This window comes from Paenibacillus sp. 7516 (assembly GCF_002272715.1).
GTDB lineage: Bacteria > Bacillota > Bacilli > Paenibacillales > Paenibacillaceae > Paenibacillus > Paenibacillus illinoisensis_A.
On sequence record NZ_NPBI01000013.1, the window covers coordinates 1 to 230,686 of the forward strand.

221 protein-coding genes, 4 tRNA genes, 3 pseudogenes and 2 riboswitches (1 of these 230 cut by a window edge) are annotated in these 230,686 nt (G+C 46.9%); of the genes and pseudogenes, 161 read left to right on the forward strand and 67 right to left on the reverse strand.

Annotated elements, in window-relative coordinates:
* Nucleotides 1-223: 223 nt before the first annotated feature.
* Complete coding sequence (locus CHI14_RS14140) at nucleotides 224-922, reverse strand: ArsR/SmtB family transcription factor (RefSeq protein WP_095289143.1); 699 nt, start codon at nucleotides 920-922, stop codon at nucleotides 224-226.
* A 109-nt stretch (nucleotides 923-1,031) separates the two neighbouring features.
* Here CHI14_RS14140 and CHI14_RS14145 point away from each other — a divergent pair, with 109 nt between their 5' ends.
* Together CHI14_RS14145 and CHI14_RS14150 are read left to right on the forward strand one after the other, a co-directional pair.
* A complete protein-coding gene (locus CHI14_RS14145) occupies nucleotides 1,032-1,676 on the forward strand; it encodes a flavin reductase family protein (RefSeq protein ID WP_095289145.1) in 645 nt (214 codons plus the stop codon).
* Nucleotides 1,677-1,935: 259 nt separating this feature from the next.
* On the forward strand, nucleotides 1,936-2,607 hold the full coding sequence (locus CHI14_RS14150) for an MgtC/SapB family protein (protein ID WP_095289146.1): 672 nt from the start codon (nucleotides 1,936-1,938) through the stop codon (nucleotides 2,605-2,607).
* A gap of 31 nt (nucleotides 2,608-2,638) precedes the next feature.
* On the opposite strand, the gene CHI14_RS14155 is transcribed toward CHI14_RS14150, so the two are convergent.
* Together CHI14_RS14155 and CHI14_RS14160 are read right to left on the reverse strand one after the other, a co-directional pair.
* Nucleotides 2,639-3,535 carry a Cof-type HAD-IIB family hydrolase gene (locus CHI14_RS14155; RefSeq protein ID WP_095289148.1) on the reverse strand — a complete coding sequence of 299 codons (897 nt, stop codon included), beginning with the start codon at nucleotides 3,533-3,535 and terminating at the stop codon, nucleotides 2,639-2,641.
* Between the two features lie 4 nt (nucleotides 3,536-3,539).
* Nucleotides 3,540-4,316: a DeoR/GlpR family DNA-binding transcription regulator gene (locus CHI14_RS14160; protein ID WP_095289150.1), complete on the reverse strand. Its 777-nt coding sequence runs from the start codon at nucleotides 4,314-4,316 to the stop codon at nucleotides 3,540-3,542.
* A gap of 318 nt (nucleotides 4,317-4,634) precedes the next feature.
* Between CHI14_RS14160 and CHI14_RS14165 the strand changes: the two genes are divergently transcribed.
* The 4 genes from CHI14_RS14165 to CHI14_RS14180 all read left to right on the forward strand — a co-directional run bounded on the left by CHI14_RS14165 (nucleotide 4,635) and on the right by CHI14_RS14180 (nucleotide 5,598).
* Nucleotides 4,635-4,706, forward strand: a tRNA-Glu gene (locus CHI14_RS14165).
* An 89-nt stretch (nucleotides 4,707-4,795) separates the two neighbouring features.
* Nucleotides 4,796-4,871 (forward strand) — tRNA-Lys (locus CHI14_RS14170).
* A 17-nt stretch (nucleotides 4,872-4,888) separates the two neighbouring features.
* Nucleotides 4,889-4,971 (forward strand) — tRNA-Leu (locus CHI14_RS14175).
* Nucleotides 4,972-5,181: 210 nt separating this feature from the next.
* On the forward strand, nucleotides 5,182-5,598 hold the full coding sequence (locus tag CHI14_RS14180; protein ID WP_095289152.1) for a helix-turn-helix domain-containing protein: 417 nt from the start codon (nucleotides 5,182-5,184) through the stop codon (nucleotides 5,596-5,598).
* Between the two features lie 118 nt (nucleotides 5,599-5,716).
* Here the strand turns inward: CHI14_RS14180 and CHI14_RS14185 are convergent, their stop codons facing one another.
* The 6 genes from CHI14_RS14185 to CHI14_RS14210 all read right to left on the reverse strand — a co-directional run bounded on the left by CHI14_RS14185 (nucleotide 5,717) and on the right by CHI14_RS14210 (nucleotide 10,687).
* Complete coding sequence (locus CHI14_RS14185; protein ID WP_141236679.1) at nucleotides 5,717-6,679, reverse strand: urease accessory protein UreD; 963 nt, start codon at nucleotides 6,677-6,679, stop codon at nucleotides 5,717-5,719.
* Nucleotides 6,594-7,316, reverse strand: a complete 723-nt coding sequence (ureG, locus tag CHI14_RS14190; RefSeq protein ID WP_095289155.1) for an urease accessory protein UreG — start codon at nucleotides 7,314-7,316, stop codon at nucleotides 6,594-6,596. The genes CHI14_RS14185 and ureG overlap by 86 nt, the downstream gene beginning before the upstream one ends.
* Before the next feature lie 67 nt (nucleotides 7,317-7,383).
* Complete coding sequence (locus CHI14_RS14195; protein ID WP_095289157.1) at nucleotides 7,384-8,079, reverse strand: urease accessory protein UreF; 696 nt, start codon at nucleotides 8,077-8,079, stop codon at nucleotides 7,384-7,386.
* A gap of 161 nt (nucleotides 8,080-8,240) precedes the next feature.
* Complete coding sequence (ureC, locus tag CHI14_RS14200; protein WP_095289158.1) at nucleotides 8,241-9,959, reverse strand: urease subunit alpha; 1,719 nt, start codon at nucleotides 9,957-9,959, stop codon at nucleotides 8,241-8,243.
* A complete protein-coding gene (locus CHI14_RS14205) occupies nucleotides 9,956-10,345 on the reverse strand; it encodes an urease subunit beta (RefSeq protein ID WP_095289161.1) in 390 nt (129 codons plus the stop codon). Before CHI14_RS14205 ends, ureC begins: the two co-directional genes overlap by 4 nt.
* A gap of 18 nt (nucleotides 10,346-10,363) precedes the next feature.
* Complete coding sequence (locus CHI14_RS14210; protein WP_371859961.1) at nucleotides 10,364-10,687, reverse strand: urease subunit gamma; 324 nt, start codon at nucleotides 10,685-10,687, stop codon at nucleotides 10,364-10,366.
* Nucleotides 10,688-10,925: 238 nt separating this feature from the next.
* Here CHI14_RS14210 and urtA point away from each other — a divergent pair, with 238 nt between their 5' ends.
* The 6 genes from urtA to urtE are packed head-to-tail and all read left to right on the forward strand — an operon-like array spanning nucleotide 10,926 to nucleotide 15,787.
* Nucleotides 10,926-12,176 (forward strand): urea ABC transporter substrate-binding protein, encoded by a 1,251-nt coding sequence (gene urtA / locus CHI14_RS14215; protein ID WP_095289163.1) that lies wholly within the window; start codon nucleotides 10,926-10,928, stop codon nucleotides 12,174-12,176.
* An 11-nt stretch (nucleotides 12,177-12,187) separates the two neighbouring features.
* Nucleotides 12,188-12,310 carry a hypothetical protein gene (locus CHI14_RS30660; protein WP_283163823.1) on the forward strand — a complete coding sequence of 41 codons (123 nt, stop codon included), beginning with the start codon at nucleotides 12,188-12,190 and terminating at the stop codon, nucleotides 12,308-12,310.
* 13 nt (nucleotides 12,311-12,323) lie between these two features.
* On the forward strand, nucleotides 12,324-13,229 hold the full coding sequence (urtB, locus tag CHI14_RS14220) for an urea ABC transporter permease subunit UrtB (RefSeq protein ID WP_095289165.1): 906 nt from the start codon (nucleotides 12,324-12,326) through the stop codon (nucleotides 13,227-13,229).
* A gap of 21 nt (nucleotides 13,230-13,250) precedes the next feature.
* Nucleotides 13,251-14,342 carry an urea ABC transporter permease subunit UrtC gene (gene urtC, locus CHI14_RS14225; protein WP_095289167.1) on the forward strand — a complete coding sequence of 364 codons (1,092 nt, stop codon included), beginning with the start codon at nucleotides 13,251-13,253 and terminating at the stop codon, nucleotides 14,340-14,342.
* Nucleotides 14,305-15,114 (forward strand): urea ABC transporter ATP-binding protein UrtD, encoded by an 810-nt coding sequence (gene urtD / locus CHI14_RS14230; protein WP_095289169.1) that lies wholly within the window; start codon nucleotides 14,305-14,307, stop codon nucleotides 15,112-15,114. The genes urtC and urtD overlap by 38 nt, the downstream gene beginning before the upstream one ends.
* Complete coding sequence (gene urtE / locus CHI14_RS14235) at nucleotides 15,092-15,787, forward strand: urea ABC transporter ATP-binding subunit UrtE (protein WP_095289171.1); 696 nt, start codon at nucleotides 15,092-15,094, stop codon at nucleotides 15,785-15,787. The genes urtD and urtE overlap by 23 nt, the downstream gene beginning before the upstream one ends.
* A gap of 35 nt (nucleotides 15,788-15,822) precedes the next feature.
* On the opposite strand, the gene CHI14_RS14240 is transcribed toward urtE, so the two are convergent.
* The 3 genes from CHI14_RS14240 to CHI14_RS14250 all read right to left on the reverse strand — a co-directional run bounded on the left by CHI14_RS14240 (nucleotide 15,823) and on the right by CHI14_RS14250 (nucleotide 17,699).
* The gene (locus CHI14_RS14240) at nucleotides 15,823-16,479 is read right to left on the reverse strand and encodes a nitrogen regulation protein NR(II) (RefSeq protein WP_095289172.1); all 657 of its coding nucleotides are present in this window, start codon (nucleotides 16,477-16,479) and stop codon (nucleotides 15,823-15,825) included.
* Between the two features lie 57 nt (nucleotides 16,480-16,536).
* A complete protein-coding gene (locus CHI14_RS14245) occupies nucleotides 16,537-16,740 on the reverse strand; it encodes a Rha family transcriptional regulator (RefSeq protein WP_095289174.1) in 204 nt (67 codons plus the stop codon).
* Nucleotides 16,741-16,997: 257 nt separating this feature from the next.
* Nucleotides 16,998-17,699: an urease accessory protein UreF gene (locus CHI14_RS14250; protein WP_164764244.1), complete on the reverse strand. Its 702-nt coding sequence runs from the start codon at nucleotides 17,697-17,699 to the stop codon at nucleotides 16,998-17,000.
* A 423-nt stretch (nucleotides 17,700-18,122) separates the two neighbouring features.
* Between CHI14_RS14250 and CHI14_RS14255 the strand changes: the two genes are divergently transcribed.
* Nucleotides 18,123-18,205, forward strand: a tRNA-Leu gene (locus CHI14_RS14255).
* A 136-nt stretch (nucleotides 18,206-18,341) separates the two neighbouring features.
* On the opposite strand, the gene CHI14_RS14260 is transcribed toward CHI14_RS14255, so the two are convergent.
* Complete coding sequence (locus CHI14_RS14260) at nucleotides 18,342-18,818, reverse strand: glutathione peroxidase (RefSeq protein WP_095289177.1); 477 nt, start codon at nucleotides 18,816-18,818, stop codon at nucleotides 18,342-18,344.
* Between the two features lie 369 nt (nucleotides 18,819-19,187).
* A riboswitch (cyclic di-AMP (ydaO/yuaA leader) is annotated at nucleotides 19,188-19,360 on the forward strand.
* Nucleotides 19,361-19,478: 118 nt separating this feature from the next.
* Between CHI14_RS14260 and CHI14_RS14265 the strand changes: the two genes are divergently transcribed.
* Together CHI14_RS14265 and CHI14_RS14270 are read left to right on the forward strand one after the other, a co-directional pair.
* Nucleotides 19,479-19,874: a hypothetical protein gene (locus tag CHI14_RS14265; RefSeq protein WP_095289178.1), complete on the forward strand. Its 396-nt coding sequence runs from the start codon at nucleotides 19,479-19,481 to the stop codon at nucleotides 19,872-19,874.
* Between the two features lie 172 nt (nucleotides 19,875-20,046).
* Nucleotides 20,047-20,730 (forward strand): HAD family hydrolase, encoded by a 684-nt coding sequence (locus CHI14_RS14270; protein WP_170948139.1) that lies wholly within the window; start codon nucleotides 20,047-20,049, stop codon nucleotides 20,728-20,730.
* 164 nt (nucleotides 20,731-20,894) lie between these two features.
* Here the strand turns inward: CHI14_RS14270 and CHI14_RS14275 are convergent, their stop codons facing one another.
* Nucleotides 20,895-22,190: an Nramp family divalent metal transporter gene (locus CHI14_RS14275; protein ID WP_095289359.1), complete on the reverse strand. Its 1,296-nt coding sequence runs from the start codon at nucleotides 22,188-22,190 to the stop codon at nucleotides 20,895-20,897.
* A gap of 361 nt (nucleotides 22,191-22,551) precedes the next feature.
* On the opposite strand from CHI14_RS14275, the gene CHI14_RS14280 reads away from it, so the two are divergent.
* The 16 genes from CHI14_RS14280 (at nucleotide 22,552) to CHI14_RS14355 (ending at nucleotide 36,907) form a co-directional block, all read left to right on the forward strand.
* On the forward strand, nucleotides 22,552-22,971 hold the full coding sequence (locus CHI14_RS14280) for an organic hydroperoxide resistance protein (protein ID WP_095289181.1): 420 nt from the start codon (nucleotides 22,552-22,554) through the stop codon (nucleotides 22,969-22,971).
* Nucleotides 22,972-23,176: 205 nt separating this feature from the next.
* Nucleotides 23,177-23,422 (forward strand): zinc ribbon domain-containing protein, encoded by a 246-nt coding sequence (locus CHI14_RS14285; RefSeq protein WP_024629326.1) that lies wholly within the window; start codon nucleotides 23,177-23,179, stop codon nucleotides 23,420-23,422.
* Nucleotides 23,423-23,572: 150 nt separating this feature from the next.
* Entirely contained in the window at nucleotides 23,573-23,851 is a 279-nt protein-coding gene (locus tag CHI14_RS14290; protein WP_095289182.1) for a hypothetical protein, read from the forward strand.
* Nucleotides 23,852-24,001: 150 nt separating this feature from the next.
* Nucleotides 24,002-24,424, forward strand: coding sequence for a thiol-disulfide oxidoreductase DCC family protein (locus CHI14_RS14295; RefSeq protein WP_095289183.1), 423 nt, complete (start codon nucleotides 24,002-24,004; stop codon nucleotides 24,422-24,424).
* A 96-nt stretch (nucleotides 24,425-24,520) separates the two neighbouring features.
* The gene (locus tag CHI14_RS14300) at nucleotides 24,521-25,384 is read left to right on the forward strand and encodes a DUF6612 family protein (protein ID WP_095289185.1); all 864 of its coding nucleotides are present in this window, start codon (nucleotides 24,521-24,523) and stop codon (nucleotides 25,382-25,384) included.
* A 235-nt stretch (nucleotides 25,385-25,619) separates the two neighbouring features.
* Nucleotides 25,620-26,003, forward strand: coding sequence for a VOC family protein (locus tag CHI14_RS14305; RefSeq protein ID WP_095289187.1), 384 nt, complete (start codon nucleotides 25,620-25,622; stop codon nucleotides 26,001-26,003).
* 180 nt (nucleotides 26,004-26,183) lie between these two features.
* Nucleotides 26,184-27,404, forward strand: a complete 1,221-nt coding sequence (locus CHI14_RS14310; RefSeq protein WP_141236680.1) for a nucleotide-binding protein — start codon at nucleotides 26,184-26,186, stop codon at nucleotides 27,402-27,404.
* Complete coding sequence (locus CHI14_RS14315; RefSeq protein WP_095289360.1) at nucleotides 27,404-28,717, forward strand: TadA family conjugal transfer-associated ATPase; 1,314 nt, start codon at nucleotides 27,404-27,406, stop codon at nucleotides 28,715-28,717. Before CHI14_RS14310 ends, CHI14_RS14315 begins: the two co-directional genes overlap by 1 nt.
* Before the next feature lie 12 nt (nucleotides 28,718-28,729).
* Nucleotides 28,730-29,491: a type II secretion system F family protein gene (locus tag CHI14_RS14320; protein ID WP_095289189.1), complete on the forward strand. Its 762-nt coding sequence runs from the start codon at nucleotides 28,730-28,732 to the stop codon at nucleotides 29,489-29,491.
* A 12-nt stretch (nucleotides 29,492-29,503) separates the two neighbouring features.
* Nucleotides 29,504-30,373 carry a type II secretion system F family protein gene (locus tag CHI14_RS14325; RefSeq protein ID WP_095289190.1) on the forward strand — a complete coding sequence of 290 codons (870 nt, stop codon included), beginning with the start codon at nucleotides 29,504-29,506 and terminating at the stop codon, nucleotides 30,371-30,373.
* A gap of 11 nt (nucleotides 30,374-30,384) precedes the next feature.
* On the forward strand, nucleotides 30,385-30,573 hold the full coding sequence (locus CHI14_RS14330; RefSeq protein ID WP_095289191.1) for a Flp1 family type IVb pilin: 189 nt from the start codon (nucleotides 30,385-30,387) through the stop codon (nucleotides 30,571-30,573).
* Nucleotides 30,557-31,231 (forward strand): TadE/TadG family type IV pilus assembly protein, encoded by a 675-nt coding sequence (locus CHI14_RS14335; protein ID WP_095289192.1) that lies wholly within the window; start codon nucleotides 30,557-30,559, stop codon nucleotides 31,229-31,231. The genes CHI14_RS14330 and CHI14_RS14335 overlap by 17 nt, the downstream gene beginning before the upstream one ends.
* Nucleotides 31,232-31,295: 64 nt before the next feature.
* Nucleotides 31,296-33,440, forward strand: a complete 2,145-nt coding sequence (locus CHI14_RS14340; protein WP_141236681.1) for a hypothetical protein — start codon at nucleotides 31,296-31,298, stop codon at nucleotides 33,438-33,440.
* Between the two features lie 31 nt (nucleotides 33,441-33,471).
* Nucleotides 33,472-34,503: a TadE/TadG family type IV pilus assembly protein gene (locus CHI14_RS14345; protein WP_095289194.1), complete on the forward strand. Its 1,032-nt coding sequence runs from the start codon at nucleotides 33,472-33,474 to the stop codon at nucleotides 34,501-34,503.
* A gap of 4 nt (nucleotides 34,504-34,507) precedes the next feature.
* Nucleotides 34,508-35,035, forward strand: coding sequence for an A24 family peptidase (locus tag CHI14_RS14350; protein WP_249281111.1), 528 nt, complete (start codon nucleotides 34,508-34,510; stop codon nucleotides 35,033-35,035).
* Between the two features lie 24 nt (nucleotides 35,036-35,059).
* Nucleotides 35,060-36,907 carry a DUF6382 domain-containing protein gene (locus CHI14_RS14355; RefSeq protein ID WP_141236682.1) on the forward strand — a complete coding sequence of 616 codons (1,848 nt, stop codon included), beginning with the start codon at nucleotides 35,060-35,062 and terminating at the stop codon, nucleotides 36,905-36,907.
* Here the strand turns inward: CHI14_RS14355 and CHI14_RS14360 are convergent.
* Nucleotides 36,896-37,807, reverse strand: a complete 912-nt coding sequence (locus tag CHI14_RS14360) for a TIGR01777 family oxidoreductase (RefSeq protein WP_095289197.1) — start codon at nucleotides 37,805-37,807, stop codon at nucleotides 36,896-36,898. The two genes, CHI14_RS14355 and CHI14_RS14360, sit on opposite strands and share 12 nt — an antisense overlap.
* 148 nt (nucleotides 37,808-37,955) lie before the next feature.
* Entirely contained in the window at nucleotides 37,956-38,426 is a 471-nt protein-coding gene (locus CHI14_RS14365; protein ID WP_095289198.1) for a DUF2621 domain-containing protein, read from the reverse strand.
* Nucleotides 38,427-38,593: 167 nt separating this feature from the next.
* Here CHI14_RS14365 and CHI14_RS14370 point away from each other — a divergent pair, with 167 nt between their 5' ends.
* Complete coding sequence (locus CHI14_RS14370; RefSeq protein WP_095289199.1) at nucleotides 38,594-39,721, forward strand: deoxyribonuclease IV; 1,128 nt, start codon at nucleotides 38,594-38,596, stop codon at nucleotides 39,719-39,721.
* Between the two features lie 22 nt (nucleotides 39,722-39,743).
* Entirely contained in the window at nucleotides 39,744-40,637 is an 894-nt protein-coding gene (gene purU, locus CHI14_RS14375) for a formyltetrahydrofolate deformylase (RefSeq protein WP_095289200.1), read from the forward strand.
* A 77-nt stretch (nucleotides 40,638-40,714) separates the two neighbouring features.
* Here purU and CHI14_RS14380 read toward each other — a convergent pair whose 3' ends face one another.
* Nucleotides 40,715-41,200, reverse strand: a complete 486-nt coding sequence (locus tag CHI14_RS14380) for a hypothetical protein (RefSeq protein ID WP_095289201.1) — start codon at nucleotides 41,198-41,200, stop codon at nucleotides 40,715-40,717.
* 421 nt (nucleotides 41,201-41,621) lie between these two features.
* On the opposite strand from CHI14_RS14380, the gene tkt reads away from it, so the two are divergent.
* From tkt to CHI14_RS14405, 5 genes are all read left to right on the forward strand, one after another.
* Nucleotides 41,622-43,664, forward strand: coding sequence for a transketolase (gene tkt / locus CHI14_RS14385; protein WP_095289202.1), 2,043 nt, complete (start codon nucleotides 41,622-41,624; stop codon nucleotides 43,662-43,664).
* 145 nt (nucleotides 43,665-43,809) lie between these two features.
* On the forward strand, nucleotides 43,810-44,127 hold the full coding sequence (gene ppnP / locus CHI14_RS14390) for a pyrimidine/purine nucleoside phosphorylase (protein ID WP_095289203.1): 318 nt from the start codon (nucleotides 43,810-43,812) through the stop codon (nucleotides 44,125-44,127).
* Nucleotides 44,128-44,311: 184 nt separating this feature from the next.
* On the forward strand, nucleotides 44,312-45,667 hold the full coding sequence (locus CHI14_RS14395) for a glucose-6-phosphate isomerase (RefSeq protein ID WP_095289204.1): 1,356 nt from the start codon (nucleotides 44,312-44,314) through the stop codon (nucleotides 45,665-45,667).
* A gap of 168 nt (nucleotides 45,668-45,835) precedes the next feature.
* Nucleotides 45,836-46,468 carry a YigZ family protein gene (locus CHI14_RS14400; RefSeq protein WP_095289361.1) on the forward strand — a complete coding sequence of 211 codons (633 nt, stop codon included), beginning with the start codon at nucleotides 45,836-45,838 and terminating at the stop codon, nucleotides 46,466-46,468.
* Nucleotides 46,469-46,473: 5 nt separating this feature from the next.
* Nucleotides 46,474-47,055: a TetR/AcrR family transcriptional regulator gene (locus CHI14_RS14405; RefSeq protein WP_095289205.1), complete on the forward strand. Its 582-nt coding sequence runs from the start codon at nucleotides 46,474-46,476 to the stop codon at nucleotides 47,053-47,055.
* A 179-nt stretch (nucleotides 47,056-47,234) separates the two neighbouring features.
* On the opposite strand, the gene CHI14_RS14410 is transcribed toward CHI14_RS14405, so the two are convergent.
* Nucleotides 47,235-47,636 (reverse strand): secondary thiamine-phosphate synthase enzyme YjbQ, encoded by a 402-nt coding sequence (locus CHI14_RS14410; RefSeq protein ID WP_095289206.1) that lies wholly within the window; start codon nucleotides 47,634-47,636, stop codon nucleotides 47,235-47,237.
* 302 nt (nucleotides 47,637-47,938) lie between these two features.
* Between CHI14_RS14410 and cysT the strand changes: the two genes are divergently transcribed.
* Genes cysT through CHI14_RS14430 form a run of 4 tightly spaced genes read left to right on the forward strand, consistent with a single transcriptional unit; the run spans nucleotide 47,939 to nucleotide 51,702 of the window.
* Nucleotides 47,939-48,754: a sulfate ABC transporter permease subunit CysT gene (cysT, locus tag CHI14_RS14415; protein WP_095289207.1), complete on the forward strand. Its 816-nt coding sequence runs from the start codon at nucleotides 47,939-47,941 to the stop codon at nucleotides 48,752-48,754.
* Complete coding sequence (locus CHI14_RS14420) at nucleotides 48,751-49,548, forward strand: sulfate ABC transporter permease subunit (protein ID WP_095289208.1); 798 nt, start codon at nucleotides 48,751-48,753, stop codon at nucleotides 49,546-49,548. The genes cysT and CHI14_RS14420 overlap by 4 nt, the downstream gene beginning before the upstream one ends.
* A 1-nt stretch (nucleotide 49,549) precedes the next feature.
* Nucleotides 49,550-50,614, forward strand: a complete 1,065-nt coding sequence (locus CHI14_RS14425; RefSeq protein WP_095289209.1) for a sulfate/molybdate ABC transporter ATP-binding protein — start codon at nucleotides 49,550-49,552, stop codon at nucleotides 50,612-50,614.
* A 35-nt stretch (nucleotides 50,615-50,649) separates the two neighbouring features.
* Nucleotides 50,650-51,702 carry a sulfate ABC transporter substrate-binding protein gene (locus CHI14_RS14430; protein ID WP_481856413.1) on the forward strand — a complete coding sequence of 351 codons (1,053 nt, stop codon included), beginning with the start codon at nucleotides 50,650-50,652 and terminating at the stop codon, nucleotides 51,700-51,702.
* A gap of 180 nt (nucleotides 51,703-51,882) precedes the next feature.
* On the opposite strand, the gene CHI14_RS14435 is transcribed toward CHI14_RS14430, so the two are convergent.
* Nucleotides 51,883-53,142: a hypothetical protein gene (locus tag CHI14_RS14435; protein WP_095289211.1), complete on the reverse strand. Its 1,260-nt coding sequence runs from the start codon at nucleotides 53,140-53,142 to the stop codon at nucleotides 51,883-51,885.
* Nucleotides 53,143-53,203: 61 nt separating this feature from the next.
* Nucleotides 53,204-53,932: a C39 family peptidase gene (locus CHI14_RS14440; RefSeq protein ID WP_095289212.1), complete on the reverse strand. Its 729-nt coding sequence runs from the start codon at nucleotides 53,930-53,932 to the stop codon at nucleotides 53,204-53,206.
* 235 nt (nucleotides 53,933-54,167) lie between these two features.
* Here CHI14_RS14440 and CHI14_RS14445 point away from each other — a divergent pair, with 235 nt between their 5' ends.
* The 4 genes from CHI14_RS14445 to clpP all read left to right on the forward strand — a co-directional run bounded on the left by CHI14_RS14445 (nucleotide 54,168) and on the right by clpP (nucleotide 57,218).
* Nucleotides 54,168-54,614 (forward strand): hypothetical protein, encoded by a 447-nt coding sequence (locus CHI14_RS14445; protein WP_095289362.1) that lies wholly within the window; start codon nucleotides 54,168-54,170, stop codon nucleotides 54,612-54,614.
* Between the two features lie 188 nt (nucleotides 54,615-54,802).
* Nucleotides 54,803-55,585 carry an MBL fold metallo-hydrolase gene (locus CHI14_RS14450; protein ID WP_095289213.1) on the forward strand — a complete coding sequence of 261 codons (783 nt, stop codon included), beginning with the start codon at nucleotides 54,803-54,805 and terminating at the stop codon, nucleotides 55,583-55,585.
* Between the two features lie 158 nt (nucleotides 55,586-55,743).
* Nucleotides 55,744-56,613, forward strand: a complete 870-nt coding sequence (locus tag CHI14_RS14455) for an RNA polymerase sigma factor (protein WP_095289214.1) — start codon at nucleotides 55,744-55,746, stop codon at nucleotides 56,611-56,613.
* 17 nt (nucleotides 56,614-56,630) lie between these two features.
* Nucleotides 56,631-57,218: an ATP-dependent Clp endopeptidase proteolytic subunit ClpP gene (clpP, locus tag CHI14_RS14460; protein ID WP_095289215.1), complete on the forward strand. Its 588-nt coding sequence runs from the start codon at nucleotides 56,631-56,633 to the stop codon at nucleotides 57,216-57,218.
* Between the two features lie 147 nt (nucleotides 57,219-57,365).
* Here clpP and CHI14_RS14465 read toward each other — a convergent pair whose 3' ends face one another.
* Nucleotides 57,366-58,790, reverse strand: coding sequence for an aminotransferase-like domain-containing protein (locus CHI14_RS14465; protein WP_249281112.1), 1,425 nt, complete (start codon nucleotides 58,788-58,790; stop codon nucleotides 57,366-57,368).
* Nucleotides 58,791-58,910: 120 nt separating this feature from the next.
* Between CHI14_RS14465 and CHI14_RS14470 the strand changes: the two genes are divergently transcribed.
* Genes CHI14_RS14470 through CHI14_RS14480 form a run of 3 tightly spaced genes read left to right on the forward strand, consistent with a single transcriptional unit; the run spans nucleotide 58,911 to nucleotide 60,660 of the window.
* Nucleotides 58,911-59,849, forward strand: a complete 939-nt coding sequence (locus CHI14_RS14470) for a DMT family transporter (protein ID WP_095289216.1) — start codon at nucleotides 58,911-58,913, stop codon at nucleotides 59,847-59,849.
* A 37-nt stretch (nucleotides 59,850-59,886) separates the two neighbouring features.
* Nucleotides 59,887-60,225, forward strand: a complete 339-nt coding sequence (locus CHI14_RS14475) for a hypothetical protein (protein ID WP_095289217.1) — start codon at nucleotides 59,887-59,889, stop codon at nucleotides 60,223-60,225.
* Nucleotides 60,226-60,249: 24 nt separating this feature from the next.
* Nucleotides 60,250-60,660, forward strand: coding sequence for a hypothetical protein (locus CHI14_RS14480; protein ID WP_095289218.1), 411 nt, complete (start codon nucleotides 60,250-60,252; stop codon nucleotides 60,658-60,660).
* 104 nt (nucleotides 60,661-60,764) lie between these two features.
* Here CHI14_RS14480 and CHI14_RS14485 read toward each other — a convergent pair whose 3' ends face one another.
* A complete protein-coding gene (locus CHI14_RS14485; protein ID WP_095289219.1) occupies nucleotides 60,765-61,568 on the reverse strand; it encodes a Cof-type HAD-IIB family hydrolase in 804 nt (267 codons plus the stop codon).
* Between the two features lie 242 nt (nucleotides 61,569-61,810).
* Nucleotides 61,811-62,812 carry a lipoate--protein ligase gene (gene lplA, locus CHI14_RS14490; protein ID WP_095289220.1) on the reverse strand — a complete coding sequence of 334 codons (1,002 nt, stop codon included), beginning with the start codon at nucleotides 62,810-62,812 and terminating at the stop codon, nucleotides 61,811-61,813.
* A 220-nt stretch (nucleotides 62,813-63,032) separates the two neighbouring features.
* On the opposite strand from lplA, the gene cobD reads away from it, so the two are divergent.
* The 11 genes from cobD to CHI14_RS14545 all read left to right on the forward strand — a co-directional run bounded on the left by cobD (nucleotide 63,033) and on the right by CHI14_RS14545 (nucleotide 74,593).
* Nucleotides 63,033-64,151, forward strand: coding sequence for a threonine-phosphate decarboxylase CobD (gene cobD / locus CHI14_RS14495; protein ID WP_481856418.1), 1,119 nt, complete (start codon nucleotides 63,033-63,035; stop codon nucleotides 64,149-64,151).
* Nucleotides 64,151-64,948 carry an adenosylcobinamide amidohydrolase gene (locus tag CHI14_RS14500; RefSeq protein ID WP_095289222.1) on the forward strand — a complete coding sequence of 266 codons (798 nt, stop codon included), beginning with the start codon at nucleotides 64,151-64,153 and terminating at the stop codon, nucleotides 64,946-64,948. The genes cobD and CHI14_RS14500 overlap by 1 nt, the downstream gene beginning before the upstream one ends.
* A gap of 41 nt (nucleotides 64,949-64,989) precedes the next feature.
* Nucleotides 64,990-65,970: an adenosylcobinamide-phosphate synthase CbiB gene (cbiB, locus tag CHI14_RS14505; protein ID WP_095289364.1), complete on the forward strand. Its 981-nt coding sequence runs from the start codon at nucleotides 64,990-64,992 to the stop codon at nucleotides 65,968-65,970.
* On the forward strand, nucleotides 65,961-66,608 hold the full coding sequence (locus tag CHI14_RS14510; protein WP_170948141.1) for a histidine phosphatase family protein: 648 nt from the start codon (nucleotides 65,961-65,963) through the stop codon (nucleotides 66,606-66,608). The genes cbiB and CHI14_RS14510 overlap by 10 nt, the downstream gene beginning before the upstream one ends.
* A gap of 121 nt (nucleotides 66,609-66,729) precedes the next feature.
* Nucleotides 66,730-66,906, forward strand: a riboswitch (cobalamin riboswitch).
* A gap of 438 nt (nucleotides 66,907-67,344) precedes the next feature.
* Nucleotides 67,345-68,346, forward strand: a complete 1,002-nt coding sequence (locus CHI14_RS14515) for an ABC transporter substrate-binding protein (RefSeq protein ID WP_481856414.1) — start codon at nucleotides 67,345-67,347, stop codon at nucleotides 68,344-68,346.
* The gene (locus CHI14_RS14520) at nucleotides 68,343-69,389 is read left to right on the forward strand and encodes a FecCD family ABC transporter permease (protein WP_095289225.1); all 1,047 of its coding nucleotides are present in this window, start codon (nucleotides 68,343-68,345) and stop codon (nucleotides 69,387-69,389) included. Before CHI14_RS14515 ends, CHI14_RS14520 begins: the two co-directional genes overlap by 4 nt.
* Entirely contained in the window at nucleotides 69,386-70,207 is an 822-nt protein-coding gene (locus CHI14_RS14525; protein WP_249281113.1) for an ABC transporter ATP-binding protein, read from the forward strand. Before CHI14_RS14520 ends, CHI14_RS14525 begins: the two co-directional genes overlap by 4 nt.
* A 48-nt stretch (nucleotides 70,208-70,255) precedes the next feature.
* Entirely contained in the window at nucleotides 70,256-71,383 is a 1,128-nt protein-coding gene (gene cobT / locus CHI14_RS14530) for a nicotinate-nucleotide--dimethylbenzimidazole phosphoribosyltransferase (RefSeq protein WP_095289226.1), read from the forward strand.
* The gene (cobU, locus tag CHI14_RS14535; protein WP_095289227.1) at nucleotides 71,380-71,940 is read left to right on the forward strand and encodes a bifunctional adenosylcobinamide kinase/adenosylcobinamide-phosphate guanylyltransferase; all 561 of its coding nucleotides are present in this window, start codon (nucleotides 71,380-71,382) and stop codon (nucleotides 71,938-71,940) included. The genes cobT and cobU overlap by 4 nt, the downstream gene beginning before the upstream one ends.
* Nucleotides 71,937-72,923 carry an adenosylcobinamide-GDP ribazoletransferase gene (locus CHI14_RS14540; RefSeq protein WP_283163824.1) on the forward strand — a complete coding sequence of 329 codons (987 nt, stop codon included), beginning with the start codon at nucleotides 71,937-71,939 and terminating at the stop codon, nucleotides 72,921-72,923. Before cobU ends, CHI14_RS14540 begins: the two co-directional genes overlap by 4 nt.
* Nucleotides 72,924-73,012: 89 nt before the next feature.
* Complete coding sequence (locus CHI14_RS14545; RefSeq protein ID WP_095289367.1) at nucleotides 73,013-74,593, forward strand: cobyric acid synthase; 1,581 nt, start codon at nucleotides 73,013-73,015, stop codon at nucleotides 74,591-74,593.
* A 161-nt stretch (nucleotides 74,594-74,754) separates the two neighbouring features.
* Here CHI14_RS14545 and CHI14_RS14550 read toward each other — a convergent pair whose 3' ends face one another.
* Nucleotides 74,755-76,455 carry a methyl-accepting chemotaxis protein gene (locus CHI14_RS14550; RefSeq protein WP_095289228.1) on the reverse strand — a complete coding sequence of 567 codons (1,701 nt, stop codon included), beginning with the start codon at nucleotides 76,453-76,455 and terminating at the stop codon, nucleotides 74,755-74,757.
* Nucleotides 76,456-76,788: 333 nt separating this feature from the next.
* On the opposite strand from CHI14_RS14550, the gene CHI14_RS14555 reads away from it, so the two are divergent.
* Both CHI14_RS14555 and CHI14_RS14560 read left to right on the forward strand, forming a co-directional pair.
* Nucleotides 76,789-78,186, forward strand: coding sequence for an L-cystine transporter (locus tag CHI14_RS14555; protein ID WP_095289229.1), 1,398 nt, complete (start codon nucleotides 76,789-76,791; stop codon nucleotides 78,184-78,186).
* Between the two features lie 223 nt (nucleotides 78,187-78,409).
* Nucleotides 78,410-79,093, forward strand: coding sequence for a queuosine precursor transporter (locus tag CHI14_RS14560; protein WP_095289230.1), 684 nt, complete (start codon nucleotides 78,410-78,412; stop codon nucleotides 79,091-79,093).
* A 131-nt stretch (nucleotides 79,094-79,224) separates the two neighbouring features.
* On the opposite strand, the gene CHI14_RS14565 is transcribed toward CHI14_RS14560, so the two are convergent.
* On the reverse strand, nucleotides 79,225-80,313 hold the full coding sequence (locus CHI14_RS14565; RefSeq protein ID WP_095289231.1) for a M24 family metallopeptidase: 1,089 nt from the start codon (nucleotides 80,311-80,313) through the stop codon (nucleotides 79,225-79,227).
* A 327-nt stretch (nucleotides 80,314-80,640) separates the two neighbouring features.
* On the opposite strand from CHI14_RS14565, the gene CHI14_RS14570 reads away from it, so the two are divergent.
* Nucleotides 80,641-81,846: a PQQ-dependent sugar dehydrogenase gene (locus tag CHI14_RS14570; RefSeq protein WP_095289232.1), complete on the forward strand. Its 1,206-nt coding sequence runs from the start codon at nucleotides 80,641-80,643 to the stop codon at nucleotides 81,844-81,846.
* Between the two features lie 171 nt (nucleotides 81,847-82,017).
* Here the strand turns inward: CHI14_RS14570 and CHI14_RS14575 are convergent, their stop codons facing one another.
* Nucleotides 82,018-82,749: an MBL fold metallo-hydrolase gene (locus CHI14_RS14575; RefSeq protein ID WP_095289233.1), complete on the reverse strand. Its 732-nt coding sequence runs from the start codon at nucleotides 82,747-82,749 to the stop codon at nucleotides 82,018-82,020.
* Between the two features lie 54 nt (nucleotides 82,750-82,803).
* Complete coding sequence (locus tag CHI14_RS14580; RefSeq protein ID WP_212676995.1) at nucleotides 82,804-83,340, reverse strand: hypothetical protein; 537 nt, start codon at nucleotides 83,338-83,340, stop codon at nucleotides 82,804-82,806.
* Nucleotides 83,341-83,438: 98 nt separating this feature from the next.
* On the opposite strand from CHI14_RS14580, the gene CHI14_RS14585 reads away from it, so the two are divergent.
* Complete coding sequence (locus CHI14_RS14585) at nucleotides 83,439-84,302, forward strand: SDR family oxidoreductase (protein WP_095289235.1); 864 nt, start codon at nucleotides 83,439-83,441, stop codon at nucleotides 84,300-84,302.
* Between the two features lie 110 nt (nucleotides 84,303-84,412).
* Here CHI14_RS14585 and thrS read toward each other — a convergent pair whose 3' ends face one another.
* The 3 genes from thrS to CHI14_RS14600 all read right to left on the reverse strand — a co-directional run bounded on the left by thrS (nucleotide 84,413) and on the right by CHI14_RS14600 (nucleotide 89,344).
* Nucleotides 84,413-86,344, reverse strand: coding sequence for a threonine--tRNA ligase (gene thrS / locus CHI14_RS14590; RefSeq protein ID WP_095289236.1), 1,932 nt, complete (start codon nucleotides 86,342-86,344; stop codon nucleotides 84,413-84,415).
* Between the two features lie 475 nt (nucleotides 86,345-86,819).
* Entirely contained in the window at nucleotides 86,820-88,586 is a 1,767-nt protein-coding gene (locus CHI14_RS14595; protein WP_095289237.1) for a sensor histidine kinase, read from the reverse strand.
* Complete coding sequence (locus CHI14_RS14600; protein ID WP_095289238.1) at nucleotides 88,583-89,344, reverse strand: response regulator transcription factor; 762 nt, start codon at nucleotides 89,342-89,344, stop codon at nucleotides 88,583-88,585. Before CHI14_RS14600 ends, CHI14_RS14595 begins: the two co-directional genes overlap by 4 nt.
* 251 nt (nucleotides 89,345-89,595) lie before the next feature.
* Between CHI14_RS14600 and CHI14_RS14605 the strand changes: the two genes are divergently transcribed.
* Entirely contained in the window at nucleotides 89,596-90,738 is a 1,143-nt protein-coding gene (locus tag CHI14_RS14605; protein WP_095289239.1) for a M23 family metallopeptidase, read from the forward strand.
* Between the two features lie 232 nt (nucleotides 90,739-90,970).
* Nucleotides 90,971-91,219: a hypothetical protein gene (locus tag CHI14_RS14610; RefSeq protein ID WP_095289240.1), complete on the forward strand. Its 249-nt coding sequence runs from the start codon at nucleotides 90,971-90,973 to the stop codon at nucleotides 91,217-91,219.
* Nucleotides 91,220-91,591: 372 nt separating this feature from the next.
* Here CHI14_RS14610 and CHI14_RS14615 read toward each other — a convergent pair whose 3' ends face one another.
* Nucleotides 91,592-91,843 (reverse strand): hypothetical protein, encoded by a 252-nt coding sequence (locus tag CHI14_RS14615; RefSeq protein WP_095289241.1) that lies wholly within the window; start codon nucleotides 91,841-91,843, stop codon nucleotides 91,592-91,594.
* A 321-nt stretch (nucleotides 91,844-92,164) separates the two neighbouring features.
* Between CHI14_RS14615 and CHI14_RS14620 the strand changes: the two genes are divergently transcribed.
* The gene (locus CHI14_RS14620; protein ID WP_095289242.1) at nucleotides 92,165-92,638 is read left to right on the forward strand and encodes an HIT family protein; all 474 of its coding nucleotides are present in this window, start codon (nucleotides 92,165-92,167) and stop codon (nucleotides 92,636-92,638) included.
* 138 nt (nucleotides 92,639-92,776) lie between these two features.
* Here CHI14_RS14620 and CHI14_RS14625 read toward each other — a convergent pair whose 3' ends face one another.
* The gene (locus tag CHI14_RS14625; RefSeq protein WP_095289243.1) at nucleotides 92,777-93,055 is read right to left on the reverse strand and encodes a GNAT family N-acetyltransferase; all 279 of its coding nucleotides are present in this window, start codon (nucleotides 93,053-93,055) and stop codon (nucleotides 92,777-92,779) included.
* Between the two features lie 2 nt (nucleotides 93,056-93,057).
* Nucleotides 93,058-93,300, reverse strand: a complete 243-nt coding sequence (locus CHI14_RS14630; protein ID WP_095289244.1) for a (4Fe-4S)-binding protein — start codon at nucleotides 93,298-93,300, stop codon at nucleotides 93,058-93,060.
* A gap of 317 nt (nucleotides 93,301-93,617) precedes the next feature.
* Here CHI14_RS14630 and CHI14_RS14635 point away from each other — a divergent pair, with 317 nt between their 5' ends.
* The 4 genes from CHI14_RS14635 (at nucleotide 93,618) to CHI14_RS14655 (ending at nucleotide 97,716) form a co-directional block, all read left to right on the forward strand.
* Nucleotides 93,618-94,334, forward strand: a complete 717-nt coding sequence (locus tag CHI14_RS14635; RefSeq protein WP_095289245.1) for a class I SAM-dependent methyltransferase — start codon at nucleotides 93,618-93,620, stop codon at nucleotides 94,332-94,334.
* Between the two features lie 739 nt (nucleotides 94,335-95,073).
* Nucleotides 95,074-95,892 (forward strand): MerR family transcriptional regulator, encoded by an 819-nt coding sequence (locus CHI14_RS14645; protein WP_095289247.1) that lies wholly within the window; start codon nucleotides 95,074-95,076, stop codon nucleotides 95,890-95,892.
* A 22-nt stretch (nucleotides 95,893-95,914) separates the two neighbouring features.
* On the forward strand, nucleotides 95,915-97,093 hold the full coding sequence (locus CHI14_RS14650; RefSeq protein WP_095289248.1) for an MFS transporter: 1,179 nt from the start codon (nucleotides 95,915-95,917) through the stop codon (nucleotides 97,091-97,093).
* A 176-nt stretch (nucleotides 97,094-97,269) separates the two neighbouring features.
* Nucleotides 97,270-97,716 carry a DUF1569 domain-containing protein gene (locus tag CHI14_RS14655; RefSeq protein ID WP_095289249.1) on the forward strand — a complete coding sequence of 149 codons (447 nt, stop codon included), beginning with the start codon at nucleotides 97,270-97,272 and terminating at the stop codon, nucleotides 97,714-97,716.
* A gap of 192 nt (nucleotides 97,717-97,908) precedes the next feature.
* On the opposite strand, the gene CHI14_RS14660 is transcribed toward CHI14_RS14655, so the two are convergent.
* Nucleotides 97,909-98,976: a LacI family DNA-binding transcriptional regulator gene (locus CHI14_RS14660; RefSeq protein WP_095289250.1), complete on the reverse strand. Its 1,068-nt coding sequence runs from the start codon at nucleotides 98,974-98,976 to the stop codon at nucleotides 97,909-97,911.
* A gap of 464 nt (nucleotides 98,977-99,440) precedes the next feature.
* Here CHI14_RS14660 and CHI14_RS14665 point away from each other — a divergent pair, with 464 nt between their 5' ends.
* From CHI14_RS14665 to CHI14_RS14715, 10 genes are all read left to right on the forward strand, one after another.
* Entirely contained in the window at nucleotides 99,441-100,376 is a 936-nt protein-coding gene (locus CHI14_RS14665; RefSeq protein WP_170948148.1) for an ABC transporter permease, read from the forward strand.
* A 15-nt stretch (nucleotides 100,377-100,391) separates the two neighbouring features.
* A complete protein-coding gene (locus CHI14_RS14670; protein WP_095289251.1) occupies nucleotides 100,392-101,273 on the forward strand; it encodes a carbohydrate ABC transporter permease in 882 nt (293 codons plus the stop codon).
* A gap of 56 nt (nucleotides 101,274-101,329) precedes the next feature.
* Nucleotides 101,330-102,937 carry an ABC transporter substrate-binding protein gene (locus tag CHI14_RS14675; protein ID WP_095289252.1) on the forward strand — a complete coding sequence of 536 codons (1,608 nt, stop codon included), beginning with the start codon at nucleotides 101,330-101,332 and terminating at the stop codon, nucleotides 102,935-102,937.
* Between the two features lie 29 nt (nucleotides 102,938-102,966).
* Complete coding sequence (locus CHI14_RS14680) at nucleotides 102,967-104,442, forward strand: glycoside hydrolase family 32 protein (protein WP_095289253.1); 1,476 nt, start codon at nucleotides 102,967-102,969, stop codon at nucleotides 104,440-104,442.
* 19 nt (nucleotides 104,443-104,461) lie between these two features.
* Nucleotides 104,462-105,364 carry an ROK family protein gene (locus CHI14_RS14685; RefSeq protein ID WP_095289254.1) on the forward strand — a complete coding sequence of 301 codons (903 nt, stop codon included), beginning with the start codon at nucleotides 104,462-104,464 and terminating at the stop codon, nucleotides 105,362-105,364.
* Nucleotides 105,365-105,660: 296 nt separating this feature from the next.
* Nucleotides 105,661-109,329: a GH32 C-terminal domain-containing protein gene (locus tag CHI14_RS14690; protein ID WP_095289255.1), complete on the forward strand. Its 3,669-nt coding sequence runs from the start codon at nucleotides 105,661-105,663 to the stop codon at nucleotides 109,327-109,329.
* Nucleotides 109,330-109,811: 482 nt separating this feature from the next.
* A complete protein-coding gene (locus CHI14_RS30835; protein ID WP_481856419.1) occupies nucleotides 109,812-110,378 on the forward strand; it encodes a DUF1361 domain-containing protein in 567 nt (188 codons plus the stop codon).
* Between the two features lie 93 nt (nucleotides 110,379-110,471).
* Nucleotides 110,472-110,933 carry a GNAT family N-acetyltransferase gene (locus CHI14_RS14700; RefSeq protein WP_249281114.1) on the forward strand — a complete coding sequence of 154 codons (462 nt, stop codon included), beginning with the start codon at nucleotides 110,472-110,474 and terminating at the stop codon, nucleotides 110,931-110,933.
* Between the two features lie 578 nt (nucleotides 110,934-111,511).
* Nucleotides 111,512-111,898: a nuclear transport factor 2 family protein gene (locus CHI14_RS14710; protein WP_095289259.1), complete on the forward strand. Its 387-nt coding sequence runs from the start codon at nucleotides 111,512-111,514 to the stop codon at nucleotides 111,896-111,898.
* 107 nt (nucleotides 111,899-112,005) lie between these two features.
* On the forward strand, nucleotides 112,006-112,359 hold the full coding sequence (locus CHI14_RS14715) for a hypothetical protein (RefSeq protein ID WP_095289260.1): 354 nt from the start codon (nucleotides 112,006-112,008) through the stop codon (nucleotides 112,357-112,359).
* 340 nt (nucleotides 112,360-112,699) lie between these two features.
* Here the strand turns inward: CHI14_RS14715 and CHI14_RS14720 are convergent, their stop codons facing one another.
* Nucleotides 112,700-113,587 carry an NAD(P)H-binding protein gene (locus CHI14_RS14720; RefSeq protein ID WP_095289261.1) on the reverse strand — a complete coding sequence of 296 codons (888 nt, stop codon included), beginning with the start codon at nucleotides 113,585-113,587 and terminating at the stop codon, nucleotides 112,700-112,702.
* 229 nt (nucleotides 113,588-113,816) lie between these two features.
* On the opposite strand from CHI14_RS14720, the gene CHI14_RS14725 reads away from it, so the two are divergent.
* On the forward strand, nucleotides 113,817-114,458 hold the full coding sequence (locus CHI14_RS14725; protein WP_095289262.1) for a TetR/AcrR family transcriptional regulator: 642 nt from the start codon (nucleotides 113,817-113,819) through the stop codon (nucleotides 114,456-114,458).
* Between the two features lie 1,009 nt (nucleotides 114,459-115,467).
* On the opposite strand, the gene CHI14_RS14735 is transcribed toward CHI14_RS14725, so the two are convergent.
* Nucleotides 115,468-116,268: a hypothetical protein gene (locus CHI14_RS14735; RefSeq protein ID WP_095289264.1), complete on the reverse strand. Its 801-nt coding sequence runs from the start codon at nucleotides 116,266-116,268 to the stop codon at nucleotides 115,468-115,470.
* Nucleotides 116,269-116,811: 543 nt separating this feature from the next.
* Here CHI14_RS14735 and CHI14_RS14740 point away from each other — a divergent pair.
* The 4 genes from CHI14_RS14740 (at nucleotide 116,812) to CHI14_RS14750 (ending at nucleotide 119,707) form a co-directional block, all read left to right on the forward strand.
* Entirely contained in the window at nucleotides 116,812-117,489 is a 678-nt protein-coding gene (locus tag CHI14_RS14740; RefSeq protein ID WP_249281115.1) for a hypothetical protein, read from the forward strand.
* Nucleotides 117,490-117,584: 95 nt separating this feature from the next.
* Nucleotides 117,585-117,725 carry a hypothetical protein gene (locus tag CHI14_RS30040; RefSeq protein WP_170948138.1) on the forward strand — a complete coding sequence of 47 codons (141 nt, stop codon included), beginning with the start codon at nucleotides 117,585-117,587 and terminating at the stop codon, nucleotides 117,723-117,725.
* 502 nt (nucleotides 117,726-118,227) lie between these two features.
* On the forward strand, nucleotides 118,228-119,007 hold the full coding sequence (locus tag CHI14_RS14745; protein ID WP_095289265.1) for an alpha/beta hydrolase: 780 nt from the start codon (nucleotides 118,228-118,230) through the stop codon (nucleotides 119,005-119,007).
* Nucleotides 119,008-119,344: 337 nt separating this feature from the next.
* Complete coding sequence (locus tag CHI14_RS14750) at nucleotides 119,345-119,707, forward strand: hypothetical protein (RefSeq protein WP_095289266.1); 363 nt, start codon at nucleotides 119,345-119,347, stop codon at nucleotides 119,705-119,707.
* Between the two features lie 54 nt (nucleotides 119,708-119,761).
* On the opposite strand, the gene CHI14_RS14755 is transcribed toward CHI14_RS14750, so the two are convergent.
* Nucleotides 119,762-120,196: an Rrf2 family transcriptional regulator gene (locus CHI14_RS14755; protein WP_095289267.1), complete on the reverse strand. Its 435-nt coding sequence runs from the start codon at nucleotides 120,194-120,196 to the stop codon at nucleotides 119,762-119,764.
* A gap of 310 nt (nucleotides 120,197-120,506) precedes the next feature.
* Between CHI14_RS14755 and CHI14_RS14760 the strand changes: the two genes are divergently transcribed.
* Both CHI14_RS14760 and pyrH read left to right on the forward strand, forming a co-directional pair.
* Nucleotides 120,507-121,055 (forward strand): P-loop nucleotide/nucleoside kinase family protein, encoded by a 549-nt coding sequence (locus CHI14_RS14760; protein ID WP_095289268.1) that lies wholly within the window; start codon nucleotides 120,507-120,509, stop codon nucleotides 121,053-121,055.
* Between the two features lie 516 nt (nucleotides 121,056-121,571).
* Nucleotides 121,572-122,309 carry a UMP kinase gene (pyrH, locus tag CHI14_RS14765; RefSeq protein ID WP_095289269.1) on the forward strand — a complete coding sequence of 246 codons (738 nt, stop codon included), beginning with the start codon at nucleotides 121,572-121,574 and terminating at the stop codon, nucleotides 122,307-122,309.
* Nucleotides 122,310-122,603: 294 nt separating this feature from the next.
* On the opposite strand, the gene CHI14_RS14770 is transcribed toward pyrH, so the two are convergent.
* The 3 genes from CHI14_RS14770 to CHI14_RS30665 all read right to left on the reverse strand — a co-directional run bounded on the left by CHI14_RS14770 (nucleotide 122,604) and on the right by CHI14_RS30665 (nucleotide 124,571).
* On the reverse strand, nucleotides 122,604-123,470 hold the full coding sequence (locus CHI14_RS14770) for an SDR family oxidoreductase (RefSeq protein ID WP_095289270.1): 867 nt from the start codon (nucleotides 123,468-123,470) through the stop codon (nucleotides 122,604-122,606).
* Between the two features lie 96 nt (nucleotides 123,471-123,566).
* Nucleotides 123,567-124,394, reverse strand: a complete 828-nt coding sequence (locus tag CHI14_RS14775) for a helix-turn-helix transcriptional regulator (protein ID WP_249281117.1) — start codon at nucleotides 124,392-124,394, stop codon at nucleotides 123,567-123,569.
* A 42-nt stretch (nucleotides 124,395-124,436) separates the two neighbouring features.
* Nucleotides 124,437-124,571, reverse strand: coding sequence for a hypothetical protein (locus CHI14_RS30665; RefSeq protein ID WP_283163826.1), 135 nt, complete (start codon nucleotides 124,569-124,571; stop codon nucleotides 124,437-124,439).
* 79 nt (nucleotides 124,572-124,650) lie between these two features.
* Between CHI14_RS30665 and CHI14_RS14780 the strand changes: the two genes are divergently transcribed.
* A complete protein-coding gene (locus tag CHI14_RS14780; protein ID WP_095289272.1) occupies nucleotides 124,651-124,833 on the forward strand; it encodes a hypothetical protein in 183 nt (60 codons plus the stop codon).
* 326 nt (nucleotides 124,834-125,159) lie between these two features.
* On the opposite strand, the gene CHI14_RS14785 is transcribed toward CHI14_RS14780, so the two are convergent.
* Nucleotides 125,160-125,909 carry an SDR family oxidoreductase gene (locus tag CHI14_RS14785; RefSeq protein WP_095289273.1) on the reverse strand — a complete coding sequence of 250 codons (750 nt, stop codon included), beginning with the start codon at nucleotides 125,907-125,909 and terminating at the stop codon, nucleotides 125,160-125,162.
* A gap of 170 nt (nucleotides 125,910-126,079) precedes the next feature.
* On the opposite strand from CHI14_RS14785, the gene CHI14_RS14790 reads away from it, so the two are divergent.
* Complete coding sequence (locus tag CHI14_RS14790; RefSeq protein WP_095289369.1) at nucleotides 126,080-126,655, forward strand: TetR/AcrR family transcriptional regulator; 576 nt, start codon at nucleotides 126,080-126,082, stop codon at nucleotides 126,653-126,655.
* A gap of 206 nt (nucleotides 126,656-126,861) precedes the next feature.
* On the opposite strand, the gene CHI14_RS14795 is transcribed toward CHI14_RS14790, so the two are convergent.
* On the reverse strand, nucleotides 126,862-128,058 hold the full coding sequence (locus CHI14_RS14795; RefSeq protein WP_095289274.1) for an MFS transporter: 1,197 nt from the start codon (nucleotides 128,056-128,058) through the stop codon (nucleotides 126,862-126,864).
* A gap of 232 nt (nucleotides 128,059-128,290) precedes the next feature.
* On the opposite strand from CHI14_RS14795, the gene CHI14_RS14800 reads away from it, so the two are divergent.
* From CHI14_RS14800 to CHI14_RS14825, 6 genes are all read left to right on the forward strand, one after another.
* The gene (locus tag CHI14_RS14800; protein ID WP_095289275.1) at nucleotides 128,291-128,956 is read left to right on the forward strand and encodes a TetR/AcrR family transcriptional regulator; all 666 of its coding nucleotides are present in this window, start codon (nucleotides 128,291-128,293) and stop codon (nucleotides 128,954-128,956) included.
* Nucleotides 128,957-129,067: 111 nt separating this feature from the next.
* A complete protein-coding gene (locus CHI14_RS14805) occupies nucleotides 129,068-130,225 on the forward strand; it encodes a serine hydrolase domain-containing protein (protein ID WP_212676997.1) in 1,158 nt (385 codons plus the stop codon).
* Nucleotides 130,226-130,449: 224 nt separating this feature from the next.
* The gene (locus tag CHI14_RS14810; protein ID WP_095289276.1) at nucleotides 130,450-130,920 is read left to right on the forward strand and encodes a GNAT family N-acetyltransferase; all 471 of its coding nucleotides are present in this window, start codon (nucleotides 130,450-130,452) and stop codon (nucleotides 130,918-130,920) included.
* Nucleotides 130,921-131,149: 229 nt separating this feature from the next.
* The gene (locus CHI14_RS14815) at nucleotides 131,150-132,373 is read left to right on the forward strand and encodes an RNA polymerase sigma factor (protein WP_095289277.1); all 1,224 of its coding nucleotides are present in this window, start codon (nucleotides 131,150-131,152) and stop codon (nucleotides 132,371-132,373) included.
* A gap of 408 nt (nucleotides 132,374-132,781) precedes the next feature.
* Complete coding sequence (locus tag CHI14_RS14820) at nucleotides 132,782-134,287, forward strand: alpha/beta hydrolase family protein (protein WP_095289278.1); 1,506 nt, start codon at nucleotides 132,782-132,784, stop codon at nucleotides 134,285-134,287.
* 83 nt (nucleotides 134,288-134,370) lie between these two features.
* Nucleotides 134,371-135,276, forward strand: coding sequence for a prenyltransferase/squalene oxidase repeat-containing protein (locus CHI14_RS14825; protein WP_095289279.1), 906 nt, complete (start codon nucleotides 134,371-134,373; stop codon nucleotides 135,274-135,276).
* Nucleotides 135,277-135,327: 51 nt separating this feature from the next.
* Here CHI14_RS14825 and CHI14_RS14830 read toward each other — a convergent pair whose 3' ends face one another.
* Nucleotides 135,328-135,873 (reverse strand): GNAT family N-acetyltransferase, encoded by a 546-nt coding sequence (locus CHI14_RS14830; protein ID WP_095289280.1) that lies wholly within the window; start codon nucleotides 135,871-135,873, stop codon nucleotides 135,328-135,330.
* A gap of 396 nt (nucleotides 135,874-136,269) precedes the next feature.
* Here CHI14_RS14830 and CHI14_RS14835 point away from each other — a divergent pair, with 396 nt between their 5' ends.
* Nucleotides 136,270-137,253: an alpha/beta fold hydrolase gene (locus tag CHI14_RS14835; protein WP_249281118.1), complete on the forward strand. Its 984-nt coding sequence runs from the start codon at nucleotides 136,270-136,272 to the stop codon at nucleotides 137,251-137,253.
* Between the two features lie 49 nt (nucleotides 137,254-137,302).
* On the opposite strand, the gene CHI14_RS14840 is transcribed toward CHI14_RS14835, so the two are convergent.
* Nucleotides 137,303-137,509, reverse strand: coding sequence for a DUF1272 domain-containing protein (locus CHI14_RS14840; RefSeq protein WP_095289281.1), 207 nt, complete (start codon nucleotides 137,507-137,509; stop codon nucleotides 137,303-137,305).
* Between the two features lie 168 nt (nucleotides 137,510-137,677).
* Between CHI14_RS14840 and CHI14_RS14845 the strand changes: the two genes are divergently transcribed.
* Together CHI14_RS14845 and CHI14_RS14850 are read left to right on the forward strand one after the other, a co-directional pair.
* Nucleotides 137,678-138,100 carry an Lrp/AsnC family transcriptional regulator gene (locus CHI14_RS14845; RefSeq protein WP_095289282.1) on the forward strand — a complete coding sequence of 141 codons (423 nt, stop codon included), beginning with the start codon at nucleotides 137,678-137,680 and terminating at the stop codon, nucleotides 138,098-138,100.
* Nucleotides 138,101-138,238: 138 nt separating this feature from the next.
* Complete coding sequence (locus CHI14_RS14850; protein ID WP_095289283.1) at nucleotides 138,239-138,745, forward strand: GNAT family N-acetyltransferase; 507 nt, start codon at nucleotides 138,239-138,241, stop codon at nucleotides 138,743-138,745.
* Between the two features lie 132 nt (nucleotides 138,746-138,877).
* Here CHI14_RS14850 and CHI14_RS14855 read toward each other — a convergent pair whose 3' ends face one another.
* Nucleotides 138,878-139,369: a DinB family protein gene (locus CHI14_RS14855; protein WP_095289284.1), complete on the reverse strand. Its 492-nt coding sequence runs from the start codon at nucleotides 139,367-139,369 to the stop codon at nucleotides 138,878-138,880.
* A gap of 280 nt (nucleotides 139,370-139,649) precedes the next feature.
* On the opposite strand from CHI14_RS14855, the gene CHI14_RS14860 reads away from it, so the two are divergent.
* From CHI14_RS14860 to CHI14_RS14905, 10 genes are all read left to right on the forward strand, one after another.
* Nucleotides 139,650-140,069 (forward strand): hypothetical protein, encoded by a 420-nt coding sequence (locus CHI14_RS14860; protein ID WP_095289285.1) that lies wholly within the window; start codon nucleotides 139,650-139,652, stop codon nucleotides 140,067-140,069.
* Nucleotides 140,066-141,355: an ammonium transporter gene (locus tag CHI14_RS14865; RefSeq protein WP_095289286.1), complete on the forward strand. Its 1,290-nt coding sequence runs from the start codon at nucleotides 140,066-140,068 to the stop codon at nucleotides 141,353-141,355. Before CHI14_RS14860 ends, CHI14_RS14865 begins: the two co-directional genes overlap by 4 nt.
* A 150-nt stretch (nucleotides 141,356-141,505) precedes the next feature.
* Complete coding sequence (locus tag CHI14_RS14870) at nucleotides 141,506-142,447, forward strand: YwqG family protein (RefSeq protein WP_095289287.1); 942 nt, start codon at nucleotides 141,506-141,508, stop codon at nucleotides 142,445-142,447.
* A gap of 184 nt (nucleotides 142,448-142,631) precedes the next feature.
* Nucleotides 142,632-143,093 (forward strand): DinB family protein, encoded by a 462-nt coding sequence (locus CHI14_RS14875; RefSeq protein ID WP_095289288.1) that lies wholly within the window; start codon nucleotides 142,632-142,634, stop codon nucleotides 143,091-143,093.
* 215 nt (nucleotides 143,094-143,308) lie between these two features.
* Nucleotides 143,309-143,710, forward strand: a complete 402-nt coding sequence (locus tag CHI14_RS14880; protein ID WP_249281119.1) for an aminoglycoside phosphotransferase family protein — start codon at nucleotides 143,309-143,311, stop codon at nucleotides 143,708-143,710.
* Nucleotides 143,707-144,438 carry a response regulator transcription factor gene (locus CHI14_RS14885; RefSeq protein WP_170948143.1) on the forward strand — a complete coding sequence of 244 codons (732 nt, stop codon included), beginning with the start codon at nucleotides 143,707-143,709 and terminating at the stop codon, nucleotides 144,436-144,438. The genes CHI14_RS14880 and CHI14_RS14885 overlap by 4 nt, the downstream gene beginning before the upstream one ends.
* Nucleotides 144,439-144,505: 67 nt before the next feature.
* Complete coding sequence (locus CHI14_RS14890) at nucleotides 144,506-145,642, forward strand: sensor histidine kinase (RefSeq protein ID WP_095289290.1); 1,137 nt, start codon at nucleotides 144,506-144,508, stop codon at nucleotides 145,640-145,642.
* Between the two features lie 122 nt (nucleotides 145,643-145,764).
* Complete coding sequence (locus CHI14_RS14895; RefSeq protein ID WP_095289291.1) at nucleotides 145,765-146,487, forward strand: HAMP domain-containing protein; 723 nt, start codon at nucleotides 145,765-145,767, stop codon at nucleotides 146,485-146,487.
* A gap of 8 nt (nucleotides 146,488-146,495) precedes the next feature.
* Entirely contained in the window at nucleotides 146,496-148,346 is a 1,851-nt protein-coding gene (locus CHI14_RS14900) for a transglycosylase domain-containing protein (RefSeq protein ID WP_249281120.1), read from the forward strand.
* 103 nt (nucleotides 148,347-148,449) lie between these two features.
* Nucleotides 148,450-148,995: a DUF2569 domain-containing protein gene (locus CHI14_RS14905; protein ID WP_170948144.1), complete on the forward strand. Its 546-nt coding sequence runs from the start codon at nucleotides 148,450-148,452 to the stop codon at nucleotides 148,993-148,995.
* A gap of 130 nt (nucleotides 148,996-149,125) precedes the next feature.
* On the opposite strand, the gene CHI14_RS14910 is transcribed toward CHI14_RS14905, so the two are convergent.
* The 13 genes and pseudogenes from CHI14_RS14910 to CHI14_RS14970 form a co-directional block, all read right to left on the reverse strand.
* Nucleotides 149,126-149,575, reverse strand: a complete 450-nt coding sequence (locus CHI14_RS14910; protein ID WP_095289294.1) for a threonine/serine exporter family protein — start codon at nucleotides 149,573-149,575, stop codon at nucleotides 149,126-149,128.
* An 18-nt stretch (nucleotides 149,576-149,593) separates the two neighbouring features.
* Nucleotides 149,594-150,355 (reverse strand): threonine/serine exporter family protein, encoded by a 762-nt coding sequence (locus tag CHI14_RS14915; RefSeq protein WP_095289373.1) that lies wholly within the window; start codon nucleotides 150,353-150,355, stop codon nucleotides 149,594-149,596.
* Between the two features lie 277 nt (nucleotides 150,356-150,632).
* Complete coding sequence (locus CHI14_RS14920; RefSeq protein WP_095289295.1) at nucleotides 150,633-150,938, reverse strand: hypothetical protein; 306 nt, start codon at nucleotides 150,936-150,938, stop codon at nucleotides 150,633-150,635.
* 64 nt (nucleotides 150,939-151,002) lie between these two features.
* Nucleotides 151,003-152,046 (reverse strand): S66 family peptidase, encoded by a 1,044-nt coding sequence (locus tag CHI14_RS14925; RefSeq protein ID WP_095289296.1) that lies wholly within the window; start codon nucleotides 152,044-152,046, stop codon nucleotides 151,003-151,005.
* A gap of 94 nt (nucleotides 152,047-152,140) precedes the next feature.
* A complete protein-coding gene (locus tag CHI14_RS14930) occupies nucleotides 152,141-153,475 on the reverse strand; it encodes a DUF4179 domain-containing protein (RefSeq protein WP_170948145.1) in 1,335 nt (444 codons plus the stop codon).
* Nucleotides 153,476-153,477: 2 nt separating this feature from the next.
* Nucleotides 153,478-153,987: an RNA polymerase sigma factor gene (locus CHI14_RS14935; protein ID WP_249281121.1), complete on the reverse strand. Its 510-nt coding sequence runs from the start codon at nucleotides 153,985-153,987 to the stop codon at nucleotides 153,478-153,480.
* A gap of 204 nt (nucleotides 153,988-154,191) precedes the next feature.
* Nucleotides 154,192-154,713 (reverse strand): ankyrin repeat domain-containing protein, encoded by a 522-nt coding sequence (locus tag CHI14_RS14940; RefSeq protein WP_095289298.1) that lies wholly within the window; start codon nucleotides 154,711-154,713, stop codon nucleotides 154,192-154,194.
* Nucleotides 154,714-154,809: 96 nt separating this feature from the next.
* Nucleotides 154,810-155,679 (reverse strand): AraC family transcriptional regulator, encoded by an 870-nt coding sequence (locus CHI14_RS14945; protein WP_095289299.1) that lies wholly within the window; start codon nucleotides 155,677-155,679, stop codon nucleotides 154,810-154,812.
* A 17-nt stretch (nucleotides 155,680-155,696) separates the two neighbouring features.
* Nucleotides 155,697-156,128: an NUDIX domain-containing protein gene (locus tag CHI14_RS14950; RefSeq protein WP_095289375.1), complete on the reverse strand. Its 432-nt coding sequence runs from the start codon at nucleotides 156,126-156,128 to the stop codon at nucleotides 155,697-155,699.
* A 117-nt stretch (nucleotides 156,129-156,245) separates the two neighbouring features.
* Nucleotides 156,246-156,737 (reverse strand): annotated as a pseudogene (locus CHI14_RS14955) (GNAT family N-acetyltransferase); the annotation flags it as partial.
* A gap of 180 nt (nucleotides 156,738-156,917) precedes the next feature.
* The gene (gene speD, locus CHI14_RS14960; RefSeq protein WP_095289300.1) at nucleotides 156,918-157,754 is read right to left on the reverse strand and encodes an adenosylmethionine decarboxylase; all 837 of its coding nucleotides are present in this window, start codon (nucleotides 157,752-157,754) and stop codon (nucleotides 156,918-156,920) included.
* Between the two features lie 112 nt (nucleotides 157,755-157,866).
* Complete coding sequence (locus CHI14_RS14965; protein WP_095289301.1) at nucleotides 157,867-158,445, reverse strand: SLOG family protein; 579 nt, start codon at nucleotides 158,443-158,445, stop codon at nucleotides 157,867-157,869.
* Between the two features lie 54 nt (nucleotides 158,446-158,499).
* Nucleotides 158,500-159,519 (reverse strand): RluA family pseudouridine synthase, encoded by a 1,020-nt coding sequence (locus CHI14_RS14970; RefSeq protein ID WP_095289302.1) that lies wholly within the window; start codon nucleotides 159,517-159,519, stop codon nucleotides 158,500-158,502.
* 208 nt (nucleotides 159,520-159,727) lie between these two features.
* Between CHI14_RS14970 and CHI14_RS14975 the strand changes: the two genes are divergently transcribed.
* Nucleotides 159,728-160,117, forward strand: a complete 390-nt coding sequence (locus tag CHI14_RS14975; protein WP_349290375.1) for a hypothetical protein — start codon at nucleotides 159,728-159,730, stop codon at nucleotides 160,115-160,117.
* 140 nt (nucleotides 160,118-160,257) lie between these two features.
* Here the strand turns inward: CHI14_RS14975 and CHI14_RS14980 are convergent, their stop codons facing one another.
* Entirely contained in the window at nucleotides 160,258-160,968 is a 711-nt protein-coding gene (locus tag CHI14_RS14980) for a GT-D fold domain-containing glycosyltransferase (RefSeq protein WP_095289304.1), read from the reverse strand.
* Nucleotides 160,969-161,217: 249 nt separating this feature from the next.
* Between CHI14_RS14980 and CHI14_RS14985 the strand changes: the two genes are divergently transcribed.
* The 5 genes from CHI14_RS14985 to CHI14_RS15005 all read left to right on the forward strand — a co-directional run bounded on the left by CHI14_RS14985 (nucleotide 161,218) and on the right by CHI14_RS15005 (nucleotide 166,438).
* Nucleotides 161,218-161,907: a glycosyltransferase gene (locus CHI14_RS14985; RefSeq protein ID WP_095289305.1), complete on the forward strand. Its 690-nt coding sequence runs from the start codon at nucleotides 161,218-161,220 to the stop codon at nucleotides 161,905-161,907.
* Nucleotides 161,908-161,925: 18 nt separating this feature from the next.
* Entirely contained in the window at nucleotides 161,926-162,915 is a 990-nt protein-coding gene (locus tag CHI14_RS14990; protein ID WP_095289306.1) for a polysaccharide biosynthesis protein, read from the forward strand.
* 32 nt (nucleotides 162,916-162,947) lie between these two features.
* The gene (locus CHI14_RS14995; RefSeq protein ID WP_249281122.1) at nucleotides 162,948-164,423 is read left to right on the forward strand and encodes a nucleotide sugar dehydrogenase; all 1,476 of its coding nucleotides are present in this window, start codon (nucleotides 162,948-162,950) and stop codon (nucleotides 164,421-164,423) included.
* Nucleotides 164,410-165,156, forward strand: a complete 747-nt coding sequence (locus tag CHI14_RS15000) for a class I SAM-dependent methyltransferase (protein ID WP_095289307.1) — start codon at nucleotides 164,410-164,412, stop codon at nucleotides 165,154-165,156. The genes CHI14_RS14995 and CHI14_RS15000 overlap by 14 nt, the downstream gene beginning before the upstream one ends.
* Before the next feature lie 115 nt (nucleotides 165,157-165,271).
* The gene (locus tag CHI14_RS15005) at nucleotides 165,272-166,438 is read left to right on the forward strand and encodes a glycosyltransferase family 2 protein (RefSeq protein ID WP_095289308.1); all 1,167 of its coding nucleotides are present in this window, start codon (nucleotides 165,272-165,274) and stop codon (nucleotides 166,436-166,438) included.
* Nucleotides 166,439-166,675: 237 nt separating this feature from the next.
* Here the strand turns inward: CHI14_RS15005 and CHI14_RS15010 are convergent, their stop codons facing one another.
* Entirely contained in the window at nucleotides 166,676-167,200 is a 525-nt protein-coding gene (locus CHI14_RS15010; RefSeq protein WP_095289309.1) for a DUF5412 family protein, read from the reverse strand.
* 160 nt (nucleotides 167,201-167,360) lie between these two features.
* Between CHI14_RS15010 and CHI14_RS15015 the strand changes: the two are divergent.
* The 3 genes and pseudogenes from CHI14_RS15015 to CHI14_RS15025 all read left to right on the forward strand — a co-directional run.
* Nucleotides 167,361-167,654: pseudogene (locus CHI14_RS15015) on the forward strand (Rpn family recombination-promoting nuclease/putative transposase); the annotation flags it as partial.
* Nucleotides 167,655-167,987: 333 nt separating this feature from the next.
* Nucleotides 167,988-169,868, forward strand: a complete 1,881-nt coding sequence (gene recQ / locus CHI14_RS15020; RefSeq protein WP_095289311.1) for a DNA helicase RecQ — start codon at nucleotides 167,988-167,990, stop codon at nucleotides 169,866-169,868.
* Between the two features lie 508 nt (nucleotides 169,869-170,376).
* Nucleotides 170,377-172,386, forward strand: coding sequence for a B12-binding domain-containing radical SAM protein (locus CHI14_RS15025; RefSeq protein WP_095289312.1), 2,010 nt, complete (start codon nucleotides 170,377-170,379; stop codon nucleotides 172,384-172,386).
* Between the two features lie 387 nt (nucleotides 172,387-172,773).
* On the opposite strand, the gene CHI14_RS15030 is transcribed toward CHI14_RS15025, so the two are convergent.
* Entirely contained in the window at nucleotides 172,774-173,388 is a 615-nt protein-coding gene (locus CHI14_RS15030; protein WP_095289313.1) for a hypothetical protein, read from the reverse strand.
* Nucleotides 173,389-173,518: 130 nt separating this feature from the next.
* Here CHI14_RS15030 and CHI14_RS15035 point away from each other — a divergent pair, with 130 nt between their 5' ends.
* The 10 genes from CHI14_RS15035 to CHI14_RS15085 all read left to right on the forward strand — a co-directional run bounded on the left by CHI14_RS15035 (nucleotide 173,519) and on the right by CHI14_RS15085 (nucleotide 181,843).
* Entirely contained in the window at nucleotides 173,519-174,085 is a 567-nt protein-coding gene (locus tag CHI14_RS15035) for a histidine phosphatase family protein (RefSeq protein WP_095289314.1), read from the forward strand.
* Between the two features lie 62 nt (nucleotides 174,086-174,147).
* The gene (locus CHI14_RS30045; protein ID WP_170948146.1) at nucleotides 174,148-174,876 is read left to right on the forward strand and encodes a hypothetical protein; all 729 of its coding nucleotides are present in this window, start codon (nucleotides 174,148-174,150) and stop codon (nucleotides 174,874-174,876) included.
* The gene (locus CHI14_RS30310) at nucleotides 174,873-175,160 is read left to right on the forward strand and encodes a hypothetical protein (protein ID WP_095289315.1); all 288 of its coding nucleotides are present in this window, start codon (nucleotides 174,873-174,875) and stop codon (nucleotides 175,158-175,160) included. The genes CHI14_RS30045 and CHI14_RS30310 overlap by 4 nt, the downstream gene beginning before the upstream one ends.
* 44 nt (nucleotides 175,161-175,204) lie before the next feature.
* Entirely contained in the window at nucleotides 175,205-175,759 is a 555-nt protein-coding gene (locus tag CHI14_RS15050) for a hypothetical protein (protein WP_095289316.1), read from the forward strand.
* A gap of 70 nt (nucleotides 175,760-175,829) precedes the next feature.
* Complete coding sequence (locus tag CHI14_RS15055) at nucleotides 175,830-176,330, forward strand: NUDIX hydrolase (RefSeq protein WP_095289317.1); 501 nt, start codon at nucleotides 175,830-175,832, stop codon at nucleotides 176,328-176,330.
* Nucleotides 176,331-176,350: 20 nt separating this feature from the next.
* A complete protein-coding gene (locus tag CHI14_RS15060) occupies nucleotides 176,351-176,833 on the forward strand; it encodes a hypothetical protein (protein WP_095289318.1) in 483 nt (160 codons plus the stop codon).
* 190 nt (nucleotides 176,834-177,023) lie between these two features.
* On the forward strand, nucleotides 177,024-177,620 hold the full coding sequence (locus CHI14_RS15065; protein WP_095289377.1) for a chloramphenicol phosphotransferase CPT family protein: 597 nt from the start codon (nucleotides 177,024-177,026) through the stop codon (nucleotides 177,618-177,620).
* A gap of 637 nt (nucleotides 177,621-178,257) precedes the next feature.
* Nucleotides 178,258-179,298 (forward strand): ABC transporter substrate-binding protein, encoded by a 1,041-nt coding sequence (locus tag CHI14_RS15075; RefSeq protein WP_095289320.1) that lies wholly within the window; start codon nucleotides 178,258-178,260, stop codon nucleotides 179,296-179,298.
* 1 nt (nucleotide 179,299) lies between these two features.
* Nucleotides 179,300-180,076 (forward strand): (2Fe-2S)-binding protein, encoded by a 777-nt coding sequence (locus CHI14_RS15080; RefSeq protein ID WP_095289321.1) that lies wholly within the window; start codon nucleotides 179,300-179,302, stop codon nucleotides 180,074-180,076.
* 45 nt (nucleotides 180,077-180,121) lie between these two features.
* Nucleotides 180,122-181,843, forward strand: coding sequence for a helix-turn-helix domain-containing protein (locus CHI14_RS15085; RefSeq protein ID WP_095289322.1), 1,722 nt, complete (start codon nucleotides 180,122-180,124; stop codon nucleotides 181,841-181,843).
* A 207-nt stretch (nucleotides 181,844-182,050) separates the two neighbouring features.
* Here the strand turns inward: CHI14_RS15085 and CHI14_RS15090 are convergent, their stop codons facing one another.
* A complete protein-coding gene (locus tag CHI14_RS15090) occupies nucleotides 182,051-184,399 on the reverse strand; it encodes a helix-turn-helix domain-containing protein (RefSeq protein WP_095289323.1) in 2,349 nt (782 codons plus the stop codon).
* 327 nt (nucleotides 184,400-184,726) lie between these two features.
* Here CHI14_RS15090 and CHI14_RS15095 point away from each other — a divergent pair, with 327 nt between their 5' ends.
* The 4 genes from CHI14_RS15095 (at nucleotide 184,727) to CHI14_RS15110 (ending at nucleotide 192,728) form a co-directional block, all read left to right on the forward strand.
* Nucleotides 184,727-186,289, forward strand: a complete 1,563-nt coding sequence (locus CHI14_RS15095) for an extracellular solute-binding protein (RefSeq protein ID WP_095289324.1) — start codon at nucleotides 184,727-184,729, stop codon at nucleotides 186,287-186,289.
* Nucleotides 186,290-186,373: 84 nt separating this feature from the next.
* Nucleotides 186,374-187,273 carry an ABC transporter permease gene (locus tag CHI14_RS15100; RefSeq protein ID WP_095289325.1) on the forward strand — a complete coding sequence of 300 codons (900 nt, stop codon included), beginning with the start codon at nucleotides 186,374-186,376 and terminating at the stop codon, nucleotides 187,271-187,273.
* 19 nt (nucleotides 187,274-187,292) lie between these two features.
* Complete coding sequence (locus tag CHI14_RS15105) at nucleotides 187,293-188,162, forward strand: carbohydrate ABC transporter permease (RefSeq protein WP_095289326.1); 870 nt, start codon at nucleotides 187,293-187,295, stop codon at nucleotides 188,160-188,162.
* Nucleotides 188,163-188,213: 51 nt separating this feature from the next.
* Nucleotides 188,214-192,728, forward strand: a complete 4,515-nt coding sequence (locus tag CHI14_RS15110) for an Ig-like domain-containing protein (protein ID WP_095289327.1) — start codon at nucleotides 188,214-188,216, stop codon at nucleotides 192,726-192,728.
* A gap of 52 nt (nucleotides 192,729-192,780) precedes the next feature.
* Here the strand turns inward: CHI14_RS15110 and CHI14_RS15115 are convergent, their stop codons facing one another.
* The 3 genes from CHI14_RS15115 to CHI14_RS15125 all read right to left on the reverse strand — a co-directional run bounded on the left by CHI14_RS15115 (nucleotide 192,781) and on the right by CHI14_RS15125 (nucleotide 198,499).
* Nucleotides 192,781-193,752 (reverse strand): alginate lyase family protein, encoded by a 972-nt coding sequence (locus tag CHI14_RS15115; protein ID WP_095289328.1) that lies wholly within the window; start codon nucleotides 193,750-193,752, stop codon nucleotides 192,781-192,783.
* Between the two features lie 69 nt (nucleotides 193,753-193,821).
* Entirely contained in the window at nucleotides 193,822-197,811 is a 3,990-nt protein-coding gene (locus CHI14_RS15120) for a glycoside hydrolase family 2 TIM barrel-domain containing protein (RefSeq protein WP_095289329.1), read from the reverse strand.
* A 31-nt stretch (nucleotides 197,812-197,842) separates the two neighbouring features.
* Nucleotides 197,843-198,499 carry a hypothetical protein gene (locus CHI14_RS15125; RefSeq protein WP_249281123.1) on the reverse strand — a complete coding sequence of 219 codons (657 nt, stop codon included), beginning with the start codon at nucleotides 198,497-198,499 and terminating at the stop codon, nucleotides 197,843-197,845.
* A 76-nt stretch (nucleotides 198,500-198,575) separates the two neighbouring features.
* On the opposite strand from CHI14_RS15125, the gene CHI14_RS15130 reads away from it, so the two are divergent.
* A complete protein-coding gene (locus CHI14_RS15130) occupies nucleotides 198,576-199,436 on the forward strand; it encodes an AraC family transcriptional regulator (RefSeq protein WP_095289330.1) in 861 nt (286 codons plus the stop codon).
* Nucleotides 199,437-199,553: 117 nt separating this feature from the next.
* Here CHI14_RS15130 and CHI14_RS15135 read toward each other — a convergent pair whose 3' ends face one another.
* Nucleotides 199,554-200,423: a helix-turn-helix transcriptional regulator gene (locus tag CHI14_RS15135; protein ID WP_095289331.1), complete on the reverse strand. Its 870-nt coding sequence runs from the start codon at nucleotides 200,421-200,423 to the stop codon at nucleotides 199,554-199,556.
* 158 nt (nucleotides 200,424-200,581) lie between these two features.
* Here CHI14_RS15135 and CHI14_RS15140 point away from each other — a divergent pair, with 158 nt between their 5' ends.
* The 22 genes from CHI14_RS15140 (at nucleotide 200,582) to CHI14_RS15245 (ending at nucleotide 227,047) form a co-directional block, all read left to right on the forward strand.
* Complete coding sequence (locus CHI14_RS15140) at nucleotides 200,582-202,555, forward strand: alpha-amylase family protein (protein WP_095289332.1); 1,974 nt, start codon at nucleotides 200,582-200,584, stop codon at nucleotides 202,553-202,555.
* A gap of 2 nt (nucleotides 202,556-202,557) precedes the next feature.
* A complete protein-coding gene (locus tag CHI14_RS15145; protein ID WP_249281124.1) occupies nucleotides 202,558-203,724 on the forward strand; it encodes a serine hydrolase domain-containing protein in 1,167 nt (388 codons plus the stop codon).
* Nucleotides 203,725-203,735: 11 nt separating this feature from the next.
* Nucleotides 203,736-204,536, forward strand: coding sequence for a polysaccharide deacetylase family protein (locus CHI14_RS15150; RefSeq protein ID WP_095289334.1), 801 nt, complete (start codon nucleotides 203,736-203,738; stop codon nucleotides 204,534-204,536).
* 81 nt (nucleotides 204,537-204,617) lie between these two features.
* Nucleotides 204,618-205,787 (forward strand): glycoside hydrolase family 88 protein, encoded by a 1,170-nt coding sequence (locus CHI14_RS15155; RefSeq protein WP_095289379.1) that lies wholly within the window; start codon nucleotides 204,618-204,620, stop codon nucleotides 205,785-205,787.
* Between the two features lie 626 nt (nucleotides 205,788-206,413).
* On the forward strand, nucleotides 206,414-208,078 hold the full coding sequence (locus tag CHI14_RS15160; protein ID WP_095289335.1) for a M20/M25/M40 family metallo-hydrolase: 1,665 nt from the start codon (nucleotides 206,414-206,416) through the stop codon (nucleotides 208,076-208,078).
* Nucleotides 208,079-208,149: 71 nt separating this feature from the next.
* The gene (locus CHI14_RS15165; RefSeq protein WP_095289336.1) at nucleotides 208,150-209,946 is read left to right on the forward strand and encodes a serine hydrolase domain-containing protein; all 1,797 of its coding nucleotides are present in this window, start codon (nucleotides 208,150-208,152) and stop codon (nucleotides 209,944-209,946) included.
* Between the two features lie 151 nt (nucleotides 209,947-210,097).
* Nucleotides 210,098-211,156, forward strand: coding sequence for a tyrosine-type recombinase/integrase (locus CHI14_RS15170; protein WP_249281125.1), 1,059 nt, complete (start codon nucleotides 210,098-210,100; stop codon nucleotides 211,154-211,156).
* Nucleotides 211,157-211,337: 181 nt separating this feature from the next.
* Nucleotides 211,338-211,931 (forward strand): restriction endonuclease, encoded by a 594-nt coding sequence (locus CHI14_RS15175; RefSeq protein ID WP_095289337.1) that lies wholly within the window; start codon nucleotides 211,338-211,340, stop codon nucleotides 211,929-211,931.
* Between the two features lie 162 nt (nucleotides 211,932-212,093).
* Nucleotides 212,094-212,666, forward strand: coding sequence for a hypothetical protein (locus CHI14_RS15180; protein WP_095289338.1), 573 nt, complete (start codon nucleotides 212,094-212,096; stop codon nucleotides 212,664-212,666).
* A 224-nt stretch (nucleotides 212,667-212,890) separates the two neighbouring features.
* Complete coding sequence (locus CHI14_RS15185) at nucleotides 212,891-213,394, forward strand: hypothetical protein (protein ID WP_095289339.1); 504 nt, start codon at nucleotides 212,891-212,893, stop codon at nucleotides 213,392-213,394.
* A gap of 169 nt (nucleotides 213,395-213,563) precedes the next feature.
* Nucleotides 213,564-213,896 carry a hypothetical protein gene (locus CHI14_RS15190; RefSeq protein ID WP_095289340.1) on the forward strand — a complete coding sequence of 111 codons (333 nt, stop codon included), beginning with the start codon at nucleotides 213,564-213,566 and terminating at the stop codon, nucleotides 213,894-213,896.
* 264 nt (nucleotides 213,897-214,160) lie between these two features.
* Nucleotides 214,161-214,619 (forward strand): hypothetical protein, encoded by a 459-nt coding sequence (locus CHI14_RS15195; RefSeq protein WP_095289341.1) that lies wholly within the window; start codon nucleotides 214,161-214,163, stop codon nucleotides 214,617-214,619.
* 216 nt (nucleotides 214,620-214,835) lie between these two features.
* A complete protein-coding gene (locus CHI14_RS15200; RefSeq protein WP_095289342.1) occupies nucleotides 214,836-215,132 on the forward strand; it encodes a hypothetical protein in 297 nt (98 codons plus the stop codon).
* A gap of 250 nt (nucleotides 215,133-215,382) precedes the next feature.
* Nucleotides 215,383-216,135 carry a nucleotidyltransferase domain-containing protein gene (locus CHI14_RS15205; RefSeq protein WP_095289343.1) on the forward strand — a complete coding sequence of 251 codons (753 nt, stop codon included), beginning with the start codon at nucleotides 215,383-215,385 and terminating at the stop codon, nucleotides 216,133-216,135.
* 362 nt (nucleotides 216,136-216,497) lie between these two features.
* Complete coding sequence (locus CHI14_RS15210; protein ID WP_249281126.1) at nucleotides 216,498-218,027, forward strand: PucR family transcriptional regulator; 1,530 nt, start codon at nucleotides 216,498-216,500, stop codon at nucleotides 218,025-218,027.
* A gap of 129 nt (nucleotides 218,028-218,156) precedes the next feature.
* Nucleotides 218,157-219,422, forward strand: coding sequence for a cytosine permease (locus CHI14_RS15215; RefSeq protein WP_095289345.1), 1,266 nt, complete (start codon nucleotides 218,157-218,159; stop codon nucleotides 219,420-219,422).
* Complete coding sequence (locus tag CHI14_RS15220; RefSeq protein ID WP_095289346.1) at nucleotides 219,423-220,526, forward strand: DUF917 domain-containing protein; 1,104 nt, start codon at nucleotides 219,423-219,425, stop codon at nucleotides 220,524-220,526.
* Nucleotides 220,519-222,069: a hydantoinase/oxoprolinase family protein gene (locus CHI14_RS15225; RefSeq protein WP_095289347.1), complete on the forward strand. Its 1,551-nt coding sequence runs from the start codon at nucleotides 220,519-220,521 to the stop codon at nucleotides 222,067-222,069. The genes CHI14_RS15220 and CHI14_RS15225 overlap by 8 nt, the downstream gene beginning before the upstream one ends.
* Before the next feature lie 159 nt (nucleotides 222,070-222,228).
* Nucleotides 222,229-223,353 carry a GntR family transcriptional regulator gene (locus tag CHI14_RS15230; RefSeq protein WP_095289348.1) on the forward strand — a complete coding sequence of 375 codons (1,125 nt, stop codon included), beginning with the start codon at nucleotides 222,229-222,231 and terminating at the stop codon, nucleotides 223,351-223,353.
* 533 nt (nucleotides 223,354-223,886) lie between these two features.
* Nucleotides 223,887-225,188 carry an ABC transporter substrate-binding protein gene (locus CHI14_RS15235; RefSeq protein WP_095289349.1) on the forward strand — a complete coding sequence of 434 codons (1,302 nt, stop codon included), beginning with the start codon at nucleotides 223,887-223,889 and terminating at the stop codon, nucleotides 225,186-225,188.
* Between the two features lie 72 nt (nucleotides 225,189-225,260).
* Nucleotides 225,261-226,196, forward strand: coding sequence for a carbohydrate ABC transporter permease (locus CHI14_RS15240; RefSeq protein WP_095289350.1), 936 nt, complete (start codon nucleotides 225,261-225,263; stop codon nucleotides 226,194-226,196).
* A gap of 14 nt (nucleotides 226,197-226,210) precedes the next feature.
* A complete protein-coding gene (locus tag CHI14_RS15245; protein WP_095289351.1) occupies nucleotides 226,211-227,047 on the forward strand; it encodes a carbohydrate ABC transporter permease in 837 nt (278 codons plus the stop codon).
* A 322-nt stretch (nucleotides 227,048-227,369) separates the two neighbouring features.
* Here CHI14_RS15245 and CHI14_RS15250 read toward each other — a convergent pair.
* Nucleotides 227,370-227,597, reverse strand: a pseudogene (locus tag CHI14_RS15250) (ABC transporter ATP-binding protein); the annotation flags it as partial.
* Between CHI14_RS15250 and CHI14_RS30840 the strand changes: the two are divergent.
* The 6 genes from CHI14_RS30840 to CHI14_RS15280 form a co-directional block, all read left to right on the forward strand.
* The gene (locus CHI14_RS30840) at nucleotides 227,503-227,745 is read left to right on the forward strand and encodes a tyrosine-type recombinase/integrase (RefSeq protein WP_170948147.1); all 243 of its coding nucleotides are present in this window, start codon (nucleotides 227,503-227,505) and stop codon (nucleotides 227,743-227,745) included. The pseudogene CHI14_RS15250 and the gene CHI14_RS30840 sit on opposite strands and share 95 nt — an antisense overlap.
* 277 nt (nucleotides 227,746-228,022) lie before the next feature.
* Entirely contained in the window at nucleotides 228,023-228,262 is a 240-nt protein-coding gene (locus tag CHI14_RS15260) for a hypothetical protein (RefSeq protein ID WP_095289352.1), read from the forward strand.
* A gap of 219 nt (nucleotides 228,263-228,481) precedes the next feature.
* On the forward strand, nucleotides 228,482-229,117 hold the full coding sequence (locus tag CHI14_RS15265) for an MltR family transcriptional regulator (RefSeq protein WP_095289353.1): 636 nt from the start codon (nucleotides 228,482-228,484) through the stop codon (nucleotides 229,115-229,117).
* A gap of 187 nt (nucleotides 229,118-229,304) precedes the next feature.
* Complete coding sequence (locus tag CHI14_RS15270) at nucleotides 229,305-229,799, forward strand: hypothetical protein (RefSeq protein WP_095289354.1); 495 nt, start codon at nucleotides 229,305-229,307, stop codon at nucleotides 229,797-229,799.
* Nucleotides 229,800-230,009: 210 nt separating this feature from the next.
* On the forward strand, nucleotides 230,010-230,309 hold the full coding sequence (locus tag CHI14_RS15275) for a DUF1643 domain-containing protein (RefSeq protein WP_095289355.1): 300 nt from the start codon (nucleotides 230,010-230,012) through the stop codon (nucleotides 230,307-230,309).
* A gap of 167 nt (nucleotides 230,310-230,476) precedes the next feature.
* Nucleotides 230,477-230,686 carry the 5' portion of a hypothetical protein gene (locus CHI14_RS15280; protein ID WP_141236683.1) on the forward strand. 135 nt of this gene lie beyond the right edge of the window, so only the first 210 of its 345 coding nucleotides appear in the window; its start codon is at nucleotides 230,477-230,479; its stop codon lies off the right edge, out of view.

The following is a 230,686-nucleotide window of genomic DNA, read 5'->3' on the forward strand; positions in this document are numbered from 1 at the left end:
TATTGATTATACTTCTCTGCAAAGGGATGAGAACCCTAAAGGTTCGTCGGAGCATAGTCTTCGATAGCGATCCATCGCAGTCTCGAACGAAGTGAGAGTATCCCTCTCTCTCCGTTCTGAATATACGAATAGAATCCCCTTCACATGAACCGTTGATCGGTTTGTGGTGAAGGGGATTTTTTGGTGTAGATCTTTCTTGGATGATATCAGCAACGTAACCTGCCTACAGCGAGATTCCCAAAACCTCGTATAAACCCTTCTTGCCAGCATCGGTAACTTCAACAGAGCGGCTGCCAGGCTTCTTCCGGGTCCACTCGAGCTGGGAAAGTCTGCGTTCCAATTGTTCGCCCAGCAGTCCGGATATGTGGTGACGTCGCTCGCTCCAGTCCAGACATTTGCGGGCAATAGCACGTCTTGATCCCGGTTTAACCTGAAGATCAATTCCGAATGAAGTAAACCATTGTCTTCCTTTCTCCGTAATGTAGTAATCCTTGGCCTGATCTGCTTCCGGCTCCAGTAGATATTCCTCCCGCAACAATGCATCGCACAGAGCAATTCCTAGCTTACCAGCAAGGTGTCCATAACAGGTACGAGCAAAGCTAAGATGCTGGAGCTGGTTGGACTGTTTGAGTGACCTCACCTGAACAGGAGGGGCAATACTACCCATCGTTTCGATCAGAAAGGCAATCTCCTGACCAGCCAATCGGTAGTAGCGATGCCGGCCTTGCCGTTCAACAACTAGCAGCCCGCCGTCCACAAGTTTGGCAAGGTGGTTGCTCGCGGTCTGAGGTGTGACACCAGCCATATAGGCAAGCTCGCCTGCAGGCAGGGCCTGTCCACCCAGCAGTGCTTCGAGGAAGACGGCGCGACTCGGATCCGCAATTAATGACGCGATAACAGATATATTTGGATATGCATTCATACTTCGATGATACTTGAACTGTTGGCGTATTACAATTGGGACAGGCCACCGCGGAGTTTAAACTTGCATTGGGAGGCCGAATATGTGTGACAGGAGATGGAGCAAACCAATGAATTTCGAAAATGCGACAAAACGATCTGCTGAGGAGGTAGTAACGGACCAGCATGAGACGATTAACCCAAGCATTTTATATTATGGAACACCCGTACTTCTCTTGAGCACCTTGAACGAGGATGGGTCAACGAACCTGTCGCCATTGTCCTCTTCCTGGGCGTTGGGGGATTGCCTTGTTCTCGGCCTGGGTATCCAGGGGAAAGCCTATGAGAACTTAAGAAGACATCCTGAATGTGTCATAAATTTGCCGGAAGCGTCCATGTGGAGAGCCGTCGAATCTCTGGGGCGCTATACGGGTACATATCCGGTTCCTGAGGAGAAAAGACAGATAGGCTATGAATTTTGTTCGGAGAAATTTGAAGCAGCCGGGTTAACAGCTCAGGATTCGCTTCGGGTTAAACCTCTCAGAATAGCCGAGTGTCCGCTTCAGATTGAGGCATCTGTACAGCATATCCGCACGCCGGAGCATACGCCTTTTATGGCCGTAGTTGAAGTGAAATCGCTGGAGGTACATGCACATAAGAAGCTTATATCTGGACTGAATAAAATTGATCCGGCAAAGTGGAACCCGTTAATCTATAATTTCCGCCATTATTACGGATTAGGAGAGCGACAAGGGGAGAACTTCCGCGCTGAATAGGGATCAGTGCAATCAGAAAGGATAGAAACAGACCATTTTGTAATATGGGTAATGGAAAGTAAAAAAAGTGGAGGCCGTGCAGGTCTCTTTTTTTGTGCCAACTGAAATAGAAGGAAGTTGCTGTGTGGATTATTTATTGAACAGGGAATGGGTAAATAGTAAAGAAGGATACATGTAAGCATATACATAAGCGTATTGCATCAATCCAGTAAGTGATGATCCATCTGCAAAATGCTGACATAAGAGAGGTGGCTTGAGAATGGAAATGGAATATTTGTTGCGAGTTCTCATAGCGGGGATCTGTGGGGTCCTTATCGGGTATGAACGCAAAAACCGGATGAAAGAAGCGGGAATACGCACTCATTTTGTGGTCGCTGTTGGTGCAGCGTTAATGATGATTGTCTCAAAGTATGGATTTCAGGATCAGGCAGGCTGGGCTAATCTGTCGCTTGATCCTTCCCGGATTGCAGCACAGGTGGTTAGCGGTGTGGGGTTTATTGGGGCCGGAATGATCTTCACGCAGCGCCATACCGTTCGGGGATTGACGACAGCTGCTGGTATCTGGGCAACGGCAGGCATGGGACTGGCTGTGGGTGCTGGACTCTATTGGACGGGAGCAGGTGTAACCCTTCTAATCGTGCTCGCACAGATGCTGCTGCATCGGCCGACACGTTGGCTGGTTTCCGCGAGAACAGAAACGTTAACCATTCGTCTGGAGCAGGAAGCAGACAGCCTGAAAGCCATATTGGCACTGCTGGGGCAGGAGAAGATTTCGGTCATCGGATTCAGGACGGAACAACAAACAAGCACAGGCTCGGCTCAGGAGACTGTGCTTGAATTCACTGTTCAGATGCCCGGGTCCTTCCGGGGAGAACAGTTGATTGTACTGCTGCAGGACGTGCCGCATGTGAGATCCGTCGAGTTGAAGTGAGAGATCGTGCGATTTCCTGACAGGGCCGATTTTATTGACCGCCTTCAGCAGCGATTTCGGGCTGGGAGATCGGTTTGTCGTCCAGTACAGCATGAATGGCATGGGCGACACCATGTTCTACATTGGTTAATGTTATAGCCTTGGCAAGAGCTTGAATCTCCGGTTCACCATTGCCCATGGCGATGCCGAGTCCTGCCATTTTCAACATGGAAACATCATTAAAGTTGTCGCCGATAGCTGCTGTATCTTCCATGGAGATATTGAGATGGGCAGCCAGTTTAGTGAGGGCATTACCTTTGGACACTTCGGGATGCTGCATCTCGAAGTTGTGTTCAGAGGATACCACCATTGCGACATCCGATCTGGAGGCAAAGTAGGCTCTTCCTTTCTGCAATTGATCCGGGTCGAGTGAGAAGGCCATAATGTTGTAAATGTAAGCTTCTGCAGGAATCTCCTGATGGGATTGTACGCGATGGTAGTCTTTCTTGTCGTAATGCTTCTTAACGGCGCGAATCAGGCGCTCAACGTCCTCGCCAGGACTTGTTCCCAGAATCCGGTCCATCTCGGCAAGCATCGTATCATGGCTGCTGATTGGGGCGTAAATTCCCTGCTGAGTGGACGCTTCATAATAGCAATCATGCTCTTCGAGCCACTGCATGACGGATGCCGCTGTCTCACGTTCGAGCGGGAGATGATACAGACGGTTCCCGTCAGCGTCATGAATCGTGGCCCCATTGGACCCAATGACAGGCGTGGTAATCCCGCCTTCTTGGCAAATGCCAACAACGTCCGAATAGACGCGTCCCGTTGCAATTGTAACTTTCAATCCTTCTTGCTGGGCCCGGTGAATGGCGGCTGCATTTTCCGGGCTAATCTGGCTGTCTCTGTTTAGCAGTGTTCCATCCAAATCCGTAGCAAATAATTTCATCACCTTACAACTCCTTATCTTCTGTTGGTTCAGGAATGAGAATCTCAACCTGTTGTTCTTTCAAAAAGTTACGCCATTCGTCTGATGGCCATTGGTTGGTAATCAGTACATCAATCAGTGACCAGTCGGCAAAACGGTACCCGTAACGTTTATCAAATTTGGAATGATCTGCGAGCACGAATACCTCTTTTGCAGCCTGCATCATTTTCTGCTTAATCTTGCCTTCTTCTTCGGAAGCGCTGAATCCATCCATCGTAATCCCGCCAATACCGATAAAGGCTTTATCCACGTAATAATGGGAGAGTGTTTCGATCACCGAGGCACCGTATACATAACGTTGTTCCTTGTCGACTTTGCCGCCAAGTAAACGAATATGGACAGCCGAGTGATTGGAGAGAAGATCTGCGGAATGAATGGAATTGGTGATGACCGTACATGACTTTCCATTCAGATGCTCAGCACAGGCCTGCACCGTCGTGGAAGAATCCAGAATGATGTTTTCACCTTGGCGGACCATGGCCGCAGCAAGTTTGCCTATAGCCCTTTTTTCTTCCGAAACATGGAGTAGGCGATCCTTGTATGAGATATATTCACGGGGAGGAGAGGGGAGGATGGCGCCGCCCCGTGTTCGGATAATGGCGTCCTGTTCTTCCAGCTTAATCAGATCCCTTCGAGCCGTGTCCCGCGAGACGTCAAAAAGGGTAACGATCTCGTCTGCCGAGATCCGGTTGTGTTTGCGAAGATGTTCGATAATCAGCTGCATTCGTTCTTCCTGAAACAAGCATGCCGCCTCCTTGCTAATGAGTGACCATAATACGGATAACCTAATTATAAGTATTTGCAATTTAGTTTGCAATATTTTAAGTGAACATAAGTTTTTATAAGTGTTTTGATATAACTTTAACAGGATGTAAGGATTCTGATGACATTGATATGAAATTCAGATCTCTCAAGTGGTATATGCCAGTTAAACGAGCCTATTTTCTTGAAAAATGATCTTTAAAAGAAGCGCCAGATAAAAAATAAAAAAAGTGTTGCACTATTTTTATTTAGTATGGTATACTCATTCTTGTCGCCAAGAAAGACAACTTGTTAACAAGGCCCGTTGGTCAAGGGGTTAAGACACCTCCCTTTCACGGAGGTAACAGGGGTTCGAATCCCCTACGGGTCATATCTTCACCACCTTTTTAATAAGGGAACCTCGCAAGTCATTGTTCTTAAAACAAGAGATGATATGGCACATCGGTGAAGTTACAGCAAGAGCCATTAGCTCAGTTGGTAGAGCACCTGACTTTTAATCAGGGTGTCGAAGGTTCGAGCCCTTCATGGCTCACCATTTATACATTTGAATATGCGGTCGTGGTGGAATGGCAGACACGCTATCTTGAGGGGGTAGTGGGCGTACGCCCGTGGAGGTTCGAGTCCTCTCGACCGCATTACATGTAACGTTAGGGAAATAGACTCTTATGGATATCCATAAGAGTCTATTTTTATTTTTTTTCATATAGCTATGTGAAAACCACCCATGGAAGAAGGGCTGAGGATTGATAACGGTTGTGGTATAATTGTCTATATAATGTCGCCGGAGAATTACGTTATGGTGCAAGATATGGATTTTAGATATTATGGTTGGAAGGCGGTCCTGTATGCAGTCGATATATGAGCGAATTGAACACCTGATTGCCGAGCGAGGGATGACAAAGAAAGCATTCTGTCAACAACTGAAGATCAGCACCGGGAATCTGGGTGATTGGAAACGTGGAAAGTCAATTCCGAGCACGAATAAACTGATTGAGATCGCTGCGTTTTTTGATGTGAGCCTGGACTGGCTCATGATTGGACGTCCATCCAAGGAAGCGATGGTACGGGAAAAACGGGAGGATTATTTTTTTGGCGTGTTACGGCAATTGGATTGCCAGGAGAGTGAATTATCGACCGAAGAGCAGTCTTTTATCAGCGAATATATTGAATTTACCCGTTATCGCAAGTCCAAGGAAAGTAGAAATGCTGCTGACTTTCGATATAAGGAAGATGATAAACCCGAAACGGATGAATCGATCTAATGCAAAACCTCTGAACCAACCCGGATGATTTCCGGAAATGTTCAGAGGTTTTTTTGTGTTCATGTGAGATGACTGTAGTCGTCTTCATCTTTGGCTTCATGAAATTATGATATGTGGTTCATTTGCGGAACGTAAGATTCTCGCTGCCTAACAGCTGTGGTCGAATGGTGTTCCAAATGTGCAGGCATTGTTCCTGAAGTTCCCAGGCAGCCATGCCGAGTAAACGGACACCGATTCCTCCGCTCGCGAGCAGGCTTGCACCAGCGAGCATTCGACCATCCGGAGGCAGTGCAGCCCTGATGCTTTCCAGTTCCACTGTCCCCAGCCCAGGAGCGATCATCCACAGGGCGGCAGTATGGGTGAAATCCAGCAATGCAGCTGATTTTTGCGGATCATCGCGTGCAGGTTCCATTCCGAATCGGTCCCACACAGCAAGCTGGTCCCCTTGCCATATTTCGGTTGAATTTCGATACTTGCTAAATTCAAAAGCCTCACCCCGGTGAATTCGTCCGGCTGACCAGACATCTGCATAAGCGAGAATAGCCTGTTCCTCCAGATGGAAGGTGGCGGTAAGTGAAGAAGAACTACCTTTGAATGGGATTACGCATTCCGGGAAGTATTCAAGCACAGCACCTTTCCTGATCTGGAAGTGATGGTTGACCGACGAGGGAAGTGAAGGCGTAGGGTGAAGGCGTGTCGCTGATGTGCTGCTCAGCATCACATGGGTGCCTTCGCCCAAATGCCACTCGGAATGATAATGATCCCCGTTAAGAACACCGGGAGAGACGTCAGACGTATAGAGGCATAACCCATTGCTGTTCCCCGGTGGGCGAAAGGAGCGACTGAACCGGAGAGGTGCGCTGTAATAACGATCCGTCATGATCGTACGTCCCTCTTGAAGGGCAAATGTGGCTCGAAGCTCGCTGCGTCGTATCACCGCTCCTTCAGCACGAATGCCCAACTTCGTTTCGGCTCCTTCCGATACGGGAGATGAATTAATGGCTGTGGGCTGAGCCGTGGTCATGGCTGTGTGAATGCAGATGCGCAGCGGCAGCATCGTCATCCATGTATTGGTGCTCAAGCCAGTGAATGATCTCGGATACACCTTCACCGCTCATGAGATTCGACATCACATATGGGCGACCTTCGCGTACCCGCTCGGTATCATCCTTCATCACCTGCAAACTTGCGCCAACATAAGGTGCAAGGTCTGTTTTGTTGATCAGCAGCAGGTCTGAGCGGGTAATGCCTGGACCGCCTTTGCGAGGCAGTTTTTCCCCTTGGGCAACGTCAATGATGTAGATGAACACATCTGCAAGTTCCGGGCTGAATGCAGCTGAGAGGTTATCGCCCCCGCTCTCAATGAAGATTAATTGCAGATCGGGAAAACGCTCGACCAATTCGTCTACGGCTTCAAAATTCATTGAAGCATCTTCTCGAATGGCTGTATGCGGACATCCGCCTGTTTCAACGCCAATAATGCGTTCAGGCGCAAGAGCGTTCAGGCGCAGGAGGATTTCGGCATCTTCCTTGGTATAAATATCATTCGTGATGACGGCCAGACTATAGCGAGTACGCAGCGCCTTCGACAGCTTCTCCACAAGGGCAGTTTTGCCGGAGCCTACCGGCCCTCCAATACCAATTCGCATTGGTCTGCTGCGATCAAATGCCTTACGTTCCCACTCCGGATGATGCGTATGATTAGCTCCTCCACACATAACAAATTCCTCCTTGGATTATCTGCTTATTTTAAAAAAAGAAAGTCGTAGTTTATAAATATGGGTATCAGGACATAAACAGGCGGGCAGGTAAGTTTTCGTGCCGCATGGCGTAGATTTCCTGGGCAATACCGAAACTGTGCATATCTTCGGGGTCGTCATCCCGAATTCGAATCCATTCGGAGTCGATATCATCGAGCAGCTTCTGAATGAGCATCTGTGCCTCGGTTTGCCCGATCGGCAGGAGGCGCAGTGCGCTGTTGACATAAGCGTTCAGTGAGGTATACAAATGACCGGTAACGGCCTCGTCTAATCCGATTTCCAATTGATAAAGGATATAACCGTGAATGGTAGTAATCCCGCAATAGGCACCGTGTGCCTGCACAGCTTCATCAATAAGCGAGAAGTCCATCCAAGGATAGAGAGAACGGGCAAGTTTCAGCAGTCGCTTTCCCATTTTATGGCCGCTTTCCCTGATCTCCCGGGGGGTACGCTGGGCGTGTACCCGCTTATCATAGAGAGCGAGTAGAGCGGAGTCTTGTTCCTCCATTGCTTGGTAAACGCCTTTGATAGCAAGTCCATCGAGCCGAATCAGGCTGGAGTGAAGCTGGCTGCGAATGAATTGTTCAAGCTCGGTGATTGTTCGAATGGTGCCGTCATGCGTGTATGCTTCCAGACCGAAAGAGTGGGAGAACCCGCCGATGGGCAGGGCTGAGTCGAGCAGTTGAACATATCGAAGCAGCTTCGTACCACTTTGCATCATGCCAAGCGTCCTTTCTTTGCTTCTGTCTAATTTCCCTTCCAACCCAAATCCGATATATAAAAATAATGTAAGGATATAGGTTGGACATGATTTTACACGATAACGAAGAGGGCAATAGGAACCTGAAGAAGTGAAACGTTCACTTTTATCACAGCAAGATGTCAAAACATGAAGTAACGCTGTGCCATCGGCAGCTCATCTGCGGGTTCACAGGTAAGCAGTACCCCATCGGCTCGAACCTCATACGTCTCAGGGTCCACTTCAATGTGAGGTGTCACATCGTTGTGGATCATATCCTTTTTACTCACTGAGCGGCAGCCTTTGACGGCTTCCACGCGCTTGTTTAATCCAAGCGTCTCCTTGATGCCTGCATCAGCAGCAGCTTGGGAGACGAAAGTAATGGACCCTTTGGCGATAGCTCCACCGTATGACCCGAACATCGGTCTGCCGAACACGGGCTGAGGTGTCGGGATGGAGGCGTTCGGATCACCCATCTGTGCGAAAGTAATCATACCGCCTTTAATCACCATTTCGGGCTTTACCCCAAAATAGGCTGGATTCCAGATGATCAGATCCGCTAGCTTGCCCACTTCCACAGAACCGACGATATGGCTGATGCCATGAGCAATGGCAGGGTTGATCGTGTATTTGGCGACATATCTTTTGATGCGGTCATTGTCGGAAGGGGAATCAGATTTTAATTCCAGCTTGCCGCGCTGTTTTTTCATTTTGTCTGCGGTCTGCCAGGTACGGATAATGACTTCGCCTACCCGGCCCATGGCCTGGGAGTCAGAACTGATAATGCTGAACACACCGAGATCATGCAGAATGTCTTCGGCTGCAATGGTCTCTGGGCGAATCCGGGAATCGGCAAAAGCGACATCCTCTGGAATTGCAGGATCCAAATGATGGCATACCATCAACATATCGAGGTGTTCTTCAACTGTATTCCGCGTATAAGGACGCGTGGGGTTGGTTGAAGAAGGAATCACGTACGATTCACCGGCAGCACGGATAATGTCTGGTGCGTGTCCGCCGCCTGCGCCTTCCGTATGATACGTGTGAATCGTGCGGCCGTTAATGGCGGCAAGTGTATTCTCCAGAAAACCAGTCTCATTCAGGGTATCGGTATGAATGGCCACCTGAATATCATGCTCTCCGGCAGCAGTCAGGCACGCGTCAATGGCACTTGGGGTTGTCCCCCAATCCTCGTGCAATTTCAAGCCGATGACACCAGCTTCGATCTGTTCAATGAGTGGAGCGGTGGTTGAACTATTACCCTTACCCAGATAACCGATATTCATAGGAAAGGCTTCAGCGGACTCCAGCATGCGATGAATATGCCAGGCTCCAGGTGTACAGGTGGTTGCTTTGGTGCCTGTTGCTGGTCCTGTACCTCCGCCGATCATGGTAGTTACTCCGGAAGACAGGGCAGTTTGAATCTGCTGCGGACAAATGAAATGAATGTGGGTGTCGATTCCGCCTGCAGTGACGATCATGCCTTCGCCGGCGATGATCTCGGTGGAAGCGCCAATCACAAGGAGTGGATCGACCCCGTCCATCGTATCCGGATTACCGGATTTGCCAATCGCACAGATGATTCCGTCACGGATACCTATATCTGCTTTTACAATTCCCCAATGATCGATAATGATGGCGTTAGTAATGACAGTATCCGGCGTGCCATGGCTGCGAAGAGCGGTTGCGGACTGGCCCATGCCGTCCCGAATGACTTTTCCGCCTCCGAATTTGCTCTCATCTCCGTATACCGCGTAATCATGCTCGATTTCTGCCCAGAGCTCCGTATCTGCCAGTCTTACGGCATCCCCGGTTGTTGGGCCGAACATGGAAGCGTATTGTTCACGAGACATGCGTTTCATGCTGGATCTCCTCCATCCTGTGATGGCGTGGGGGCGAAAGCCTTCAGGAAAGCTTCGAGCTTCTGCGGGTCTGGAGGATGGTCTGCCGATCCTTCCGTTAATCCGTTAAGTCCATAAATCTGCCGTTTGCCGCCAAAAGTGGTGAGTTCAACCGGCTTTTCTTCCCCGGGTTCGAAACGAACGGCGGTGCCTGCAGGGATATGCAAACGATGTCCGAACGCTGCGGTGTGGTCGAAGTCCAGAGCGGCATTTACTTCATAGAAGTGAACATGAGAACCGACCTGTACGGGGCGATCACCGCGGTTCAACACAATTAATCGTATCGTTTGGCGATCGGGATGACAGACAATCTCATCCGGTTTCAATCGATATTCGCCTGGAATCATGGCATTCTCCTGCCTTTCTCAGCGTATGGGTTCATGCACGGTAACCAACTTGGTCCCGTCAGGGAATGTAGCTTCCACCTGTACCTCGGGAATCATATCGGGGACTCCCTCCATACAATCATCCCGTGTAAGGATTGTACCGCCATATCTCATCAAATCCGCTACGCTCATTCCATCCCGCGCTCGTTCCATGAGCTCGGAGGTTAACAAAGCGATGGCTTCGGGAACATTTAGCTTCAGTCCGCGTCCTCTGCGTTCGCGGGCGAGATTGGCGGCTACGGTAATCAGCAGTTTTTCTTTTTCCTGCTCCGTCCAGTGCAAGGGCCATCCGACCTTTCCCATAAAAGTATATATCTTCATGAATCATATTATATGTTAAATATACTCACACAGGGTGACCCTTTGTCAATAAGGATTGAAACATATTAGCAGCATGCATGAAACAAGTAGGCGTAAAATAAAATTATGTAAGCATTATTGACATGAAGAGTTGGAGACTCCATAATTTGGATCAACGAACATTTCGGACTTAAATGACCTTAATGTTCGTCAATAGACTAAAAAAAGGGAGTGTAGGCTATTGAAGAAGAGGTCGGTCAGATTATGGGGAGTTTTGCTTGGGGCGGTCATTGCTTTAACGGGATGTGTGGAAGGTGGAACGCCACCTGAAGCTTCGAATTCCGGTGGAACAGGGGAAGTCGCTGCGTCCGATGAGACGATCAAGGTAGGCATTCTTCATTCCTTGAGTGGAACGATGGCAATAAGCGAGGTGTCTGTCAAGGATGCCGAGATGCTTGCGATTGAAGAGATCAATGCAGCTGGTGGTGTCCTTGGCAAACAGATTGAGCCTGTCATTGAAGATGGGGCCTCGGATTGGCCGACTTTTGCGGAAAAGGCCGGAAAGCTGCTTCAGCAGGATAAGGTGGCCGCTGTTTTTGGCGGATGGACTTCAGCGAGTCGAAAGGCGATGCTCCCGGTGTTCGAGCAGAATAAAGGGCTTTTATTTTATCCGGTGCAGTATGAAGGACTGGAGTCATCTCCCAACATTTTTTATACAGGTGCAACAACGAACCAACAAATTGTTCCTTCTGTAACGTGGTTACTGGAGAATAGGGGCAAAACATTTTATCTCCTTGGTTCGGACTATGTTTTCCCGAAAACGGCCAATCAGGTGATCAAGGCTCAATTGGCAGCTGAAGGCGGAGAGGTGGTTGGCGAGGAATACACACCGCTGGGCCATACCGATTACAGTACCATCATAAGCAAAATCAAGGCTGCGAAGCCGGATGTGGTGTATAACACGCTTAACGGGGACAGTAATGTTGCCTTTTTCAAGCAGCTGAAGGATGCTGGCATCACTTCAGAACAGATGACGACGCTGTCGGTCAGTGTGGCGGAAGAGGAAATTCGGGGCATTGGTGCGGATGTGCTGAAAGGGCACCTGGCTTCATGGAACTATTATCAGACAACAGATACTCCCGAAAACAAGACATTTGTTGAGAAATATAAAGAAAAATATGGTGCTGACCGGGTGACGGCTGACCCGATTGAGGCGGGTTACGTAGCGGTGTACCTCTGGAAGGCAGCTGTTGAAAAAGCGGGATCAACCGATGTGGAGAAGGTCAGAGAAGCAGCAAAAGGATTGGAATTTGATGCTCCCGAGGGGAAAGTAACCGTCGACGGAGAGAATCAGCATATTTACAAAACCGTCCGGATCGGAGAAGTGCAGGAAGATGGTCAATTCAAGGAATTGTGGAACTCCGGTTCTCCTGTCAAGCCTGATCCTTATTTGAAAACCTACGAATGGGGAGCTTCTCTAAGCAATCAATAAGCAAGTCGTTCATGTCCAAACTTCTGAGATTACGGATGAGGGTGGAACAGCGCACCCTTGTACAATATTACGATAAAGCGTTGATGCGTAGTCTTGGTGATGTGTTTGAATCGGAAGAGGCTTTTAGCATGTGAAAGGGTGATCGGGATGGATATGTTTGTTCTGCAAATGTTCAATGGCCTTAGCATCAGCTCGATCCTGTTATTGATTGCGCTGGGGCTCGCAGTAACGTTTGGTCTCATGAATGTCATCAACATGGCTCACGGTGAGCTGATTATGATTGGTGCATATGCAACGTATGTGACTCAAAATTTGTTTATTTCCTATGCTCCGGCAGCCTGGTTCGAAGTTTATTTTATCGTGGCATTGCCGATCGCGTTTGGTGTAGCGGCACTTATCGGCTGGCTGCTTGAAGTGATATTGATCCGGCATTTATACGGTAGACCCCTGGACAGTTTGCTGGCTACGTGGGGAGTGGGAATGATGCTGCAGCAGCTCGCGCGTACCATTTTCGGGGCGCCGAATGTAGGTGTATCCAGTCCGTCCTGGCTTAACGGCGGTCTTGCGATTTCTGACGGTATCGTATTTCCGTATAAACGGATTTTTATCATCGCACTTGTCGCAGTTGTCCTGCTATGTATGTATCTGTACATATACCGTACTTCTTCCGGACGACGGATGCGGGCTGTTATGCAGAACCGGAGCATGGCGGGCTGTCTCGGGATTTCGACCAGACGGGTAGATGGCATGACCTTTGCCATTGGTTCGGGAATTGCGGGTATCGCAGGTTGTGCTCTGACGCTCATCGGGCCGATTGGTCCGTCGCTCGGAACCTATTATATTGTAGATGCATTTATGGTTGTAGTTCTTGGCGGGGTTGGCAAACTGGTAGGAACGGTATGCGGTGCGCTCGGGATTGGCATGTTCAATACGTTGTTTGAAACCTACACATCGGCCTCCATCGGCAAAGTGCTGGTGTTTGTATGTATCGTTGCTTTTCTGCAGTGGAAGCCGCGGGGACTGGTTGCCATGCGAACCCGCAGTCTCGACTAACACGAAGAAGGGGGTTATATAATGTCAGCACTTCTGAAGTCAGGCAGTTTAAAAACGAGAATCATCTGGGCGGTCGTACTGATTCTAATGTGTCTTGCCCCGCTAATCTCTACCGAGTTTCGGCTTAGCTTGCTCGCTAAATTCCTGGCACTGGCTATTCTGGCCATCGGACTGGATCTGATCTGGGGCAACGGCGGGGTTCTGAGTCTGGGGCATGGGGTGTTCTTTGGTCTTGGTGGTTACGCCATGGCCATGTATCTGAAACTGCAGGCGAGCGGCACATCCCTGCCTGATTTCATGGGGTGGAGCGGCTTGTCAGGTCTTCCGTGGTTTTGGGAACCATTTCGTTCATTTCCAGTGGCGTTAATTTTGGGTATTGCTCTTCCGGCTTTACTGGCATTTGGGCTGGGGTGGTTTACGTTTCGTAACCGGATTACCGGGGTGTATTTTACGATTTTGACGCAAGCCCTTGTGTTAATCACGGTTACTTTGTTTATCGGCAAACAGGAGTGGACCGGGGGGACGAATGGTATAACCGGCTATAACTCCATTTTTGGTTTCACGCTGCATTCTGCAGGAACAACAATTGTGCTCTACTATATTACACTTGCCATCCTGGTACTCACGTACCTACTCTGCAGAAGAATGGTAAATAGTCGGTTTGGTCAGGTGCTTGAAGCTTCGCGGGACGGGGAAAACCGGGTGCGTTTCCTGGGTTATGATCCGGCGGGCTATAAAACGCTGACGTTTGCCCTTTCCGGAGCTCTTGCAGGAATAGCGGGTATGCTGTTTGTTCTTCAGGTCGGGATTATCTCGCCGTCCATGATGGGGATTGTTCCATCCATCGAAATGGTGTTATGGGTTGCCTTGGGTGGTCGCGGCACGCTCATTGGGGCTGTGATCGGGGCAGTGGTTCTGAATGCGGCCAAAACGGGGATAAGTGAGGCGTACCCCGAAGGCTGGTTGTTTGTTCTCGGCGGGCTGTTTGTAACGGTAGTGTTATTCATGCCTAACGGACTCGTTGGAGTCTATCGAAATGTGGTTCGATTGCTGAAGCGGAGAGGAGAGGTTGTACATGTCCCTGTCAGTCAGGAAAAACCTGAAGTCTACTGAAGCTTCACCCGTATTGATGGCTGAGAGTATTACCGTAGCTTTTGGCGGATTCGTCGCAGTTAATGGCATGAACCTGAAGCTGCATGAGCATGATTTGCATTTTCTGATCGGCCCCAATGGTGCGGGGAAAACGACAATGCTGGATGTCATTTGCGGAAAAACCAAACCTCTCTCCGGCACGGTACGGCTGGAAGACGGCACAGAGCTGACACGTCTGAAGGAACATCAGATCGTCCGGAAAGGTGTAGGACGCAAATTCCAGGCTCCATCCATCTTCGGAGGCCTTACCGTACAGGAAAATTTGGCCTTGGCGGCGGAAAGTCAGCGTTCACCTCTTCGAACCCTTGGTATTCCGCGGTTTGGGAAAATCAACACGGCGATGGAACAGGTCATAGAGCAAATTGGACTGCAAGACCGCGTGTATACACGGGCAGGAGCGCTTTCTCACGGCGAGAAGCAGTGGCTGGAAATTGGCATGCTGCTGCTTCAGGAACCGCGCGTGTTGCTGCTGGACGAACCGGTTGCCGGGATGACGGACGAGGAAACACATAAAACGGGCAGGCTGTTACAGGGGATAGCGCGTGAACGTTCGGTCGTGGTTGTGGAGCATGACATGGAGTTTGTCCGTGAGTACGCGGCAAAAGTGACCGTGATGCATGAAGGGAAGCTGTTGAAGGAAGGTACCATGGCTGAGGTGCAGGAAGATCCCAGGGTGGCTGAAGTCTACTTGGGAAAAAGGAGAGATGACCATGCTGTCGCTGCAACGAATTGAATCGGGCTACGGGGAAAGCAATGTGCTGCGTGGTGTTAATCTGGATGTTCTGCCTGGACAGGTGGTCTGCCTCATGGGCCGGAATGGTGTCGGCAAAACAACGCTGATGAAAACGTTGATGGGCCTGCTCAAAACAAGGAAAGGGGCCATCCACTGGAAAGGGCAGGACATATCCGCTTTGGAACCTGCCAAACGTGCCAAGGCAGGCATTGGATATGTTCCTCAGGGGCGTGAGATTTTTCCTCAGCTCACGGTAAAGGAAAATCTGCTGCTCGGTCTGGAGACATCTGCGCCTGGGGTGAAGACGTTTCCTGAAGATGTGCTCGCGATGTTTCCGGTCCTTGCGACCATGTATGGACGGCAGGGCGGTGATCTGAGTGGTGGCCAGCAGCAGCAGCTTGCCTTCGCGCGAGCGCTTGCCTCACGGCCTGGACTATTGTTGCTGGATGAACCAACGGAAGGCATACAGCCTTCAATTGTCGAGGATATTCGGCAGGTCATTCTGCAAATCAAGGCGAAGGGCGACATTTCGGTGCTGCTCGTCGAGCAGAGCATTGATTTTGTACGCGGGGCTGCGGATTTTATCTATGTCATGGACAAGGGAGCAATTGCGCTGCAGGGATCCCCGGAGGAATTGGATATGTCTCAATTTGAACACCACCTGTCCGTATAGGAGAGGTGGTTATTTTTTTGCTTTTTTTGTTATGCTCAGGAGCGTTTATCCAAAATGTTGGAGTACTTCGGGTATAGCCTGCGGATGCAGTCCGGACAGATGTCGTGTGTGAATTCAGCATGGGTATGTCTCTCCAAATAACCTTCGACTGAATTCCAGACGTCCTGCTCATCCTTAATCTGTTTGCAGACGGCGCAAATGGGAAGCAGTCCGCGTAGTGTCCGTACTTCGGATAGAGCAAGCTTCAATTGCTGTTCAATTCGCTTCTGTTCCGTGATGTCTGTATGCGAGATCAGAGCTAATCCCATCGGAGAAGGAGGATCCGTCTGATGCAAGGGCGTCAGCTCCAGCCTAAACCATCGAAGGTCCAGGTTCGCAGACTGTACAGATATGTCATATGTATGGCAGTGAACATAGGGGTGTTGAATCTTCTCTAACTTTTGAATAATCGATGAGTTCTCCGTTTCCTCTTCCTGGGCTACCCATATCTGCAGCAGCTGAAGATAATGAAACGTTTCGCAAGAAGATCGGTGGGTGTCGGATTTTTTATATTTCGAGAGATGCAATCGCCCGAGTCCGTTCTGCCATGCGGTATTGCAGCTGCAAATTCTCCAGTCGCGGTCGACGATGATGAGTTGATGACGTAGGGATTGAAAGGATAACCTTTCAAGGTCAGTTGTAAAGAAGCTCATGAATAGGCCCTCCTTGGCAATCAGTTAAAGGATCGGGATGGCAAGGTAATGGCAGTGTCATCGTAGTTCATCCGAAATTTGCAAAATGTCTGCGACCTGGTTTCGGAAACGAGTGGCTTTTCGTGTGCCATGGATGAGATTGGATAAACGATACGGCGGGATGTCGTGCTTCTCGCAAAACGTTTTTTGGTCCATCTGCAGCTCCGTTAAGCGGCGTTTGATGGCCCATCCGAACGGAGTCACGGGTTTCTTTTTGTTCAAAAGGGTTCACCCCTCATAGAAGTATTTCAACCCGCCTTGGGCTGTGTATAATAGAGGGAGATGCGAGCTGTTCATTACATTATATACGTATTTACGTCATGTAACAATTATAAACGACGAAAAATAGTGTATTTACATCAAATAATGACGTAAAAACGTTGTGTTCTATAGGCATACGAGAAAAAGCACGTCAGCAAGGAGGTTGCTGCGTGCTTTTTCGTTTGGGGAAATATGAGGGGAGCTTGAAGGCGGTAAGTTCAGGCGCGATAAGCATGCAGCCCTGCGCCAAGCATGTGGAAGCTGGGGAACAGCGATTTCATGGACATTGAGGTTGGCTGTGCCGGTCCATCCGCAGCGGAGGCGCTAACGGTATTCCATTCATGCTCCAGGTCTGCGGCCAGGCGAACCAGCAGTTCCTGGGTTGTTTCGTTATGCATGGGGAGGACTTTGGAGGCTTCGGTTATGCATGCATTCATGGCTGAGTGCAAGTAACCCATTACCGCTTCCTCGACGGGGATATCGAGGTAGTGGTTGATCCAGGCGTGAACAGTAGAGAGGCAGCCTACAGACTCGTATTTGGCAAGGGTGTGTTCGAGCTGGCTGAATTCAATCCAGGGGTGGAGAGCCCGGGCCAGCTTGATCAGTCTTTTGCCCATGGCAGCGGCTTGCTCCCTTTGATCAGAAGGAGTCCGCTGAACGTGAACCAACTTGTCAATGAGAGCTGTTCGCCATGTGTCGTTATGATCCGTTGCGCTGTAGATACCCTTAATCGCCATGCCCTCAAGTCGAACAATACTGGGATGCAGCTGGCAGCGCATGAAGGATTCCAGATCATCGGCATTTCGGATGCTGCCTTCAGCGATGTGTACATCCATACCAAACGAATGGGTAAAACCTCCGACATGAATGGAGGAATCAAGCAGTTTGACATAATCGAGCAGCTTATTCCCACGGTTCACGGTCTTTCGCCTCCTACGTTCGTGAAATGTTATTTTATATAACATTAGTATTGATATCTGAATCCTTTTATGTTTAAAATCCGAATTATATGATATATATAATCACATAAACATCCGTATTTTGTCAATGATTTCTTATTTTAAGTTTTGTTTATACTTTAATGTTATATTATGTGACCTATTTTGGTTAAAAGTTCAAAAAATAATGTTAAGTATATGATATATTTTCTTATGAAGAGCCAAAATTAAAATGAAGATGTATAAAAGAATTGAAATTTAATGTATGCAGCAGTTAAAAGATCATGACGATAAAAACCGATATTTGGAGGAAAAACACAGGTTCAAAAGTAGTTTTTATAAAAGTGCTTTACTTTTATAATGTAATCCTGTATAATCATTTTTGTTGCCGATTATTTACGACATGCGGTCGTGGTGGAATGGCAGACACGCTATCTTGAGGGGGTAGTGGGCGTATGCCCGTGGAGGTTCGAGTCCTCTCGACCGCATCATATTGTACGACAAAAAGAGGTTTTCCGTATATGGAAAACCTCTTTTTTGCGTTTGGAACAACATAAAAAAGGCCATTCACAGAGAACCGGACTTTCTCTGGTTCCATGTTGATTATGGCCTCTCCATGTTAATCTATTTCAGCAGTTTCTCAATATCAGCCTCAATTTGGTCAGGAGTCGTTTTTGGAGCATAACGCTTCACGACACGTCCGTTCTGATCGACAAGGAATTTGGTGAAGTTCCACTTGATGGCTTTGGATCCGAGCAGTCCAGGTGCCTCTGTTGTCAGGTGTTGGAATAGAGGGTGAGCGCTTGAACCATTGACATCAATTTTCTCAAACATAGGAAAGCTTACACCGTAGTTCATCTGGCAGAACTCAGCAATATCGTCGGAAGATCCTTTTTCCTGAGCAAATTGGTTACTTGGGAAGCCTAGTACTTCAAATTGCCGGTCTTTGAATTTGTTATAGAGTTCCTGTAGGCCTTCAAATTGCGGGGTCAGACCACATTTGCTCGCCGTATTTACAATCAGCAGCACCTTGTTGCGATAATCGGACATCTCGACTTCCTGGCCCCGAAGGGTATTGACTTTGTAGTCATAAACGGACATGATCTGTCGCCTCCATATCGTATGATGGGTTAATGATTCCTATAGCTATATTATATTGCTTACAATTAGATAATGCAAAATTAATCATACAAAATATCTATTCTTACTAACAGAAATCCTAAATTACAGACGTTTTTCATAAGGACGAGAATTAGCGAGCTTCATAGAGATGGATGGAGAATAGATTGGTTGTAAGCGATATCATTGATATGTAATGCCTTAAATTCGTCCATTCGGTGATCTGACCGGACTTTACACTAACATGTCGCGGGTGTATGATTCATATCGTAATTTCTAATTCAATTAAACTTAACATGAACAACGAAACAAACGATAATATCGCTCTGGTCAATATATGAAACAGGAACGATGTTTTAATCGCTGAGTTTCCATTCATTCATGGGTGGGAAACGGGGGAACCAATCGGAATGGCTGTCATTGCAGCTAATCCATGGGGTGAATTTTTCGGTGCAAGCCGGAAATAGGGCGACTCTCGCGCCCGAATCCGTCAGCTAACCTCGTAAGCGTTAAAGGGAGAGGCAACAAGCCGTACGCATATTCATGGCGTTTTCGTCATGGGTTATTCAAGAAGCGTTCGGGAGGCCTTGGTCCCCCACGCTTCTTTTTTGTTGTCTTTTCACGCCAAGGGAGGAACGAATGATGGATAATGAGATGATTTTAGTAACAGCACCGAATGAAGCAGGCCGCAAGTTTATCAAGCTGCTGATGTACAAAAAAATGCCGTTTGCCGTTCTGACCAATAGTGCAGGAGAAGAACGGAAGCTCCGCAGAATCGGAGTGGAGAACGTCATTCGCATGAATACAGCTGAAGCTCAGAAGTGGTTTCTACCGCAGTCGAGCGTAGGCAATGTTTTTATCTTCGAGAACAGTCTGAACCTGACCTGCCGCTATTTGCAGATCTGCCGTTCCTGGACCTCCAAATCACTATGTGTGATTACGGAACAGAGTCACCCCAAAGGCATTTACCGAGGGATGGGAGCTGACCGCATTGTGTATTCCCTTAATGGAGAAGTTGGCTTCTTGCTTAATGGTTAATGTGATAGCTGCCGATTGATCCGGTGTTAGGTGCCTGTTATAATTGAACTTGTGGAAAAACGGAATTCTGAGGAGACTCATGCATGATGGTGGGTCTTCTTTTTTATTTGAGCATTAATGTACATTGCTGATTTATAGAGATTGCGTTCATGGCTAACAAGGAGGAATAGGCGTGCCGGATGTACGGGGGTTAAAATGGTTGTTCTTTGATGTAGGAGATACGCTGGTGGACGAATGGGAGCCGGTAGATGATATTATAGGGCAGTTTGTAAAAGAAGCCTGCTTGCTTGGATATCCGGTGAAAATAGAGGAAGTGCGAGAGATATTTGCCTCCTGTTACCGAAATTATGAGCAGTGGCCCATGAGGGTAGCCATTCGAACGCTGATCAGCGATGAACGTCATAGGGAGCAGATCCAGGAGAAGTTGAAGTTCCGGAAGGAACTGGAGAAACCCTTCGCTTCTGCTGACGCGGTGTTGAAGGAATTGTCATTCCATTATCGAATCGGGATCATCGCCAATCAGAGTCCAGGGACAGCTGAGCGCCTGGAGAGCTACGGTCTGCGGAGGTACGTGGATGTACTGGCTTGCTCGGCAGAAGAAGGTGTATCGAAGCCGGATCCGGAACTCTATGCTGTGGCTTTGAAGCAGGCGGGATGTGAACCCGGGGAAGCAGTCATGATTGGGGATCGGATTGATAACGATATCATTCCTGCCAAGAAGCTGGGGATGCGAACGATTCGGATTTTGCAGGGCTATGGTCGATTTCAGCCTGAGCTGGAGGGCCAAGAGCATGCAGACTGGACGATCGAAGCCTTGGAGCAGCTTATTCCACTGCTTGTGCCTTCTGAAGGTTAGTGGATGAAATTAAAAAGAGATGACTTTCGCGTCATTAAATAAAGGACAAGGCAAGTGTACGGCAAACTAAAAGGCTGATCCCCTCAAGTATATTCTTGATAAGGGATCAGCCTTTTTTTAATGAATCTATGGGCAAGAATAAAACTGTTTACCGCATATTCAGATTAAAACAGCATGATGGTCTGGATAATCAGATAAACGTTCAGAACCACAATTACGGCAGCGATGATCCAAGAGACGATTTTGAGCCACAATTTGTTGGCGAATGCGCCCATGCTTTTCTTGTCACTCGTAAACATCACAAGTGGAATAACGGCAAAAGGCAGCTGCAACGATAGAATAACCTGGCTCAAAATCAGCAATTCTTCCGTTCCGTGTTCTCCGGCGATAGCCGTCACAATGACGGCAGGGATGATGGCAATTAATCGGGTCACGAGCCGGCGAAGCCAAGCCGGAATCCGAATGTTCAGGAAACCTTCCATGACAATCTGCCCGGACAGTGTACCTGTAAGCGTAGAGTTCTGACCTGAGGCCAGCAGAGCGACACCAAACAGGATACTTGCAATGGTTGTGCCCAGCAGAGGTGTGAGCAAGTGATAAGCATCGGCAATCTCAGCGACCTGTGTCATGCCTGCACTGTGAAATACAGCGGCTGACACAATGAGTATGGCGGCGTTGATAAACAGGGCCAGGGTTAAAGCGATAGTTGAATCCATAGTGGAGTAACGAATGGCTTCTCTTTTCCCCTGAGTTGTCTGTTCGATCTGCCGGGTCTGCACGATGGATGAATGCAAGTACAGATTGTGCGGCATAACCGTTGCTCCAATGATTCCGATGGCAATATATAGCATCGCAGGATTCTGTAGTATCTCGGCACTTGGTACAAAGCCTGTGAGTACCCCGCCCATATCCGGTTTGGCAAGAAATAGGTCAATCCCGAAGCAGAGGGCGATGGTTGCCATCAGCACGATGACCAGTGTTTCCAGGGCGCGGAAGCCTTTATTTTGCAGCAAAAGGATAATCAGAACATCCACAGCCGTAATAATGACGCCGTATAACATCGGGATGTTGAACAGAAGCTTCAGTGCGATGGCTGAACCAATGACCTCAGCCAGATCTGTAGCAGCAATGGCCAGTTCGCACAAGGCCCAGAGCATAATGACAACCGGCATACTGAACCGTTCGCGGCAAGCTTGGGCCAGATCCCGTCCGGTTACAATACCAAGCTTACCTGCAAGTGACTGTAATACGACGGCCATAAGGTTTGAGATTAAAATAACGGATAATAGCGTATAACCGAACTGGGAACCGCCGGCAATATCTGTTGCCCAGTTACCCGGGTCCATATAGCCGACAGCGACCAGATAACCGGGGCCGACAAAGGCGAGGAATTTTTTCCACCAGACGGCGTTTTTCGGAACTTTCATAGAACTGTGCGCTTCCCCGAGGGAGGGAGCCATGCCTGCTGCGGCTAATTGCTCAGCCGAAGGAGAATTGAATGGATTTTTTTTACTCATACATGTTCACCTGACTTTTTAATAATAATCGTATTGATTTTCCTTATGATGAGGACCGGGGTCATTCACTTTTATATGTCTGAAAATATATGTCGTTACTTACATTGTACTCATTCAATAATTTTTGTCTAGTGCAACTTTTATGTAGATGGACAAAATGGCGTTATCAGGATGGAGGGCTGATGCATGAAAATGACAAAGATGCAGAAGCTGATTTAGTAACCCAAAATCCGTTTCAAAATAAGCCAGAAGTTTAAATTGAATTGTAGGCAGTAAAAATATTGGTGTAAAAGGAGAGATTCTAATGGAAGCTTTATATACAGCAACTGCGACAGTCAAAGGTGGACGTACAGGTTCGGTAACTTCATCGGATGGAGTCCTTAAACATGATCTGAAAATGCCAAAAGAGCTGGGTGGATCCGGCGGTGAAGGTACGAACCCTGAGCAGCTCTTTGCAGCAGGATACGGTGCATGTTACGAAAGTGCTCTTGCCAACGTGGCGCGTAAAGCCGGCGTTAAACTGGAAGATGTGACTGTAACAAGTAATGTATCCATTGGAAAAGACCCTGCGGATGACGGATTCCAGTTGTCGGTTCGGCTGGATGTAAGCATGCCGGGTGTGGATCATAGTCAGGCCGAGGATCTGGCTCGCAAAGCACATGATTTTTGCCCTTATTCCAAAGCGACTCGCGGTAATATTGATGTCGTACTAAACGTGGTATAAACCAATACTCGCTGGAGTAAAGGGAGAGATATATTAAGCAGGCTATCCTGGATACCTGTTGTTCGGTACAAGCCCTGCTGGCAAACGGCAGGGCTTTGTATTTTAAAATCATAAGACGTGCAGGAGATTGCAGGTCAAATCGCGTACTCTTTTACATAATTATACTCTTGCTTCATGCCAGGCATCTGAAAAAGGGGGAATGCAAATGAGTATTGAAGAGATGATTGAGCGAAGGTTTGTATGTACCAAATGCCGGGGAACGGATTGCAACATCAAGGAAGTATCCATGTCGGGGGCTGGTCTTAGCAAAATGTTCGATATTCAGCATAATCACTATTTGTTCGTAGCCTGTTCCTCATGTGGTTATGTGGAAGTATTCGACCCCGATGTACTGAAAGGCAAAAAGCAGGGTCAGGTAGGCACGATATTGGATATTTTGTTCGGCGGATAGTGTGGCATAACTTGGTGGGTATGGAATCAATTCAAAATAAGCTGGGAGGTTCGTGCTCCCTGAGTTGACATCGAACTAAAATTTCTTTAATATGACTTAGTACTGAGAAGAGTCATGCAGGAAACAAATTTGAATTGACAGGTGATATCCATGTCTTATAGACCACGTATTGCAAAATTGCAAGTAGCCAGCAAAAACGAAAATGACGGATTGTATGAATTTACGATGAAGCTGGTAGATGGCACGCAGTGCCGTGTATTCTACTCCAAATCTCCGGAATGGAAGATGACAGCGATCAGCCGTCTGCAAAAAACGCCTTGTCCAGTATGCCGCAAAGATTTCATTTGCAAATGCATGGACCAGTGGGCGGGAGACCTGCACCAACAAATGATTGAAGATGAGTGGATGGAAAAGGCAATTGCTGAGTAATTGCCCCAACAGATACGAGCGTAGGCTTTAGAGCCTGCGCTCTTTTTCTATTCTATTTCCTTTTGAGTCTTATAAATTATGGGGATAACCGAACGTGAAGGTGAAAAGTGGGTAAGTTAATCTAACAGCATAAATGAGGAGGCTTCAATTATGACATCAATTCGAGCGGATGAGCATGAGGGACACCCGATTGTACTCGTGGACGGGGTTTGTCACTTCTGCCAAGGATTAACCAAATGGATTATCAAACGTGATCCGGAAGGGAAATACCATTTTGCATCGCTCCAATCCGATGTAGCCAAGGACTTGCTGAAGAAAGGAAATCTGTCTACAGACAGCATGGATACGTTTGTACTTATCGAAAATGGACGTTACTATACACGTTCGACAGCTGCACTGCGGCTGGCCAAAGGTCTGAAATTTCCATATCCATTATTATATGTCTTCATTATTGTGCCCAAATTCATTCGTAATGCCGTGTATAACTGGGTAGCCCGTAATCGTTACCGGTGGTTTGGCAAGGACGAAGCGTGTATGCTGCCGACACCTGAGATCAAGAATCGGTTTTTGTAAATCGTACTAGAGCAACGCATGTACCACAAACATGATTAATAAAGGAAACATTTGGGTAATGAATACGGATCACATCTATTTTGGGAGGAAAAACAGTTGAAGAAGTGGACTACATTTATTATCGGGGCATTATTGGCAGTAAGCTTGACAGCATGCGGTAACGATGCGGATAACAGCACTGCAACGCCGCCAGCTGGCAACGAAGCGACAAACGAGGGCAATACACCTGCAGAGCAGGAGACACAGATCCCTACACTGGAAGAATTGATTACCAAAACCAATGAAGCAGCCAAGGAAATGAAAAGCTTCTCGAGTGATGCAACCATTGATCAGAATTTGAAGCTGGAGGCTGGCGAACAGTCACAGGATCAGCAGGTAAAAACAACAATGAAGATGGACATCATTAAGGATCCGATGATGATCTATCAAGAGATGAACATGGAAATGTCCGGGCAGGAAGCACAAAACGTGAAGCAGTACATTACTTCCGACGCCATCTATTCGCAGGTGGGAGATCAATGGGTTAAAATTCCTGACGATCAAACGAAGCAGCTGATTGAGCAAATGAAATCAACCCTGAACCCCGAAGAGGAATTGGACCAATTCAATAAAATTGCGGAAGATACCAAGATCACCGAAGATGGCGACAATTATGTCATTACCGCAGACGTATCGGGTGATAACGTGAAGGAACTCGCTCAATCCGTCATGGAGCAGAATGGGACGGACGCCCAGACACAAGCGATGCTTGAACAGATGAATATTAAAAGCATGCAAATGAAATATATGGTGAACAAGGAGACGTATCTTCCTGTTGGTACCGACGTGAATATGGTGATGGAGATGGAGCAGGAAGGCCAGAAAATCACAATGGACATGAAGATGACCAGCACCTTCTCCAACCATAACCAGGTAGAAGAGATTAAGATTCCACAGGAAGCATTGGATAGCGCGAAATAGGGAGAGATCAAGCTTGCTACAAGCATATACATCCCTTTTTAAATCCGTGTAACGTGGTTCATTTTTGAAAACACCTTTGATTCAAGTATGTGTGAACCCAGAGAGGTTAGCAGCTTGGATCAAAGGTGTTTTTTCTCTTTTCAACAACTGGTCAGGAAGCACGAAGGTATAGTATAGTCGTTTAAGTGATTAACTTTTTTATTAATATCATATGACTCGGAAGGAGAATTACGCCATGATTGAATATGCTCATATACATCATGTTAGCCTGGCTGTGCGTGATCTGGATGTTGCCAAACAATTTTATACCGGACTGCTAGGTATGCAGGAAATTGAACGTCCACCTTTCCGCTCTACAGGCACATGGTACGCGATTGGCAGTCAGCAGCTGCATCTGCTCCAGCATCCGCAAGGACATACACTGCGTGAAGCGGGAATTGATACGACGGATGGTCACTTTGCCATCTGGGTGAAAAGTCACAACGAAACGATAGCCTGGCTGGAAAAGCAGGGGATTGAGTATGAAGCAAGACCGGATAGCGTTGCCGGGTTTGCGCAGATCTTTGTTCTTGATCCGGATCGTAACATTATTGAATTTGATGCACCTTATCATTCATAAGGATGGAAGCATCAGATTGTTAATTGTATAAATCTCTTGCTCGTCCAGAAATTGTATGCTATATTATCCATACATTCATAGCACGTGACGGAAGCACCGTCCATAATCTTGCATAATACATGCAGATCATGGTCGGTGTTTTTTTGTGCTTTTCTACAGGGAGGGGAGGAGAAATTGATCGTGCTGAAGGCGGTACTTGCTTCAAAAGACAAGGAGTATGTCAGTGCTTGGCTTGATTTTGTTCAGGGGAGCTCGTTTGGTGCAGCAATGCGATTTACTGCCTTTTCACAGTGGGAATCGTTTCAGGAGTATATGCATGAACATGAAGGACAGGAACAGCCGGATCTGGTTATTGCAGAACCTGAGTTTCTAAATCCCTGGCTGAAAAGTATGGATGAAAGTCCAGGTGTGTCTTGGCTGCTTCTCAGTGAAGGTCACGAGGAGGTGGAGGAAGACAAGCGCTTAATGAAATATCAACCTCTGCCTGTATTGTTGGATATCGTTCTGAATGCAAGTCGGCAGCCTCGTCGCAAAAAGGTACACCGTCCAGGACAGCAAACCCTTTCCATTGGAGTGGTATCAGCTTCGGGAGGTAGCGGCAAGACAGCGGTGGCACTGCATATGGCAAAGCAGCTCGGGCTGGCAGGGTACGCCGTGCTCTATCTTAATCTGGAGACGCTGGACAGTGTGCTGCCGTTCCTCGAGAAGGGATTATCCCGAAGTGTACAGCGTGTTCCGGATGCCGAAACCGGGCTGTCTAGGCTGCTGTATGATCTCAAGGTTGGGAGGAAGGAATCGGGCAAGCGCGGGCAGGTGACTACACAGGCTCCTTCCAAGGGCACAGATGGTTACGTGCTTCGTCATGATGGACTGAAGGCAGACGTGTTCTGGCCATTATCCAACCGGAAGGAACTGCTGCAGATGTCGTGTGAAGATACGACGGGGCTCGTTCATTATTTGTCTGCTTCCGGGCAATATGACGTGTTGATTCTGGATGGAGACTCTGGTTGGGACGAACGCAGTCGAGGTATTTTGAAAGCGGCAGATGCCTTGGTATGGCTGGTTGAAGATGACCTGTCTGCCATGCACCGCTGGGGCCAATGGCTGGCGCATGCAGAGCGGACTGAGCCTGATTTGGTTGAACATGTATTGGATCGTGCACGCTTTGTAGTAAACAAATACCGAGACAGCGTAGTCAATGCCGTTCCACGGCCTGAGCTGCAGCTGGATGCAGTACTGCCTTATATCCCTTCCTGGAAGCAGCTTCATCAGGAGGAAGTGCTGCTAAGCTCTCCCATATTTCAGCGTGAGGTCAAAAGGCTGTGTACCATGCTTGTACAGGACGGAGAGGATGATCTGAAGCAGACAGGTCGCATCCATAAGGGAGATGGGTGGGCATGATGAGTGATGCATCCCATAGAGTTTTGGACCGTGAAGAACAATTTCAGAACATGCGCCGGGAAGTCAGGGCAGGCCTTGACTTAACGTCTTCAGCGGGGGACAGGGAACTGTGGCAGGGGATTGAGCGCAAGGTGTTATCTGATCCGGAACTGGATGACCTGACATCTGGAGAACGACATGCGCTGGTGCAGAGGCTGTTTGATTCGTTTCGCGGGTTGGACATTCTTCAACCCCTGGTGGATCATCCTGACATTACGGAGATTATGATTAATAGTCACCGGGACATCTTTGTCGAGCAGGAAGGGGAAGTTCGCCAAATTCAGCTCGAATTCGAATCCAGAGAACGGCTGGAGGATATTATCCAGATGATTGTTTCCGGGGTGAACCGGATCGTGAATGAGTCTTCCCCCATTGTGGATGCGCGGCTAAAGGACGGTTCGCGGGTCAATATTGTGCTGCCGCCAATTGCGCTAAAAGGTCCTACCATGACGATTCGGAAATTCCCAAGTGAACCGATGACCATGTCGGACCTGATTGGAAGAGGTGCCTTGCATGAGGAAGCGGCAGAGCTGCTGCAGCAGTTGGTGCGCAGCAAATTCAATATCTTCATCGGGGGCGGGACCGGGTCAGGGAAAACGACCTTTCTGAATGCATTATCACAGTTCATCCCTCCAGATGAACGAATTATTACGATTGAGGATTCCGCCGAGCTGCAGATTGTCACGGTGCCGAATCTGGTGTCGCTGGAGACGCGGAACGCCAATACCGAGGGCAAGGGTGAAATCTCCATCCGGGATCTGATCAAGTCTTCACTGCGGATGAGACCCAACCGGATTGTAATCGGTGAGGTGCGGGGTGCGGAAGCCTTGGATATGCTGCAGGCCATGAATACCGGTCATGACGGATCATTGTCTACAGGGCATGCCAATAACATCTCGGACATGATCAGCAGATTGGAGACGATGGTACTCAGCGGGGCAGAGCTTCCTATTTCGGTTGTACGGCAGCAGATCAGCTCAGCAATTGATGTCTTCGTTCATCTATCACGGCTGAGAGACCGTTCAAGACGAGTGACGGAAATCAGTGAAGTCATTGGCATGAAGGACGGGGAAGTACTACTGAATCCGCTCTTTCGTTTCCAGGAGCGGGATGAAAGGGAAGGCAAGATCATTGGAGGGTTGGTACAAGTCGGAAAGCTGAAGCAGATTGAGAAAATCCAAATGGCCGGGCTTGGAGAGTGGCTGAGTGAATACATAGGTCGGTATCATAAGGAATTAAGAAGTTCGGATAACAAGGTGAATAGAAGCGTTTAGAAGGTGATTAGGTTGGGTGATTCCAGGCAGGTGTTAACAGATTATACCGCATACACGCTATCCGGTAGACAACGAACCGTCTGTATGCTGATTAGTGGACTGTTATTTTTCGGTGTCGGTATTTTGTTCTATCACCACTGGCTGGCAGGGGTGATCTTGGCTGCGGGATGCATATGGGTGCCAAAACACTGGACAAAGGTACTGCTGGAACGAAGAAGAATGACACTGAGTTTACATTTTAAACAAGCGTTATATGCGTTATCCTCCGCACTGGCTGCGGGGAAATCCGTGGAAAATGGGTTTAAGGAATCGGTAGAAGATCTGCGGATGCTCAATCCTGAAGCGGATACCGATCTCATTCGGGAATTCACTATTTTGCGGACAAGAATGGAATATGGTCAACCGATTGAGGAGGCGCTGCAGGACTTTTCTGACCGGGCTGGCATCGAGGATATAACGAATTTTGCTGACGTATTCATCACGTGCAAGCGGACGGGTGGAGACCTGGTCGAGGTGGTTCGCCGAACCTCTGCTGTGATTGGCGAGAAGCTGGACATCCAGCAGGATATCATGGTCGCTGTGGCACAGAAAAGGTTTGAGTCCAAGGCGATGTTTGCCGCGCCTTTTATTTTTCTTATTTTTTTGAATTTGACGGCCAAGGATTTCATGGAACCACTGTATAGCGGTATGGGATATCTGATCTCCAGCGTGGCCTTGGTATTGCTCGCCTGCTGTTATCTGTGGATTACACGCATTATGGATATCAAAGTATAAGGAGCTGATTCGATGCTGCTTCCCATTATATCCGGAGGGGTGCTCGGAGCAGGGTGGCTGGTGCTGGATCGAACGCGAGGACAAACCTACCGCCATCTGCGCCAACTTCATATGGAAGGCTTGCGTCTGAACAAACTGCATGGACCCTTTCTGTTTTTACTGGACAGATATGAGGTAGGCCGAAGATTGCCTGTGCTGATGTACCGCATGCAGCATGCCATCCAGAAAATGCACGGCATCCAGCACAGCGGAGAGAAAACGATGCTCTATAGTGCTGAAATGCTGACGTATGCCTGGCTGATGCTGCTTGTGGGCTGTCTGTTATCACTCGTTGGCGATATCGGAAACGGAGGCCTGTTAGGTGGGCTTGCCCTCGCGGTTGCACTGCCTTTTGCACTCTATAAAGATCTTCATACCAAGGTACAGCGAAGAGACCAGGATATCCTTATGGAGCTGCCCGAGCTGTTAAACCGGATTGTACTGCTTGTTGGGGCAGGGGAAACCGTACAAAGGGCTATCGTTCACTGTGTTGCAAGTCAGGGAGAGCGAGACCATCCGCTCTACAACGAGCTGCGGAAGACGGTCGGTGATTGGAACAATGGGTATTCTTTTCAACAGTCGTTTGAACAGTTCAGCCGCCGCTGTGGTGTGCAGGAAGTTACGATTTTTACGACGACAGTTCTGCTGAATTTCCGCCGTGGGGGAGGTGACTTTGTACTCGCGCTGCGGGATCTGTCCCATGTGTTGTGGGAGAAACGCAAGGCTGTCAGTCGGGCGAAGGGAGAACAGGCATCTTCCAAACTGGTGTTTCCGATGGTTCTGATCTTTTTTACGATTGTGGTAATGATCGGAGCACCTGCTTTTATGATGATGAATATGTAGGAGGAATGGAAATGCAGGAGATATTGAAAAGCAAAGCAAGTACATTTTGGAACGAAGAGGACGGTCTGGGTACGCTGGAGCTGATTCTGATTATTGGCGTCATCATTATTATTGCCTTGATTTTCAAAGATCAAATTAAAACCTTGGTAACTCGTTTGCTTGGTCAAGTTAGCAAGAAGAGTGATGAATTCTTTGAGTAAACGATTCAAAAGGGAAGATGGAAGCTTCACGATCGAGGCTTCCCTGGTCTTCCCGGTGGTGCTGTTTATTCTCGTGCTAATTCTGTTTTTCACGATGTACATGTATCAAAAAACCTTTTTAAACCAGCATGCCTATGCAGCATCGGAACGAGCCGCCTACAGTTGGGATAACAGTCACAAGCAGGCCATGACAGGTGAAGTAGCGGCAGGCGTACATGATAATCTCTACTGGAGATTAACGGATGACCGATTGCTTGGAGCACTGTTTGGCTGGGCTGGTGCGGATAATCAGATTAGTGTTCCCGTGCCTGCTAGTGAAGGCGGAAGTCTGACAGAACAGAAGTTATCCCAAGCCGTGCAGAACATGCCGGGTGGGATGCGTGGAACGATCGAGTATCAGAACTCCTTGATACAGCGAAAAGTTACGACCAAGCTGGAGCAGGTTATTTCTTTGCCTCTTCCTTCTTTTTTGTTTGATTCGGGTGACCGTGTTCTGACGCAAGGTTCATCAGCGGTTGTCGAGCCGGCGGAATTTATCCGAACGGTGGACCTGGTACGTTATTATGCTGCCAAATTCAAAGGGAAAGGCGGCGAGGCAACCGGTACAGCAGCTGAAGCAGGACAGGTCCTGCAGCATTTTGGCATAGCCAAAAAGTAGAGAGAGGAGGAGAGCAGCGCTGTTCAGAAAAAAAGACGGTGAATCAGGTGCTGTGACCCTGTTCTTGATCTTAATCCTGGCGGGAATCTATATGTTTGTCGCGGTATTCATTGATTATGCCCGGATAGCCGCCTTCAAAGTTCAATCAGAACGCATGGCTCATGCAGCGTTAAGATCGGTGATGTCTGCATACGACACGTCACTCCGGGAATATGGGTTGTTTGGTTATGGAGACAGCAGTGGTGAAGCCATTATGGCCAAGGTACTGAATGATAGTGTGAAGCCATCGGCTGTGAAGGAAGGATTCCCCATTCTGGATATACAGTGGGATACAAGCACCCTGAGCATGGAACGGGAATTGGGCAGGTATGACATTTTCAATCGCCAGATTCAGGAGGACATGAAATATCGAGCTCCGGTTGATTTTACGTTAGAGGTGGTCAATCGATTCAAGCCAATGTCAGAGGAAATGAAAGAAGCGGCGCATACCGTAGACTTGCTCAAGAAATTACAGAAGCTATATGACAAGCGTGAGGATTTGCTGGATGAGGCGATAGCCAATCAGACCGATTCAGCCAATACATTGAAAGATCTCCCTGCTCTGATCATGAGTCCTCCCTCACCTGCCATTTACGATGAAATGATGGAAGAAACGCCGGAGAATGCTGCCGAGATCGCAGCACGTTATACGGATTATCTAAGCAAGAAACAAGCAGACGAAGGACTGGCATTCAACCAGCAGCAGTATATCCTGGAGCTGGCTCGTTACCGGACAGGTGTTGGTACTGTGGTTACCGGCATAAGTATGGTTCTGCAGCCCGCACAACAGGCGCATCAGACGAAACTCGAGGCAGCTCAGACTCTAATTGATGAAGCACGTAATCTTAACGAGGAAATGAAGCGGGTTATCGCTGAAGGGGAGAACCGTTCGCAGAATGCGAGTTATGAAAAAGTCGGGAATTCAAGCCTCCCTGGGCAGAGTCCACCATCTACCGGATCAGGCAGCGAAGCCAAAGATACACGTTCACTTGCCTCTGAGTTGGTGAGAGCCGATGCATTGTTTGATAAGTTAAAACAACGTATCCGCTCCCAAACCTCAGACTTTAATCAGGTTAGAAAAGACAGCCTTGAGCTGAATACGCAGCTTCGCAATGTGACGGGTCAGAGCGGTGTGCCTGTTAAGCCTGCTGTGAGACAGGCAAGTCAGGTCACAGAACGATACATGGACTCTTATGTAAGAAGTGGTGCCACCAATGTCATTCTTCAGAGCAAACAGCTACTTGAGGAAGGTCGGGGATCTGATGCGCAGCGCAAGGCCAACGACAAGGAGTCCAAGGCAAAATTAAAGGACATAAAGCGCATATTGTCACAGATTGAAAATGGACATTCCGGATCAACGGAAGCATTCAAACAGTTGGAGCAATATTATGATGCCAACATTGCATTTAACCAGGCAAGCCGGGAGGAGGCCAAAAAGGCGGAAATTGCAGGCGATCCTTACGATTCAGGCGGTGACGCCATGAATGGAATGGACAGTTTGTTTGGCGGGATGTCTGGCCTGCTGGATAGTCTAGGGGATGAATTATTCCAGAATGAATACGCACTCGCTTATTTCAATTCGATGGATTTTGGACAGCTGCTCGATTGGACTGAAGGGAGCGGGGATTCGAGTGAGGTCTTCAAACTGGAGAATCAGGAGCTGGAATATATCATTTACGGGTTTCACAATCCTTCAGGCAACATTGCGGCTGCATATGCAGAAATATTTGGTATGCGTTTGGCGATTCGAACCGCAGAAGGATTAATTGAGAACAGTAAACTCGGTAATCCTCTTCTGGTCTTATCGGCTGCAATTTTATACGGGATTACCCATGCCATAGCGGATATGGTGAAGCTCTCCAAAGAGGGCAGTGTGGAGTTGTCCAAATATATCAAGGTTAAGCTTACATACAGGGACCATCTAAGACTATTCCTTTTAATGCACAGTAACAATGACCGTAAAATGTCCAGAATGCTGGCATTGATTCGGCTGAATACGGGCGTTAATCCCGATGAAAAACAAACGTATGCATCAGGGAACATACGCAGCAGTGTGAAGTTATGGTTTTTGCCAGGGGTGATCAAAAGTATAGGTGCAGTTATGGGGAATGCAGACCAGGTTGAAGATGGGCGATTATTCATAGACCGGAGGACGGATTATTCCTATTGAATCAAGCAGTACCTTTTCAAGTGGAGGGATTATGGAGAAGCAGGAGCTAGATCAAAAAGAATATGCGCGATGGCTGCTTCGATTAACACGGTTGCGCAAAATCGAACAATTGAAATCTCTCCCCAAGCAGGCAAGCTCCTCGAAAAAGGAACAGGGAAGCATCGTATTGGAAGCTTCGCTCGTTCTGCCTGTGTTTCTGTTCTTTGTCATGTTCCTTGTCTACATCGTACAAATGACACTGATCTCGACAGCCCTGCAAAGTACAGCGGGTGAAGCCGTAAAGCAGCTCTCCACCAAGATCTATCCAGTCTCGCTTGTTTTCACTCCATCGGATTCCGCTGGTGGTGGAGAGAAGGGAAGCGGCTGGAGCATACCAGAGTTGTCTCTGACGGAGTGGGCTGAAGAGTATGCTTCGTCTCTACCGGAACCGCTAAGCAATTGGGTGCGTGCGGCTGCAGCCAGTGGGGAGGAGCCTTTGCAAGAGATTAAGACATCCGTTATCGAGACTGTACTTGATCCAGCTGTGAAACCTTTGCTCCAACCTTTTATAGATCCGGTATTGCTGGATATGGAGCGTATACATGTTAACGGGATATCCGTGCCGGATCTCAAGAACAAAACGAATCCGTATTTCAGGCTGGAGCTCAGTTATGAACTGCCGATTAAAGTACCTTTCCTCGGCAAACCTTTACGGATTCAGGCTGCTGCCGCTGAGCGCGTATGGATCGGAGATACGGGAGAGGGTTCTAATAGTAATGAGGGCGATGGAGACGCTGCAGGTTCAATAACCGTGTTATCCAAGCCAGAGCCTGCCTACATAGGGAATAATGCAACAATCAAGGTTCAGGTGGAACCTGGGGCCACTGCAAACCTAACCATATTTTATAAGTCGGGAGAAAGTACAGCGAAACATATTGGCTGGGCTACAGCGGATAAGAATGGCGTGATTGAGTGGAACTGGTTTGTAGGTACTCGTACGACGGAAGGGACCTGGACATTTGTAGTGGAAACTGCTGACGGCAGCAAGACAACAGCTGAGTTTAAGGTAGCATCAAGAAAATAGTCATATGGATAGAGGAGTGATGAAGGTGGAATGGTTCGTTGCAGCCTGTGGCCTATATGTGGTGACTGCCTTTGTAACCGATGTACGGTCCATGAAAATTCCAAATCTGCTGACGTTGCCTGTAACCACTCTGGGTGTGCTGGCCCATGGGATATGGGATGGATGGGAAGGCTTGATCTTCTCTGCCGCCGGGTTTGCAGCCTGTTTTGGTATTTTGTTTCTGATGTACGCGATCGGAGCAGTAGGAGCTGGAGATGTAAAACTGTTTGGCGGGATTGGTGCATGGACAGGCATTTCTTTTGGAATTCACGTTGTTGTGTATTCTGTTCTATATGCCGGGGCAATCGGCTTAATTATTCTGTTGTTCCGCAGGGATTCAGCCAAACGGATTCGTAACATGGCCGGTGGGCTTGCAGGCTTTTTCATGCTCGGTTCACTCAAACTGGTCAGCAAGGAGAAAACGCTCAAGTTCCCGTTCATGCTTGCTGTATTGCCAGGTTTTATCAGTGCCTATGTTTATATGATTTCATAGAACGATTCAGGAAGAAAGTTGAAGTTGAATTTACAGCGGAAAGAGAGGATTGGCATGTATGGATTAACGAAAGATTTTATACGGAACGGCGGAGCATTTATGGTTCTGGAAAAAGCAGAAGGACTACGGATGGACGAATTAAGCCGTGTACAGACGGGGATGATGTCCTCCAATGATATTCCCCGCCTGCTTCCCCTCCACATTCGTGAGATGGATCGCAATGTTACTCTTCAATATGATATTTCCGGCTATAAAATGTTATCCCAGTTCCTAAAGGCAGGCAAAATTAAACTGCGTGTGCTGTACGGTCTATTGTTTCAACTCGCAGACACCTTCACGGAATGCCGTCAATACATGCTTGAACCCCGTAAGCTGATGCTGCAGGAAGAGAGCATATTTGTAAAAGGTTCACTGGAGCAAGGGGAGCTGGGCATGGTTTATGTACCGATTCAGCATTCTGTGGTTGTGGATCCGACTCCGGGGCAATTTCGTGAACTGGTCATCCGGCTGATGGCTCGTGTGCAGGAGTTGCAGGGTGAAGGCATTCAGCGGGTTCTGCAGCTATGTGATGACGAACGGTGGGATGTTGGACAGCTGCGGGAATTGTTATTGGAACTCTACGCGGATGAACAAGCGGGGCCCGGTAGCTCTACATTTTTGTCTTCTCGTGTGAACGAATCAAGAGAGAATGGGACTGTGATCGCACGTACTGCTAATGTTGAATCTGAACCTGAGCATCCTCAATTGGCACGTCTTCATAGGCAATATGACCAATCGAAGCGTGACCAAGACAATATGCAGGCTGAAAGGTACTCCAATTCTCGTCAACAGTCGGATCAAGTATTAGAACAGGAAGGGGCAAACAGTAACAGGTTGAGTCCAAACTTCCTGAGCACACGTCCTTCTAGAGAAGTCTCGTCTCCTTTTACAGACAGGACCGATCCAGCAGTGAACAAATCGAACGAAATTACATTTGATGAGAACATGGAAATGGAACAAAAGACTGGAACGTCGAAAGTGACGTATATTATTCTTATTTGCATGGTCGGTATAGCCTTGGTATGGAGATTCGCTTACATGGAGCAGCCCGGGCAGGCACCAATGATAATATCCATCGTTCTAAGTGTCGCCTTACTTGCGGTTGCTGGCTGGGCTTGGATTAGCAAAGGAAAATTCGGCATATCCAAAACGGTAGGGCTTAAAAGGATTGATCAAGCTTCATTTCTTAAATTAGGTCATAAGCGAATTAAAAATGAAGAGGAATCAGAAGAACTATATCAGGAGAGCTGGCGCTGGAACCAATCAGAGCCGAAAACTGACAATGACCCACCCGCACAGGGGTATGCGAGTGTTGCCAGTACAACTCTGAATTCACGCTTTCAACAATTACATACCGAACCAGAATCAGAATCAGAGTCAGAATCATCACCCATGATCCAACAGCAGTTCGATCATATTACTGCACCAACGTCTGAGCTGATTCGGACTCCATCTGGAACGGAGGCAACAGTAAATCTGCAAAATATGACTGGGGAAGCAGCAAAGGGCGTCGGTCCAGTAACACCATCCTATTATCTGGAACGCCGTTTAGGGGCAAGTAACCGGAATGAGCGGATGGATGTACAGGGAGCCTCTTTTGTCATAGGCAGATCGGCAGAGATGGTTCAATGGGTGGATTCAACAACCGGTGTGTCCCGTGCTCATGTGGAATTGAGCCGGAACAAATCGGGCTATGTCATTAAGGATCTGGGTTCTGTGAATGGCACCATTCTGCAGGGGAAGCCTCTTGCACCTTATAAAGAATATCCGCTGGAAGACGGGGATACCTTCATGTTGGCAGAATCCGTCTATACCTACCGTTCAGTCGGATAATCCGCGATGTTTCAAGTCTTCCAGGGCATCGGTTAAGGTTGGGAAGGTGAATTCGAACCCGTGATCCAGCGCCTTCTGCGGAATGACACGCTGCCCCTGAAGCAATACAACAGAGAGTTCTCCGACCACTGCTTTAATCAGGAAACCGGGGACCGGGAACCAGTGTGGACGATGATAGACCTTGCCAACTGTGCGTCCAAACTCGTCATTGGTTACGGGATTCGGAGCGGATGCATTCACCGGACCCGAGATTTCCTTATTATGTATCGTAAAATCAATAAGCCTTACAATATCCAATATGTGTATCCAGGTCGTCCACTGTTTGCCACTGCCAATTTTGCCACCTACACCAAGCATATATGGCAGCTTCATTAACGGAAAGGCTCCTCTTTTATGACCAAGTACGAGGCTGACACGAATTTTGACCAGTCTCACATCCTGGATGGCATCTGCAGCAATCTCCCATTGCTCGGCAACCCGGGACGGAAAGTTCATTGATTTTTGCGGGGAACTTTCATCAAATGTCTCCGACGGAGAGGTTCCGTATATAGCCATGGCGGATGCCTGCACGACAACCTCCGGTTTATGTTCAAGTTTAGCCAGCAGCCGGGCTACCTTGGACACCGTCGTTACCCTCGATTCCACAATTTCCAGCTTGGCCTTGGTCGTCCAGCGCTGATTCAGCGTTTCCCCGGCAAGGTTCACCAGAGCATCCAAACCTTCCAGTAGATGAGGTCTTTCTTCAAGCTGTTCCCAAGATATATATGTAAGGCGTTCACCGGGATCATGAAGATCAGGCAGTTTGCGCGTGATAATCTGAACCTGATGACCTGCTTGCAGCCAGTAATCTACGAGTGCACTTCCTACAAATCCTGTTCCTCCACATATGGCAATTTTCATGCTTCAGCCCTCCTGTATTGTGAAATTCATATATGGCGGATCAACAAACAGCCCCGGCGGTAAGTAATGCCTGTCTGCGAATGACTTACCTGATGGAGCTCGTGTGTTGGAGATGAGTATGCGATTCCGTCCACAATGGAAACTTCTTTTATTTATTCATCAGATGTTTATAAGGCGAGTAATCAATTTGGTTTTTCTCCAAAAATTTGACCAGAAACTTATTATCACGCTTCGGTGTGGCTATAATGTATCCTTTGATGCAGTGATCTCGGGACACCTCGGTTGCCTTGTTTTCAACAGCAATTTTACCAATCTCTGCTGCAATTGAATGTTTGGCGATGTCACGAAACGGACCAGGCACGGGCTCTACGAGTTGATCCAGAAAAGCCTTGGCCTCATCCGTCCACAGATGGCGGCTTGTTTCAACCCAGTAATTTTGCCAATCCAGTTTGGATTTGCCGTCCACTTTTGGGAGCACTTTCAAAAACTTGCGCATCATAAAAAATCCACCGATACACATGCTGCCAAGCAAAAGAAAAGTCCAGAATGCGATCGTATTCATAAACCAATTGCTGGGGGAACTGCTGACGAACGTCATAGCGTAGGAGCCGAAAATCATTGCGGAGTCACCTCGGTTCATTGATTTTCACGGAAAGACGGATTCCGCCCACCATGTTCCAAATTGGCTGTAAAAAATAGCCTATAACCCGAATTATAGCGCATTTCTAGATTTATTTCGATAATCGCGTTAGAATAAGGGATAATTCAGAAAAAGGGGGATCAATGATGCTGAAAATCGGCTCCCATGTGTCCTTTTCGGACAAGGGATTATTGAGTGCAACGAAGGAAGCGTCCTCGTACGGTTCCAGTTCGTTTATGATATATACGGGTGCACCGCAGAATACGCGCCGCAAGCCTATTGAGTCCATGTATATCGAGGAAGGCAAGCTTGCCATGCAAGAAGGCGGAATGGAAGATATTGTTGTCCATGCGCCATACATTATTAACCTTGGTTCCTACAAAGAAAACACGTATGAACTGGCAGTAAGCTTCCTTCAGGAAGAAATTCGCCGCACGCATGCCATTGGTGTCAAAAATATTGTGCTGCATCCCGGCGCTTTTACGGATAAGGATGCTCATTATGGGATTGGGCGTATTGCCGAAGGGCTTAATGAAGTGCTCGACGGTGTCAAAGAGACCGATGTGAAGATTGCTCTTGAAACAATGGCTGGCAAAGGGACCGAAATGGGCCGCAGCTTCGAAGAGATCGCACAGATCATGGAGAAGGTTACGCACAACGAACGTCTCGCTGTATGTATGGATACATGCCATATTCATGATGCAGGCTATGATATCGTGAATGATCTGGATGGTGTGCTTGAGCAGTTTGATCGCACAGTAGGGCTTGACCGCATTACCGTAATGCATATTAATGATAGTAAGAATGCTGTAGGTGCTCGTAAGGACCGTCATACACCAATTGGTTCTGGCTGGATTGGTTTTGAAGCGATTAACCGCATCGTTCATCACGAGGCACTTCAAGGACGTCCATTTATTCTGGAGACACCTTGGATTGGAAAGGAAGCCAAGACACAACGCCCGATGTATGAGGTGGAAATTGCATTGCTTCGTGGAGATGTGAGTGGCCGGTTTGGTCCGGAATTCCTGACAGAGGTGGAGCAGCTGCAGCACTTCTTCCAAGGGAAAGAGATCGACTCGCGTTCCTATATTCTCGACGTTTGGACGCTGCTCAAGAATGATGCAAAAGCCAAAAAGGCTGATCCGCGTGAACCGCTGGAGCGGTTGTATGATCTGGTTGCGGAAGCAGCGTTGTTCCCACATTTGAACGAAGAGCAAGTGAATCATCGTTTGATCGCCTGGCTTGCAGGAAAAGAACTGCTGGTCACGGCTTAATTGAAGGAGGAAGAATACCCCGATGGAGATTCATGCAAAACAAGCACGCCCTGATTCCAAAAACCGCGCCGATCGGGCGCGGATGCTTATTTCCTGTCCGGACGGTCCAGGAATTGTAGCTGCCGTATCGCATTTCCTGCACCAGCATGGTGCTAACATTGTCCAGTCTGACCAGTACACCATGGACCCGTCTGGCGGCATGTTTTTCATGCGTATTGAATTCGATCTCCCGGAACTCACAGCAAGTCTGGCCAAGCTGGAAGCTGATTTTGCTGAAGTAGCCGAACGCTTCAAGATGGAGTGGTCTCTCTCTGCGGTTAGCCGCAAGAAGAAACTGGCTATTTTTGTATCCAAGGAAGATCATTGTCTGGTTGAACTGCTGTGGCAATGGCAAGCCGGAGACCTTGATGCTGATATCGCTCTCGTGGTAAGCAACCACTTGGATATGAAGGATTACGTGGAATCATTCGGCATTCCTTATCATCATATTCCGGTAACGGCTGATACGAAAAAGGAAGCCGAGCAGCGTCAGCTGGACGTCATCGGTAACGATATTGATGTCATTATTCTTGCGCGTTATATGCAGATTATCTCTCCAATGTTCATCGAACATTACCGCAACCGGATTATTAATATCCACCATTCCTTCCTTCCGGCTTTTGTCGGTGGTAAACCGTATGCTCAGGCGTACAATCGTGGTGTTAAAATTATCGGAGCAACAGCACATTATGTGACCGAAGAACTGGACGGCGGGCCGATTATCGAGCAGGACGTTCAGCGTGTAAGCCATGGAGATGACGTGACCGAATTGAAACGGATCGGACGTACCATTGAGCGCGTTGTACTTGCACGTGCGGTTAAATGGCATGTTGAAGACCGGATTCTGGTTCACGAAAACAAAACTGTTGTATTTTAGCTTGATGCTTTAATACTGTGCAAGGTTGATTCGGGACCATATGAATCGGCCCTGACCATGATAAGAAAGGCGACTTCCTATTTGTGAGTTGAATGGGAATCGCCTTTTTGTCGTTTCCATATCCGTCCGCAGACGCCAAGGAGGATACCAAATAGAAGGTGTCCGAGGATCCAAAGCGATATGGCCTTGGAATCCATTAAGCCTGGAACTCGTTCAGATAATAGAGAGAGCGGAATATACAGCAGGGAAGAGAACGCACCGAGCAAAACGCCTTTCACCAAAGGGAAATCGAAACGTTGAATCGACCAGAAGTAGAGGAGGCCGATGATTACAGAAACAAGAAGATGGAGCGTGAATTCAAACCATTCAGGCAATATGGACGGAAGCCAGGGCACAAAATCGACATTTAGCAGAAGGGTATATACCTTTTCGCCCGTGTAAGCCTGAACCACTTTAAGAAAAAAACCAAGGAATAAGCCGGTGATGATGCCTGTTAACGTCCCTGAAATCCAGGGTAATGGATGATTTGACGACTTTTGCTGCATAGCTTGTGGTCCTGGCATGCGGCAAGCCTCCTTTCTTTCTGAGAGTAACACAGCCGTAGGGATTTCGAATCAGAAACATGAGCGATTCCATATGAAAAAAACTTCGAGTTGTAAAAAGTGTATGGTTTTCCGGTTAGAGGTTATACTTCATCCGATGGATTAGCGAGGCTTGCCAAGCCGGACATGGGCTTAGATGCTCTACCGAACACCTTTTATTCTGCGCAGGAATAAACCCGACTCACCCACAAACAACCGAATTTTCCGGAACTTCTAAAAGAGGTTATGGAAAAGCTTCACGCCAAGTGATACAATACAAAAGTGAATAAGTCAAAATGAAACATTCAAGCGGATTCACTTATTGTTATATACGGTTTGCTTGTATGATGAGAGGGATTCGCTTGCGCACCCGACTTATCTAAAGACATGAGGAGGACAAACCATGACTGACAAGAACGAAGCGATTCAAAAGGACGAGAACAACACAATCGACAACCTGTCGATTACAACTGTACGTACTCTGGCAATTGATGCAATCGAGAAAGCAAAATCGGGACACCCGGGAATGCCTATGGGCTCCGCTCCAATGGGGTACCAACTTTTTGCAAAAACGATGACACATAACCCGGACCACCCAACTTGGGTTAACCGGGACCGTTTTGTGCTGTCTGCAGGACATGGTTCCATGCTGCTGTACAGCTTGCTGCACCTGAGCGGCTACGATCTTCCTATGGAAGAATTGAAACAATTCCGCCAATGGGGAAGCAAAACTCCGGGTCACCCGGAATTCGGACATACTGCAGGTGTTGACGCTACGACTGGCCCACTGGGTCAAGGTATTGCAATGGCTGTAGGTATGGCTATGGCTGAAGCACAACTGGGCGCGACATACAACAAGGATAAATTCAACGTTATCGACCACTACACTTATGCAATCTGTGGTGACGGTGACCTCATGGAAGGCGTATCCCACGAAGCAGCTTCCCTTGCTGGACGTCTGCACCTGGGTAAACTGATCATGTTGTTCGACTCCAACGACATCACGCTTGATGGTGAGTTGAACCTGTCTTCTTCCGAAAGCATCGCAAAACGCTTCGAAGCTTATGGCTGGCAAGTGCTGCGCGTAGAAGATGGTAACGATCTGCCTGCAATCGAAAAAGCAATTCAGGAAGGACAAGCAGATACACTGCGTCCTACACTGATCGAAGTAAAAACGGTTATCGGTTATGGTAGCCCGAACAAACAAGGTAAAGGCGGCCACGGCGGTACTCACGGTTCCCCACTGGGTGCTGACGAAGCGAAACTGACCAAAGAATTTTACAAATGGGTTTACGAGGAAGATTTCCACGTACCAGCTGAAGTTCGCGATCACTTTGCTCAAGTCAAAGATCGTGGTATCTCCGCAAACAAAGCTTGGGACGAGAAATTCGCCGAGTACAAAAAAGCATTCCCTGAGCTGGCAGCTCAGTTCGAAACAGCAATCAACGGTGACCTTCCAGAAGGTTGGGACCGCGACCTGCCTAAATATGCTGCAACAGACAAAGCTCTTTCCACTCGTGTTGCTTCCGGTAATGCACTGAATGGTTTGGCGCACAACGTGCCACATCTGACTGGTGGATCTGCTGACTTGGAAAGCTCCACAATGACACACCTGAACAACATTGCAAACTTTGCTCCAGAAGATTACTCTGGCCGCAACATCTACTTCGGTATCCGTGAATTCGGTATGGCTGGAGCAATGAACGGTATGGCACTGCACAGCGGTGTGAAAGTATTCGGTGGTACATTCTTCGTGTTCACTGACTACCTGCGTCCGGCTGTTCGTCTGGCTGCCCTGATGGGTCTGCCTGTGACATACGTTCTGACTCACGACAGTATCGCTGTTGGTGAAGATGGTCCTACGCATGAACCAATTGAGCAACTCGCGTCCCTGCGTATCATTCCTAACCTGACAGTAATTCGTCCGGCTGACGGTAATGAAACATCTGCTGCATGGGCTTATGCGCTTGAGAACAAGAACAACCCGGTAGCACTTGTACTCACTCGTCAAAACTTGCCGATTCTGGAAGGAACAGTAGAAGGCTCCCGTGAGAACGTTAAACGCGGCGCTTATGTTGTTTCGGATGCAAAAGACGGCAAAGCAGTAGCACAAATCATCGCTACAGGTTCCGAAGTGCAATTGGCTGTCAAAGCTCAAGCTGCACTGGCTGAACAAGGTATCCAAGTTCGTGTAATCAGCATGCCGAGCTGGGATCTGTTCGAGAAACAGGACAAAGCTTATAAAGAGTCCGTTCTGCTTCCGGATGTTAAAGCTCGTCTGGCCATTGAAATGGCTTATCCAATGGGCTGGGAGAAATATGTTGGCGATCAAGGCGACATTCTCGGAATCAGCACATTCGGTGCTTCCGCGCCTGGCGACCGTGTTATCGAAGAGTATGGCTTCACAGTCGATAACGTGGTTAGCCGCGTAAAAGCATTGCTGTAATAGCTTGAAAAACGCTGCTGCGAATGGAACAGTCTAATCTGTTCTGTTCGTGGCAGCAAAGTTATTTCCGGCAGAGTAAGGATGAGGATTCATCCTGATCTGTTTTGCCTTTTGTTTTCATTAACTTCAGGGGGAGCGGGTACGCATGTCACAGTTTGATCAAGTCAGTGTAGTGAAAGAGGCCAACATTTATTATGATGGCCAGGTAACCAGCAGAACGGTTATTTTGGGGGATGGCAGCAAAGTGACTCTGGGCATCATGCTCCCAGGCAGCTATGAGTTCGGTACAGATTCCCGTGAAATCATGGAGATTCTGTCCGGCGATCTGAGAGTATTGCTTCCCGGAGAAGAAGATTGGCAAGAGATTCAAGGTCAAGCTACGTTCCACGTGCCTGCCGAATCCAAATTCAAACTGGAGATACGCAGCGTTACCGACTACTGCTGCTCGTACCCGGCGGAATAATACAAGAAGGGTAGCCAAAACCTGCAATCAGCAGGTTTGGTTTACCCTTTTTGCTTCTTGAATTTGAAGTGACAAAGTTCAAGCTGCAAGCTTGTCAGCCCCGTGGATTTGAAGTATCCTTATGCTAAGTTGTTTGAATGGAAAACGGAAAAATAAGCTACCGATATCAGGAGGTTTTTAGATCATGGCAAAAAAAGTGAAGTTTGATTACAGCACTGCCTTGCAATTTGTAAACCAGCATGAAGTGGACTATTTCGCTGAACCGATTCGTCTGGCTCACGAGCAGCTCCACAACGGAACAGGAACCGGATCCGATTACCTGGGCTGGATTGACCTGCCAACCGCTTATGACAAGGAAGAATTCTCCCGCATTCAAAAAGCGGCTGCCAAAATCCAAAGTGATTCCGAAGTTCTGATCGTTATCGGTATCGGTGGTTCATACCTGGGTGCACGCGCAGCGATTGAAATGCTGACACACTCTTTCTATAACAACCTGCCAAAAGATAAACGCAAAACGCCTGAAATCTATTTCGCAGGAAACAATATCAGTTCCACCTATGTAACTCATTTGCTGGATCTGGTAGAAGGCAAAGACTTCTCCGTGAACGTTATCTCCAAATCCGGTACGACAACCGAGCCAGCCATTGCTTTCCGTATCTTCCGTGCTGCACTGGAGAAAAAATACGGTAAAGAAGAAGCACGCAAACGTATCTATGCTACAACAGACAAAGAGCGCGGCGCACTGAAAAAACTGGCGAACGAAGAAGGTTACGAGTCTTTCGTTATTCCGGATGATGTAGGTGGACGTTACTCCGTACTGACAGCAGTAGGCTTGCTGCCGATTGCTACAGCTGGCATTAACATCGAAGAAATGATGCAAGGTGCAGCTGACGCATCCAAAGAATACAGCAACCCGAATGTAGCTGAGAATGAAGCATATCAATATGCTGCTGTTCGTAACGCATTGTACCGCAAAGGTAAAGGAACAGAAATCCTCGTAAACTACGAGCCATCCCTGCACTTTGTATCCGAGTGGTGGAAACAGCTTTACGGAGAGAGTGAAGGTAAAGATTACAAAGGAATCTATCCTGCATCCGTAGATTTCTCCACGGACTTGCACTCCATGGGTCAATTCATCCAGGAAGGAAGCCGGAACATTTTCGAAACCGTCATTCAGGTAGCTGAAGTATCCGAGCATATCTCGATCGAAGCCGATCCGGATGACCTCGATGGTCTGAACTTCCTAGAAGGCAAAACAATGGACTTCGTCAACAAAAAAGCGTTCCAAGGCACGCTGCTTGCACATACAGATGGCCAAGTTCCAAACCTGATTGTGAATATTCCGGATATGTCTCCATATTCTTTCGGATATCTGGTATACTTCTTTGAAAAAGCATGCGGCATCAGCGGATATCTGCTGGGCGTCAACCCGTTTGACCAACCAGGAGTAGAAGCTTACAAGAAAAATATGTTCGCATTGCTGGGCAAACCAGGCTTTGAAGAAGAGAAAGCAGCGCTTGAAGCGAGACTTTCTGAATAATTCATGGTTTGACTCATATAGTTAAATAAAGCATGTGTAATGACACTCGGGTTTCATTGTGAGGTACAATGCAGTGATCCCCGGATGTTTAAACCAAGGCAGTTCATCCGCGTCCGCGCGGGGAACTGCTTTCTTGTAAAATGGATTAAATCGGAAAGTTGGATTGAAATGCTTGAACGTTATCGCACGGTTCGAGGACCGGGCAATCTGGAAATTGTCATCAAGAAGTCGCGTTTCATCGGTCATATTATGCCAGTTACAACGGAAGAAGAAGCAGTTGCTTTTATTGATGAAATCAAGAAGAAACACTGGAATGCCACTCATAACTGTTCCGCCTACATGATAGGAGAGAGAGATGAGATCCAGAAGCAATCCGATGACGGGGAACCAAGCGGAACTGCAGGGAAACCCATTCTTGAAGTCATCAAAAATCAGCAACTGAAAAATGTGGCTATTGTGGTTACACGGTATTTTGGGGGAATCATGCTTGGGGCTGGCGGTTTAATCCGTGCATATACGGATGGCGCTGTAGCGGCTATTGAAGCTGGAGAGGCCATAACCAAAGTGCTTCATCGTGAAGTGTTTGTAGAACTGGATTATACGTGGCTGGGAAAAGTGGAAAATGAATTAAGAAGCCGGGAAGTCCGTACGGGTGAAACTGGATTCACCGATAAGGTTACGTTGACTTGTCTTCCGCCGGATAGTGAAACCGAGGCATTTATCGCCTGGATCACGGATTTGACGCAAGGGCAATCCCGGATCACGGAGGGACAGCGGCTTTATTTTATTGAAGGGGAATAAAATATATGGCTAGAAGAGCAGTCGAACAAGAGTTGTCGAGGGAGCGGATCCTGGAGGCGGCGAGACATCTTTTTATTACCAAAGGATACCGCGCCATTTCGATGCGAAGCATCGGCCAGCATCTGGGCTATAGTCATGGGTCGCTGTATTATCATTTTAAGGAAAAGGCAGAATTGTTCTATGCCATTGTGGTAGAAGATTTCAATCATCTGGGACATTTGTTGCTGCAAGCCATGGTCAGGCCAGTCGTGGGCGGTATGAGCAAGGTAGAGCATATCATGTTGGAATTCATTCGTTTTGGTCTGGAGAATCCGTATCAATACGAGATTATGTTCATGATTCGGGATGAGGAGCTGTTATCCTATTGTCGTACGGAGCAGGGAAGATGCTTCGAATTGTTTGCTTCCATTGTCAGGCAGTACATGAACGAGGAAGGCTGTACGGATGAGGATATCCAATGTGTGCCGCGCACACTGTTTTTGTCCATGCACGGATTTATATCGTATTATATTCAGGATCGTGTAACGTTTGCTGAGATTGAATCGTCGGCATTATCTCACGTCAAAGTACTATGCCGCAATCTATAACACCAGCCTGGCGTCCTATTAAAGGCGCTTTTGTCGCACTCCTATACTTCAGGGCGGTGAATTGTCATAACATTAATTCTTTATAACGTTGTCTCGCGAAAGTTTATTAGCGCGAAAGACCAAGACAGGCGGATCGTAGCCCTAAATCAGGGTTGTCCGCCTGTTTGCGTTTGGCTGAATTAACCTTCCATGATCTTGATAAAATATTCCCGCTCACGAGGGCCGTCGAATTCGCTGAAATAAATCCCCTGCCATCTGCCGAGTAATAATCGGCCTTCATGAATAATCACCGTTTGAGATGGACCGGTTGTGATTGATTTCAGGTGGGAAGCGGTATTCCCCTCAGCATGTCGATATTGGGGATGTTCCCAAGGATACACTTCGTCCAGACGAAGCAGCACATCATGTTTAACATCCGGGTCGGCATTTTCATTAATGGCAATACCTCCTGTCGTATGGGGACAATAGACAAGTACAGTTCCATTTTGTACACCGCTATTGCGGACAACCTGCTCTACTTCTCTGGTAATATCCTTGATTTCATCCCGTCTGGAGGTCGATATTTTTTTCGTATATAACATCTGGCAGCACTCCTTATCCTCATAAATTCTCTTCTAGATTGTACCTTAACCATTCCAATTCAAACAAACCACGATTCACGGATAAAATGGTTAACAAATCATCTGCTAAACACCCAAATTATATACAATAAAAGCATTGACGGTAAGCACTGCAAACTGGTAAAGTATCAGATAAGCAAAAAACCAAGTAGACTAATGGGAATAATATTAAAGAAATATAATCCAACTTAGGAACATGAATGTACCAAAGCAGGGAGACTGCCGACCGGATATGGAACCGGAGGCTGGGAGGGAATGCAGCAATGAATACCGTTCTTCGTCACAAGGGATGGACTTGGGGATTCCGCAGTACTGTATTGCTATATTTTATTGTACTCATCGTGCTTCCGATTATCGGTGTGTACTTCAATTCCTTCTCTGAAGGATGGAGCAATTTTGCCGAGAGCGTCATGGATCCAATCGCGTGGAAAGCCGTATTGCTGACCGTTCGACTGGCTGTTGTCGCCACACTGATTAACGTGGTACTGGGCACCATGATTGCCTGGGTGCTTACGCGTTATCGTTTCTTTGGGAGATCGTTTCTCAATAGTCTCGTAGATCTGCCCTTTGCACTTCCTACTGCAGTTGGCGGATTAATGATTATGCTGCTGCTTGGACCGGTCAGCGCTGTAGGCAAGCTGGCTGAAACCATGGGAATTGAAATCGTGTTTCATCAGCCTGCGATCGTCATTGCGATGACCTTTGTTACATTTCCATTCGTGATTCGTGCGGTGCAGCCGCTGCTGGAGGAGATCGACCCTTCTGAGGAAGAGGCCTCCTATACGATGGGTGCATCGAAGGCGCGTACGTTCAGGCAGGTTATTCTGCCTTCTATGGCTCCAGGCATGATTAGCGGTGGTATGCTTGCTTTCTCCAGAGCACTTGCAGAGTTTGGAGCAGTTGTGCTGGTGGCGGGCAACATCCCGGGCAGGACGCTGACCGCTTCCGTGTTTATCTATGGCGAGATTGAAAGTGACAATCCTACGGGCGCAGCGGCTGTATCCGTACTGCTCCTCACGCTCTCTTTCCTGATCCTCTGGCTGATTAATCTGGTGCAGATGCGGGGGAGAAAACGATGAGACGGCTATTAATTGGACTTACGTTTGCGGTATTCATTGTGCTTCTGATTATTCCTTTGGGACGCATTTTGATCGGAGCATTTGAAGACGGTGCAGGAGGCTTCCTGGATGGGCTGATGCGCCCTGAGGCGCTGCATGCCTTGATGATGACCGGACTTGTGGTGCTGGTCGTCACGCTGTTAAATACATTGTTTGGCATTATGATGGCCATTTACCTCGTTCGTGCCGGATGGCTTAGTGATCGAATCAAAGGATTGCTAAACAGCATCGTGGACCTGCCTTATGCGGTGTCCCCCGTCATTGGCGGGTTAATGATTGTATTGCTGCTCGGGCCGAACAGCATTATGGGTGGCTTTTTTGAAGGAATCGGCTTCAATGTAGTCTACGCCTTCCCGGGTATGGTCATTGCAACGCTGTTTGTCACATTCCCGCTGATGGTCAGAGAGGTTATGCCGGTCCTCCAGGAACTCGGTTCGCAGCAGGAAGAGGCGGCTTCAACGCTTGGCGCGTATGGGTGGAGAACGTTCTGGAGTGTCACCTGGCCTTCCATCCGCTGGGCTGTCGTATACGGGCTTGTACTTACCGTTGCACGATCGCTTGGAGAGTTCGGTGCAGTGCTGGTGGTGTCGGGCAATATTATGAACAGAACGCAGACGGCAACAACGCTTGTTTATCAGGATGTTGAGAATTTTAATGTCTCTGCCGCAAATGGTGTGGCATTGGTACTGGTTACCTTCTCCGTTGGGCTGCTGCTCATGATGGAATGGGCCAAGAAGCGAAAGGAAGTGCATTGAGATGCATGTGGAAGTCCGTGATCTGAACAAACATTTCGGTCAATTTCATGCGGTAAAGGATGTCTCGTTCGATATTGCCAAAGGCCATCTGATCGGTCTGCTGGGACCCAGTGGAGGAGGCAAAACGTCTATTCTGCGCATGCTCGCCGGTCTGGAAAACCCGGACTCCGGAGAGATTCGCTTTCACGGCAAGGTTGTGAATCATCTGCCTCCGCAGGAGCGGGGAATCGGGTTTGTTTTTCAGAACTATGCCTTGTTCAAACACATGACTGTTTTTGATAATATCGCTTTTGGACTTAAGGTCAAAAAGACACCCAAAGCCCAGATTCGCGATCGGGTCATGGAACTTGTTGAGCTGACCGGCCTAAAAGGTTTTGAACAGCGCTATCCGCATCAACTGTCCGGTGGACAGCGTCAGCGTGTCGCATTTGCCAGAGCTTTGGCTCCTGAGCCGCAGCTGCTGCTGCTGGATGAGCCTTTTGCCGCCATCGATGCCAAGATTCGCCAAGAGCTGCGTTCATGGTTGAGAGAGTTAATTGAGCGGGTCGGCATTACCTCGATATTTGTAACACATGACCAGGATGAAGCGATCGAAGTTGCAGATGAGATCATGATTATCAGCCAAGGCCGTTTAGAGCAAAAAGGAACACCGTGGGATATCTACAAAAATCCGCAGACTCCATTTGTGGCAACCTTTATTGGTGAATCCACCGTTGTGGAGGATGCCTCGCAGCTTAAAGGCTTCGAACATGCGGTAGAAGGAGATCATACACGTGCCTTGATCAGGCCCGAGTATATCGAGATTGGTCTGAAAAACGAATTCTCCATGCTGTCCGCTACGGAAAAGGGCACGGTGAAGCATCTTCATTTCCGCGGTAGTGAGTGGATGGTGGAAGTCGAGGTACAGGGCCACAAGCTGATCACCTATCGTTCACTTGAGAAAACGACACTGGAGATTGGTCAACAGATCCGGGTGCTTGTGCACCGCGCTTATCTGTTTAATGACACGGATAGCTGGGTTGTCGAGAATCGTTTGAAGGAAGATCCAATGCCGGTCATGATCTAAAATGCACTCGAAAGAGAGGCTGCCCCATGCAGACGATGAAGAAGAAAAAAATACTCCTATACGCTGCCCTTATGCTTCTGCTCGTCTGCATGACCGTAGGCTGCAGCAATCAGGAAGCGGAAGGCGAACAGAACGGACCCTCTGCAGCTGAACAATCCAATACGCTTGTCATTGGTGCATACAGTGTAGCCAAGGATGCTGTCGGAGAGCTGCTGCCCAAGTTCAAAGAGGAATGGAAAGCCAAAACCGGACAGACGGTCAATTTCCAGGAGTCCTATGAAGCCTCAGGTACTCAAGCAAGGGCCATTGTTGGTGGATTCGAGGCTGATGTGGCACTGCTCGCTATGGAAAGTGACATCGATAAACTGGTCAAGGCCGACCTCGTGAGCTCCGATTGGAAACAAACGCCGAATGACGGCATGATTACCCGTTCGATTGTTGTTCTTGGAACAAGGGATGGCAACCCGCTGGGGATTCGTGATTTTGAGGATTTGACCAAGCCGGGAGTCAAGGTGCTGTACCCCAATCCCAAAACGTCAGGCGGGGCCCAATGGGATATCAATGCGATCTACGGGGCTGGGCTGAAGATGTCGGAAGAAAAGGGCCAGAAGGACCCTGCCGCTGCCAAAGCGTTTCTGGAGAAGGTGCATGAAAATGTCGAGTCGCTGGATAAGAGCGGCCGATCTTCCATGGCAGCCTTTGAATATGGCGTCGGCGATGTCATCGTGACTTATGAGAATGAATTGCTTGCCCGTATTGCCCAGGGTGTTAAATACGATATCGTTGTACCGAAGAATACAATCCTGATTGAAAATCCAGCGGTAGTGGTGGATAAATATGCGGATAAACATGGGAATAGGGAGTTGGCAGAGGCCTTTGTGGACTACCTGCGAACTCCGGAGGCTCAGCGCATATTTGCCAAGCATGGTTTTCGTTCGGTAGACCCGAATGTATTTGCCGAGACTGAATCTACGTTTCCAACACCTGAAGGTCTGTTTGATATCCATTACCTTGGTGGGTGGGACGAAGTGCGCAGTACATTGTACTCCAAACGGGGAGTTTGGTATCAGGTGCTGGCGGGATTATAGTAAAATCTAAAAATCGTGTAGGTATCTTCAGTTTAACTCTTATCAGCTGGCTGAATATTTCGGTCCGTTGTTAACTTCATACATTATTGAAATTGCCTCCCCATGGTTAGATCATTTCTAGCCATGGGGAGGCAATTTGCAGTAAGAGGAGTGGATGATAGAATTTTCCTAGATATATTCTTATTTGTGGCTTGGATTCAAGTGAATAAAAAATAACTCAGCAAAGTTCTCTTCTTTTTCATATTCCATACGAGTAAAGGTGAGATTATCTCCAAAATTAGATATAGGTGTGTAATCGCCTTGTTTTTGGACTAATCGTTGCTTGTTTCCTGTTGTTAAATCTACAGCCATAATGTAAGGGGACTGTTTGTAAATGAGTAGATTTTCATATATAAAAGGGGTATACCCACCGAGTAGCGAACTGTCGTGAACAATTGAATAGGTCAATTGTTTCGTTTTTCTATCTAAGATTTCGGTTTTGCTCTCCATTGTTAATACAATCCATTGTTCATTTGCTGTAAAATCGTAAATCTCTTCACGATCTTTAACAATAACTTCGGGTTCGGAACGATCTTTAGGATACAAAACAATGTCAAACCGTTTTATATTATTTGCACCTTTATTTTCAAAAACCGTTTGTTGTATCAATAACCCCTCATCAATAGGTCTTTGTAAATCAAGGAAAACGCCCTCTCTGTCCTTTGTTTGTTCATTTAGAATTTGTGTGGCTACCTTGGTCTTGATCCCGGTTTTTACATTGTATATATAGGCTTCGCTCTTCACGATGTGATCGGTGATTTTCTTCTCTATCCAGCTTATCTCATCTTGAGTGGATCTCAACACTGGGACGGCAATCTGATCTTCGCTAATCCCTTCAGCAAAAACAACAGGATCTGCATCAAGATCATCGCGTTTCATCTGTTTGATCTTCCATGGGGTATTATTATCTGTTGCGTTGGATGGATTCTCCACCCAAAATAAGTCATTTCCAACGGATAGCAGGGTATTAATAATCATGCCTTTAGCAGCACGGTAACGCGAGACATAGGTATTCTTTTTTGTGTCAAACTCAATGATTTCCATCTCGATCTCTTCTGTTGTAGAAAAATCTCTGCTAAAAATAACGATACCATCTTCATTTTTATAGCTGGAAACGATAGTATTACGTTCTAAAATATCATTTTCAATCATTACTGACTCCACGGTGAAGGGAAGTTTAAATGCAATATCAGGTTTAGCTTGTGGCAATTCAGGTGCAGTTGCCGTTTGAGATGAGTCTTTTAAATTGTTTTTAGGTATAGATTCCATTGTGGTTGAAGAGGAGGAAGGTTTGTGCTGTTCTGTAGCTTGATTTGCTGGAGAAGAGTCGTTACAGGCTGTGAGCAGTAACGTAAGCAAAAGGATGATATAAAAAAAAATACATGCATATCTTACATTCATGTTGAAGCCTCCTGTAGAGTAGTAAAGAAGGGAAGAATGCTCCCCTTCTTCTAACGTACTTTTACCAAATGATCGCTTGTCTAAAGTGGTTTTGATTAGCTTTCCATACATTCTCAAGTGTATACCATTTATTGCCAAATGTCTTCCCTCTATTTCCTTGATCATACGGATCGGTGAGTCTTACTTTTGCATCACTTGTTCTAAAATCATAACCTGAAACATTTATTATATGTCCGCTTACAGTACCTGTATAGTTTTCTAATTCACTTCCAGTAATTTTCAAATCCAACACTGCTGGATGGTAGTTATCTGAAGAGTACATGACAGCATACTTCCATGAGTCAAGTGAAAGTGATGTAGAATACGAATAAGTGTATTTTGATTGCAGATTATTTAGTACATCATCAACGACTGTAAAGTCAGTCCCATCTTTTGTGGTGCCTAATTTCTGTGCATAAAATGATTGTGACTCTGAACCGCCATTCAAGTAATTTAATACTTGCTTAGTTGTAGCAGGACCACACCAATAGGTCGTTTCTTGTTTAAATGGTGTTACGCCCACCGTTTGTAAATCACCTAGCCCTAAGATTTGAAATTTACTTTCAGCTTTATTCTTATACAGCTCTAAATCTTTTAATTTTTGTTCCAGAACTTGTTGTTGTCTTACGGTCGGGATGTCCTTCGTAGGTGTTGGATCATCACCAGTACCTGCAGCTAGAGCGCTTGATGCCAGAAGACCAGTGAGAATCAGAGTGAAAGTAGTACTTTTTAGAACTTTGCCAAATTTCATGATAAATCCTCCCCCAATTAATTTGAATAATTCAACTTAGTCCGGACAACTATATATTATATTTTTTGGAATGTTTTGTAAATATTTTTATTTTGTTCTATTTAAAAATAAGAGAAACTATCCTTTGTTAGACTTTACAATACCCAGAATGCAAGTGACGCCCGACACTTTGTTTTGGCTAAAGGGACAGAGTATAATGAATAACAGGCAGGTTTCTTTAGGAAGGTGAGAGATGATGAGTACAGAGATCAAATTATCCCAAAGTACGGCCATTCGCCTGGAACAGGCCCGTGGCAAAGGCATGCCTGAAGACCAAATACTACAAGCCATCAAGGCCAAGGACGTGGCAGCTTTTGATGCCGTTTCCGAAGAGCACTACAAGTATGATGATTTTTTCTCATATGCAGATGAACATGGTGAAAATCTGGAAGCGGCCGTTCAAGAGGGTTACCGAATTGCTTTCAATACCCGGGGCGGGCTGGGTATCTGGATCGAGAAGGCTTTTGCTTTACAACCGGAGCGTGATTTCACGGTCGGTGAGGGCGTAGTAACCGGCCTGAAGTTGAAGCCGGAGCAGGCAGAAGTGCTGGCGAAGCGCCTGGCATCAAATTGGGTCATTACCGATTCGAGAGATGTGCCCGAGGGTCAGGAATTGACCTTGAAATTGCGTGCCTTGGTCTAGGCGACAAGCGGGCCAAGTAGAAGTTACATACGCTGACTACATGTAGTCAGAGATCAGGCTTTCCCTAGTGCAGGATTAGAACTGCATAGGGAGAGCTTTTTTTTGCAAAAGCAGGGGGCGAGGATATACAATTTAGGAAACTGAACTTCTTGGAAAGTACAGCATCGGATAGAGAGGGGGTCACTGTATTGAATCAGCTCACATTTCTGGGAACCGGGGATGCCATGGGCGTACCGCGTGTATACTGTGATTGCGCAGTTTGCACGGAGGCCCGTCAGACCGGGATCAACCAGCGTAAACGTTCTTCTGTTCTAATCCATTCAGATGGCGCAGCCGAACCGTTTATGATAGACTGCGGACCAGACTGGAGATCACAGATGGAGGATCAGGGATTGCGTATGGTTCATACGTTATTGGTGACACATGCGCATTTTGACCATATTGGAGGTTTGCCGGAATGGGCGGATGCCTGCCGCTGGCTGGGGGTTAAGGGCAGCTTGTACGCACCGCGCGAAGTAATCACCACCATTCAGGGGCAATTTCCTTGGCTAAGCGCGCACATGAACTTTCTGGAAACGGATGATGATATCCAGCTTGGCGGTTGGAACGTGCACTCCTGGAAGGTCTGCCATGGTAAAAACGGTTATTCCTATGCATATCGGCTTGAGCGGGAAGGGTACAGCTGGGCGTATTGTTCGGATGCCATCGATCTGAAGGAAGCAGAGAAGAAGCCGCTGTACGGGTTGGATCTGCTGGTGCTCGGAACGAGCTTTGTCCATGAGCTTGCGGAATTCTCAACACGATCCGTTTACGACATGCGTGAGGCGCAGGAACTGCTGCGGGAACTGAAACCGGGGCGCACCTATTTTACCCATATGTCTCATGACGTGGATGTACAGCAAAACTACGATCTGGATCCAGGTATTACGCTGGCAGCTACAGGCATGAAGGTACCTTTGGGCAGCGTTTAAGTTAGAACCTATTTGGAATATAAAAAAATAAATACAGAAGAGCGTATCCTTTACCGGAGGTTCTTCGTTTACATAGTGTAAGACCACAAGAGCAAGTCATCGAAAAAGCATGACATGAAGCAAGATCAATCAGGAACCAACAAAGGGGGGCCCCAAACATGGCCTTTGTGAAGTCCGTGGATTGCAGAATCAACAGACCACATGATCATCGTAACCAACTCAAACCAACTACCCAGACTGGTCATCAAGCTGAATACAGCGTGGAACAGATGATGGAAAGTGTGCTGCCGGATCTGATGAGCAGTCTCTACGCTTATTGTCTGTCTCTGACCGGTTCAACCTGGGAGGCCGAGGATCTGGTTCAGGATACCTGCGTGAAAATGCTGGCTTCTTCGGCTATGCAGTCCTGTAGTACAAAGCAAGAGATGAACTGGGAAGCCTATCTGATCCGGATTGCGCGCAACACATGGATTGACGTCATACGGAAGCGGGAGAAGCTCGCTTGTAAATTGGATAGCCTGAAACCATTTATGCAAGAATGTGCGGAAGAGGAGCGATTCGAAGAGATCGAGTCTGCTGTTCAGATCCTTGTCAATGAGCTGCCGCCATGGCAGCGAGCGATATATGTATTACGTGACTTAATGGGTTATACGACGGCAGAGACTGCGGAGATGCTGGATACATCAGAAGGAGCGGTCAAAGCCGCGCTGAATCGCGCCAGATCTACTCTGGAACGCGTCAGACGAAGCCGTCTGGAAACGGAAGGCGAAGCAGCGAGTGGCGCAGATGAAGATTCAGTGAGCGCAGAGCAGCTGCGAAGTTATTTGATGGCTTTTCGCAGTGGAGATACGGCGCGTCTGATTGATCTGTGCCTGAACCGTACGGATGATCCGGTGGCCGTGGCAGGAACGATTCTGCAGCAGTCTTTGCCGTCTTCATCAACGCAGCCAATGATGCACGGATATTCCAATTCCGGCATGACTTCAATGATGTATGGAGGAGGATATGCCGCGCTCATGGTTGCGTAAACCGGGAGGCGACAAGCATGAACCATGTACCTTATGTAGTTGAACAGACAGCCCGCGGTGAGCGGAGCTATGATATTTATTCACGATTGCTGAAAGATCGAATCATTATGGTGTCCGGGGAGATTGAGGACCAGATGGCAAATGCCATTGTGGCCCAGCTTCTGTTTTTGACCGCAGAGGACCCCGAAAAGGATATCCAGATGTACATCAACAGTCCAGGCGGATCTGTTACAGCCGGATTCTCAATCTATGATACGATGCAATTTGTGAAGCCGGATATTTCAACGATCTGCACTGGCATGGCCGCGAGTTTTGGTACGATTCTGCTGGTAGGGGGAACCAAAGGAAAACGGCTCGCTCTGCCGAACAGTGAGATTATGATCCATCAACCGCATGGGGGTACGCGCGGGCAGGCATCGGATATGCTGATTCATGCCAACCGGATCATTCAGCACCGTCAGCGGCTCAACGAGCTGTTAGCGAACCATACAGGCCAACCGCTGGAGCGCATCGAGAGAGATTCGGATCGCGATTATTTCCTGACCGCAGCGGAAGCGGTGGAATATGGACTGGTGGACAAAGTAATATCCAGAACAGCAGATTAAGCAAGTAGCCCTATAATTTACACCTTAAAACATCTAAAAAGCCCGGAAGGTCATATGTGATCTTCTGGGCTCTTTGGTTCGTTTACTGTAGTTTCACTGTAATGCCAGCAGTGGTTGCCATAGCCATAATCAATTGAAGCATACGAGCTAATTCATCCTTTTAACTAGTTCCATGAGTCGGTTCATCCCTTCGCGAATCTGCTGTTCGTGTGTATAGGAGAAGGACAAACGCAGCTTGCGACTGGCGGAAGCGTCCGAAGGATCGAATACCGTTCCGGGGACAAACGCCACAGAATGTTCCATGCATTGGTGAAGCAATCGTCCAGTATCGATGCCTTCTGGAAGCTCCGCCCAGATGTTAAGTCCGCCCTCAGGCCGGGTCCAATTCCAGTCTGTTTCTTGCAGGCACTTTTCCATGACTTCCATCCGTAATTGTATGGCGGTACGCAGCTTCGACAGATGCTGATGCATGCGCGGAGATTGAAAGTAACGGAGAAACAGCTTCTGGTTCAGAAGGGGAGTTCCGTTATCAGCCAGTGCTTTAACCGCCTGCAGTCCTGGCATAAACCGGGGACGGCACATAATGGCCGCAATACGCAGACCTGGCGCAACATATTTGCTGTAGCTGCGAATGTAGAGCGTGTGTCCTGTCGTATCGTACGTAAAGATTGGTGCCGGAGGTTTCTCTTTAAAATAAATATCGTACGTGCTGTCATCTTCAACGAGAAAGCATCCATATTGTTCGGCTAGCTCGGGAAGCTGTTTCCGCTGTTCGGTTGGAATATTAATTCCGGTCGGATTCTGGAAGGTTGGCGTCATGTAAAATACGCGGGGCTTCTCTGTCTTCATCAGATGCTCAATCTGTTCCAGATCATAACCCGCCGGGTGTATATCCGTGAAGATCAGGCGTGCACCCTGTTTCCGGAAAATTTCCATGGCAGGGCCGTATGTCGGCCTTTCCATCAGGACACGGTCGCCAGGTCTGACCAGGCTTCGAGAGATCAGATCAATGGCCTGCTGCGCTCCTGTGGTAATGAGTACTTCTTCTGCTGAGATGTAAAATCGTTCTTTCAGTGTTAGATGGCTTGCCAGCGCACTACGCAGTTCTACATCACCCTGAATGGTTGAATACGTACCGAGCAGCCGGGGATACTGATCCAGCAAATCCCGCATGAGTTCCCCCCAGTAACGGTTAGGGAGCAGGGCGGGATCAATCAGTGACTTCGAAAACTGATATTCCGCTTCAAGGGATTGCACGCGCGCGAGTGAGTCCCAGTGCAGCCAGGCGGATACAGCAGGGTCATCTGCCTGGTCAGCTACCGGAGAAGGATCGGCTGGGCTGACATAATAACCGGACTTATCCTTAACGTATACATTCCCGCGTTCCTTCAGTTCCTGATAGGCTTTGAACACCGTAAGCCGATGTACACCGAGCTGCTCGGACAGGCTTCGCACTGAAGGGAGCTTTTCATGTTCGGCCCACTCTCCCGCCTCAATACGCACCACGAGAAAATGAACGACCTGTTCATATAGTTTAAGGCTGTTATCTGTCATCAACATGGCTTTGCCCACCCGACTCACGCTCCTTTTGGACTCTATTGTAACAGGAAATGAGCGGATTCTGTTCTGTTTTCGTCATTCTGTTCTGTAGATAGTGCTATATGATGGAGAACAGATGAAGGAGGGGCTAGCATGGTTGCAGCAGCATTTACAGTAATGTGTCTTATTTTTGGAACAACGTTCCTGGCGATTAAAATTGGGGTCGAGGCAGGCATGCCACCTTTTCTATCGGCCGGATTACGTTTTATCATTGCAGGTGCATTGATGTTTGCATGGATGTGGATGAAAGGGAAGGTGAGTCTGTCCCTGCTGTGGAGAAAAGAAATGCTCCTGACCGGAGCAGGGCTGACCTTTGGTACGTTTGCCACTTTATACTGGGCTGAGCAATATGTCAGCTCCGGCGTTGGGGCCATTTTATCAGCGACCGGGCCACTGATGATTATGGTAATGCAGACTGCTCTGCTGCGGCAGAAAACCTCTGCCCGCATGATTGCAGGCTGCCTGATCGGTTTCGGGGGCGTTGTGCTTGTCGTTTTACCCGGTGTATCCATTGGTGGGAGTTCACTGTGGTTATGGGGGTGTATCGCCGTACTTGTGGGAGAAGTATGCTATTCGGCAGGCGCCCTGTACTCCAAGAAGGTGATCAACCAGTTCAAGGAAGCAAGTCCCGTAGCGATTAATGCCGTACAGATGATGTATGGAGGCTTGCTGTTATCCGGGCTCTCGGCGGTGACGGAATCGTGGAGCACGTCTGGACTGGTCTGGGCTCCGGCGATCTTGTCCCTGATCTACTTGACGGTGATTGGTTCAATGGTAGGGCATAGCCTGTTCTACTGGATCATGTCACGTACCAACCCGCTGTTCCCGGCAACCTGGCTGTACATTTCTCCTCCGATTGCGGTTGGTCTTGGAGCGGTTGTCTATGGTGAACATGTAAGCTGGATCACCTGGCTCGGTGTTGTGCTTGTGGTATCCGGCTTGCTGGCGATGAATGAGAAAGTGATGAGCTGGCTGAAGAGAGGTAAACGAACCAATGCATTGGTGCAAACTTCCAAACCTGTGGTAAAATAGGTATTACCTTTTTTACATAGGAATGAGGTGAGGAATCATGTTGAACAGACAAAGACTCGGTGCAATATTTCTGTTCACGGGGATTGTCCTTTATGGCATTATCCATATTGCTGCGGTTATACACATTCCGTTAGTAACCGTCTGGTCCACCAGATGGGGACGTTATCTGGGAGCTGTGTCCGAAACAGGTGGCCTCATTGGATTGGTTGTGGCGATCTTATTGTTTACTTTTGGCATGGTGCTTCTGTTGACTGGTCTGATTCCTGGTATGAGCATGGGAAAGACGACGATACAAGAGATCCGGGAACGGAACCGTGAGTTTGATGAGCAGTACGGAAGAAATATTCGCAGTTCATATGACAGTAGCGATCGATAAAAATAGGTGATAGGGGAGAGCAGCATGGTCAAATTTTACGCAACGATCTGTTCGGCACTTACTCTCTCGCTCCTTGCTGCCTGGGTGGATCGCTATTCGAATGATGTTAATACGGCAGCAGTAATGGTGCCTTTCAGCAATCAACTCCTGACCGGGTTTTTGATTTTGTGGGCATTCTATCTGTTTGCAGGTTTGCCGCTCACGGCAGTGTTGGACCGTTTCCTCAAGCGGAAAAGCGGGATATGGAAAACAGTCGTTTATTTTCTTGCTGGCACTGTCGTAGGCATCTTGGCCATGCTTCTGCAGGTTAAAGGTCCCCATAGCGAATCGAATATGATTGCGTTGCTGTTTGGTGTCGGAGCTCTGGTATTTCTAATGTTCAATTCATTGCTGGGTTATTTTCGCAAAAGATGGTTGAATTCCCGATATCAATAAAAATGATTCCAAAGATATAACCAAAACAAAAACAGCCTCTGGTTCAGCGAGTTTATTCGCTGCCCAGGGCTGTTTTATTTTACCTTCTGCTTAACGTTATGCGTTTACTCCGCGTTCAGCACAAATTTCTCAATGACCTGCTTTACGCCGTCTTCGTTGTTGCTTGCCGTAATGTAATCTGCCAGCTCTTTGAGAGCAGGGATCGCATTGCCCATAGCCACGCCAAGGCCGGCAACTTCCAGCATTTCATGATCGTTCCAGGAATCACCGATCGCAATGCACTCGCTCAATTGGTGACCAAAGTGATCGGCCAGGAATGTCAGGGCATGGCCTTTGGTTCCTTCGCGATGCATGATCTCGAGGAAGTATGGTTTCGACTTGGTAATATGGACTTCTGGTCCAAGCAATTCACGCAGGTCAACGGCCACTTTATCCAGATAGTCTGGCTCATCGATGATAAGCAATTTTGGTGTTTGTTGTTCAATAACTTTGATGAAGTCCGGCTCGATATGGTACTGGGTACCATTCAGCTTCGCATAATCACGCAGTTTGTCGTTCTCTTCGCGAGCATACAGCTTGTCATCAATGTACGTTTGAAGGTGGAGATTGTTCTCCAGGCAGTAGTCGTACAGTTTGCGGGAAGCATCTTGCGGTACATAGCGCTCATAGAGAACTTTCTCGTCCAGCAGGTTTTTGACCAAAGCGCCTTGATACGTAATGATTGGCACGTTCAATCCCGTTTGGCGAGCAAGTGCTTGTGCAGAAGCATAGGCACGTCCTGTTGCCAGGGTAACAACCACACCATGAGCAACCGCTTGCTCCAATGCCGTTTGTGTTGCAGGAGTTACTTCCTTGTTGTCGTTGATAAGGGTATCATCGATGTCGATTGCCATTAATTTGTATGCCATTTGAGTTTCTCTCCTTTTATCTGTATCTATAATCACGAACGAATGAATCCATAATTACACCAGATCACTCCAAACGCAGAATCATCTTTCGATCACTGTTATCCCTAGATTTCTTTGAGTCCCTTATGTAAAGGGGAAAATACAGGGATAAAGGCAAACGCTTTGCTTCTCCAAATTGATTCTGTTTTTTCCGTTAAAGTGTAATAAAGGAATTCGTTCTAAAACTATACTTACATCTAAATCTATTCTTCCAGGAAAACGAGGCCGATAAAGTCCTCCAGCTCCAGGTTACCGAAGTAGTGTTTCACATCAAGGCCCTCAAGTGCCGTGCGCACCTCGGATTCCTCATAACGCTTGCCACGCAGAATATCTTCGATATCGGCCACATCGCCTACACCGAAGAAGTCACCGAAGATTTTGATATCTTCAATTCGTCCGTCCTTAATGTTCATGCGCAGATCGATAATGCCGACAGGGAATTTGCGGGTATGCTTCACATTGCTCTCCGGAGACAAGCCATAATTCCAGTCCCAGTTGCTATAACGCTCGGCGGAGATTTCCTTGATCTTGTCCCAATCCTTCTCCGTGAGTTCATATTGGGGAACCTCCTGCGGCTCCATGCGGAAGATGTGGCGTAACAGCTCGTCCCGGAATTGTTCAATGGTCAGGCTGCTGTCAATCAAATCCCGAATGTTGGCGACACGGCTGCGTACGGATTTGGTGCTCTTGGATTTGAATTTCTCGGGATTTACGTTCAGGGATGCCTGAACATGATCCAGATTGAGGTCAAACATGAGCGTTCCGTGACTGAACATGCGTCCGCGGGTGGAGAACTGGGCATTACCTGAGATTTTCTTTTCTCCGACTTGCAGATCGTTGCGTCCGGTCAGCTCAGCATTCACACCAAGCTCCTGCAGAGCTTCCACGACAGGCTGGGTGAACTTGCGGAAGTTGTGGAAGGATTGTCCGTCATCCTTGGTAATGAAACTGAAATTGAGGTTGCCCAAATCATGGTAGACTGCTCCGCCTCCGGAGAGACGACGTACAACCTGTACACCGTTATCCTGAACATATTCGATGTTGATCTCTTCGATAGTATTCTGGTGTTTTCCAATAATTATGGAAGGGCGGTTAATATAAAACAGCAGATAGCTGTCATCCATCGGCAGATGCTTCAAAATGTATTCCTCAATCGCGAGGTTTACAGAAGGATCTGTAATGCCCTGGTTATCAACAAACAGCATGGTCATTCCTCCATTAATGTATGTGAGGGACGATGATCCCTTATGTAGTGTTGCGCCTGCGAATCAAAATTCCTCTTCTATTGTAATCGAATTGTCGATTGGACACAAAGGAATTGAAGTAGGGAATGGATGGTTTAGGCAAATCAGGATTGACCCGTGACAGCTACGCCATCCATAATAAAAATGACATGCAGAAAGGATGACGGACAAAATGAGCGGTATCATTGAAGTTTTTGGACATGGTGGTGACGTGGAGACTGCTGCGTCGAGATTTGGCGGGAGTCCTGAGGATTTCCTTGATTTTAGTGCAAACATTAACCCTCTGGGTCCGCCCAAGGACGTTCTGAAGGCGTTGGAGCAAGGGATGCGGGCGATAGTGCGTTATCCTGATCCTGCACATCGGACATTCAAATCTTTGCTTGGTGAACGCCTCGGCCTGTCAGAGGAATATATATCTATAGGGAATGGAGCTGCGGAAAGCATGGCTCTGATCCTGCTCGGACTCTCTCCCCGGAAGGTGGGCACAGTGGAACCGGGGTTCTCGGAGTATCGTTCATTGTCCAAGCAATTTGGGGCAGAAATGCATCATGTTCTGGGACAGGAGGAGCTCGAATGGCGAGCAGCTCCCGAAGATATCGAGAGGCTGATGGAACAGGTGGACTTGCTGTTTCTTGGACAGCCGAACAACCCTAATGGAGTACAGTATCCGGTTGAAGTATTGCAGCAGCTGGCCCGTCATGCCGAGAAGACAGATACGGTCCTGGTGATTGATGAGGCATTTATGGATTTCATTCCTGAAACACGGCGACAATCCCTGGCTTCCCGATTACAGGATTACCCACAGGTGATCATCATTCGCTCGATGACCAAGTTCTATGCCATTCCGGGTCTTCGGCTTGGCTATGCGATTGGACGCCCGGATCTGATTCGTGCCATGACGGAGAAACAGGTAACCTGGAGTGTCAACGGACTGGCACTGATCGCGGGAGAAGCCTGTCTAAGCAGCGGGGAAGCTTTTGAACGGGAGACGTTGGAACAGGTGGCGCTTGAACGAGAGAAACTGGCATCCGGCTTGGAGGCCTGTGAATGCGAAGTGACACGCGGGGAAGCGAACTTCTTGCTGGCACGTGTGCCGCAGCCATGGACAGCGGCAACCATACAGGCGGCTCTGGGGGAGCGGGGGATTCTGATCCGAAGCTGCGCCATGTACCCTGGACTTGGGGACAGACATATCCGACTGGCGGTGAAGGACGCGAAGTCGAATCTTCGTCTGGTGAACGAAATGAGGAGTGTGAGCGGACAAACGAATTCGGTGCCAACGGGCGAGGGGGTGGAGTAATGGCATTGCCATTCTTTCAGTACTTTACCCATGCAAATGCAGAGCAAAATAAATATACTTCTTCTGCATGGCCCGGCTTAACCATCAGCGCACATGAACGCCACATTCGAGCAGCGATCCCTAACCGGGTAAGCGCCATTTCGAGTGCCGTGTACGGCGGGGGGATGATCGAGCTGGATCGCATATTCAATATTTATGTAGACAAGCATTATCGTTGTGACGACCCGCCGCGTGATATTGCAGACCTCCTGAGCGGGTGGGAGGAACGCTCAACTGCGTGTGCCGGATTACTGACAGCGGTTAAGCTTGAGCACACATCGGTTCAGGAATATGTGGGCGATGAAGCAGGGATCTTGTGCTGTACGACTGCCGGTGTATCCAATGCTGCCCGGGCAGGCTCCGCAAGAACCGTATTTGATGCTGCAGAGAACATTACTAGCCAAGAGGGAATAGCAGCAGAGTCACCCTACACTCCTGGTACAATTAATATCATGTTATGGATCAACGGCCGCATGACGCCTGGAGCCATGGTCAATGCCATTCAGACAGCGGTGGAAGCCAAAACGGCAGCGCTCTCGGATTGCGGTGTAAGGGATGCGGAAAATGGACTGACTGCAACAGGAACGACGACAGATGCCATTGTGCTTGCCACAAGTCAGGTGGAGGGGAAACCACTGATCTCTTACGCGGGTACAGCCACAGTGATTGGGGCAGGCATTGGGCGTGTTGTCTATGATGCCGTTACCGAAAGTTTACAAGCTGGACAGGCGTGGAAAGAGAGGAAAAGCAAGCGATGATATCTCTGAGTCAATGGGCGGACTGGCCCATATGGGCAGGAATGACAGGGGCATGGATTATTTTGGCAGCATACATACTGGATCGCCTCATTGGAGATCCACGCTGGATTCCCCACCCGGTAATCGGCATGGGCAAAGGAATTTCTGCACTGGAACGGGCCATACGAAAACGAGTGAGCAGCGATCAGGGGCTGAAACGGGCAGGGCTGCTATTTCCGATAGTCATTGCGGGTGGTTCATTGGTGCTTACTTGGGGAGTGTTATACATCCTTGGACTTGTTCACCCGGTGGTTGCCGTTATCGCTGAAGTGGTACTGATTGCCACCACCATTGCGTCCAAAGGACTGAAGGATGCAGGAATGGAAGTGTATCGTCATCTAAGAGAGAGGGATTGGCCAGCGGCAAGACGTTCCCTCGGTATGATCGTTGGGCGGGATACAGCGCATCTGGATGAACCGGAAGTCGTGAGGGGAACCGTGGAGACTGTAGCGGAAAACATCGTGGATGCCATCGTTTCACCGCTGTTCTATGCCCTGATTGGCGGTGCTCCGCTTGCGATGGCCTATCGGGCCGTCAATACGCTGGATTCCATGGTTGGTTATAAAAATGAAAAGTATTTGCATCTCGGCTGGGCCTCTGCTCGTCTGGATGATTGGGCGAACTGGATTCCGGCACGGCTTACCGCCTTGCTGCTCATTACGGGTGCATGGTTCATGAGATTGAACGCAAAAGGCGCTGCACGCATGGTTCGCCGGGATGCCAGATTGCACCCCAGCCCGAACAGCGGATTCCCGGAGTCTGCCGTTGCGGGAGCGCTGGGTATCAGGCTTGGCGGGCATAACGTCTACCACGGTGTGGCTTCTTTTCGAGCCTATATGGGTGATCAGTCGCGGCTGATGGAAGCAGAGGATATCGTGCGGACCACGCGTTTGATGTTCTGGTCGGCGGGAGCTTTTGTGCTGTTATGCTGGCTGGTAACGTTCGGCATCTGGACAGCAGGAGGTGCGCTGTTATGGAAGTAGAATCCGGGAAGCGTGGAACAGGAACGCGGGAGATCGTGTTTATCCGTCATGGGACAACATCTTGGAATGTGGAAAAGAGATACCTCGGACATACCGATATCGGTCTCCTGTCGGATGCAGAGATGGAACTGGCGCCGCTTCGCAAGTCCATTCGCGGGATCACATGGGATGCGCTATATAGCAGCGATCTGCTGCGCTGCCGGCAGACGGTGGAACGAATTGCCCCGGTACAAGCAGGACAAGCAAAGTATGATCCGCGTCTGCGTGAGATTGATTTTGGGCAATGGGAAGGGATGACGTACAATGAGCTCAAGGACAATCCGCTCTACCGGGAATGGATTAATGCACCGCAGCATGTGACGCCACCGGGCGGCGAGCCTTGGCAGGCATTTGCTGCGAGGATTGACTCTTTCGTGAAGGAGTGCCTTGTGTCCGTTTCGCCAGAGGAACATTCGGAAGAAAATCATGTTCCGGCGATAGCCGTAGTTACCCATGGTGGTGTCATTCGGTATGCCATGTCACGTCTCATACCGGAACTGGGATTCTGGGATACACAGGTCATTCCGGGGCAAGCCATTAAGGTTCGGCTTGAAAAAAGCGGAAATAGCTGGATTTCAAGCAGGGTGTCTTTTCCGTGAATCGGGTTGTAAGGATGTGCAATATAACCTATAATCACAACAGAAGTGTGACTTCAGCATGAATACATATCTCGTTATGCGCTTAAGCGCTGAGGGATGGGACATGCTCACTTGAATGGTTACAATATCAGCGACCACGGGTCCCTTGTGCGAGCAAGAGCTCATCGAGCTTATGCAAACGATGAACGGCACAATGGGTGAAATAGGGAAGCCGGTGTGAATCCGGCACGGTCCCGCCACTGTAAATCAGGACGAGCAGTCCTGTAAGTCAGGTTACCTGCCCTGGACGTATAAACCGGTGTTCCTTCGAGGAAAGGACAGCGTTTCGGGCAATTCTATGTGCATGAACAGCGGGTACGCTGTAGATGTGCAGATCGCCATATGCGAGACGTCATCCCTGATCCTGACGTAAGGATCAGGGATTTTTTTGTTCATATAGGATGAACTGAAATATTCACACGTAACGAAGAGTGCAGAACCAATCTGAAGAAGCGTAGCGCTCGCCTAAAAGCTTTCTGAAAGAAAGCTGCATCGAAAGCAAAAGCTATCCCCGGATTTTCACGTTTATAAGAGAGAATCAAAAAAATCTGGGGATAACAGCGATCGGAAGATGGTACTGCAATCGTAGTGGCCAAGTGTGGTTTTCTAGGGTCATTTTATTTAGGAACACCAATTCAGGGGAAATGGTCAGGAGCACTACTTAAGAGAGAACATAGAGAAGGGGAGAATGAACAGAATGAACATCAAGAATTGGAAAGGCATGGCGTCCCTGCTGACAGCAGCGATGCTCACACTGGCTTTGGCCGGATGTGGAAACGCAACAACGAGCGAGGGAACAGGCACGTCTACGCAGCAGCCGGCACAGGAGCAATCCCAAGGCCAGGAGCAGACGGATCTCAAAACACAATATCCACTTACGGTAACGGATGCAACGGGTGAATCCTTCACGTTTGAGAAAGCGCCAGCCAAAATCGTATCCGTGTCTCCGGCAGAAACCGAGTCATTGTTCGCCCTTGGATTGGACGAGCAGATCGTAGGCGTATCCGACTATGACGATTATCCGGAAGCTGCAACAACCAAACCGAAAATGGGCGGTGTGACGAAGCCCAATGAAGAGTCAATTATCGCAGCTGAAGCAGACATCGTATTTACAGGGATCTCCATGAGCGAAGAAGCTGTGACGAAGCTGCGCGAGCTGGGTATCACCATTTTCAAAACGGATCCGAAATCGATAGATGATGTCATGAACAACATCGAAACATTCGGCAAAATTACGGATCATCAGGAGCAGGCACAGGAGCTTATTACGAAGATGAAACAGGATGTAGCGGACGTAACCGAAGCGGTTAAGGCTGTGAAGTCGGAAGATCAGAAAAAGGTATATGTTGAATTCTCCCCGGGCTGGACTGTGGGTAAAGGCGAATTCATGGATGAACTGATCACGGTAGCCGGTGGAATCAACGTTGCTTCCGACCTTGTGGGCTGGAATGAAATTAACGAAGAGAACATTATTGCTTCCAATCCGGATGTCATTCTGTACGCCAATGATGTAATTGATGAGAACTCCAAAACATTGGATCAGATCATCAAAGAGCGCAGCGGCTGGGATCAAATCACGGCGGTAAAAGACGATGCAGTCATTGGCCTGGATGCCAACCTGCTGAGCCGTCCGGGTCCACGTGTAACGGAAGGTTTGAAAGCTGTAGCCAAAGCGATCTATCCTGACCTGTTCCAATGAGTAAAAAGCTGGCAGTGTACGGAACAGCCGGAATTCTGCTGCTTGTGCTGACTGTGCTGATCTGTACGGGCATCGGTTCAGTGGCTCTGCCTGTCCGTGACATTGCAGGCATTCTGCTTCATCACATGCCATGGATCGGAGATTGGATCACGCCCGACTGGAGTACGGCAGCCGAGCAGATTATATGGAAGGTCAGGTTCCCGCGGGTGCTGCTTGCAGTACTCGTGGGTGCATCGCTGGCCATCGCCGGAGCGGGCTTTCAGGGGGTTCTTCGTAACCCGCTGGCAGATCCGTTTACGCTTGGCGTATCGTCTGGTGCATCGGTGGGGGCTGCTTTTCTAATTTTCTTCGGATTGCAATATGCACTGATCGGAATCTGGACCTTGCCGCTCGTTGCATTTCTTACGGGTGTGATCACATTATGGTTTGTGCTCGCCCTGGCTCGTGAAGGGCGCAAAATACCGACGCACAGCCTGATTCTGGCTGGTGTGGTGATGCAAAGTTTTCTGGGAGCGGTGGTCTCCTTCCTGTCGACCATGTCGAAACAGACGATTAACGAAATTATATACTGGACGATGGGAAGTCTGGCTCTGCGTGGGTGGTCGTATACGGCCATCCTTTTCCCGTATTTTATACTGGGTCTGATTTTCCTCTGGAGCCGTGCCCGTTCCTTGAATGTTCTTGCACTGGGGGAACGGCAGGCTGCACATATCGGTGTCCAGGTGGATGGCTTGAAGCTATCCGTCCTTGCCGTAGGAACACTGCTTACCGCCGGGGCCGTCTCGGTTTCGGGTGTCATCGGATTCGTAGGTCTTGTCATCCCGCATATTCTTCGCCTAATCGTTGGGCCTGACTATCGTTTGCTGGTTCCCTTGTCCGCGATTGGCGGAGCCATCTTCATGGTATGGGCCGATACGATTGCTCGCTCCCTGCTGGCCCCGACCGAAATTCCGCTTGGTGTGGTGACGGCCTTTGTCGGAGCTCCTTTCTTCGCGTATCTGCTGCACCGGAATAAAAAGCTGCGAAAAGGGGTGATGCCATGAGTACAAACATGGGTACAAGCGTTACCTCAAACGATCCGCTGATTGAAGTTGCTGGAGCAGGCAAAATGTATGGAGAGCAACGGGCGCTGCATAACGTGGACTGGCGTGTCACAGAGGGGGAATGGTGGGGTGTTGTTGGTCCAAACGGAAGCGGGAAATCAACGCTGCTCCAGCTCATCGCAGGAACCGAACAGCCTGGTGCAGGCAGCATTCGGATTGCAGGGCGGGAGATAACCTCATACACTCGCAAAGACCTGTCCCGCATGATTGCGGTGCTGCAGCAAGATGGCCTGCCTGCCATCTCTTATCCCGTCCGAGATGTGGTGGAGATGGGACGTTATCCTTATCAGAATTGGCTAGGCAGGGAATCGGCGGATGGAGCGGCAGTGGTGGACCGGGTACTGGAAGAACTGGGTCTAACCGAAATGGCCGACAGGCCGCTCGATGCACTCAGTGGCGGGCAGAGGCAGCGGGTGGCGCTCGCCAAAGTCATGGCCCAGGAGCCCCAATTATTATTGCTGGATGAGCCAACCACATTTCTTGATATCCGATATCAATTGCAATTTATGGAGCTATTATCCTCCTGGCGGAAAAAAAACAAGATTACCATTGTGGCTGTGCTGCACGATCTGAACCTCGCTGCGCAATTCTGCGATCACATTCTCGCCCTGCGCGAGGGCATGTGCGTAAGCAGTGGAACACCGCATTCGCTGATGACGGAAGAGAACATTCGGGATATCTTCCGGGTGAACCCGGCGATGGTCAATCATCCCGATACTGGACTGCCGCAATTGCTGCTGCGGCGAGAACACGAGTGAACGAAAAGCGGGGCGACCCTATATTTTGATGAAGGAAGTGCTGGCGGTATGAATAATGAACAGACGTTGGAACAGTTAATCGATCGGATCATGGGTCCTAATGAAGAAGTGGCGGCAGAAGCCTCTGCACATGTGGATTCATTAACGAAACCGCCGGGAAGTCTGGGCAAACTGGAACAGTTGGTTATTCGACTTGCGGGGATAACCGGTGAGGCTCGGCCTTGTCTGGATCGCAGGGCCGTCATCGTTATGGCTGCCGATCACGGCGTCGTTGCCGAAGGCATCAGTGCGTTCCCGGCAGAGGTAACGCCGCAGATGGTTCATAATTTTCTGGCAGGAGGAGCGGCCGTCAACGTTCTGGCGCGCCATGCAGGGGCAGATGTCATCTGTGTGGACATTGGCGTGAATGCCGATCTGGAACACCCGGACCTGGTCTCCCGCAAAGTACGTAAAGGTACAGCCAACATGGCACAGGGCGCAGCCATGAGCCGTGATGAAGCGATCCAGGCGATTCTTGCCGGAGCCGAGGTTGTGGCGACTGAAGTGGCCAAGGGAACCCGGTTGTTCGTCACGGGTGAAATGGGTATCGGAAATACTACAGCGAGTGCCGCAGTCATGTGCGCTTTAACCGGAACGGCACCCGCATCTGCGGTTGGTCGGGGAACAGGGGTGGATGACGCAGGTTTACAGCGTAAAGCTGCTGTAGTCAGCCGGGCACTTAGTGTGAATGCACCGGATGCAGACGATGCCCTGGATGTGGTTGGCAAAGTGGGCGGATTGGAAATTGCCGGACTGACAGGTGTCATCCTTGCAGCGGCAGCTCATGGCTGCCCTGTGGTGGTGGATGGGTTTATCTCCACTGCAGCGGCACTGATTGCGAGACAGCTTGCTCCGGTCAGTGTGGAATATATGATTGCTTCCCATACCTCGCATGAAAGTGGACATGCTGCGCTTCTGCGCGAACTTGGTCTCAAACCGATGCTGGATCTGGACATGCGGCTGGGTGAGGGAACAGGTGGTGTGCTCAGTCTTCATTTGATCGATGCGGCTTGCCGTATTCTGAATGAGATGGCCACATTTGCAAGCGCTGGTGTATCGAGAAGCTCGAATGAGAATGAGCGCGCGGATGAGTCATCGACAGCTGCTTCGGCAGTTCGGGGAGAGGTATCTCCATGAGCGTACTTGTAACGGGCGGGGCAAGGAGCGGCAAAAGCTCCTTTGCCGAGCGTCTCTGCATGCAGCGTTCCTCCGAGGCCTGGTATGTCGCAACCGCACAGGCGTATGATGACGAGATGCGTGAACGGATACGTCTGCATCAGAATCAGCGGGATGAAGTGGGGTACCTGTGGCATACAGTAGAGGAATCCTTGGCACTGCCAGAACTCATCACACGAATGGGAGAATCGCAGACAGGATCGTCTGCTCCGACCATTTTGGTGGATTGCCTGACGCTCTGGTTGACGAATGTCCTGCTTACCCACGAGCAAGAGCCTGAGCAAGTTGTTCTGGATCATATGAATGCACTGGTAGCCGCCATCGAGTCCTATCCCGGGCTGCTTGTCCTGGTTACGAATGAAGTGGGGGACGGCATCGTACCGGAGTATGCGCTTGGCAGAAGATATCGGGATCTGGCGGGCATATTGAATCAGCGAGTTGCTGCGATCAGCCGCGAAGTATTTCTGGTAACGGTAGGGATTGCCATGGAGCTGAAGAGCAAGGAGTATCGCTTATGAGCCATGACGGTAACGACAGCGAGCATAATCGTGAGGAAATGACCAGTGAAGACCATACGAATCAGGTTAACCAGGGCCCGGCTCTGGATGCGGAAAATGTAAACAGACTGGATCAAAAACATGCGGCTGCGGCCGCTTTTCAATTTTTGTCCCGTTTCCCTGTGAAAATGCAGATTGACTTCGTTCCGCCACTGCTGCGGGAAAGCGTAGTCTATTATCCGCTGGTCGGAGCGGCTATTGGATTATGTGTCTGGCTCGGTGGCGCGCTTACAGGTGCACTGCTGCCATCGTTTCCAGCGGCCGTATTGACCCTGACCCTATGGGTATGGCTTACGGGGGGACTCCACCTCGATGGCTGGATGGACACAGCGGATGGTCTGCTCAGCTATCGTACCCGTGAGCGAATGCTGGAAATTATGAAAGACAGCCGCGTTGGAGCCATGGGCGTAATTGCCTGCGTGCTGCTGCTCATGATGAAAGCAGCCTTAATTGCTGATTTTATCGCACGTGGTAACTGGCTGTATGGAGCGCTGCTGATTCTGCCCATGATCTGGAGCCGCTGGTTCATGGTATATGCCATTTCGGCTTGGCCGAATGCCAGGGGAGACGATGGACTTGCTGTCCTGTTCAAGGGCCTTGGGGAACGGAAGGAAGTCCAGCGGGCACGAAGCGCTGCGGTTGGACTAACCATCCTCGCGGCTGTCATTACGCTTGCCGCGGTTTGGATCTTCCAGCCGGGTAACAGCATGGTAGAAATGCTGGTGATGGATAGGGGACTTGGGACATTACCTTGGTGGCTATATCCTATTGCAGCTGCCATTTTGGTACCGCTGGCGGCATATCTTATCGGCAAGTTTGTTGCCGGACGCATCAGCGAGAGGTTAGGCGGACTTACTGGAGATACATATGGTGCGATGAATGAGCTGCTGGAAGCCGCTCTGCTGACGGTGTTAAGTCTGCTGCAGGGATTATTTTTGTTATAGGGAACGTACGGAATGAGTAATGTGGAGCATAACGCTGAGAGCTGAGGTGATGGAACGTGCAGGATACGCCAGGACAAGCGGCAGTATTGATGCTGCAAGGCACGGCATCGGATGTGGGGAAGAGTGTCATTACAACGGCATTATGCCGGATATTCAAGCAGGATGGCTTCAGACCGGCCCCGTTTAAATCACAAAATATGGCGCTCAACTCCTATGTAACCGAAGATGGCAAGGAGATTGGCAGAGCCCAGGGAGCGCAGGCAGAAGCGTGCGGTATTGAAGCAACAACGGATATGAACCCGATATTGATCAAGCCCGTGCGGGATATGCACTCGCAGATCGTGGTGCACGGTGTACCTTTTGCCCAGATGAGTGCTTCGGACTATCGTCAGCATTTTCTGCCGGAAGCGAAGCAGACGGTCATGGAAGCGCTGAATCGGCTGCGCGAAACCTATGATATTGTATTGATGGAAGGCGCAGGCAGTCCGGCCGAGATTAACCTGAAGGACCGGGATATTGTCAATATGAATCTGGCAGGCTGGGCGGATTCGCCAGTCATTCTGATCTCGGACATTGATCGCGGAGGCGTGTTTGCTTCCATTGTAGGTACACTTGAGCTGTTGGAGCCGCATGAGGTCCAGCGTGTAAAAGGATTTATCATTAACAAATTCCGGGGGGATCTGTCCCTGCTGCAGCCTGGACTCGACTGGCTCGAAGAGCGGACGGGCATTCCGGTATTGGGCGTACTGCCTTACATAAGAGATATTCAGATTGAAGCCGAGGATTCCGTGGTGCTGGACTCCTTGCGTCATGGCAAATCAGGGAAAAGGGAGCTGGATCTTGCCGTTATTCGTTATCCGCGGATTTCCAACTTTACGGACTTTGACTCGCTGTCCCGTGAACCGGATGTCAATGTACGGTATGTGACTTCCCCGGAAGAGCTGGGCCAGCCGGATGCCATTTTGCTTCCGGGTACGAAGGATACGATTGGTGATCTCGCATTCCTGAGAGAGTCGGGTCTCGAGCAAGCGATCGCGAGTCAGACCGAACGTGATCATGTACAGCTTGTGGGGATATGCGGTGGTTATCAGATGCTGGGCCAGCATTTGAGAGATCCGTTTGCAGTGGAAGCGAATCAGATTCAGGAGGCGCGGGGTCTGGGATGGCTGCCGTTGTCAACCACTTTTCTGGAACATAAACAGACCGTTAGAGCTTCAGGGCGTGTGCAGCAGCGGCATCCGATTCGACTGTATGGGGATCAAGATTTGGTTAATTCCATGCCGGTGAATGGGTACGAGATTCATATGGGCGTAACCGAGTGCCACGATGCGAAGCAAGTGACTGCGCTGTTTGAGATTGCTCATCCAGGTGGCCAGCCTTTTCAGGAAGGCTGGGGGAGCCCGGATGGCAAAGTATGGGGAACGTACTTGCATGGTTTGTTTGAAAGTGACCAGTTCCGCCGCTCCTGGCTTAATGGACTTCGGCAAGGGAAAGGACTCGCTCCGCTTCAGGAAACCTATAGTGCTCATGAACGCAAGGAGATGGAATTCGACCGGGTAGCGGAATCTCTGCGCTCGGCCCTCGACATGAAACGTGTATATGAAATTATGGGTATCCAGTACCGAGATCCCGCTTCAACGGTTAATGATCGAAAGCAAGCGGATGTATGATCAGCAATTTATAACCTTCTATTAATAAAAAAACACCCCCATGTGTATTCGCAGTACCCGGAAACGGGCTGCTGTTACGCATGGGGGTATTTGCATGTGTATGGTTTAATTGTGGTTCACGTAAGGGAATGATGGTTTAATGTTATACCTGGATTGTTATTTTAGTTAATTTTGAATTTCTTCATCGCAGACTGCAGTTCCATGGCCTGTTCATGCAGATGGCGAACCGTACCCGAGTGGGAATCCATCTCACTGAGCTGATGCTCCGCAGTTGAAGCAATCTGCTGCATGCTCTCGCGTGATCTGGATGTAATCTGTGCCGTCTCTTCAACGGATGCACTAACTTCCTCTGCGCCTGCGGAGACTTCCTCTGTGGAAGCAGAGACGGTCTGGATGGTCAGGTTGACGTTCTGGATCAGTTCGTTCAGCTGCTGGAAGGCCGTTCCCGCTTGTTGAACGACATGGGTTCCAGACCCGATTTCCTGGGTTACCCGGTTCATGGCACTCACCGAACGTTCCGCATCCTCGCGAATGGTTCCGAGATAATCGGCAATTTCCTCCGTGGCTGTTTTGGACTGTTCCGCCAGCTTGCGGACTTCACCGGCTACGACAGCGAATCCCCGGCCATGCTCTCCGGCACGTGCTGCTTCAATGGAAGCATTAAGGGATAACATGTTGATCTGTTTCGTAATTTCAAAAATGGATGTAACAATCGTGCCGATCGCTACGGAACGTTCATTCATCGTCTCCACGTAACGCAGTGACTCGTTTGCCGTCTGGCCGACACGTTCCATTTGCTGCACAGCATCTTGTGCAAGACGGTTACCGTTGACAGCTTCATTTGCAGCTTCACCAATCTGTTCCGATACTTCAGCAGCAGAAGAGGCGATATGCATGATGCCCTGCGTAATTTCTTCCATGGCTCTCGCATTCTCGGCAGCGCTTGAAGCAATGGTCACACTGCCTTTCTCGGCATCTTCCGCAGAGCGGCTGGAGTTTTTGACCATACCGGACATGGACTCAACCCGTCTTAACAGATCATCGGAGCCTTGAACCACTTCATTGGAGGTAGACAGTGCACGGCTGATCATTTCCTTCAAATTGTGGGTCATCGTTTGGAAGCTTGCGGCGAGCTGAGCAATTTCATCTTTGCCCTTGATTTGCAGCTCTGCGGTCAGGTCACCTTGGGAAATCTGTTTGCTGTGTTGTACGAGCTGGATGATCGGTTTGGTTACTCTTTTGATCATGCTGGCAGAGATCAGCCAACCGAGCACGAAGACGAGTGCTGTGATACCCAGGCATAACCAGAAGATCTGAACGTTTTTATCCTGAATGAACTGGGCATCCATACTTACTGCCATGATCATGTTGCTGCCTGCGATCGGAATAAAGGCTGCTTTATGTACGCCGAAGGAATCGGAATAAACATCACTGATGACCATTTCTTTGCTTTCAACCGCCGTATTCATCGCGGATTGCACGCTGATTTCATCTCCGGCTTTCATTTCTGATGAAGCGTTAGCGATAACAACCGTTGCTTTGCCTTCCTGGATGGATACAACGTAGGATGCATCTAAGTTATGTTCTTTTGCTTTTTCAGCTAAATAGGATTCAACCGTCAGAGCAGCACCTTCAGAACCCGCACCGCCACTCTGCACCTGCAAAATCTTGGAGGAGGAGACGTTCTTATATATATCCTGGATGGACGTGTTCAGGACCTTGTCGAACTGTGGAAGCACATAGCTCTGCATAATATTCATGGATACAGCATAGAAACTGATACTAAACAACAGGGAAGCGACCAGTAGAACGAGGAACAGCGTGCCTCTGATTTTGCCGGCAACCGTACGATTACGAAACATAGGATCATCCTTTCACGTCATGTTCATTAACATTTGTCGCTTTTCCATATCGTAAGACTATGTACCAACGAAAAAAGGCCTAATTTTCACGTTGAGAAAACTTGGGAATAAGCGGATATACCTATATTACAAAATTAACCGGGGGTTGAATAGAAGAATTTTCATTAAACGGTGAATTTTTTTCAGAAATTCATGAATGTATTACATGCATATTACATAATATCAATTAATACCTACCAGAATAGTTTGTTATATGATATATTGTTCAATGTCGCATAAAGCGAATAGAAAAACCGTTCAATCGGTATGCACATTCTGAGGAGGATTTACAAGATGGATACTTTTCTAGTCATTCTGAACGTAGTGATTATGCTCGTTCTTCTAGGCGTCCTGTATTGGATGCAAAAGAAACATATTTCCTTTACCAAGCGTGTATTCGCGGGTCTGGGAATCGGGGTTGTGTATGGCGTCATTCTTCAACTGATATACTCGTCTAATTCTGACATTGTTGCCAAGTCTGTTGATTGGTTTAATCTTGTCGGTTCAGGATATGTTAAATTGTTGCAGATGGTCGTGATTCCGCTCATCATGGTTTCCATTATTTCGGCCATCATGAATTTGAAAGGCAAGCAAAACCTTGGCAAAATGAGCTTCTCGATCATTGCGATTCTGCTCATTACGACGGCCATTGCGGCAAGTGTAAGTATCGTAACAAGTCTGAGCTTCAACCTGACTTCCATTGAGATCGAAGGCGGGGACAAAGAGCTTGCGCAGGGGCAGAAGATGGAGGAACGTCTTGTTGATGTACAGGATCAGACGATTCCGCAGCAGGTGCTGGAATTCATTCCTTCGAATCCATTTGCAGACATGACCGGTGAACGCCGCACGTCTACCCTTGCGGTTGTTATCTTCTCGGCATTTATTGGTGTGGCGGTACTTGGACTGGATCGCAAAAAGCCACAGCAGGCGGAAACGTTCCGAGGCATGGTGAATGCGGTATATGCTGTAGTCATGCGGATCGTAACTCTGGTGCTCAGGCTGACTCCATACGGGATTCTGGCGCTCATTACGAAAGTAACGGCGACAACGAATCCGGATGAAATCCTGAAACTGATCAAGTTCGTCATTGCTTCCTACGTTGCCTTGATTGTGATGTTTATCATCCACCTGATTATTATCGCGCTGTTCGGTTTCAACCCGTTGACGTATGTGAAAAAGGTTCTGCCAACCCTGGTATTTGCCTTCACGTCCCGTTCAAGTGCGGCTGCAATCCCGCTTAACGTGGAGACACAGACGAAGAGACTGGGCGTATCCGAAGGTATTGCGAATCTCTCGGCAAGCTTCGGGGCTACCATTGGTCAAAACGGCTGCGCCGGGATCTATCCGGCCATGCTGGCGGTGATGATTGCTCCTACGGTCGGTATCGACCCGATGAGCTGGGACTTCATCATTACCCTGATCCTGGTTGTCGTGATCAGTTCATTCGGCGTAGCCGGTGTAGGCGGCGGGGCAACCTTCGCTTCCCTGATCGTATTGTCCACGATGAACCTGCCAGTCGCACTCGCAGGCTTGCTGATCTCGGTTGAGCCGCTGATCGACATGGGTCGTACGGCACTGAACGTGAACGATTCGATGACCGCTGGTCTCGTATCCAGTAAAATCCTGAAAGAGAATGATCAGGATACATTCAATGATCAAAGCCGTGATCTGGATTCCGCTGTTCAAGTATAATCCGGACTCCATAACTTGGATGGCTTATGCGCAGCAACAAGCCAAAAAAGCCGTTCTACGGGTTACCCGTAGGGCGGCTTTTTTGCATAATCGCAGATTGTCGTTATTTAGTGCTGTTCAATGGATGGGAAATGTGATAGAGTATTCATGTTTTGGCCCCAGGCCAGACCGCGGTTCGTAACCATCCCGCGTAATCAAAACTAGGAAGGCAGTGTATGTATTTATGTTTAATTTGGGTTGGGGAGCACTTTTTGTTCTTGTGACGTATGGTTTTTTCCTATTGTGTTACCGTCTGTTCGGTAAAAAAGGTCTGTATGCCTGGATTGGTGTGGCTACGGTTATAGCCAATATTCAGGTGACCAAAACGATAGATATTATGGGGATTGTATTGACGCTTGGTAATACGATGTATGTCAGCATGTACCTGACCAGTGACCTTCTCAATGAGAAGTATGGATCGGGTGAAGCGCGGAAGGCCGTATGGTTCGGATTCTTCACGCTAATCATGACGACAGTACTGATGCAGATGGTCATCTTCTTCGAACCGGCACCGACGGACTTTGCCCAGGATTCAATGGAAATCTTGTTCGGACTGCTGCCGCGTCTGGCACTCGGAAGTCTGACAGCGTACTTCATTAGCCAGTTCCTGGATGTGCGATTGTTCAGTATGCTGCGCAAGGTGGCACCTGGACGCAATCAGTTGTGGATTCGTACAAACGGCAGCTCGATCGTCAGTTCCTTTGTGGATACACTCGTATTCTGCACGATTGCATTTGCGTTTATCTACCCATGGGATGTCTGGCTCGAAATCTTCCTGACAACGTACATTATCAAGTTCGTGTTGACCGCGGTAGGTACGCCGTTTATATATGCAGCGCGTAATTTTAAAATCAAGGATGAAGTCTAATCCGATCTCGTATACATCCGTATTCATTCGAGTATGGTTGTTAGCAACGCAACAAGTCTTATAACGAGAATAACCCGCAAAGCCATATGGGTATGGTTTTGCGGGTTATTTTTAATTTCATACCTTAGAGGTTAGTCTGTCAGGATCTGAAGTTCTTTTGGATAGGAAGTCAGCACTTCAACCCCGGTATCTGTAACAAGAACATCGTCCTCAATTCGTACTCCGCCTGCAGGGGTATAGATGCCTGGTTCAATCGTGAATACGGTGCCTTCCTGCAGAAGATCCATATTCTGTCCATGCAGGGAAGGATACTCGTGCACATCAATTCCTAGACCATGTCCAACACGGTGCATAAATCGTTCGCCGTATCCGGCATCTTCCGTCACCTGACGTGCAGCACGGTCGATATCGGCACAGGCCACGCCTGGCTTAACTGCGCGAATGGCAGCTTCGTTTGCGGCAAGCACGGTATTGTAGATGGTTTTCAGTTCAGGAGAAATGTCACCAAAAGCAAATGTACGCGTAATATCAGATGCATACCCTGCAGCGTATACGCCCATATCGAACATCAGCAAGTCGCCATGCTGCAGCTTGCGTTCACCTGGTGTACCATGCGGCAGACCTGTCTTGGGTCCGGTAAGCACCATGGTATCGAAGGAAGGACCATCTGCACCCAGTTTCTTCATCTGATATTCCATTTCAGCTACCAGTTCAATCTCGGTTACGCCTGTGCGTACATGAGACAGTCCCAGGCGCAGCGTTTCTTCAATAAGATGAATGGCATGGCGGATGCGGGCTACTTCGTCCGGTGTCTTCTTGACGCGCAGTGTGCGGAGCAGAGGACCGACATCCTCGAAGTTGACTGCACCAAGGGCAGCGGTCAGCTGCTCGTAACGCGCAACGGTGACGTATTCTTTTTCAAGGCCCATCCGGCCCAGGCGTCCCTGATAACGTTCGAACAATGCATAGGGATTGTCGGTATCGGTATGAGTTGCGATATGGGTTACCGAGGAGGCGGCTGCTGCAGCTTCAGCGTCCAAGGCAGGCACAATCAGTAAAGGTTCCTCACCACGGGCGAGAACAAGACCGAGAAAACGTTCATGCGGGTTGCTTGCAAAACCAGTTAAATAGTAGATATGTTTCGGATCTGTAATCAGCATGGCGTCCAATCCTTGTGCAGACAGATCAGCTTCCAGACGGGATAAAGGGCTTTGATTCATATGTGTATAGCTCCACCTTTCAGTTCGTTCTATCCTTCTATTATAGAAGAATATTGAAAAATGCCAAAGGGAGTGACGGAGAAGCTCCATTTATTGTGGTCAATTTCCCGTTTAGGCGAACATGGAGAGGGGTAAATACAGGGCGAAACGCCGTTGAGAATGGTTGACCGATAACGATACAAATAACGACCCAGAACCTGATACAAATAGAGATACCGATAGAGATACCGATAGAGGACAGATACGGAGAATAAATATCCTTGAACATATCGCAGCAGCATTTGGCAAAATCGAACTACACTCTATTTAATAGAAGGAGATGAGATGATGAATAACCGAGTAAGTGTTCCACTATACGCTTCGCTGTTAAGTATGGCACTGCTGACGGCCTGTGCTTCAGGCGATCCTTCCACAGAATCGCAGCAGGTGTCTCAAGGTCAAGGCACAGGTCAGGGAGAGACAGCAAATGGAGGCAATGACAAGGCGAGTACCGGGGAAGAAGGAACACAGGAGAATGCGGTTATCCCTTATCAGGCTTCGGTTCTGTCCACTGGACTGAACGCACCTTGGGAACTGGTGAACGTGCCAGATGGACGGATGTTTGTTACGGAGCGTCCTGGAACCATACGGGTCATTAAGGATGGAGAATTGCAAACCGAACCACTCATTACGTTTGAGGCTCCGTTCAATGAAGAGGGAGAAGGGGGCTTGCTCGGTCTGGCTGCAGATCCGGACTTTGAGAATAACGGTTATCTCTACGCCTACCATTCCTACCTTGAAGAGGACGAGATCGCGAATCGGGTATTGCGCTTGAAGGTGAATGGGGATCAAGCCGTGATCGACAAGGAGCTGCTGAGTAATATCCCCGGCGGGACGAATCATAATGGAGGCCGCATCAAGATTGGTCCGGACAACATGCTCTACATTACAACCGGTGAACGTTATGAACCGGAACTGGCACAGGACCAGAACAGCTTGGGTGGCAAAATATTGCGGATTGGTCTCGATGGATCGATCCCTTCAGATAACCCGTGGCCGAATTCCCCTGTATACAGCATGGGACACCGGAATGCCCAGGGTCTTGCATGGAATCCGGATAATAAGTACCTCTATGCTACCGAGCACGGTCAGCGTAACTATGATGAGATTAACCGGATTGAAGCCGGGGAGAACTATGGCTGGCCTGAAGTGGAAGGTGACGAGCATGACAAGGGTACCTACCAGGCGCCGCTTGCTCATAGTGGTGACGATACATGGGCACCATCAGGCATGGCTTTTATAGAGGAAGGACCGTGGGCGGGTTCACTGCTTGCGGCTAACCTGAGAGGCGAGCAACTGCTGCATATTACCCTGTCCGAGGATGGTACACAAGTGGAGAAGGTGGAGCCCATTTTTGAAGATGAGTGGGGACGCATTCGTAACGTGACTGCCGGAGAAGACGGGAAGTTATATATTCTGACGAACAATCGGGACGGCCGAGGAACTCCAAGGGATGGGGACGACCACATCATTGTGCTTACACCGGAGAGTTGAGCTTCTGCATCCGGCTCCCATTACAAAATAGTGGAGTTGAAGCATGCTTCTAATAGAACCCGGATCCTGTTCGTGAAAATAGAAAAAGGGGCGCCCCGCCAAGTTCATGACTTTGGGGCAGCCCCTTGATTGCTTTATATATGGAAGCACATAGCAGATGGATCCTGCCAATTAATCTGCGCTTTCTGCTAATTTGGCGATATGCGCGCTTGGTTCATTTGTGTATTCGCCGCCATGGTAACAGAGCACTTTGTTCAGTTTCAGGCCGGTCAGTCTTTTCAAACTTCGCAGCGCTTCAGGCATGTCCGGTGTTGCAGGCGGTGCAGGTCCGACCAGTTCATCATCCACGACACGCAGTTCGTCGGCAGCCAGCAGGAATTCCGATTCACGGAAGTACAGGCAGATATGCCCCGGGGTATGTCCAGGGGTATGGATGACCTGAATTCCGCCTTGAAGCGGCAGCATGTCCCCATCTTCCAAAACTCTGCTGATCTCGATCTCAGGCAGCTGGGAGAGAAGCTGATCGGCCTGGGCGAGCACAGGTGCGGGAAGCATGGCTCTACGTTCAGGCGTGAACTTGATCAATGGTTTTTCACCTTTGATATAGGGAACCTCATCCGCATGTGCCCAGACCTCAAGTCCGGGTATCGCATCCAGAAGTGCACCCAGATTACCAATATGGTCAATGTCCTGATGAGTCAAAATGATGCGTTTAACATCAGCCAGCTGTGCGCCTTCCTGCTCCAGTGCAGACTCCAAACCTTCGAATTGGCCGATCATGCCTGTGTCCACGAGGGTGATGCCGTCCTCATCGCGCAGCATGACAGGGTAGATTGGGCTGTCTCCTGAAGGTGTAGGGATATTGAGATGCAGCACAGTTAAATCTGTTGTCGGATTAGTCATAGGTTTCCGGATCGAGTCCGGTCCACCTCCTTTTTTGGATGATATGGCTTGTGTTTATTCGGGACGAAGATATTTTAAGTGTTTTCTGTACTTCTGGATGGTATCCAGCATCGCTTCAAAGGTTTCCTCAGCCTGCATGCCTTCCTTGACGATGGAGTCAAAGGAGAAGTTCTCATGAATGAGCTTGTTCCTCGCCTGGAAGACCTGACTGAGAGCGAGTTCCATGTTTTCTTTCCCAGGTTTCAGGGCGATCTGTTGTTTATTTAATTCAGCCTGTAGGATCTCCATATTGGACCGTGCACGGTAAGCAGGAGTTTTCATCAGCTCGGTCGAATTAAACTTTTTTTGATAGATGCTCTGATAGAGCTGTTTTAACATGTGTTCAATAATAGAGCAGCATTCAATGACAAGGGATGCATATCTTCGATGTTTACGTTGATCCCATTGCGGTGAATCGAGTCCCTGTCCCATATCATGATACTCTTGTTCCAGTACCGCGATTTCAAGCTTTGCTTCTTTTTTGATTTTTTTAAAATCGTCTTTGGTCAGCATACCTGTCCTCCCATGGAAACCAAGATGTGATAACTTCATTATCTCATATTGTTACTCGGAGTGCCTCTTTTCCGAGGGAGGCAGGATTCTGACCGTTCATCCAATCATTGAACCCGGGTTCAGAAGGGAAGTATCTGATGTCCATAAAAACAGCCATTGTAACCGGAGCAAATTCCGGCATGGGGCTCGCAACCACCATTCAACTTGCAAGGCAAGGCTATAGGGTGATTATGGCCTGCCGCAGCGAGAAGCGCGGACAGCAGGCTCTGCAAGAGGCCCTGCGTGAGTCAGGCTCTACTGCGATTGAGCTAATTCTGTGTGATCTGGGTTCCATCCAGAGCATCCGCCATTTTGCCCGCTCCTTCCGCGAACGCTACAGTACGCTTGACGTCTTGGTAAACAATGCCGGGGTGGTCATGCTGAAAAGACAGGAGACCTCGGATGGTTTTGAGCAGAGCATCGGCATTAACCATCTGGGACATTTTCTGCTCACATTGCTCTTGATCCAGCCCTTGCAGGCTGCGGAGCAGGGAAGAGTCGTGAATGTTTCATCCGGTGCGTACAAAGCAGGCAGGATTCACTTCGACGATCCGCATCTGCAGAAGGGTTATAACCCGATTAAAAGTTATGCCCAGTCCAAGCTGGCCAACGTACTGTTCACCCGTGCGCTGTCCCGCAAAGTGGCGAATAGCCGAGTTACGGTGAATTGTCTGCATCCTGGCGCAGTTGGAACAAGCATCGGCGTGGATCGTAATACCGGTTTTGGTACACGTATCATGGCATTGATCGGCAAGCTTCCTTTTTTCCTGTCTCCCGAGGAAGGGGCCCAAACGGCGATTTATTTGGCCACCAGCCCGGAAGTAGCAGAAATTACAGGACGTTACTTTTATCAAAAGAAAGAGCAGAAGCTCAAAGCACATGCCGTCGATGATGCGGTGACTGAACGTTTCTGGACATGGAGCGAACAGCAGGTCGAGCTGAAGCCTGATGAAAAATGGTGATGAGCCCAGGCTGAGGTGCAGGACCAGTCTCATCTCAGTAAATGATCAAAGGTGATCATAGTACACTCATCTGTTTATATCATCTGCGTTAACTCGCTATGACAGACATTTTAGGCTTTTGCTTGCACAGCTTGCTGTACTTCCTGGATGAATGCTTCAATGCTCTGAACGCCTTGATCTCCCTGACCGTATGCGCGGACAGAGGCAGACAGGGCGTTTTTCTCATTTTCCCCGAGCACCAGCGAGTAAGGCACCTTTTCCATCTGAGCTTCACGAATTTTGTACCCCAGCTTCTCGCTGCGCAGATCCGTTTCAACCCGAATGCCTACTGCTCGCAATTGACTCTGTACCTGCAGCGCATAATCCGCATAGTGATCGGATACCGGGAGCAGCTTCACCTGAACCGGAGCGAGCCAGAGTGGAAACGCACCCGCATAATGCTCAGTCAGAATGCCAATGAAGCGATCAATAGAGCCATAGATGGCACGATGGATCACGACCGGACGGTGTTTCAGGCTGTCCTCGCCAACATAAGTGAGGTCGAATTTCTCCGGCATTTGAAAATCAAGCTGGATTGTTCCGCACTGCCAGCTGCGTTTCAGTGCATCGAGAATATGGAAGTCAATCTTCGGCCCATAAAAGGCTCCGTCTCCTTCATTGATGCGGTATTTCACGCCGCGCCGATCCAGTACATTTTGCAGCGCGCGTTCCGCCTGATCCCATAGCTCTTCCGACCCCATGGAGTCTTCGGGACGAGTGGAGAGCTCAATTGTGTATTCAAAACCAAAAATATCGTACATGCGTCCGATCAGGGAAATCGCCTGGTTGATCTCTTCCTCGATCTGTTCCGGCATGACGTAGAGATGAGCATCATCCTGACAAAATGTCCGTACCCGCATCATACCGTTTAGTGCACCCGAGAATTCATGACGGTGAACCTGGCCGAATTCCATCATGCGGATGGGAAGCTCGCGATAGGAATGAAGCGCATTTTTGAAAATCAGCATATGACCCGGACAGTTCATCGGCTTCAGTGCAAACGTAGCATCATCCACTTCTGAAAAATACATATTGTCCTTATAGTGCTCCCAATGCCCTGATTGCTCCCACAGACGATTGTTCATCATCAGCGGAGTTCGAACCTCTTGATACCCTTCCTGCAGCTGCAGCTCGCGTGAGAATTGCTCCAGCTCTGTACGGACAGTCATGCCTTTCGGGAGATAGAAGGGCATACCCGGCGCTTCTTCCGAGAACATGAACAGACCCAGTTCTTTGCCCAGCTTGCGATGATCCCGCTTTTTGGCTTCCTCCAGCATGTGCAGGTGATCGTCCAGCTGGGCTTTGCTTGGAAAGGCAGTGCCGTAGATTCGCTGCAGCATCTTGTTGTTCGAATCGCCCCGCCAGTATGCACCTGCCACATTCAGCAGCTTGAAGGCTTTGATCCGGCCAGTGGACGGAAGATGCGGTCCCCGGCACAGATCAAAAAATTCCCCTTGATCATAGATCGAAAGCTCCGCATCCTGCGGCAAATCATGGATCAGTTCAAGTTTATACGGATCCTGAATCTCTTCGAACAAGCGAAGGGCTTCCTCACGGCTAACCACCCGGCGGCTGATCTTCTCATTCTCCTGTACAATCTTGTTCATTTCCCGCTCAATGGCAGCCAGATCACTGATGGACAAGGCATGCTCCAGATCCACATCGTAATAAAAGCCATCTTCAATGACGGGGCCGATCCCCAGTTTGACTTGTTCTGCACCGTAGATCCGCTTGAGGGCCTGGGCGAGCACATGCGCAGTGCTATGACGATAACGATACAGTCCTTCCTCGCTGTCCAGTGTAACAATGACGAGCTCGCAATCCTGTTCAAGCTTCATGTCCAGATCGACGTTTACACCGTCCACAATGCCTCCGATGGCCTGTTTACCCAAGCTAGTGCTGATGGACGAAGCGACTTCTCCGATACTTATGCCTGCCTCGTACGAACGAACTGCTCCACCTTGAAGGCGAATCTTAATGGGGTTACCTTGTTGATTACTCATGCAAACCACTCTCCAATGTTTGAAATGGAAGCGCAAAAAAAACACCCGTCCCGGAAAAGGGACGAGTGCGCTCAGCTCGTGGTTCCACCCTAATTTGGTTATGAGTATCACCTGCATCGGCCAGCCGCCGCAAAACAGGAAACATCATAACCCTCATTGGGATCCGTTATCGGGGATCAGGCGGTGAGCTCTACTGACAACCGGACAGTACTTCCGTGGGAAGTCCATCAGGCTGAGGTTCGAGGCCACGGCTGCAGAGGGGTAATTCCGCTCCGTTCGCTGAAGAAGGTTTCACCAATCCCTTCTCTCTCTGGGCAGCACGCAAACGAAATCATGTCTCTGGTCATCGCCAATATGCAAAGTTATTGTCAGTTCATTTGATTTGAAATGAACTTGTGATCCATATCAATATATTGGAACAGGTGTTATTGAGTGTCGATTATATAGACTGAAAATCAAAAGGTCAAGCGGAGTTTTATTTAGCTTCATCCGAATGACGATCCCATATCAAACGTATGGTGGTTCCCTGTTCCGGATGGGATTGAACCTCGATTCGGCCTTTCATGGCCTCAATCAGCCCTTTGGTTACCGCCATGCCGAGGCCTGATCCGACATCGGATGTCGCCGTATCCGTGCCGCGATAGTATCGTTCGAACAGCCTCCATACCGTCTCCTGATCCATTCCGCGGCCATCATCCGCAAATTGAATGATGAAATTGCCGTCCTGCTCACCTGGCTCAACACGAACGGTCAGCTTCGTCTCTGGTGGATTGTGCAGCAGGGCGTTGGCGGTGAGATTATCGACAATTCGTTCGAAAGACGGGATATGTACATAACCATGCACCGCGACTGCAGCAGGCTGGAATGTAATACGGCCTTCTCCATAAGCCGGGTTACGCTCGGCACGATATACAAGATCCTGAAGCAGCGCATTTACGTCATTTTTCTCGACAGGGGGCTGGTATCCACCGCTGCGCAGACGGTATGTCATGGACAGGTCGTTCACCAGCCGGTCCATGTACAAGGATTTATCCAGCATGATGCCCGCAAATTCCCGTATTTCTTCGGATGTCCAGTTGTATTTCTCAGCTTCCAGCATGTGTGCATATCCCTGTATGGAGGACAGGGGTGTCTTCAGATCATGAGTTATCCCAGCAATCCACTCCTCGCGCAGAGAGTCGGTCTGTCTGCGGAGTTCTTCATCACGTTTAAGTGTGCTCGACAACGACTGGATAGAGTGCAGCACTTCAGCATATACCCGATATTTTTGACGCCACTTCCCGTTACGCTTCTGGCTGCGTGGCTTGCCCCGGGTGTCAGCCGGCTCTTCGTAGTGTCCACGTTCAAGCCGCTGCAGCCATTGAAGCATATGCAGCATGGGATAACCGAAGCGATTGGCATACCAGAGTGCAAGCAGCACAAGCAGGATGATGATGGATACCAGAAGTGCAGCCAGGGCAGGACCAAAAATAAAACCGAAGGGGTTCTCGTTCATGCCTGCTTGACTGCTCGGAAGAGGAACACTCAGCATCCATGTCGATTGATCCTTTTCATCATAGATGGTCACCGTGGTCATTCCGTACCTGGTGGGGTATCGTGTGCGCAGAATCAGGTCCTGAATGCTGTAGCTGTCTGGTGTGTCCATTGCAGGCTTGTTGAAAGAAGTGAGGACATGTCCCTGCTCATCCAAAATCTCAAGATAGGCGTCCGCCGAGCGAAGGATGTCCTGCTGCTCGGAGGGTAGTACAAGCTTGCCATTGGCATAACTTCCGCTGGTGTAGACTTGATCCAAAATCGTTACCGTCTGATTGCTCTCCCCGTACAGCAGGGTGAAGTTGATCCCCTTTCTTTCCCTTATGAGCAGATAGAGCTGGTAGGGAAAGGGCTTTTTTCCCTCCCAATAGGATAGAAGTTCTCCGGGTTTATAGTGATTCGGGACATCGGAAGGGGTGTGAAAGGCATCCACCACACGGCCTTGCTCATCCAGAACCTGAAGCCAGCCGTTGTTCTCCTCCACACGCTGTAGCAGCGCTGGATCATATTGTACGGTACCGTCCGGCAAAATCTCTGCGGTGCTGATCAGCTGTTCGAGTCCGACAGAGGCAAAATCATCAACAAGGCTGGCTTCATTCAACTGTTGGATGACCCAATATGCGATAGCACCACCGAGGACCAGGATCAGAATTACAGCACCCGCAAGCAGGCCAATGAACCGTGTCATCAATCTGCGACGTATGCTCATCTTCGGAGCTCCACCTCGGGCAGAACGAGCTTATATCCCAATCCACGGACATTCACCAGCAGTTCAGGCCTGGAGGGATCGGCTTCAATACGCTCACGAATTCGGTGAATATGAACCATGACGGTGTTGTCATCACGGATGGCCTCCGATTCCCATACCCGCTCATACAATTCGGACTTGGTGAAGATGCGATTGGGATGTTTGCAGAAAAAGAGCAGCAGCTGATACACCAGAGCAGGACAGCCTACCAGCTGACCATTGACCCTGAGTTCACCCGCGTGCTCGTTCAACTGAAAGCGTCCGTAATCATAGATCCCTTCCTGCGGGGAAAGATGTGACGGATTTACGTCATAATTTGGAAGCGACCCCCCAGATTCTGCCTGTCTGGGCAAATAACGCTTCAGCAGTGATTTAATCCTTGCAACCACTTCAAGTGGATTAAACGGTTTAACAACATAATCGTCTCCTCCAACCGCGAAGCCGGTCAACTTGTCATAATCGGTTGTTTTGGCGGTTAAAAAGAGAATCGGTGCATCGGTCAGTTGTCGCAGAAAAGGACAAATTTCCAGCCCGCTTCTGCCTGGCAGCATGACGTCCAGCACGATACAGTGATAGGTTTTCTTTTCACATGCGGCAATCGCTTCTTCACCTGTGGTGACCGTGTCAATATCTACGAATTGCTCCTTGAGCAGAACCGTTTTTAACATATGTAAAATCGCCTGTTCATCATCAACAAGCAGGATTGAAACGTTATCCATGACGTAATAGATCCTCCTGGTTTTTATGATTACATTAGTTGTCCGCTATGATCTTCTGCGTTGGTCTATCTAATCTATCATACCATTTAGAAGAGCCGTGGAGCGTGCTTGTAACCTTAACAGAATCTTAATTATGAAGCAGCAGCATAACTCAAAGTTATGATAGACGTAAGAGGAGGTTAGACGGAGGATAAGATTGGTTTAGTACACTGGACTGGAAAGATATCGTTCTATAGAAGGGGTGCAAGGAAGTGAATAGAATTCATAAGGGAAGCAGACAGCGGTCCAAAATGTTCATTGAAAAGAATCGGATGAAAGCAGAATATGCTCTGCAAAAAGATTCAAGGAGAAGTCAGAGGAGTTGGTTAATGCTTGCCACAGCACTTGGTGCGTGTGTGCTCTTGTCTGCCTGCGGCGCTACAGAATCATCTGACCAGAGGGAACAGCCATCAGCAGAACAGACTTCCAGTGCGTCACCAGCCGCAGAAAGCACCAATAAAGAAGAGATGAACTCAGCAGAGGAGGATGTGATGATTACACCTGAACATTTCATAGATACATTGATGAATGGTTCGAAGGAGGACATTTATAATCAAATGAGCCCGGAACTCAAGGAAACGATATCGCTGGAAGAGTTTAAGACGTCTGTGGACAGCTTCATAGAGGGGGTCACTTCCTGGGAACAGGTTACAAAAGTTAAAATGAACAACCTGATGGAGCATTCCTGGAAGGATCAGACGGGGACCAAAGGAATACAGGCCTATTTTGCCGAGGATCATCAGATTGACGGGCTGTTGATCCAGCCACTTGAAACGCATGAGGAGACGGACAAGGCATTTACCAAGACCGAATTTCAGTTTCCTATGAAGGGGGAATGGTTCGTGTTCTGGGGAGGAAATGATGTGATGTCCAATTATCATTATGCGCATGAAACGCAGCGTTACGCACTGGACATTATTCGCACGAAGGAAGATTCAAGTTATCAAGGGGAGGCCGCTGTGAATGAAAACTATTATGCTTTTGGTGAGCCGCTCTATGCAGCTGCAGATGGGACGGTTGTTGAAGTCAAAAATGACATTCCGGATAACACGCCAGGCGTGATGAATGCTGAAGAGCCGGCAGGGAATGTTGTCGTTATCGATCATGGAAATGGGGAATACAGCATCACTGCACATCTCAAGGAAGGGAGTGCAGCCGTAAAAACAGGGGATAAAGTCAAGCAGGGAGATCTCATCGGGCAGCTTGGTAATTCCGGTAACTCCAGTGAAGCGCATCTGCATTTTCAAGTCTCAGACGGACCCGATCTGTTCACTTCCCGTTCAGTTCAGATCCGCTGGGCAGATCAGAGCCAGGTGCTGACACGTGGGAAAACGTTCCAGGGACTTCCTGAATAGCTGGGTGTATTTGTTCGTAGGAGAAGTGGATGAGGTTCATCTCTGATTAAAAGAATGAGCTTATGGAATTGTAATCTTAGCTTGAAACATATAAATCATGCAGGCAGCCGGCTAATGTGTCGGCTGTCTTTATGTTGAGTAAATGTGCAGGTTCGTGTGACTTCTAACGTTTAGATTACATATAATGTAAACAGAGTTCTAGACATGAATGCGTGAAACGGAGGGGTTAGGATTGAACAAGTATGTGTTACATATCGCTGCAAGTGTAGTTTGCATATTAGCACCTGTTTTTGGTTTCTTATATGAATGGTGGGATAGCTACCAACCCAAAGTAGGACCTGTAGGAGATGGAAAACCGAATTATTATCTTACCATACCTCAATGGATATCTATGGTATCTTCTTTCACTCTTGGAATGATTAATCTGCCTCTTGCCATTATCTTATACAAACAAAAGATTAATGAAGATATAAAAAAATAGTGTCCACTATGTTAACGGTTAACGAATGTTCAATCAGCACAACGGTAGTTGACGTAAACTCAGCTGTCGTTTCTTATTAAAGTAACAAGCAGGAATATAGTGAAATGAAAACGAATACATCATTCAACATCCAAAATGGGATGATTAGCGTGGTTTCAACAACCGAGGATTAAAGTATCGGGTAAAGTTAGCTTAATACGACATTGAAAGCAGCTGACACGGTGTGATTAGCTGCTTTTGTTCAACTAACAGGCAGAGTAGCTTAGCATGAATATACTTTTGTTTTTGGATATTTGACTTCTTTGGAAAAAAAGAAGGAGGTCTCTTGGCTAAATATTAGAAAGAGCCTCAAGAACAAGGCTCAGTTATCTCCTATCTTTTAATTAGTTCTTTGGGAACTCCCATAGTGACGACTTCGAGCGTCTCATAGTTAATAAGGAGAAACACCTCGGTATCCGTATCTCCTTTCAAATATCCATAAAGCCCAATGTCCGTACCAAGATCGGGCGGATTAAACTTGTGACGTGTAAATTCAACGTTGAGGTCGTATTTTTCTTTAAAATACATTTTTCCTGCATTCATAGCCTTGTTAATGGCTTGAGCTTCTTCTCGAGAATCAGACATGAAGCTACAACCTCCCATGATGAGGGCAAAACAAACAATAGTAAATATGCTCACAGACTTACTTTTTAGTATAGTTTCCACTCCTTATATCTATCATGATATGGGTATATTACTATATTTTGAGTTTAGAAGTAAATGTAGGTATGTTTTTTTGAAAACCTGCATTTTGATGAGACGTACATGAAGTTTTCCAAGCTTGCATATCAAGACATTTCGGATGGATATATCCTCCCGGAATTGGATCAATGGAGAGTGTCGAGCCTGAAGTTGCCTGCGTTTATTATTTGATTGGAAAAATAGAAGAGGGGATGCGATATAGAGATGACAGCAGTATTTTCACACAAGCCTGAAGGATACGAATGTCCTTTTTGCTGTATTTGGGGTATTGAAAGACCTGACCAGGGAACAAAACAAAGAGATATCATCTATCAGAATGAAAAGGTAACGGCATTTATAGCGGGCAAATGGTGGCCAAACAATAAAGGACATGTTCTTATCGTGCCCAATCAACATTTTGAGAACATCTATGAACTGCCTGCAGATTATGCTGCTGAGATTCACCGCGCGGCTCAGCTTACAGCATTTGCGATGAAAAGTACATATGGATGTGATGGGATATCTACAAGGCAGCATAATGAACCATCTGGCAATCAGGACGTGTGGCATTATCATCTCCATGTTTACCCTAGGTATATGAATGATCAACTTTATCTGTCGACGGGTTCACAGACCGATCCAGAAGAGCGCTCTTTCTATGCTGATAAGTTGCGTTCTTGGATAAAGAAAAATATCTAAGTCAATTTGAACATTACTCTCATGAAGATGCCCACCAAAATGACAGGAGCAGTTAATGCAAAAGAGCCAGAGGGGACGAAGAGATCTCGTACTCTCAGGCTCTTTTCTCTTAATATGGTCATCATCATTCAATCGTTATTAATTGAGAACATCCGCATATTCAGGGATGCGGTCGAAACGACCTTTGGCAAACGGACACAAAGGTAAAATCTTAATACCGTTTTCCCGCGCGTATTCCACCATAGCTGTGAGAAGCTTATCACCGAGCCCTTGTCCCCGGTAAGCATTTTCAACCAACGTGTGGTCAATTATGTACAGTTCCGGACTTGAGATTACATACGTCATGACCGCAGCAATGTCGCCATTATCTTGAATAATAAATCTTTTATTAGCAGGTTCGTGTTCTACATGATGCATTTTCATCCCTCTTTCCTTGTTGAATATTCATCGTCCAGACGTTTATACGTGAGTGCTCCGCTTGGACATGTGTCAATATGCCGGGCAATGGCCTCTGAAGTATCGCCATCGGGATTAACCCAAGGACGTTTGCTCAAATCAAACACAGCAGGGAGGCCCTTTACGCAAATACCGGAATGAATGCATACCTCAGAATCAAACATGACTTCGATATCTTTACCGTAGTACAACTTCTGTTTACTCATCGTTCATTCACATCTTTCACTTTTGAGTTTGTTTATAGACATGATTCATACTTCGAAAGGGAACCTTCTGAACCGACATGGCATTGGCAACCGTGGGCAGCAATTTTTGGCATGGCTCTCGATGTCCGAATTATAATGAGGAAATAGGGATTAGTCAACGTGACGAATCTCCTAATGTTTTGGTGCATTCCTTGTGATTGGTTGCTATTATTCATCTAACGGGCAGATAAAATGAACCATTTCAGGACTATCCGTTTATACTTATGTAAGATCCATATTCATCGCAAAAACGATATAGAAAGTGGGAAACAATATTTATGATTCCATTAGTATATGACCAGATTAACCTTTGGGGAAAAGATGATGAATTTTTCCTTGCACTGCTAAAGAGATTGAAAGTGGAGTCTATAGCGGACTTAGGCTGTGGAACAGGAAGGTGGACTACACATCTTGCTCAAAATGGATATACAATCACAGCTATTGATCCCCATGAAGAAGCGATCGAACTGGCGAGAAGTAAGGATGATTCAGGCCATGTGAACTGGATTGTAGGAGACAGTTCCAATTTACAAATCAATACGTATGACGCGGTTATTATGACAGCCAATGTTGCACAGGTATTTCTTACAGATGATAGTTGGAAACAAGTGATCTCAGACGTATTCCGATCCCTTAAAGCTGGCGGTCACTTTATTTTTGATACAAGAAATCCTCTGGTAAAAGTGTGGGAAGAGTGGGAGAAGGATATGAGTCCTGATGCAGCCAAAGACAGGCTAAGTGGAGACCCGCTTGAAATCTATACAGAATATGAGGGGTTTGAGCAAGATGTTTATACGTTCTATGAAACTGTGAAAAATTCAAAAACAAACGAAGTCCTCGTCCATGAAAAAATGCAGATACGATTTCGAAAGCAAGGAGAATTGGATGAGTCACTGAAACAAGCCGGTTTTTCGAAAATTGAAACATATGGGGATTGGGAATTTAAATACGCAAATTCAGAAAGTCGATCTTTTATTTTTCATTGTGTAAAATAGAGTTATTGAAAAGCGCAATTATAGTGATCGCTAAAAAGGATAGCGCCTTTTACATGACAAAGCAGCAGATCAACAAGATCGGCTGCTTTTGTCATTTTCACCCTGTATGCTTTAATTATTATTTAATGGTGATATGAATATTCATTTCCTAATATTATACAATAAATGGTTCTAATTCTGATATAATGGATGCTTCATGATTTAGATGCTGAAAGCAATTAAAGATGAGCATGAGTAGGTGACAAAAGGAGGGCAACGCAAAAATGGATTTAACATTTGGAAACGTTACAATACTTATTCCCCCTTTACACATCACGATTATCTTAATAGTTATTATTTTCTTATTAGTAAGGTGGAGCAAACAATTAGAAACAAGACGTTTTACGGTATTCTTTTACTTTTTATTCAGTACTACCATTATTCCAATTTACACATCAAAAGGTTTCTTTCAGCTATGGATTCCTATAGGATTTATAATCATGTTCCTTTATTTATTTGGCGGTAGAAGAAATCATCCAGCTAAAGTGAAAGCAAGCATTTTGGGGTTCTCCATAGCCATATACCAGCTCATTCTTAAATATGTCGGATAGATTCTAAACTCAATATTACCAAGGAAGCAGTCGAGTGTCGGGATCGGCTGCTTTTGTTCGGCTAAAATATAAAGTGCATTCACATTCTTGACTTTCCCCTGCACAGGAAACTGTATACTCACCTTAAGTTATCGATTGGAGATGATATGTTGTTCAAAATCAGTGCATTTTCCAGATTAAGCAAGGTCTCTCTTAAAACCCTGCGTTACTACGACCAGATTGGCATACTTAAGCCAAGAAAAGTAGATCACCACACGGGATATCGTTACTATTCCGCAGATCAGCTTCTGGAGCTCAACCGGATTTTGATGTATAAGGAGTTGGGTTTTACATTACCTCAGATTACACAGCTGCTCCAGGAAGATATCACATTGGAGAACATTCAAGGCATGTTTAGGCTGAAAAGAAGCGAAATCCAGCAAATCATTGATACGGAACAAGCCAAACTTGTCAGGATTGAAGAGCGCATGCAGCTCATCGAAAGGGAGGGGCAATTCGAAACGGGTCAAGACATCCGAATCAAAGCTGAAGCTGCTCAAACCTTCCTTTATCAAAAAGCATATGGAAGAGAAGAAGACATTCCAGAGTTATTTCGTCAATTCGATCTGTTATTAACCACCGAAATGCGGCAGTATATCGAAGGCCCTCAGGTTGTGTTGTGGAAAGACATCGACGGAAAAGAAGATGAGTTTGAGTTTGAAGTGGGATATTTTTTAACCTGTGAGCTTCAATCCTCTCCAGAGCCTTTTCAGCTGCGAATCCTTCCTCCTGAACCGATGATGGCCACAATGGCTTTTCATTCCGATTCCAAATTTGATGGTGCGGCCTGTGTGCATTTAGCGAAATGGATCGAAAATAATAACTATCAGATCAAGGAAAGCGAACCGGGCAGGGAACTGTATTTACCGTTATCTCCGGAACGAGATGCAAAATTGATTGAGATACAAATTCCAATACGAAATAGTTAATGAGAAGGTGGAGTGGTGTGAAATGAAAAATAAAGGCATCATCTATGTCCTGGCACTGGCTGTTTTTTTGATCGGGACCATTGAATATATTATTACGGGTGTTATTGAAATGATGGCCATGGACCTAGGGGTATCTACTTCCGAAGCCGGGTTACTAGTCACGGTGTTTGCACTCGCTGCGGCCATAGTCTCCCCGATATTGATCACCCTTACGATCAATGCAGATCGCAAAAAAATACTGATGACAACCCTTGGTGTATTTATTGTCAGCAACGGACTCATGTTTGCAGACCTTGCTTATGAGACATTGTTATGGATACGTGTAATCCAGGGAGCTAGTGGAGGGATGGCTACTGTTGTCGCCATGGCCGTAGCGACTCGACTGGTTGAGAAGGAAAAAAGGGGCAATGCCATCGGCATTATTTTGATGGGTCTTAGCAGCGCGTTAGTGCTCGGTGTCCCTATAGGCACATTTTTTAGTGAGATGTTCGGCTGGAGAGTCTTGTTTATTCTAATTGGTGTATTAAGTATTCTTCCATTACTAGTTATCTATAAAATGGTTCCAGCAATCAAAGAAGAAGAGAAGGTTAACCTTGGTATGCAGCTCTCTATTCTGAAAAACCCGACTATTCTGATGTCTTTGATCGTAACATTGTTGTATGTCGGCGGTTACGCCACACTGTTTACTTATATTACGCCATTCTTGCAAGAGACATCCTCTCTTACCATGACCGAGATTAGTGGTGTTCTGCTTTTAGCAGGCATTTGCAGCTTTGTAGGATCAAGAGTGGGTGGACAATTGGCAGATGCCAAGGGTTCCAAATTCACCATTCTTCTCGGGCTTGTGTTACAGGGAGTCACGCTCCTTATGTTCGCGCTAGCGGGTGTCCATCTCCTGGCTTTAATCTTGATTTTAATGATCTTTATGCTATCAACATGGAGTATCTCCCCAGCCCAGCAGCTATACTTAGTTACTCTAGCGCCTCGAAATCCGGACATTGCTCTTAGCGTAAATACGTCTTTCATTCAATTTGGTTTTGCACTGGGATCTGCTGTAGGCGGTCTCGTCATTCGAAGTAGGTCTGTCCTGTATCTGAACTGGTTGGGATTTGCCGCTGTCGGTATAGCTTTAGTTTTGGCCATCCTACTGTTTAATAGAGCAAGCAGTAATAAGGCGGAAACGCCTATGATGACTAAGTAAGGGAAGAAATGGACTTCCACGATAGATCAATAACAACAAGAAAACAGCCGATCATGATGATTGGCTGTTTTAATCATTAAAGGGTAGGTGGGTTTAATCCACATTCCACTTGAATAATATGGTAATATTTTTGTTGTGGATTCTTTTCTTGCAAAGGTTAGGAGGGCTATGTCTTAGTGAAAACGATTTTTGATCTATCGGCTGCAAAAGAAATCTTGGGACGCATCGATCAATTAAAGCAAGATGTTCAACCTGGGTGGGGGCGCATGAATGCTGCTCAGATGCTTGCTCATTGCTCTTCGTTCCAAGACATAGCAACGGGAAAAACCCATTCCTCAAGAAGCTTGCTAGGCATACTGGTTGGAAAGTTTGCAAAACCCATTTTTTATAATGACAAGCCGCTTCCCCGCAATATGTCTACGATTCCAAGCATGATGATCATGGATACAAGAGAGTTTGAAGTAGAAAAAGAAAAGCTCAAACAAAATATCTTGACGCTACAACGTGAAGGTCTCAAAAATGGTGCAGTTCCCCATCCTTTTTTTGGAAGACTGACTTCCGAGGAATGGGGTAAAGGAATCTACAAGCACTTGGACCATCATCTGAAGCAATTTGGCGTTTGAGAAGTGAGGAAAGGGCTGAACACATAGAGATAATGCACAGGATGAACTGAGGCAAGCTGGAAGAGATAGATTAGAAAATAAAAAGAAGTGGACACCCATCTGTAGGGTATCCACTTCTTTTTGTATTCAACTTGCACGCTCAGAGAACGCCATCAGGCGCATTTCGACTCGACTAGGGGATATTTCTCCATCTTATTTTCTGACAAGAGTCGACTCGGCTGGCATAATTCCAGGTGTCGACTCTCTGATAATGGGTGCAGTCACAATATGCGAGACCTGATAAGGCTGTTCGGGGTTGTCAATCCGGGATAACAGCATTTCGGCTGCCTTAATCCCCATCTCGTTACTATAAATATGAACCGTCGTTAACGGAGGTTCAATAATTCTGGATTCAGGTGCGTTATCGAATCCACATACCACAATATCCTGCGGAACCGTTACCTCTCTTAATTTGAAAGCTCTGATTAGATCCACCGCAATGAAGTCATTGGCACACACATATGCGGAAGGGAACGACTCCAGTGCAGCTACTCGCTCCCTTATCCAACCAGGTTTGGAGAAGTACAGCTTATCATTGTCTGTAATGCAGTGGGCTGGATCGACCTGCAATCCTGATTCCAACATCGCCCGGTGATATCCAGTCCATCGTTCGTTGAAGCTTTTACAGTGATTGTAGTCTCCTGCGAATCCGATACTTTTGTAGCCGCTATCAATTAATTTTTTGGTTAACTGATAAGTGCTATGTTCATTCTCCATAAGCAGCAGATCAGCATGGAATTCCGGATAACAGATGTTGGCTGCACAATCGATAAAGACCGTCGGAATTCCGAGCTCTGTGATGAGGCGGGTATATTCCAGGTTGAATAACTCGATACAGATGATGCCGTCCACTTTTGCAATGTCAAAATTGTTAGGTAGGGTAAGGGCTTCTTCATCAACTTCACGAACGATATGAATGGACAGATTATAGCCCTCGGCACTAATCCTTTTCTCCAAACCGCTAATGAGCAGCGATCCAAAATGAGACGTATTCGGCAGGTTCTCTGTTAACAGGGCGATATTGCCCGGCGTTTTGCTCAGAACATGCTCACTTTCCATATAAGCAAATTGTTTATATCTTAATTCAATGGCTTTCTTGATCACCCGAGTCCGTGTTTCTTCCGGGATGTTTCCGCTATCATTCAGGGCTTTGGAAGCCGTATTTCGGGAGATGCCCAGAGCATCTGCGATATCCTGTATCGTAACTTTCTCTTTTGCCATGTCGTGCCTCACCTCTATTGGTCAATTAATCGTCCCAAGTGTTTTCTAAGTCAAATGTATAATATATCGAAGCAAATAGCAATTGTGATTTTACAAATGAACAATACATAAATGTTTTTGTCAATTTTGTATTTCGCATTCTTTATTCATTCGTCATTTAAGTTTACATCGTACACAGCCAATACAGAAACCTTTGTTACAGGATAAAATATGTAATATCTCAGGCTTTTTTGGCTTTGTAATCCGTAATTCATAAAATTAGAACAGAGTTATGCATAAAAAAATGAAGCAAATGCACAATTATTTTTTCACATTTTGTATTGACTAAATGATACTCATCCTGATAAATTGTAAAATATCAAATAAGCAATTGTAAATATTGAAAGCCCTTACTATGAGCAATTGTAAACTTTATGATGAACGGGGGTCGTGTGTTGGATAACACAGTAAACACCAATAAGAGGATGGGGAAGAGCCTCAAAGAGAGGAGTTCCATTTTCCATCCATTACAGCAGCTCAAAAAGAATTATTTCCTGTATGTATTACTTGCGCCAGCTCTAATCCTGACACTGATCTTCAAATACATTCCGATGTATGGAGCCATCATCGCATTCAAGGACTTCAGTCCGATCAAGGGGATTATGGGCAGTGAGTGGGTGGGGTTGAAACATTTCGAGAAGTTTTTGGCTTCACCCAATTTTGATGTCATTTTCATGAATACGCTTAAGCTCAGCTTTTTGGGATTGATTTTCAGCTTCCCGGTGCCTATTTTGCTGGCTCTCATGCTGAATCAGGTGCGCCAAGCTGCAGTGAAGAAGAACATTCAATTGTTTCTGTATGCACCCAATTTCATATCGGTTGTCGTTGTTGTGGGCATGCTGTTCATCTTCTTATCGCCGACGGGTCCCATTAATCAATTGACCACATGGATTACGGGTCAGCCAATCATGTTTATGTCCGAACCCGAATATTTCCGCTGGATCTACATCTTGTCTGATATCTGGACGGGGGCAGGCTGGGCTTCAATTATTTACGTTGCAGCTTTGGCCAATGTCGATCCTGAACTACACAATGCAGCCAATCTGGATGGAGCCAATCTTCTTCAACGTATTCGCCACATTGACCTTCCGACCATCCGCCCGATTATGGCCATTGTGTTTATCCTTGCAGCTGGCGGAATTATGTCGATCGGATTCGAAAAGGCATATCTGATGCAGACATCCATGAACCTGCCGTCTTCCGAAATTATTGCCACCTATGTGTACAAGGTCGGATTACAGTCCGGTGATTACGCCTATTCTGCGGCCGTAGGGTTGTTTAACTCCATCATTAACGTCATCCTGCTCGTCACCGTGAACCTGATTGTGAAGAAATTAAACGAAGGCGAAGGCCTTTATTAGAAAGGAGTATCACTCATGACTATCAAACCGACGGGGCTGGATCGTCTGATCCTCGCACTGAACGCCATCTTTCTCACCTGTGCTGTACTGGTTGTGGTCGTTCCGCTCATTTATATTGTTATCGCTTCCTTTATGGATCCAACCGTACTGCTTAATCAGGGCCTGTCCTTCAATGTATCCGACTGGAGTCTGGATGGTTATCAGATGATTCTGTCCAATCCGGCCATGATTCGAGGCTTCGCAAATGCGGTGCTGTACTCGGTTTCATTTGCCTTCGTGACCGTGGCGGTTTCCATCTGTGCAGGTTACGCCTTGTCTGAGGAAAGGCTGGCGGGAAGAGGATTTTTCATGGTTCTGTTCATCATTACGATGTTCTTCGGTGGCGGCCTCATTCCGACCTATCTGCTTGTGCGCAATCTCGGCATGCTGGATACCATATGGGCGATCATCATTCCCGGAGCAGTTAACGTGTGGAACATCATTCTCTCCAGAACCTTTTTCAAAGGCGTACCCAGGGAGCTGAAAGAAGCTGCGAACGTGGACGGTGCTTCCGATATGAAGATTTTCTTTCAGATTGTTATTCCGCTATCCAAACCGATCATCTTTGTCCTTGCGTTGTACGCGTTCGTCGGGCAGTGGAATTCCTATTTTGATGCCATGATTTATTTGGATAATCCCAATCTTCATCCCTTACAGCTCGTTCTGCGTTCCATTCTGATCCAGAATCAGGCTGCACCGGGCATGATCAGTGATCAGCTTGCCATGGCGGAGCTCAAACGGCTATCCGAGATGATTAAGTATTCTGCAATTGTCATTTCGAGTCTGCCGCTAATTATCATGTATCCGTTCTTCCAAAAGTACTTCGAAAAGGGTGTCATGGTAGGTTCACTCAAATAGTGAACAGCCTCAGATATCTTAAGTCAGATCCAACAATATAAAGTGGAGGTCACGTCATGAAAAAAGTGAAAAAGTCCAAAAGAGGCATTACATCGGTATCCCTTTCCATGTTGTCTGCTGTACTTCTGCTCACGGCCTGTGGTGGTGGAGGTGGCGGCGCGGCCAGTGAAGCCCAATCTCCCGATGGGAAAGTGACACTGAATTTTATCACGCAGAGCTCGCCGCTGGCTCCGGCCGATCCGAACGAGAAGCTGATTAACAAGCGACTTGAGGAAAAGACCAATGTGCATATCAACTGGAAGAACTATACGAGTGATGTGTTTGCCGAAAAAAGAAATCTGGCGGTAGCCAGCGGGGAGTTGCCCGATGCCATCTTTGACGCAGGTTACGGAGATTATGATCTCCTGAAACTGGCCAAGGACGGAGCCATCATTCCGCTCGAAGACTTGATCGAACAATACATGCCCAATTTACAAAAAGTGCTGGAGGAAGCTCCCGAATACAAGAGCATGATTACAGCGCCGGATGGACATATTTACTCTTTCCCATGGATCGAGGAGCTGGGAAGCGGCAAGCAGCGGATACAAGCGGTGGATAATCTGCCTTGGATCAATGTGGAATGGCTGAATAAGCTCGGACTGAAGATGCCGACGACGACCGAGGAATTGAAGGAAGTACTAATCGCCTTCAAAACGCAAGATCCCAATGGAAATGGAAAAGCGGATGAAATTCCGTTGTCGTTCATTAACAAGCCGGGCGGAGAAGATCTGACATTTCTCTTTGCCGCATTCGGACTTGGGGAGAACTGGGACCATACCGTGGTAACGAATGAGGGTAAAGTCGTCTTTACGGCAGCGGATGAAGGTTATAAGGAAGCTGTGAAATATATCCATGAGCTTGTCAAGGAAGGCCTCGTGGATGTGGAAGCCTACCAGCAGGACTGGAATACGTATCTGGCCAAAGGCAAGGACCATAAATACGGCATGTATTTCACATGGGATAAGGCCAACATTACGGGAATGAATGACACGTATGATGTTTTGCCTCCGCTTGCCGGTCCGGATGGAGAGAGAAATGTTACGAGAACCAATGGGATCGGACTCGACAGAGGACGCATGGTTATCACGAGCAGCAATAAAAATCTGGAATCCACAGCGAAGTGGGTAGACCAGCTGTACGATCCGCTCCAATCGATCCAAAACAACTGGGGAACGTACGGGGATGAAACGCAGCAAAATATTTTTGAATTCGATGAAGCCAAGGGCATGCTGAAGCATCTGCCGCTGGAAGGGGCTGCGCCTGTCGAGCTTAGACAAAAAACGAGCATTGCCGGACCACTGGCGATTCTCGACAGTTACTACGACAAATACACGACCAAACCGGAAGATGCTGCATGGCGCATGGAGATTCTGGATCGGGTCATGGTTCCACATATGAAAGCAGATAACGTCTATCCAAGCGTATTTTTCTCCATTGACGAGCTCGACCGACTGTCTACCATTGAAACCGACCTGTTCGCTTATGTACTGCGCATGCGCACAGAATGGTACCAAAACGGGAAAATCGAGCAGGAATGGAATGCCTATTTGAAAGAGCTGGATCGTCTTGGACTGCAGGAATGGCTTCAGATTAAACAAGCGGGATATGACCGCAATACGAAATAAAAACCGTGTATTCAAAGGAGAGAACCTACATGTCTACCATTTCAACAACCGATTACCGAGGTGCTTATCATTTCTCGCCAAACGAGAAGTGGATGAATGATCCCAATGGGATGGTGTTTTTCAAAGGCGAGTATCACCTGTTCTATCAACATCACCCGTTTGGTACCACGTGGGGACCGATGCATTGGGGGCATGCCGTGACCAAGGATCTGTTCACCTGGGAAGAGCTTCCTGTGGCTATGGCGCCGGATGAACACGGCATGATCTTTTCGGGCAGTGCTGTGGTGGATTGGAATAATACTTCCGGCTTCTTTGATGAGGAACCAGGACTGGTGGCGATATTCACGCATCATCTGGAAGTGCCGAACGATCAACCGATTCAGCGGCAGAGCATTGCATACAGCAAGGATAATGGCCGCACATGGAACAAATATGAGGGCAATCCGGTACTGGAGCATGAGTCTTATGTCGATTTCCGTGATCCCAAGGTGTTCTGGCACGAGCAGAGCAAGGGATGGGTGATGATCATTGCCTGTGGTCAGACAGTATGTTTGTACCGCTCTCCCAATCTGAAAGATTGGACACTCGGCAGTGAATTTGGCGCAGGCATCGGTTCACATGACGGCGTGTGGGAATGTCCTGATCTCTTCCCGCTGGCAGTGGATGGGGACCATGGGCATGAAAAATGGGTCATGCTTGTCAGTATTGGTGCAGATCCTGCGTTCAAGGAAGGCTCGCGAACGCAGTACTTTATCGGAGATTTTGATGGGTCGACGTTTGTTCCGGATGAAGCTTCCCGCACGGTTCGCTGGGTTGACCATGGGCGGGACAACTACGCAGGAGTCAGTTGGTCCGACATTCCGGCGGAAGACGGCAGACGCCTGTTTATGGGCTGGATGAGCAACTGGATGTATGCCAACCAAACGCCAACCGAAGGTTATCGCGGCGCGATGACGATTGCTCGGGAGCTTACTTTGAAAACGATAGACGGTACAGTCACATTGGTTCAGCGTCCAGCCCGTGAAATGGAGCAAGCCCGGAAACCGATATTGACCCTGCACAACGTTCCTGTCCAAGAGGCGAGGAAACATCTTGGCACGCTGCAGCTGGTGAGCTATGAAGTCGATGCGCAATGGGAATCGGAGCAATCCGTTCAATTTACCTTGAGAAGCAGCACCAGTCATCAAACGCTCGTTGGTGTAGACGCGGATCAGCGTGAGGTATACGTTGATCGCAGCCAATCAGGCATCGTTGATTTCCATGAGCATTTCCTGGGACGTCACACCGCAAGGGTTCAGGGCGGGGGTCAACATTTGCGTATCTATGTGGATTCTTCTTCGGTTGAGGTATTTGCGAGTAACGGTCAGGCCGTTATTACGGACCTGATCTATCCGGATGTAGATGCGGCACGAATTACGGTGGATGCCGATCAGGAAGACATGGTCTTCTCCGCTCTTCATATCTACGAATTGTCTCCCGTTAAGGTGGAAACCCATGAGAACTAAAGAGAAGGAGGGCAGGTAGATGCGTATAGGTGCCATCGAAGCGGGCGGAACGAAGTTTGTATGCGGAGTCGGCAATGAACAAGGACATATGGAAGACTGGTGTAGCTTTCCGACGGAACATCCCGAGATTACACTCGCCAAGGTGAGTGACTATTTCAGAGATAAAGGGGTGGTGGCTATCGGCATTGGTTCCTTTGGTCCGATCGATCTGAAGCCGGATAGCCCTACTTACGGTTACATTACCACAACTCCGAAGTCCGAATGGGAAAACTGCAATGTGGTGGGAATCTTGAAGCGTGAATTCCTTGTTCCCTTCGGGTGGGATACGGATGTGAATGCTGCTGCTCTGGGGGAAGTCACATGGGGAGCTGCGCAGGGCTTGGATAACTGTGTATATTATACGATTGGCACAGGTGTTGGCGTTGGGCTTATTGCTGGAGGAAAAAGAATACACGGATTGCTGCATCCAGAGGGTGGACACATCCGAACGAGGCGGCATCCGCAGGATCACTTTGCCGGCTTATGCAAGTATCATGGGGATTGCCTGGAGGGACTGGCTGCAGGGCCAGCCATCGAAGCCCGCTGGCAGACACCCGGCAGCGAGCTGCCGACCGACCACCTGGCATGGGAGATCGAATCCTTTTATATTGCCGAATCCATTACGACGTCCATCCTGCTGCATTCACCGCAGAAGATCATCTTGGGCGGTGGAGTCATGCAGCAAATGCATCTGTTTCCCATGATTCGGGAACAGGTTATACACAATCTCCATGGTTATGTGAACGTGCCTGAATTGGTGCAGCACATCGAGCAGTATATTGTTCCACCAGGGTTGGGACAACACGCGGGTTTATACGGTGCGCTTGCCTTAGGCATCGAAGCACTTAATCAAGTCAAGACTGATTCAGCGGTATCATCGTAATCCACATGTTCGAGGAAGGACGGAGCAGATCACTTAAAAGACTGATTCAGTTGTTTAAGGGAATGCACCGTCCTTTCTTTGTTTTTCTATATCACGCAGAGAAATGAGGGATATTCGTGAGATTTATGTTAAGGTCCATTAGCTGCGTCCTGTTATCCTGTGTCCTTGGTTCCACTTCTGTGGAAGCGTATTCAACAACTTCCCATCTGGATAAGTTGACGATGCAGCAGAGTACGAAGAGTACGGCATCATCCAAGAGCCCAGAATCTCAAACTCAACATACGGAGGCGGTTCCGATGAAAATGGACGTGTCCAGGGCAGCAACGAATTTGTCCGGTTGGACATTGCATGGAAGAGGCAATTTTGAAGATACAAATGAAGGACTTCATTTAATTTCCGAAGAGAAGGAGAATGTGATCGTCCTATCGGACACGCGGGCCGAGGATTTTATTTATGAAGCGGATCTGTTAATCCAGGATATGAAGGCAGATACCAGTCTTGTTTTCCGTTCCAATGATACGGGGTGGTCTTCCTATATGCTGCAAGTGGTTCCTCAGGCTGGTCTGATACGTTTAAAAGATGCTAGTGGCAAGCCAGGTGCATTGTTGGAAGAGTACTCGGTAACCGTGGAGTCTGGCGGAATTTATCATTTGAAAGTAAAAGCGGTTGGCGAGAGGCTGCAGGTGTATTGGGATGGCGGGTACGACCCGGTGATTGATGTGAAAGACAGTGCGTATGTGTCAGGGAAGCTGGGGCTCCATGTGTGGGACGGGGCAGCTTTGTTCCAAAATGTGAAGATCAGTACCATGGGTGGAAATCTGGGCAACCCTGTTTACAGTAAAGGAGATTGGCAGCCGGATCTACGGGGATATCGAGGCAAAGGAAATGCGCAAGAGGAAACACAGATCATATACGAGAAAACAGCGGGGGATTTTGTATTTGAGGGAGATGTGTTTTTGGCCGATAGTAGCTTCGCAGCTTTACTATTCAGGTCGAATACAGACGGGACAACGGGGTACCAAGCGGCACTTCGTAGAGAAGGGGAAGAGGTTCGGGTACAGCTGGAAAAGGCAGATGGAACAATTCTTGCGAATTCGGATCGTACATACCCGAGTCAACCGGAAGCAAAGCATCATATCGAAGTGGTTGCAACCGGCCGCCTGATTCAGGTGTATGTGGATGGTTATGCAGCACCTGCTGTGGAGGTCATGGATTCTAGTTATGCCGAGGGATATGCCGGACTTGAAGTGGAACAGGGCATGGCCTATTTTCAAGATACGTATATCACGGAAAATTCGATGTATTATACGGAAAAATACCGTCCCCAATATCATTACTCTCCCATTCGAGGGTCCGCAAGTGATCCAAACGGATTGGTTTATTACGAGGGGGAGTATCACTTGTTTCATCAGGACGGAGGGACATGGGCTCATGCAGTCAGTACGGATCTTGTAAAATGGAAGCGTTTACCCATTGCGCTGCCATGGAATGATCTGGGTCATGTATGGTCGGGTTCAGCGATTGCGGATCTGAACAACGCATCCGGCCTGTTCTCGGATTCCGGTGGCAAAGGTCTGATCGCATACTATACGTCGTACCATCCGGGTAAGCCTGGTGGTAATCAGCGTATTGGTCTCGCATACAGTACGGATCAAGGCCGGAACTGGCAATACGCTGAAGACCATCCGATTGTGATCGAGAACCCTGGTCAAAATGGCGAAGACCCTGGGAGTTGGGACTTTAGGGATCCGAAGGTCGTTCGGGATGAAGAGCATAACCGCTGGATCATGGTGGTTTCTGGCGGCGATCATATCCGGTTTTTTACCTCAACGAATCTGCTTGATTGGACATTAACCGATAACTTCGGATATGGGGAATACATTCGCGGAGGGGTATGGGAGTGTCCCGACCTGATTCAGCTGCCAGTAGACGGGACGGGTGAGCGCAAGTGGGTGCTTATGATCAGTACCGGAGCCAATACGAAGACGCAAGGATCGGATGCGGAATACTTTGTTGGTGAGCTGACGGCGGAGGGGAAATTCCTGAACGATCATCCGGCCGGGAAAGTGCTGAAGACGGACTTCGGCAAGGAATTCTATGCGTCGATGTCATTTGCAAATATGCCGGATCAGCGGAAAGTAATGCTTGCGTGGATGACGAATTGGGATTATCCATTTGATTTTCCGACGAACCCTTGGAAAGGTCAATTGACTATTCCAAGAGAAGTTTCTCTCCGAACAACAGAGGAAGGTGTGCGTCTGATACAAAAGCCTGTTATCGAACTTGAGACACTCCGGCAAAACCTGTACAGTGCAGAGCAGCTGGTGGTTGGGCCGCAATCCCAGAATGTGCTCAAGGGTCTGACTGCGGGTGCATACGAGATTGAGGCAGAAGTGGAAATTCCGGCAGACAGCCCCGTTACGGAGTTTGGTTTTCACCTACGTCAAAGGGAAGGGCAAAAAACAACCGTGGGCTACAAGACGGAGAAAGAGACGATGTTCGTGGATCGCACCGCTTCGGGAGACGTGGGTTTCTCGGGCTTATTTACCAAAGTTCACGAAGCTGCGCTACAACCTGAGAACAGGAGGATAAAGCTGCGAATATTTGTCGATGAAGCTTCCGTTGAAGTGTTTGGCAATGATGGCAGAATGGTTTTCTCGGATGTCATTTTTCCGGATCCGGCTGGAAGGTCGATGGCGTTCTACAGCCTGGGCGGAAATGTGAAAGTGGTCTCCATGAATGTATATGCCTTGGATAATATCTGGAGAGAAGGGATGTCCTCCGCTCCGAAGATTATTGCAGATACGCAGAGAAGAGTAACGAATGTGGGTCATACCGAAATCCTCTACGCTTCGACTGAGGGCGGACCAGGAAAAGGGGCCCAACCGCTGAAATGGACCGTGAGTAATCCTAAAGTGGTGAAAATCGTTGATTCGGGCAAAACACATGCTGCGATTCATGCTGTAGGCAAGGGGCAAACTTGGGTGACGGCTTCCACGGCTAACGGCAAAGCTTCTGCCAAAATACTGATTACGGTAACGGATGGCGTATTCCACACGAATTTATCCGGCTGGCAAAAGGATCGACCATCTGCACAGTGGTTTGTTTCGGACGACGGCTTACAGGGCATAGACCGTAGTGATTCCCAGTATGTTGCGCGCGAGACTGCGGGAGACTTCCGATATAAGGCTGACTTGCAGCTGGATGCTGAAGGAGGAGCGGGCTCCATTCTGTTTCGGGCAAGCGAGGATGGACGAAGTGGTTATTATCTGAATGTTGATCCCAACCTGAAGGCGATTCGCCTGTTTTATAAAGTGGACGGAAAGTTCGAGAATCGGCAGGTACTTGCCCGCATTCCAAAATTTATTCGGAGTAATCAGACTTATCATTTCCAGATTCAGGCGAAGGGAACTCATATTCAGGTGGATCTGGACGGTGAACGGATCATGGATATTCAGGATGGCACGTTTGCCGAGGGACACTTCGGTGTTCATACGTTTGGAGGCAGTGCGTCTTTCCAGCATGTGAATGCATTTGACATGAAAAAAGCAGATCTGGAGACCGTGATCATTCGGAGTGCAGAACTTCCTGTAGCCCTACAAGCGACGCAATCCCAAGCAGGCGAGGTTGTGAAAGTGGGTACCGAAAAGGATGGTGAAGCATCAAGTTATGCTTGGATACTTGTGCCTACCGGTGATGATTCCGATTCTTATTCCATCCGTACCGTCAGCGGGGTGTCATTGGATTGGGATGTCGGTCAGAATCGTATTCAACTCTATCCATATCTCGGGCATCCCAATCAACGCTGGAACATTTCCAAAAACGATGATGGGACAGTAAGCATTACAAGTGTACACAACGGCAGTGCACTTCGTGTATCGGAAGATGGAACCAAGCTGATGATGAAAGAATTCCATGCTGAAGATGAGTATCAAAAATGGACTTTGGAAAACAAAGTGCAATAACCGTGGCGTGGTGTTCTAGAGAGTTAAAATAAATAGGATCAATGATTTGTAGGTGTTGATCTGCGCCTTCAACATTTGAATAAAACATGTGGAAGAGGACTACACGTGAGGTGTAGTCCTCTAACTGATTTTTTCAATACTCACAACTGTTCGAATAGGAAGAGGAAGGAGTAGAATATGATCCGAATGCTGAGTTTGTAAATTTAATCCAGTTTGTTTGCGCCTCATTAAACGAACGGGCAGGATGGTTAAATAAATACATGTTATAATCTGGATATTCAAATGTTAAAGACTACAACAATGCATTTGTAAATCCCTAGGGAAAGGGAATGGGAAGCAACGAAATGAAAGATAACAAACATCCTGTTCAAGATTTTCGATTTATTTTAACCTTGTTACTGGTTACGTTATGTTGTTTAGGTGTTGCGATGTATTTACGTATCAAATCAGATACGAATATGTATCAATTCTTAACCTGGGATATGTTCCTGGCATGGGTACCATATATCATCTCATCATGCATTAGGTACATATTCAATAAGAAATTAACGAAAATGAGTCTGATCTTGATGGTGCCGATGAGTGCGGGATGGCTATTTTTTTTGCCTAATTCGGCATACCTTTTTACTGAAATCCTGCATTCATTCAGATATTTCAATGCTCAAGAAGGAACACAATTTTGGATTAATATTGATTTTTGGTATAACCTCACCCTAACGTTTGCCGTAGCCATTCTAGGCTTACTTCTCTCGACGTGCTCGATCATTCAAATACATGGTGTGTTAAACAAGTTATTCAGTAAGTACATTAACATGATGGTTATAGGCGTTATTTTAATGTTGAGTAGTTTGGGCGTATACATTGGGAGATTTAATCGGTGGAATTCATGGGATGTATTGTCCAGGCCGTGGCAAATTGTTATGGATATAATGCATGATCTTGTTGCAAGGAACAACATGGTTATTGAGTTTGTGGCCATTCTATTTTTAATACAAATATTTGCATACGTTATGGTATCCTTGTTGACTGCAAGATCTAATAAAGAATGAATATTGTCCGTTAATTCATTAAGCTAACGGCAGGTTAGCGTGAAGGTGTGTTAAGATAAATTTGAATATATTTACAATAGTAGGGGGTGTATGATGCTAGTTCGTTTGGCAACGTCGGAGGATATACCTCAGCTTGTACAAATGCGTTGGGATTTTTCAGAAGAGGAGTGTGCTAATAATGTCGTTACATTTGAGGAATTTAACCAGATATGTAGTGAGTTTTTGCTAAAAGCAATCCAAAGCGGAGACTGGTATATTTGGATTGCAGAAATTGGTGGAGGTCTTGTATCACATATGTATCTGCAGCTAATACATAAAGTTCCGCGTCCAGGAAAATCTCCAGATCCTTATTACGGTTACGTTACCAATGTTTATACTCGTCCGGCTTTCAGAAACTTAGGTATCGGGTCAAAAATCCATAAAGCTATGGAAAATTGGTCCAAAGAGAATGAGGTCGAGTTTCTCATCCTTTGGCCAAGCAGCGAGAGCGTAGAGTTCTATTCAAGGAATGGTTTTTCTCAAAGTGAAGAAGCGCTAGAAAAGCACTGGGACTGAGCAGCAGGTATTTGATCTTCGTAGAGACAGAAGATAGGATGAATTAACGCGTCATGAGGCAGGTGGACTCAAAATTAAGAAAGCTGCTGACCAGTGTGATCGGCTGCTTTTTTCTACTCTTTTTGCATAGATTAATAAGATGATAAGGCACTGGATAAAGGTGTTGCTGTCTTTACGATCCGCTTCGTTTTGAATTAGCGAGTTCAGGAGGGCAATCCTGTGAGAATATTTAAGAGGTTAAGCTTTTGGTTGACTATCATCGCTATTGTCGTCGTCCTGTATAGCATTATGGGGAAAGATGATAAAAACTTATTATTATTTTTTACGAGTCCCCCTTTTTGGATAATTGAATCCTACGGTTTTAAAGTTTCATTCACGCTACTCTATTTACTTTATATAATATTTTGGTTTGTGTTTGGATTAGTCCTGGATTTTGGAATATCTAAATTGAAAAGAATTTAACCCCTGTCATTTTTAAGCTAACTGGCAATAGATTAAATAGATCGTAGTATGACATCGAGAATTAGTTGTTTTGGTTTACCAAGGTATCACCTTTATGTCAAGAGAGGAGTCCTGTTATGGATAGTAAGGGAATAAGGGATATAATTGAAAATTATATTGAAGCATACAATTCATATGAAATTGAAAGAATGGTTGAACTTTTGCATAAGGACATAATATTCAGAAATATTTCCAGTGGAGAAACGACAATAGAAACCAGAGGAATACAAGCATTTAGGGAGTTGGCAGAACAGTCCGCAACGATGTTCTCCAGCCGTCGCCAGACAATTACCGATTACAATGTTATAAGGGATGACAACGTAGAGGTTGGAATCAATTACGAGGGTATCTTAGCTGTCAATTTACCGAATGGATTAAAGAGCGGGGATAAGCTGGAGTTAAAAGGTAATTCAACATTTAAGATAAAGGAAGGAAAATTCTCGTTAATTGAAGATTACAGTTGAGCCACATTTGTTAAACTAACGGGTAACAACAGTTCATCCATAGACCTCAGATTAAAGAATATATTTTAATAAATGGACTGCTAAACTACATCAAAAGAGTTGATTTAATGTTCACGATTACTGTAGAAATTACTCCAGATCGAAAAAGACAATTACTTGATTGGTTAGCTTCATATGAGAACGCGACAGGCGAACACGAGAAGGGGCTTCTGACAGGGCTAAGATGGACGATACAGAAAATTGGAGTTAGGGAATATCTATATTCTGAATTGTCAGAAGTAACTTCAATCTTGATCAATCAAGATTTTATTAACGAATGTACGCAGAAATTTGAAGAGAATTGGATAGATGAGGTATGGAACAGTGGTTTTGCGTTGTCTATAATTGCGGTTTTGGATTTATTTAAAATTCAATTTGTGGACTTTCCAACTCCCAAAAGAAATAATAAGCCGTTAAACTAACGGGAAACGATAGCGTAATAGAACTAAGAAAAGCAGCCGATCCCTGTGATCGGCTGCTTTTGTTAAACTAACGGGCAGTTTAGTTTAAATTTATTCGAATGAACCTTATCACAGGTAAAGATTTTGTGCGCATTTATCAGTACAGAACAAAGCTCGCTATCACTTCAGCGAGCTTTGTTCTGTATATGTCAAACCAAGTCGGAGTAAAACCCTGTTCGAGGTCTGAGAATAGAGCAGGATGAACAGGCTGCCGTCTCAAGATTCTGCGGGTCAAGTTATCGAAAGAAGTAGAGCACTTAGGCGCGTTCTCATCCGCAGGTTAAACAGTATTCTGGAATGTTTAAACAAATTTATTATATATGTCTGCAAAAACCTTTGCAAAGTCTCCGACCTTGACTTTACCGAGGTGGTAGTCGGTTGCACGGAGGCTGGCGTAGAATTCGTCGGCGTTCTCGCAGGCGCGGTTCATTTGGGCAAAGCCGTTGGCAGTGTTTTCGTGGAAGCCGATTTTTTTCATATTCTCAGCAAGAGCTTCAACGGGGATTTGTTTGTATTTGGCTTCGATACCTTTCTCAGCAAGGGCGTTGAGCCAGTCGTTGCCTGTGGCCCAGTCACTAACTATGAACTTCGCGCTTTTACCCGCTGGGGTGTGAGAAATCATGGCGTAAACGACGTCTGCAATATCAACGGGGCTGACCCAGCCTTGTGGGATGTCAACTGAAATTGGGCTGAAGATAGTCTGCTGGGTTTTGAGGCTTTGCATGTCGGCAAAAAGATTGCTGTAAAAGCCGACAGGCCGTATGTGGACAACGTTCACGCTTTCAAGCGAGTTTAGCGCGTCTTCTGCAATATGATAGCTGTAGAGAATGCCGGCGTTTGCGTTGTCGGCGCCGACTGAGCTGAGGTTGACGACATTTTTTACGCCTGATTTTATCACAGCGGCCTTATAATTTTCAGCAAGATTAATAGCGGTCTGCCACATGTCGGTGCCAGAGGTATAATTGATGCCCGAAATCATGAGGTAAACGACGTCACTACCTGCGAACGCCTGCGCGAGGAATTCGACGTCGAGGTTTGAGCCGACCGCTGGTTTGGCACCAAGCGCTTCGATGTCGGCGATACGATCTTTGGAGCTTGTGATGACGGTGACATCGTGGCCGTCTGCGATTAGGTTTGGCAGGTAGTTGCGGTTGATATTGCCGAGTGAGCCGAGAACTGTGATTTTCATTGTGTATTCTCCTTTTAATAATGTGATTTTGAGAAATGTATATCGCTTTTGAGACCGTTATCCCTTCCGCGATTGGCTATTCATTACAAGAGAGATTATACAACGATAAATTAACTAAGTAAACTAAAATAATTAAATTAGTTAATTTAATATTTTTATTAAATATTGTTTATTGATACAGCTATTTTGATATAATATGATTTGATGAGCATTAGAGGAGGCTTCAATCGTGAGAAAACCCGTGAGCGCAGATCAATATCTCAATAAAATCAAACCTGTAATTAGAAGAACCAGGTTCAGCCAACTGAAAATTGACGATATCGCAAAACATATGGATATTAGTAAAGTGACGCTTTACAAGCACTTTTCATCCAAAGATGATATCATCGAACAGGTTGTAGAGTATGGAATTCAGTATTTGCAGCAGGCTGACACTGTTGTATATGATGATTCCGTTTCATATATTGATCGGTTTCAAAAAACGTTTCTGGAATCGTTAATAGGTGTAATTTATTTATCCGATTTATTCCTACAAGACCTCAAGGAGTTTTATCCACGCCTTTATGAAAATATTTCCGTTGCTCAACAAAACAGAATTAAAAATTTACAATCTTTTTTTCAATCCGGTATGGATAAGAAGATTTTTAACAGAATGCACGCTGCGCTGTCCTTAGTTCAAGATGATGCTACGCTTCGGCGTATTATGGAACCGACTTTTAGTATTCAATGGTATGATCTGACCTTGAAACAAGCCGTAATGGAGTTTTATAGAATGAAACAGTATCAAGTGATTAGTCCTGAATATCTGGATACTGTTGACGAATCGTTTATCGAAAAAGAAATCATTCGCATTTTACAAACCATTTCGTAAACGCGTTCGTTTCCTACGACTGTTCTCATTGATGCTATCGTCCAGTTATCGGAGTAATTGTTGTAAAATTTGTACCGTATAACGCTAAAAGGCCATCCGGGAAGATGACCATTAAACTTAGCGGTTAGAGACAGCGTGGTGAACCCTATCACAGTAAGTCATTTTGCTAACGGGAGACGATAGCTCAATAATACCTAGAAGGCAGCTGATCAATTTGATCAGCTGCTTTTGTTCAACTAACGGGCAGTTAAGTTCCGAACATGGTAATATAAGGATATATTTGAGGTTAGGTGTGAGGTACCCATGAAAGATCAAAGGGGAATGAACTTGGGCATAATTCGGATCTCATATATTCTGGGGATAATGGCATTCTTGTCGATGTTTTTATTTACTGTACTTAGTATTACATTTTCAATATTATCACTAATTTCAAGTTTTATAGCAGTTGCTTATTACAGGAATCGAAGATCAGTTAATGTGCTAATCTTTAATGTTGTAGTGTTTACTGTAATCATTTTAGTGCTGTATTTTATTATTTCGAACTTTGTTATTTTGGAATAGAAATTCTTAAATGGACTAAGATAACGGGAAACGATAACTCAATAAAACAAAGAAGCAGCTGATTAATATGATTGGCTGCTTTTGTTCAACTAACGGGCAGAATCCTCACATTTTCAAAGTGATGATGAATTCGTCAAAAGCCAATTCATTTAACGAGAATGATTTGCATGAGTGTTCTTAAGAGTGAATATACTATTGCCCCTTTATATAGTCTACGCGTGGCACGTGAAAGTCTTCTCCAGAATCTGACTCGACCCGCCAACCTGCGGAGCTTATCTGGAATCCTGTTATTTTCCCTCCGGACGCTCTGCGAACGAACCGCTGCTCCGTGCTGAAGCACCCCACAGGAGATCAAAAAAAGGCAGAGATTCTTCAATAGTTGAGAATCTCTGCCCTGCTTCTTTTAAATGACGAAACAATCAATAAAGAGCGAATTCAGCTGCTTTTGTTACTCCACGGGCTGATAAGGAGCCTCTCTGTACAAGTCAAACTCCGCCAATATCTGGTTATAGCCGTCCACAACTTCGCCTTCATCTACCCTTCCGGAAGCAACTATGCATGAGGCAGAGGCCCGGCATATCTGATAGAGATTGTTCTCTTCATCTTCTTTTCTGATTTGTTCAATAAGTTCAAATTCATCAGGACTCATGTAGTAGAAAGCGATCATTACATCCTCTATCCCTTTTTGCAGCAAGCTTCTCTGGATTAAGTCAATATTTTTTGCTTCAGCCATTTTATCTATGCTCTTCGTTTGCTTCACATATACGTCAACAAGAGCAGAGTAATCATAATCCCCGGTTAATGTTGCGGGAGTGTATTTAGTATCCGGCATATTTCCCCAGGCCCCATTATCATATCCGGCGTCGATTTTAATGTCCCTGCCCAAAATGGGAGATATGAGCTCCGATAATTCGCTTTTCAATTTCCCTGCCATAAGGTGATTTATGTAGTCATCCTCAATGATGCCCTTTTCTTCCCAATACTCTACCTTAAACGTTTCTTCGGGCGCATCTACCGGATAAGCCTGTGTTTCAAAGCCCACTACATCTCCAGTGAGTTCTCCAGGAATGTGTATAAAGAGATCATCAGCTGTATCCACTGCAAATTCCTTTTCATACTTTTCCGCCAGGTGTTTTTCAATCTTCGCGGTTGCTGCTTTTTTTTCTGATGTCGAATGTCTGTCACAGGCTGTTAATGCTACTGTTAATATCAATGTGATTACAGCCAGAAACCAAATCCTCCGGTTCAAAACCATCCCTCCGCGTATTCGTTATCCGATGTGCTCAAAAATACAGTCAAGTTATAAGGTCTATTTTTTACCATTATATACTACATCCTTAACGGCTTCACAGCACTCAGTAATCTATAATTATAGTCGCAGCAGCAAATAGGTTAACGTCATTCAGGAATTTATAATCCGGACATCACTCTTAGCCTGTAAAGGGAGTAAACTAGTGGGCCGTCCTGGGTGTGAGCTGCGCCGGTGGGCGCTATGAAGCTGCGCGGATCTCGTCCGGATCGGAGAGAGCAGCGGCGTGCCGGTCGCCTGGGCTTCAGCTGTTCTGTGAAAATAAAGTTGTAGACTGGCAGCTAGCATTAGCCAACGGACAGGACAACGGAACCATTAGATGGACTTATTGTTCTCTTATGATACAATATATTCCATAAATATCCTCGTGGGTTAATGAAAAGCGCTGATGAACTAATAAGAGACCAGCACAAAAAAAGTGGTAGTTTTATGGATATGCAATAGTCGCCGAATGGAACTTGGTACTAAAAGGAGGCAGGACACATGCTAGAAGAACAGGAAATATTCGCGGGTGAAGGATATAACAGGTCGTACGCAATTGCTACGGGTATGCCGATTTTGAATCTTAGGGGCAGCATACCGCGTGAAGGTAACGGCCAACTACCGTTTCCGTGGGTGACAACGGGCATCAGGATTGATAAAGAACAGATGTTGGAAACCGTTATGAAGCAAAAGACACTCGAGTATTTGTTTAATATGCAATTCAGTAAGGAGGAGATGACCGACCGCACTTTGGTTGTAGGCTGTTATGAATACAGGAATCCGAATGACAAGGAACAAATATTGCTATATGCGCTGGTTTCATTGAAGGAATTTCTCGCGAGATACGGCCATGAACGGGCATCGGAGATTCTGATGCGAGTTGGCTGCACATACGAGAAGATTATGGAGGAATGCGATGAAGCCATTAAAGAACACTTTGCAGTGTTGCGCCGGTCACTTCATTTAAAGAATTTGAGGGACAAATATGATGTCGTTTACGAGTGGAGTGAAGAGGAGGGGGTAAAGACGTACATAATCAGATACACCAAATCGAGTTATACGAAGATTAAAGCTAAATCATTCGAAGAGTTGACCAAACTTTATGATGAACAACGGAAGAAGGATGCAAAGAAAACGTTCGCGATTCTGGAACCGTTAGAATCATTTATGCAAGCCTAAGAAAACCGCCCCTTTACGGGGCGGTTATTCAACATTTCATCGAAAGAAGATTCGAGGAATATCCAGCGGAGGATTCTCGACAGTCGCATCGGAAATTGCTGACCCGTACGCCAGAAATGGTCGAATGGGGACTGATGGAAGACGTTGATCCAGCCGATTATTTCGGCAAAACCATAGAGGTAGAACGATTTAAGGCGATTGGAAGCCTAGCGATTCAGGGAGAAATTCTGAACTGAATTTACTCATAAAAAAACTGCACCTCCAATTGGTAGTTGTGTTTAACAATTGGGGTGCAGTTCATGTCGGGGGTGGTTTTTTGTTTGTATAATGATGTATTTACTTAGCATTTAAATGAATTTATCATGGTGAAAGGCGTCACAAGTCATTAAGCTTACGGGAAACGTTAGTTCAATCATATAATGAAAGCAGCTGATTAATGGGGGCAACTGCTTTTGTTCACTAAAAGACCAGGATGATAATCATTTTCTTCATTTAGCGAAAAATACCTTAACTACTTTGAAACGTGAATTTTAATGTTTTTAAGCGTGCCTATATTTCTTAAAACTCGAATTATGAAATGAAAATATGTCGGATTTGTTGTATATAAATATGAAAGCGCTTCCCTTACAATGAAATCAAACATATACAGGGCAGAGATGGCAATGATAACAACCGGCATTGACCGAACGGAAAAGGAATGTGGTTGTTTAAATAATTTGAATGTGAGGAGAATGTACAATGGCAATGATTCGATGCAATTATTTCTCGGAAACGTTAGGACTCAGCACGTCAATGACCGTTATTGTACCTCAGGCAACCAGGGGGCAAATCGGGATGAAAGGCGTTGCTATCCGGGAACGGCATCCCGTCCTCTGGCTGCTGCATGGCGGCTCTGATGACGATACGATTTGGATGAGACGTACATCGATCGAACGCTATGTTTCGGAGCTGGGCCTTGCTGTCGTGATGCCTCAAGTACAATTAAGCTTCTACACGGATATGGCGTACGGAGGAAAGTACGGCACCTTCCTGATGGAAGAGCTGCCACAGATTGCCCGGTCCTTGTTTCCGCTATCAGACGCTCGCGAGGAAAATTACGTCGCTGGGTTATCGATGGGAGGTTACGGCGCATTCAAATGGGCGCTAAGCAAACCTGATATGTTCGCTGCGGCGGCTGGACTTTCGACGGGTAATTTCCCGTTTTGGAGCCCGGGGCCGGACGGCGAGATTCCTCCGTTTCTGCGTCTCGCATTCGGAGACGGGCCCCATGCAGGAACAGATAACGATCTTTATCATCTGATTCAGTCCAATGATCGCACGTCTGGACCGAAACCCGCGTTTTACCAAGCTTGTGGTACGAATGATTTCTTGTACGATCTAAATATTGAACTGAAGGAAGCGTTTGAGCGATCTTCACTGGATTACACTTACGCTGAAGAGCCAGGTGTACACGATTGGGCATTCTGGGATAAAACGATTCAAGACGTGTTGAGATGGCTTCCTTTAGATCGTGTATGACATGTACCGTAACCTATCAATAGTAGAATTGATATTAATTGAACTAACGGGAAACGTTAACTCTATACAATTAAGAAAGCAGCTGATGCATTGTGATCGGCTGTTTTTTGTTCACCTAACGGGCAGGATAGTTTAATCACTGCCTGAAGAGTTCAGAGGTTCATAGAGTTCTTTCAATATTAGACTTCAGCCTTAACAAGGAGAACCATAAAACGCTTCTATCATTTTTGGCCATGTCGATCCTTTTTGAAAGCTTGACAGTGTCAAAACAATTATATATAACTAAATTAGTTATAACCATTATGGTTATATTTAAAAATAAAAACAGGAGGTTAACATGAAAATCATAAATCATTTTATACCCGTTTTTACCGAGCAACTGGAATTAACTGTTACATATTATGAATCTCTTGCTAACCGATCTATGGATCGCACGTGGAATATTCCCGAGGCTGGCTTATCTTTAGCCACAGTATATCCTTACGTCATTGTATCAGGAAGTGCAGAGGCCTTGGAGCCTGCTAGATCACTCCGAGCAGTGGTGTATGTTGATTCCATGAACGAATTGAAGGCAGAATTAAAAAAACAAAATACACTTATCGTAAGAGATCAGCATGGTCCTATTGGTCCAAGCGTTTTTGTTCAACATCCTGATGGTAGTTTTATTGAATATGTTGAGCCTGCGCAAGCTTCTGTTTGACTTGGTGCAAAATCATAAAATGCAAAATAAAGCTACTCCATCAGAGGAGTAGCTTTATTTTGCATTTGCCTTTATCCGTAGTTGCTCTACAATCTGTGCTAGGGTAACAGAAGCTAGTTCATGCTCCATAGCCTTCTGTGCATTAGAGAATTGGGGTAATAGAATGGATTCAATGTTCATTCCTACAGAACAATTGGGGTCCGTATCCTTGTGAATTTTGAAAAGCTGATTTCCATCCACAGATTCGACGGCTTGGAAGATATCCAGTAGGGTACATTTTTCAGGAGAGATCAGAAGAGAGGCCCCCGCAACTCCTGGTTTTGTATCAATATAACCTGCTTTTTTAAGCTGGGCCATAATCCTTCGAATTACTACAGGGTTACTATTGATGCTACGGGCAATTCGATCGCCTGTACTATATAGGGGGTCCAGCGAGATCATAGACAAAATATGGACTGCCATCGAAAAGCGACTACTTATTTGTTTCAATCTACTCACCTTCTTTGCTAAATAGTATAGTTTCATTTAAAGAACAGGTCAATTGACGGCATCATCAGCAGGTAAAAGGTGGGTCAAAGATCACTTCCAAGGACTTTATGATTCTCCTCAGATAATATTAAGCAAGCTGAACTATGATCGGCTGCTTTTTCAACTAACGGGCAGGATACTTCAGTTATAGATATATCACCCTAAATATTTGATGTTTGTGTATTATATGGTATCGTTATGGTGGTATAGGTGATTGTCGTTGAATATAGTCACGTCGATGAAGTGAGAATAATCTTTGGGGGGTATATTTATGAAACAAGGCAGAATTGTTATAATTACTGGTTCACCAGGGACTGGTAAAAGTACAACGGCATCAATTGTTGCTATAGAGTCAAATTTGTCAAAGTCAGTACATATGCACACTGATGATTTCTATCACTATATTCACAAGGGGGCAATCCCTCCATTTTTACCGGAATCACAAGAACAAAACTTAATTGTTATTGAAGCCTTTTTGGAAGCTGCAAAACGTTTTTCACGCGGTGAGTTCGATGTGATTATAGATGGAATTGTTGGTCCTTGGTTCCTGGAGCCGTGGTTAAAAGCCGTTCAAGATAATTATGAAGTACATTACATTATCTTAAGAGCGACTAAAGAAGAAACAATGAAACGAGCAATCAATCGTTCTAAATTGGATGAAGGTGCAAACATTGCGTTGGTAGAACAAATGTGGGAGCAATTTAACAATTTGGGTCACTATGAATCCAATATTATTGACACAACAAATCAATCGATCGAACAAAGTGTTTCAACAATAAAAGCTGTAATTGAAAAAAAGTCTTCTTTACTCACTATTTAATGTGAGACAAAAGTTAAACAAACGATAGACGATTGCGTAGATGTTACATTTTGCTACATAACGAAAACCCATGATGGAAGTGTTATTCTGATTGCTTACCACTGCATATAAGGAGCAGATTTTTCATATTCAATGATGTATATTTTTGTGGAATACTTCTTTGTGGGGCATGGGTTTGTATATATGCTTAAAAAGGTACACAGGGCTATTTCTTTTTGAATGGATCATGGTCGTCACATCCCACGGAAGGTGCCTGCCCATATGGAATCGCTCCCTGCGTCGTTCTCTAGTTTGGTCGTATAATATATGGTTGAAACTCCATGTTTTACGATAGTTGTTTTTTACTTCTACACAGTATAGAATAAGTTGACGAAAAATTACTGGAAAGGGGTGGGAGTATGAGGTGGAAACGGAAGACTTACATTCAGTCAACTTGCGTAATTTCATATTTCCATTCCATCAAAACACTAAAGCATTTAATGCTTTAGTGTTTTTATTTTTATGGGGGTGTAATCATTGTCAAGGTACAAAAGGGTTCTCGTAAAGCTAAGTGGTGGAGCAGTAGCAGGAAACTCTGAATTTGGTTTTGAGCCAGAAAGGTTAGACTATATTGCGGATGAAATTATGTCAGTAATAAACTTAGGCGTTGAAGTATCGTTAGTTATAGGTGGGGGTAACATTTTTAGAGGGAATATGGCGGAAAGCTGGGGGATAGAAAGGGCAGAAGCTGATAACATCGGGACGCTTGCGACTGTAGTAAATAGTTTAATGCTTCGTGGAGTTCTTAAAGCCAAGACCAAAAAGGAAGTACGTGTAATGACGGCAATACCTATCACTTCAGTTGCAGAACCATACATCCGTCTAAGAGCAAACCACCATCTAGAAAAGGGCTATATTTTAATTTTTGCAGGGGGGAACGGTCAACCTTACGTTACGACAGACTATCCTTCAGTACAAAGAGCCATCGAGGTTCATTGTGACGCTTTATTAGTTGCAAAGCAAGGCGTAGATGGTGTTCTTAATGCAGACCCTAAATTAGATAAAGATGCAAGGAAATTTCGCTCGCTTCATTACAACGATGTTTTAAAACATAACTTAAAGGTTATGGACCAATCCGCTTTCATTTTAGCAAGAGACTACAATCTGCCAATGCATGTGTTTAACTTCGATAAACCAGGTTCAATAAAAGAAATTTGTGAAGGTAAGAATAACGGTACGATAATTAGTGGCGAATCCGTTTTAGAGTTGGAATGAAATAGGTTAGAAATACTACACTCCCTTGATTTCACAGAACGATAGTTCCATAAAAGAGAAGTTATAAACACAAACCCACTCCGCCAAAGGAGTGGGTTTGTGTTTATACTGATCTCTATATCTTGTGGTCAAACTTTACTTTGTGCCTGGATACATTACGGGGAAACGTATCATAAGTAAGGGCAAGTTTTAAATATGCTCCCCTTTAAGTAGGCAGGATAAATAAATAAACCGGCTACTTCAGAGGAGCATATCAGTTGACGTGGATGTCGAATTCTTTGGTATCCTTTAAAATTATTTTACCACATCATCTGAATCAGTGGAGTAAGCCAGCTCTTTCTGTGCTTCCAGAGCGGCCAGTCTATCCAGAAGGGCTGTCCGGATTTGCTCATAGGCGTCACTGCCCAACGCCATACGTATTGGACCCGCTCCCTGGTCGACACGACGGATAATCTGCTGCGCCATTTTATCCGGATCGCCGACAACCATTTGATTGAACATGCTCATATCTATACCAGGCAGTTCTCCCTTCATCAGGCTAACGAATTGGCCCGCCTCCGTATCCCGGTATTCGTCCATCCGCTCGCCGAATACGGCGTTGCTTGTAATGAAATTCGTTCGGATTCCGCCGGGCTCCACCATAGTGGTCTTAATATTGAACGGAGCCACTTCCTTAGCTAGCGCTTCAAAGGCTCCTTCGACCGCCCATTTCGAAGAGCAATACAGTCCCATACCCGGAATAGAATAATGACCCGCCATACTCGAAATCTGTACGATGTGACCGCCGCCCTGCTTACGGAAAAAGGGCAGCACTGCACGCGCTGCACGTAGCGAGCCAAGCACATTGGTCATAAACTGATGCTCAATTTGCCTGTCGCTTGCTTCTTCCACTGCGCCATACAAGCCATAGGCTGCATTATTGACAAACACATCGATCGTGCCCAGTTCTAAAAATGCACGTTCCACCACTTCGGCAATTTGCTGAGAGTTTGTCAGATCTAAATTAGCCTGCCAAAGTTGTGAGCCATACTGTGCCTGCAGATCATCCAGCACCCCGGGCTTGCGTACCGTTGCGGCTACACGGTCCCCTCTATCAAGCAACTGGCGAGTTATACGTGAACCCAAGCCTCCTGATGCTCCTGTAATGAACCAAGTTTGCATGCTAAACACCCTCCATTCGTTGTCATCCACTGAATTATAGAAACAACTAGAGGGAGCTAGCCACAGCACGTCTATTCTATTAACGGGAGTAACAGTCTACGGTATCTGCCTGTCCTGCTCAAGTAAACGTAATAATCTCTCCTCCGTACCTGAACCGGGCACCGGAACAAAGAAACACCAGTGCAGTCCCGGGTCATTATCGATTACAGCTGTGGAATGGAGCTCGAACTCCATCTCCTGTGCGTCAGGAACACGGAATAAAGCGGTGGCTACGCGTTTTTGTTTGATTTCATATAGCTCCCAGAAATGTACGAACTCCACGCTTTCCCGTCTCAAGCGTTCAAACCGTTCCATATATAACGGGTTGTTCTTGTAAAGATCGAAGCCTGCCCGCATAACGGCTACTGAGTAACGAGCAGCACTTTCCCAATTCACCAGTCTGTTGCGGTAATCAGGCTTTAAAAACATAATTTCCATCATATTCCGTTCGTTGTCCGGCAGACTGCCGAAATCGGCTACGATCAGTTCAGCCGCCCGATTCCAGGCGATAACATCCGTACCTTCATCTGTGATAAAAGAAGGATAATGCAGTTGCTTTACTATTTTCTGCAGAATTCCTGTATCCGGCCCAACATTATCTGGAACTGTGACGACACTCGCTACATCTACATTGGCCAGATCGAATAGATGTTTCTGCTCGTCTTCGTCAAGCTGAAGCGCTTTGCTGATACTTAGCAGCACTTCCGGCGAAGGATTAACCTCCTTGCCTTGCTCCAGCCAGGCATAGTAAGTCACGCTTATATTGGCAAGATAAGAGACTTCTTCTCTTCGAAGTCCCGGAGTGCGTCTTCGTCCGGGCAGCGGCTGGATCCCTGCCTCTGAAGGCTGCAAGCGTTCTCTGCGCGATTTTATGAACTCCCCCAATGCGGATGAGTAACGATTTGTTTTCAAGCAACTCACCTCTAATTACTTATATGGAAGGACCAAATGGACTCCAAGTACTTCGTATACGATCATTATAATCTCTGTTAAGGTTTCGTTGCCACAAAAGAGAACCATAATGAGTACCGTTGCTGTTACTTCCATTAATAGTTTAGGCATGCTGTGGCTAACCCCTCCTACCGATAATACGATTAAGATAATTTACATCAGTGCATTGCTATCGATAGGAGGCAAGCAAATGTCCGCGTCAACTGGCCAAACTAATCTGGCCAAACTAATATCCGAACTGGGCTTGTCGGTCGATATTCTCATCAACAAGCAGGCGTTGACACAGGAAATCGATTCGGAAGCGCGAGCAAGAAGAGATTATGCTGGGCACGTTCCGATTGCAAACCGGGGGGTTACGACGCAGCTGCACTAGAATTTGGCGAATTTCTTGTAAGCTATCGATTTGTATTTATATGTGCAGGTTCCGGACTATGGTACCTTTTGAAAAGGTACATAGGGCTATCGTATTTTGGAGCATCCTCGGTACATCCTAAGGAGGGAAGAGATTCGCGAACAGAGGAGATTTCTCGAGGCGGGTTCTAGACAAGAATCGTGAAAGGGCACATGTATCTGGCCAAAGAAAAAAATCCCCTCCACCTTGTCGGTGAAGGGGACTGCGACTACAGGACAATGTTCCAGCATCTCCTCAAATTCCAGTTCAATGTGTCGGATAATTTTAGAAATTAAATGATAGGTGGATTAATGAATCTTTGGAGGTTCAGACTTCATCGTATCGTTAAGCTGGGTCACAAAAACAGCTTCGTTCGGGCCAGGGTTATTTCGAAACACTTTCGCTTCTTCGACCAAAACTTCGTCTGTTTCCGTGCCAAGTATCTTTATCGTTGCATCAATGAATCTTGTAAGTGGCATTGCACGCGGTTCATCGTTATTGCTCTGAACCCATGGCGGTACAATCTCAATTACTTTTACCGATGTGTCTTTAAGCAGGTATCTTTGGGCCAGCGTATATGTATGAAGTGCTGCCTTTGTTGCGGAGTATACAGCCGTTGCCGCTAATGGAACAAATCCAAGTATCGAAGTCGTGTTGATGACAAAGGCTTCTTCTTTGGATTTCAAATGGTCGATTAACAGAGAAGTTAACCGAATCGGACCTAACAAGTTTGTGGCGACTGTCGAAACCAGAACATCCTCATGGATCACGCCTGCCGCATCATCGGGTTGAATGATGCCTGCGTTGTTAATCAAGACATTCAAATCCGGGAATTCTCCAATTAACTGCTTGGCTGCCCTCTCTATGCTGCCAGGGTCTTGTACATTCAATTCCATTGCGGACATTCCGGGATTCGCTTGGATTGTTTCTTCCAAACGCTCCTTATTCCGTCCAGAGATAATAACTTTATTTCCAAGATGGTGGAGCGCTTCTGCTAACGCACGTCCAATGCCCGAACCGCCGCCTGTTATGAAAATCGTGTTTCCTGTAAGTTTCATGATGATTCCTCCTCTTCATATTGAACATATGTTGAATTGTCAATATATGTTTCATATAGTGAATGTATCAGGGCGATAAATGGGGCTCAATGGTTAAAACGAGCTCGTTTGTTGATTTTTCAACAGAGGGCATTGAAGTGATTATTTTGGGGGATAAAGGGGAGAAGGAGATGACCAAGCGTATTCAAAAATCGAAAAAAGCGATTATGGATGCTTTTATGAGGCTGATGTCAGCAAAAGAATTCGAGAGCATAACGATCAATCAGATTGCGTTAGAAGCAAATGTCCATCGAGGAACGGTGTATTTGCATTTCGATGACAAGTACGATCTTCGCGAGCAATGCATAACTGCTCAAATGAACCAGTTACTTCAACACTGTATGTCTGGAGATGACCTAGCTCGTCTTCCTTCCAAAACCGCATTACTTCAGAGTTTTGAATATTTGGAACAGCATGCTTCTTTCTACTCCATCATGCTGAAGAGTAAGAGAAGCACAGTATTTCGAAATCAAATGGAGACCATGTTTGGGGAAAATCTTAGTGAGCATTTGGATTCAATCCATCTCGATAAGCAAATGAACAGGGACATTACGGTACAATTTTTAACTTCAGCAACAGTGGGGATATTGGAATGGTGGATTATCCGTTCGATGCCATATCCTCCGCCCGTCATGGTTGAACAATTCTGGAATTTGCTTAACCGAGGTGTCGAAGGACACGAATATTATTCCATGGGAAGTCGCTAATTTTAGCGCTTAATGGATTAAATATAAAAAAGTTATCTAGCAGACAATTCATGCGATAAAAAAGAAAGACTGAATGTTCAAGCCAACATTCGATCTTTCTTTTTTTTGTCAGTGCACTTCATCAGCGTCCATAATTCAAAGTAAGCTCTTTACCTGCTGAAATCAGATCATCACGATGAATATTTTTTAATTGCCGATGCCAATTTTCATTCACTTGTAGATAAATTACCTTTCTTGGAGCGGAATACATTCACGGTAAGCGGCAGAGAAGCCAGAAGCATGACTGCCCCAAAAATATAAGGAAGGTTAATGTTTGAGTCAAATAACGAACCTGCAATAAGCGGGCCAAATATGGTTCCCAGACTGGAATATGTGGTATTCAGACCAGATGCATACCCTTGTCGATCTCCTGCGTTTTTGGATATTAGCGTGCTGACGGAAGGCCGCAAAAAAGAATTAAATGCAAAGAATAATGCAGAAGCGAATAAAAGAAAAGCAAGGTTAACTTTAATCAACATTAGCATTAAAGCAATAGGCGCGATAATTAAAGATAGTCTGATTAACTTGATCTCTCCCATCCTTTTCACAAACCAATCCAGCAGCCAAACTTGAATAACAATACCGATTATGGCCCCTAGGGTAATAATGATAGAGATTGTAGCAGCATTAAACCCGTATTTTTTCTCTACGAAAAGGGCAAATACCGTCTCATAACTCATGAGACCGAAGGTCATAACGAGAAGCAGAAGTAAGTACTTGAAATAGGGAACTTTAAAGGAACTCATAACTTTTTTTCCAAAGTGATTTCCATCCGGATTGCGTAAAGAGCGCGTTCTTTTTTCAGGCGCAAGTGTCTCGGGCAATAGGAGGGTTAGCAGTGTAGCGACCAATCCAAGACCAGCTGCACAGAAATAAGGCATGCGTATGCCCATTTCGGCAATGAGACCACCAAGACCGGGTCCAAGTACCATTCCCAAATTCATGGCTGCTCCAAAATACCCCATACCCTTAGCTCGCGTTTCGTTGGTCGTAATATCGGCAACATAGGCCAAGTTCGATGGAATCATTAAACCTAAGCTGATTCCGCCAATAAAGCGAGCAACATAAAGCAGAGGTAATGAAGTCGAAAGCGCAAATATGACATCAGAAATGACCGAAAGAAACATGCCGGCCATGATTAACTTTTTGCGTCCAAATCGATCAGATAATTGTCCTCCCAGAGGTGAAAATAAGAATTGAGCTGCACCAAATGCAGCGACCAGAAAACCAGCGACAGTTCCGCCTGCATGGAATAGCTTCAAATAATCAGGCAATATTGGAATGAGCATTCCTTGACCCAATAAAGCTATAAATAGATTTAACATTAAAATGAAGAGTGGGAAGCGTACCGACTTTGGTAACATAAAATGAGCTCCTTTGTTTACATTGTGTCAACCTTTACACGATGTAAACATCTTAATACGCAGGTGGAGGATTTGTAAATCGCATTTTTTATAAAATATCTCAACCTCCATCTAACAGAGCCTCCCGCCTGAATACCCAAATCAAATGATTTTGATTTTATGGTATTGACATTATAAGGATGATCGAATATATTTTTTACATACCAACTGAATGTATGAAAGGAGAAAGTGAGTGGCAAGGAATAAATACCCCGAAGAAACAATCAACCAAATTCTAACCGTGGCTCTTAACCTGTTCATACAAAAAGGATACGAGCAGACCTCCATTCAGGATATCATTAATGAGCTGGGTGGGCTGACAAAAGGGGCAATTTATCATCACTACAAGTCAAAGGAAGAAATCTTCCAGGCTGTCACCGACCATATGTTCAAAGGCGCTGACGAGATGCTGTCCCGTATCAGGGATGACAAGGAGCTGAACGGCCTTGAAAAGCTCCGGAAGATTTCCCGTGTTTCTCTAGACAATCCAGCCCAGAACGAAATGGCATCGACGGCGCCGAGCCTCCTGAACAATCCAAAGCTGCTGGCGGCACAATTCGAGAACATATTCATAAAAGGCGTACCCCTATATATTCAGCCCATCATCGAACAGGGTATGCGAGACGGTTCGATCCGAACCGACTATCCAAGAGAGCTAAGCGAAGCGTTGATGATTCTCACCAACTTTTGGCTAAACCCGGCGGTCATTCAAACTACGCCCGAGATGATGTTGCGTAAGGTAAGGCTTTTCGATGATATATTGAAAGGTCTGGGGCTTGATCTGTTCGATGAGCAAATGATTCAGCGTTACGAGGAATTGTACCGTTTGTCAGCTCGAGAAGTCAGCAACGAAAACTAAACTGCCGAAAGGCAGCTTATTTTTAAACTTAACATACCGTCGGTTGGTATGTTGAATAGTTCAAGGCTCAATGTGTGTTAGAAACTAAACTTATTATAAGGAGATGTGAATATGATGAATCAGTTTAATTCGTCAGAAAATATGAAGGAAAAAAGATTCGCTGCGAGGCTGGATCGTCCGGAGCTGCAGAAGGCCATCCAGGAGATCGTCGATTCCGGTTTCCTAGGGGTGCAGCTGCGCGTGCACGATGAGCAGGGCGAGTGGGTCGGTAGCGCGGGGGTGAGCAAGCTGGGCGAAGCCGCGAAGCCACCTACAAACGGGCACTTCCGGATCGGCAGCAATACCAAGACCTTCACCGCGACCGTGGTGCTGCAATTGGTTGCCGAGGGTAGGATCGGGCTGGAGGACCCGGTGGTAGACTACCTGCCTGAGTTCGGGCTGGACCGGGGGATCACGGTGCGGATGCTGCTGCAGCATACCAGCGGGGTGTTCAACTTCACCGGCGAGTACTACGAAGACGGGACGGTCGTGCCGGGCATCCCTTGGCAGGGACAGGAGTGGGTTGATAATCGATTCAAGACCTACCGGCCGGAGGAGCTGGTACAGCTGGCATTGACCAAGCCGATGCGATTCGAGCCGGGAACGGACTGGAGCTATTCCAACACCAATTACGTGCTTGCCAGGCTGCTGATCGAGAAGGTCACCGGCAGCTCGCTCGCCGAGGAGATGCAGCGTTTGATTCTGGGGCCGCTTGGGCTGTCGGGTACCTTGGTACCAGACACCCAGCCGATGATCCCTGGGCCGCACGCCCACGCCTACTACCGGTACGAGGACGACGGCGAGCAGAAGACGGTCGACGTCACCAGCCAGAACCCCTCCTGGATCTCCACCGGAGGTGACATGATCTCGACCACCCAGGATCTCCACACGTTTATCTCGGCGCTGATGGGCGGCAAGCTCCTTCCGGCCCCTCTGCTGGCCGAGATGTGCAAGCCGTACCCCAAAATCGGCTATGGCTTGGGGGTGTTCGTACAGGACGCCGGCTCGAACGGCGATGGTACCATCATCACCCACAACGGCGGTATATCGGGCTACGCGGCACTGATGTACAGCACGCCCGACGGCAGCAAGACCCTGACCGCCTCCATTAACTATGTGGACGACGCCGCAATGTCACTGGCAGTGCCGTTCCAGAAGGTGACGCAGAGGCTCGTCGAGGAGGTGTTCGGCGGGGGGCGGAACAGTCGCCGGCGTGACCAAGTTGAGTAAAAAACTGCTAATCCAGTGAATGACTCGGATCGGCGGTTCGGAAATATACAATTTTATTAAAGATGTTATGCTAAACGAAAGATAGTTCAATCATGAATATAAAGCCAGCCGATTACTTTAACCGGCTGGCTTTATTCAACTAACGGGCAGGTTAGTTCTATTATGGTACTATGTAGGAGTTATACTCCCGGTGAGAGTCTGGAATATTAGGGAGGTAGGTGGCTATGGAATACGGCATACGCTTAGCAGAGAAAGAAGATATCAGAGTTTTACTTGATGTGAGAAATAACAAGGATTTATTTACAACGTATTTGAACCAACAAGAAAAAAAGGAAATGTATCTCCTTGTTGCTGAAATGAATAAAACAACTATTTTGGGGTTCGGTCTCCTAAAACTTAATAGTAACTTATTGCACAAATTGAGTGACTTATATGTAAATGAAAATTATCGTGGCCTTGGTATTGGATCTGGTTTAATTAGAGAGCATGAAAAACTTGCAAGGAAACTCGGCTATTTTGAAATATTCGTTAGTGTTGACCCGTTTGAGAATCCGAAAATGATAAAGCTAATTACCAATCTTGGATATAAAAGAATTACTGAACCATACTCAAGAACAGCTCTATTTCAAAATAAAGATGGGATAACATATGAGAAAGCTTATACGAGAGTTGATTTAAAGAAGTCATTGAACTAACGGGAAACGTTTGTTCAATCAACATCATCTTGGAGCAGTTTGCTGCTTGGCTCTGCTCCATTTTTACATTCTTTTTGTTTAACTAAAATTTATGTCTGCCCAGTTCTGTAAGTAAGTAGTTGAGCAAACCACAAGCCTGAAAAGTTGAATACATATTTTTTTACTTTTACGTGGCCTTCTGACTGTCTCTGGTGTCTAATTCAATGTAAATCAAGAGGAGGTTCTTACCATGTCAGGAGCTCATGACACAAATCCTATTTATCCGGATAAACAGGAAAGTATCACCAACTTTGAAAGCACTTATGAGCTGTATCGTCAAAGAATCTGCAAGTATTTTTCGTTGAAATTGAATCCGATGGTTGCAGATGATTTGACTCAACAGGTTTTTTTAAAAGCTGCCGAGAATCTTCACCGATTTCAAGGTAAATCAAATTTATTCACTTGGATATTCAAGATTGCTCAGAATACAGTGAAAAACGAATATCGAAGGTTATCGCGAAAGAAAGAATCTCCGTTTGATTTTACGGGATATGAATCACAGTCGATCCCCCTTGAATTTACGAAGTTTGTTGATTTTCAAATTGACATTGGAGTTGCGCTAAAAAAGCTAGATGAAAAGGACCAAGAAATCATTGCACTACGCTTTTTTGTGGACTGCACATTACTTGAAATTTCTAAGATCGTAGGGATGCGTGAAAGTGCAGTAAAAAACAGACTCTACAGGGCTCTGGAAAAACTTAAAAAGGAACTGAAAGAATGGGGAGGAGTTACGATCATGTCTATTCAAGATTTAATTTCGATTGTTAATAAGGGTGAAAACGAGGGTTTAAATAACCGGCTCAATAAGGTACACCATGATCTGTTCAATGAACTAAGTGATCATATTGAACGAATCTCATTAAAGTACAATTATCATCCATCACGAAAGGTAACTATTGAAGTATATCCTGATTTGCCATCGTTTCACCAAGCGGTCGGAGAAGCAGATGCTCCGAATTGGTTCATGGGTACCTATGAAGGAAGTATTCTTAAGATTGTATCTCCATTAAATCCAGGGCCGGAGCATACCTATCAATCCATTCTCAAAGGAACAGTTCATTTGTTCACCATGTGGCTAATAAGCGAAATCAACCCGAAGGCCCCAAAATGGATAAGGCAGGGGATTGGTGGATATGAAGCCAAACTGATGACTCAAGATTATATTGAGGGTACAACGAAAGAGGCTATTCAACATTTAGCGATCCCAACATTCGAACAATTAGATAATGATACCTGGGATTTCGATACGATGAAAGGTTTTCAGTTCTCGTACCTATTCGTGAAGTTTGTTGTTCAACAATATGGAATAGACCATTTAAACAAATTGATCCGTAACCCTCAGGATTCTAATGGTATCTTTCAATGTTCCGAGAAGGAATTGCATCAGAAGATGGTTAATTTTATAAGTAAGTAACTCATACAAAAGTGTATGTTGCCCGGGTGTTGAACCGGGAATTTTAAATTGACTGGAAAGGTATTTTACTAATTTTCATTGTTCCGATTCATTAAACTAACGGGAAACGATAGCATAATAAAACCAAGAAAGCAGCTGATCAGTGATCGGCTGCTTTTATTTTTCAATTAACGGGCAGGTTAGTATAGCCTATTAAAGGAGAAGTATCTATGAATATTGAAAAAATAGGAATACACAGTTGCATGAGCAATGATAAGCGCTATTCCTTTGGTACATATCACAGAACTGGGAAATATGTTGAAGATTCTTACAAGTGTGTAAGGCAATTGTCATTCAAATCAATGGTAGTCACATAGCTGCTCCTTTAGACTAATCCACATATAGGATTATTTTTAAGGGGGAGTTGGAGTGAGGCTTTTAGAAATGCTGCTTTTCTTTTTAAGTGTTTGCTTGTTGGTGCTCCTGTTCGTCAATAATCAACGTATTCGAAAATCAACCCTGCTCGTGACTAGCGGGGCAAGCTTCATTTTTGTAGTGGTACACTTGCTTGTCGAAGGATACAGGATTCAACTATTATTTCTATACGGATTCATAATCCTGATGTTTTTCATTTCACTTATTGGCATGTTCATCAAGCCGAAAGTCGTTCCGAATGTCTCACGAATGCGAAAGGTACTCGGTAGGCTTTTTATCGGGATAGGGCTAATTGCAACAGGGGGCCTCCTCTACGTGTTTCCCGTCTTCGACCTTCCGGTGCCCACCGGTGAGTTGAAAGTTGGCACGCAAGCTTTCCATTTTATTGATTCAAGCCGCGAGGAGACGTTTGGGAAAACCGCGAAAGGTAAAAGGGAATTGATGGTTCAGGTATGGTATCCGGCTCAGGCTGGCACTGGCCATTACGCTCCCTTTATCCCTGATACGGAGATTTTACCTTATATGGCTGGGAATTATGGCCTTCCCGGGTTTACGTTTCAACACCTTCAGTATGTATCCAATCATGCTTATATGGAGGCCAAAGTCTCTTCGAAACAGAAAGCATACCCATTGATCCTTGCAAGTCCCGGTTTTGGCTCTTCGAGGTTCCTCCACACGACGCAAGCTGAACATCTCGCGAGTCACGGATATATCGTGGCAGTGATTGACCACACCTATAATACATTTGCAACCGAGTTTCCAGACGGTCGAATCACAACCGACACAACCAACGACTTATTTTCGCCGGACCAGGATTACAGGGAGAGCAGAGGCATTCGCGACAAGTTGGGGGAAGTGTTAACTAACGATGTAATCTTTACGCTGGACCAATTCGAGCTTATCCAATCGGGACAGATCCCAAGTAATCTAAAGGGAAGGTTGGATCTTGGTCATATCGGGGTGTTCGGTCATTCCATCGGCGGAGCGACGGCTTATGACGCTTCATACGATCCGCGAATCGCGGTCGGAATAGACCTGGATGGAGGGCTTTATCGTTTGAGTGACAGAGAGGGTCTGCAAAAGCCGTTTTTGTTTATCAACTCGGAAAGTTATTTCGAAAAATTAAAAATGGTGATGGAAAACCGGGTCTATACGGATGAAGAGCTTAAACGTATGGGTTCAACAAGAGAGTGGGAGGATCAAGTAACGGAAGACAAAAAGTTAGAGCTTGAACGGATGCGACTAGCGTCCGATGAAGGGGGGCAAATCCTTTATATCGAAAATACGGAACACTTGAATTTTACCGATGTACAGTTCATTTCTCCGATTTTCAACCTGCTGGGCATTACAGGAAAGATTGCGCCCCAAAGAGCTAATTTCGCTATCAATGCCTACATGCTGGATTTCTTCGATTTATATCTAAAACATCAAAATGGAACCTTAATGAAAGGACCGAATAGCTTCTTTCCAGAGGTGAATTTCGTAAACTCACTGTTATAAATTACGGTAGTTGGCAGAGTGAAAATGCAAGAGAGCCTGTCTTAATTAAGCGTGAAATCAGTTATGAAAAGGAGCGAGGTTGGATGGAAAAAAATCAATCAATCTGTTTAGCTATCGATGAATCGATCAGATTCTTGGAATCTTCCCCGAACCTAAAGTTCAGCAGCGAATACAGCCGTCACAAATGGAATGGGGCCTGGTGGCATATGGCAGCACTTCACGAAATGGGAGAAGTGGACAAAATCCCCGAATCTGCTATTGTCCAGGCGAAAAGTTGGCTGGAAACGCAAGTCTGGCAGACGTTCATCATATCCCCCAATGATCATCCAACAAGTGAAAGTGATAAAATGAAGATGGATTGCTGTCATTGTGAACTTGCGGTGTACTATATGATTCTCCAAGCTTATGGCTGTGATTTGGATCATGAACTTCCCTGGATTCGAGAATGGCTATTGAAATATCAGTTACCTGATGGTGGATTGAACTGTGATCCTGATGCTTATGTTCATTCCCATAAAAGTTCTATTGTTTCTACCCTTCCGCCTATAGAGGCTATCTTATGGCATACAAACCGCGATTTTACGGAACAGGAAGCCGTGTTTCTAGATGAAGGTGCACGCTATTTAATAGAGCATCGTCTTGTATGTTCTAAACATGATGGGAACATCATTAATACAGACTGGCTGAAACCCTGCTTCCCGAGATTTTTTGAATATGATATATTGCGGGGAATGTCTTACTTGGTAGAATGGTCAAGGCGCAGGAACAAAGCCCTTCCGGATGAGTTGATTATTGAGGGATTGGAACGATTGAAACCCTTTATAAGAGAAGGCAATATGCGAATCGGCAGACAGGTTTTTGATCCACAAGGGCCATGGAATGGAGACACTTTTCCCTTGCTGGAAGAATTATCCAGAATAGGCGATGTATCGCCTTATCTGACCAGCCAGTTGGATCGAGTTATTGAGCAGATGTCGAAACACAGCTGATAGGCAGGACGTTTCCATTATGAAGTGATATGAATACAGATTTATACCCCGTTACTTGAATAACTTATACCAGTATAAAGTGGTTTCAATATTAGGATTATATGACTGCTTCAGTGTGTCAGCTCCACCTAGTATGAATCCTTGTTTCACATAAAATCGGCATGCACCAAGATTATCATCTTGTGCTTCCAAGGACATTCCGATCAGTTTTCTTTGTTTGGCCCACTCTTCTGCTTTATGTAAGAGCAGCTTTCCGACGCCACTGCCTCTATAATCCTTTTTAGTAGCAATGTTTTCAATATAACAAAAGCGGTTCCAATCCTTAATGATTCTAATTTGTCCTATGCAAGTATTATTCATATATGCTAAAAACAAAGCTTGATCCTCTCGGTTTATATAATGGCTCCAATCAAGTTGGTCATCTGGAAAACGTGTTTCTCTCGTTTCATCATAAAGTTCTTCAGTATAAGACCATCTTCCTGATTGTAAACTGGGAACAACTCTACCATATATGTTAAAAGAATCATTTGTCTTATGGATATCCTCTATTAAGTCATCATTTAATGGAGAAATAATGATTGTCCTCTCATTATCCAAATTACACACTTCCTTTTATGATGTTTTGATTTATATCATACCATAAAAAGTAAATTGCTCATTGTTATAATTAACTGCAACAATTTTTACGAAAAGAGGCATTCAAGAAGCGAAGCCAACCCGTCATCATGACAGGTTGGCTTCTTTTAACAGATGGAAGTACATGAACATTTCCTGTAGGCAAGCAACAACACTCAAATTGCAATACACCACTGACCATCCACTATCAAGAAAGATGAAAAAAACCAAAAATTTAAACTTAACTTAAACTGGTCCGTACTTCACCTTTAACCTAGAGGGTTATGATCGTTTTCAAGGTAAAACATCAATAACAGATGGAGGAATGAAAAAGGCATTTTGACGACGAAAAAAATATGGAGGGGAGCCAAGTGTGAAGTGACTGTCAAAAAGAAGAGAAAGATTCTAACCATCTTCAAGAGAATGCTTGTGTTCATGCTGACCGTTGTACTCATCTGGATTTGCTTTCATCACATCATGAAGCTGGTAGAAAGAGATAAATACCCGGCATTAGGAAAGTATATCCAAGTGGAGAACGGACGGATGCATGTCTACACAAAAGGGAATGGACCAAACACCATTGTATTATTAAGCGGCCTGGGAACAGCTTCGCCTGTGCTGGATTTTGAACCTTTAATTAATGAAATGTCCACACATAACAAAGTTGTCGTGATAGAGCCATTCGGATATGGCTGGAGTGATCTGACCGATGAGAATAGAACGGTGGAACACATCGTTGGGGAACTGAGAAGTGCACTGCAGCAATTGAATATCCCAGGGCCATATATATTAATGCCGCATTCTGTTTCCGGAATTTATAGCATGTACTATGCTCATGAATATCCTGAAGAGGTTAAGGCGGTTGTAGGCATAGACGCAGCGTGGCCAGCAGCTCTCGATTACTTCAATGAAAGACCCCCATCCATGCCAGGTTATATGAGATATGTGGCACCCGCTGGATTAGCTAGGCTCGCCATCTCCCTGGATGCTCGTAATTATCTTCCTCTTGCGAGTGAGGGTACTTATTCGGACAAGAATCTAGCAATGACCAAAGCCATTACAGCATGGAATGGTTACAACAAAAATGTCATTCAAGAGACCAATGAATTGGGTGATAATATGAAAAAAACAGCTCATATGTCATTTCCATCAGATATGCCTGTGTTGTTTTTTAACAGAGAAGATGACAGGGTGAGGGGAGATGGTAAATCTTTATTTACTTTTTTACAAACCCAACTTACGGATCATCCTGCGAGTACAATCATCCCTTTGCAAGGTCATCATTACCTTCATTGGACCCACTCCAAGGAGATAAGCGAAGCTGTCTCGAAATTCATAAATGATATTGAGGATAGGGAATAAGGAGAGCTCAACAAAAAAAGGCAGCCGATCAATGATCGACTGCTTTTGTTCATTTAACAGGTGATAGGGGACAGCTCATTGAAGTTTCACCTCTTGGCCTTTTTACGAGTTCTCCTTTACAATTAGGGCATACATAATTCATTTCCACAGTACACTCATGGCAAAAAGTACATTCATGCGTACAAATATACGCTAAAGAATCAGCATGGAGCCTGCTTTTGCATTTCTCACATGTATTTCTCATTTCTAAAGACAAGGTAAAGACCTCCTATAATTTTATTTTTTTGAAACGTTCTAATGATTTAATTTTAATAAATACGTTGCTCTCCTTACATAATGATTTGATTGTAATTTTATAGAATGACTTTCTTTTGAATTGAAAAAATAGCGTTTTACTTAAAATTCTTAATGAGGAGTTATAACCATGGATGAGATTGATCGAGACATACTATTACACTTGCAGGAAAATGCCCGGTGTTCCTTTACGGAATTAGGGAAAAAAGTAGGGTTATCCACCCCTGCAGTAAATGAGAGGGTTAAGAAGCTTGAAGAGAAAGGGATTATCGCTGGTTATAAAGCAATCATTAATCCCGACAAAATAGATAAACCTATCACAGCGTTTATCCTCTATAACAATACAAAGTGTGAACAGTTCACAGCGTTTTGCAAAGATCATTCAAGTGTGATCGAGTGTCATCGGCTGGCTGGATCGTACAACTATTTAATCAAGGTTTTGACGGATTCTGTTCAATCTCTAGAGAGATTTATAGATGCTTCCATGGCATTTGGACAGCCATCGACCTTGATTAGACTTTCTTCACCTGTGGAGAGTAAAGCAATCAACTAAATGCAATGGAGTACACCGTTCATGGTATGGTATTCCCTTGCCTTTTCATAGGAATGTTTGGGGGATGACGTCTGCTTGCCTTCTCCGTTATAATATTCGTCATACTAGAGTTCGATCTGGAATGATGGAGGAGTAGACATGAAGCTGGATAGTGTGCAGATTGAATATGCGCGTCTTGAGGATTTGCCGAGGATTGTGGAGATTTATAATTCCACGATTGAGAGCAGGATGGTGACAGCAGACCTCGAGCCTGTTACGGTTGAGCAGCGCGTTCCTTGGTTTGAGGAGCATTCACCGGACCGTCGTCCGCTCTGGGTGATGAGACTTGAAGGACAAGTTGTGGCCTGGGCCAGTCTGAGTTCATTTTACGGGCGGCCAGCCTATAACGGTACGGTGGAAGTGAGTGTGTACGTTGATGAGCAATGCCGGGGAATCGGGGCCGGTGGACGTTTGTTAAATACGATTTTTGCTGCTTGTCCTGCGCTGGGAATTACAACGATTCTAGGCTTTGTCTTCGGGCATAATGAACCAAGTCTTGGTTTGCTGCGCAAGCATGGTTTTGAGCAATGGGGCTACTATCCGGAAGTGGCTGTACTGGACGGTGTGAACCGGGATTTGGCGATTTTGGGCAAAAAAATAATGTAATTGATCTGCTGTCAGGCCATAAGCCATGATCAGTATGTTAATTAATAATAAATACTTGAACTAAAAAACCTCCAATGCACGATGACGTGCTTTGGAGGTTTTTTACGTTTTTATTGTGGATACGGAGAGCCCCTAGAATCCGAGCGCCTGCTTGATATCCTTGATCTGCCCAAGATGGCGTTCTTCATGATAGCTTGCAAAATCAACCCACTGGGCAAGGTCCATTTCCCCAAATACAGGATGAGGGAAAGACTTGCTGCGCAGCAGGGAGGAGTCATTGCTTTGGGCGAAATCAGTCAATGCCTGATGGGATTGTTCCAGATCCCGGCGAACGTCAGCGAGGGATTCCGGCTCTGCGGGAGGCTGCAGATGGGGTGGAGCATCAACGGAACGGCTTCGGTCCAGTGAAAGTTCGTAGGGTTTTTTATCCACGGTCACATTCTGTTCCTTCTGCAGAGCAAGCTCAGCTTGCTTCACGATGATGCACTCCATCAGGTTCAAGTGACGGAGTACCTGCATAACACTCCATTGCTCCGGTGCAGGTTTCCGGTTCAATTGTTCTTCGTCCAGCTCCGAGACGGTCTGCCAGATTTGATGCCGAATATCGTCATTGCGAGTTAACATGTTGCAATCCTCTCCTTATACATGGGTTCTAGATGTCAGTTTATAATGGTCCAGTACTAAAATGCGGTTGTTTGATCTATAGCATAGAGAATCGAAGCGGGAAATACGAATGATGCCGAATTGATGTTGTTATGCGTAATGATATAAACAAAAATAAAGCCGTCTGCGAAGAACGACTTCTCATCCAAATAAACGGACTCCAAAAAAAGATTGACGAGTAGACCGCGGCAAACTATAATCGGTAACAAGTAACTTGATATGTAAGGAGTCCTGACATGATATGTTAGTAATCGACGAGGTGTACCACCATACAGCATTGCAAATATCATCGTCCGATTTATTGTACCTTATCGAGCAGCTGAAGGTCAAAAAAGAAAATGAGATTGGAACCCTCAAACATAAAATTGAACAATTTGAACAAAAGAAGCGTGCGGAGGAAGTCGCCTATCAATCCATGTCGACAGTACGGAAATGGTTCGCAGGCCGTCCTGCCTCCCATCATCAGGCCGTCGAATATATGGTGCAGGTGAAGGAGCGCTTTCGTAAGATGGAACAGATCCGCCGTCATATTCGTGAACTGGATCGGATTATGGAGCAAATCGAGCACCCTCACATCAAGGAGAAAGGCGAGATTGAGCTTCCGCCCGATATGATCCGCGAGATCAGACAGCTTAGTGAAACGGAGGATGTACAAGCATGACTTTGGAGACGTTAAGCTCCGGGATCGATACGGTCTGGGTAGTACTGAGTGCGGCCATGATTTTATTGATGGAGGGTGGGTTTGCCCTCTTGGAGGCCGGGTTTGTCCGTTATAAAAATAGTGTGAACATTATTATGAAGGTTTTTGCCGACATTACGATAGGCACATTACTGTTTTATGCTGTTGGATTCGGATTGATGTACGGCTCTGATGCCGGAGGTTTTGTTGGAGTTACGGGATTCTTCCTGAATGGCGATCTGTCTCATATCGAGGTGCCTGTATCGCTTGAAACGTTCTGGCTGTTCCAGGCCGCGTTCACCATCGCCGTTATTTCCATCGTATCAGGTGCGGTAGCAGAACGGATTAACTTCCGGGCCTATCTCCTGTATATCATTTTGATGACGGCTATAATATACCCGGTTGGCGGTCACTGGGCATGGGGCGGTGGTTGGCTCAGCGAGCTGGGCATGCAGGATTTTGCCGGATCGGCTGTCATTCATGCCCTGGGCGGATTCTCGGCCTTGGCTGCAGCGATCATTATTGGTCCGCGCAAAGGCAAATACACGCCCCATGGCGTGAGTGCAATTGCTCTTCCCAGCAATCTTCCGCTTGCGTCCGTAGGTGCATTTCTGTTGTGGTTTGGCTGGTTCGGCTTCAACGCAGGCAGCACGCTGAGCGCCACGGATGCAAGAATTGGTCATATTGCGATTGTCACCATGTTATCCGCTGCATCGGGTGGAGCGGTTACGATGTTATACACGCTGTTCCGCTTCAAACGTTCAGATGCTCCGTCGGTCATTAATGGATCTCTTGCCGGTCTGGTGGGGATTACGGCAGGCTGTGCATTTGTAGGTGATGCAGCAGCGATCTTTATCGGTGCGGTATCCGGCCTGCTCATGATGGCAGCAACCAATTGGCTTGAATGTCGCCGGATTGATGATCCGGTTGGTGCTTTCCCTGTCCATGCGGCATCCGGGATGTGGGGTACGATTGCTGTAGGGCTGTTCGCGACAGATGGCGGGTTATTCATGGGCGGTGGCTGGAAGCTGCTCGGTGTTCAGGCACTGGGACTCGCGGCGCTTGTCATTTGGGGCTTTGTCATGACCTGGTTCGGTCTGAAGCTCATTGGCAAAATGGTACCTGTTCGTTCCACGGAAGAAGAGGAAGATCTGGGACTGGATATTAGCTACCATGGCGTGATGGCTGCGCATCAGGCTCATGAGTTTCTCGATGGAGAAGAGCACATTCGGGCTTTCCAGCGTGATTCGTCCGAGCAGATTCGTTAACAAGGTTAGATATGTAAGGAGACCTGCAGATCGTTCTGCGGGTCTCTTTTTTTAACTTTAAGCAGGGAAAGAACTCGTGCCGGAAGAATATACAGGTGTGAACGTGAATATGTCTCACCATAGATGTATTGGCTGAAGGAGAGGATCTGAATGATTAAACCCGAACAATGTGAACGTCTGACTAGAAAAGCTCGCAAAACGCTGGAGGAGTACGGATTGGGCACTGCCGCTGATCTATTGGTATCCTCAAGTCGCTGGGGAATCCGGCTGGATGTATCGACACTCGATGAATATCGCCGAACGGGCAATTCACGTGTGGGCGGCAATCCGGACCTCCCTGAGCATATCCAGTGGCCGCTGACACAGGATGGTGTGCCGATGACTTTCCTTGCCCAGCTGAATCTTGTGGACTTGCTTCCATATACCCCGAATGATGGACGCGTGAGTTTGCCTGAACGGGGAATGCTCTACTTTTTTATTGGAGTGGATGAGCCCGCCTACAATATTGAACATCATGTGATCTATGAGCCGGATTCGCATAACTTGACTAGGCGTGAGCCCGAAGGCGTTACCGCGCTGGAGACCGAATTTGCTGCACATGCCGTTACGGTACTGCCTAATTTGGAGTTTCCTACATATGCTTATGTTGATGCCCAGGGACTGAATGCACTATCCGTACAGCAGACGGGCGAGAGTGAAGTGGCAGACCCGGAAGGGGGGCTGTATGAGCGGTATCTTGAATTCGAATCGGACTGGAATCATCCGAGTACCCAGAATTGGGGCGGAATGTTCGGTTACCCTGACGGCCAGCACCCGGATGCAGAGCATCAAGCCCTGTTACAGATCGTACTTGGTGAAGAATACGAGTATGATGAAGAGAAATGCGAGAACAAGCTGACCGTCCATTATGGCGGAGATCCGGAACGCACACGACAGGAACTGGAGGATACGTTGCTGCTTCTTAAGATAGATACCCATGACGCCATTGGTTTCCAGTGGTGGGATTGCGGAGAACTGCAATTTTTCATTCGTAAATCTGATCTGTTTGCCGGAAGATTCGATCAAACCTATTGTTCGTTATACTCAAGTTAAAATCCAGATTAAATGTATAGAAGCAACAAAACGTCCCTAATTCCGTCTATATGATGGAGGAGGGACTTTTTTTGTTCGTGAATGTTGGTTTTGGTAGGTAGCTTGTTTATATATATAGGGGTGTATTTCTGATTGAAATACGATCATATGTTCTGTATAATGGGATGAAAAGGAAGTGATATCGGTGATTCAATCTGCATTCAAACATATTGATGTGGCAGTAACATCATTGATTGATATCTGTGATGAGCTGTCCGAACAGGATCTGACTTTGACTCCGATTGAGGGGAAACCACCGGTTGGTGAGCTGCTCTCTCATTTGTCGATGATCTGTCGTGCAGGAGTGTACATATCTGAAGGTGCCTCGGAAGAGGAAATGGCTGCGTTTTATGAAGAGAATCAACCCCGTACGTTAAGCGAGATCAAGCAGGCTCTTATTGAGAATCAGATGTATTTGTATCAACGGTACAGGCAATTTAATACAGAGGAACTGCTGAAGGTGACCGATTCCTACTGGGGAGCATCCTATAGTCGTCTGGAATGGCTGCTTGAGATTATGGGACATGTGTATCATCATAGAGGGCAACTATATACGATGCTGACCCTGACGGGAAGAGAGTCCAAGGCGTATTGTTTGAATAATTAGATACATAGAGGTTATGGTGCTGCCTGAAACAGGTCGTTCTGATACAATACATAGAAGCTTGCGAGTCCGGTCCTGCAACAGGTTGAAGGAGCAATAGACGGACGATACTACTTATACGTTAATAGCGGAGGATCATAGGTTGAAACGGTATCTTACATATCAGACGTTACAAGACATGCTTCAGAACATTCCTCATTTGCATCAGGCAACAGTGGTTGAGCCCTTGTGGGCCAGATGGATTCCAGCATGATGACTTTCATCCGGGCAACCTTGTCATCAAGGATGATAAGCTGGCAGGAGTCATTGATTTCAACCGCTTTGATCAAGGTGATCCGGTTCATGAATTTCTGAAGCTGGGCCTGTTTGCATCCGAGACGAGCATTCCCTATTCCATTGGACAGATCCAGAGTTATTTTGACGGTAACGAGCCTGACGAGCAATTTTGGAGATTATATTCCCTATACACAGCAATGGCGCTTGTATCTTCTGTCGTATGGATTCAGCAGGTGAAGCCGGAAGAAACGAATGACATGATGGACAAGATTGAGCGTGTCCGGGAAGATCATGATGATTTTCGCAGATTCGTTCCCCGGTGGTATAATTTGAAGAATCAATGATTCATGGAATCGAAAGGAATAATGCCGTGGCACAGCCAGCTACCATTCTGCTTGTGGATGACGAGCAGGAAATTATTAAACTGATGGAGATTTATTTCGGCAATGAAGGTTACAGAGTTTTGACGGCAAGTGACGGACTCGAAGCACTGGAACAACTGAAGAAAGAACAGATCGATCTGATTATTCTGGATGTCATGATGCCGAATATGGACGGAATCGAGGCGTGCATGAAGATCAGGGAAGAGCAGAAGATGCCCATTATCATGCTGTCCGCCAAGAGTATGGATATCGACAAGATAACGGGACTAAGCATTGGTGCGGACGATTATGTGACCAAGCCGTTTAATCCCCTCGAACTTGTTGCCCGGGCCAAATCCCAGCTTCGCAGGTACTATACGTTCAATGAAGGACGGGAACACAAGGAGCATGAATGGGTCATCGATGATCTGGTCATCAATACGGATACACATGAGGTCTGGGTAGACGAGCAGCCTGTTCGTCTGACCCCGCGAGAATTTGCCGTCCTGGAACTGCTCGCACGTCATCAAGGCTCTGTATTAAGCATGGAGCAGATTTACAGACAGGTATGGAAAGAAGAATTTATGGAATCAAATAATACGGTGATGGTACATATCCGGAAGATTCGCGAGAAAATTGAAGTCGACAGTAAACATCCGAAGTTTATTCAAACTGTATGGGGCGTTGGTTACAAAATGATTAAACCGTAACACGAATGCTGGGATTATATCGCTACGTTGCCTGACAGTTGAAGCACATGAGCAGGGAGTCTTGTAGATGAATTCAAAATTAATTAATACAGTCCGATGGAAGTTTATCTATGCCTTTCTGCTGAGTGGGATTTTGACGGCAGCTATTCTGTATGGCGGCAGCAAGGTTGTGCAATCCATTCTGGCAGCCCAGGTATATCCCGATTACTCCATTCCGGCCAGAGGAATCCGGTGGCTCATTATCCATATTGGTTCTGTTCCACTGATGATTATGATCGGCGTGCTAGCTTTTGTGCTGTTCTTTTTCCTGTTCACGCGCAGGATAATGCTGGTTCTGGACGAGATTACTGACGGTATTCAGGAGGTAGCCAAAGGGGAGCTGTCACACCGGATCGAGGTGAAGACATCGGATGAATTCGGCGTTGTTGCTGCCAGCATCAATCAGATGGCCGAGCAATTGCAGCAATCGCTGCAGGAAGAGCGAAGTGCGGTAGCTGCCAAAAATGACCTGATCACGGGTATCTCTCATGATCTCAGAACGCCGCTGACCTCCATTCTTGGTTTCCTGGAGTACATCGAGAAGGATCGGTACCAGGACGAGATTGAAATGCGTTATTATGTCAGCATTGCATATGAGAAATCCTTAACCTTAAGGAAATTGATTGATGATTTATTCGAGTATACACGTGTTAGCGGTGGAAGCCTTCCCCTGTCTCTGACACCGCTTAATCTGAATCCGTTCCTGATGCAGCTGGCTGAGGAATTTGCTCCCATGCTGGAAGAGGCAGGCATGACGTACAAGATCACTGGCGGTCAAGAGCCGCTCTGGATTATGGCCGCTCCGGGAGAGCTTGTCCGGGCCTACGAGAACTTGTTCAGCAATGCAATCCGGTATGGAGCACAAGGGAAAGTTGTTGAAATTGCATTATTCCTTGATGAGGGAGAAGCAGTGGTCCGTATCAGTAATTATGGAGAATCTATCCCGGCTCAGGATCTGCCTCATTTATTCGAAAGGTTCTACCGGGTCGACAAATCCCGCTCGCGTGAAACGGGAGGCACGGGGCTTGGCCTGGCTATTGCCAAATCCATGATTGAGCTGCATCATGGCCGTATCGCCGCATTCAGTGAGAATGGCAGAACCGATTTTGTGACCCGCTTCCCGCTGGCTCTTTCCTCTGTTCATCATGATTCAGAGGATCAGTGAAGGTAACAGAAGCAGCATATATTAAGAAAATGATAAGAAGTTAACCACTTCCTTATTAAGAAGTATTCGGTAAGCTTAACCTCATCCACAAGGATCTGCATAAATGGAGGAGGAGACCGAATATGAGAAGTTCATTACGTACAGTCAGATTAAGATACATATACATCTGTGGAGCAAGTGCGCTGCTTAGCGCCATGCTCCTGTTTGTCGTTTATCGCATGTCACGTTTCGCTTATCATCACATCTTGTCTGAGGCCACTGGGGTGACTCGTATGGTCCACTGGGGAATCAACCATGTCGGAACAAGGCCCTTCTTGATATTCATCGGAGGAGGCTTATTTGCTCTGTTCTTTTGGATTCGATCCCAGAAAATTTCAGACGATATGAACCGAATTACCATGGGAACACAGGAGATGGCTGCGGGGCAGATCCCCGCCCCGATTGAGGTGTTGAATCGAGGTGAGCTCCGGCAGATTGCAGCCAACCTGAATGAGATCGCGCTTTGCATGCAAAAGGGACAGTTGAATGGACGTGAAGATTTCGCTTCACTGACTGAATATACTCCAGGTCTCGATAATCATGCCGATGAAAAGATGAAAAGAGATGAAGTGCAGCGAGGTTCCGCGCAAGCCGATTTGCCGATCAAACTGACACTGTATGGTGTTCGTTCTGCTCTGGAGGAAATCCTGAAAGGACACTGCCGAGACGAAGCCGAGATAGAGCATTGGGTAAGGCTTGCCTATGAACAGACATTACTTTTACAGCATACACTTGAGTCCGGTCACCTGGGATCACGGGAACATGCTTCCATAGAAGAGCAGGAAGGCAAGGAGCAGGGATATTGAGAAAGAAAATGAAGAAGGGAATTTATCATATTTTTGATGCAGTAGTAGTCGTTGTTGTTATGTTATTGATGGTTTGTCTCTATATGTCTTTATACGGTGAGGCAATGGTGCGCAATCATCCCGAGGTTATAGCTAAAGCTTCTTCGACCGTTATTACCGACTCGACTGGAGCTGAAATTGCCAGATTCCGTACGCAGTCGAGCGGATTTGCAGAATATACGGATCTCGAAGACATGCCGGAGCTGTTGATACAGGCATTTTTGGCTACGGAAGACCGCCGTTTTTATCAGCATGAAGGGATCGATTATATCGGTATTAGCCGGGCTATTGTGCAGGATATCGCACACATGGATTGGAGTCAGGGAGGCAGCTCCATTACGCAGCAGTTGGCCAGAAATCTGTACTTGAGTGGAGAGAAAACGCTGGTACGGAAAGTGAACGAAATGTCGATAGCCATTTCACTGGAGAAGAGATTTAACAAGGATGAACTGCTGGAGATGTATCTTAATCATATTTATATGGGGCGTCAGCAGTACGGAGTAAAAGCCGCTGCAAGGCGTTACTTCGGCCATGAAGATCTGCATCAGCTTGAGCTATGGCAGATCGCTACGCTCGCGGGTATTCCCAAGGGGCCTTCCATCTATAATCCGGTGGATGATTATGAGCGATCCAAGCACAGGCGTTCCGTTATCCTTACTCTCATGCACGAACAAGGTCTGATTACCAAAGAACAAATGCAGGAAGCCCGCCGCGTGGACTATACGCCACCCGAAGCAGCATCTGTGTCTGCTGCAGCAGATCAACCTATGCCGGATTATATATCTGCGGTGGATACAGTGATGCAGGAAGCTGCTCGTATCACAGACAAACGTGAAACGGACATTCAATCCGCAGGATGGACCATTCACACCGGACTCGACAGCCAGGCACAGCTTGTCATGGAGGAAGCATTCCGTGACCCCTCACGGTTTAGCGATGATCGGGAAGATGAACAGGTACAGGCGAGTATGGTTATTGTTGATCAGCATAATGGTGAAGTGAAAGCGATGATGGGTGGGAGAAACCCGGTGACAGGTGGCGTGAACCGGGCAATCACCGACGCGAGACAGCCTGGTTCGGCATTTAAGCCGATTATTGCGTACGGCCCGGCTCTGGAATCGGGTCATTATAAACCGGAGAGCATGCTGCCTGACAAACGCACATCGTATGGCAGTTATCGACCAAGCAATCTGGGAGGACAGTATAGAGGTTCTGTCACGATGTCATTGGCACTCCAGAAGTCCATTAATGCACCAGCGGTATGGCTTCTGAATCAGACGGGGCTGAAGCAGGCGCATGAGTTTGCAAGCAGGCTGGGGATTGAACTGGATCAGGAAGATTTCAACCTCTCCATTGCGCTTGGAGGTGTACATAAAGGAGTATCGCCGCTGAAAATGGCCCAGGCCTATTCCGTGTTTGCGAATGATGGCAGATTCAATACAGCACATCTAATTCGAGAGATTAGGGACACGAATGGGCGAATCATTTACGCGTATCGACCCGAGAACAAGCAGGTGATTACATCCAATACCGCTAATACAATGACCATGATGCTGCAACATGTGGTTAGCCAGGGAACAGGCAGCCGGGCCCAGCTGAGCCGGTATAAGGTGGCAGGGAAAACGGGAACGACACAGGCGGCTGTACCTGGGATCGGCAGTAAGGGTAATCGGGACCTGTGGTTCGTCGGTTACACGAGCAAGTGGACTGCAGCTGTCTGGATGGGATTTGACCACACCGATGCAGAACATTACATGCGTTCGAGCAGTGGTGCGGCGGCAGATTTGTTCGCATCCGTAATGAACCGTGCAGGTCGGTAGAGCCGAATAGATCCAACCTGTTGTCTTTTCTTTCCTGATTTACAACATAAAATATGGATTATAAGGTATAATGTACGTTTTAACGGTTTGGAGGGAGGATGCAATGGGAGATCAAGAACGTAACACCGAGGTTGATACAAGACAATTGTTTGCTGAACCAGAGACAAGGGTGGAGCTGCCTGGAATATCCGGATTGGGCGGCTGGCTTATTCTAATTCAGATTAGCTTAATTGCATCGCTGCTGTTACTGGTTGTGGATCTGTCCCAGGTTTCTGTTATCATGAGTCCGGCCGATCAGGGAATGTTCAGTGAAGCGGATCTGGACCTGTACCATCGTGTCATGAACCCGTTATTATGGTACGGAGTCATAAGTAACGTCGTTCTTCTGATCATCGTTATTGTGAATCTGGTCCTGCTGTATATGAAAAAATGGCAGTTTCCGCGCATGATGATCATGCTGTACTTGGCTAACGTGCTGGCTGCCATCGGGACATGGATCATGATTGGTCAGACTGAGATTCCAGGAGCGCTGAACGCGTTCGATACAGCTCCCGCACGGAATTTAACCATCAGATCGATACTGACATGCTGTATCTTCATCCCATATTTTCTGAAGTCGGTCCGGGTGAAAAACACATTCGTAAAGTAATCATTCTTACCAAGCAATCACCCCAAAACATTACATGTTAAAAGGCCCGTTACAATCAGGTTATTTCCTGCTGTAGCGGGCCTTTTCTATGACCGTCTAATGTATAAGTCGACTGTAATTCGAGAACCGATTATGACTTGGCCCTTAGCACGCCAGGCATCCGGCGTATCATCTGGTTGAGAACTTCAGAGAGGACAAGTCCTACAGCGATGGCTCCGGATAACATTAGTGCTTTGGCTGCCATCTCCATGGCCGCACTGTAGTCATTCTGTACAAAGCTGCGCATGGCGTTATACGCGAGACCACCGGGGACGAGTGGAATAATGCCGGCGACGCTGAAGATAATGACCGGCGCCCGGAACAGGCGGGAGAACATTTGGCTGATCACACCAACTGCGATGGTAGCTGCAAGTGTGGCAGGAACGGCATCTGCCGCATATTCCAGCACGACATAGATAATCCAGCCGATCATGCCGACGAAGCCGCCATGAAGCAGCATGCGGCGTGGTGCATTGAATATGATGCCAAACGCAGCTGAAGCGACAAAGCTGGTCAGGGCTTGTTCTATAAAATGAAGCATAACCTGCATACCTCCGTCTTACGTAAAAAGTGAAAATACTACCGCAATGCCTGTACCAATGGCAAACGCCGTCAGGAACGCCTCAGCTCCCTTGGATAACCCGGATACCAGATGTCCAGCCATCAGGTCACGCACAGCATTGGTGATCAGGAGTCCGGGTACGAGCGGCATGACCGATCCGATAATGATTTTGTCGCGTTCATGTCCAGCTCCGATAGCAACAAGTAAGAAGGCGAGCAAGCCAATAACAAAAGAAGCGCTCAGCTCTGCGAAAAACTTGACCAGCACCAGCCGGTGGAAAACAATAACTGCAGCATAACCGATTCCTCCGCAGATCACAGCAGGCAGGAAGTCATCCCAGCCTCCGCCGAACATGATGGTAAAACAACCGCTCGAAAGTGCCGCGGCAAGCAGTTTGACCCGGGCAGAATAGGAAGAGGGTTTACCTTCAATCTGCAGCAGCAGATCATGGGCTTCCTGAACGGAGAGTTCCCCTTGGCCTATGCGGCGGGAGACGGCGTTCACTTCGGACACCTTATCCAGATCTGTGGTGCGCTCGGAGATCCGAATCAGCTTGGCTGGTTCGGTAGCATCCACCGAGAAAAAGATACCTGTCGGTACAACATAGCTATGTGAATGAGGGAGTCCCAGGGCGGCAGCCATCCGTTTCATCGTATCTTCCACACGGTAGGTTTCGCCCCCGCTTTGCAGCATGATTTTGCCTGCCAACAAGCAGATGGCAATCACGCGGGACTGTTCAGTCGTATTCTTTTCCGAAATCTCCTTCTCGGTCTGGACCGTGGGAAGGGGATCAAGAGAGTTGTATTCCAAGCGGGATCATGCTCCGTTTCTTATGAGATAAGGCCTGGGGCCGACACCATTGTATCATATTTCACACGTGAACACGGAAACATACCGCACGAGGGATAAAGTCATACACACATTTTTAATACATTCGCTCAATCGTTTGCAGAAGCACCAAAAAGGCTCGTTCCTATTCCCCGGAGGTTACAGGAGCGATGCCTTTTGAATACTGCGTTATTGCACATTGTATGGACTACATTAACAGGGTAATAACCAGCAGCTCATACAGCACGAGTGGCAGGATGGTTGGTCCAAACAGTGCGCGCGGTTCCGGATATCCATGCATTGGTGTAACCTGAAGATACAGAATTCCCCGATCCGCACTGATGATGACGCCTTCCCATACCTGACCATCGATATTTTGGACCTGTACTTTCTGGCCCACATACTGCCGGGCTGTATGATGAAGCATATTCCGCACACTTTGCACGGATTGGAGCATCGGTTGATTGGCCTGATAGACGACGCGTGCGGATGGTGTGGATGTGGATTCAGACATGGTGCACAACCCTTCCTCGAAATAAGTTCTTACTTCAAGGTATGCATCCGCCTACAAAAGGTGATTACACAAATGACATCTGAAGTGCCGCGCGTCCAGCCTGAACATTGACATGGCCCAGTGCTCCGTTCACAAAAGTAATCTGCGGGGGGATGTGTCCGAGGTCCACATCGTATAGTACAGGCACATTCAGATCCCCCAGTGCCGAGGACAGGGCATCGGTGAAATTGAAATCTCCGGTATCCGAATACCCTGCTGGTCTGCCGAACAAAAAGCCCTTTACGCCCGCAAACCAGCCGGCCTGTCTCATCTGCCACAGATGGCGATAAATATCCCCCGCATTCATCTCGCAGCTCTCCAAATACCAGATGGTGCCTTCATCTGCGCAATACTGGTCCAGATACGTTGCAACCGGAGCATAAGGAGTGCCGATTAGGCAGGTGATCGTATCCATACAGCCGCCCAGGAGTCGTCCCGAGAACATAACAGAGGCGTTCGCATCATCAGGTTGACCGAGAAGTTTCCAGCGAGAAGGGGTGTCCAGATTGAAACCGGGTGACTCCCGTATCCAGGCCGATTGATAATGAGTGGAGGAAGATTGCGTAATCTGTCCTCCCTGACCCGTCTGTAATACATCAATCCAGCGGGCAGTCACCGGGTCGAGCTTGTTCGATCTGAGGTCCACATAATTGGTGCCATGTGCTGTAGCCGTTCCCGTGAGCAGGGTATAGGCGAATAAAAAGGTGCTGATATCCGAGTAGCCCAGAACCCATTTCGGCGGTAATGTCCGTAGAGCTTCCCAATCCAGCAATGGCAGGATATCCATCAGAAATTCTCCGCCCCAAGGTGGAATGATGGCCTTAATAGCTGGATCATGGAAAAAGGTGTTTATCTCTTCTGCACGGTTCTCTTTGGATGAGCTTACACATTTGATATTTTGCCGCAGCCAGCGGCTCTCCTGAACGTGAAAACCAAGGTGCTCCATATTGCGTTTGCTCTCATTCAGATAATGATGCAGGGATTCATCCACACCACTTGAAGGTGCGGCTACACCAATGGTGTCTCCTGAAGCAAGCGGCTGGGGGTAACGGATGGAATGGGTATTCATCGTGTAAGCCTCCGTTTCTGTTCATCTTTGTTTTTTTGATAGATGATTTCCATTATATAGAACACCCCTATTTATTCCAGCTGCTATTTTAGAATTAGTTATCTAATGGAATTTCGAGAGAGAACGGTGCTTTGATTTTCATTGGATAAGTGCTCAGCTTCATTTGTAGATGGCCTTTTATTTTTGCTCCGTTTTCTAAAGTAGAGTGGACAGTTGTAATCCCCGAAGAATCTCCATCCCCAGAGCGGTAACTTGAAGTTGGCACATTGTAAGTCTTGCCAGCTTCGTCCTTAATCTCGGTAAAGCCCAAAGCAAATCCGCCCTCCATGTCAGGTACAGAGAACATTAGAATCCGGTCTTTTCCAGCAATCTGGCTTCCCATAAATTTCATGGTTGGAGGACCTCCTGTAATAGTCCCAGACTCCAAATCAAGGGAGAGATTTAGTTCATCTTTATTCAGACCAGAATGACCAGATCCCTGCAAAGTCAGCTTTTTTGGAATGGAGAAGTACATGCTTTCGAAATAGATAGATTGCTCATCTTCACCCATCGTTGTGTCCGTTCTCCATGCACATCCTTGCTCATCAACCAGTTGAAGATCGCTGAGCCCAAACACCTTCTTCGTATTTTTAGGATCGAATGCCACATCAAGCACGAGACGAGTAGGGTAAAGCGTAGCTTGTTTGACATCAATACGCTGCCCATCTACCGTTAATGTTTGATTCACCGGCAGGACTCTCTTCATGCCTTTGGTTAAATTTTTGTCTACAGGTAAGGTGATCTTCCATTCTCCAGGATTCGCTTTACCTCTGGTTTTGAACACCACACTCAGCTCGTCGGGAGGGGTGGCCTCGTTGGTAAAGACAACATCAATCATATTCTCGTACACATTTTCGTCTGAAGTGGGTTTGGGTGAAGAATAGCCAAAAGCAACAGGAAGATTCTTGCCATTCTCATCAAGCAAGTCGATATCATACTCACCCTTCTCCGGATCTTTCATGCCTTTCATCGTATAAAAAATTACCATGCGTGACTCGTCAGTAATAATACCGTCAATGGTCACGGAAGCGCCGTCATGCTCGTCGGTAATACCGACTTTCTGCAGCAGGGATTGATCAATCGCCATCTGCAGCCCTTTATCCTGGCGAATCATGCTGACGATTCCTTCCATGCCAGGCCATTGCTCCACGAAGGAGGCAAAGGCGGGGGAGACTCGGATACATCCGGTAAACAGCAGGATGATGGTCGCTGCCGAGATTGAGCTCATGTACCAGCGTACCCGCGATTTGCGCCTGCGTGCAGCTTGACGTATTCCTGTCTGTACGGAATGCAGCACAGCTGCATCTGGGACGGCGATCATATCGTATTCCATTTTACGTCCATGCAGACGTTGTTCCAAATCTTCAAACTGCTTCTGTTCATCGGTCATGATCATGCATCTCCTTTCATTTCTAGCTGAGCACGAAGCTGTCCAAGTGTCCGGTGAAGTCGGGATTTGACCGTACCAACCGGAATGTCGAGGATCTCTGCGGTTTCCGTCAAGGAGAATCCTTCGAAATAACTCAGGATAATAATCTGCTTGCAATCCGGGTCCAATGCAGATACTGCTGCGGCGAGATCCGGGTCTTCGGGCCGGTCCCAGCTGCTTGGTTCGTGCATCTCCGTGACGGGGCTGTAACGGTTCTTCCGTTTGCGCTCGTCTGCACAGTAATTGAGCAGGATACGAATGAGCCAGGTGCCGAAGTATGAAGGCTCTTTTAGCTTTTTTAGTTTGCGGTATGCTCGGTATGTAGACTCCTGTATCGCTTCCAGGGCATCACCCTCGTTGTGCAGGTATGCATAAGCGATCCGATACAGGCGGCTCTGATGCATTGCCATCAAGGCTGCAAAAGCCTCAGCATCCCCTTTTTGTGCGGCAGCGGTAAGCTCTGTAGGGGTCACATGGCGCCTCCTTTCATGGCTCTGTTTCGTATTAGACCGTCTGAAGGGCCAATCGGTTCTTGCTTTTAGAAAAATATGTAGATCATTGCTCAATTCTGTTCAATATGGATCAGATCGCAAACAACCGCCAGGCTGTCTCTTTGTAGTTCAACAAGAGTCCTGACGGTTATTCAAGTTTGGTTTCACTTTGCATGCGATGGATTACTATTTGGTTGCGGCTGCTTCTCGCAGACATGAGGCGGTAGAAGTGTTGCCACGTTCGGTTGCGATGTCCAGTGCAGTTTGACCTGCTGCATTCAGAGCATTCGGGTCCGCACCGTGCTGTAGCAGCAGTTGAATCAGTTCAGCCTGATCCGTATGAAATGCTGCAGAATGGAGGGTATTCTGTCCATCACTGTCAAGGATGCTGCAAGATGCTCCATGTTCCAGCAACAAACGGATGACCTCTGAAGAACGCTCTCCTGCAAGCGCTGCATGCAGTGCCGTATTGGAAGGAATGAATGAGATCCTGGAATGAGAAATGGCATTTACGTCTGCTCCATGATCCAGGAGAGTACGAACTGCATTTGCTTGTCCATAATGCGAGGCATATCCCAGTGGGGTAAGCCCATCTCCATTCTCGGTGTTGGCCAGCTCAGGGAAGGTAGCAAGAACCGATTGCAGCTTCGCTGCATCACCATGTTGCGCTGCCTGAAATAATGCGTGAATTGCTTCGGATTGATTCAACCGAATGACCTCCTTCTTTTAGATCACTCACTTCAATTGGCTTTTCGTGAGATAGTTCAATTATAGGGAACACTCCCTAGAGGTTCTTCTTGAGAATCACCTTTTTACCCGAAGCTGGGAAGGAGATGTGTGAAATCTTTTGGAAAATAGAGTACTGAACGAGCCAAGGCTCTCAAAGCCAACTTCATAACACACATCGGTGACTGATTTTCCCGTATCCAGCAGAAGCCGCTTGGCTGCCTGAAGTCTGAGCTCAGTGAGATACTGGTGAGGCGTGATGCCAAACAGCTCTTTGTAATTCCGGAGAAAATGATTAACAGATAAATGCGCAATGGATGCCGTCTCCGCTAACGTTATTGGCCGATTGTAGTAGGCGCGTATGTATTCATGACCAATATATATTCTGCGATATAATTCTTCTCGGGTAGAAGGCTTGGCCATATCAAGTCCGTCAATCTCAAACCGGACTTCACGATGTGAATCCAGCATATGAATGGCAAGCTGATGAAGCTGCTCTTCAAGTCCCCAGCCGTTAATCGTACCCATAATGTATGATGATCTGAATCGATTTAGGGCTGTACCAAGCCGATTAGCCATAGGATATGTACGCTCTATCCACTCCATTGAGCCAGAATAAGTAGCGGCATGGGGTTCATTCAACAGCTGCCGGTCAGTGCTAAGAGCATTACGGCGGATCTCCTCCATGAAGCCAGGAGGAAAAAAGATACAGAATGATTCAACGGGTACAGGCGAATCAATATGCAGACTGTATTCCTGTCCCTCGTTAAGAAGCAAGTAACGTTCGTCGTCGACCGAGAAGTGCCCGTGCCCTGCTTCATAGAGTGTTTTTCCGTAACGGAACGTTTTTAGCGACAGAGCTCCGCAGCCTTTCCAGTCGAATTGGGGCCTAGTCTCATGCAAAATAAAGGGAGAAGGAGTAGAAGGAGCTCCAAGGTTTTCCGGCATCCTATATGACCTCCATTCTAATCCATATAAAGTCGCTTAGCTGCCTCTAGGCCAGGTACGGCAAAACAGGCGAGTGGGGAAGGCAGGTCATGGAGCGGGAACCAGCCGATCTCGCCAATCGCTCCGCCTTCTTCCAGGTTCCGGGCGATGCCGCGGATATTCCGGGCCGAGTAGAGGACCGATATCCAATGTTCTTCTCGTTCTGGACGAATGGTCTCAGCGGTGCAGAGCAATTGATCGATGGTAATATCCAGATCCACTTCTTCCTTGATCTCCCGAATGACCGCCGTTTCCAGTGATTCGTAAGGGTCGACTTTGCCCCCGGGAATGCTCCACGTGGACTGCTCCGGCTGACGATTCCGCCATACGAGAAGCACCTCATTACGTTCGTTCAGAATAACGGCCCCCACACCGATACGAGGTTGATCGGAGACAGCTGCGACCGGCATAGTGGATGCAGAGTATTCGGATTTCAGCTTCGGCGACGTGGACTGAAACGACAGCGGAAGTCCGGTGCGGGCAGCCCACTCCTCCGCCAGAATACTCATGGAGATCAGGTCATAATGGGTTCCATCCCGCAAGACAGCGGAGCGCTGCCGACCTTCCTCCCGGAATCCGGCTTTTAAGTACGCGCGTCTGGCGGCTTCATTGTATTCAATCACTTCCAGCGCAATCCGGTTCAGATTCAGTTCATGAAAGCCATACCGAATAATCAGGGCTAGTGCATCACTTCCGTATCCCTGACCACGGTCCTTATCTTCACCAATGCCAATGGCAAGACGAGCCGAGCGATTGTTCCATTCAATTCGGTAAAGAGCGGTAAATCCGATAAATCGATTGTCCTCCAGTGTTCGCAGGGCAAATTCAAAACCGTTATCTCTTCGGACAGCAGATGAACCCGTCTCGTCCGGGGTTAGCGGAACCGCAATGTCTGTATCCAGGTTGCGCAAATATTCGTAATTGTCCGTGTAACGTGCCAGACGCATGCAATCTTCCGGGCATGGGGCAGCGAGCCGGACTTTGGAGCCGTGAAAAGCATTCAAGTTACGTGGAGCCATGCTGCGTACACCTCTTTTGATTTATAATCTGCTTTAGGTTTTAGGTCGTGTAAGCTAAAAAATATCTCGTATGTTTATTATACTATGGATGCCAGACACTTACCGAAGGACAGCAAAAAGGCTCTGCCGACCCGGTTGTCAGCAAAGCCCTGTTGGTGGGGCGCATAGCCCGATGATGGATTATAACGAATCGGAATTCTGTACAGAAGGACGGTTTATATTTTTGCCATAATAAATCTCATCCATCTCAAGCTTCAGCCACTCCGTAATTTCATGCTGTTCCGCCTGGCTCAGCTTGTCCTTGGTATAACCAAAGAGGTAGTTATCGAGGTCAAACGCCTTCAGCTTGCATTTCGTGTGGAAAATATTTTCCTGATACACGTTAACGTCAATCATGTCGAAGCCTTTTTTGATCTCGTCCGGAATATAGTTCTGAATCGAACCGATTTCGTGGTCAATAAACAGCTTGCGGCCGCTCGTATCCCGCGTGAATCCACGAACCCGATAATCCATGATCATGATATCCGTGTCGAAGGAATGGATCAGATAATTTAACGCCTTCAGCGGCGAGATTTCCCCGCAGGTGGAGACGTCGATGTCCGCACGGAAGGTACTTATCCCTTCACTGGGGTGAAATTCAGGATACGTATGCACGGTGATATGGCTTTTGTCGAGCTGCATGACGACATTGTCGGGGAGCGGACCTGGGGATTCTTCAAAAGACTCCTCCGGAACCTCCACGATCGGTCCTTCCGAGACAAGCATCGTTACGCTGGCCCCTTGAGGGACATAATCCTGCTGCGCGATATTGAGTACATGCGCACCAATAATGTCCGCGACATTTTTCAGAATTTTGCTCAGCCGATCCGCGTTGTACTGTTCATCAATATATTCAATATAAGCTTCGCGTTCTTCTTTGGTTTTCGTGTAGCAGATGTCGTACATGTTGAAGCTCAGCGACTTGGTCAGGTTGTTGAACCCATGCAGTTGAATGCGCTGCTCAGGCGTTAATGTCATGGCTGCAGTTCCCCTTTATCCATACGACATGGTAATCGCAGTTTTAATACTACTTATACCCAACCTTCCGCCAAAAAAAACATAAGTACGAATTCCGACTTATCCAGCCGCATTAGAATGAGGAGTCCTCATATTCGCTTACGCTGTTCATCCGCTCGTCTTCGGCGATGGACTGAATATCCTCGGAAGTGACACTGATGATCGTGTAATCCTCATTCTGCTGTCTCTTCACGGCTTTTTCCTTCACGAAACGGGGGCTGCCCTCTGCGGCATCCTCATCATAGACCAGCAGGATGCCGTCGCTTTTGCGCAGCAGCAAGTCATCCCGTGCTGTAAATTGCCATGGGCCGATGTAAGGCTGCTTGCTCACCGCTCCGTAGTAATCCACGCCCTGAAGGATGGTGCGGTAGTATTCCTGCTTGTCTTCCTTCCATTGTTCCTCCGGGTTCTGAAACGCAGTGATGATGGACAGCTTCAAGTGGGGATAGGTCTTTTTTAGCTCAAGTACCACCTCGCAGGCCCACAGGTCCACACCATATTGTCCGGGAGTCAGCACCCACTCCAGCCCATCCTCCACAAGCGGCGTGAGACGGGAGGAGATGGCCTTTTTGATGAAGGGAATTCCTTCATGCTTCTGTCCGAAAATTTGCAGTTCATGTGCCCGGTATCCGGTAATTAACAGGTTTTTCAGCTTAACTTCCTCCTTCTCAGCACGACTTGTCCTCTAAACGCCCAACTGTCAAGATTACTTCGTAGCGGGCGCATCTGTACGGAAAGGATAGAGGAACTGCTTCGGAATATCCGTCTCGAAGGTCATGAGTTCGTCGGTCGTAGGATGAATGAAGGATAACACGCGCGCATGGAGTCCAAGACGTCCAAGTGTTTTGGTGCGTGAACCATATTTCTTGTCACCTGCAATGGGATGGCCGAGATCTTCCATATGCACGCGGATCTGATTTTTGCGGCCGGTCTCCAGCCGAACTTCGAGCAGGGAGAATTCACGGTTCGATTGCAGTCTTTTATAGTGTGTAATGGCATGCTGTCCATCATTGGGACGTGGACTGGAGTACATTTTCAGCGTTTTGCTCTCCTTCAGCCACGAGGAGATGGTGCCCACCGGTTTGGCTACCTGACCTTCGACAAGCGCCACGTATACGCGTTCCTGCACCTTGTCCTTCCAGTTGTCCTGCAGATTCTGCTTCACTTCCTCACTCTTCGCAAACATCATGACACCTGATGTATCCCGGTCGAGCCGATGCACGACAAATATGCGGTTACGCGAATCGGTGCGGCGTACGTGCTCAGTCAGTTGACGATAGGCGGTGATTTCATCGCTCCGATCTGCTGCAATGGACAGTAGTCCGGCATCCTTGCGAATCACGATAATGTCATCGTCTTCATGCAAAATCGTGAGTCCTGACATGGTTGGTGCGGCTACGGCGCCTTCCTTGCTGATGGAAACCATCTGTCCAGGCGTCAGCGGATGGTTGAACTTGGTGACTACGGTCTGATCTACGGATACTTGTCCCCGTCCGAGGATGGACTTGACTGCATTCCGGCCTGATTTTAGATGCTGGAGCAGGAAGTTCAGCAGCTCATCCGGTTCAGTTACTTTATATTGGCGAGGTGGTTCCTGTTTACGATAATGGGCATTGCCCGCGCGTTTAGGAGCACCTGAATGTTTGGGTTTGGAAGCTGCCGAGGCACTCGCTGGTCCTTTACCTTTGGCCGATGGACGGCCTGTTGATCGATTGCGTTTATTCATGAATACTAATCTCCTTCTGAACAGCCTGTACCGCTTGTCTGCATACGATCCGTTCATTTCGTTTATGCAGTTCAATATACCATTAACCGGGTGCAATTAAAAATAGGTGGATCGAATCAGTTATCCATCCAAGCGAGCGAGAATCGAGATTCATAGAATAACGTATCCCAAAGCATTGGAGGTGTTACTCATGGGTGTGTTCCTCGATATGAGAACTTCGATGAACTCGCCATTTGCAGGATTCCCCGGGGTGAACATATCCAATACCCCAGTAATGTTCGGCTCCATTGGTTTGCAGACCCTCGGAGTTTCCAATCCGATTATCACCTTGAACGGTACGATCGGTGTTATTGGTGAACCGGGAGATACGTTCGTTGTTGAGCTCGTACGCGGCAGCGCATATAATCCGCAAAATGTGATCTATCGTGCTGAAGGCACGGTAGGTGAGAACGGTGGTGTCGAATTCCATTCGTTCACGGCACAGGATCTGGCCGCACCACCGGCCCTGGAGAGTGTGTACTCTTCGTTTATTTCGGGGGTCTCCACAGCGGTGCGTACCGGACCAGAGATGTTCTATGGTATTGCAGCTACTGGCTAGTTCAATAGCAAGTGACCAAACACAAAAAATCCCGGACTTAAACGAGTCCGGGATTTTTACTATACAAACATATGAAGGTGATGCTAATCATATTGACTTTTTCTTGATACTGAGCTGCGTTACTGAGATCTGACCGCAGATCAGTTGGGGCGGCCATTCAAAATGATGTTGTTGGCTTTGCCGAAGTCGATGCCGACTTTGCCCGCCAGTGCTGCCGTACGCTCAGCGAGTACAACGGCGTTGACCCCGCAGGAGAAGAGAGCGACATCGAAGGAATGTTGATTTGTTACAATCCATTGCAGCGTTTCTGCCATCTGATCCCAACTATCGAAGGGAAGAGCAGCCGCGATGTTCAGATGATAGGGCTCCTGCACAAGTGCTGCACGAAGTTCCTCGATTTCGCGAGTAACGAGCAGCACCCGTTTCCCTGCAAGCATTCTCCAGAAGCGGGGCATCTGGACCAGTTCCCGATTCACACAAGCATGGCAAGTGAGCGCTGGAGAGATGCCGAAATGCGCAAACAACATATCGGTCAGCGGTCTTTTGAGATAATCCGGAGCTTTAATTGTAAGGTCACCGAGTGGAAGCACCCCTACCAGACTGGCCCGTTGCAGGGAAGCAGCAACCTCATCCCGGAGCTGCAGGTTGGGAAGGCGAAGCCCTTTTTGACCTCGATTGGCCTTGATGGCCCATCGCTCCTTCAGAACCTGCTCCGTCGTCCAGACGGTTTCCTGGGACATGACAATATTCTCGCCATCGCCCACCCGGACAAGAGAGAATGGACGTTGTTCTCTTATCGCCGCTTCCAGCTGATCCAGCACACCATCGATTTCAAGATATTTCGAGTTCATAGCAGCATACAAACCTCCTTTAAAAATGGAACTGCTCTATTCTATGTTCGCGCTGCGCCAACGTTTTGTACGTTCAACCCGCAGGGCCAATCTTGGGATGTATATCAATCTATTTATATAAGAAATAGTGCAAGCGTCCGTACCGGTTCGATCTTCCTTTCATACGCTATAGAGTCGACTGCCAAAAACTATGAAATGAATCTGATCTCCACACAGGAAGATTGGCAGATTCGAAGGAGGAGGAAGGTTATGTCCAGGAAAGTCGTGATAGAGATTAATTTCAACAACTATGGATTGGACCCGCAGCGACTTACAAGAGAATGGTTGGAGCGGAGAATGAGCATTTTTCGCACCTTTACCTTGCACTCTCTTAAGGCGCAGACGAATCAGGATTTCCTGACGGTTGTGAAGCTATCCAAGGAGTCGGGAGATTTGATGCAGGAGATTCTTGCCCAGCAGGAGCCCCTTCCCAGCAACATTCGATTCGGGACCCATATCGAGAGTGTACGGGCGATTCTGGCCTTTGCTGAAGGAGCGGAGCACATCTATATTGCCCGTCTGGATTCAGATGACCTGTATCACCGGACCTTCGTCCAGCAGCTCTATGACGTGCAGCCACAGCCGCAGACGATGGCACTAATCAATCAGAACGGTTACCTGTGGGACAGCGTGAATAACGAGATGGCCCCGGCGTTTCACCGTTCACCGCAATTCTATGTCTACTTATACAAAACGGCCGAGTATGCAGCAGGATACCGGGTGAAGCTCCCGGGCAGAGGTACGCATGGCAATGTCATCGATCTGCCGCACGAGCTGCTCGCTCCGCGCAATTATGTCAACATCGTTCATTCAAACAACACGTCGGTTAAAAAGGTACCGCCAAAAGACCGGTTAAGCCGGGATGAGATGGCTCAGGTATTACGTGAATTTATGATCTGACCAGGGAGGGATTCATTCATGATTAAAGGACAAACGATTCTGATCACTGGAGGAACAGGCTCCTGGGGTCAAAAGCTGACTGAGGTCCTGCTGGAACAGGACCCTGCCGAGATTCGCATTCTGTCGCGTAACGAATATGCCCAGATTGCCATGCAGCGGGAATTCAGCCATGATGCCCGTCTGCGATTCCTCATCGGGGATATCCGGGATTACCGCGCAGTGGAAGATGCGTGCAAGGGTGTGGACGTCCTTTTTCATCTGGCTGCATTGAAACATGTTCCGGTATGCGAGGACCAGCCGGACGAAGCGTTTAAAACGAATGTCATCGGTACGCAGAACATTATCCGGGCCGCGATCCGTATGCAGATTCCCAAAGTCATCGATGTCTCGACCGACAAAGCCGTAGATCCGATTAACGTATACGGCATGACGAAGGCACTGGGTGAAAAGATGATGATCCGCGCCAATTGGCTGAGTGAACACACCCGTTTTGTCTGCATCCGCGGCGGCAATGTTCTGGGTACAAGCGGCAGTGTGGTGCCGCTATTCCGTCGTCAGATTGATGAAGACAAAAGTCTGACCATTACGGATGAGGGCATGACCCGCTTTTTCCTGACCCGTACGGAAGCTATTTATTTACTGCTCAAGGCGGCTGAGGCTGCGGTAGGCGGAGAGACATTTGTGATGAAAATGAAAGCCTGCAAAATGACAGATCTGGCATCAGTCATGCTCGAACAGGCCGGACGTCCGGCCAGCGATTACAAGGTTACGGGAATCCGTCCGGGCGAAAAATTGCATGAAGTGCTGGTTTCGCCTTTTGAGGCGCCGCGCACCTATCAATACGATAAGCAATATTACGTGATCCTGCCGCAGGAACCGGACAAGCGCCTGACTGATGCATATCGTACATTGCCCCGCGTGACCTTTTCCGAGTACCGTTCGGACAGTGACATGATGAAGCGGCAGGGCATTGCTGAATTTTTGCGTGCAGGGGGCTATATCGACTAATAAGGGAGGCGGAGCGTTTGGAAGTGGATCATATGCAAGACAGAATAAACAGCCGCTCCCTGAAAGCCGTCGTGATTGGTCTTGGTTATGTTGGACTTCCCATGGCGGTGGAGATGGCACAGGCCGGTTATCGCGTCCACGGGATTGATATAGATGCTTTCAAGGTGGCAAGACTTCGTGCGGGTGATTCATATGTCATCGGAATTGAAGACGAGACTATACAATCGCTAACCCAAGCCGGGTTATTTACAGCCGGTACGGATTATGCCGCAGTTACGCAGGCGGATGTCATTGTTATCTGCGTGCCTACGCCGCTGACGGCCGATCATCAGCCGGATATTTCATATATTGCTGCAGCGGTGGATGGCATGACTCCTTATTTGAAGGAGGGCAGCTTGGTAATATTGGAAAGCACGACGTACCCCGGCACAACGGAGGAGCATGTGAAGCAGCCGCTCGAAGCAGCCACAGGCTGGAGAGCAGGCGAACAATTGTATGTCTGTTATTCTCCCGAGCGGGTGGACCCGGGCAGTGTGAACTATGGTGTGAAAAACACCCCGAAGATTATCGGTGGTTCAACACCTGCCTGCCTGTCCTATGGTAAAGAATTCTATGGCTCATTTCTCAATGAGATTGTTCCCGTCAGTTCAACGACCGTGGCCGAAACGGCGAAGCTGTTTGAAAATACATTTCGCAGCGTCAATATTGCGCTGGTGAACGAGCTCACGCCTGCCTGTGAACAAATGGGCGTAAACATCTGGGAAGTGCTGAATGCGGCAGCAACCAAGCCGTTTGGCTATATGCCGTTCTATCCTGGTCCAGGCATCGGTGGACACTGTATCCCCATTGACCCCATCTATCTGTCCTGGGCGGCTAACCGGCAGGGATCAGATCTGCAATTCATCACACTCGCAGACGCGACCAATCGACAGATGCCGGAGCGTGTGGTTCAGCGTGCAGCAGCACTGCTGGAACAGGCGGGTAAGCGGGTTCAGGGAGCACGCGTTGTACTGGCAGGCATGGCTTACAAGAAGGATATCGACGACTTGCGTGAATCGCCGGCGCTGGACGTCTTCCGCCTGCTGAGCGCAGCGGGAGCAGAGGTTGTTTTCACAGACCCCATGGTACCGGTCTTCCGCAAGGATGATGGCTCCGTGCTTCAGTCTCAGCCCGCTGTGCCGGGCTTATGGGCTTGGGCCGACCTGGTGATCATCACGACCGACCATTCGGGTTTCAATTATCAGGAAATGGCGGATCACGCAAAGCTCATTTTCGATACTCGGAATGCGACAGCCGGGTACCATGGAGGCCATATTGTGGTGTTGGGACAGCCTAATCGGCCTGAGACAACAGCGTTGCAAAGCGTCCGGGTAATGAATGAAGTGCCAGAGAAAAAAGATGAAAAAGAGGGGCAGTTGCTGCCGAATACAGCGGAAGTTCAGGGTGGAGCCAAGGAAGAGCCTGCACATCTTCAAGAGAAATCGGGGGATACCCATGGCGAATCATGATCGGGTAAGTGAACGGTATTATGGCGAGATCAACTCGGAAGATTCACATGAAGCCACCCGGACCCGCATCCACTGGATGTGCCGGGAAGCAACCGGCAAACGAATTCTGGACGTTGGATGCAGTCAAGGGATCACCTCCATTTTACTGGCGCGTGAGGGGTTTCGTGTAACAGGGGTTGATCTGGAAGAAGAGAGTATCCGGTATGCGCAGGCAGAGCTCGCCAAAGAGTCCAAACCTGTCCGGAACAATGTGGATTTTCGCATGCTGGACATTACGCAGTGGAAAGTAAAGACCACCTTCGATACCGTGCTGCTCGGAGAAGTGCTGGAGCATTTTGCCCATCCGGAGATATTGTTGCTTCAAGTTCACCGGCTGCTGCAGGAGGAAGGGACGCTGATCGTAACTGTGCCGTATGGTTATCATCCGTTCTATGACCACAAGCAGACGTTCTATGCAGGAAACCTGGCGATGTGCCTGATGCCGTATTTCGAAGTCTTGAAACTGGAGGTTCATCATAAATATTTATGTTGCGTGGCCCGCAAGCGGCGGAAAACGCAGCTGCATATGTCGCCAACCCTGAAACAGGTGACCGAGTGGATGCAGCTGGATCATGTGCATTTTGCAGAGGTCGAGCAGAACCATCTTCGCCTGATGAAACTGCGCAAGAAGGCACTGGATCAGGCGGTGGAGCAGGTGAAGCGGCTTCGTCGTCAGGAGAATGCGGAAGGGTAACGAGTGAAGGAAGAGGTGGCAGGCAAACAAGCAAGGATAGTAATAGATTGCAGGTCGTAGGTTGTACAGCGAGTCGGTTGGGAGTAGGACCATTCAGTGAGTAAGAAAAAATAGCATGGCGATTAGAACGAAATACGCGTTCGACAGGAAGGGGCACGGGGACGTGATCACCATCAGTCTGTGCATGATTGTGAAGAACGAGGAACGCACGCTTGCGCGCTGTCTGGATTCGGTAGCCGGAATCACGGACGAGATCGTCATTGTGGATACCGGTTCATCCGACCGTACGATGGAGATCGCTGCGCAGTATACCGACCGGATCTACACGTATGAGTGGGCGGATGATTTTGCCGCGGCACGAAACTACTCCTTCGACCAGGCCGCGCAGGAATATATCCTGTGGCTGGACGCGGATGATGTGCTGCTGCCAGCGGAACGGGCGAAGCTGGAGAAGCTGAAGCAGCAGCTGCCGTCCGGGGGGGAGACGGCAGCTGTGATCTTGAACTATACGCTGGCCGAGGGGCCGGAGGGAAGTCCGCTCGTGACGGACCGCAGGCTTCGCTTGGTCAAGCGGGATGCCGGGTGCCGCTGGCATGGCCGGCTGCACGAGCAGCTCAGCTTCCCGGCGAGTGGGGTCATTACGGCAGACATTGCCGTCACGCACCGCCGCGAAGCGGGCCATCACTCGGCGAGGAACGTGCGCATTCTGCGCAAATGGATCGCCGAAGAGGGCGTAGCCCAGGGTCGCCTGCTGTTCTACTATGCAGGCGAATGTTATGACCGCCAGCGTTATGCGGCGGCGGCTCGGGGGTACGCGAAGCTGCTGGAGCAGCCCAGCGGCTATCGCGAGGATCGGCTCATTGCCTGTGCGCGGCTGGCGGAATGTTATGAGCGGCTGGGTCAGCCGGGACGCAAGCTGGGTGTACTGCTGCAGTCGTTCCAGTACGATCTGCCACATGCGGATTTCTGCTGTGCAATCGCGGCCTGCTTTCATGAACGACAGGAGCTGGTCTCAGCAATCTACTGGTATATGCAGGCTGTAGATGTGAGCAGCCGCGACACGGGTCTTCGCCCGGTACCCGAAGCCTGCCGCACCTGGCTCCCGCATGCACGTCTATCCCTCTGTTATGCCCATCTGGGCTACTGGGAGCAGGCACTCATGCATAACACAAAAGCCCGGGAGTATCTGCCGAGCGATCCTGGCCTGCTGGATAATCGTCAGAAGCTGGAAGCCATTTTACGCAAAGAGATTCGGAATCGGGAAGAGCAGTCTCGGAAGTAGAAGGAACAGGCATTTCAGTAGTTTGGGGTAGAGTTCTTTAGTAGAAAGAATTACGAGTTAGTGTAGAGGCAGCGTTGCAATGCGTTGTGTGCTTAACGATGAACAGTCTTGTGGTTAAAAACTGTATGGGATAATGGAGCTAGAACAGTCGTGAAAGCAAGGATAGTTTAATTGAAGTGAAATAAGCAGCTCTCTTGCCTAGAGATTTGGCGAGCAGAGCTGCTTTTGTGTTGGATTTTATTGTTCACGGGATAAACACCGAACATACTGGTCCTTCATGCGCAGGCTTTTGCAGGCCCAGCCCCGGCCATCATAGATTTCGTCTTCGATGTTGAGCGTCATGGTCTCATCCGAGTATTCACTCCAGTTTTCGATCCGAAGTGTATTCTCACTCTCCCATTCCAGATGGTTATGACCGTGATAATCGGCGCGATAGATGGTTCTCACACCGGAGGCATCCGAATCATTCGTTTTCTTCACATCCACCCAGATGGTTACTCCACCGGCTGCACCGCCGTAAGGTACACCGTAAATCTCAGCCGTATAATCTCCATTCCGTGAAGGCATAGAATAGCTTAGTTCTCCTTGTTCGGAACGGTCTAATGTCGAGAAGTAAGGACGGAGGTTGAAATAGGCGACGAGCATGAATAACGGTATGAAGTTCAATAAGGTGAATGTCGTGAGGATGGGATGTCTGCGTATCCAGAGCTTGCGGGACTTGGGTGTAGACGGACTCGAATCAGCCTGATGGCGTCGTTCCATTGATGTGTTTGCCTCCTTTGGAGTCAAATGACATGGACATGTAGGTGGTGGTTTTATTCATGAATCAGTTAAAGCTGTATTTAATGATGATATCATAGGAATTGATTTAATGATTACAATGAAGTTAAAAATATCCTAATATGAATGATATATCTTACTAGAGGTGCTGCAAATGAATGAACCTACGCTGAAGAAAGCAATGGATACGCTGGAGTTTTTAAGTCAGGATCGAGAGGCACGTCGTTTGTATGAAGAGCGGCAGAAGTACTTGCATGACGAAGCCTCGATGATTGAGTGGGCTACGGAAAAGGGGATAGCTAGAGGACTAGTGGAAGGTGAAAAAAGAAAGGCGATTGAGATTGCAAAAAATATGCTCTCGTTAGGAATCGAAGTTTCGGTTATCGCGAAGGCCAGTGGCCTGTCGGAGTCCGAAATTGAGTCCCTGAAAGATTAGCATTGGATTACAATGAGAACACGAGCTGATCGGTACGTTTATACCGCCGTGATATGTTTGTGGTTTGTTCAAAACGAAAAAGCAATCGTTTGTCCAAAGGATAAACGGTTGTTTTTGTTTGGGCGAAGCAGCTTCAAACGTTTTACAGTAAAACGCGGTTGCTCATTCGGGGCTGGCCCGTTAAACTAAAGGGAGCGGCGTTTTGCTTGACGGACAAGTCATGAGAACGCCATTTTGTTGTCAAGGATGCGGCAATGGTGCCGTGTTCGGATGTCAGAATCGGATGGGACCAAGCTGGTGGATGAACACCAGTGACAAGTAAGGAGTCTTTACATGAGTGTGCAAGCACCTACTTTAGAAGAAGCGCAGGGTCTCCTGCAAAAATATTATGGCTATCCCGACTTTCGCGAGGGCCAAAAGAAGATTGTGTCCAGCCTACTTGAATACGAAGATACGCTGGGCATTATGCCTACCGGGGGCGGGAAGTCGATCTGTTATCAGATTCCGGCTCTGTTATATCCGGGGCTGACGCTGGTCGTTTCCCCGCTCATCTCATTGATGAAGGACCAGGTCGATGCGCTGACGACCGCCGGTATTGCTGCCGCTTATATTAATAGTACGTTAAGCGGCAAAGAAGTGAATGATCGCATCCGCGCGGCGCAGCGCGGTGAGCTCAAGCTGCTCTACGTCGCGCCGGAGCGACTGGAGCTGGACTGGTTCCGCGATGAGATGGGGCAGCTGCCCATCTCCTGCGTGGCTGTGGATGAGGCCCACTGTGTATCACAGTGGGGCCATGATTTTCGGACAAGCTACCTGGCGGTAGCGCCGTTTGTGGACAGTTTGCCGGAGCGGCCGGTGGTTGCGGCCTTCACGGCGACGGCAACGCCCGAGGTCATGGGCGATATTCTGCGGCTGCTGCGTTTGCAGGACCCGCAGACATATGTGACCGGACTTGGGCGGGATAATCTGGCGTTTAGCGTGCTGCGCGGCGAGAGCAAAAAGGATTTTGTTTTGAACTACGCGCGCGAGCATGCCAGCGAGCCGGGGATTGTGTACGCCGCGACCCGTAAGGACGTGGACGATCTGCATCAGCGTTTGCTGCAGGCAGGCTTGCCGGCAGGGCGCTACCATGCGGGGATGACGGACAATGAACGGGCCCAGAGTCAGGAGCAGTTTTTGTACGATGATATCCGGGTAATGGTCGCGACAAATGCATTCGGGATGGGAATTGATAAGTCCAACGTGCGTTACGTGCTGCATTACAGCATGCCGAAGAACATGGAGGCATATGTACAGGAAGCCGGACGTGCGGGACGGGACGGAGAGCCGAGTCAATGTATTCTGCTGTTCGGAGCGCAGGACATTATTACCCAAAAGTTCCTGATCGAGCAGAATCCGATGGAGGGCGACCGCAAACAGAATGATTACCGGAAGCTGCAGCAGATGGTGGACTACTGTTATACGACACGTTGTTTGCGCAGTGCACAGCTGGATTATTTCGGTGAGATACATGAGGACAAGCCATGCGGCATTTGCAGCTCCTGTACGGACGACCGCGAGCTGGTGGATATGACAATTGATGCACAGAAAATCTTCAGCTGTATTCACCGCATGCGCGAACGATACGGTGTATCTCTGGTGGCGTCGGTGCTCAAGGGCTCGCGTGCCAAGAAAGTATTGGAGTATGGCTTCGATTCCTTGCCGACCTATGGTGTCATGGGCAACCGCACGGAACGTGAAATCGCTGAGATCATCAACGTCATGGTATCCGAAGGATATCTGATGCTGTCCGAGGGCCAGTATCCGGTCGTTCGTTTACAGCCACTGGCGGTGGAAGTGCTGAAAGGCCAGCGTGAAGTGATGCAGCGTGTGGTACGCAAGACGGCGGCTACGGCTTCAGGTACGAACTATGGCGGACGTCGGGGTCGCGATGCGATGCCATCGGCGGTCAACGAGACGGTATTCGAGCAGCTGCGTCTGATCCGGCGCGATCTGGCAGCGAAAGAGCATGTGCCATCGTATATCATTTTCAATGATGCGACGCTTCGTGAGATGAGTGTGGTATGTCCGCAGACGGAACGTGACATGCTGATGATTAAAGGGGTCGGTGAGGTCAAGTACCGCAAGTATGGTCTGCCATTCCTGGAGTTTTTCCAGAAGCAAACGGGCGAAGAAGTGGATACGGATGATGATGCTTTTTACGAGTATGAGTAAGTAAAAGGGCAAGGCTCCAATTCCAGAACGTGCTTATGAAATGATGGATTTTGAATTTTGATTGCGAATCGTGGATTGTGGGTCCGTGAACAAAACTTGAATACAGTTAGTGGCGAGGCTATATGGGGTTGAAGTTTTTCGAGTGTCTCTATGCGGTGGACGAAATGAGATAGATTGTCTTTCATAAGGTGGACATTGCTTTTGAAGAAAGCGATGGTTGGCTTACACAGGATATGGTTCCGATGAGTGTCCCTGGGTCTATATGTAGTAGGTTGGAGGGGCTCAGGGAGTAGAGGTCTTTTTGAAAAGGGTGTCCACCCTTTGAAAGACAAAATGTGAATATGTCCATGATACGTGGAATGGCTATTTATAGAGATTTAACACGAACAGTATCCAAATCTGGGTGTCAATATAGGTTTACATGAACAGCATCCGGGGTTGGATGGCTGTGGCGCTTTACTTTTACCAAAAAAATATGGTCTGGGTGTCCAGGCAAAGGTTGTGAACCATGAAGGTTATTCTCTCTACATTAAATGCAAAGTACATCCATACCTCGCTGGCTTTGCGGTGTCTGAAGGCGTACAGTGAGAAGGATTTTGATATTGAGCTGGCGGAGTATACGATCAAGGATCCCGTCATGAATATTGTGTCTGACCTGTACCAGCGCGGCGCGGACGTGATTGGATTCTCGTGTTACATCTGGAACATTGAAGAGACCATCAAGGTCATTGATAACCTGAAAAAGGTTATGCCTGACGTGAAAATTTTGCTGGGCGGGCCGGAAGTGTCCTACGACACGGAATATTGGATGAACCGGATTCCCAATGTTGATTTCATCGTCATGGGTGAAGGGGAAGAGACGCTGCATCAGCTCCTGACGGAGCTGGAGGGAAGCAAGAAGTTCCACTTTGTGTATGGACTGGCGTATCGCAAAGGGGAAGAGGTCATTCTCATGCCAGGACGACCGAAGGCGGATCTGAACGATCTGCCGTCACCGCACCGATTTGAAGAGGATATCCCCGATCTCGGGAAACGGGTTGTTTATTTTGAGACCAGTCGGGGCTGCCCGTTCAGCTGTCAGTTCTGTCTGTCCAGCATTGAGGTCGGTGTGCGATATTATGATATTGAGCGGACGAAGTCGGACATTCTGTATCTGATCGAGAAGGGTGCGAAGCTGATCAAGTTCGTGGACCGAACATTCAACATTAAGCGCGATTACGCGATGGAGATGTTCAAATTCCTGATTGAGAATCATCAGGGGACGGTGTTCCAGTTTGAAATTACAGCGGATATCATGCGTCCTGAGGTACTCGATTATCTGGCAGAGAATGCGCCGCCGGGCACGTTCCGGTTCGAAATTGGGGTACAGTCCACGAATGATCCGACGAATGAACTGGTGAAACGCCGCCAGAACTTTGCCAAGCTGAGCCGTACGGTGAACAAGGTAAAAGCCAGCGGGAAAATCGACCAGCACTTGGATCTCATCGCCGGACTGCCGGAGGAAGATTACAATACGTTCCGTAAGACGTTTAATGATGTCTTTGCTCTGGGGCCGGAAGAGCTTCAGCTCGGATTCCTCAAAATGCTTCGTGGTACGGGTCTGCGTCTGGATGCGGAAAAGTACAATTACACGTATATGGATCATGCGCCGTATGAGATTTTGGGCAGTGACGTGCTGCCATTCAGCGACATCGTGCGCTTGAAGCGGCTCGAGGATGTACTGGAGAAATACTGGAATGCACATCGGATGGATCATACGCTGAAGTATCTGATGGAGCAGGAGTTTGACTCGCCATTTGACTTCTTCCAGGCGTTCGGGGATTACTGGGAGGGCCAGGGCTGGCAGAAGATTGGTCACCAGCTCGAAGATCTGTTCACCCGTCTGCACAGCTTCCTGGAATCGCGGAACACACCACATATGGATATCGTGCTCGGCCTGATGAAGCTGGACTATTTCCTCGGCCACAAGTACAAACCACGCAAAATCTGGTGGGACGATGCGCTGGAGAAGGATCAGTGGGCGCTCTATATGAAAACGCTGGCTGAACGTCCTGAGGACGTTCGCCTGCCGCGCGTTGCCGGTGCCGCAGGCACGGCATGGCTGGAAAGCAGCGGCACAGGTGCAGGTGCCGCTGCGGGAAGTTCGGCTGCTGCCGGGGAAAACTCTGCCGCAGATGCGGCGGGTATGATCGGCAGCGAAGCTGCGGGGTCCGCCGCGGATGGAGCGGCGGACGGTGGGGACGGCAGCGCTTCGCGTGCGCTGCCGATGACCTCGGCCATGACCGCACAGACGGTCATGGGTGCCCGTGCTTTCGCCGACCTTGGTCTCGGCGAAAAGGAACTGCAGAAGCACGCCGTACTGGACGTGCTTCCGTTCCGGCTTGAGCGTGTGCTAGCTGGCGCCAGCCCGCTTGCCGCGAAAGGCCGGACGCTGCTGGTCGTTGTATACCAGCAGCATGAAGACCAGCAGGCGCAGTATTACACGCTGCCGCTGGGAGAAGAAGCCGCTGCCATGTAGGTGCAGCGGCCAAGAAGAAGCTGCATAGGCCGCCTGATCGGCATCATGCAGCAGAAGAAGCGCCACGGCTTTGCGGTCGTGGCGCTTCCCCATGAGGTGCTGCCCGAATGAGAGCAGCACCTTATCCTTACGCGGCTTGCCATTGCACAAGCCGCGCTAATCTTTACCTTTTACAACATCTATATGTTCTGTAAGCATCGGAAGGTCGTCTGATTCCCCATGGGATGAGGAGGGGCCTTCTATTTTGTTTGGAATGGTTAGAGAGCATTTCAACTAGCACCCAACAACTTGGATAGATATCACGGATTTTAATCCATTGAATACCCAGATAGAGAAAGCGATGAAAAACGTAATATTCGGATAGTTTGCTGCCCACCAATAGTTCCATTAAGACTGTATATCTAGATTGTACTTCTTCATGACTGATTCACGAAATGTCTCGTACTCTAATAATTCATTTGAAGTGGCCGATTCAGGTATACTGCTCTGACTGATCCCTTCCAAGCTGAATTTCCCCCAGTTATCATTGATTAATCCATAGTCCCCATAGGAGTTTCTTAGTAAAAAAAGAACACTACGATCACCCTTTTGCAGTTCTACATAGTCATTGGCTGTATATTTGACGTCTCCCTTCAGACTGACGGGTTCAATGATCGTCAATTCGTTCTGATCAGAAGGATAATCGTCGGGTTTCTTTAGTATCTTCTCAATCTTAATAGTTGTATTGGTGTGGAAGGACTGCATGATCCCATCATCAAATGTAGTAACGACATGCTCTCGATCCCTAAAGTCCTCTGTGGCATAACCAATGACGATCAGTTCAGCAAACGCATCCAACTTGTCTAGCTCACGTAAGGTTAATGAATTGGCCGAAAGATGGACTACTTTATGAATGGGCTCCTCCAGTTTAGATGCATCGTTCATATACGCGATTATACTAACAGAAACAGCCAGTACAAATAATACATAGATTAGTAGATACTTTTTTTTGAAAAGAAACATGATCTCTGATCTCATCCTTTCGGTTACATGTAGTTTCCTTCCAAGAATATTGCTTCATTTCTACTATACACATATCTGAAAATTATTGTAAATTTAATCATATAAGTTAGAAGGACCCAAGGAGGGACATATGAAAACCATCATTTATATGGTTAGGCATGCAGAGTCACCGTATACGGAAGGGACGGAAAGAACGAGAGGACTTACCTTGAAGGGCCAACGGAATGCAGCCCAAATAACAGAAATTTTAAAGGGAGAAGGAATACATACCATCTTTTCAAGTCCGTATGCCCGAGCTGTCTTAACCCTGAAGGGGCTGGCAACAGCGCTGGGAATAGACATTCATATTATGGAGGACCTTCGGGAAAGGCATTTTTCAGATGATCATATTAGGGATGAAGAATTTATGCCTGCTTCGAAACGAATGTTTGAAGACCCCGATTATGCATTACCAGGAGGAGAGTCTAATACGGTTTGCCAGAACAGAGCTGTACATGTGTTCAAGCAAATTTTAGAAGAATACCAGGGGAAAAAGGTAGCTATTGGCACGCACGGACATGTCATGACGTTGATGATGAATTACTTTGATGCAGGCTACGGCTTTGATTTTTCAAATCAAACCAGCAAACCAGATATCTATAAGCTTCAATTTGAAGGGATGGAATTAGAGCAAGTGACAAGGTTATGGGAAGCATAGGGTAAAAGTAATTGGCAGGGAGAGAGTAGTAATTGGGTTGAACCAAGAGAGGGATGGTATGGATGGAACAACAGGAATACGGCCGCTATTTATTAGCGATGGGCGGAGACGAATGTGAGCCAGAAGATAATGAGGAGGTCGAAGCAGACCATTTCTATGGATTATTTCAGTGGTTTATGCCAACGGGAACAGGCGTTGAACGGGTGTTTGAGCCGATTCCAGAAGGCCAGCTTTACCTGGACAGGATTCATCCGATCTATGAGATGTTGAATCCAGAGGATTTCGCCGGCGAATATGTGCCAGGTTATTTCAATGGTGGGCATGAGGATGCTTCCGAGGACACATTGCGTAGTCTGGGGGAGGAGTTAATCCAAAGATTGAAGCTCCTGTTCTCCAAGGTGCCGGAGGATGACGAAGTGGGGGGCGTAGCTAAGGAAGCATTTGGGGCTTTGTCATGTATCAAGGAAGTTGTTGTATTACAGCCAGGCGAAATTGGCAGGTTAGAGCAAAGGTTGCTTCAAGGTGCGGATGAAGAGGATAGTGAGGTCGTTTACGAAGCGCTTGGAGACCTTCTTCGCTCGCGTAGCGATTACAACGAAAATATCGAGCTGTTGAGTGAAGCATACTATTCCATCGCTTGCGATTATTGGGTAGCCTATTACTTGCAGTGGCCCCGCTATCAAGGTTTGCAGGAGGCAGAAGACTGCCTTTATCCATACTTTGAGTTATATCGCTATGGCTATAATCTACATTGGACTCAGAATAAGCTATTTATCGGTAGACGCTCATGAGCACAGAAGAATATATCCAACACATGTTACAGGCGATCATTGAAAAAATACAAATCATAGTTAACGATCGAAGTAAGCAATCCTTCGGCTCTCTAGAGTATCTCTTGAACCATATGATAGAGTATCGGAATCGTAAACAATATAGGTCAAACGAGTGGCATATCAACACGCCCCGTTGGCTAGGGGAATATGGAAATACACCGGAGGAAGAAGAGGTTTGTTCAGACATCCACAGTTTGCAGTTATACATTGCCGAAAAGTTAAAGGGTGGATGGGGAAAATAAGATTACACATTTCAATCATTTTGGATCCTTTTCAGGAGGGGAATATGGGGACAGACATTTGGTTTTATGTAGAGAAAAGACACTATCCTAGAGAATATCAATGGACTGATGGTCGCTTGATTGAAATTCCAAAGAGTGAGGAAGAACTGAACAATAGGGCTTGCTGGATCAGTGCGGATCGCTGGAATGTAAATCCCAACCACTACTTGTATCCGGAAGAAAAAACATCCCCACTGATACCGAGTGATCCAGGTGAATTTTATAGCGGGAGTAGAAATTATGATCTATTTGGTATTTTGTCCAATACAAGAAATGATCACGATCTTAAATTCATATCTTCTCCGCGAGGCCTTCCTTCGGATATTTCTCCCGAATTGCACGAATTTGCAATGGAGAATAAGGACGATTTCTATGACCACAGCTGGCTTCTATTAGAAGAGATCTTGCAATTCAACTGGGATGAACGTTTTTATTGTGATTCATACATGGAATACAGAAATGTTAAACAGATCTGCTACGATTTCATTTTTGAAACGATCCCAAAGCTTTCAGCATTAGGAGACGCCAAAGATGTACGAGTGATTTTCTGGTTTGGTTAGTATAGACACAACTTCATTAGATGTTCATGAACCCATTGAGTGCGAAACGTTAACTAAAGGAGAATCATTCATGTTCTATATTAATGCCAGAGCTTTTATTGAACGTCAAGATAGGGATAGAACAGAAATCATAATTCAGACTCGAAATAAAAAGAATGAGGAGTCATTGGAATTGCCGGGCGGCCGATTGGAACTTTACGAATCCATCATAGATGCGTTGAGAAGAGAAGTATATGAAGAGACAGGTTTGACCGTTGTAGCCGTAGAAGGTAGTCACAAGCGAATAGATACATGTGGAATCAACCCGAATTTTGAAGTTGAATGTTTGGAGCCGTATTGTGTATATCAAACCATTAAAGGGCCTGTGGATTCTATCGGCATGTATTTTATATGTCAGGTGGAGGGAGAGCTCTTGCAAGAGGGTGACGAAACGACAAATATCGGCTGGAGAACGATTGATGAGGTCTATGAGCGTATGAACGATGATCCAAGACAGTTTTCAGATGTTGATCGCGCAGGATTAATATATTATTTGAAGCACAGGTTTGGAAAAGAACTCAAAGGAGACTGAAGATGTAAGGAGTAATCCATGTGTATATAAAAGAGAGAAAGTATATTATTGCTATTACTGTTTTGGTTGTAATTGTATTGGTGACAATATGGTATTTTAGAGTGGGATATTTATTAAGAAAACCAGAAATCCCCAACGCAAATATTGAGATTCAGACCCAAATGGTTGATGGTGGTACGATTAATTTAAGAAATGCAAATTACACCGAAAAAGAAATCAAGGTTGGATATGAAGTGAAAGGGTTCAGTCTGAAGGAGTATAATATTTCTTGTAAGCTTTATAATGACGGGAATTTAATTTCAACTTCTGGCTCAACAGGTGGAGGTCTGATAGAACTGGACGAAAAGCACTATTACTTTGTTGGTTTTGAGAATATAGATGAAAACGATCTGCCTGATTCTCTAAATCTAAAGGTTGAAATTATTGTGATACCCAATGATTCTGGACAAAAACCTATACCAGCTTCGTTTAATGTAAACCTCGATAAAGAAAGTGGAGCTTAATGTCGCTGCTTTCTTATCATTGAGCAAGAATATGTAAATCTGCTTGATAAGTGTAGATAACTACACATAACATCATATTCAAGCTGCAGACATAGGGCTTTGAGTTTGACAGGTGCTGGCTACTCCAGCACAAGGATACGGGAACATGTTTCTGAAAGGTACGCCAATCTTATACGTGAGGGTGATTCATGTGGAACGAGGACTGATCATATTTTTGAACGGAACGTCAAGCTCGGGGAAGACAAGTATCGCGGTGGAAATGAAAAAGCAGGGAGACATTCCGTTACATCATTTGTCTGTAGATCAATTTTTCCAGAATTATGACCAGTTTATCGACAATACATACCCGGATATGAAACCTACAAGAGAATTGGAACCTCATGTGATGACAGATATCCTTTTTGACCCGATTGTCTCATTGTTCTATTCAACCATTAAACTGTTTTCGGAGATGGGATTGAATGTCATTGTGGATACGGTCATTACCAATGACAAGTGGTTTAACGGTTTTTATGATTTGCTTACAGATTATCCGATATTGTTTGTAGGCGTGCACTGCTCCAAGGAAGAACTTACCAGAAGAGAGCAAAGCAGAGGAGATCGTGCAATTGGACTTGCCCATTCCCAGTTTGACTACATATATGCCTATGATGAATATGATCTTGAAGTGAATACGGAAGAACTCAGTTCAGCGGACTGTGCTGCAAAGATATTAGATTATATCAAGTCCGAGCAGGAATTCTCGGCATTTATGAAGTTGAGTAGAAGAGAGGTTACATTATCTTAAAAGAACAGAATTCAAGACCAAGGTTGATAAAGTGGCATTTTGATGATGAAGTGAGATCGGATCATCCGAAAGAATGGAATTGGATAGAGATCACAATGTATTTCACGGACGGCTCCAGAAGGTGGAGCATCTTATATACACCAGAACGTTTACTAAATAACTTGTCACGACCGGACATAGACCCACCAGGTCTTCATATGCAACAGCTTATTGTTGTTAGAAGCTATGAAGTGAATGACATTGAGAGAGTTCTGAACGTTTTTGATGAAGAAGATGAATTGATCGAGGCCTCAAGGGAGTATCCAGAGTAGCTTGGAAATGGTGAGTTCTATATCAAACGTGTTAATACAGTTTCGAGAAGAAGATTGGAAGGTCGTCTCAGTCTCTATGCAACAGAGAATGGCCTTCCTTTTTGTTTTAGTCTCGGCAAGGTGAATATGGAAAAGCGCCGGAGGAGGAAGAGCTTCTTTCAGACATCTACCAACTGCAAGAGGCGGGTAAGGGCTCGATCATGTCGCATTAGTCCGGCAGAAATGTCGCAAAAGTACATGGTAACACGATGTGGAGATCGTTTATACTCTCCTTATGCTTCGATAATGAAAATCATTATCAGTATAATACATAAGGGGGATTCATCATGAATCAAGGAATGAAAGGGCAAGAGGCTGGAAGCAAAGCCTACACTGCCCGCCAATCACGATTGTTAATGGGCCTGATGCTGGCTCTGATTCTTGTCCTGACGGCTTGCGGTGCCGGAACAGGTACAGATAGCGGTAAGCCGTCTGCTGCAGCACCAGCGGAGACACCTGCGAATGAAGAAGTTCAGACTGCAGGAGCTTTCCCTGTAACGATCACGCACATGAAGGGTGAGCTGACACTAAACGAAAAACCAAATAAAATTGCTGTGCTTGATGTTAAGTTTCTGGATCAAATGTTGGCCGTTGGCGAGAAGCCGGCAGGCAGTGTTATCGCTGGAGGCAACACCGATTTTCCAGAATACCTAGGTGATCAGCCGAGTGACGTACAGGTTCTGGGTACACGGGACGAGCCTAATCTGGAAGCGATTGTAGCCTTGGACCCGGATCTGATTATCATGACGGACTTCCAGGAGAAACAGTATGAGAATGTCAGCAAAATTGCACCTACCCTCGTACTCGATTTCTACGAGGATTGGCGTGATACGTTAGCCACGGTCGCTAAGATTACAGACAAGCAGGAAGAGGCGGAGACGGTGCGTAAAGCTTATGAGGACAAAGTCGCTGGATTGAAGGCGAAGCTGTCAGAGAAAATGGGAGATGAAACGGTAGCCCTGATTCGTCCGAGAAAAGAAGGCATTCGTGTCCATGGTATTGAACATCGCACAGGCGGCATTCTGTATCAGGATCTGGGCTTGAACATGCCTGCACTCGTTGAGGGAATCAAGGATGATACCTCTGTTGAAATCTCAATGGAGAAGGTTCCGGAGATTGGTGCGGATCGTTATTTCGTACTGTCGGATGAGCTGTTTGCCGCAGAAGCAGAGGCGATGATTAGCAATCCAGTATGGAAGTCCCTTGATGCCGTGAAAAATAACCGTGCGTATGATGTGAATTCGACCCTTTGGATCGCATACTATGGACCTCTTGCCATTAATCTGATTGTAGATCAGGCTTCGGAAGCCCTGCTCGAATCGAATTAACATGAACCAATATCTCTCGACAGACTTATGGCAACAAACGGTGGAGGATCATTCGATATGGCTTGGTGAGCCGCCTGAACATAGTGTCCGTACCATTGCTTTGAGCGAGCTGCATGAAGAATCTGCTTGCCGAGAGTATATCAGCTGGTTTCAGGAGTATATCGATGCGCCTGACATGAAGGTTGCCGCTTCAATGCTAGCCAAGCGAATTGGCTATCTGTGGACCGCTCCACTGGTGACGGCGATGACTTTTCATCATCAGCATGTTTCCTTTGAGCTGGAGAACAGCTTCCTCTATCATCCAACGCTCTCCGCTCATGAGGGGGGGACACGTTTTCCTTTTCTGGCGGTGAATCGGCTTCAGGCAGATGCAGTGACAGGAGACAGGGAGGTATGGCGGGAAAAGGTGGTAGAAGAGATGTTTGCGGTACAGCTTACACCGCTGTTAAAGTCCCTTGCTGCGATTGCACCTCTATCCATGAGTATTCTCTGGGAGAATATCATGGTACGTATCGGCAGGTTGTATACACCTGATGCAGACGATGCCGGGGAGGAAAGACAGCACGTTCAGAATGATTTTACTTATCTGACACAAGGCGCGCCAGGGCAGGTGTTCGGTGTAAAACGTAATCCGTTTACCCGATTTACAGAAACCCAAAACAACGTTCCTGTTGCGAAGAGCAATCGCCTCACCTGCTGCTTGTACTATCAGATGTCAGAGGAGTATTGCAATAAATGTCCGAAAATTGACAATGAGAATGAATCTCAATTAAAATGACAGCAGCAACAACCTTACCTTTGCTATTGTCAGGAGATGAGAGAAATGCCGCTGCAAGAACAGACAAGTGGTTGGAGTGATACGACGATCAAGATGCTTGACGTGCATAGCGGTACGTTGCAGCCAGGCAGTAGTCTTAGCGAAGCCGAATTATCATCAAATCTGTTGCTGCTGGCTGGCGGCGGAGAAGGGGAGCTTGCAATGAATGGTGAGGTTTACCACATTGGAGCTTCTTTTGCTGCTCATGTGATAGAGGGATCCTCCTTTACACTGACTGCCATCTCAGACAACATGGATTATATCCTGATCATGTATAAGGCAGTCTCCATGGAAGGAGTCTCCCTTGTTTTGCCCTCCCACCGCAATCACCCGCTGCGTACTTCGTTTGTTGAGCACCCGGGAACTCAGGCGGAATGGGTTCAGATGGCGGAGAAAATTGCAGGGAAATGGAGTAGGGGCGAAGGACTGGAACGTTTTCACGCCAATGCACTGCTGCAGGGGATGCTCTACGAGCTTATTATGGAGTATGAACGTGGTCAGGGCGGGACGGCGTCAGACATGGTGGATGTTGTCGCTGCGTATATAGCGGGGCATTATCGCCAGAATCTGGAGCTGAAAGAGCTGGCGGCACTTGCGGGATGCAGCGTAAGACAACTGCAGCGGCGGTTCAAACAGGAGAAGCAAATTGGACCGATGGAGTACGTCATTCAGCTGCGAATGGAGAGTGCGTCGCGGATGCTCCGTCATACGGATGCTCCCATTGGGGAAATTGCAGAGAGAATGGGCTATCGCGATATGTACTATTTCAGCAGGGCGTTTAAGAAATACCATGGAGTTCCTCCGCAGTTCTATAGGCAAAATGCTGCTTCGAGAGCAAGTGCTCTCTCGATGTATCCCTTGCCGCAGAACCGCATGGCTTCTTGGTACGAGTCGTCAAAAGGCACCGTGATTTGCCATCTGCGAGGTCAACATGATGTCACCATATCTCCACAGCGTATTGCTGTACTTGATGTGCAATATGCGGATCATCTGCTTGCACTTGGATTGACCCCGGCAGGCAGCGTTGGATCGAGAAGTGCGGCGTTCCATTTCCCTCAATATATCAGGGCAAGACTTCAGGGTACCGAATTACTTGGAACGTATGAGTATCCCGATCTGCCAGCGGTGGAACGACTGTCTCCGGATCTGATTATATGTACGGAGGTGCATGAACCGCACTATGAACGGTTAAGCCGGATCGCTCCGGTTCTGATGTTTAAACGCAATGAAAGCTGGCAGACCATTCTGAGTCTGTTCGGTGAACTGACAGGCAAGCGAGCAGAGGCCATGCGAATCGTTGCAGATTATCATCGACGAACTGCATTATTGTCAGAAGAACTTGCTCCTGTACTGGCAGGTAAGAGCGTGGCACTAATTCGTCCGTTTGAGTCAATGGTTCGGGTGCATACAGCCTCACATCGTACAGGCGCTGTGCTCTATCGAGACCTGGGTCTGCCTGCCCCGTTATTTGTAGCTGATCCCTCCGACACGGCTTATCATATTTCGGTTGACAGACTGCCGGCCGTACATGCCAGCCACTACTTTTTGCTTAGCAGCGAGATCATGCAGGAGGGGATGTCTGCGACAGAGCAAAGTGTCTGGGGGATGCTGGATACCGATGAGCGACAGCATATATATTCTGTAGATGCCGCGACATGGATCGGCTGTTATGGACCAACCGGCATCAATGGCATCATCGATCAGATTGCTCAGGCTTTGTTGGCTTGAGAGCGCCATCCTGAAAATGATAAACCGAAAGAAACCGTACCTTGTAAATGGAAGTGTGCGCAACCACATGCCAAAGGGATGGTTTCTTTTTGCATTTAACATATCTAGGCGAGTCATCTTAGTGATATATCGCTCTTTACGGAAAGCCAAGAACAACGGCGTGTTGAGGGTGGGCCTGGTCGACTCTTCATTCGGAAATTGACCGAATTAGGATGTCTTTGGCCCCTTTCCCTGCGTTAACCGTTGGTCTGCCGCATGTTGGTGCCGAAATTGCCCCGGGGTAAGTCCTGTTCTGGCCTTGAATATTTTGTTAAAATAGCTGACGTTTGCATATCCGATCTCCCGGCAAACCTCCTCAACGGAGAAGTCTGTCTGCTTCAACAGCTCCATGGCACGCTTGATGCGCAGCTGGATGAGATAGTCATTGACCGTCATGCCCGTTGACTCTTTGAAGATGCGACCCAGGTAGGAAGAGCTGCGTTTTACATGTTCGGCCACGTTATCCACGGAGATATTCTTATTGTAATGGTTGTCCATGAATTCGGTGGCCAGCTGAAGGGTCACATCCGTCATTTTGGAGCGCTTCTCCCGGTGATAGTCGATGATCTTGCTGCAGATCGTTAACACACATGTCTCCATATCCTGAACGGTTTCTGCGCGTGCAAGAGCATCGGTATAGGACGATCCTTCACCGATAACAGCGGTCACCTCGCCGCCAGTCTGGACGAGTGTTTTAACCAGTTCCCCGCTCAATTGAACATACAGCTGATGAATATTGGCCTTACCCAGCCTTTGCTTTAGCACCTCCTGGGTGATGGCCCGGATCACGGCAGTACATTCCTCTTTATCCGTCTTCAGCAGGGATTGCTGCAGCTTCGTTTCGAGTTCGTACGGATAATAGTAGGTACCTTCTTCCGATTTCCACTCATCAAGGATCGAATAGGGCAGAATTTCGCCCTTCCCAATGTAGATTTTCATATTTAGTGCCTCTTGAGTCTCGTTGTAAGCTGTACGCACGGCTTGTTCTCCGGAGTGAATGCGGCTGACAGCGATCGTCACAGAGATCCCATAACGACTGAGAAAATATGATTTGAGTCCTCTGGCTTGTTCCACAGGAAAGGTATCATCGGCACCCGAATGTAAGGAGAGAAGGATGACCGTATGCCTGCTGTCTTTGACAAAAATCTCTCCATCGATATCCTTTCCCAGCTCTTCCATCAGACCGTACTGGAGCAGATGGGAATGGAATATATCCTCAGATCCCCTCAAAGGCTGATGCTCCTCGAGTTCAAGGGTCAGGATGGCAAAACGATTGAAATCAAGCTGTAGTCCAAGCAGCTCTGCCGCATGGTCGGGTCTGTTTGGTGCTTCTTCTGGAACGTTGCCCAGAATGAGATCGTTCAAATACTTTTCCTTAATGGCCGTGCGATTTCCGGTGAGGAGTTCATCTACTTTTAGCTTTTCTTTGATTAAAATATCGCGGTTCCGTGTCATCTGCTCAAATGAATGACGGATAAAGCCGGCTTCATCCGTGCTGCTGGGAGCGCCGGATCTGTCGCGCCGTTCGGATTCTTCAGAGCTTACAATATAGGAGATCACACTTTGCAGCGGGCGATATAATCTTCTCGATAAAAAATAGGAGATCGCAACAGAAGCAGTTATATACAGGATGGCGACTGTCCAAATGAGGACTTTAATTCGGTTCATGCCTTGCAGAAGGACGGATCGTTCGGTAATATCGACGAATCGCCAGCCTGTCATATTCGATGCAGTGTAGGATACGATCTGATCAGAATCGCCAATATAGTAGCCGCTGTCCGATGTTATCTGTTCGGCATCCCACTGCTGAAGGAGTGCTTCTCTGTCATGAGCATCAGAATAGAGGGGTTCACCTTGCGGACCGATCACCATGATGGTGCCTTTCTTACTATTATAATGACTTAAGTAGTCAGCGAAGAGTCGATCCAGATTCAAATTAATGATGATCGCGCCCTCCACTTGGCCAATCAGTGGCATTTTCTGAATCAGGGAGGTCGCAGGATGATCCGGAGAAAATCCATTTGATCTTCCCGTTAACCAGACGGTACGAGATGATGAGTCTTGATTTAAGGTATCCAGCCAGGACTGGTCAGCAAAGTCGGATATAGGAGATGTCTTTATCTCCGGACGTGATGTCAGGACAAGTTCAAGCGGGGCGTAGTATAGATATATGGAATCGATGTAAGGACTGAGCTTTTTTTGCTCTTCTACAAGAGTGGATAGATCAATTAATGAACTTACAGAGAGCTTGCCTCCGATGGTATGGTACACATAGGATTGAGCCATCAGCAGACTATTGGCCGCATTTCCGATGGTGGTCAGCTCCTTATGAATCAGCTCCTTTTGCTGAGTCAAGACAGATTCATTATATCCGATGGCGTTACGGACACTGTTATCAGCCGAAATCATGTAAGTGACCGAAGAAATGAGAACAACAGTGATCAAAGCTATGGCAGTCATCGATAGGAGCAGTTTCACGAACATGGAGTTATTTTTCATGGCTAAAAGTCCCCTCATGGCAATCCCCTCCTTACCTCAGGTGTGGTAGCGCTTACAATAAAATTCGATGATCTCAACAGTTGTGCAGTCCATTATATATCACACCAGCTGAATTAGAACAGATCGAAATTGAAAAACATACAAAAAACGGAATAACGTCAGTGGCTCTACGCGGCTTCTGAAGCCAAAAACATAAAAAAAATGGAATGAGAGGATTGTGTGACGGAAGGTATAAAGCTTAAATTTTAAGTATGTAAAAACCGCTTCCAATACCCGGCCGGGTCGTTATGCAGGATGCGGGATTCTCGAATCCAAAACCAATCCAACAACAGGGGGTAGGTTCTTTTGAGTAAAAGAATCAAATTTGTAAGCGTTATCTTACTGGCTGTAAGTTTAACGGCAAGCTTGCTTACCGGATGCACTTCCGAGACGAACACCTCAAGCCCGAGTTCAAATGCAGGAGAAACGCCGGGAGAAAACTCCAATCCAATCGAAATCTCCTGGGGCATTCACTTTGCCGCAGATGGAGTAGTCAATGACTCGGAGGTTCAGAAGTGGCTGGAGCAGAAGTTTAATGTAAAAATCAAACCCGTGAAGGTAACGGACGCCAGTATCGCTTCCGGGGATATACCAGACATATTCATGCTCGGTGATCCTTCTAATGTAATCGCTTACCAAAATCAGGGCGTGTTAATGAGCATTGATCAAAACATGTTGAAGGAGAAAATGCCGGAGTATTACGCGGATATTGAGAAAAAGAAAGAGCTTTTTCAGACCGTTACCGTTAATAACGAGCTGTGGGCTATCCCGATGTTTATCGATTTGAAGCCTTACGATCTCGGGATGTTGTGGCGTAAGGACTGGCTGGATCAGGTTGGCATTCAGAAAGTCCCCGAAACGTTGGATGAATTCGAGGAAGCCGTTTATGCCTTTGCACAAAAGGATCCGGACGGTAACGGTGTGAAGGATACGTACGGGTTGACAGGAACGGCTACGTCCACGTGGTCATCCGGGTTCTATTCCATCTTCGGTGCATTCGGTGTGGAGCCGACCATGTGGATGGAGAGGGATGGTCAGATTGTAAATGGATCGATCATGCCGGAGACCAAGGAAGCCTTGGCGAAGTTGCGGAAATGGTATGCGGATGGGGTCATCGATCCGGAATTTATTACAGATACACAGGATTCATATCGTAAGAAACTGTACAACAACCGGATCGGCGTCATTGAAGAGCAGATCAGCAAAGGCGCTCTGCCGGAATCTGCCACAGTCAAGGAAATGCTGGCATTGAATCCGGATGCCAAGATGGCATTCTCCAAAAATCCGAAGGGCCCTGGCGGTGACGGCTCATGGGATTGGGGAATTAAGAGCAATTTCCTGGTTATCGGCAGCAAAGTCAAGGATCAGCCTGAGAAGCTTGAGAAGCTGTTCGAAATTCTACAGGCACAGAGCAATGATGAAGAGACCATCAATATGACCAGCCTTGGTGTAAAGGGGGAGCAATGGGATTTTACTGAGAGCGGTGCTACCTCGGGGGCGACTACATTCCTGCCTGGATTCGATAAGCAGGAGCAGCGTGATCAACTGGGAATCCGTCTATTCTCTTTTGGTAACATTACCACTCAGGCTTATCGGGACAAATATTCCGATCCGAAGCTGAATGAAGCGGTCAAAACGTATTCATCTGCTCCAAGATGGACCGATGCGCTATTATTCTCTGTGCTGCCTTCGGACGGAAAATACAAACAGGAATTGACGTCACTCATGCAAAAATATTTCGCACAAATCATTAGCGGCGAAATTCCTCTGACTGATTTTGATACATTCGTAACGGAATGGAAGGCAAAAGGCGGCGATGAATTAACGAAGGAAGCCAATGAAATGTACCAAGCACAATTCAAAAAATAACCCTGACTTGGCTAGGCCACCCGTGAGGGCTTAATCATCCCTTGCGGGGAGGGCTGGCGGTTTGGTTTAACAAGGAAGTGCGCCATGAAAACGATAAAAAAACACGGAGAGCTGTTTTTATTATTTCTATTTGCCTTCGCATTCTTCGTCGTATTTAAATATGGTCCTTTATATGGAGTCGTCATTGCCTTCAAGGATTTCCGGGTCGTCGACGGGATATGGGGAAGTCCGTGGGTCGGATTCCGCCATTTTCAAGAATTATTTCAGAATGGGGATTTTTATCGATTACTTAAAAACACCCTGCTCCTGAATTTGTATCAGATGATCTTTGCTTTTCCCGCACCAATCATACTGGCAATTTTGCTTAACGAGGTGAGGTCAAGGTATTTCCAGCGGTTCATCCAGACAACCATGTACTTGCCTCATTTCGTATCGTGGGTCGTCATGTCCGGGCTGATTATTTATTTTCTCTCTCCAACGTCCGGCGTTGTAGGGGAAATTGTGAAGTGGTTTGGAGGGGAACCTGTCTTTTATATGGGAAAGAAGGAATATTTCCGTCCGATTGTGGTCATTTCTTCGATCCTCAAGGATATCGGCTGGGGCTCGATTATCTACTTTGCTGCTTTGGCGACGATCAACCCGGAGCTGCATGAATCGGCCGTCATTGACGGAGCCAATCGGTGGCAGCGAATCATTCGAATTAATATCCCATCCATTATGCCCACGGTCGCTATTATGTTCATCCTGAGTCTTGGTGGTTTCCTAAGCGCAAACTTCGAACAAATCATCAATCTGTTAAACCCGGTCAATTACGAAACGGGTGACGTCATCGATACTTATGTCTACAGGGTAGGTCTGCAGCAGTTTCAGTACAGCTACACGGCGGCCATTGGCTTGTTTAAATCGCTGGTGGGGCTCCTGCTGATTCTGGGGGCTAATCTGACCGTGCGAAAATTGAGCCGCGGCGAGAGCGGTCTATGGTAAAGGCAGGAGGAAGACAGTCATGAAAATAAAAAGATGGCAAGAGCTCATTGCCCCCGCCATGATCTATCTTATTTTGTCCATTCTGGCACTCATCGTTGTGTACCCGTTCATTCATGTCCTGTCCGTCTCCTTCAGCGGTAGGGGAGAAGCACTTCGAAGCGGATTTCATTTTTATCCTCGGGATTTCGAGTGGGAAGCATACCGCGGGCTTCTGGACTATCCATTAATCTGGTCAGGATATGCGAATACGCTGTTTCGAATGGTCGTAGGGACGGCCTTAACACTTCTCGTTACCATCTGCGCCGCTTATCCGCTCTCCCGTCCCGATCTGCCCATGAAGCGGCTGCTGATCATGCTGCTGTTGTTCACGATGATCTTCGATGGCGGGATTGTCCCGCAATATCTATTAATCAAAGAACTGCATCTGCTTAACACGCACTGGGTCTATGTGCTGCCATCCGCTGCCAATGCTTTTCATGTGCTTGTGATGATCTCGTTTTTCCGCTCCGTTCCGGATGCGCTGATCGAAGCAGCTCGTATCGACGGGGCAAGGGACTTGCGAATTCTGTTCCGTATCCTGCTCCCGCTGTCCATTCCGTCTCTTGTGACGATCGGGCTCTGGAATCTGGTTTACCACATTAATGCGTTTATGGATAATCTGCTTTACGTCACCGATTCATCCAAATTCGTGCTGCAGCAGGTTGTCCGCCAGATCCTCATCGAGAGCAAGCTCGACCCGTTTACTACGGCGACGCTTGCAACCCCGCCTGCGCCGGAGAGCTTGAAAATGGCGGCTGTCATTGTCAGCTCCTTGCCGGTAATCGTAATGTATCCTTTCCTGCTTCGATATTTCGAAAAAGGAACCATGATTGGGTCTGTAAAAGGGTAGTGGTCATTCGAATTTTATCTGATTGATCTTATAAGGGAGGTATTTCCGAAGATGATGAGGAGACGGATCATTATTGCATTAATCTTGGTCTTGTTGGTGGGGTGTCTGCCGGTTACGGGAGTGAATGCGGAAGATGCGGTGAACCCTGGTGCTGTCTTTTATATTTCAAATGATGGTGACGATTCGAATCCGGGAACGGAAGCCGCTCCATTCCGTACACTTGAAAAGGCCAGGGATGCAATCCGGCAATTGAAGAAGGGTTCCGGGCTGCCTGAAGGCGGTGTGACGGTCTATTTAAGGGGCGGCACCTACAATCGAAGCGAAAGTTTTCTTCTGGAGGAGCAGGACTCCGGTACGGAGAATAAGCGGATAACCTACAAGGCTTATCCAGGAGAAAGCGTGCGGTTAAACGGCGGTCTGGAGCTTCAAAAAAGCTGGTTTTCTCCGGTAACGGACACGAATGTCCTGGACCGGATCATCAGTGCGGATGCCAGAACGAAGGTTCTGCAGGCAGACCTGAAAGCTCAAGGCATCACCGATTACGGTGTAATGAGCCGGCATGGTTATTACAAAGCCAATGACGTCAGTCAGGTTCCGCCGATGGAGCTGTATGTTGAAGGTCAAGGCATGACCCTTGCCCGCTGGCCAAACAATGGAACGGTCCAGATGGGCACCATCACGGATCCCGGACCTACCCGCAATGATCCGGATTTGCAGACACGCGGCGGGACCTTTACCTACAATTACGAAAGACCGGATCTCTGGGAAGAAGCGGATGACATCTGGTTGGATGGCATATTCGGTTACAGCTGGGAATGGTCGTACAATAAAGTGGCATCCATCGATACAAGCAACAAGACGATTACCTTGGCATACGGAGAGATGAGCGGCCTGTTTACCAACTGGTACCCGGACTTCCATTTTGCCCAGAACCTGCTTGAGGAGATCGATATGCCAGGTGAATATTACATCGACCGGAAGCAGGGCGTACTCTACTTCATGCCTACGGCTGCCTTTGAAAGTGATCATCCTGAGATCATGGTTACGATGCTTAAAACACCGATGATCAACGCGAACAATCTTTCGCATGTGACCTTTGAGGACCTGATCCTGGAGAATGGCCGGGACTCCGCAGCAGTTATTATGGGCGGTGACAGCGTCCGATTGGAGCACTGCGAAATACGTAATTTCTCCAATGGGGGCGTACTGATTAATACGCAGAGCCGCTGGTTGTATAACGACTTTGCCAAAGTGGACGGAGTGAATCATGCGGTGATCAGCTCCCATATTCATCACATCGGAGGGACCGGGGTGATTCTGAATGGTGGAGATAAGAAGACGCTTGAGCCAGGAAACAATGTCGTGGAGAACAGCCATATCCATGATTTTGCTTATTACCATAAAGCCTATAATCCGAGCATCTTCCTGACCGGTGCGGGGAATAAGGTTTCCCACAACGAAATTCATGACGCTCCCCATCCGGGAATGCTGATCTTTGGCAATGATCATCTCGTTGAATACAACAACATTTATGACGTCTGCAAAACCTTCTCGGACCTCGGCGCCATCTATATGAATCTGGGCGAGTCGCCTCAGGAACGGGGATCGGTGATCCGCCGGAATTATTTCCACAATATCGGTGAAGGCAAGGCAGGGGTTCAAGGGGTATATCCGGATAACTTCACCATGGGCATTACCATTGAAGAGAACATATTTAACGGCATGGGTAACGATGCCATTCTTAATAACGGCGGTGCCCATATCAAGACCCGGAACAATCTTTTTATTGATGCCAAGGTACCGTATGAATATTCGGACATGTATCTAGGCGATCAACCGGATCAGCAAATATCCAAAAACTATATGCCCAAATGGAAGGCGTTGTTTGAAAAGAACAACAATTTCGAAGGTACACCGCATATGGAGAAATACCCGGAACTGGCGGATTTCTTCACGGAGAACCGGTATTATCCGGATACCAACACGTTTCAGAACAATGTGATCTATAACCCGACGAGGAAATTAAGCGGCACCAATAATCAGGGAGCAAATGACAAGCGCAACCTGCTCCAGTATGCGAACAACTGGATTACGGATCATGATCCCGGCTTCGTTAATCTGGCGAATGGGGATTTGAATTTGAAGGCGGATGCGGAAGTGTTCCAAAAGATCCCTGGCTTCCCGGCCATCCCTTTCAGCGAGATGGGAATTCAGGGGAAAGCCGGTCCATACCTGGCTCCGGATCACATTGCTGTGGATCGAATCCAGTTGTATAACGAAAGCGTAACCATCGGGATTGGAAAGTCATTCGCTCTGTATTCCGCAGTAATTCCTTGGAACGCAACGAACCCCGCTATTCAGTACACGTCGAGCGACCCTTCGATTGTTAAGGTGGATCCAAGCGGCAAGCTGAAGGGTGTTAGTATAGGGAATGCTACGATTACAGCCGTGTCTGCTGACAACCCGACCTTAAAGGATGAGGTTCAGGTTACTGTGGAAGTTGGGGATGGCATTATCGATTATACCGATTTCGAAAACGGTAGGAACAGCTGGCCGACAGACCCGAACCGAAGCATTGTCGAGGTTGAAGGCGGCAACCATATGTATAAGCTCGTTAAAGGAGCAACAACGCTAAACGAGAATGAGTTTAACCATTATGAGCTGACTTTTAAGATGAAGACGCCGAAAGTCATTGCAGATGATGCCACATTCTATGTGTTTGACCGTTTGAACTCTGGCGGAAGCGGCGGCAGAATTGGTTATCGGAAGTATGCAAACGGAACATCTGCCTGGCTTTTGTACAATGCGGCCTGGGCTGCAGTGAAGCAGAATACGCTGGCTGCACCTGATCTGCAGCCGGATACCGTCTATAACATGAAAGTTATTGTTAAGGGTCCGGAGATTAGTGTATACGTGGATAACAAGCTGAAGCTAAAGGCAAGTGATTCGACATTCAATGCGTCCGGCCAGGTTGGCTTTTATGCCGGGGGTTTCAGTGAGCTCCTGTTTGATGACATCAAATTCACGGTTCCTAGCAGGGAAGTATCCGGTTTGCTGCTGGGTGAGAGCCATGTCAACATGGTCAAGGGGGAACAAAAGCAGCTGCAATTTCAATTTGATCCGCTTGATGCCGAGAATAAGGAGGTTATCTTTCATACCTCCCAACCGGGAATTGCCGCTGTGGATGAACATGGAATGGTAACTGCTTTGGCGGAAGGCGAGGCAGATATCACCGTCACATCAGTCGCCAACCCGGAAGCATCAGCATCTGTGCGCATTCAGGTATCTGATGTGATGCACTTTACGGATTTCGATTCGGGAGCGAACGGATGGCCGGTGGACCCGAACCGCAGTATTGTAACTGTGGATGGCAACAAAAAGTATAAAATTCTCAAAGGCGCCTCGGCCCTTCATCCGAAGACATATACCGACTATGACCTTACCTTCACGCTGAAGACGCCGGCGGTCATGCCGGATACGGGAACTCTATATGTATATGATCGTTCCGTCTCCAGCACATCCGGGAAAATTGCATACAAGAAGCTGGCGGATGGCACTTCACAATGGATTCTTTACAATGGAGCATGGACAGCTCTGAAAACCACGAAGCTGCCTGATGAGGATCTGAAGCCTGATACGGAGTATACGATCCGCATTCGGGTCGAAGGTGCCGACATCCGCGTGTACGTAAACGGGGAACTTAGACTTGAAGGGGCGGATACCAAGCACAATCCATCTGGAATGGTAGGTTTCTATGTAGGCGGGTTCAGCGAAATGTGGTTCGATGACATCCAGTTTTCCCTGATCGATACCGATCGGACTGCTCCAGAGACCACGGCCGTCATGAGTCCGGCAGAACCGGACGGAATGAATGGATGGTATACACAGCCTGTAACCCTTGTCTTGCATTCTTCTGAAGACTCTTCTGCATCCGCATCGACAGAATATAGTCTGGATGGAGGGGATACCTGGCTGGCCTATCAGGACTCCCTGACCTTCAGTCAGGATGGCCGTTATTCTATTCTATACCGTTCACTGGATTCATCCGGAAACGCGGAGGAAGCGAAATCGCTGGAGTTTAATCTGGATGCTTCGGCACCCATGATTTCGGTGGCAGAGCCGCTTGCTGGAGATTATACAAGTGCGGAGTCCCTGAATCTGTCATGGACTGCTGTCGATGAGGTGTCTGGGGTTGATGAATTGAAGAGTACAGCAAGGCTTGATGATCAGCAGATCGAGCAGGGAGCGGCGGTGCTTCTCTATATGCTACCCCTGGGAGCTCACACCTTCAAAGTAATCGCCACAGACGAAGCGGGGAATGAACAGGAAGCGGTTGTGACGTTCTCCACTTATGCAGATGTCAGCTCACTGAAAGCGCTGGTAACCCTCTTTCGGGAGAAGTCCTGGATTGATAATGGCGGGATTGCTAACAGCCTGCTCAAGAAGCTGGATAATGGGAATACGGAAGCGTTCCTCCATGAGGTTCAAGCCCAGAGCGGCAAACATATTACGGAGGAAGCAGCAGCCTATCTGCTTCGGGATGGGCAGGCTGTAACAATAGAATAGACGACAGAAAAAAGCCTTTCCGATCATTTTCGGAAAGGCTTCTTTCTTATAGCTAACGTTGAAATTGCAGCTCAGGATAGATCCAGGCATAAGCATGATAATGGCCGCTGTTCATATTAATATTGCCTGTGATCGGACGGTAAGGGGCGACAAAACGTTCAAAGTCCGGATTCTTATAGATGTTCGCCATCGCCTCGACCAGATCGAGGGGCCATGTGCTGCCAGAGAGCTGTGCCGGGAAGATCGGATTATCGTCATATGGCCATTCCTTCAGATGTCCGTTGACATAATGGAAGAATTGTTCGACGGCATACTTGAGGCTTTTACCTCCCGGTGAGACCCAGCGGAACAGATCTTCTCCCGTCGTGTCCAGGACGAGCTTGGCGGCAGCCGTTACCGGAGCGAGAGCGAAATAATGATACCAAAGGGAATGCTTGCCTCTGGATGCTTCTTCCGGAATGAATCCTTCGATGGAGAGGGAGTGGTCGAGATGTTCTTTGAGCGCGGTCACCTCTTCTGCCAAATGAAGCTTATCCTCCATAAAACGATACAGCGCTAACTGGGCATACAGACTCCAGCTCCACCAGTTGTTGCGGAGGGGGATTCGATCCCACTCCGGCAGGCACACCCGGGTCATCCATTGGGTGAACATTTCTCGCTCCTTTTCGCTCCAGTCCACGTATTCTTTGATTTCATTCGCCGCCAGAAGGAGTCCAACCCCCAGATAGGCGGATACCAACGGTCCGTCCGCACCTGAAATTTCCCGATTAACCACTGCCCAGCCCATGATGATTTCCTTCGCTTTGTCTGCATAAGCAGCTGTTCCTGTCAGCCGGTAGGCCAGTGCAGTCGTATAGGCCGTCTGGGCGTCCTTTTCCATCCGCCGCTTCGCGAGCGTGTGCCCCTCAGTATCCTGGTAAAATCCGGGAATCTCCCATGTGGCAATCGTATGGCTGTTCGCAGATAGACTCTCGTTTGCTTGATCAAGCAGAACTTCAAGTGCAGTCGGATGTTTTATATGCATGGAACCCACCTCTTTTGAAATGGAATGATCTATCAATATCCTTATCGCAGTAGATACGAAAAAGTAAACTTATTTGGGCTCTACATCATCCAAGGTCAGACGATATCGAAGATGCCTCATGTACGAACCGTCTGCGTTCCTAAATACCATACCGAACCGGATGTCCTCACCTGCTCCTTGCACGATGGCGATCAGACGATTAATGCCAGCACGCAGCTCGATATGCCTCTCCGGATCGGGAACACGGCACCCGTTCAGATAAATCTCATATTCGCAGTTTGTGTTGACTTGAAGCTTACCTCGAAGGGTACCCTCGACTGGATTACATGAAGGGTCCAATACATGAACGAAACAGCTGAGGAACCAGTGCTCATCCCCAGGGTCTTGGATAAGAAAGGCACCGTCTGAAGAGCTTCGCTCTTTCTTGAGCATCCAGCCGTAGAGCCCCTCGCCCAGATTGTTCAGCGAGAATTCCGAATCCGTATAATAGGCCTTCATTTCCTCGTAATTGACCCACGGCTTGCAAGGCAGTGCCATGACCTTTTCAATCGACCAGTGCGCGTCTGTTTTGGAGCTGTGAAGAAGACCGTCGTCTATGGTAGCCCCCAGATTGGCCAAAAGTCGGCTATATAAGCGTATAGACTTGGCGGAATCCGGTTCAAGGAGCAGTTGAGATAAAATGATACATCCTTGTTCCTGTTCCGCTTGCAGTACGAAACTCCCGGCAGGACGCTGTTGATCCCGGTTTAACTCCACCAATGCCAGCCTGCTGTATTCCGACGTATGCCCATGCACAAAATAATCCTTCCATGCTGTCCCTTCTACGCTTGCACATAGTACTGTTGCACCGGTCGTATCCAGACTGTAAGAGGCCAAGGGACGATTAACAACTTCTCTGGGCGAGAGAAAAACCTTGTCGAAACCGAACAGGTCAACCGGACTTAATCCTTGGACCACAGGCCTATCGTAATTCGCCTCCAAGTGGTACGTTTCATGCTTCAGGATCGAGACAGGGCGCTTCAACAGAGCAGATAGGGCGGCTTCATGACCTGGAGCAGCGGGAAGGATGACGAGTTTACCCCCCTGCCGAACATATTCGTTCAACAGTGCTATGGAATTCGAATCTAACAGAAGGTTTGGCTCCACGACAACAAGTTGATATGTCGCAAGAAGGCTGCTCGTGATATTCTCAAGCACGTCGAAGGAAAGGCCAAGGGACCGCAGGAAATGCTCTGCTGTTCCTCCCGGTTCAACCCATGCCCCCGTTCGGACCGATATCGTTTCGACGTTTCCTGCATAAGCGAGCATGTTGCGCAGCAAGCAGCAGACCGCCGGGACGGTATTGAAATGCTCCATGAGCTGCAATTGATTAGCAATGAAGAGGCCGCTGCCGTCCCGGTATTCCAGAAGAGGTGACCACAGATCTCCGCCATCTCCAAAATCCCCTGCGCTGCATTCCAAGATCATATTGAAGTGGCCCTTGATCGGTTTCTCGAAAGCGGCGTGGATGATAGGATGGGGGCCATCCTCACGGATCTTTTCGTCCCAATACATCAAATCATCATTGTCCAAGCCTTGAAGGATGGGATGGGTATAGCTGCCCGCGTGCGCACGGATGAAATCCTGCCGCGAAATCGTCAAATGACCCAGAGACAGATGGAGCTGCTCCAACAGCAGAAGACGCCCGCCCATCCGTACATAATTTTGGAGAGCAATCTCCAGTTGACCGTCCTCATCCTCCAGCCCGCTGCCTGCAACGACGAGGTGATTGGGGGAAAGCTCACCAAGCTGTTCAAGCCGGATTCGTCTGCATTCCGGGACAAGGACGTTTACCCGATCGAAGTCTTCGTCCCGACCTATGAAGGCCACAGGTCGGCCTATAGAGACAGGGGTGGTTTTATAATGTGAGGGATACAATTTGTACTGCAAATTCAGCTCATGAACGAGCTTGTCATCGTGAAACATTACAGCATGCACGTGTATAGCGGTTACATCCTTAACAGGCTCAGGTTTCCAGGTTACGGTCACGATCTCATGATCCGCAGGTTCTTGGTCGAATAGGAAGAGCTCATGGTGAAGGAGTCTGCCTTCCTGGCGTACTTCGCATTCAATCCGAGTTTGGCTTGAATGGAATGTATCGTTATAGACATCAAAGCTTCTGGAAATGGGCTCATCATCGAAGAAGGAACGATTGTATTCTGCCGGTATCATGGTAGCGGGCTTGAAAGAGGCTTCCATGATTGGGAAGGACGGGTTCTTCATATAGAGCGGATATTCCTTCGGAAGAAGACCGTTATTCAGCGTTAGCGCGTATTTCGGAATGACTTTTGGTTTCGGCCCCGGCGTATCTAGAACGGATGGAGGAAGCACAATATCGCGCTCCGGCATGGCCCGCATGAAATAATGGGCGAAGTTGAAGGTGGAGATTCCGGAAACGCCTTGCCGCCTCGCATATTCCACGAACAGCCGCTCTTTCTCGGCCAGACCTTGGATACATTCATCCGTGTTTCGATACGCGGCCAAGCCTACGTACATGCTGCTGTTCTGCGGACAGACATACCACCAGCCGCCATGCTCGCCGAACACGAGAGGTGCTTTGCGATCCCACGCGTCAATAGTGCCATCTATGTTATAGTGCCTGCTCTCCACCTCCGTGAGTTCTTGGGGGAGGAGACGGTTATCGCCTTCTGCGATAATCGGGCGGGTAGGATCTAACTCGCGAATGAGATTCATCATGGAAGGCATATGCTGCTTGAATATATCGCGGCCGTCCACCCAGCGCATCTCGTTCTGCAAGCTCCACAGGATAACGGACGGATGATTTCGGTCACGCTCTACCAGTCTGCGGACATGGGCTGTGCAGTTCGCGATATAAGCGGGATGATCTGCAGGCATGGATTTGCTCGAACCGTAGATGGCTGTTTCATCCACAATCAGCATGCCCATCTCATCGGCGATATCCAGATAATAGGTCGGATGAGGCGCGGCATGCAGCCGAACACAGTTAACTCCGGCCTCCTTGCACATCCCATACCATGTGCGTACGTACTCCTGCGTTTGTTGAATGGCACCCTGGAAATGCCAGGAGTCACCGCGCAAGTTCATGGGCGTACCGTTAAGGATAAACTGCGAACCCTCGGTCCAGATCTCACGGAAGCCGAATGGCTGTTCCACCCGGTCGATAACCCGGTCACCGTCCAGAAGCACAAGCTCCAAGCTGTACAAGAAAGGCTGCTCGGGATTCCAGTACTTGGCGTCCTCCCAATCCAGGCGGAACGTCAGTCGGCTCGAATCCCCTTGGCTGCTCACGGCTAACACATCAGTTTCAGCTTGAAGAATGGAGGACGTCGAATCACCGTTTTCGCGCACATGAAGAATAGCCTTGTGGGATGTTTTCAAGGAGGAAGCCAAGGGATGGCTTACTGCAGCATCTACTTCCAGCCGATTCTCCCGTACCGACGTTTGGATTGTTACATCCGCAAGCGAAATCTCCGGCCGACTTTCCAGATATACGTCCTGCCATATCCCTCTGGCAATCGAACCGAACCACGAGCCTGCAAGGCCCGTGATTTTCTGTTGACCTGAAGGAATCTCGACCTTGTCAAAGCTGCCGCAGACTACATGAAGTTCGTGCTCCGTATCCTTTCTGACCAGTTCGGTAATTTCCACGAGAAGAGGCAGGTAACCATCCTCCCACATGGTCACGAGATGATGGTCGAGATACACAGCAGCCTTTTGCATGATCCCGTCCATACGGAGGAAGAACCGTGTCCCTGGTTCATTCATGGCTGAAGGCACCCGGAATGACCGGTGAAGAACTCCCGCTTCGGCTTGCGCCCACTCCTTCGGATATTGAAATACATCATAAGGCGCATATTCGTACTCGGGAATGATCCCGAAGTTCTTTCCGGGAGGCCTTTCGTAGGAGCTTCTCCAGCTGGAGGGAACTTGAACCTTCTGCTCTTCGTAAACCAGCTCTGCAGGAAGCTCGAAGCCAGTGCCCTGCTCATACAAAGGCATGAAATTCCATTCACCGTTTAAGCAATATTGAGTTCGCATGGTAGGAATACTCCTTTCGTTTTGACATTCGTTATGCCCGGATAACGAGCGGGATTTCCAGCCAGATCCGGGAACTCTCATCGGACGAATCCCAGGGTATGAAGTGAGGCTCCATCGTTCCCGCCCAATCAAGCGGCGTATGGGATGTGGAGAGTTTGCCTGAATAGGACGGCTTCTCGATAGTTGCCGGATCTTCCGAGTAGAAGAACATCAGATTCTCATGCAGGGCAATTATTCCGAACTTATCGCCATCCCCCGGCTTCTCCTCCTGGTATTGGTAATGGTAAAAGACATAACTGGCGACTTGATCCGGCTTGAGATGGGCGATTCTGGCATAAGGCCGGGCCGAAGCGTTTTGTCTTAACCATTGCTGCTCGCTGACCGACTTGTGATAGTGGAAAATATCGATCATCGGTACCCACCTTCTAGCACTGCTCGTTCCGGGCCAGATTTCCAAAGCGTCTTCACAGTGAGCGAAGAGATCATGAGGATCAACCGACTGAGCTGGACTTTCATAATAAAGAAACAGCTGTGTTCCGAAATGGAACAGACTAAGTTGACGGGCCCCGAGTTCCTGCATCTGGATTTGGAGTTCTGGTAAGGCTTCGCGGAACAATTGCTTCAGGTCCATATTCTCGCGGCACTGCGCACGGTAATGATAGCGGTACATAAGCCACCTCAGTTTCATGTCTTTTATCCCCATGTTACTGTAATTGGCTTCAGAATTCCTTGACGATAGTGACCTTCTTTAGCATAATAGCGACATGAATAGAAAAAGCCATTATCTGGAACTGGGGCTGGAAACGGATTTTATTTTTCGCATCGAGAAATGCCCTCTAACTCATGACTTTGATGTGCACCAGCACGATTATTCCGAGCTCGTTGTCATTCTTGGAGGTACCGCAACGCACATTATCGAAGGAAGGGAGTATCCGATCTCTGCCGGGCAGGTGTTCTTCATCCATGGCAATGTGTCCCACGGCTATAAAGACGTGGATCATATCGAGTACGTCAATGTCATGTTTCATCCTGACCAGATGACTCAGCTGCAGGAACTGAAGCTGATGGCCGGCTTCCAGGCTTTATTTTATTTCGAGCCGTTCTACCGGAAGGAAATGAACTTCAAAGGCATGCTTACCTTGAATGATGAACAGCTGCGGCAGGTCACCGGTCTGCTGGATGTCATTCTGGATGAGCATGATCAGAAGCCGGAAGGTTACCGAATGCTGATCCGCTCCTACTTTACGGCACTCATGGGTGTGCTTTCCCGTTATTATGTGGCGAACAACGGGTGGCCTCAGAATAAAGCGCTACGAATCGCCGAGTCCATTACGTACTTGGAGGAACACTTTCAGGAGCCGCTCAATCTGGATATGCTCGCGGAAAGGGCGTATTTGTCCAAAAGGCAGTTTCTTCGCGAGTTCGCAAGGAACTTCCAAACGACGCCCATGGACTATGTGATCCGGCGGAGGCTGAATTATTCCTGTACGCTTCTGCGTAATCTCAACCTGTCCATTCTCCAAGTGGCTCAAGAGAGCGGATTCCGGGACCAGAATTATTACGCCCGCCAGTTCAAGAAGATTTACCTGTGCACGCCTACGGAATATCGGGAGAAATACGTCTAAACGTTTTGATAAGAAGACAACAGGTACTTATAGGAAAACAATAGGAACGGAACTGATAACAAAACAATAGGAACTCATAACAAAACAGCAGGGACGATTACGTTCCTGCTGTTTTTGTCAGGTGCGGCCCAAGCGGGTGCTTCGATATTGACCGGGTGTCATTCCCAGCTTTTTTCGGAATAAGCGAATAAAATAATTGGCATTCTCTATCCCGATCAGCACACCGATTTCGGATACGGGAAGGCTTGTATTTTCCAAAAGAGATTTAGCTTTATTCATCTGCAGCTCGTGCAGGTATTGAAGCGGACTCAGCCCTGTGTATTTCTTCAGGCAGCGGGAGAGATAGTCCACATGGAAATGGAGCGTTTCTTCCATATGCTTCGCATCGAAGGGACGGGTAATATGCTCTTCGAGATAGCTTATCGTTTGATCACACAGTATTCTCGAGCGGGGAGCATATTGCAGACGCATAGCCGACTGCAGTTCGGTCAACAAGCCAGCGAGCTGCCCCTGCAGCGGCAAGGACGTTGCAGGCGACAAGCTTAGGTGAAGCTCCATCATTCGCTGCAGGTAGGGAAGAATACTTGGGGTGTGCAGGCTTGTGAATTTGGGAATGTACATGACCTGCCGGTGCGGAGTGACATCCAGGTTGGTGCCTTTCGTGAAGGGGGTCGACCATGGAATATGTCCGCTGTCCATCGTTCGGACAGGCTCAGGGTGGGCCAAGTGGAGCCAGTATATTTCCGTTTCTTCCTCGCAAGGGCGGTGCCCGACATGCAGACGGTTCGGCTCAAGCACAAGCATGGAGCCTGCTGTGATTTCGAATGGTACATCATCTTCCGTCATATACAAGGTGCCCTTCATTACAAAGAGCATGTCATATAAGTTAAACGAACGACTCAGGTGCTGCTGTCCCGGATCCCAGATGGAGTGACCAATCGTCACTAATTGCGGAAGTGGGGGGATGGTTAGCTCCAGACAATTCATAAGGCCAGCCCTTTCCATTACTTCTTGGTGCACTTATTGTATCATGCACTGAATTGCGAATGGTCGGAATTGTGCTATAAAAAGTCGTCTTTACACCTATTCGTTCAATCCTGGAAGGCCTATATTAGGGGTATATGAACGAGAAAGGAAGCGAAATCATGCGATTCCGTCAAGTCCATCTGGATTTTCACACCTCGGAAGCCATAGTTCCCATTGGGGACCGTTTTGACAAAAGGCAGTTTCAAGACATGTTGAAGCTTGGGTATGTCGACTCGATTACGGTGTTCTCCAAGTGCCACCATGGCTGGGCATATCATCCTTCAGAAACCAATGAGATTCATCCGGGTTTAAGCTTCGATTTGCTTGCGGCACAGATTGAGGCAGCCCATGAGATCAACGTAAAAACACCAGTGTACCTTTCGGCCGGTTTGGATGAAAAGCTAGCTCGCCGTCACTCCGAGTGGCTGATCCGTGACACGAATGATCGAACGAATTGGGCTGAAGGCTTCATGCAGCCAGGCTACCATCAGTTTTGCATGAACTCTCCTTATCTCAATATCCTGATCGAACAGATTCGGGAAGTGTTGCTCCGATATGATGTAGACGGATTGTTTCTCGATATTGTGGGTATACGCAAATGTTACTGTCATAACTGTGTGGATACCATACGGCGTAAAGGGAATGACCCTCGCAACGAGGAAGCCATGAAGAGCCTCTGGGAGAGCACATATGCCAATTACACAGCCAGGGTGAAGGAAACGGTGGAATCGATAAAACCAGGTCTGCCCATCTTCCATAACGGTGGACATATCAAGCGTGGTCGTCGTGACCTGGCTGCAATGAATACTCATTTGGAATTGGAGTCGCTGCCTACAGGTGGATGGGGATATGACCATTTCCCTCTTTCGGCGAGGTACGTACAAACGCTCGGATTCGAATTTCTAGGCATGACCGGGAAATTTCATACCGCGTGGGGAGAATTCGGCGGATATAAGCATCCAAACGCACTCCGATATGAAACCGCTCTCAGTCTTGCAAATGGTGCAAAATGTTCGATTGGGGATCAGCTTCAGCCTGATGGCCGTATGGATCCGGCAACCTATGAATTGATCGGTACGGCTTACCGTGAAGTCGAAAGTAAGGAAGCATGGTGCGTGAATGCCGTGAACGTTGCGGATGTAGCATTGTTGTCATTGGAAGCAACGGGTGTGCACCCTAAAGCCCAAGAAGACGCAAGTCGGAACGATTCGGATGCAGGGGCTGTACGCATGCTGCTGGAGGGCAATATCCTATTTGATGTGATTGATACGGAGCATGATTTTACCAATTATCGGGTGCTGATTTTACCGGATTATGTGGCGGTGAATGACGAGCTGAAGGATAAGCTGGATTTGTTTTTGCAGCAGGGAGGTAAGGTCCTCGCCACAGGCTGGTCGGGTCTGAACCAAGATGGCACGTCCTTCGCCATTGATTTCGGAGTGAGATATGTGGGAGTGAATCCATACCGTCCGGACTTTTTTCATCCGTTGTTCAAGCCTGCGAGCCTGGGGGAAGCTTCCTTTGTCATGTATACGGAAGGCCAGAAGCTTGAACTTGCCAGCGGAACGGAGCTTGGAAGCAGGAAAGACCCGTATTTCAACCGCGATGTCTTTACCTTCTGTTCACACCAGCATACGCCAAGCAGCGATGTTTATGGAGGACCGGGCATGGTAGAGAGCACCAGCGGCATCTATCTGGCCTGGAATGTGTTCGAGGATTATGCGAACCAAGGAAGTCTGATCCTGAAGGAGACGATCCTGTATGCGCTGAACCGCCTCATGCCTAATAAAACGCTGAACACCGATCTGCCTGCCCAGGGCGTAACTACCCTGCAGGATCAAAAGCAAGAAAAAAGGCTGGTCCATCATCTGCTGTATGCGTCCCCGGTCCGCCGTGGCAAACAGATCGAAGTGATTGAGGATATCATCCCCCTATATGATGTTGAGGTGTCCATCCGGACTCCCCATCAAGTGAAGAATGTGTATTTGGCGCCGCAAGTGCAGTCCATTCCCTTTAAGTGGGAGAAGGGTTTGGTTAGCTACACCGTTCCGAAGCTTGAGTGTCATCAGATGGTGGTTATCGATTACGAGTGATATTGAGACAGGAAGGAAGCAAAGCGATGGACTTCAAACCGCTATCCATATTTATCGACCGCTTAACGGATTGGCGTATTCCATGGGCAGAGGTATTGGTTCTGCACCGCAATCAAGAGGTCTTCCGCTACCGCAGCGGTTATGCTGACTTGGAACAACGTATTCCCATCCACGACAGGCACATCATTCGGCTGTATTCACTGACCAAAATTCTGACCTGCACGGCAGCCCTTCAGCTGGTAGAAAAGGGAGCACTCCTGTTAAATGACCCGCTGGCGGACTATCTTCCGGAATATGGAGAGATGGCCGTGAAAGTGACCTTGCCCAGCGGTGAAATGGTATTGGAGAAAGCCCAGAGAGCGATCCGGGTACGGGATCTCTTTACCATGTCGGCCGGGCTCTCTTATGATATCCGTTCCCCTTCAATCCTGGAAGTCGTAAGACGCACAAGCGGAAGAGCGCCAACCCGCGAAGTAGCGGCGGCCATCGCCGAAGAACCGCTGTTGTTCGAACCGGGGGCGAGGTGGAGCTACAGTTTAAGCCATGATGTTCTTGCGGCCTTGGTCGAAGCCGTGGACGGTAGACGATTCGGTGCCTATGTTCGGGATGAAATAACCGGCCCGCTCGGGATGGGTGATACCGGCTTCGAGGTATCGGAAGAGAAGCAAAGCCGTTTGGCTCCACAGTATGAATATAGCGAGTCCTTAGGCAAACCTATTCCCAAGGAGGGGAACGATTACCGAATCGGTTCGGAATATGAGAGCGGCGGTGCCGGGTTATACTCCACGGTGGATGACTACGCCGTATTTCTGAATGCACTTACCCATCAAGGAACAAGCTCAGAAGGCGTTCGAATCCTGTCTGCCGAGACGGTGAATCTCATGAGAACGGATCATTTGACGGAGGCAACCCGCAGTCATTTCACGTGGTCGCAGCTTGCGGGGTATGGTTACGGGCTTGGAGTTCGGACCCATTGCACCAAGCAGACCAGCGGGTCGCTTAGTCCGCTTGGTGAATTTGGCTGGAGCGGCGCAGCCGGTGCTCTGGCGATTATGGACCCGTCTTCTCAGCTGACCGTCATGTATGCGCAGCATATGTTGAACAATCAAGAGCCCTATGTGCATCCACGCTTGAGAAATCTCGTATACGCATGCTTGAACCATCGTTAGGAGGAATTGGCATGAGAATTCGATATGATCGCTTTCCGGGTGGGGTGCATAAGGCCATCACCCTGAGTTTTGATGATGGGCAGATTCATGACAGGAGACTAGTCGGGAAGTTTAATGAATATGGTCTCAAAGGCACGTTTCACTTAAACAGCGGTACGCTCGGAAAAGAAGGATTTCTTACACAGGAGGAGATACAGCCCCTGTTCACAGGGCATGAAGTATCTGCACATACCGTCAGCCATCCTTTTCTCGAACAGTCGCCGGTTGAACAAATGGTTCAGGAAATCACGGAGGATCGAAAGGGATTGGAGGCTCTGGTTGGTTATCCTGTGCGAGGGATGAGCTATCCTTTTGGTACATATAACGACCAGCTTGTCTCAATGCTGCCTTCGCTGGGGATAGAGTATGCCCGGACAGCGGCAAACGAGTTCGGGTTCAATATGCCTTCAGACTTCCTGAGATGGCATCCGACCTGCCATTATCGACAAATGGTGGAGTACGCGCAGCAGTTACTCGCTTTAAAACAGAGGCATACCAAGATGGCTTTGCTGTATGTGTGGGGGCACAGCTATGAATTTGAGAACGACAACAACTGGGAGCTGGTCGATCGGTTTGGAGAACTCGTTGCCCGAAACGAAAACATCTGGTTTGCTACGAATGCTGAAATTGTTTCCTATATGCATGCATTGCGGCAGCTTCGATTCTCGGCAGATTACCGGATCGTTCATAATCCATCTGCACAATGTGTATGGATAAGCGTGGAAACGGACGTCGTAGAGCTTGCGGCAGGCCAATTGACCGAGCTCGGTTGATGATCATTTTTTGCTGTCATTCTCTGGATCATTTCTCCTAATAGATGAAGAGAGGACTGAAGTGCGATGTCTACCGAGGGAATGCAAACAACGGAATTACAAGGAAAACAACGTTATATACAAGCCATTGAGGATATTCTATCGAAAACGCTAAACAATATGGATAAGTTCGGGACCCGTTTTCCCCATGTCAGTCTGAATGGAACCTATATTTTGAATGATAACGATGACTGGACAGATGGATTTTGGCCGGGGATATTGTGGTTGTGCTATGAATATTCAAACGATGAACGCTACCGGAAGGCAGCAGAAGGGGCAGTGGCAAGTTTACGTCAGCGGCTTGAGCAGCATATCTCCCTGGATCACCATGATATCGGATTCCTGTACAGCTTATCGGCCAAAGCCCAGTGGATCATCACTGGAGATGAAGGCGCTCGGGAGTTGGCTCTAGCTGCAGCTGATGTATTAATGACACGGTGGCGGACTACGAGCGACGGCAGCGGTTATATTCAAGCTTGGGGAGACCCAGATAATGAGGAAGAAGCGGGGAGGATTATTATTGATTGCCTGCTTAATCTGCCGCTATTGTATTGGGCAAGTGAGCAGACGGGTGATTCAACGTACGCTGAAATAGCACAGATCCAAGCAGAGAAAACACGGCGTTATATCGTTAGAGGCGATGATAGTTCGTATCATACGTTTTTCTTCGATGCGAAGACGGGGGTTCCGATTGGCGGTGCGACACATCAAGGCTACAGCAACGGTTCGACGTGGACGCGGGGCCAAGCCTGGGGAGTATATGGGTTCGCGCTATCCTATCGTTATACTGGAAATAAGGCATTTCTGGAGACTTCCAAGCGTATGGCCCGTTACTTCCTTGAGCATTTACCCGAGGACAGCGTTGCTTACTGGGACTTCAATGCTCCTGTAGCTGTGGATACTTACCGGGACAGTTCAGCCTCAGCGATCGTCGCTGCCGGACTGGCGGAGCTCATCTCTCATTTGGCTACTGGTGATCCGGATCGTCTGTATTTCGAGCAGATGCTGGCAACAAGCATGGAATCGCTGATCAATAACTACGCCACGATCGGTGACGATAAAGCGGAAGGCTTTCTTAAACACGGGTCTTACCATATTCATGGCGGCTTATCCCCGGATGATTATATGATCTGGGGCGACTACTTTTACCTGGAAGCGTTAATGCGTCTTGTGCATGGTGTTCCTGGTTATTGGTATGAGCGTAGGAAATAACACTGGAATAACGGGTTGTGTAAGGCATTGGGGAACATGAATAAGAGACTTAGAAATAACAACGTACTGACACATTGGGATGATGACCTCGGTCAAACGTGGTTCTTTGATAGAGCCGTGACAGAGGGCATTGTCCCGTACTTTTTTTTATATAAACATCAAAATGCCTGAGGAGTGGTAGCGTCTTACAGCAGACATCGTCATTCCAATCTTGTTCCACTTTTCCGCAGATTTAAAGAATCATAATGATCAGAGCACTGAACCATGTAGAACAAAATCCACTGAGAAATCCGAATACAATCAGCGATAATCTCCCCTTTAAGGTTGCATATTCCCTATTTAAGAACCATTACGAAAACGCTTTATTTTGTAATAAAATTACTGTTATACTAAATGAAAGATTGAAGTAATACATATTACTAAAAATGTCTTAGTCAGCTCAATGATCGTGATGAAATTCACAAAAAAGTGTGTATTCATAGACTTACATAGATTAGAGAGTTTTGAAATAAAAAGGTTGTAATAGATATCGTAATAGATACATGTAACTTTTTTGAGAACGTATACAAGAAAACCGTAAGCTTATCGAAGTGAGCCATCAAGAATCAATAGGGGGATTATGAAGCATGAAATACATGAAGTGGGTCACGACTGGAACTGTCCTAATTATGATTGTTTGTTCGATTCTTCTGGGATTATCACAAGTTCAGGCGCCTAATACTGCTGGTCTGCACGCACCCTTAGATGCTTTCTCTGCTGAGCGTGCCATGACAAAGGTGAAACAAATTGCGCAGGAGCCTCACCCTATTATGACGGAGGAACATGACCAGGTACGTGATTACCTCAAAGACGAGCTTGAAAGCCTTGAATTAACGCCCGAGTTGCAATGGGGTATGGTCAACTCCAAGTATTATTCTTCAAAAGGAGTTGTCGAGAATATCATTACACGAATTCCGGGAGCGAATAACAGCAGAGCAGTAATGATTGCCGCTCACTACGATTCGGTTGTCACCAGTCCTGGTGCGGCTGACGATGCTTCGGGCATCGCCGCCATGCTGGAAACGATACGCGCGATACGTGAATCAGGCCCACTTCAGAATGACCTAATACTGCTCATGACGGACGGTGAGGAAATGGGCTTGCTCGGGGCGCAAGAATTCATTCAAGAGCACCCGTGGGCGAAGGATGTGGGGGTTGTTCTGAACTTTGAAGCCCGCGGTAATCAAGGTCCTTCTTTGATGTTTGAAACAAGCGATGGTAATGGATGGTTGATTAAAGAATTTATTGATGCTACTCCGTACCCGCTTGCTAACTCGCTTCTTTCGGATGCCTACAAGCTGCTCCCCAACGATACGGACTTTACAGTTTTTCGAGACGGTGGAATGGCAGGGTTGAATTTCGCCTTTGGTATGGGTCTGGATGCGTACCACACGGAGCTCGACACTCCGGAGAACTTGGATCAACGTAGTCTTCAACACCATGGGGAATATATGCTGAGCTTGACTCGGCACTTTGGCAACTTGAACTTAATAAATATTGTGGAAGAGGATTATATATATTTCAATGCTGTACGCAACTGGATGGTCCACTATCCGCAATCGTGGGCTATCGGGCTTGCGCTTATCGGGATTTTGTCTTTTATCATAACGATATGGCACGGTATGCGTCGCAATCAATTACGTTTGAAAGGCATGATCGGAGGCTTCCTGGTATCCTTGCTTAGCATCGCCGTGGTTGGGATAGTCATTACTCTTGTATGGTGGGGTTTCCAATCTGTCGTTTCACAGAAGCAATATGAACATATCGTGATGGACTTGTCGGCAAGCTTTCCTTACCTGATCGGGTTATTCTTGATCATGGCACTGGTCATTTATCTCCTTAATCAATGGGTATTACGTCGGGTTCAGGCCTTTAATCTGTGGGCAGGGATTTTGTGCTTGTGGTTGCTGTTCGCAATCGCATCATCTATCTTTTTGCCCGGAGGAAGCTATTTGTTTGTATGGCCGCTGCTGTTCAGCATCATTGGATTTAACCTGTCATTTTATTTACACGCAGGACATTGGAGATGGGCTGCTGCACTGTTTGCCGTACCAGCATTTCTGCTGTTCGCGCCGATCTGTTACATCCTTCTTATGATGTTGACCTTGAATGCAGCGAGTGTGTTGTTTGTACTTTTTACATTTGCATTTACGATCATTTTTCCCGTGTTGTCATCGAATCGGCCAGTTAGCAGTAAATCCTATGTAAAGAACTCGTACGACTATGAGGAAAGGAGCAATTCAGGATTATAAAGCCGCTCTCCTCTAATACTTCTAAATCATAATAAGATTAATGCAGTTATTTTCGATATAAGGAGAAGTTAATGCAAAAAAATCGAAGGTATCTTACGGTAAACAAATTTATCGCTTGTGTTTTGTCACTCGTATTCATCCTTATCATATGTGCGGTACCTGTCTACGCTGAAGAACAGATTCAGACTACACCATCCAGAATTCCTTTAACAGAGTTAGAGAAAACCATTGATTCTTATGTTGAGTCGTATGAGAAGTATACCGCTGCCGTTTCTGTTGTGGCGATCAAAGATGGCGAATTCATAGTAAATAAGGCATATGGCTTTGCGAATATTGAGAATCAGCGAAAGGCAGATACCTCCACTGTTTTTGAATGGGCTTCTATCTCTAAACTGTTGGTCTATACGAGTCTTATGCAGCTTGTCGAACAAGGGAAGCTTGATCTGGATACGGATATCAGAGAATATCTGCCAGAGGGATTTTTCAAAAAACTGAAATACGATGAACCGATTACCCTATTGAACCTGATGCATCACAATGCGGGCTGGGAAGATCAAACAGCGACCGAAGTGTATTATTACGACGAGAATGAAGATTATGATTTAGGAGAAACGCTGCGTAAAAATGAGCCGAAACAGATATACAAACCGAATAGCGTCGTCGGTTATTCGAACTATGGCGTTGGTCTAGGTGGTTACATCGTGGAATTGATAAGTGGCCAACCTTATTATGAATATGTTAATCAACATATTTTTGAACCGCTTCATATGAACGACACTACGGTTCATCCAACGGGGCAGGATCGCCCAGACCTTGTGCAAAGAAGGAATGAGATTGAAGGGTATACGAAAAATTTGGAACTCATCCCTGAGAACAGAGTATACGTAACGTTCTATCCTACAGGTGCAGCCATGGGGACAGCAGAAGATTTAGGGAAATTCCTTGCAGCGCTAATGCCTGTTGATGATAACAGTGTATTATTTGCCAAGAGAGATACGTTAGACGAAATGTTGTCAACCAGTCTGTATTATGACGAGACTTCGATTCCGCGATTTGCGCATGGGTTCGCTGAGATGGAATATTGGGTACCTACACTGCTTCATGAGGGGAATTTAAAAGGGTTTTCAAGCAAAGTTGTCTTTGATCCAGAATCCAAATTTGGAATGGTGGTCATGACAAACATTGCGTTTGAGGAAGTCTATTATTATGGACTTATTAGCAAGATTTTTGGTAACAGCACATACGTTAATTCGGTTGCTTCTGAGGGGGGAGGATATTTTCAATCCGCAAGGCGGCCGGCCTCTAGATTTACCGATTTATTTAGGCTGCTTGATATAAGCAAATTTTCAAAAGCGGAGTTAAGTAGTCTTTATAATGTGGTCGAGCATAATGGCGTTGTTGAGAAAATTTCCTACACTCCTTACATGGATTACTTACCTGTATCGAATCTAAAGGTGAACTTGATTGCAATATCTCTTATTCCCGTTGCGCTAGCTATCATTTACAGCTTAGTTGCTTTGATCGGTTACATAATCCGGATGCTTCTTTACAAACTTAAAAAACGAGGGAATCCTCCAACCCATTTTGATAAATATTATCTAGCCATTAATTTTGCCGGTGGGCTGCTCCTTCTTAATCTTTTTATCATCCTTACCAGACTTCCAAGTTATCCCGCCTATTCTTCGTTACGCATCAATTTAGGGTTTAACTTACTTTATGTAGTTCTGGCAGTAGCGTACCTTGGCTGGCTTATCTACAAACTGCGGAAGAGTAGTTACGGCAAAAAGCAAAAGGTGATGTATATCATGTCTGGCATCTCGGCTTTCATCTTGGCTGCTTTTGTTGTGGGATGGAATTTGTATGTTTAGAAAAGCGGGAAGGGATTTTACAACATCATAAATGTTCCGAAAGCATCGGAAGGTTATCTGATTCCCTATTTGGGATGAAGAGAGCCTTCCTTTTTTTATTTTTTAGAATTTCGAGGAAAACATAACTATGCAAATAAGGGGAGAGTTTCCGATGAGTGAACATGCTAATTATGAAGAGAAGATTACTATAACGAAAGGTTCCACAGACTCACTGCACATACGCATCCCATACAAACCAGCATATATTCAGCGTATTCGCCAGATTACGGGCAGACAGTGGGAATCCAAACTGAAAGTATGGATCATTCCCTACGCTACCGCTGCTGTTCAGGAGTTCATAAATCAGTTCGATTCAAATGATGTTCAGATTACCCCAGAGTTATGGGTTGAGAACGAAGATCTACAGCAATGGAAAGCTAGTAGAGGAAACAACAAGTCATGGAGCAAAGAACAGTTGGACAAGGCGCTAAAGTTACGAGGATACAGCCGCAAAACGATTAAAGCGTATTGTAATCAGGTTGAACGTTTTCTGAGTAGCTTTCCACTTAAAAGTACGGATGTGACTACATCCAATGTTCAGACGTATTGTTTAGGTTTGCTTGAGCGAGGGATCTCCCATTCAAGTGTGAATCAGACGATTAGCGCGCTCCGCTTCTATTGCAAACATGTGCTGCTTCAACCTACGGATATCCAGTATATTCGTCCCAAAAAGCAGAACAAGCTTCCAAAAATGCTGTCCGAAAAGGAAGTTGTTCAATTACTCAAATCCATAACCAACCCTAAACATAAGGCCATATTGTTTCTGACCTATTCTTCCGGGCTTCGTGTAGGTGAAGTTGTGCGTCGGCGTTGCACTGATCTGGATATTGAAAGGAAAACAATCATCGTGAGACAGGGAAAGGGGCACAAGGATCGGAGGACGCTTCTTTCAAATCTTGCCTGGGATATCGTGCAAAAATACATAGCTGAATATAGACCTAATCGTTGGCTGTTTCCGGGGCAATTTTCTGATCGACATCTTACCGAGCGGAGCGTGCAGAAGGTTTTTGAAGAAGCAAGACGACGTGCAGGTATTGAGAAAAAGGTAAGTATTCATGCACTGAGGCATTCCTTTGCCACTCATTTGCTAAAAACAGGACAGACCTTCGCAACATTCAGGAGCCACTTGGTCATACGAGTGCACGTACAACTCAGCGATATACGCATGTAAGTACGAAAAATATCCAGCGTATTCAAAGCCCGCTGGATCGGATGGATTTGGGGGATGGAGGGCTACTCTAAGTCTCCCTTTATCTCCAAACTTTTCTGCGCAAATGTAACATTTTGGGTTATCATATACGTAGTTCGGATAACGTACAGGATGTTTGGTATTCACGAAGTGCATAAATTAGATGTTAGACGAAATTCCTCAAAACAAGGGAGAAAATATGAGTCTTATTAATTCTTTTCCACCTGAGAGAATGTATCCTAGTGCAAAATTATCTTCAGAAGAATTCGAATTATTTGTAGTGAACTATTTCAAAAAGACATATCCTTTTGCTGAAGTTACTCATAGCGAAGATATTATTGGGGTTGATGGAGCATACAATATAGATTTGACAGTACGATTCCAAGAATTAGATGTTGAATTTTTAGTGCTCGTAGAGTGCAAACATCATAAAAATCCAATAAAAAGAGATTATGTACAGATATTAAGAGATAGAATCAGATCTATAGGAGCGCAAAAGGGAATATTGGTTTCATCAAGCTCGTTTCAACAAGGAGCAATTCATTACGCAAAAACACATAATATTGCATTGGTAAGAGTAGTTAATGATGAGTTTATGTATCAAACAAGAAGTAACGAAGGTTTTTGTAACAAAAACATTCCAGATGAATTTTCAGGTGGTCTAAGTGCGATTTGGGTTGAAGCTACCAGTGAAACCAGTCTTGTTAGTAAAGTTATAGAAGATTTTAATGGAGTGTTAGGTGTCTCAGAGAAGTGAGGAAATCCGTCTAACATAATATTCAAGCTATAGCTCCTTGCGGAGCTTTGGTCTGCCAGATGGATTTCGGGGAGGCACTCAGCAGACAACCCCGTTGGGGTTCATGAATACAGGAATGTTATAAGAAATGCCAGCAAGATAAAAGAAAAGGAAGGATAGAGCATGAAGAACATAAACATCTCTTATATTGCTTTAGTTGTCTCACTAGCGGGTCTGTTAGTTTCTTTTATTAATGTTAACAGACAGAGGAAAGCTGCATATAAGAATGAAACAGAAAAATTCAAAAGAGATTTAAGATTAAAAGCTAATGATGAATTTATCGAATTGCTTTTTCAATTTCTCGAGAATACAAAAGAAAATCGAACACTTAGTATTCCATTTGATGACAGATACCTAAATAGTGATATAAAAACAAGAACAAGAGAATTTGATGAGAGGTTTTGGGAGATCACAAAAACTTGGGTCAAGTGTCACAGTGCACTAGAGACCTTTTATTTAAAACGTATTGTTGTAATAGAACAGTATAGTGATATGTACACAAAAATTAGACAATCAGGAATTGAACTTGATCAGGCTCTGTGGGATTTGAAAAATGATTACATTGGAACAGGAGACATAAAACTTATAAGAGATAAAGTAAACACATACCAATTAAGGGCTGAAGAATTTATAAGTCTTTTAGAGGAAAGTATACAAAATTTGCAAGAGGATTTTTTAGGGCATTTATTTGAATAGGATGTATCGGAGAAGGCTAACACATCTTATAACAATACATTCCTACATCGTCACGGTCGCTCCTTGATCGCCGAGAGGTATTTCGGGAAGTTAATTCAGGCTATACATTCAACCAGCTAAGTATGATGACCCGTTCCCTCTGGTCTCTTAAGCTGCTTGAACGTCAGGAATGCGGGAACGTTATGTGCAATCAGCTTAAATAAGAGAAAGAAAGAGTGAGATAGATGATTCAGAGTAGATATTTATTTGTATCGCGTGAAGGAAAAGTCGTGAAGATCGCTCGTCCTAAAGATCATAAATATAAATCTGTTCCTCAGTTAGCAGGTGAGGACGTACTTGAAGTAATCTTGTATTACAGAAATAAAGATAAGAAGCCACATGAGCTGCTGATGGTGGGATTTGATAGATTCCGTTTGGATTCTCAGGGGAATTATGTACAGACAGAAGAGGATAGAAAAAGAGCTTTTCATAATTTTCATTCTTTTGGAATGGCCGATTTGCTTGAAGGAATAGAAGATGAAAAGGAAGACAAGCCACTACCTATACCAGTTGCTCCAATAATTCCAACAACTGCTGAGAAAAGATCATTATACGATTATATAAATGAGAAACTACCGAATTTTTCGGATGATGCTCCCTATGTAATAGAAAATAAAATCAAAGCTGCTAAAGAGAAGTATGAAGAGTTCAAAAGCATGGCAAGGACATCAAGAAATCCTTCTAAGTAGTTCGAAGAAGAAGCTGACAACACATAACATAATATTCACGCTGCGGGCATAAGCCCTAGGTCCGGCATTCGCCGGACACTCGACATGCGTCGAGTCGTGAATACAGGAACGTTATCGAAAACTTCTGCAATATGAAAAAACTTAAAATGAATAAATGAGGGTGATTTTAATGCTCCGACCACAAAAGAAATTTTTAGAACCGTGGATACCTGAAACTTCAATGACTTTTCTTGAAGAACTACATAAAGAAATATCTGAAAACCATGTTCTTTATGGGGCTGGTCTAGACGTCATTGCTCGAAGAGAAGATAAAGACAAAGTATTATACCAATACAAAGCTAATCCAGATAAGTGTGTACAAGTGCATCTAACATGGAAGATGGATAAGGAAATAGACTCAAAGTGGCCAAAAACACAAGAATTTAACTCTTTTGATGACTGGGTAAATGAAGTAATGCTAATAGATAATAAAGAATATGAAGAAAGAAGAATAGTAATTTAAGAGAAGTGATAGAAGATTATTTTGAGGGGGTTCCTAGGAAGGCAGAAGCATACGATAACAATGTTTTCACACATCGGCGGACAAGCCGCCTCGGTTCCGGAACTAAAGTCGAAGAAGTGATTGCCGGGACACATCCGCACCGACTAACCGAATCGCGGCCGCTCACTACGTTCACTTAAGTCGGTGGAACGTCGTGAATACTGAAACGTTATGTGAAAGTATTGCAAATACTATTAAATCATAAAAAATGAAAGAGGGAAAATTGTGGGATATGACTTTCGTGGAATTATTACATCAGTTGATTTTATTGATTTATATAGAAACAGATATAGAAATCTAGTCATAATTCCTTTAATTAATTCATTAGTAGCAATACCGCTCACTGATGATCTTTTCGATGAAATAAATACGAATCAAGAAATGACAATAACGAATTATGAATATTTAACAGACCAGATAGGAAAGTTCTGTTCAGGAATATCACAGTCTAGTAGGACAGCCTATGTTGAAGCGGAATATTTTGGTGGAGTCGGGTCGCAAAGTGGTATTGTTTGGGAATTGGGAGAAGTGATTTTTGAAGAGACTTTAAGTAATAATGCAATCAATAAGTCACTAGAAATACTTGGAGTAATGAGACTGAAAGAAAAAGATGAATTTGATACAGTTCGATTAGGGAGACATAGATTTATTGATGATTGGTTGAATAAAGAAACTCATTTGTAGATATCTTTCGAAGGCAGTACCATCCTATAACATAATATTCACGCTGCGGACATTCGTCCTTGGCCCGGCATTCGCCGAACACCCGACATACGTCGGGTCGTGAATACAGGAACGTTATAAGACATCAGTGCAAAAAAATATAAAAATCAAAGCAAAATGTGATTCAAATTTTACAAGGAATTACATTCCATGAACTAAAAGCTGAGGAGAATTGTAATGGAAAATAATCCCGAGAATTACTTTGAACATTACATTGTTAGTTTTTCAGGCATAGGTCATACACCAAATGAAGCTGGATTTGAAAAATTAGCAAAATTTTATATGGATATAGAAGGGATTGACGAATTTTTCAATCTAATAAAAGAGATACAGATAGTAAAGGAAAATAACGATTGGTCATACTTTGAAAGTATAGCTGAAGATTTTGAAATAGAGGGTTTAGATATTGTAAAATTAAAAGAAATGGCCGAGATCGCCATAACTATATTTAACAATATCTCTAAAAGCCATTGATCTAACGGAAACCATAAATCGGATGTAAACATTTTAAAAAAAGGAAAATTAAGTAAAAATATACGCATAAACCTAAATAAAGTGCAAATTGAATGATTGAAAGTAATTCGAAGAAGAACACTGACATCTTATAACAAAATATTATCGCATCGGTCATAGCCCTCGGTATGGCATTCGCCGCACACCCAGCATACGCTAGGTCGTGAATACATGAACGTTAGCTGAAATTCTTAGTTTAGGAGGAGTCTATATGATACTAGAAAAAGTTATAAATAGAATTGAAATACAAAGTGAATATAAGGATTTGGTTGATAAGTATATAGATCAGATCCTTACCGAATTTAAAGGTAAGATTCATAGCGTTTATATGTGTGGCTCGATTCCCAAAGGAACGGCTAAACCTTTTAAGTCAGATGCGGACTTTACTATTGTTTGTGCAAATCCCAAAGATATTGATTACGAAAGATTGACAAATATTAAAGACAGGCTTTTGAAAGAATATCCATTCATCACTAAGATTGATACGATTATTTGTTCGATTGACGATGTATTAAGTAAACCGAATGAGTGGGGTTTTTGGGTTAAGATCATCTGTGTTTGCCTACATGGTGATGACCTTGGTGAAAAAGTACCACCGATCATTATTTCTCCAAAGTTCATTCTAGACTTAAATATAGAGACCAAGGAAGAAGTAGATCGTATACGTCGTTCACTTTCTACTGCTAGTGATGACACGCTGAAAACTAGATATATTAAAGGGTATTCGAAGAGATTAATTCGTGCATTATACTCTTTGGTTATAGTAGATACAGGTGTATGGCAAGATGACATTATTGAGATGAAGAATGCCATAATAAAGTATTGCGAGATTGACTCCGCTTTAGTTGAGTATCTGTATGCTTGTTACTTGGATAGTGATGTACTTGTTGAAGACTTTCTGGGAATTGCAGATGAAGTCTATAGCTATTTTGAGAACGCTCTAAATGCAATGAGAAAATTATAAAGCAGTTTACAAATTGCGATATCGGTACGGCTCGATACCCGACTCAGCATCTTAGTGGACTAAGCCGAGTATGCAATAAATTTCATAGTTGGCCAGGGAACTCACTTGGTTACTTATCATAGTGAGGGTTATACTAATATATATAATGAAAGCTATCTTACGCTGCTTCGTTAAGCCACTCATCATAGCCTGATTTTAACAAGCTTTTACGAAGAGAAACTCCTTCTGGATGAAAAAAATCTATAATAGATTTATGTTCAGATTGAACAATAGGAGCAGCATGAATTGAACAAAAAAGTGGTGGTTGAATTGGGGTAACCGTTAAAGATTTACTGCAGCTTCCTTCATTTAGAGGAGCACAAGTGATCACTGGAACAAGTAGGCTGCATCAGACCGTTTCCTCTTTATCTGTGTTGGAAGTGGCGGATGTCAATTTCTTCTCGCAAATTATTCAAACGGTTCAAGAAGAATGGTATGCTGAAGAGCTGGTCATCAGCTCTTTTTATTCCATTAAGGACAGCGTGGAGCAGCAATGTCAAACGGTTCAATATTTGCATGACCTTGGTGAAATGGGATTAATTTTGTACTATGTTGGCATTGTATTGCCGGATATAGCAGATGAAGTGCTTGAGCTGGCAGAATCGCTGAATTTTATTATCATTTGCATGCCGAGAAACGATTACTCGCTTAGGTATAATGAAGTCATTTATGAAGCCATGGAGGCAATCGTAAGCAATCAGAAGGTGAATGAGCATTTCGTGAATGAATCACTGGAGAAGGTCTCGCTGCTGCCTGAACATTTGCGGAGCGTGGAAATTACCCTTAAACTGCTGTCGGACCGGATGAAAGCGAACATCGTTCTGACAAACAGCAATCTGGATATCATCAATCGTGTCATGTGGCCGCGCAATTCATCGCTTGATGTGACGAGTCTGATCCGGTCCATGGCGCCTTCCATTTTAAACGGCAGAATGGGAGAAGGTGAGCTGGATTCGTCCTGCTTTGTTGAATATAAACGTGTTCATCAAAAAAACGGGGAGATCCTTTACCTGTTTCTCATAAAAGAGAATACGAAGCTGCCTCCGAAGACGATGGATCAAATCAGCGAAGTGGTGCAGGTGGCCATCAATTTGTGGGGAGATAAGCATAATGAGGTCAGCGAGTACGCTTTGGTCAAAGCCATCGTGAATGATGAAAGCGAAAAAATGCGCAGATTGGCCAGTTTGCTCCATATTGACGTTTCCGGGATTCAAATGATGTGGCTCGTGTACGTTCGGGATCTGTCGGAGGAAAGAAGGGTAAGGGAAGACTTAAAAGCGCATCTCCTGCAATATTATAAAACCGCGGTCATTCAAACGATCGATCACTGCGTTGTCGTGTTGCTAGGGAATTGTTCCTCTAAATACAATGAGTTTGAAATCGCAGCGGAATATATCGAAACGACGGGTCTCATCGCTGACATATCAAGCATCGTTTATTCTCCGAGAATGCGTAACACACAGGACGTGCGCCGAATGTATCAGCTGGTAAATGGAGTCTCTAAAGAGGTTCACCGCATTTATCATCACCGCAAATTGTACACCGCGGCTGAAGTTCGTTCTATGAAACGAGCCATAGACCTCAGTAAACAAGGGGAAGAGATCACTGAAGAATGCTTGTCCGTCATGGAGCCAATTATGGACGACCCTGACGCGTTGAAAACGCTGATGACTTTTCTGCTGGATGCGAAGGGGAATATGGATGATTGCAGCAAGCTGTTGTTCGTCCACAAAAATACGGTGAAATATCGCATTAAAAAAATTTGCGAGCTGATAGGATATGATGTGACCATCAATTCCGAATCGTACGATGTTTATATCGCCTGCATGGTCTACCGTCTCATTCATGACTAAAAGTTCCGATGTTTTGTCCAATAAGACAAAAACATCGGATTTTTTTTTGTTTTCTGAAAAAGACGCTGACCTCCTTCATCTTTTACAATAAGAAAACAATATTCGAACGAACAGGATTGGGGGGATCATATGAAGGCCATTAAAGAGCATCAATCCTGGTTCAGTCTCGGGATCATCTGGGCTGGGGCAGTCATTAGCATCCCGAGTTTGTTGGTAGGGAATGCGCTGATTGCTGGCATGGGTGTATCGAAGGTATTGCTTGTCACGTTAGTAGGTTACTCCATTATTGTGCTGCTCATGATTTTGCAGGGGATTCAAAGCACGGATTTGGGAAGGCCGACGGTTCAGGTCGCAGGTCAGGTGTTTGGCAAAACAGGGTCTCGAACGATTTTGTCCATTATCCTCGCTATTGCGTGTCTTGGTTGGTTCGGGATCCAGGCGAATGTATGCGGGGAAGCTTTGGCCAATCTGCTCGCCGAGATCGGTATAACTATTCCTGTACCGCTGGCATCACTCATCTGCGGTCTCGTGATGGTCGTTTCGGCCATGTACGGCGTTAAAGTACTGCGGGTGATCAGTTATATTGCTGTCCCTTTATTGATCGGAATCAGCGTGTACGGTCTGATCGAAGCATTGACTGGGGACTCGCTGCAGATCATCCAAAATTATAAGCCGGAGGCCGTTATGAATTTTACCGACGGACTGGCCGTAACCCTAGGTTCATTTGCGCTGGGGGCAGTCATCGCGGGAGATTATTCGCAATTTTCGAGAAAACGGTCTGATGTCCTGAAAGCCGCTCTATTCGGGATTGTTCCGGCAGGCTTGCTGATGATTGGTGCAGGAGCCGTCCTGACAATTGCTTATCAAGCCAGCGATATCACAGCCACCTTTTTGAGCATCATGACGCCGTTTGTTGGCGGTGTGATTTTGATCTTGGCCACATGGAAAACGAATCTTGTGAATGTGATTTCAGGTGGTTTTGCCTTAATTAATGTGTTCAACGTTTCGAAGGAGAAAGAGAAGTGGGCTGTCGGCATTGCGGGAACCCTTGGGACCGTACTCGCTGTCGTTGGCATACTTAACTATTTTACTCCGATCATGTCCATTCTGTCGGCTATGATTCCGCCGGTGGCAGGTGTGATGATTGCTTCGTATTGGGTGCTTGGCAAAGGGGATAAGAGACGCTGGCAAGAGGTCGAGGGCGTGAATGTGTTGGGTGTTGTCTCATGGCTTGTTGGCGCGATCATAGCCTGCACGCCTGTCGTGTTATCGTTGTTCCCAAGCCTGCCGCAGGTACCAAATCAACCGTTGACCGGAATTGTCATTTCTTTTGTCATATATTATATCGGCTATCGTTTATTTGCTCAGAAGACAGTTATATTGGAGGAATCATAAATGAGATATTTAGATGAAACAGCTGTTGAACATATTGCCGTCGGAGCAGCATTTCTGGGAACGGGTGGAGGGGGAGACCCTTATATCGGAAAATTGATGGCTCTCTCAGCCATTAAGAAGTTTGGACCAGTCAAACTATATTCCGTGGACGAGATTGGGGATGAGGACTTTTTCATTCCAGCTGCGATGATGGGGGCGCCTTCCGTATTAGTGGAGAAATTCCCTCGCGGGGACGAGTTTGTGAAGGTTTTTCAGAAATTAGCGAATTATTTAGGAAAAGACAAGATTGCGGGTACGTTTCCGATGGAAGCTGGCGGCGTTAATTCCATGATTCCGATTGTTGTTGCGGCACAGCTGGGATTGCCTCTGATCGACTGTGACGGTATGGGCCGGGCGTTCCCGGAGCTCCAGATGGTGACGTTTAACCTGGACGGCATTCCAGCGACACCGATGGCCATAACGGATGAAAAAGGGAATATTGGCATCTTTGAGACCATTGACAACAAATGGACAGAACGGCTCGCCAGGGTAGCTACAGTTGAAATGGGAGCCAGTTCTTTAGTCAGCCTGTATCCGGCAACGGGTACACAAATCAAGCAGAGTGGCGTTCATCATATCGTAACCCTGTCCGAACAGATCGGAGCAATCATTACATCGAAGAACCGAGATGCCAAGGACAAGCTAGAGGAACTGTTGAAACGGGTATCCGGCTATGAGCTATTCCAAGGAAAAATTGTGGATGTCATCCGTGAAACCAAGGGCGGATTTAATCTCGGCTGCATGCATCTTGAAGGCATCGAGGCGTATAAAGCCGGGGAGATGAAGGTTCATTTTCAAAATGAAAACCTGATTGCTGAAAAGAACGGTCAGGTGATAGCGATGACGCCTGATTTGATCTGTCTGGTTGATTACGAAACTTTGTTGCCTGTGACCACAGAGAGCCTGAAATACGGTAAACGCGTACGGGTTATTGGATTGCCCGCTCATGAAAAGTGGAGAACGGATAAAGGAATCCAGACGGCAGGTCCAAGATACTTCGGCTATGATTACGATTATGTACCCCTTGAGGAAATGGTGAAAAAGGCGGTGGCTGAGAATGTATAGAATCGGGATCGATGTAGGCGGCACCAACACAGATGCCATCATTTTGAACGAGAATCATCAGTTGATCCATGCGGTGAAATCCCCAACAACCTTGGATATTCGCACAGGGATTGAAACCTCGCTCCGGCAGCTGCTGCAGGGGGTAAATATTGATAAAAATCAAATCACACATGCCATGTTAGGCACAACACAATGCACCAATGCCATTGTTGAACGGAAAAAGCTGGCCCAAGTCGGTGTCATTCGTCTGGGGTACCCGGCAACGGCTTCCGTTGCTCCGTACACGTCCTGGCCTGAGGATATGGTTCAGAAACTTTCGGGTAAATATGCTCTCGTACAGGGAGGATACGAATACGATGGCCAATTGCTTGGAGAAGTCGATGAAGGTGAAATCACAGCTCTTCTGGAGGAGTGGCGGGGTAGTATTGAATCCATAGCGGTCATCGGCGTATTTTCATCCCTTAAAAATGACCAAGAGTTCCACGTTCGCGATCTCATCCATCAAATGTACGGACCTGAATTTCCTGTTTCCTGTTCTTCATTGATTGGTTCGGTTGGTTTAATCGAACGGGAAAATGCGACCATCCTCAATGCGGCATTGTGCAAGGTCATTGAAACGACAACCGAGGGGTTTGTGCAGGCACTAGAAGAAGAAGGCATATTGGATGCAGAAGTGTTTTTATGCCAAAATGACGGTACCTTAATGTCAGTAGATTACGCTAAACAGTTTCCGATCCTGACCATTGCCTGTGGACCTACGAACAGCATACGCGGTGCCTCCTATTTGGCAAAAATCAAAGATACGATGGTTCTCGACGTGGGCGGCACGACATCGGACATCGGCGTTTTGCAGGATGGCTTCCCGAGGGAATCGTCGGTTGCAGTCGAGGTGGGCGATATCCGCACGAATTTCCGCATGCCGGATATTATTTCAGTGGGACTGGGCGGCGGTAGCATCGTGCGCTCGGAGAATGGCAAAATTACAGTTGGCCCGGACAGCGTAGGATACAGGATCGGACAAGAGGCGCTTGTCTTTGGCGGGAATACGCTCACGACAACGGACATTGCCGTTCGGCTGGGTCTTGCAGATGTCGGGGATCAGAGCCTGGTAGCGCATCTGGATGAAGACTTTGCCAAACAGGTGCAGGGCGAAATTGCAGCCATCATTGAACAGACCATTGATAAAATGAAGACATCTTCAGGTGATGTTGAGCTTGTGTTGGTAGGCGGAGGCAGTGTCGTGATTCCGGACACCATTCGAGGGGTATCCCATATGATTAAGCCTGAGAACGGGGGCGTGGCTAATGCCATTGGTGCATGTATTGCCCAAATCAGCGGACAATACGAGCAGATTTACATCTATTCTACAGAGCCTCGTGATGCAGCATTAAGAGATGCTCGGGAGAAAGCCGTGAAACAGGCGGAACTTGCTGGCGCCGATCCGGCGACGGTTGAGCTCGTGGAAGTGGAAGAAACCCCGCTCGCTTATCATCCAGGAAATGCGACGAGACTTCGAGTGAAAGTGGTAGGAAACATGAAGTAGAAGAGGAGCTTCACATGAGTTGATACAACTTGTGTGGGGCTCTTTTTTGTTATCGATGAGGTGCAAGTTGATGAGCGGAAAAGAATTCTCATTAACTTTGCGAATTACTTCTTGTGTAATATACTTAGTATATTAATATTATGATGTCAGGGTGGTTTTGTGGAATTGCATTTATACGAGCAGATATATATCTATATTGTACAAGAGATTAAAGAAGGTCGATTAAAAGAAGGAGACCGAGTCTCTTCTGAAAAAGAGTTGGCTGAAAAATTTGGCGTTAGTCGTATTACATCTAAGAAGGCTCTGGAGAAATTGGCGGATTCTGGGGTTATTAAACGAATACAAGGAAAAGGTTCATATGTGGCCGATGGTATCATTGGAGGACAAGAACCGAAGCACTATTCAGAGGTAAGAACGACCTTTGTTCCTGAGGATGATAAGCAGTTGATCGGGTTTATTATACCGAATTTTTCTGACGAGTTTGGTTTACAACTTCTTAGATCGATCGAAAAGCGGAGTGCTGAGCATAATTATCAACTCATTATCAAGCGAACTTGCGGGGATCGGGACGAGGAAAAACGTGCGATCGACTTATTTATTGGTTTAGGCATCAAAGGATTAATCGTGACCCCCATTCATGGTCATCACTATAATTCTGAACTGCTTCGACTTGTATTAGATCGGTTTCCAATTGTTTTGGCCGATAGATATCTAAAAGGAATTCCGGTTTGTTCGGTATATACAGACAATAAGAAAGCAGCCATGGATCTTACGCGTCATCTGATTAGCAGAGGTCATAAAAAAATTGCCTTTTTATCTCCGCCGGAAGAGAACACTTCAACATTGGAGGAAAGGCTGCTCGGATATACGTTTGCCTTCACCCAGGAAGGAATGAATTTGAACAAAAATTATGTATTGACGAACTTGAAGGGCACCCTTCCCAAGAACATAAATGGAACAGCGATTGAAAATGATAAAGAAATAGTAAAGCATTTTTTGGAACAACACCCTGATGTAAAGGCGTTTGTCGCATCGGAATTCCTAATAGCTACCATGCTGGCTCAAGTCATCCACTCGATGGGGAAATCTCTGGAGGAATTCGAAATCGTTTGTTTCGACTCCCTGAACGATCACCTGGGTCAACCCATCTTCACTCATATTAAGCAGGATGAGAAGCAGATGGGTGAATTGGCAGTGGATATGTTAATCTCTCAATTGCATGGAGCAGCAGTTCCCGAGCTGAACATTATTAAACATCGTATGGTCGTGAAAAATAACACATAGGGTTAATACAAACTCAGTGCAACTCAACAAAATCAAGGATATTTTCAATGTGTCGAATAGCCCCTAGGGGCTATTCGGCACTTTTTTTTTGATATCAGAAATATGAACTTCGAAGCTTGGACCTTCCGGACCTGATATCGCAAGAAAAACCTCTTTTAGACGCGGTCTGTCTTCGAAGTATGTCGATAGGCGTTTTTCTTATGGTAAAGCATGTTTCACATCAGGGAATGGGTTAGGAAACCGGAGATCAACCAACCTTGAAACGTTGATTTCTATATCTAAATTATAGCCATACATCATGAATAGTGATGTCGTAATATTGCAATTGACATGTTTTGTAATGTCATATTAATATACTTAGTATAACTAGTGGGTTCCTGTAACAAATTCACGGTGTTCATCATTTTCTGATTTCAATAGTTCATATCACCAAAGTTGTTAGCGCTTACATAAGTTGTGGATGATCAGGAAGTGAAGTGGATCCTATAGGAATTCAAGTTAAACGAGTTCATTTAACTTAAGGGGGACTTTGAATGAGGAGATCCAAAAAATTCGCATTTCCAATTCTTGTTTGCTTTCTGGTTATGTTACTACTTGTAACGGCTTGTTCAACGAAGGGAGGCTCTAGCGATCAGGCCGGAGAGGGGATTACAACGGTTACGATGTGGCATGGTCTTACCTCAATTGATTTAGATAATATGAATAAAGTCGTGAAGGCATTTGAGGAGAAAAACCCTACGATCAAAATGAATTTGGTTTATACAGAATCCAACGAGGGATCCGATCAGAAGCTGCTGACTGCAGTCGCAGGCGGCAATCCTCCTGACGTTGCACTTTTCGATCGGTTTAAGGTCGGTACTTGGGCTGCGCAAGGCTCTCTGACTGACTTATCCTCGATGGCAGCAGAATCCGGAATACGTAAGGAAATGTATTATCCATTTGCATGGGAGGAGTCCAGTTATCAAGGGAAGCTTTATGCTATGCCGATGGATACGGACTCTCGCCTGCTATTTTACAATAAGGATCATTTCAAAGAAGTAGGGTTGGATCCCAACAAACCACCACAAACGATCGCCGAGCTTGAAGCGGCCGCCGATAAGTTAACCATCAAGGATGGTAAACGTTTCAAACGGATCGGGTTCATCCCATGGTATTCGCAAGGCTGGCTGTATACCTGGGGATGGGCATTTGGAGGAGAATTCCAGGATGCTGCCACCGGCAAAATTACCGCAAATGATCCTAAAGTCGTTGAAGCATTACAATGGATGACCGACTTCGGCAAAAAATACAATGTCGAGGATATCGCCGGATTCACAAGTGCAGCGGGCACGGAGGAAATGGATCCCTTCATTTCCGGTCAAGTCAGCATGAAGATAAGTGGAAACTTTACGGTGAAGGGTATCGAAAAATTTAAGCCTGATCTAAATTACGGCGTTGCACCGATACCGACTCCAACGGGAACGGATTTTACGACATGGTCAGGAGGCGGCTCCGCTATTATTCCTAAAGGTGCCAAGAACGTCGCTGCTGCTTGGGAATTCCTCGAATTCTTAGGGAAAGAAGAGGGGCAAACGTTATTAAACGCTGACTCTCAAATTTCCGTTATCGATTCGGTTAACGACAAATACGGTTACAAAGACGATCCGATTATGAAGGAATTTATTAATATCTTGCCCAATTCACATAACCGCCCGGTTATTCCTGAAGGACAACTGCTGTGGAATGAGTTAGCTTCCGCTACGGAAAAGGCTACCCGCGGTAACGGTACTCCGAAAGAGAACCTGGATAGAGTTACAGAAACTGTTAATAAGGCTTTAGAAAAATACGACAAATAGAGTGCTCGGTAGGCAGGGAGCGAACTCTCTCTCCTTGCCTATTCATGAATGACAATTGGAAGGAGAATGTACATGGCGAAACTGGCCGATCCAGTTCAAGTAAAAGCAATTCCATCGGCAAGGAAACGAGCACTCCGCAGAACTCACGTGATTGGGTGGCTGTTTGCTTCACCTTGGGCTATAGGGCTTCTATGCTTTTATGCAATTCCCATGCTAATGTCCATCTACTTCAGCTTCACTACTTACAGCATTCTACAGCCTGGTGAATTTGTCGGAATGAATAATTATAGAGATCTTTTCCATGATCCTTTGTTTTGGAAATCCATATACAACACGATTTATTTTACGGTATTTTTTGTTCCCTTAAGTATATTTATTGGTGTGGCACTCGCTATGATGTTGAATATGAAGGTCAAGGGTATGGCTGTATTCAGAACGATCTTTTTCTTACCTACTCTCGTGCCACAAGTAGCTCTGGCTGTTCTGTGGATGTGGCTGTTACATCCAAACTTCGGATTGGTGAACGGGATGTTAGCGAATATCGGTATCGATGGGCCCGCTTGGCTTGGTGGTGAGTCGTGGTCCAAGCCCTCTCTCATTCTGATGTCGCTTTGGGGTATTGGGCAAGCTGTCGTTATCTACCTTGCTGGATTAGGAGACATCCCTGAGGAGTACTATGAAGCTGCGCAAATCGATGGAGCTAACTGGTTTCAGAAAACGAGAAAGGTAACCCTGCCTTTGCTCACTCCCGTTATTTTCTACAACCTTGTCATGGGAATGATTGGTGCATTCCAACAGTTTACTCTTCCCTATACGTTGACCAAAGGGCAAGGAACTCCTGCAAATTCCATGACATTTTACGTCATGTATTTATATGAGAATGGATTCAGGTATTTCAAAATGGGTTATGCCTCCGCAATGGCCTGGATCTTATTTATTATCGTTATGGCATTAACCGGAATTATTTTTATTACGTCTAAACGCTGGGTTCATTATCAAGGGAAATAAGGAGGAAGTAAGGGATGAATCCTACCGCTATTAAAAGAATCAATCGTGCGTTAGCCTATGTATGTCTAATTGTCGCTTCTGCATTTTTCATGATTCCGTTCATTTGGCTGCTTTCGACTTCTCTTAAACCACTCACACAAATCTTTACATTCCCACCAGAGTGGATTCCGCGTCCAATTCTGTGGAGTAATTATTCCCGTGCTGTTGAGTATATCCCTTTCTGGACATATCTGAAAAACACGGCGATTATAACAATCGTTAGTACGCTTGGTGTGATCATATCCTGTCCCTTGGTTGCATATAGTTTTGCCAAGTTAGAGTACCGTGGGAGAGGAATACTTTTCTTTGTTACCCTTGCTGTTATGATGATCCCCGGACAGGTGACAATGATTCCTCTATTCCTGTTGTTTACTAAATTAGGTTGGGTAGGAACACCTCTTCCACTGATTGTACCCCAATTTTTTGGAGTGCCCATTTACATTTTTCTGTTGCGGCAGTTTTTCATGGGACTGCCTGATGCCCTGCGCGAAGCGGCCCGCTTAGACGGCGCTAGTGAGTTCCGTATATATTTACAGATCATGTTTCCACTAGCCAAATCCGCCGTATTAGCCGTGGCATTGTTTCAATTTATGGGGAGCTGGACTGATTTCATGGGCCCCTTGCTTTATTTAACCAATGAACCATCTTACACGGTTTCGCTCGGATTGCAGCAATTTCAGAGTCAAAAGGGATCGGAATGGGGTCTATTAATGGCTGTATCCACCTTGATGACATTACCTATTATTGTTTTGTTCTTTTTTCTTCAAAAGACGTTTATTAGCGGCATTACATTTAGCGGTATAAAAGGTTGAACATCATTTGTATGAATGAAGCTCCAAGCGATGCGGGACCCCAGGGATTAAGGACGGACCATTCCGCGACATGAATCGGCTGTTATGGACTCACAAGCATCAATGGCATTATCGATCAGATCGCTCAGGCTCTGTTGGTTTGAGAGGCAGCTTTTAGATGAGGAGAAACATCCAGCTCGTGGGGCTGTCCCATAAGTCGTAAATGATTAGGCGGCATAGCCCCATTATTAAAATTGTAAAATCAAAAAAAACCGTTCCTTGGTAAAGGGGTGTGCGAGCAACCATATACCAATAGAGACGGTTTCTTTGTACATTCAACATGCTATGAAAGCTGATCTTTATTTATTTCTCCATCAATAATTTCGATGATTAGGTTGTATCTGTTGGCGACTTCCAGATCATGCGTTACGATAATGACAGTTTTCCCTCCTTGATGGAGCTGCTGCAAGAGATTCATGATCTCTTCTCCGGTTTTTCGATCCAGATTTCCAGTAGACTCATCGGCCAGAATTAATTCAGGTTCTCCGACCAAAGCTTTGGCGAAGGTAAGTATTCATGCCCTGAGGCACTCCCTCGCCACTCATTTGCTGGAAAATGGGACAGAACTACGGTACATTCAGGATTTACTTGGTCATACGAGAGCGCGAACAACTCAGCGGTTAGTAAGAAAAGTATTTAGCGTATTCAAAGCCCGTTGAATCAGATGGAATGGGGATTGAATGATTTTATAAATATTCCTTTTTCGCTAATTTTTTCTACGCAAAATGCTACAACATGGGTTATCATATACGTAGTTCAGATACGTGGCCGAATGTTTGGTATTTACGAAGTACATAAATTAGATGTTATCCGAAACCGCCAAAGCCTTAACAAGAATGATTAAGAGCAGAGTGCATAAAAAGATATGGAGATGAAAATATTTTAATAGATCAAAGCTTTTAAGATGTAAATTACGGTGATAAGGGAGAATCTATCGTGATCATTGAAATTGATGGTTACTACATACAGTGTGTATTGGCTAGTGACCGGGATGTTAGTCACCAAGAACTATCGGAAAGCTATGTAAAAGCAAAAGAAAGGTGTTCTACCACAAAAGACATACCAATGAAATTAAAAGAATATTTAAACCTTAAAGAAGTACAACAGACTGAAAGTCTTGAAATAGATTATGTGATAGACACGGATACAGATCGGATTTATAAACCCGATAAATAAAAGAAAGAGTAGTTAATTAAGAAAAGTATGATTTGTATAATACTCAAAGGAGTCAGCAGCATCGGATAACATAATATTCAAGCAGCGGCTCCTAACGGAGCCTGGGTCTGCCAGATGAATTTCCAGGAGGCAGTTCAGCAGACAACCCCTGTGGGGTTCATGAACACAAGAACGTTAGGCGAAATTAACAAACAAAAAAATGATGGGAGTAGATAGAAAATGAAAGAAAACGAATTTTCTAATTTTTTGAAAGAAAAACTTGAGGAATCTTTCTCGGAAAAAGGGGTCGATCCCAAAGATTTGTTTACTGATATTTCAAGTCTCAGAATAGCATTAAATGGTGAATCTGATAGAGGGTGCGCTCTATTAGCCATCGCTTTTTTAGACAATATATTAAAAGAACTACTACGTAAATTTTTGGTCGATGACTCAAGTGTATTTAATAATTTGTTTGCTGGTTCGGGAGGTTTATCCTCATTCTCTTCCAGGATTGAACTGGCTTACTTGTTAGGTCTTATTAGCCCGATGCAAAGAAGGGACTTAAATCTACTAAGAAAGATAAGAAATGATTTTGCACATTCAATGGATATAATTGACTTTGAAAATCAAAATATCTCGAATCGAATTAATGAATTATATCATTTATATAGTGGGCAAGAATCCAGTACAAGAACTAAATATATTCGAGTTATCTTTTCAATTGCCGGCTTAATCCAGGGAGGCATATTGAGATCAGAAAGTAGGCAAAAGAAAGAGAATCTTGATTTAAAAAGTCCTCAAGTGCAAAAAATGATAGAAGATGCTGAAAAGGCTAAAGTTGAGTTTCTTGAAATGCATAATAGAGAGCAAGAATAATGGGATTTTTGGAATATTTCTTTGAATGTTATTAACATCGCCTAACATAATATTCACGCTTCGGGCCGTTCGGCCCTGGGTCTGCCAGTAGATAATTCGGGGAAGCGGAAGCATGCAGACAACCCTACGGGTTCGTGAATACAGGAACGTTAGACGCAATTGCCTAAAGATCATGGGAGTGAGTAGAATGTTAATCTTTGACAATCGTTCAATTTATAATTTCGATTTAACAACTGAAGAAGAAGCAACAATTCTAAGTCAGTTTATAGATGCTGAGTATGAATTGTTATTTCCTTATTTTGAATGTAATTTCGCAGCATTTCCTGATCATAGGGCATATATTGAAGAGCGGACAATAATAAAAAGCAAAGAGAAAGTGTTTGAAATGAACTATTCATTTGTAGAGAATGAATTAGTTTATTGGTATAAACCTTATGATCTAGAAGATTTAATAAACATTATTGCTAGAGACAGAATTACTTATCGAAGTATAGTAGTGCCGAAGAATGGGAAGTTGAGTGAGTGTAGATTTAAACTCTTTACCTATGAACATGCTACATACAATGAAGAAGAAACAAGAGTGCTTTGGATAGAAGAGGCAATAGAAAATGACTATATCGACAATATTTACCCCAAAATATTAAATCAAGTAAATAGAAATATTAATGAAGGTTTTGATTGATAAATCGAAGAAGAGGCGACAGCATCTAACAAAGTATTCACGCTGAAGGGCTATCGCCCTTTGGTTGTCAGATGTATAATCATGGAAGGAGTTCAGACAACAAACGACCCAGCCTAAGATAAGAGCTATCTAAGACTGGGTCGTTTCGTGAATACAATAACGTTATGGGAAATACCACTAAAGAAGTTTTATAGAAAGGAACGAAATTATATGACAATAATTCAAGAAGCTAAAGTACAATCAAAAGTGATTTTTTCAAAAGACAAAAGGCACAGATACTTGCTTGAGAGGGTTTGGGACAATGAGAAGAAGAAAGCGACTGTGATTATGATTAATCCGAGCTTTGCAGATGAATTAAAAACGGATGTGAGTGTTTGTAAATTGATGAATTTTCTAATAGATAATGATTTTGGGGCACTTAGGATAGTAAACTTATATGCATTTATTTCAACAGACCCTTCTGCTTTGTCGAACAATTTAGAGGCCGTAGGTGAATTAAATGATCAATAAGTATACAAAATGATTTAAAGGAAACGATAGAGCCTACTCTACCTCAAGTATTAAGTTATCAATCTATTTCCGGAAGTATTGTGAGTGGAAATCAGATAAATAAGATTAACACCGACATAATATTAATATGCGAAGGCAATAGGGATAGAGAGATGGGGAAATATGTAATGCCTAAAGTTATTAATTCAGTAAGGTCCCAGGTAGATTCTGATGCAGATATCTTAGTTATTGTTGATTCAGATGGTGAGATAGATAAAACTATGAAATTCTTTGTAGAAAAGGCACATTTAAATCCTAACAACATTATTATTACAGATCCTTATATTGAGACTTGGATATTTAATGAATTACCAGATAGAATATCAGACTATATGCAG

Coding starts and splice junctions, on each gene's coding strand:
- CHI14_RS14140 (WP_095289143.1), bottom strand. CDS start 922: ATGAATGCATATCCAAATATATCTGTTATCGCGTCATTAATTGCGGAT.
- CHI14_RS14145 (WP_095289145.1), top strand. CDS start 1,032: ATGAATTTCGAAAATGCGACAAAACGATCTGCTGAGGAGGTAGTAACG.
- CHI14_RS14150 (WP_095289146.1), top strand. CDS start 1,936: ATGGAAATGGAATATTTGTTGCGAGTTCTCATAGCGGGGATCTGTGGG.
- CHI14_RS14155 (WP_095289148.1), bottom strand. CDS start 3,535: ATGAAATTATTTGCTACGGATTTGGATGGAACACTGCTAAACAGAGAC.
- CHI14_RS14180 (WP_095289152.1), top strand. CDS start 5,182: ATGCAGTCGATATATGAGCGAATTGAACACCTGATTGCCGAGCGAGGG.
- ureG (WP_095289155.1), bottom strand. CDS start 7,316: ATGTGTGGAGGAGCTAATCATACGCATCATCCGGAGTGGGAACGTAAG.
- CHI14_RS14195 (WP_095289157.1), bottom strand. CDS start 8,079: ATGATGCAAAGTGGTACGAAGCTGCTTCGATATGTTCAACTGCTCGAC.
- ureC (WP_095289158.1), bottom strand. CDS start 9,959: ATGAAACGCATGTCTCGTGAACAATACGCTTCCATGTTCGGCCCAACA.
- CHI14_RS14205 (WP_095289161.1), bottom strand. CDS start 10,345: ATGATTCCAGGCGAATATCGATTGAAACCGGATGAGATTGTCTGTCAT.
- CHI14_RS14210 (WP_371859961.1), bottom strand. CDS start 10,687: ATGGGAAAGGTCGGATGGCCCTTGCACTGGACGGAGCAGGAAAAAGAA.
- CHI14_RS30660 (WP_283163823.1), top strand. CDS start 12,188: ATGTCCAAACTTCTGAGATTACGGATGAGGGTGGAACAGCGCACCCTT.
- urtB (WP_095289165.1), top strand. CDS start 12,324: ATGGATATGTTTGTTCTGCAAATGTTCAATGGCCTTAGCATCAGCTCG.
- urtC (WP_095289167.1), top strand. CDS start 13,251: ATGTCAGCACTTCTGAAGTCAGGCAGTTTAAAAACGAGAATCATCTGG.
- urtD (WP_095289169.1), top strand. CDS start 14,305: ATGTCCCTGTCAGTCAGGAAAAACCTGAAGTCTACTGAAGCTTCACCC.
- urtE (WP_095289171.1), top strand. CDS start 15,092: ATGCTGTCGCTGCAACGAATTGAATCGGGCTACGGGGAAAGCAATGTG.
- CHI14_RS14240 (WP_095289172.1), bottom strand. CDS start 16,479: ATGAGCTTCTTTACAACTGACCTTGAAAGGTTATCCTTTCAATCCCTA.
- CHI14_RS14260 (WP_095289177.1), bottom strand. CDS start 18,818: ATGTCCGTTTATGACTACAAAGTCAATACCCTTCGGGGCCAGGAAGTC.
- CHI14_RS14265 (WP_095289178.1), top strand. CDS start 19,479: ATGGATAATGAGATGATTTTAGTAACAGCACCGAATGAAGCAGGCCGC.
- CHI14_RS14275 (WP_095289359.1), bottom strand. CDS start 22,190: ATGGCTCCCTCCCTCGGGGAAGCGCACAGTTCTATGAAAGTTCCGAAA.
- CHI14_RS14280 (WP_095289181.1), top strand. CDS start 22,552: ATGGAAGCTTTATATACAGCAACTGCGACAGTCAAAGGTGGACGTACA.
- CHI14_RS14285 (WP_024629326.1), top strand. CDS start 23,177: ATGAGTATTGAAGAGATGATTGAGCGAAGGTTTGTATGTACCAAATGC.
- CHI14_RS14290 (WP_095289182.1), top strand. CDS start 23,573: ATGTCTTATAGACCACGTATTGCAAAATTGCAAGTAGCCAGCAAAAAC.
- CHI14_RS14295 (WP_095289183.1), top strand. CDS start 24,002: ATGACATCAATTCGAGCGGATGAGCATGAGGGACACCCGATTGTACTC.
- CHI14_RS14305 (WP_095289187.1), top strand. CDS start 25,620: ATGATTGAATATGCTCATATACATCATGTTAGCCTGGCTGTGCGTGAT.
- CHI14_RS14315 (WP_095289360.1), top strand. CDS start 27,404: ATGAGTGATGCATCCCATAGAGTTTTGGACCGTGAAGAACAATTTCAG.
- CHI14_RS14325 (WP_095289190.1), top strand. CDS start 29,504: ATGCTGCTTCCCATTATATCCGGAGGGGTGCTCGGAGCAGGGTGGCTG.
- CHI14_RS14330 (WP_095289191.1), top strand. CDS start 30,385: ATGCAGGAGATATTGAAAAGCAAAGCAAGTACATTTTGGAACGAAGAG.
- CHI14_RS14335 (WP_095289192.1), top strand. CDS start 30,557: ATGAATTCTTTGAGTAAACGATTCAAAAGGGAAGATGGAAGCTTCACG.
- CHI14_RS14345 (WP_095289194.1), top strand. CDS start 33,472: ATGGAGAAGCAGGAGCTAGATCAAAAAGAATATGCGCGATGGCTGCTT.
- CHI14_RS14350 (WP_249281111.1), top strand. CDS start 34,508: ATGGATAGAGGAGTGATGAAGGTGGAATGGTTCGTTGCAGCCTGTGGC.
- CHI14_RS14360 (WP_095289197.1), bottom strand. CDS start 37,807: ATGAAAATTGCCATATGTGGAGGAACAGGATTTGTAGGAAGTGCACTC.
- CHI14_RS14365 (WP_095289198.1), bottom strand. CDS start 38,426: ATGATTTTCGGCTCCTACGCTATGACGTTCGTCAGCAGTTCCCCCAGC.
- CHI14_RS14370 (WP_095289199.1), top strand. CDS start 38,594: ATGCTGAAAATCGGCTCCCATGTGTCCTTTTCGGACAAGGGATTATTG.
- purU (WP_095289200.1), top strand. CDS start 39,744: ATGGAGATTCATGCAAAACAAGCACGCCCTGATTCCAAAAACCGCGCC.
- CHI14_RS14380 (WP_095289201.1), bottom strand. CDS start 41,200: ATGCCAGGACCACAAGCTATGCAGCAAAAGTCGTCAAATCATCCATTA.
- tkt (WP_095289202.1), top strand. CDS start 41,622: ATGACTGACAAGAACGAAGCGATTCAAAAGGACGAGAACAACACAATC.
- ppnP (WP_095289203.1), top strand. CDS start 43,810: ATGTCACAGTTTGATCAAGTCAGTGTAGTGAAAGAGGCCAACATTTAT.
- CHI14_RS14395 (WP_095289204.1), top strand. CDS start 44,312: ATGGCAAAAAAAGTGAAGTTTGATTACAGCACTGCCTTGCAATTTGTA.
- CHI14_RS14400 (WP_095289361.1), top strand. CDS start 45,836: ATGCTTGAACGTTATCGCACGGTTCGAGGACCGGGCAATCTGGAAATT.
- CHI14_RS14405 (WP_095289205.1), top strand. CDS start 46,474: ATGGCTAGAAGAGCAGTCGAACAAGAGTTGTCGAGGGAGCGGATCCTG.
- CHI14_RS14410 (WP_095289206.1), bottom strand. CDS start 47,636: ATGTTATATACGAAAAAAATATCGACCTCCAGACGGGATGAAATCAAG.
- cysT (WP_095289207.1), top strand. CDS start 47,939: ATGAATACCGTTCTTCGTCACAAGGGATGGACTTGGGGATTCCGCAGT.
- CHI14_RS14420 (WP_095289208.1), top strand. CDS start 48,751: ATGAGACGGCTATTAATTGGACTTACGTTTGCGGTATTCATTGTGCTT.
- CHI14_RS14425 (WP_095289209.1), top strand. CDS start 49,550: ATGCATGTGGAAGTCCGTGATCTGAACAAACATTTCGGTCAATTTCAT.
- CHI14_RS14430 (WP_481856413.1), top strand. CDS start 50,650: ATGAAGAAGAAAAAAATACTCCTATACGCTGCCCTTATGCTTCTGCTC.
- CHI14_RS14435 (WP_095289211.1), bottom strand. CDS start 53,142: ATGAATGTAAGATATGCATGTATTTTTTTTTATATCATCCTTTTGCTT.
- CHI14_RS14440 (WP_095289212.1), bottom strand. CDS start 53,932: ATGAAATTTGGCAAAGTTCTAAAAAGTACTACTTTCACTCTGATTCTC.
- CHI14_RS14445 (WP_095289362.1), top strand. CDS start 54,168: ATGAGTACAGAGATCAAATTATCCCAAAGTACGGCCATTCGCCTGGAA.
- CHI14_RS14455 (WP_095289214.1), top strand. CDS start 55,744: ATGGCCTTTGTGAAGTCCGTGGATTGCAGAATCAACAGACCACATGAT.
- clpP (WP_095289215.1), top strand. CDS start 56,631: ATGAACCATGTACCTTATGTAGTTGAACAGACAGCCCGCGGTGAGCGG.
- CHI14_RS14470 (WP_095289216.1), top strand. CDS start 58,911: ATGGTTGCAGCAGCATTTACAGTAATGTGTCTTATTTTTGGAACAACG.
- CHI14_RS14475 (WP_095289217.1), top strand. CDS start 59,887: ATGTTGAACAGACAAAGACTCGGTGCAATATTTCTGTTCACGGGGATT.
- CHI14_RS14480 (WP_095289218.1), top strand. CDS start 60,250: ATGGTCAAATTTTACGCAACGATCTGTTCGGCACTTACTCTCTCGCTC.
- CHI14_RS14485 (WP_095289219.1), bottom strand. CDS start 61,568: ATGGCATACAAATTAATGGCAATCGACATCGATGATACCCTTATCAAC.
- lplA (WP_095289220.1), bottom strand. CDS start 62,812: ATGCTGTTTGTTGATAACCAGGGCATTACAGATCCTTCTGTAAACCTC.
- CHI14_RS14500 (WP_095289222.1), top strand. CDS start 64,151: ATGGCATTGCCATTCTTTCAGTACTTTACCCATGCAAATGCAGAGCAA.
- cbiB (WP_095289364.1), top strand. CDS start 64,990: ATGACAGGGGCATGGATTATTTTGGCAGCATACATACTGGATCGCCTC.
- CHI14_RS14510 (WP_170948141.1), top strand. CDS start 65,961: ATGGAAGTAGAATCCGGGAAGCGTGGAACAGGAACGCGGGAGATCGTG.
- CHI14_RS14515 (WP_481856414.1), top strand. CDS start 67,345: ATGAACATCAAGAATTGGAAAGGCATGGCGTCCCTGCTGACAGCAGCG.
- CHI14_RS14520 (WP_095289225.1), top strand. CDS start 68,343: ATGAGTAAAAAGCTGGCAGTGTACGGAACAGCCGGAATTCTGCTGCTT.
- CHI14_RS14525 (WP_249281113.1), top strand. CDS start 69,386: ATGAGTACAAACATGGGTACAAGCGTTACCTCAAACGATCCGCTGATT.
- cobT (WP_095289226.1), top strand. CDS start 70,256: ATGAATAATGAACAGACGTTGGAACAGTTAATCGATCGGATCATGGGT.
- cobU (WP_095289227.1), top strand. CDS start 71,380: ATGAGCGTACTTGTAACGGGCGGGGCAAGGAGCGGCAAAAGCTCCTTT.
- CHI14_RS14540 (WP_283163824.1), top strand. CDS start 71,937: ATGAGCCATGACGGTAACGACAGCGAGCATAATCGTGAGGAAATGACC.
- CHI14_RS14545 (WP_095289367.1), top strand. CDS start 73,013: ATGCTGCAAGGCACGGCATCGGATGTGGGGAAGAGTGTCATTACAACG.
- CHI14_RS14550 (WP_095289228.1), bottom strand. CDS start 76,455: ATGTTTCGTAATCGTACGGTTGCCGGCAAAATCAGAGGCACGCTGTTC.
- CHI14_RS14555 (WP_095289229.1), top strand. CDS start 76,789: ATGGATACTTTTCTAGTCATTCTGAACGTAGTGATTATGCTCGTTCTT.
- CHI14_RS14560 (WP_095289230.1), top strand. CDS start 78,410: ATGTTTAATTTGGGTTGGGGAGCACTTTTTGTTCTTGTGACGTATGGT.
- CHI14_RS14565 (WP_095289231.1), bottom strand. CDS start 80,313: ATGAATCAAAGCCCTTTATCCCGTCTGGAAGCTGATCTGTCTGCACAA.
- CHI14_RS14570 (WP_095289232.1), top strand. CDS start 80,641: ATGAATAACCGAGTAAGTGTTCCACTATACGCTTCGCTGTTAAGTATG.
- CHI14_RS14575 (WP_095289233.1), bottom strand. CDS start 82,749: ATGACTAATCCGACAACAGATTTAACTGTGCTGCATCTCAATATCCCT.
- CHI14_RS14580 (WP_212676995.1), bottom strand. CDS start 83,340: ATGAAGTTATCACATCTTGGTTTCCATGGGAGGACAGGTATGCTGACC.
- CHI14_RS14585 (WP_095289235.1), top strand. CDS start 83,439: ATGTCCATAAAAACAGCCATTGTAACCGGAGCAAATTCCGGCATGGGG.
- thrS (WP_095289236.1), bottom strand. CDS start 86,344: ATGAGTAATCAACAAGGTAACCCCATTAAGATTCGCCTTCAAGGTGGA.
- CHI14_RS14595 (WP_095289237.1), bottom strand. CDS start 88,586: ATGAGCATACGTCGCAGATTGATGACACGGTTCATTGGCCTGCTTGCG.
- CHI14_RS14600 (WP_095289238.1), bottom strand. CDS start 89,344: ATGGATAACGTTTCAATCCTGCTTGTTGATGATGAACAGGCGATTTTA.
- CHI14_RS14615 (WP_095289241.1), bottom strand. CDS start 91,843: ATGTCTGATTCTCGAGAAGAAGCTCAAGCCATTAACAAGGCTATGAAT.
- CHI14_RS14620 (WP_095289242.1), top strand. CDS start 92,165: ATGACAGCAGTATTTTCACACAAGCCTGAAGGATACGAATGTCCTTTT.
- CHI14_RS14625 (WP_095289243.1), bottom strand. CDS start 93,055: ATGCATCATGTAGAACACGAACCTGCTAATAAAAGATTTATTATTCAA.
- CHI14_RS14630 (WP_095289244.1), bottom strand. CDS start 93,300: ATGAGTAAACAGAAGTTGTACTACGGTAAAGATATCGAAGTCATGTTT.
- CHI14_RS14635 (WP_095289245.1), top strand. CDS start 93,618: ATGATTCCATTAGTATATGACCAGATTAACCTTTGGGGAAAAGATGAT.
- CHI14_RS14650 (WP_095289248.1), top strand. CDS start 95,915: ATGAAAAATAAAGGCATCATCTATGTCCTGGCACTGGCTGTTTTTTTG.
- CHI14_RS14660 (WP_095289250.1), bottom strand. CDS start 98,976: ATGGCAAAAGAGAAAGTTACGATACAGGATATCGCAGATGCTCTGGGC.
- CHI14_RS14665 (WP_170948148.1), top strand. CDS start 99,441: ATGGGGAAGAGCCTCAAAGAGAGGAGTTCCATTTTCCATCCATTACAG.
- CHI14_RS14670 (WP_095289251.1), top strand. CDS start 100,392: ATGACTATCAAACCGACGGGGCTGGATCGTCTGATCCTCGCACTGAAC.
- CHI14_RS14675 (WP_095289252.1), top strand. CDS start 101,330: ATGAAAAAAGTGAAAAAGTCCAAAAGAGGCATTACATCGGTATCCCTT.
- CHI14_RS14680 (WP_095289253.1), top strand. CDS start 102,967: ATGTCTACCATTTCAACAACCGATTACCGAGGTGCTTATCATTTCTCG.
- CHI14_RS14685 (WP_095289254.1), top strand. CDS start 104,462: ATGCGTATAGGTGCCATCGAAGCGGGCGGAACGAAGTTTGTATGCGGA.
- CHI14_RS14690 (WP_095289255.1), top strand. CDS start 105,661: ATGAAAATGGACGTGTCCAGGGCAGCAACGAATTTGTCCGGTTGGACA.
- CHI14_RS30835 (WP_481856419.1), top strand. CDS start 109,812: ATGTTCCTGGCATGGGTACCATATATCATCTCATCATGCATTAGGTAC.
- CHI14_RS14700 (WP_249281114.1), top strand. CDS start 110,472: ATGCTAGTTCGTTTGGCAACGTCGGAGGATATACCTCAGCTTGTACAA.
- CHI14_RS14710 (WP_095289259.1), top strand. CDS start 111,512: ATGGATAGTAAGGGAATAAGGGATATAATTGAAAATTATATTGAAGCA.
- CHI14_RS14715 (WP_095289260.1), top strand. CDS start 112,006: ATGTTCACGATTACTGTAGAAATTACTCCAGATCGAAAAAGACAATTA.
- CHI14_RS14720 (WP_095289261.1), bottom strand. CDS start 113,587: ATGAAAATCACAGTTCTCGGCTCACTCGGCAATATCAACCGCAACTAC.
- CHI14_RS14740 (WP_249281115.1), top strand. CDS start 116,812: ATGCTAGAAGAACAGGAAATATTCGCGGGTGAAGGATATAACAGGTCG.
- CHI14_RS14745 (WP_095289265.1), top strand. CDS start 118,228: ATGGCAATGATTCGATGCAATTATTTCTCGGAAACGTTAGGACTCAGC.
- CHI14_RS14750 (WP_095289266.1), top strand. CDS start 119,345: ATGAAAATCATAAATCATTTTATACCCGTTTTTACCGAGCAACTGGAA.
- CHI14_RS14760 (WP_095289268.1), top strand. CDS start 120,507: ATGAAACAAGGCAGAATTGTTATAATTACTGGTTCACCAGGGACTGGT.
- CHI14_RS14770 (WP_095289270.1), bottom strand. CDS start 123,470: ATGCAAACTTGGTTCATTACAGGAGCATCAGGAGGCTTGGGTTCACGT.
- CHI14_RS30665 (WP_283163826.1), bottom strand. CDS start 124,571: ATGCCTAAACTATTAATGGAAGTAACAGCAACGGTACTCATTATGGTT.
- CHI14_RS14780 (WP_095289272.1), top strand. CDS start 124,651: ATGTCCGCGTCAACTGGCCAAACTAATCTGGCCAAACTAATATCCGAA.
- CHI14_RS14785 (WP_095289273.1), bottom strand. CDS start 125,909: ATGAAACTTACAGGAAACACGATTTTCATAACAGGCGGCGGTTCGGGC.
- CHI14_RS14790 (WP_095289369.1), top strand. CDS start 126,080: ATGACCAAGCGTATTCAAAAATCGAAAAAAGCGATTATGGATGCTTTT.
- CHI14_RS14795 (WP_095289274.1), bottom strand. CDS start 128,058: ATGTTACCAAAGTCGGTACGCTTCCCACTCTTCATTTTAATGTTAAAT.
- CHI14_RS14805 (WP_212676997.1), top strand. CDS start 129,068: ATGATGAATCAGTTTAATTCGTCAGAAAATATGAAGGAAAAAAGATTC.
- CHI14_RS14810 (WP_095289276.1), top strand. CDS start 130,450: ATGGAATACGGCATACGCTTAGCAGAGAAAGAAGATATCAGAGTTTTA.
- CHI14_RS14815 (WP_095289277.1), top strand. CDS start 131,150: ATGTCAGGAGCTCATGACACAAATCCTATTTATCCGGATAAACAGGAA.
- CHI14_RS14825 (WP_095289279.1), top strand. CDS start 134,371: ATGGAAAAAAATCAATCAATCTGTTTAGCTATCGATGAATCGATCAGA.
- CHI14_RS14845 (WP_095289282.1), top strand. CDS start 137,678: ATGGATGAGATTGATCGAGACATACTATTACACTTGCAGGAAAATGCC.
- CHI14_RS14850 (WP_095289283.1), top strand. CDS start 138,239: ATGAAGCTGGATAGTGTGCAGATTGAATATGCGCGTCTTGAGGATTTG.
- CHI14_RS14855 (WP_095289284.1), bottom strand. CDS start 139,369: ATGTTAACTCGCAATGACGATATTCGGCATCAAATCTGGCAGACCGTC.
- CHI14_RS14860 (WP_095289285.1), top strand. CDS start 139,650: ATGTTAGTAATCGACGAGGTGTACCACCATACAGCATTGCAAATATCA.
- CHI14_RS14865 (WP_095289286.1), top strand. CDS start 140,066: ATGACTTTGGAGACGTTAAGCTCCGGGATCGATACGGTCTGGGTAGTA.
- CHI14_RS14870 (WP_095289287.1), top strand. CDS start 141,506: ATGATTAAACCCGAACAATGTGAACGTCTGACTAGAAAAGCTCGCAAA.
- CHI14_RS14885 (WP_170948143.1), top strand. CDS start 143,707: ATGATTCATGGAATCGAAAGGAATAATGCCGTGGCACAGCCAGCTACC.
- CHI14_RS14890 (WP_095289290.1), top strand. CDS start 144,506: ATGAATTCAAAATTAATTAATACAGTCCGATGGAAGTTTATCTATGCC.
- CHI14_RS14895 (WP_095289291.1), top strand. CDS start 145,765: ATGAGAAGTTCATTACGTACAGTCAGATTAAGATACATATACATCTGT.
- CHI14_RS14900 (WP_249281120.1), top strand. CDS start 146,496: ATGAAGAAGGGAATTTATCATATTTTTGATGCAGTAGTAGTCGTTGTT.
- CHI14_RS14905 (WP_170948144.1), top strand. CDS start 148,450: ATGGGAGATCAAGAACGTAACACCGAGGTTGATACAAGACAATTGTTT.
- CHI14_RS14910 (WP_095289294.1), bottom strand. CDS start 149,575: ATGCTTCATTTTATAGAACAAGCCCTGACCAGCTTTGTCGCTTCAGCT.
- CHI14_RS14920 (WP_095289295.1), bottom strand. CDS start 150,938: ATGTCTGAATCCACATCCACACCATCCGCACGCGTCGTCTATCAGGCC.
- CHI14_RS14925 (WP_095289296.1), bottom strand. CDS start 152,046: ATGAATACCCATTCCATCCGTTACCCCCAGCCGCTTGCTTCAGGAGAC.
- CHI14_RS14930 (WP_170948145.1), bottom strand. CDS start 153,475: ATGACCGATGAACAGAAGCAGTTTGAAGATTTGGAACAACGTCTGCAT.
- CHI14_RS14945 (WP_095289299.1), bottom strand. CDS start 155,679: ATGCCGGAAAACCTTGGAGCTCCTTCTACTCCTTCTCCCTTTATTTTG.
- CHI14_RS14950 (WP_095289375.1), bottom strand. CDS start 156,128: ATGCCGGTCGCAGCTGTCTCCGATCAACCTCGTATCGGTGTGGGGGCC.
- speD (WP_095289300.1), bottom strand. CDS start 157,754: ATGACATTAACGCCTGAGCAGCGCATTCAACTGCATGGGTTCAACAAC.
- CHI14_RS14970 (WP_095289302.1), bottom strand. CDS start 159,519: ATGAATAAACGCAATCGATCAACAGGCCGTCCATCGGCCAAAGGTAAA.
- CHI14_RS14975 (WP_349290375.1), top strand. CDS start 159,728: ATGAGAACTTCGATGAACTCGCCATTTGCAGGATTCCCCGGGGTGAAC.
- CHI14_RS14980 (WP_095289304.1), bottom strand. CDS start 160,968: ATGAACTCGAAATATCTTGAAATCGATGGTGTGCTGGATCAGCTGGAA.
- CHI14_RS14985 (WP_095289305.1), top strand. CDS start 161,218: ATGTCCAGGAAAGTCGTGATAGAGATTAATTTCAACAACTATGGATTG.
- CHI14_RS14990 (WP_095289306.1), top strand. CDS start 161,926: ATGATTAAAGGACAAACGATTCTGATCACTGGAGGAACAGGCTCCTGG.
- CHI14_RS14995 (WP_249281122.1), top strand. CDS start 162,948: ATGCAAGACAGAATAAACAGCCGCTCCCTGAAAGCCGTCGTGATTGGT.
- CHI14_RS15000 (WP_095289307.1), top strand. CDS start 164,410: ATGGCGAATCATGATCGGGTAAGTGAACGGTATTATGGCGAGATCAAC.
- CHI14_RS15005 (WP_095289308.1), top strand. CDS start 165,272: ATGGCGATTAGAACGAAATACGCGTTCGACAGGAAGGGGCACGGGGAC.
- CHI14_RS15010 (WP_095289309.1), bottom strand. CDS start 167,200: ATGGAACGACGCCATCAGGCTGATTCGAGTCCGTCTACACCCAAGTCC.
- recQ (WP_095289311.1), top strand. CDS start 167,988: ATGAGTGTGCAAGCACCTACTTTAGAAGAAGCGCAGGGTCTCCTGCAA.
- CHI14_RS15025 (WP_095289312.1), top strand. CDS start 170,377: ATGAAGGTTATTCTCTCTACATTAAATGCAAAGTACATCCATACCTCG.
- CHI14_RS15030 (WP_095289313.1), bottom strand. CDS start 173,388: ATGTTTCTTTTCAAAAAAAAGTATCTACTAATCTATGTATTATTTGTA.
- CHI14_RS15035 (WP_095289314.1), top strand. CDS start 173,519: ATGAAAACCATCATTTATATGGTTAGGCATGCAGAGTCACCGTATACG.
- CHI14_RS30045 (WP_170948146.1), top strand. CDS start 174,148: ATGGAACAACAGGAATACGGCCGCTATTTATTAGCGATGGGCGGAGAC.
- CHI14_RS30310 (WP_095289315.1), top strand. CDS start 174,873: ATGAGCACAGAAGAATATATCCAACACATGTTACAGGCGATCATTGAA.
- CHI14_RS15050 (WP_095289316.1), top strand. CDS start 175,205: ATGGGGACAGACATTTGGTTTTATGTAGAGAAAAGACACTATCCTAGA.
- CHI14_RS15055 (WP_095289317.1), top strand. CDS start 175,830: ATGTTCTATATTAATGCCAGAGCTTTTATTGAACGTCAAGATAGGGAT.
- CHI14_RS15075 (WP_095289320.1), top strand. CDS start 178,258: ATGAATCAAGGAATGAAAGGGCAAGAGGCTGGAAGCAAAGCCTACACT.
- CHI14_RS15080 (WP_095289321.1), top strand. CDS start 179,300: ATGAACCAATATCTCTCGACAGACTTATGGCAACAAACGGTGGAGGAT.
- CHI14_RS15085 (WP_095289322.1), top strand. CDS start 180,122: ATGCCGCTGCAAGAACAGACAAGTGGTTGGAGTGATACGACGATCAAG.
- CHI14_RS15090 (WP_095289323.1), bottom strand. CDS start 184,399: ATGAGGGGACTTTTAGCCATGAAAAATAACTCCATGTTCGTGAAACTG.
- CHI14_RS15100 (WP_095289325.1), top strand. CDS start 186,374: ATGAAAACGATAAAAAAACACGGAGAGCTGTTTTTATTATTTCTATTT.
- CHI14_RS15105 (WP_095289326.1), top strand. CDS start 187,293: ATGAAAATAAAAAGATGGCAAGAGCTCATTGCCCCCGCCATGATCTAT.
- CHI14_RS15110 (WP_095289327.1), top strand. CDS start 188,214: ATGATGAGGAGACGGATCATTATTGCATTAATCTTGGTCTTGTTGGTG.
- CHI14_RS15115 (WP_095289328.1), bottom strand. CDS start 193,752: ATGCATATAAAACATCCGACTGCACTTGAAGTTCTGCTTGATCAAGCA.
- CHI14_RS15120 (WP_095289329.1), bottom strand. CDS start 197,811: ATGCGAACTCAATATTGCTTAAACGGTGAATGGAATTTCATGCCTTTG.
- CHI14_RS15125 (WP_249281123.1), bottom strand. CDS start 198,499: ATGAAACTGAGGTGGCTTATGTACCGCTATCATTACCGTGCGCAGTGC.
- CHI14_RS15130 (WP_095289330.1), top strand. CDS start 198,576: ATGAATAGAAAAAGCCATTATCTGGAACTGGGGCTGGAAACGGATTTT.
- CHI14_RS15135 (WP_095289331.1), bottom strand. CDS start 200,423: ATGAATTGTCTGGAGCTAACCATCCCCCCACTTCCGCAATTAGTGACG.
- CHI14_RS15140 (WP_095289332.1), top strand. CDS start 200,582: ATGCGATTCCGTCAAGTCCATCTGGATTTTCACACCTCGGAAGCCATA.
- CHI14_RS15150 (WP_095289334.1), top strand. CDS start 203,736: ATGAGAATTCGATATGATCGCTTTCCGGGTGGGGTGCATAAGGCCATC.
- CHI14_RS15155 (WP_095289379.1), top strand. CDS start 204,618: ATGCAAACAACGGAATTACAAGGAAAACAACGTTATATACAAGCCATT.
- CHI14_RS15160 (WP_095289335.1), top strand. CDS start 206,414: ATGAAATACATGAAGTGGGTCACGACTGGAACTGTCCTAATTATGATT.
- CHI14_RS15165 (WP_095289336.1), top strand. CDS start 208,150: ATGCAAAAAAATCGAAGGTATCTTACGGTAAACAAATTTATCGCTTGT.
- CHI14_RS15170 (WP_249281125.1), top strand. CDS start 210,098: ATGAGTGAACATGCTAATTATGAAGAGAAGATTACTATAACGAAAGGT.
- CHI14_RS15175 (WP_095289337.1), top strand. CDS start 211,338: ATGTTAGACGAAATTCCTCAAAACAAGGGAGAAAATATGAGTCTTATT.
- CHI14_RS15180 (WP_095289338.1), top strand. CDS start 212,094: ATGAAGAACATAAACATCTCTTATATTGCTTTAGTTGTCTCACTAGCG.
- CHI14_RS15185 (WP_095289339.1), top strand. CDS start 212,891: ATGATTCAGAGTAGATATTTATTTGTATCGCGTGAAGGAAAAGTCGTG.
- CHI14_RS15190 (WP_095289340.1), top strand. CDS start 213,564: ATGCTCCGACCACAAAAGAAATTTTTAGAACCGTGGATACCTGAAACT.
- CHI14_RS15200 (WP_095289342.1), top strand. CDS start 214,836: ATGGAAAATAATCCCGAGAATTACTTTGAACATTACATTGTTAGTTTT.
- CHI14_RS15205 (WP_095289343.1), top strand. CDS start 215,383: ATGATACTAGAAAAAGTTATAAATAGAATTGAAATACAAAGTGAATAT.
- CHI14_RS15215 (WP_095289345.1), top strand. CDS start 218,157: ATGAAGGCCATTAAAGAGCATCAATCCTGGTTCAGTCTCGGGATCATC.
- CHI14_RS15220 (WP_095289346.1), top strand. CDS start 219,423: ATGAGATATTTAGATGAAACAGCTGTTGAACATATTGCCGTCGGAGCA.
- CHI14_RS15225 (WP_095289347.1), top strand. CDS start 220,519: ATGTATAGAATCGGGATCGATGTAGGCGGCACCAACACAGATGCCATC.
- CHI14_RS15235 (WP_095289349.1), top strand. CDS start 223,887: ATGAGGAGATCCAAAAAATTCGCATTTCCAATTCTTGTTTGCTTTCTG.
- CHI14_RS15240 (WP_095289350.1), top strand. CDS start 225,261: ATGGCGAAACTGGCCGATCCAGTTCAAGTAAAAGCAATTCCATCGGCA.
- CHI14_RS15245 (WP_095289351.1), top strand. CDS start 226,211: ATGAATCCTACCGCTATTAAAAGAATCAATCGTGCGTTAGCCTATGTA.
- CHI14_RS30840 (WP_170948147.1), top strand. CDS start 227,503: ATGATCTCTTCTCCGGTTTTTCGATCCAGATTTCCAGTAGACTCATCG.
- CHI14_RS15265 (WP_095289353.1), top strand. CDS start 228,482: ATGAAAGAAAACGAATTTTCTAATTTTTTGAAAGAAAAACTTGAGGAA.
- CHI14_RS15270 (WP_095289354.1), top strand. CDS start 229,305: ATGTTAATCTTTGACAATCGTTCAATTTATAATTTCGATTTAACAACT.
- CHI14_RS15275 (WP_095289355.1), top strand. CDS start 230,010: ATGACAATAATTCAAGAAGCTAAAGTACAATCAAAAGTGATTTTTTCA.